The organism is Flavobacterium arsenatis, assembly GCF_031456785.1.
GTDB classification, from domain to species: Bacteria; Bacteroidota; Bacteroidia; order Flavobacteriales; family Flavobacteriaceae; genus Flavobacterium; species Flavobacterium arsenatis.
The window spans coordinates 173,014-354,860 of record NZ_JAVDVI010000002.1 but is presented as its reverse complement, the minus strand read 5'-3'; the positions used below and the strand labels follow the sequence as shown (position 1 = coordinate 354,860).

Genomic DNA, 181,847 nt, shown 5'->3' with positions numbered 1-181,847 from the left:
ACCGAAAAAGAAGTAGTGCTAAAAGAAATCAATTTCGAGTACAACAAGAGCAACATCACACAAGATGGAGCCTTCGAGCTGGACAAGCTGGTGCAAGTCTTGAAGAACAACGACAAGCTAGTAATCATGGTAAAGGCACACACGGACAACCGTGGAAGCGACCAGTACAACCTGGACCTATCGGACAGGAGAGCCAAATCTACGGTGCAGTACGTGATCTCAAAGGGCATTCCCGCAAGCAGGATATCGGGAAAAGGATATGGCGAGAGCGAACCAAAGGTGGACTGCAAGGAAGCCTGTACCGAAGAGGAGCATGCACAGAACAGGCGAAGCGAGTTCCTTATCGTGAAGTAATTCAGGAAACGAAACTCATTATATACATTAAAATCCCATTCGAAAGAGTGGGATTTTTTTTTAGGAAGGTTTGATTTCTGAAGGAATTGATTAGAGGAGTTTTTGAACCTATTGTTTTTTTATTTTCAATTTCCTAATTCCATTTTGGGAATCGATGAGATGGTATTGTTTTTTATTTATGAAATCAGTATAGCATGAGCCTTTTTAAGCTAATGAGATATAAATTAACGTCAATTTTTTCACAATTGCCGTTTTCCAAAATAATGATTTGCCACAATATCCATAGAACAGTTGCGTCATTTTTATTTCGCCATTTTTTTTGGAAATCTAATTGCCAGCCTACGGCGTATTCTATTTTGTAAGGTTTTTTATTGAATAGTATTCTTCGGGGACTTGTTCTACCAACTTATATCCTCGTCCAATTCGTGGCAAGAATATAGGCTTGAAAAAAATGTTCCCGCAATTGTATCGTTTTTTGAGGGTTGTTGTGCGAAACAAAAACTGGAAAATAAAATAGCAGATATTAGAATAAAGTACATTTTCATTTGTTTTCTATGCAAATCAATATTCTATGCGTTTTAAAAGTGCCTAACGTTTTTATTCTAGCCCCGACAGGAGGGATCTCGTCTTTTCGACGAGAGGAAGGATGGCGGGAACATGGATCAAACAAATGCCTAAAGCTTCGCTCCTAAAAAACTTCAACAACGGCTTAATAGAAAACGTGTCTTAGCTCATGATTATTGTAAGATAATGGCAGGATGTTGTGATGGAATTTATGTTTCTTGATTGGGTGTTGAATACTAATCGACATTGTCATATTGGTCGAGCTTTTTCTGGATTGTTATGGCTGAAATGCCGTGGATGAAAACAGAGAGTATGATGGTTACGGCTGTGAGTTGGATTAGTTTTTCTGACTCGGGGAAGGTTGCGGCTCCAAGGGCATACATCAGATAATAGATAGAGCCAACACCTCGGATTCCATAGAAGGAAAGGGTGAATTTTTCGAAGGTGCTGATGTCTTTTTTGCCTAAAAGGGAAACCCATCCGGCAATTGGCCGTATGAATAGGATTAAAATCAATGCCGTTAGTAGGAGTTTTGGATCGGACAGTTTTGAAAAGTTGGAGGCCATATAGATTCCGATAACTACAAAAAGAAGTGCGACAAATATGCGTTCGATTTCTTCGGTAAAGTCATGAAGATTGTCCATGTGTTTTGCGTCTTTTTCGACGTGGCTGAATGCACTGGCGGCCAAGAAAACGGCAATAAACCCATATCCTCCTAAAATTTCTGCTATAGCATAAGGAAGGAGGGTCAAGGCCAAAGAGAGGATGCCACGGCTTATTTTTGATTGCTGGTTTTTTGAGGTGAATTTGAAGACCATCTTGTACAGGAGCCATCCCAAAAGCAGCCCTACAATTATACCCATAGCAATCTTATAGACAAAATCGACCCAGAACCAATTGGCAATCCATTGGGAATAGTTGCTTCCTTTGGTGATGAAAAAGATTGCAAAATAGGTAAAGGGAAAGGCCAAGCCGTCATTGATTCCTGCTTCGGAGGTCAGGGCGAGTCGTGTTCTTGAACTGTCTTGCTGGCTGGGTTTGCTAGTTTGCAGATCGGAAGCCAAAACGGGATCTGTTGGGGCAATCAAGGCTCCAAATAGAATGGCAGCTGCCGGGGTGAAATCCAATATCCAATGGCTGACATAGGCGGAAGCTACCATCGTGATGGGCATTGCTATCAAGAGCAGCCAAAAGGAATATTTCCAGGTTTTCCAGGAAAAAGGATTCTTGATTTTGAGTCCTGCATTTGTCAGGGCTACGATAACTACAAATTCTGTGATTTCCTCGATTACTTTTACGTTGTTGAGGGCTGCAATGGAATCATAATGATCGCCAAAAAGATATATCAGGGTTCCGATTGCAATATAAATAATGGGCTCGGTGATGTGCTTGTTTTTGAGTAGGTTGGGGATGGTTGCCGCCAAGAGTATCACCAGCCCAATCAGGAGGAGGTGAATATTATAGGTGCTAAAATCAAATAGTAGTGGTATTGCCATAGGGAAAGTTTCGGGGATTAGCTTTTCCTAAATTTAAATAAAAAACCCAAGACTTTCATGGGTTTAGGGTATTTTATTATTTTTTTAGCATTAGACTTTAGGAATATTAACGCCAAAGCGAATCTGGCAGGTGTTTTTAACGAAAAAAGGTTTTATTTTTTCTTGTTCCAAAGGTTGCTAATTCTATAGCCAAAGCTTAGGCCAACTAAACCAGAATTTCCCCTTGAGGTAAATTTAAACTGCGAGTTACTGGAAGCGTCGCTTATGATTGTAGCATTGTCATTAAACCCAAAATCGTATCTTAATCTGGCTCCAACAAAAATATGGCGATTGATATTGTAGTGAACTGCGATACCGACTTCGGCCATGAGATAATCTTTTTTGAAATTAGATTGGATGGTGCCAAATTGATTTTCTGGGTCATAAATCCTTATGTTGTCTTCTTTAAAACCAATTGAATAATTGATTCCGGGCGATAGGGAAACATTGAGCTTCTCCTTTAAGAAATGTAATTTTAATTGCAGCAGAAGCGGGACTTGGATATCGTTTCTGTAATAGACAATACGAGTGTTCTCGTTTGTTTTATCCTGAAATTCAGTTTGATTATAACCATTCCTGACCCCTGTTTCAATGTAGATGTTTTTGGTAATTTCTTGAGCAATATTTACTCCTGGTACAACTAAGGTTGTGGTGGAAAAATTCAAATCGCCTGTTGGATTATGAACATGAGTGTAGTCTTTACCGCCACTGATTTCGTAACTTATAAAAGTGTTTTTCTGACCAAAGCAGAAGGAGCAAAACAGAATAAAACTAAAAGAGAATGCTGAAATTTTCATAGAAATTTGGGAATTTATCTTTTTAAGAGGTTGTAAAGTTTTGGTTAGTGGTCAAGAAATTCTATTTTCATGAAGGCATTGTTATTTATCCTTTTCAATTATCATCTTTTTAATCAACGAAATTTGTCCAAGATGGTAGTAACTGTGTTCAATAACGCCTTCGATATTCCTCAAGTAGGTTCCGTATTTTTCGTCTACAAAAGGTTCGTCGAGTTTACTGTCTTTTAGGTTTTCGACTTCCCTAATAAATAGTTCTGAATTGGCCAAAAATTCATCCTTCAGCCTTTTCCAGTCGGTTTCTGATGCTATTGGTGGAAGATCAAAACTATATTGATCTCGAATATCGAGTCCTCCGCCTTGAAACACATTTATAAGTCCGGCTAAATAATAGTTGATGTGAAAAGTCAGGGAGGCGATGGTGTTCAAGGTCCCAATTTTGTGTGTGGCTTGTTGCCAGGTTATACTTTCTATTTGTAATTTATAATTGGTGTTGGCTATCCAGAGTCCGTTGAGCAAGACTTCATTCAGCCTATTTGCTATTTGCTTATTTCTTTCCATTTCCTATTTTTAATTTTGTTGTTCAAGAAAATACTGTAGTTCCATAGATTGTTATATAAAAGTTTTCTTCTTCAAAGTAAGTTCTAAAAGCTCCGGAATAATTCATATCCTAAAAGCTCCATAACTTTTGTTGCGTCAATGATTTTCCCAACAGAAGTTTTTTTATGGTTAAAAGTTGGTGGTGCCAAACCTAATTCTATTGCTTTGAGGATATAATAGTCTTCCCGGCTAGGATGAAACGGAGCAACGGCATTAAAAGTTTCGTCCCAGGAATGGGTGGTAATAATTTTTAGGATGATGCCAATGCAATCGTCCTGATGGATCATATTTATGGGAGCTTCGGGATTTTCTACATCTTTTCTACCGGCCAGGAATTTTATAGGATGCCGGTCTTCCCCAATCAATCCGCCAAAACGCAGGATTGTGGTTTGGAAAGATTGATTGCTTTGCAGAAGTTTTTCAGTCGCCAATAATTGTATTCCAGATTCGGTTTCGGGATTTGGTGTTGTGGCTTCGGTAACAATAGGTTCATCATCGCCATAAACCGAAGTCGAACTGATGAACAGCACACTTTCAACCGAAGATTTTTCGATAAAAGGAATCAGATTTTGAATCTTGGAAACAAAGTTTTCTTTCTCCAAACCGCGAAGTTTCGGCGGAATATCGATGATCAGAACAGAGGAATTTTCTAGAAACTCAGTTGCATCGCCCTGTATTTCTTCCGCTTTAAGCGAAATTAAAAATGGACTGATCCCTACTTTTTGGAGTACGGAAATTTTTTCGGCAGAAGTGGTGGAACCTTTAACGGATGAACCGTTATTCAACAGGGCTTTCGCCAAAGGGAGTCCGAGCCAACCACATCCTAATATACTAATTTTCAACATCTGTAACTTGTAATGTATCCAAAACCGGAACGATTGTTTTTGCTTTTGGGAATGGTTTTATTTTTTGTTTCAAGATAATGGCATCGTTCAGGATAAACGGTTTTGGCATCATCGAAGCAGGACGAGGCGGAATACTGAACATCGGGTTTTCTAATAAATCAAACGAAGATTCCATCAGTTCCAAATCGAGGAGGGTGCCTTTCTTGGTGCTGAATTGCAGTTCCAGAGGTTCATTATCGGTTACATAATAACTGACGATGATTCTGCCATTTCTAGGATGAACCGAGCCTTTTTGACCAAGCAATTTCTGACCGTTGGCTGTCAGGTTGTGGATCACGGCTTTTTCATCTGCAAAAATATCATAACGGTTGACTTTTCTATTTGGTGAAATCTTGATTTTTAGATGGTGCTGGTTGCCAATTACCGTATCACGAAGGAAATTTATGGTTGGCCTTTGAAGGTCTTTTTCAGGAGCCGGAGCCGTGAACGTAAAAGTAGAATTGTATTTGCTGTGAAGGGCATTCTTGTTGAGTTCAGGTTCTGCTTTTGGATTTTCTCCCAGATAATTCTTGGTCCATTCGTCTAATGTTGTATCATAAGTAGTCCAGATGGCAGTTTCTTCATCGGCATCATAAACATAAGCCAAACTGTTCGGCTTTGCCTTTCCTTTTTCGAAATCCGAATGCAAATGGGCATCCACAAAAAAGCCAATCGAAATGATAATCATCAGCAACGACCAAGTTCCTTTCTTGTTGAACGAGCCAAAAACAGGCAAAAGCAAGCCGAATATCAAAACTAACAGAATGGCACTTCCGAAGAGGAGTCCCAATCCCAATCCAATAGGAAACATCGTAACAAACGGAACATAAATAGCGATGGCCGGAATGGCAAAGAGGAGGTTGAGAAGGCTGTTGGTTTTTTGTGTTAGGATAAAATAGCTGAACATTATCAGCGAGGCAAAAACCGGAATCACGAAAAAACCGGCACCCGGAAGTGCAAAAGCGAGGGCGAAATTGAGGATAATCCAAAGCAATAAAGGAGCAATGGAATAGTTCATCATTTGGTTTTCGGTGATGAATTTTCTGTAGAAGAAGAATGAAATGGCCAATGTCAAGAACACAAACGCACCGATATAGGCGTGACCGTTGTAGGTAAACTTTTGCAGTATTTCTTTATATTCAGGGTAAATTTCCAAAATGATTCTCCATCCTAAAAAGGTCACTATTCCCGCAACCAGCAGTGTTCCAAAAAAAAGTAAGAACCCTTTGGCAATTTCCCTTCCGGTCAAGATTCGTTTTCCAAAACCTACAAGGCACAAGCCTAAAAACAACACCAAGGCAACCACTACAAGCGGAATATTCCACGAAAACGGATAGCTCATAAAGGCAATTGGCGTGTTGAAATAGACCTTGTCTTCGGTTGAATCCAATATTTTTAAATCGGCATTCGAGAAATAATGCAGCAACGGCATCAGGTTTTCTCCCTGATGGGCAAGCGTGGTTTTGCTCAAATGTTCCATATCGTCCTGAGCCGTATGGTAGTTGAAATGTCCGTCGATAAAGGCAAAATTAAATCCTTGAATCTGGGCTTTTTCTCTAAAAACAGTAAGATCGGTATCGTTGGGAAGCATTTTGTAAATGCTGTACATCAAGGAATTCGAAACCGGAAATTTCGGATTGGCTTCAGTAAAACCCTCGACCATATTGGCATTTCCTTGGTTGACTTCCATCAGCATATAAGCAGGACCCGAACTTCCTCTGGCTTCAAAGTTGATCACGAGTCCGATTTCCTTGACCCATTTGTGTTCGGTTACAAAAAGTCCGGCACCGTTGAGACCCAGTTCTTCCGCATCCGAAAATAAAATGACAATGTCGTTCTTGTGAGGAGTCTTGTTGTGCAGAAAAGTTCGCAGACCTTCCAGAATCGTCACAATTCCCGAACCATCATCGCTCGCTCCAAGCGATTTCGAGTGTGGAGCACTGTCGTAATGCGACAAGAGCATCAAGGCTTTTGAGTTGTCCGTTCCCTTGATTCGGGCAAGGATGTTTTTAGATTTCACCAAGTTGCCCCATTCGCTAAAGCTATAACCTTCCTGAATTGTAGTTTCCAAACCCAGTTCTTGAAGTTCGTTTTGCAAATAAGTGGCAACGGTTTTATGGTTTTCAGAACCCACATAATGCGGTTCTTTCGTGATATTTTCTAATTTTTTTAAGGCTCTGATGGTAGAAAATTCAGACAGTGAACCTTCCGTTTTCTCAACCGTTTGAGGCATCAAGGTATAATAGATCAAAAAGGTAATGACAACCAGAAAGATGGCCGAGAGAAAAGTAGGATAGTATTTTTTCATTTCAAAAGAAGTTATGGGGTGAGTCTTTTGTACTTTTTTGTGTTCATCCACCAAGTATAGCCTCCTTCGAAAATAATTCCGCCAATGATAAAAATCAAAAGGGAACCAAATACTTTCGGCACTACAAACATCGCATCGTAGCTATCGTCCAGGAATGAAAAGATAAAGGTAAACAGAAATATCAGGAAACCAAAAATACTGCCGTGCAAAAGTGCATACCGCAACCTTCCGCGTTTCATGACCGTTTCCCAATAGGCTACAAATTTTGCTTCTTTCTCTGTCATATCAAAGTTTAAAATTCTTTCTTAACCAAAATATAATAATCGTTTTCCAAAGCCATATAGCCTTGATCGTACAGGAAATAATAAACATTTCCTGTTTTAGTGTTCAACACATTGGTAAAAAACTCAAAGTCGAAACCTCTGCTCAGCAATTTTGTCCGTGTGGTTTTGGTTTTTCCCTCCACGTTCAGTTCCATCAGGATGCGGTAATTCTTGCGTAACTTGTTGTTGATGTTCCGCATATAATTTGTGCTGTCCTTGTTCATCTTGTTGTTGTAGGCATTCCGGCAACCATCACTGCAGAACTTCTTGTCCTCCCGACCTACAATTTTTTCATTGCATTCTAAACACGATTTTTCCATATTTAATTATTTAGAAGCGAACCGCTTGGTTTGTGTTTTTAATCCATTTTCCTGCTGTCTTTCCAAAGCTTTTGTGGCGAACCCCGCCACAAAAGGCTTTTCCCTAACATCAGGGCTAGTGGAGAAAATGTAATTTGTATCTGAAACTTCAGTAAAATTTAAATACTCTATTTAAACTGATTGTTATCAGAAGACAGATTCCAATTATTGAAAGATTTGTTATAGCTCTTACGATCCAATTTTGATTTGATAAATTATATTTAATCTGTTTGGAGATTACAACCATTATTCCCATTAAAAGAAACCAAACAGCAAAAAAAAGCGATACTTTCACTCTTATTAGAGTTGTTACTAAATCATGAATAAGTCCACAGAAAACAAATGTTAATACGACACAAAGTGCTGCAGGAAATATTCTTTTTAAAGGACGAAATATTTTTTTCCCCAAATAATACCCGAAAATCGGATTCCAAAAACTCCAAAACACGGAAAAATTATTGGCTCCTAAAGATCTTTGTAAATTATTCCGAAGCGAGTTAGGATGTCCGAAAGGGACACCATTTCTTTTTTTAACATATTCAGATAAATTCATTTTCTTCTAACTTTTCCTTGAATACTCAATTTCACTACTTCAACTTCTTAATCTGATACAAATCCTAGATAACATTGATTTTTATTTTTTCGCTAATATATAACTTTGAGGCTTGAGCAATATTTCGTTTTTTGATAATAGTGGTTTGTCTATTCCCCACCAATTAAAAATCAATGCAAATTCCTCATAATCTGTGTCAAGCTTTAAAGTCAATTTTTTTCCATTATTTGTCCAGACGGCATTTTTAATTTCCATTATTTTTTCTTTTCCTGTTTGATTACCTTTTTTAAATTCAACAATTTGTATTTGAAAAGGATTTTTAATATTCATTTCTTCTGAAAAATCAACAGCTAAATTTGAAACATCTGTTTTCACAAATGATTCAGTATTAATGTTTAATAAAGTTGGTTGAGTTATTGTATTTTCAACTGTTTTGCACCATTCTAATAAAGGCTTATAAATATTTTTAATTTTTTTATCTCCTTTTGGATTAAAATAAAGTTCCGATACTTTTTTTGCAAATAAGTTTTGTGCAATAAACCCACGAGAAGCATTCTGGTACTGCCATTGTAAAGCTATAGAATCAGCTACTTTTGGAAAGTTTTCTTTTATAAATACATCATAAACAGCCCAAGTCATATATTCATTAAAACTATTAATTCCTGAATATCCTGACTCTTTATCCCATTTAGTATGATTATAATTTGAAGCAATCAGCTTTTTATATTCATCTGAAATTGGATTGATATAACCGTGGTTCATTTCTGTAAAAAGAGAATGATTTTCAACAATTCTGGAAGTAAAGTTGCTTTCTAAATTTCCTAAAATTAAATCTTTACTAATATTTGGAAAATCAACAGTAGTAGTGCTGTCAATGTCTCTGTGACAATTTTGCCCACCAACTAATGGAGAGATTGCAATTACATATTTTTTTAAGACTTCCATCTTTGGTTTTTCTACAACTTTTTCGAGAAACTGTTTTGATTTAGTTACAAAATAATATTCTTTGTAGTTCGAAACGATTTGATCATAAAATTCTTTATTATTTTTATAAAACTGTCTGTAATTTGACTTTACCACAAAGTCGTTAATTAAGTCAATATTTTTGTCAACTTCAATTGGTCCAAAAGAATTAAATGGATAATCTCTTTTTAATTTTCCTTTTTGGTCAAATGAAAAAGCATACATATCAGTTCTAAACCCAAGAAATTTTTCCCATTTCGGGCGTGAATAATTAACACTGTCCAACAGTGGATGGTTTTTTAGAGGTTCAAAATACTTTAAAACTTCGTCATAATAGGGTGGTACTTTTTGCACATCCCATTTGTCGGCTTTTCCATATTGAGTCAAAGCTAAAATAATGTTTGAAAGTTCATAACCCTCTGTAATTTCAATTTTAATGTTTTCTTGCGAATAACAATTAAGAGTTAAAAGTATCCATCCAATAAATAGTAATTTATTCATATACCTTGTTATTTGTAGTTTGGTTTATAAAAATCTCTCCTGCCTTTCAGAACCACATATGCTTGTAGGGTTTTTGTAATAAACTTTCAAAAGCACTTTCCTGTCAAACAAAGCTTCCCCTGAATATAATCAATCAGAGTAATTGATTGATTTAAGGTTTAATTTATTAGTTAAAATAAACACAGCGATCTACTTCAACTTCTTAATCTGATACAAATCCTTTCTTCTATCTTTCAAAATCCTCACACTTCCCATCTCGTGCAGTTTCTTCAGCATATCCAAATCAACATCGGCAATCAGTGTCATTTCGGTATTTGGAGTAGCTTCTGCTTTTATCCCATTACTCGGAAAAGCAAAATCCGAAGGCGTGAAAACGGCCGCTTGGGCATATTGAATGTCCATATTATTTACCCTCGGCAAATTACCAACACATCCTGCAATTGCTACATAGCATTCGTTTTCGATGGCCCGGGCTTGAGCACAAAGTTTCACTCGCATATAGGCATTTTGGGTATCGGTCAGAAACGGAACGAATAGGATTTCCATTCCTTCATCAGCCATGAGTCGGGACAATTCTGGGAATTCTACGTCATAGCAAATCATGATGCCAATCTTGCCACAATCCGTGTCAAAAGTTCGTATTTGGGAACCGCCTTTCATTCCCCAATATTGCACTTCGTTTGGTGTGATGTGAATTTTGGTATACATTTCTGAAGTTCCGTCACGTTTGCACAGAAAACCAACATTATAGAGATTTCCATCTTCGGTATAAGGCATACTTCCCGTAATGATGTTGATGTTATAGGCAATGGCAAATTCTTGAAATTTCTTCCGAATAGGTTCTGTAAAGTGCGAGATTTCACGGATGGCATCGGCTTCATTTAAATGATTATAATCGGCCATCAACGGAGCGATGAACAATTCGGGGAAGAGGCAAAAGTCGCTTCCATAACCCGAAACCACATCAATAAAAAACTCCGATTGTTCGAAAAGGGCTTCCAAATTGGCTAACGGTCGCATCTGCCATTGCACCAATCCCAGTCGGATAACGCTTTTTCGAGCATTAATCAGCTTCGGACTTTTTTCATAATAAATGTTGTTCCACTCCAGCAGAACGGCATATTCTTGAGACATGACATCTCCTTCAAGATAATTTTTCATAATCTTGATAACGTGAAAGTCGTTGCTCAACTGAAACGAAAGCACAGGATCGTAGATTTCTTTCAGTTTTACCTTTTCAATATAATCTTTTGGAGTGGTCGTTTCGGCATGTTCGGTATATCTCGGAATCCTTCCTGCAAAGATGATGGATTTGAGGTTCAATTGTTCGCATAATTCTTTTCGTGCATCATAAAGCCTTCTTCCCAAACGAATTCCTCGAAATTCAGGGTCGATAAAAACATCAATTCCATATAAAACTTCTCCGTTTAAATCGTGTGTTGAAAAGGTATAATTTCCTGTAATCTTTTGATACGTATGGTTGGAAACCGCTTTTTTATAATCTACAATTAATGAAAGTGCGGCACCAACTACTTTGTTGTCCACCAAAATAACCAACTGACCTTCGGGAAAAATATCCAATAAATTTTCTATTTCTTCTTCTGCCCAATAAGCACCATCAATTTCGGAATAGGCCTTTATCATCGAGTTTTTCAGCTGCTTGTAATCTTCTACTAATAAATTTCGTAGTTCTACCTTGTTTATTTCGGTCTGCATAAATCTTTGTTTTTGTGAAAGATAGAAAAAATATTTTCCATTTACAAACGGTTACAAATATTTACAATCGAAAGTAAACGGTTGTTAACCGAATAATTTTTGGAAACTGCCACAACTTTGCCTCGTTGAACAATTACAAATTCAATATCAATAAGAAAATCAAATTTCAATTTTATTAATTTTTAAATTTAAAAGCCATGAATGCATTAAGAAACAAAGTACAGTTGATTGGAAACGTAGGAAACGATCCAGAAATCAAAACCTTTGAAGGTGGAAAAAAAGTAGCCACTCTGACTATCGCTACAAATGAAAGTTACAAGAACGACAAAGGCGAAAAAGTAGAACAAACCGAATGGCACCGTGTTGTAGCTTGGGGAAAAACAGCCGAAATCATCGAGCGATTTGTAACCAAAGGAAAAGAAGTTGCCATTGAGGGAAAACTAACCCATAGGAGTTATGACGACAAAAACGGCGAGAAGCGTTACATCACAGAAGTTGTAGTAAACGATTTACTTCTTCTGGGAAATAAATAGAAATCATGAAAGTAAATGTTTTTACCATCCGACTCATTTCAGAAAAATTTGTAAGCGACCAAAAATTCTTGAATGATTTTCTGGAAACGGTTGATTTTGTAAAATCAGATGTTCATTTTGTTGAGGGAGATGTCAGTTATTGGTCGGTTTTGATTCATTTTGAAGAAAAGAAAAATGAAGTCAAATCAGAAAAAAAGAAAGACCAAATCTTGGAAGAGGATTTAGAGCCCAACCAAATTGCTCTTTACAATCAACTGAAAAATTGGCGGTTTCAAAAGTCGCAAGATTTGAATATTCCTTCGTTTATGATCAGCCATAACTCTGAATTGTTGAGTGTTGTTGTAAAGAGGCCAAAAATGCTTTCTGATTTGAGAAAAATCAAAGGCTTTGGAGAATTGAAGGTAGAAAATCACGGAGAAGAAATCCTCCGAATCGTAAACGCCAATCAAGATTAGTCGATAAAACCATTCCGTTATAAAGGCGGAATGGTTTTTATTTTTTTAAGGAAGCAATGCTTTGTTCTAAAACAGCAAGTCTGTTTTCCAGCAATACTTCTTTTGAGTGCATCGAGTAATGAAAGATATGTTCGACTTTCCAAATGGCAGTAATTTCATCAGGAGTAACCACTATATCGTCAACACCATGATGATCGGCTTTCAAGATAAAATGGTTGTCCTTGAAATAAAGTTTCCTCAAAACGAGTTCCTGGTTTACGATTGTAATGACCAATTTTTCTTCCTTGATGGAATTCTTATCTATTTCAATTCCAATGACAATATCCTTGGGAAAGAATTCAATGGAACCGCCCGTCATGGCTAAATCATCAACCGAAAAAGCAATTCTATTCTGGCTGTCAACATAAGGAAGTCGGATTACAGGAAGTTTTGAAATTTCAAATCCAGTACCATATTGTTTAGCAAAGTCATTTTTTTTATCAGATAAAACACATGGAATTGCCTTGAATTCTTCGGTCAAAAGCACATCGGATGCAGTGGTAATCTTTTCGTTGAATTTTAAAAGACGATTAACGGTTAGTTCTTTCGTTAGCAATTCTTCTATTCCGATGCTAAAATGATTAGCAATTTTTAAGACGGTTTCAAGTTTTGGATTACTTCTTTCTTCTTCGTAAGCTCCTAATGTTCCGCGTTTTAAGTCGAATATATCAGCAAATTCCTGTTGGCTTATGCCATGGACGCTTCTTATTTTTTTTAGATTTTTACCAAACATCAACAACATTTTGCTAATTTTATTTGCATTAATAAATATTTCTTGTATATTTGCCTAATATATTTAGCAAAGCTAGTAAAATTGTGCTAACGATTTGAGTTTTGAAGCAATTATTTCTGACAATTGGCATTTTGTTAAGAAGTTGTGGAAACTTAACTTGTAAGTATTTTCTAAAACAGCGATTTTTATAAATTCAATTTCTAATCGTATGAAGGATTATTTCGGAACAATTAAAAATTATCTGCAAACGTTGCAGTTGGACATCAAGCATGAAAATCAAAAAGAAGGCATCTTCATCGTGAGTAATGAACAGGATGGAATCCTGAATTTGATTATTTGTGTGGCACATCCAATTGTGATTTTCGAACAGTTTATTTTCGAAATCAAAGAAAGCGGTCACGATGTCTATAAAGCATTGTTGCAAAAAAACCGGGACATCATTCACGGGGCTTTTGTTTTGGATGATTCCGGACGAAAGGTAATTTTTAGGGATTCGTTGCAACTTGAGAATTTAGATCAAAATGAATTTGGAGCTACGCTAAATTCGCTCAGCCTTTTGCTTAGCGAATATTCAGATCAGATTATTAACTTTTCAAAAAATACGTAATTATGAAATTTCTAAGAAGATTATTCAAGATTGGTCAAGCAGAAGTGCATTCTGCAATTGATGGAATGGAAGACCCAATAAAAATGACCGAACAAGGAATTCGGGACATGAAAGAGGATTTGGATAAAGGTCTGGAAGCTTTGGCCCAAGTAAAAGCCATGAGTATTCGTGCCAAAAACGAAGTGGAAGAATATGCAAACAAAGCCGAAGATTACAACGAAAAAGCAATGCTTATTCTGAAAAAAGCACAATCTGGCGGATTGGATACTTCCGAAGCCGATCGTTTGGCAACAGAAGCACTCATCAAGAAAGAAGAAGCCACTGCTGGACAAAACCGAGCCATTTCCGACAAGGAAAAATTCGACCAAAATGTCTTGCAGATGGAAGCCAACGTCCAAACCATCAAGCAAAATATTTCCAAATGGGAAAACGAACTGAAAATTTTACGATCAAGAGTGAAAGTTGCCGATGCAACCAAGAGTTTGAATAAGCAAATGGCACAAATTGACAGTAACGGAACGGTGGCACTTTTGGAGCGTATGAAGGAAAAAGTAATCCAGGAAGAAGCGTTGGCCGAAGCCTATGGCGAAATTGCAAATTCATCCAAATCCATCGATCAGGAAATTGATAAAATTATTGATGTGCCTCGAACAAAAGCCTTCAGTGAATTGGAAAAATTGAAAGAACAACTTGGGATTAGTGGTCCAAAAGAATAAAATCAAATGAAAGAACTCATAGAAATTTCGTTTTCGCCAGTAAATGCCTTTTTTACCATCATGTCGATTATCATGTTGGTGTATTGGATACTGGTAATTGTTGCCGGACTTGACCCTGATTTGCTAAGTGTTGATTTCGATTCAGCCGACCTTGAAACAGATTTTGACAACAATTCGCCTGATTTGCCAGATCGCGGTGAGGCTTCAGATGGAAACGGTTTTATGAAAATCCTGGAGTTCTTCAATTTTGATGAATTGCCTCTTATGTTCATTCTCACGATTATCTTTTTTAGCATGTGGCTCATTGGAGTGAACGTGACCTATTATTTAGGTGTCGAAAGTACATTGTTAGGCTTTTTATTGTTGATTCCAAATTTCATCGTGAGTCTTTTTATTGTGAAAATTTTCAGCAAACCTTTGTCCTATCTCTACAAACAAGTCAACCACAAAGGCGAACCCGAAATTGATTTCCTTGGCAGAAGATGTGTTGTTTTTTCGTCTATGGATCAAAATAAAGTAGGTCAAATCCAACTTTCAGTCAATGGCGATCCAATGCGGTTGTCAGCCAAATGCAATACCGAAGAGAAATTAATCGCTGGTCAACAAGCCGTTATTGTTGGCGAAAGCGAAGATAAAAAATATTACCTCGTAGAAAAATTTGACTATTAAAACAGTAAAAGATGATTACAATAATAGTTTGTGCAGTTGCTTATTTTTTGAAAGTAGTAATTGCCATCATTGCCTCGTTCTTATAAAAAACAAAAAACAATTATAATTTAAAACAACCAAAAACATGTTAGGAAATTCTTTACTTATTACAATGATTGCCATAATCGTGGTGGTAATCGGGCTTCTTGTTTGGATCATTTCGATGTATAAAAAAATCATCCAAGGAAAGGTAATCGTGAGAACTGGAGCTGGAGGAACAAAAGTTTTCTACAATGCAGGACTTGTAGTTCCCGTTTTGCACAAGATGGAAATCATGGATATTTCGGTCAAAAAACTCGATGTCGAAAGAACCGGAACCAACGGTTTGATTTGCAAGGATAATATTCGTGCTGATATCAAGGTGACGTTTTTCATCAAAATCAATAAATCAACAACCGATATCATAAACGTTGCCCAAACCATCGGTTGTGAAAGAGCTTCGGAAGTGGAAGTTTTGAGAACTTTATTCGATGCAAAATTCTCCGAAGCTTTAAAAACGGTCGGAAAGAAATTTGATTTTATTGAACTATATGAAGCTCGAAGCGAATTCCGTGAGGAAATTATCGCCATCATCGGTACCGATTTGAATGGATATATCCTTGACGATTGTGCCATCGATGATTTGGAACAAACCTCATTGAGTCATTTAAAATCCGATAATATCTTGGATTCCGAAGGTATCAAGAAAATCACCGAATTGACAGCTGCCCAAAACATCAAGTCGAATTTGATTCGCAGAGACGAAGAAAAAACAATCCGTAAACAAGATGTTGAAGCTAGAGAAGCCATCTTGGCACTCGACCGACAATTAGCCGAAAAAGAAGAACAGCAAAAAAGGGAAATTGCCAATATCAAATCGCGCGAAGAAGCCGAAATACTGAAAGTGGCCGAAGAAGAACGATTGAAATCAGAAACGGCAAGAATCAACACTACAGAAAAAGTGGCTGTGGCCGAAGAAAACAAAGACCGTTTGGTAATTGTTGCCCTAAAAAACAAGGAAAGAACTGAAGCTGTAGAAACCGAAAGAGTCGAAAAAGACCGAGCTTTGGAACAAACCGAGCGTGAAAGAGTCGTGACTTTGGCCCAAATTGAAAAAGACAAAGCCGTTGAGGTCGAGAAGAAAAACATTCAAGATGTAATTCGCGACAGGGTGATTCTGGAAAAAGGAGTAGTGCAGGAACAGGAAAACATGAAAGACATTGAAGCTTTCAAAACCGCCGACAGACAGAAAAAAGTAGCCGTTACTTTGGCCGAAAAAGAAAGTGAAGAATTGTACATCAAACGATTAAGAGCTGCCGAAGGTGAAAAAGACGCTGCCAAACAAAGAGCCGAAGAAATCAATATCGATGCAGAAGCTCACATGATTGCGAGTGAAAAAGAAGCTCAAGCACGGAAAATTTTGGCGGAAGCAAAAGCAAAAGAAGACGCAACTGTTGGACTTTCTGAAGCTCAAGTGATGCACGCCAAAGCCGATGCAAGCGAAAGACAAGGAATTGTTGATGCAGTTATTGTGGAAAAAATGGCTCTTGCAGAAGCAGCCGGAATGAAAGCTAAAGCGGAAGCCTCCAAAGATCTTGGTTTGGCCGAAGCAGAAGTGGTTCGTGAAAAAGCATTGGCGGAAGCTACCGGAATCGAAGAAAAAGCAAATGCAATGAAGAAATTGGACGGCGTTGGAAAAGAACACGAAGAATTCAAATTGCGTTTGAACAAGGAATTGCAGGTGGATTTGGCACACATCAACATCCAAAAAGATATCGCAGATGCTCAAGCAAGTGTGATTGGCGAAGCATTAAAAGCAGCGAAAATTGATATCGTGGGTGGCGAAACCATGTTCTTTGACCAAATCGTTGGACAAATTACAAGAGCAAAAGGTTTCGACAGATTGGTAAACAGTTCTGAAAATATTACCGAAATTAAGGAAGCAATTCTAGGCGATGGAACTTTGGACCAAGGAAATCTTTTGGACAAAATCAAAGGTTTTGCTGATAAATACGGAATCTCTTCGGAAGACATTAAAAACCTGACCGTTTCAGGCTTGCTTCTTGAATTGCAAAGACGAAGCAGTGACGAAAGCGAACAAGGTTTGTTCTCGAATCTAATGTCGATGGCCAAGAATTTCGGCTTGACCGATAAAAAATTAGGCTAAAAACCAATAAATTTTCTCCTGCAAGATTTCGGTCTTGCAGGGAATTTTTCAAGCCTGACACACAAATCATGCTTTTCTATATCAACCACCAACTACATTTTATAGTATGAATGCACTAGAAGGCGGCACTTACGAAATTATACAGAATCGTTTAGAGGCTCAAAAAAAGGATTTAATCGAAAGGTTGAAACAGCTTAACGACGCTCGAAAAGAAGTTTTTGGAAGCATTGAAACCAAACTGATTGCAAACAATAGAATCATTACCGAAAACAACTGCATTTCCAACGATATTGTCAGCATTGGCGATTTGTGCATCTTTGGCTATAACGTTCATTTTGGCCTTCGAACAGAAATCAAGGTCGAAGACGTTTTTAGTATCTATAAATATGAAAACCAAGAATTCAAGCCTCAAAACTTGGATTTGATCAACGATGAAACCTTTCTTTTCGACTTTTTAAATTTATACAAATACTATCGAGATACCGAGTTCAAGAAGTTTTTCATTGCCGGAAATTACCTTCACATGGTTTTTCAATTGAGCGACAGACTTTCCGACATCAAGACCTTCAAATGGCTGATTCGTGATAATAAACTTGAATATATTGACAATCGAAGCGACCACGAATATAAGTTTCCAAAGCAGCATGATTTTCTTTGGCAGGAAACGACCCGAGAAATGCAGAAGTACGGAAAGCATCCTCACGTTTCCATTCTCGATAAGGTTTTTGTAGAAACTGTTGGTGGCACTTTGACCATCAAGATTGAAGACAACACGGCTTCTGGAAAAGGAATTCTGGAAGAAGAAGTACAGCATCCGGATCAAACGCTGGACGATGGAAACTATAAATTTGCCGATCTTGGAAACCTGATCGCCTTGCAAATAAAACCGTTTCAGGAAGACGCTCGTTTTTTTATTTACAACCATAAATTACAGCAGGTTCAAAAGATCGACAGTATCAAAAATGCTGCGATTCTGCTTCCAGATAATCACGGATTGATTTTTTCCAATGGCTACTATCTGCAAACGGGAGAATATAAAATTTTTGAAAACAGTCTCGAAAACCTACTTTTTCAAGAACGGATTGCTTCGCCAAACGGGGAAGATTTCATGTATGTTTTCTACGAAGAAAAATTCGGACAATATGTGTTGATTTCCTATAATTTGATTTCACACGAAGTCAATACTCCCATTATTTGCAACGGATTTACCATCTTGGAGAATGGCGAATTGTGTTATTTCAAATCAGAAAATGAACAGACCAAAAATCACGTAGTACAGATTTGGCAAACGCCATTTGTAAAAGGAGCGATCATTCCATCCGCACATAAAGACAGTTTTATTTATAAAATTGGCAATAAGGATATCGTGAAAGCAATGGCAGATTCCAATTCGATCATCACGCTTTTGAACAAAAATGACGATTATGACGGCTTGTATGTGGATCTGGCAAAGCTTTCGCAAAACATTTTGGACGGCTATTATTGGATTGCCGGAAAGGAAACTTTTGAGCTTCAAATTCCGCTTCTGGAAATAAAAAACACGGCAAACGCCGCCATCGATGAGTTCGAAAAAGTGGTGCAATTGCGTCATCATGCCAAGCAAATTACCGAGCAAACACAGGAAAAAGCCAACAGGCTTTTCAGCACCATAAAATCCTCTCCGTTAGATGATATTGATGTTTTTGTCAGTAATTTGGCGAATTTGAGAATGCTTCGTGGCGAGGTTATCAGCTTGAAAGAAGTTCGATATGTAGAGGTCAGTTTTATTGAAAATCTGGAGAAAGAAATCATCGAGCAAACCGAACGAATTTCGCAACATTGCGTTACATTTCTTTTGGATGAGAAAGCGTTGGAACCTTATCATATCCGTGTCAACAAAAAACAAAATGCCATTGAAAGTATTTCAAAAGTGGCAGAAGGAAAGAAACTAGAGCAGGAAGTCAATCAAATTACGACCGATTTGGAAATGCTGATTGATATTGTTTCTAATTTGAAAATTGAAGATACTTCGCACGCCACACAAATCATCAACACGATTTCGCTGATTTTTGCCACGCTAAATAAAGTCAAGGCCGAAATCAAAAATAGGATGGGTGCTCTTGGCGGAAAAGAGGCTACGGCCGATTTTGCCGCACAGATGAAATTAATCGATCAAAGTATCGTCAATGCGATTGATCGAGCTGACACACCCGATAAAATTGCCGAATCGCTCAACAAAATGTCGGTTCAGCTGGAAGATTTAGAAGCTCGTTTTGCCGATTTCGAGGAGTTTACGGGATTGATTATTGAAAAAAGGGAAGAAATCTACACGGCTTTTGAAGCCAAGAAAAATAGCCTGATCGAAGCCCGAAACAAAAAGGCAATTGCGGTTGAAAATGCTTCCAAGAGAATCTTGAAAAGTGTTGCCACAAAAGCGATGACGTTTAATTCTGCCGAAGAAATCAACGGATATTTTGCTTCTGATTTGATGATTTCTAAATTGCGTGATTTGGTAAAGCAGTTGCACGATTTGGAAGATGTTGGCAAAGCCGAAGCCATTGAAACCGAATTAAAATCGGCCCGTGAAGATGCTTTGCGAAAGTTGAAGGACAAACACGAACTCTATGAAGATGGGGAAAATATCATCCGTTTGGGGAAACATAAATTTGCCGTAAACCGTCAGGCACTTGATTTGACCATCGTTTTCAAAGATGGAAAACTCCACTATCATTTGACCGGAACCGATTTCTATCAACCGTTAACGAGTCAAGTTTTAGATTCGGGAAAAAAATATTGGAACCAGGATTTGATTTCAGAAAATGATCAAATTTACAGAGCTTCCTATTTGGCGTATAAAATTTTCAACAACCATCCGATTGAGAAATTAGAGGCAATGACAGTTGAAAGTTTGCAAAATTTGGTAGCCGATGAAACCTCAAAAAATTATACCGAAGGGTATATCAAAGGTGTTCACGATGCTGATGCTTTGTTGATTTTAAAAGTAATTTTAGAAAAACACCACGCTCTCGGAATGCTTCGATATGATTCTAAAACCAGGGCTTTCGCACAGTTTTTCTGGAATGATTTAGAAACGGAAAAACGGGATATTTTAAATCAAAAGATAAAATCGGCTGGCGAAGTTTTGTCGGTTTTTCCAAATAGTACGGCTTTTGACTACATTCTTTCAGAGATTGAAAGAGAAGTTGAGCTGTTTTTAGAAAAATATGATTTTGCCAAAAATAGTGCTGTCAATCCAGAAAAAATGGCTTTGTATATTTTCGAAGAATTGCGACAGGACGATATTTTTGTTTCGAGCTTGAAGGCGAAACAGCTTTTGGAAGATTTCAAAAAAACGCTTGAAGCAAAAGAAACACAGCTAAAATTCAGACAAGGAATTGAAAAAGTAGTTGATTTTGAAGCAAAAATCCAATTGGCAACACAATGGGTTCTGTCCTTTTTATCAGATGCAAAAACGGCAAATGATTTGGCTTATGCTTTTGAAATTGTGGCATTATTGCTGTTTCCGCACGAAAGCAACGAAAACACAATTACCATCGAAGCTGATGTTTTGATTGGAGGTTTATCTGGTTCTCATCCGACTATTTCAGAAGGCAATTTTGAGTTCAATTACCATCAATTTATGGAATTGATGGAGAACTATTTTGAAATAGATGTTCCCGGTTTTGAAAAATTTAGAAACGAAAGGCATCAGCTGACAATTCAATTGAAAGACGATTTGCGTTTGAACGAATTTGAGCCGAAAGTCCTCACTTCTTTTGTTCGAAATAAATTAATCGACCAAGTTTATTTGCCATTGTTTGGAGATAATCTTGCCAAGCAACTAGGAAGTGCTGGCGAAAACAGAAGAACCGACCGTTCGGGAATGTTGCTTTTGGTGTCGCCTCCGGGTTATGGAAAAACAACCTTGATGGAATATTTGGCGAATCGATTGGGATTGGTTTTCATGAAGATAAACGGTCCGGCAATTGGCCACGAAATCACTTCGGTTGATCCGGAATCGGCTACAAATTCGGCTGCAAGAGAAGAGTTGAAAAAGCTGAATTTGGCTTTGGAAATGGGAAATAATGTGATGCTGTATTTGGATGATATCCAGCATTGTAATCCAGAATTATTGCAAAAATTCATTTCGCTTGCCGATGGAACCCGAAAAATTGAAGGTGTTTTCAACGGAAATCCGAAAACGTATGATATGAAATCGAAGAAATTTTGTGTCGTAATGGCTGGAAATCCTTATACAGAAACTGGCGAGAAATTCCGAATTCCAGATATGTTAGCCAACAGGGCTGATATTTATAATTTGGGAGACGTTATCGGAAACACAAGTTCGCTATTTGAATTGAGCTTGATTGAAAACGCCTTGACCTCGAATCCGCTGTTGACGCAATTGGCTTCTAAATCGTATGATGATTTGTACCCGTTGATTGAAATGGCTTCGAGCGGAAAAAGAGACGGTTTTGATTTGAAAGGAAATCATTCCAAACAAGATATCGAGTCCTATTTGGCTATTTTGGACAAAGTCATCAAGGTTCGAAATGTAGTTTTGCAGGCCAATTCGGCTTATATCGCTTCGGCGGCGATGGAAGATGTCTATCGTGTGGAACCGCCATTTCGATTGCAAGGTTCCTATCGCGATATGAATAAATTGGTTTCCAAAATTGTTCCGATGATGAACGATGCCGAGATACAGACCCTTTTGCTTTCGCATTATCAAAACGAAACCCAAACGTTGACGAATGCAGCCGAAGCCAATCTTTTGAAATTTAAGGAAATGACCAAGATGCTTTCGGAAGATGAAGCTTCAAGATGGGAAGATATTAAAACCACTTTCGTGAAAAACAATAAGCTTAAAGCTTTTGGCGACAGCAATAATATGGCACAAGTGTTATCGCAAATGACTGAATTTACGAATCATATTGAAGGTATAAAAGAAATTTTGAGATTGGGTTTGGAGAAATAAACTTTTAAAATTTCGCATCACTATTAAAAGACACGAATTTCACTAATTCATTCGTGAAGATTAGTGAAATTCTTGTCTAAATCTTTTAAAAACATTTGTGTCCAGAGGTGAAACTGTTTCGAGTGGCACTATTTAACTATTCATCAATTCCTGAAAAACATCTACAAATTGGCCTAGATGGAAACCATCCATCAAGCCATGATGAACGTGGATTGACATTGCCATTGTTCGTTTTCCGTTTTCGTGAACCATCATCTTTCCGAAGGAAATTTTCGGACAACTGTCAGGAAAAGTAAAGCTTCGGGCATGTGAAAGTGAGGTGAAATTTAACCAAGGGATTGCCGAAAAATGAATCAGATTGTCATCGTTAAAAGTTCTAGTAAAAAGTCCGGTCGTGTTTCTGACTCTTTCAATTTCGGTCAAAGCAATAGTGTTAAATATTTGAAAATCTGGATTGTATTCAACCAATGAAAAGCCGAATGAACCGTCTTCTCGACTGATAGTTGCTGAAGCATTGACTTTATCATAAACAAAAATTTTATCCTTTTCAATCCTGTAACGGAAACATTCAATTGAATTTATGGCAACGAGTGTTTTATGCAAATAATAAATAAAAAAAGAAGCATTCAAACTTTTTGCAGTTTGATAGGCTTTGGTGCAATCAATCTGAACAGTTGCTCCAAAAAAAGGCTCTTCAAATTTTCTGAAAAAATCAAAATGTTCTTTTCTTGGCCAATTGGCAATGTCTAAAAGGGTTTTCATTATGCTGATAAGGGAATATTAATCTATAAAATCATCTTGGAATTTTCGAAGCACGTATTTTTTTTCCTTCGTATCATAATAACCAAGAATATAATGGTCTTTGAATTTGAAAGTAGATGCGAGTGAAATATCTTTTTTCTGGTCTAAAAATTGGGCGACATAATCGGTTGCTAAAATCTCCTGTTCTTTCTTGAAGTATTGCGATTTTGGGTCGAGATGGGTTTCAAAATAATTCACCTGAAGACTTCCTCCCTCCATAAAGTCGTCCATAAAAACGGTCGAACCTCCAGAAGCCACAGTTCCAACGCCACTTGCAATTCCTAAAAGAATGCCACCAGTTGAAGCAACATCGCGTATTCCACCAATGGTAATAAAAGAGTTGTATTGTGCCTCATACACAGAAATACCGATGTTAGATTCTTCAAGTCTTTCCAGAAATTTTTTGGTGTTTTTAAATTCTCTCTGTCTTTGTTTTCCAGTTTGGCTAAACAATGGTGAATTTTTATGAGCGATTATTTCATCTTTCGAAGTGGTAAAAGAATTTAGCAATTCGCCCGAATCATAGTTTTTTACAGCAATAAGCAATTCGTTTTTATTGACTTTCAACTGATATAATTTGCCATTACTTAAATAAGAATTTGATTTTCCGGCACCACTTTTTAGTGTTTCCTGTGCTATTTTCTTTTCCTCTAGTTTATAGTTTTCAAGATTGATTTCGAAGATTTGCGTTTCGGAAACAGTATGGTCAAAAGTGAGGATGATTTTATCGTCCAAAACATAAAACTTTGCTTTAGAAGTGGCATAAACCAAAGAATTCAACTCGTCGATTTCGATCTTTTCAAGGGGATTTTCATCAAAAACAGACCAAAGTTTCATCGGATTATTTTTGGCATTGACAATTTTGAATTCAGAGAAATCAAGGAATTTTTCTTTCATCTTGCCATCTTGAAAGACGTAGAGTTTCAGTTCGTCTTCGGTTTTGGAAACCGTCATGATATAGAACGAATTGTTCTCACTGAAACTGCTCAGAATATGCTCTTTTTCAAACGGAATTTCAAATAGATTTTCAGCAGTTTTTCGGGTTTTTAAATCAAAAGAGATGGATTTTATTTTTTTGAAATTATTTTCAATCCAATAAATTTCGGGAGTTCCTTCTTCATTAAAGCTATATCCTGCTATTTGCTCAAAATCCTTGTCAGGACGATTGATACTCAGGCTGTCCTTGAAGAAAATAAAACTGTTGTATTTGATTGCAGTGAGTTTATCCTTGTCAGAAGCAAAAACAAAAACTTCATTATTGTTGGCGTTTACCGCATGCAGAGCCCTGTGGTTGCTGGATGCTTTTTTTAAATCTAAATCAATGGAAGTCAATAAAGTTTGTCCGAAAGATAAATTTGCAAAGGAAAGTGTAAGAAACGCAAAAAGTAATTTTTTCATGGGGTCTTTATTTTTAAAGTGATGCTCAAAAACAATACCGCAAGTTTTAAAAACTGGAATTACGGACTATTTTAACTTACAGCAAGAAAGGCAGAACTTCAGTAATTTTTTCAACGGTTCTAAAGTTATTATGCTTCACTTCATGGTCGATTTTTTCGTGGGCCCAAGTTGTGTGAAACGGAATATGAACGGCGTGACCTCCAATTCCTAAAACCGGCAAAACATCTGATTTCAAGGAATTTCCAATCATAAAAAACTCGTCAGGCTGTATTTCCAGACGTTTTAATAAATCGTGGTAATCTTTTTCCTGCTTGTCTGACATCACTTCAATATGGTGGAAATAATGCCCCAAACCTGAATTGTGCAATTTTCTTCTTTGGTCCAATAAATCTCCTTTTGTAGCCACAACCAATTTGTATTTTCCGTGTAAGGCTTGCAAAGTTTCTTCCACTCCGTCTAATAATTCAATTGGTCTTTGCAATAATTCTTTTCCGTAATCCAAAATTTTATCTACAACCTGGATGCTAATTGTCTTGTTAGAGATTGTCATCGCCGCTTCAATCATCGAAAGAATATAGCCTTTGATTCCGTAACCGTACAAAGGCAAATTTTGGATTTCGGTTTTAAAAAGTTCTTGCGACAAACCTTGGTGCGACAAATAATCGGCCATCAAGCCACAGAATTTTTCTTCTGTTTCCTGAAAATAAGGCTCGTTCACGAATAGCGTGTCGTCAGCGTCGAAAGCGATTACTTTTATGTTCATACTTTATTTTTTTAAACACAAATTTCACGAATTTACACAAAATCTTTGAAAAATTAATTCGTGAAAATTCGTGAAATTCGTGTTTGTTTTTAATTTATAGTTTCCTCAAGTAGATTTAAAAACCCTTTCAGAGTTTAAAACCCTGAAAGGGTTCCCATTCCAATTCTTAATTTATTGTTTCCCCATTCCCAGCTTCAGCATCAGGATTCACAAAAACCAATTTCCCTTCCGCATTTGTAGTCATCAAAATCATCCCTTGGCTTTCCACACCACGTAAAGCTCTTGGAGCAAGATTCACTAAAACCGTAACTTTTCTTCCTACAATTTCTTCTGGAGAAAAACTTTCTGCAATTCCAGAAACAATGGTTCTGACATCAATTCCAGTATCCACTTTCAAGACTAAAAGCTTGTTTGCTTTTGGCATTTTCTCCGCTTCCAAGATGGTTCCAACACGCAAATCCATTTTTGCAAAATCATCATATTGAATCAAATCTTTCTGCGGTTCTAGTTTTTTATTCTCGGCTTTGTTGGCTGTTTTTGTAGCTTCCAATTTGTCTATCTGCTTTTGAATTTCCTCGTCTTCAATTTTTGCGAAAAGCAATTCTGCCTCTCCAATTTTGTGGCCAGCTTTTGTCAAATTCCAATCTTCAAATTCCAAATTCCAATTGTTTGGTTCGATATTTAAAATTTTAGCCAATTTTTTAGAGGTAAATGGCAAGAATGGTTCGGATAAAGTCGCTAAAGCCGATGCAATCTGCAAAGCAACAAACATCTGCGTTTTCACTCTTTCCGGATTGTCTTTTATCACTTTCCAAGGCTCTTCATCTGCCAAATATTTATTTCCTAAACGTGCCACATTCATCATTTCGCCTAAAGCTTCTCGGAATCTGTAACGTTCCACAGAACTTGCAATTACTGCTGGATACGCTTTCAATTCAGCCAAAGTAGCTTCGTCAACTTCAGAGAATTCGTTTGGTTCAGGAACAATTCCGTCATAATATTTGTTCGTCAAAACCACAACACGGTTGATGAAATTACCAAAAATAGCCACCAATTCATTATTATTTCTCGCCTGGAAATCCTTCCAAGTAAAATCATTGTCCTTCGTTTCCGGAGCATTCGACGTCAAAGCATAACGCAAAACATCCTGCTTATCCGGAAAATCTTCCAAATATTCATGCAGCCAAACTGCCCAGTTTTTTGAAGTAGAAAGTTTGTTTCCTTCTAAATTCAAGAACTCGTTTGCAGGAACGTTGTCTGGCAAAATATAACTTCCTTCCGCTTTCAACATCGCCGGAAAAATGATACAGTGAAAAACAATATTGTCTTTCCCGATAAAATGAACCAGCTTCGTATCTTGGGATTTCCAATACGGTTCCCAATCTTTTCCTTCTCTCAAAGCCCATTCTTTCGTAGAAGAAATGTAGCCAATTGGTGCGTCAAACCACACATATAATTTCTTTCCCTCGGCACCTTCAACCGGAACATCAATTCCCCAATCCAGATCTCTGGTAACGGCACGAGGCTCCAAACCACCATCAATCCATGATTTTACCTGACCATATACATTTGGTTTCCAGTCGTTTTTATGTCCAACTAAAATCCATTCTCTCAAGAAATCTTCATATCGGTCCAAAGGCAAAAACCAGTGTTTCGTAGATTTCAAAATCGGTGTTTCTCCCGTAATGGTTGATTTTGGGTTAATCAAATCAGTCGCATTCAATGTCGAACCGCATCTTTCACATTGATCGCCATAAGCTTCTTCGTTACCGCATTTTGGGCAAGTTCCAATCACAAAACGGTCGGCCAAAAACTGATCTGCTTTTGCATCATACAATTGTTCGGTTGTTTCTTCGATAAAATCGCCATTGTCATACAATTTTCTGAAAAACTCAGAAGCCGTATCGTGGTGGATTTTTGCCGAAGTACGCGAATAATTATCAAAAGAAATTCCAAAATCTTCAAACGATTTTCTAATGATTCCGTCATATTTATCAATCACTTCCTGAGGCGTGATGCCCTCTTTTTTCGCCTTCATCGAAATCGCCACACCGTGTTCATCGCTTCCGCAAATAAACGCCACATCCTTTCCCTGCAACCTCAAATAGCGTGAATAAATATCAGACGGAACATAAACTCCCGCCAAATGTCCAATGTGAATCGGACCGTTTGTATAAGGCAAAGCTGCCGTAATCGTATATCTTTTTGGATTCTGTATCATGAATTTCTTTAATAAGACTGCAAAAATAATCTATTGTGGCTGAAATACCTAAAATGCAATTTATTATTAGGAGCGAATCGTCAGTCTTTTATCAGCAATCCATTTTCCCGCTGCCTTTCCAAAGCTTTTGTCTCGTTAAAGAAACGAGACAAAAGGCTTTTCCCTAACATCGGGGCTAATTGAAAAACTAAGGGCATTTTTGTAAACTTTCCGACCATTGCGTGAAAATTGTTGCTAGAAAACCGCTGAATCAGAGATTTTCGAAATCATTTTTAATCTGTGAATCTGTGGCAAAAAAGAATCAGATCCAAAAAAAATAAAACTTATCTTTGCCTTAAAGAATTCAAGTTATGGCAAAAGGACCCGAAAAAAACACAAAAAATAAGGCTTTGCATACCAAATTACTAAACCGAAAAAAGACAAAACTCCAAGAAGAAAAAAGAGAAAAAGCATTACGAATGAAAGCTTTGGTTGCCAAGATGAATCGGCAAAAGAATAACGGAGAATCTGAAATTACATAAAAGGTATTGAATTTGGTTCCTAAATTAGAACCAATGTAAATTGAGCTTTCAGCATACAAAAAGCAGTCTAAATAAATAATTCCTTCAAATATATTTTGCAATCTTTGAACAGAAAAAAGAAGCATTATGAGTAAAACAAAATTAACCGTTACAAAAAACGGATTTATAAAAATTGACGGCGATTTCGAAATTGTAGACCAAGAAGGAAACGTATATGATTTACAAGGTAGAACTGCTCTAGGGCTTTGCCGTTGCGGATTATCGGCAAACAAACCTTTTTGCGATGGTGCACACCGAAATGGTTTTGAACATGATGCAGCTGCATTTGATTTGCCACCGATGAAAACAAAATAGGACAGTTTGCATTTTATACAGAAAGCTACATTTTAAGAATGTGGCTTTTTTTGTTTTTAGCCACAAGTTAAATCCAAAAAATATTTTGTTGCTCAACTATTTAATAGAAATTTGCATATACTTTAGAATTTGAGAAAAATGGAATTCGGAAAAATAATAGTTTCAGAAACAGCAATGAACAGCGAGAATCCGCACGATGTGATTCTTTCCAATATTTCCATCATCAATTTAATGCGGGAAGAAGGAGTCAACGACGATTTGATTCACGAAGATGCCTTGATGAGCTATTATCTGGATTATTATTGGACACAACTTTCAGATGGAAACTTTGCACAATTCGTCCACAAATCAGGTTGGGACAAAGAACTGAACGAACTCATCGAAGAAGGTTTGGCTTTAATAGGTGCCGAAAAACATTTGGAATTATTCCAACAGCAATCCAAAAAAGTAAAGCTGATGAGTAGCGTCAAACTCAATAAATTCTTGAAAGGAAAATTAGAAGGTGTGAATCCAGTTAGAGATGCTTTAAACAGCGATACTTTTTTTGAATTAGAAGAAAATCTTATCACGCTAAATGCAGATTTCCTAAAATCACATCCTGATTTTGAAGTGCTTTCTGTGGATGAAATTTTCGAAACTTTAGAAGAATTTGTGGGCCACGAAATAAAAAGAGTTTAATTTATTTGGCAGAATTTTTACAGCAAGAAGTGCTACTTTTATTAAATTTACGTTCTAACGATAATGTAATTAAACAAAAACAAATGGCTATAAAAAAGATATTCCTACTTCTTTTATTTTTGAATCTTAATAGCTTTGTATTTTCTCAAACCAAACTCACTATGCCCGAATATTTAAAAAAGGGAGACACCGTCGGCATCCTTGCCACAGCCCGAAAAATTGATTTAGTAACGCTTCAACCTGCAATCAAATTATTGGAAAGTTGGGGACTCAAAGTCGTTATCGGAAAAACCATCGGAAAGGAACAAAATCAACTCGCTGGAGCCGATTGGCAACGAGCAACTGACTTTCAGGAAATGCTCGATAATCCTAACATCAAAGCCATTTGGGCTGCGAAAGGAGGTTACGGAACGGTGAGAATTGTGGACAGGATCGATTTTACCAATTTCAAGAAAAAACCAAAATGGATCATCGGTTTCAGTGATGTTACGGTTTTGCACAGCCACATCAATAATATGAACATCGGAACGATACATGCTCTTATGGCGATTAGTGTGAAAACTGCTACTCCAGAAGCAATTGCTACTTTTAAAAAGGCTTTGTTCGGAGAAAAACTCGCATACCATATTCCGCATCATGCTTTCAACAAAGACGGAAAAGCAACTGGCGAATTGGTTGGCGGAAATCTTTCGGTTTTATACAGCATTCAAGGTTCGGAATCAGCAGTTGACATGAAAGGAAAAATTCTTTTCTTGGAAGATTTAGACGAATATCTATACCATATTGACAGAATGATGATGAACCTGAAACGTAATGGTTCGTTAAAAGACCTCAAAGGAATCATCATCGGGGGAATGACTTCTATGAATGATAATGACATTCCGTGGGGTCATGATTCGCTTGAAATCATCCAAGACATTGTAAAAGATTTGAAAATTCCGATAGTTTATAACTTTCCAGCCGGTCACATCAAAGATAATCGTGCTTTAATTTTAGGAAAAAGTGTGACATTAAATGTAAATGAAAAAGAATCTGTTTTAATTTTTGAGTAATGGCTGAACACAACGAACTCGGAAAATTGGGTGAGGAAATGGCCGTTGAATTCCTCGAAAAAGCAGGCTATGAAATCCTTGAAACCAACTGGGTTTTTCAAAAAGCAGAAGTTGATATTATTGCCAGAAAAGACCAAACCGTTGCTATTGTTGAGGTGAAGACACGTTCGAGTATCGATTTTGGATTGCCCCAGGAATTTGTTAAACCTAAAAAAATCCAATTGTTAGTTAAAGCGGTAAACGAATATATCACAATAAATGATATGGATGTTGAGGTACGTTTTGATATTATTGCCATTCACAAAACCGCTAATGAGTTTGTTATAGAACACCTTGAAAGCGCTTTTTATCACTTTTAATGTAAAAAAATGTGGTTAAATTTGTAACAAATTGTATTTAAATATATATTTGCAAAACCTAATCAAAAATTTAAAATATGAAAACTGTTTCTTCAATAGTAGAAAATTATATCAAAACAAAACCATTTTTGTTAAGTGCATTGTCTCAAGGAATCATTAATTTGACTTCTTTGGCAAGAAATATTATGACTGAATTAGATGTAGAGCTTGGAAAAGAAGTGAAACAAGGTGCTGTTGTGATGGCTCTTAAACGACTTTCTGATGATTTAGATTTTAGAGTAAATCATAAAATTTCCAAGGTTTTAAAAAATATTGGAGAAATCACAGTTCGTTCTTCGTTAGTTGATTATAACTTCGGAGTTTCTGAAACTATTTTGAATAGTCAGGCCGAATTGATTTCTGAAATCAACAAATACCCAGACATTTTTTATACGTCGTCAAGAGGTGTAAACGAAACCAATATCGTGATCAGCGAAAGTGTTGCCTACTTGGTAGACAAGCATTTTGCTGGCGAAAAATTATTGGAAAAAACCGATAATCTAGCTTCTATCACTATTAAACTTCCAAAAGAAAATGTTTCTACACCAGGAGTTTATTATTTTATTTTCCAACGTTTGGCTTGGGAAGGAATCATCATCAACGAAGTAATTTCTACTTCTTATGAATTTACGATTTTCGTGGGAGATGATAAAGTGGATGTTGCTTTCAAAGTGATTAAAGATTTGAAGAATTTGTAATTTCTATGAAACTATCTCTTTTCATAATTATTTTTGTATGTCTGGGTTGTTCTAAAAATGTTTATCAAATAGATAAAAATGCAAAATTAGAACCTCAATTTAGCTTGGATGCCACTCAATTTTCTAATGAAGATGTTATTATTAGATCCTGTATGAAATTGGAAAAAGTAGTTTTTTTGAGTGACCACAAAAGCAATGAAGAAGAAATCAAAACGAAAAAAGAGAGTATTCAAAAATAAATCAAAATTATAAGCATAAAAAAGCGTCTTGATGATTCAAGACGCTTTTTTAGTTTAAAGCATTTCCATCAATTCCAACGCTTTCCTGACCGATTTCACATTCTCAAAAGTAAGCAACAATCGCAAGCCGTTTGGTGTTTGTTTTTCCTTCATTTTTCCTAAAGTTTGGTGTTTTTGCACAAACTGCAAAACCTTATGAAAACTATTGGATTGGTAATAATCCGATTGTTGGTCCGAAACAAAATAAGCAATCATTTTGCCTTGCTTCATAATCAGTTTTTCAATACCGAATTTCGTGGCAATCCATTTAATTTTGATGCTGTTCAATAACGAAACTGCCTGTTTTGGCAATGGTCCGAAACGGTCAATCAGTTTCTTTTCATAAGCCAATAGCGTTTCTTCGTCCTTAATCAAACTCAATTCGTTATAAAGATTCAGCCTTTCCGAAATATTGTTGATGTATTCGTCTGGAAACAATAATTCGAAATCGGTATCAATCTGGATGTCTTTCACAAACTCTTTTTCTACCGTTTCATCCTCAGGATACAAATCCTTGAATTCATTTTCCTTTAATTCCTCAATGGCTTCGTTCATGATTTTCTGATAGGTTTCAAAACCAATCTCATTGATGAAACCACTTTGTTCGCCACCAAGCAAATCTCCAGCTCCACGGATTTCCAAATCCTTCATCGCGATATTGAAACCGCTTCCAAGTTCGCTAAATTGTTCCAAAGCTTGGATTCGTTTTCGAGCATCATCGGTCATGGCCGAATAAGGCGGACAAATAAAATAGCAAAACGCCTTCTTGTTGCTTCTTCCAACACGGCCTCGCATCTGATGCAAATCTGAAAGTCCGAAATTATTAGCATTGTTGATGAAAATGGTGTTCGCATTCGGAACGTCCAATCCACTTTCAATAATAGTTGTGGCAACCAAAACATCAAATTCACCGTTCATGAAAGCCAGCATCAATTCTTCTAGTTTCTTCCCGTCCATTTGTCCGTGACCTATTCCAACACGGGCTCCAGGAACCAAACGTTGAATCATTCCCGCCACTTCCTTGATGTTTTCAATTCGATTATTGATGAAGAAAACCTGTCCGTTTCGTTGAACTTCATACGAAATCGCATCACGGATCAATTCTTCATTAAATCCAACCACATTTGTTTCAATAGGATAACGATTCGGTGGAGGAGTAGTGATAACCGATAAATCCCTCGCCGCCATCAATGAAAATTGCAACGTTCTCGGAATTGGAGTTGCAGTCAACGTCAACGTATCAACATTGGCAGAAATCGTCTTTAATTTATCTTTTACGTTTACACCGAATTTCTGTTCCTCATCAATAATCAATAAACCTAAATCTTTGAAAACAACATTCTTATTGACCAATTGATGTGTTCCGATGACAATATCCAATTTTCCTTCGGCAAGTTCTTTTAAAGTTTCGGTTTTTTCTTTGGCAGTTCTAAAACGGTTCAAATAACCAATAGTCACAGGCATTTCCTTCAAACGTTCAGAAAAAGTCCTAAAATGTTGATATGCCAAAATAGTGGTCGGAACCAAAACTGCAACTTGTTTTCCGTTATCAACAGCTTTAAATGCGGCGCGAATTGCAACCTCAGTTTTTCCGAAACCAACATCTCCACAAACCAATCGGTCCATCGGTCGATCGCTTTCCATATCGGCTTTTACGTCTTGTGTAGAGGTAATTTGGTCGGGTGTATCTTCATAGATAAACGAACTTTCGAGTTCCATTTGCAGGTAACTGTCGGGTTTGTATTGAAAGCCTTTTTCGAGTCTTCGTTTTGCGTAAAGTTGTATTAAATTGAAGGCAATATGTTTTACTCGTGCCTTTGTTTTTTGTTTTAAAATCTTCCAGGCGTTCGAGCCTAGCTTGTATATTTTAGGTGGCGTTCCGTCTTTTCCGTTGAATTTAGAAATTTTGTGAAGCGAGTGAATACTCACATATACAATATCATTATCAGCATACACCAATTTAATGGCTTCCTGCGTTTTCCCTTCTACTTGAATTTTTTGCAAACCTCCAAAACGCCCGATTCCATGATCAATATGCGTCACATAATCGCCAACAGAAAGTGTGTTCAGTTCCTTTAAAGTAATGGTCTGTTTCTTCGAATAGCCGTTCTTGATGCTGAATTTATGATAACGTTCAAAAATCTGATGGTCGGTATAACAGGCAATCTGCAATTCCTCATCAATAAAACCTTCATAAAGAGGCAAAACTATTGTTTCGTAACGTTTCGCAATACTTTCAAAATTCACTTCATCCAAACTTTCAAAAATATCGTGGAAACGTTTCGCTTGTTGCTCGTTTGAACAAAACAGGAAATTTTTGATGCCGTTGGAATGGTTGTCGTTCAAGTTATTCAACAACAAATCAAACTGCTTGTTGAACGAAGGTTGAGGTTGTATATGAAATTCAAAGGATTTCTGGGTTTTGAAAATCGCTTTCGAAGCCAATTCGACTACCGTAAAATCCAATGCTTTTTTGATAAACGAAGCTTGGTTCAGAAACAATAATTCAGGTTCAGAATGTTTGATTTCTTTCGATAATTTCTCAAAAGCAACTCCAGCCTTTTCAAACAATTTGTCCAATTTACTGAACAAACCTTCGGTATTGCTGATAAAAAGAACTGTTTTCGGATTGATGTATTCCAAGAAACTTTCTCGATCTTCCTGAAAGAATTTATTTTCAACATTTGGAATGATGCTGATTTTCTTCTGCTTTTCGATGGAAAGTTGCGTTTCAACATCAAAACTTCGGATGCTATCGACTTCATTTCCAAAGAATTCAATTCGATACGGATTGTCATTCGAAAACGAAAAAACATCTATGATTCCACCACGAACCGAAAATTCTCCGGGTTCTGTAATAAAATCGACACGCTTGAATTCATATTCAAACAAAACTTCGTTGATGAAATCAATCGAAATCTGGTCGCCAACCGACACTTTCAAGGTGTTCTTGTCGAGTTCCTTTTTCGTAACCACTTTCTCAAAAATAGCTTCAGGATAAGTAACTATTATGGCAGGTTTTTTTCTAGAATTGATGCGGTTCAAAACCTCCGCTCGAAGCAAGATATTGGCATTGTCCACATCATCAATTTGATACGGATTTCGGTACGAACCCGGATAAAACAACACATCTTCATCGTTTATCAGCTGCTCCAAATCGTTCAAATAATAAGCCGCTTCTTCCTTGTCGTTCAAAATCAACAGATAAGGATTCTCCGATTTTGTAAAAAGTGACTTTACAACAAAAGACAACGACGAACCAATCAATCCTTTCAAATGGATTTTTTGTTCGCGAATTTCCAAATTTTCCGCAATCTGGTTGATTTTTGGAGATTTGTCGTAGCGGTTTTGTAAGGATGTAGATGCTTTACTCAATTTCTCGGCAATGTTTTGTTAATCGGAGACGAAGGAATCGCCCTTGTAGTGTCCAGCATTCGAATCATATCCGATTCTCCTTGTTCCATCGGGATTTTATCTTTCCTCACAATTTCCTCAAACTGTAATTGCAGTGAAGCCAGGGCCGTGTTGATTTCAGGAATCAAGACCACCACTTTTTCTGCCGGAACATTGTCCAGATTCATATATAAATCCAATGAATTGATTTGAGTGGTCAAAATAGCAATCCTGCTTTTCACCTGTGGATTCGCAAACTTAATTGGAATATTATTGTTCAAATCCCTCACTTTTTTCGACAAGGTTTTCGATTTTTTCTTGAAAGCACCAATCGAGCTTTTAGGTTTCTGCTTGATTTCTGTCAGGAAGTTTCGCCATTCGCTCCAATTGCTCAACCACGTCTGCGTTTCGCCATTCATCTGCCTCTCGCTAAAACTCCAATTTTTATTGATAGTTTCAAAAACCTTCTCCCTTTTCTCCAGATTTTTCAATCGAGCCGTTTCGCGTTTTGCATCATCATCCTGACACGAAACCCCGATAACCAACAGAAAAAGAATATAATAAACCTTAATTTTCATCCGTAAAATTTTAGATGCACAAAGTTAAAGATGAATTCCCAATTATAAGCCGTCTATTAAGAATTATTAACGAATGTTATTCTTGTTTTCAGGAGCTCAAATTTAGGCTTCTTTTAATCCATTTTCCTGCTGGATGCAAATATCTTTTGTTCCGAACCCCGGAACAAAAGGATATTTTGCAACCATCAGGGCTATGATAAAAACTTTAGGCTTCTATTAATCCTTTTGAAAAGCAGCACTTATCTAACCAAATCTGTTATATTTATAAAAATCTTTCAAAAAACAAATTCCATAAAGAGGATATTTTGCGAAAACGTTATCTTTGCCACACTAAACAACACCTCAAATGAGTACTAAAATATTAATTATCGGAGCCTGTGGCCAAATAGGAACCGAACTTACCCAAAAGCTTCGCAGTATCTACGGAATCGAAAACGTAATTGCCTCCGATATTAGAAAACTAAATACCGATGTAGTCAATTCAGGACCTTTCGAAGTCGTAAACGCTTTGGATTTCAACCAAATTGAAAACCTTGTAGAAAAGCACCACATTACAGATGTATATCTTATGGCCGCTTTACTATCGGCAACAGCCGAAAAAAATCCTGCCTTTGCTTGGGATTTGAATATGAATTCACTTTTCCATGTCTTGAATTTGGCAAAAGCCGGAAAGATTCAAAAGATATTCTGGCCTTCAAGTATTGCTGTTTTCGGACCCACAACTCCAAAAGAAGATACGCCTCAATACACCATCATGGAACCTTCAACGGTTTACGGAATCAGCAAACAATCGGGCGAAAGATGGTGTGAATACTACCATAATATCTTTGGTGTAGATGTAAGAAGCATCCGTTATCCGGGATTAATCAGCTGGTCATCGCCTCCTGGTGGTGGCACTACAGATTATGCCGTAGAAATCTACCACAAAGCATTAAGCGAAAAAAAATACGAATGTTTCCTTTCGTCTGAAACCAAAATGCCAATGATGTATATGGACGATGCCATCAATGCAACCATAAAAATCATGCAAGCTCCAAAGGAAGAAATTAAGATTCGTTCGTCTTATAATTTGGCGGCTATGAGTTTCACTCCAACTGAAATTGCCAACGAAATCCAGAAGCACATACCAGAATTTACGATTACTTACAATCCAGACTTCCGTCAGAAAATAGCCGACAGTTGGCCAGCAAGCATCGACGACAGCAGTGCCAGAAGAGATTGGGGCTGGAAACACGAATTCGATTTAGATTCAATGACAGTAGATATGCTGGAGCACTTGTCCTAAAAATATTAAAAATAAAAACGCCATTCAATTTGAATGGCGTTTTCGCTTCAACTAAACCAATTAAAAAATATTATTGCTGAACGATTGGATCTCTCAATGATTCTAAAACTTCAACTACATCGCCAATCAAAGCTGGGTCTGTAACGCCATTCAAGCCTGCCGCTGCTCCAACATATCCAATGAATTTGTCATAATTGGCATCTGTGGCTTTGGCTCCCATTCTTGGATTTTGAGCAGGATCGTGTGCCGCAACCATTCCTAAACCGGAATAGGTGTTGGTGGCTCCTCCACCTGTATTGGCAGAAAAGAAATCGGTAAGGTTTTTACTTAAAATAGCAACATTTGTAGTATTCTGGTCTGGACCAAAAACTTCTCCAGCTATTGGAGCAAAATGAGCACCTAGATTACCATTGACTCCTGCCACGATATCAGATACAATCAATACAATCGTAGAATCCACTACAGAACGATAGCTCAAACGACCTTGCTCGATCATTTGTCCGGGATTGTTGGGATCGGCTACTCTGGCTGTCCCTCCTAATTTTTGATACAGTGTTGGCTCTACTGGTGGAGCTGTAACATCGTCATCGCCACACGAAACCATAAAGGCTCCGGCTCCGATTGTCATTGCACAAAGTGCGATTCTTGAAATCTTTTTCATAATAAAGGGTTTTATAGTTAATTAAAAATCTTTTTTATTCCTCTGGAAAATTTATATTTGAAACTGCTTTCGTCCATAACCGGACAAACTTGTTTTGAGGCTATGTTCACTGGAATTACCAATCTTTCGGCCTTGTAGTTTCCTTTTCCCATCAGTTCATTGAAAACTTTTTCTGAATTGGCAATCTTGATGTCATGGTAATAAACCAAGACATTTTTTTCTGGAAAGAACTTCGGATTTTTTACTCCTGCAATGCTTTTCATGTTCCTGTGAATTTCTTTTGCCTTGATGGAATCTATGGGTTCTTTAAAATCAATACGGCTTATTTGGAGTGTTTGGTTGTCGTATTGGGCAGGTTTTGCTGTCACAATATGAACTACCAAAATCGTAAAAAGAATTAGGAAAACGACAATGATGCTTCCTGTTGCTATTTTTATACCTCTGTGAATTTTCATAGTCTTTGAGTTTTGTGGTTTTATGCATTTACGAACCAAGACGCGTTATGGTTTTTTAAAAAAAGGAAAAAATGACAAGAAGTGTTTATTTATATTTTTTCTAAATAGAAGTGATTGAGGTTTCTATGTTTTATAAAGCAAAAAACTCCAAACAAATGAATGCTTGGAGTTTTAAAATCTTGATGCAACTGTTTTTATTTTTTAGCTTTAATCTTTTCTATTAATGTATCATCGGACTTGGTTTTTAGTTGTATGACCTCGTCTGCGGTATCATTTGGAATGGTGATTGAAAGTACATAATGGGCAATTTTCCATTTGCCGTTTTCTTTTTTAAGGACACCTGAACCACGGCATATTTTCATTTGAGTGTCCAAAAGCTCATCGAACCAGGCTATTTTTTTGTCTTTCGAAAGGAAAATATTTCGTTGAATAGAAGTAAAATTCCAAGCTTTGCCTTTGTCGAAATAAGGTTTTGAATAGTTTTTGAAAGCTTCCTTGTTCCAGTTTTCGGTAGCATCGGTGCCGATGAAGATGGCATCGTCGGTCATTAATGAAAAGTAGGTGTCGAATTGAGTTTCGGCGGCAGCCTTATGCCAATCGTCTAGGGTTTTGCCAATTGCTTTCTTGTCGGCTGGAGCTGCTTGATAGGTTTTGCAGGATGCAAATGTCAAGATCAGAAATAGAAATGTGAAAACTCTTTTCATAGTGTTACTTTTCTACGAAAATAAGGAATTTTGATTGGTTTTGGACTAAGAGATTTATTTTGGAACTACTGTTTCCATTGGCGAAGCTAGCCCCGACATGAGTGGAAAGCTCTCCTTGTCCCAGGGTTTGGGACAAGGAGACTTGGAACGTTGGCGGGATTAGCTCCTTAAAAAAATGGACTAGGAAACATTTGAATCGGATACTTTTATAAGTTCGAGCATTGGGTTGTGTAGTGCTGCATCTTTATGAGGATCTAGCGTTTCGTCGTGTTGTGAAATGTCGAGACCAATGTTTTCGGATTCTTCAGAAACGCGAAGTGGAATGAAGAAGTTGGTGACTTTGAACAGCAGCAATGAACCTAAGAAAGTGAATGCCGAAACCAATACCAAGGCCATCATGTGGTGTCCGAAAACATTCCATCCGCCATTCACGAGGCTTGCGTTTTCTCCTTGAGCGAAGATAGCCGTTAGGATCATTCCCATGATTCCTCCAACGCCATGGCAGGCAAAAACGTCCAGCGTATCGTCGATTTTCTTCATCGCTTTGGAGTATAAAACCTTATTGGAAACAATGGCGGTTATGAATCCGAAAAACATACTTTGCGGAATGGTGATGAATCCTGCAGCTGGTGTGATGGCTACCAATCCGACAACGGCTCCGATGCAAGCTCCAAGTGCCGAAACTTTCCTGCCGTGCAATCGGTCAAAGAACACCCATGTGAGCATTGCTGCGGCAGATGCAGTTGTGGTGGTTGCAAAAGCCATGGCGGCGGTTCCGTTGGCGGCAAGTGCAGAACCTGCATTGAAGCCAAACCAACCGAACCAAAGCATTCCAGTTCCCAATAGAACAAATGGGATGTTGGTTGGAATATGCTTGCTGTTTTTACGTTTTCCCAGCACCAAGGCTCCGGCCAATGCGGCAAAACCGGCACTCATGTGGACAACGGTTCCTCCGGCAAAATCTTTTACGCCAAAATAGGTTCCTAAAATTCCATTCGGATGCCAAACGGCATGACAAAGTGGTGCATATATAAGCAAAGTGAAAAGGCAGATGAATAGTAAATAGGAAATAAAACGCACTCTTTCGGCAAAGGAACCTGTAATGATGGCGGGTGTGATTACGGCAAACTTCATTTGAAACAAGGCAAACAATATAAACGGAATGGTAGAAGCCATTTTGTTATGAGGCAATACATTCACGTGGTCGAAAAAAGGGAAGGAGGCTGGATTGCCAATAATGCTATAAAATCCGTCGCCAATATTAAAGCCTATTGGTTCGCCAAAAGCAAGGCTGAAACCTACGGTAACCCAAAGAAGGCAAACCACACCAAGGCATACAAAGCTTTGCAACATGGTAGAGATGACATTCTTTTTGCCGACCATCCCTCCATAAAAGAAGGAAAGTCCGGGTGTCATTAACAAGACGAGACAGGAAGCCGTTAGTAGCCAAGCCACATCAGCAGGAACAATTTGCTCCGTGGTGCCAAATTGTGATAGGATTTCAGGCGTTTCTATTGCTTCTGGCCATAAAAGACCTGTTACCGAAACAATACCAATGATGATAAAAGAAATTATCCAGCGTTTTTCGATTTTCATTTTCTTCTATTTTTATGTTATACCCTGTTTATTTTAGGGTAAAATTATAGAAAATGTATTTATGATTTTAATTAAGTATGTTTTTTGTGGGCATTGATGTTGATTTTTGTTAATTTTAGATTTATGAGCCTTAATTTTTATAGATATTATTTTTTTTATAGCAATTGATGCCAAACTCTATATGGTTTCGGTAATGAAATTCGTCACTGCTAATTTGGATAGGTCCATTTTGGTATCGAATAAAGTATTTTTAACAGCAATAAATTAAATAGCGTTTGATTAAAAATAAAAAAACCACCGTTCTTACAGTTCAAAACGATGGTGGGATGATTGAAGGATTGGTTTTACCAAATGAATGTTCCGGTAGCTCCCGAGGGCAGTGTGGCCACTACTTTTTTGCTTTTTGATTGAATATTGAAACGCTGTTCTGTTTTGGCAGTGTTCAAAACAACCAGCACTTGCTTTCCTTCGGGTGTTTTATACGCTACATTTGGAAGCTGTGTTAGCGTAGAGCTCTCAATTCTGACAGAACCGGGTCTGACAAATTTTGAGGCATGCCCCATTACATAATAGGCAATGTTTCGGGTCACTTTTGAGCCATCAATCGTGATGGCTCCCATACAGGAAGTGCAACCACCTTGGTCTGTGTGTGGGTCGTATAAAGGATCGGCTGCAAGGTTCCATTGCAGGACGTGTTTGGCCCAGTTTTGTGGAGCTCCAATGATGAGGTTCTCGGTGTTCCATTTCAGGTCTTCGGGAAAATTTCCTGGACCTCCTGTCCATTGTTCTGTAAAATAAATGTTCTTGTCGGGATGAGCATCATGAACGGTTGACATCGCTTCAATTTTTCCTCCATAAAGATGGAATGCCGAACCATCTACATATTGATTGGCATCAGCATCATTCAAAATTTCCAATGGATATTCAGGTTTGTCGCAGTTGTGGTCATAAACAATGATTTTGGTGTTGAGTTTTGCTTTTTTGAAGGCAGGACCAAGGTTGTTCTTGATGAAGAAGGCTTGATCTTTCGCCTCCATATACATACTTGGATTGTTGCCAGGATGCAACGGTTCGTTTTGAATCGTGATGCCATCTATGATGATGCTTTCCTTTTTCATTTCCTGAATATATTTCACGAAATAATCAGCATAGACTTTATAAAATTCGGGTTTCAAGCTTCCTCCCTTGGTGTTGTTGTTGGTTTTCATCCAGGTTGGAGCCGACCAAGGCGAAGCGATGATTTGTATTTTAGGATTGATGGTAAGAATTTGTTTCAAAACTGGAATCAAGCCCGTCCGGAAGTCGTTTTCAAGGCTGAATTTTTTGAGTTCCGGATCCGTCTCGCCGGAAGGCAGATCATTATACGAGAAAACACGGTCGTCCAAATCCGAAGCACCGATGCTCAACCGCAAAACGCTGATGCCGATGTTGGTTCCATCTGTTGCAAAAAGTTCTTTCAGCAAAGCATTTCTTTCCGAAGTGCCCATTTTGGAAATCAGTTGGGCACTTCCTCCATTTAGGCAATAGCCAAAGCCATCCATTTCCTGAAAGGTTTTGGAAGCATTGATGCTGATGGTGGGATTGTTGTTTTGGCTTTCGCTGATGAGAAGTGGGTTTTGTTTTTCCAGCAAGGAAGATTTATCTCCAGTTGTGAGCCAAAATTCCACTGATGAGGTGTCTTTAGTTTTAGAAATAGAAGCTTCGTTTGTTTTTTTGCTACAAGAAAACAGTGCAATAAGTGTTGCAAATGCGAGCGTTTTGAAAAGTGAATTCATTTTTTTAATTTTAGTAATAGGCTAAAATTAGAACTATAATTTTTTTCAAATCCCTGAAAACGCTGGTTGTAGTGTTTTTGTAAAGTTTTTTTAATTATCACTTTACGATTTCAAGAATATTTCAGCCAGCAATTCATAGGATTTCTTTCGGTCTTCAAAATCCTCGGCAATGGTTGCAATCATGATTTCATCGGTTTCATATTTTTCGGTAATCTTTTCTATTTCAGCCTTGAGCTTTTCAGGAGTTCCTGCAATAAATCGACCTCTGTTGTAAGTGATTCTTGCTTTTTGTTGCAGTGAATAATTAAAGCTCTTGATTTCTTCAAACGAAGGCAAATCGCCCGAAGCTCCTGATTCAATGTGCAACATCCGGTAGTCGAATTCGGTAATCCAGTCTTTTACTTTTTGTTCGTCTTCGGAACAGAAGGCAAAAATCCCGACGTTTACTTTAGGTTCTTTCAGTTCTGCTGATGGTTTGAAATTGTGACGGTAAAAATCTGCCGTTTCGGGTCCGCCTTCCGGATTGATGAATTGGGCAAAGGAAAGTCCCATTCCGAAATGTGCGGCAAATTGGGCACTTCCGCCACTTGAAGTCAAGAGCCATAAATCGGGAATTTCTTCTGGACTTGGATAGGATTTTACTTTTTCGTGAACCGTGTCGGGTGTTTCTTCATGACGAAGGAAAGCTTGAACGTCTATAAGTTGTTGAAAGAATTCTTTTTCACTAAAATTGTTGGAAGGATTCAATAAATGGGAAGAAAGCCTGTCGCCACCTGGAGCACGGCCAATTCCTAGGTCGATTCTTTTGGGAAATAAAGTTTCAAGGAGTCCGAAATTTTCGGCAACCTTCAGAGCACTATGATTCGGTAGCATGATACCGCCAGAACCTACTTTTATGGTTTTTGTTTTCGATGCTAGATAGGGAATTAGTATTTCGGGAGCGGTTCCGGCCACCATTTTAAAGTTATGATGTTCGGAAACCCAATAACGGGTATAGCCTAATTTTTCTGCCAATTTGATCAATTCTCCAGATTCTTCAAGTGCTTGTCTTGCAGTTCCGTTTCGGCGAACTTGCGATTGGTCGAGTACGCTTAATTTGATATTTTTCATACTACAAAGGTAACTATGATGCTTCTTAAAGTTAAGTCAAGAAATTTGATGTGCTGTTAAAGTTTTAGACAAAAAAAAGACCGTCGGTTAGGACGGTCTTTATTATTTTAAGTTGAATAGATTATTCAATTTCGAAATTGTCTAAGTATAAAGCATAAGCAGAGTTACTACCTACTTTTAAAGAGAACATATCAGACCCAGGAGTTGTCATGATAGACATACTAGAAATATCTAAAGTGATTTTCACCCATTCGTTATTGGTATTGATAACACCAATATATTGATTTGCTCCACTTCCTGAACTAGGATTTAGTTCTGGATTTTTATTTATAGTTACAGCTGAAGAGCCTAGATCACCTACGTTGTAAGCTTCAAATCCAGTAGTTGAACGGTTTACGTTTAGAGATAAAGATTTTGCAGAAGTACCCTTAACCCAAAATGTGATTTTTGTAGGATTAGCTGGTAGTCCAGCAGGTGCTTTAGCAGTAAACACGTAATCATTTGCTGTAGTTAATGGCGATCCATTAAAGCTTAAAGCAGTACTACCACCGATACCGTTTCCTGGGCTTTCTAAAGCATAAGCTTTAAGTCCAAATTGAGCATTGATGCCTCCAATGAAGGCAGCCCAATCTTCAAAATCTCCACCAGCAAATAATAAAGTTCCAATTGGATCTGTAGGATCAGTCGGATCTGTTGGGTCAGTCGGATCTGTAGGATCAACTGGTTCACCAATTCTAGTTTCAGTCAATTGGATATCAGAAGCATATCTAGAAACAAATTGAAAATCAGTATTAAATTTAGTAAGAATACCTCTGATTCTACCGCTATTAGGTGAAACTTGGGTTCCTGCATATTCTGCAAAAGATCCGGTTCTAAAAATTAAAGTAGGATTAGTAGTGTTGCTTGGGTCTGTGATAAGATGATTCGTTTCACTTCCAACAACATTTGCAGGATTATAGTAATTTTGTCCTAAATCATCATCTATGAATTGAATCCCTGTTGTTAATCCTTTAAGTTCAATCAGTTTCCCTATGTTGCTATCGTTAATAGCTGTAGCAAGATCCATTTCTTGAATTAATTCTGATTCATCTTTTACATCACAAGTCCTGATAATGTGTTTTTTTACATCTGTACTTGCAATTTGCCCAACGTTACCGTTGTAAAGAGCTCCAATTTGTATAGTATTATTTCTTAATTGAACATATAGGCCTTTTAAGTTAACATATACTTTTCTTCCTACATTGTATTGTTCATAGTTGCTGGTTTGATTCACTGCAACACTAAAACCAATTCTTCCATCAAGCGAAGTCATGTAGATTACCTTGTAAAAATTACCTCCTTTGTCACTCGATACTATACGTGCTGCGATAGTATGATCTTGAGTATATAATGTAGCGGTAGGTGTTACTGCGGCTTTAAGGTTTTCTACGGTAAAGTTAGAAATATCGGCAGTTTCATCACATTCAATTTGTGGAACTGAATAATCGTCGTCGTTAACACAGCCTACGAATATAGTCGATACTAGTAGTAGACTTAAGATTGTTTTTAAAAATTTATTTTTCATAATATATGCTAATTTATTTATTTTTTAGAAATTGTAATATAAATTTACGAAATAAGTACGTCCGAAGCCATAAAAATATTTAGAACCAAATGTGTTGCCATTGGCCTTGTCTTGTGCAAGTTCTGTATAGTTTGCATTTCTTGCTTGTTCGAATCCTAGAGTCTTATAGGTAACATCAAAAACGTTGTTGATAGTTGCAAAAAGACCAATTGTATTTCTGTTTTTAGTACTTACTCTCCAAGTTTTTCCGCCTGTCATGTTTACTAATCTAGCTGGATCAAATTTTTCTTGCTTTAATATCTTTTTTACATTTTCTTCTGTCGCTTCAGGTATTGGAAACCCATTGATGTCATCACTATTTCTTACGAAATTATTGGTTCTTAAGATTGCAGAAACGTCAGAATAATTATTATCTAAATAGTTTGCATTAATACCAATATGCCAAAAGTTTGGATCTCTGTATTCAATTCCAGCAGAAAAAGCTGTTTGTGGCGTGTTTGAAATCTTATAGTTTTGCAATTTGGCTTCGCCATAATCAATTACTTGACGAACATTGTCAATAGATAACTTTACATTTGGATTGTTGTCATAAATGCTCTGTCCATAAGCGGCAGCTCCATTAACTTTGATGGTAGGTGTAAGTTGATATTCTATTCCGAATTCCCCTCCCATATTCGTTCTGTTGATTCCTGTAACTATTTCTGCTACAAATGCATTACCACCAGTTGTAGCAGCTGTTTGATCAGTTGTGATTATTCCTAATCCTTCTGCAAAGAAAAAACTAACATCGGTTGCATCTGACGTTTTAGAATAGTATCCAGTTAACCTAGCTTTTAATTTTGGAGTTCTTATAATGTAACTAGCGTCTCCAGACACAATATTTTCACTTGTCAGTCCATCAGTAATTAAGTTGTTCTGACGTGCATTAAAGAATGCATTTCGCATTGTCGGAGCTTTTGTCATATACATACCATTAATGTCTAAATAATGGCGACCTGTAATTTTATAGGTTAAGCCTCCTTTGAAGCCAAAATTTTCAAAGTTTAATTTTTTGCTATAACCTTCAGAATTGTCAGCATAGTTTCCATTTCTATACAATCCTTCTCTTTGGTAGGTAGATCTTGAGAAACTTTGTGCTAAATAAAAATCAACTTTATTATAAGAAAATTTAAATTGAGTAAATGCATCTACAACATTGGCATGCATGTTATAATTATATCCATATTTATCTCCTTCAACAACATAGCGACCTGGATTGTTTAAATCAGATTCCTGAGCAGTTCCTTGAAGAAAACGATCGAAATCTCTAAAGGATGTTCCTCCAAGAAGGTCTAGTACTTTTTGATAGTTGTTAGATCTTAAGTTTCTATACGTTACACCACCATTTAAAATGATATTGTTTGATAATTGAGAACTCAAATAAGTATTGGCTGTAAACGTTTTATCATCTGTTCTGTCTTCGTATAAAATGAATTGACTGATACCCTCGTTTTGATTTACTTCGTACATATGGTTCCAGTCAATCTGACGGTTGTTTAAGAAATCGGTATTGTTTTCATTTACGAAAGTATTAAACGCTGTTTCATCTGCGAAAGTACCTCCATTGTCTAAGAAGCTGAACAATTTGAAGCTTGGTAATTTTCTGTAGTAAGTCGGATCAGGATTATTTGCATTATTGAAATCCAAACGGCTGTTACCAATGCTACCAAATTGGTAGGAAATGTTAGAGTTTAATTTGGTTTTATCGTTGATAGTCCAGTAATGGCTTAGGATAAAAATAGGCTCCTCAACATCTTTATCTCTTGAGTTTCTTTTTTCACCATCTTGCCAACCCCAGTAAGAATTGTATTGGATACCTGCCAAATCAGAAACTTCTTTTGTATTAGGGGAATTTTTTCCTCTACTGTTTTGTGCATAAATCGCATTAAAGTTTAAGCTATGGCTATCGTTGAATTTTTTCTCAACACTTGCAAAAAATGAGTTTGCACTGTAGTCGGATCCTTCAAAATATCCCTCTTGAGCCCAACGTCTTCCTGCAGAAACTACATAAGCCCAACCATTTTTATCCATACCAGAGGCATGAGTTCCCATCATTCTCCAGTTGTAATTAGTGTTAGTGCCTGCAAATGAAATTCTGGATCCAGGTCGGTAAATTGAAGCCCTAGTGTTGATTTCCTGTGTTCCTAAAGGACCACCAAAAGTATAATCTGATGGAGCAGAACCCATTGTAAACTCTTGATTTCTTGTGGCATCATTCAATCCGCCCCAGTTACCCCATTGTGGTCGTCCGTCATAGATTTTGTCCATAGGAACCCCATTAATCATGGTTTTTCCATATTCGCTGTCTAAGCCCCTGATTCTAAAACGAGCTTGTCCCCAATTAAATGCAGCAGCCTGATTAAAGACATCACGGGTGGCCTGTAATAATCCTGCAGTACTCTCGGAGCCACTATTATCATCACCCAAATCATTCTCGGTAATGGTAATCAAACTTAATTGTTGTTCAGAAGTAATGTCTTCTTCTAAAACAATAATGCCTAAATCTAAAGCAGCTCCTTCGCTAACTTCAACAGACAAAATTTGTCGAGAATAACCCGTACTGGTAATTTCTACCAACTGATTTCCTACGACTACGTTTTCAAAAACAAAAATACCTTGGGCATTTGTCATCTTGGTAGATGTTGTGTTTTGAATTGTTGCGACTACATTTTCCAGAGGTCTTTGTGTCTTAGAGTCAACAACTTTACCAGTGATACTGGATGTTTTGTCCTGTGACCATACAAAAACGACTTGCATCACAAACAGAATACTAATTACAAGTTTTTTCATAAATAAATTTAATATTAATCCGTTTTGTTAAAATAAACATTTCTTAACGGCGCCAAAGTTACATTTTAAATTAATATTATTTACTTTTGCCCCCAAGTTTATGTTAAACTTGATGATAAATTAATATAGTATATATGAGAATTAAAAATTCAATGGCCGTTTTAATTGTCTTTTTGTCAATGATTACAGCTAATGCACAGGAAAAAAAGTATAAAGTGCATACCATTGCATTTTACAATGTGGAGAATCTTTTTGACACTCTGAAAGGGCCAAATTTTGACGAAGAGTATCTTCCAAGAACAGGATGGACTTCTGCAAAATATAAAAAGAAGCTTAATAATCTTGGAAAAGTGATTCCAGGAATTGGAACAAATGAACAACAAAAGGAATCACCAACAATAATAGGTGTTTGCGAGGTTGAAAATAGAGGAGTATTGGAAGATCTTGTAAAAAATCCTCAACTGGTTAGTAAAGATTATGGAATCGTGCATTTTGATTCGCCAGATGCGAGAGGAATTGACGTTGGATTACTTTATCAGAAAAAGTTTTTTAAACCAACAAGCTATAAAAACATCCCGCTTTACATCTACAAAGATCAATTGAAAGTGGTTAAGAACGACAAATATGATGAAGCGGATGATGTGAAAAAACCAGAAGTTGATCCAACAAGTAAAAGAGTGTACACCCGTGATCAATTATTGGTGACAGGGATTCTCGAAGGCGAAGAAATTCACGTTATAGTAAACCACTGGCCATCACGTTCCGGTGGAGAAAAACGAAGCAGTCCTTATAGAGAAGCTGCTGGAAAACTTAACAGAAAGATAATGGACTCTTTATTCAAGATCAATCCAGATGCAAAAATTATCACTATGGGCGATTTGAATGATGGTGCCTATAATAAAAGTGTTAAAGAAGGAATTGGAGCAAAACTAAAAAAGTCGGAAGTTCAGAAATTCGGAATCTATAATCCTTTTGAACAAATGGCAAACGAAGGTCATGCGAGTTTGTTTTACAGGGATTCAGGCGATATTTTCGATCAGATCATGGTTTCGGAAGCGTTGATTAGAAATGATTATTCGTCACTTCGTTATTGGAAAGCAGGAATCTACAACAAGCAGTTCCTGATCCAAACTTCGGGACAATATAAAGGATACCCGTTGCGAAATTCTTCAAGCGAACCAGGATATAGCGATCACTTTCCGGTTTACATCTATCTGATAAAGGAAATGAAATAAGACATATAATTAAGGTTAGCATCACGCTAGCCTTTTTTATTGGAAAGATTTCCGATACAAATTCCGTCAATTTTCACGAATAAATTTGTGGAAATTGGCGGAATTCGTGTCTAATAATAGTTTCTACGGGTATAAAATCAATTTCAAACTTCCCTTTACTGCTGGTTTATTTTCCGTAAATTAGCTCTAAAATAATAACTATGCCACTTTCAAAACCCTTCAACCTCAATAAATGGATTGATGAAAACCGTCATCTCCTGAAACCGCCCGTTGGCAACAAAAACATCTATGTAGATTCTCAGGACTACATCGTAATGGTGGTTGCCGGACCAAATGCCCGAAAAGACTACCATTACAATGAAACCGAAGAACTGTTCTACCAGCTCGAAGGAACCATAAAAGTAATCGTTCAGGAAAACGGCGAACGAAAGGAAATGGAACTCACGGCTGGCGATATGTATCTGCATCCCGCCAAAACACCACATTCTCCCGTTCGTTCCGAAAATTCTATCGGTTTGGTGATCGAAAGGAAGCGAGCCGGAAAAGGTTTCACCGACGGTTTGCTTTGGTTTTGCGATAACTGCAACCATAAATTGCACGAAGTTTATTTTGAACTACATGATATTGAAAAAGATTTTCTTCCTCATTTTCAGCATTTTTATAATTCAGAACATTTGAGAACTTGCGATAAATGTGGAACCGTGATGGAAACCGACCCTAGATATTCCATCAAGAAATAATTTTTTTCTGGAGCTATTCCAGCTTTCCGTTGCAAGTCCTCAATAAAAAAGCCAGTGTTTTTAAGCCCCAAAAAGAGCTTCCGCTGGTCGCTTTTTTGGAGCAAAAAACACTGGCTTTTTTATTTCCGGGCTTTCCACTGTAATCTGGGCTAGAAGCGTTTCCAAAAGTTCGAATAGTTTCCATCCTAGCCCTGATGGTGCCATTGTTTGAGCTCTTGTCTCGTTCTTAAAACGAGACAAAGCGAGTGGCTCCAGCAGGAATACGGGTTTCCAAAAAGCCCTAAAGTTTCGCTCCTTATACTTACAATTAACAAAAGCTTATTGCCAAAAATGTAATTTCAATTGGCAGGATTAAATCAAAAATCATAACTTCGCAAAAAATAATACAATTTACCTTAAAATAGTTATAAATGGCAACAATAGCAGAACAGTTCGGGATGACCGAAGCCTTGAAACAATTGGGAGTTAAAGAAATAAACGAAGGGACATCAACAGGAAACAATTGGTTCTCTAACGGAGAAGTATTGGAAAGTTTTTCGCCAGTTGACGGGAAATTAATCGGAAAAGTAAAAACTTCTACTCCAGAAGATTACGAAAAAGCAATGCAAACTGCTACCGAAGCTTTCAAGACTTTTCGTGTGATGCCAGCTCCACAAAGAGGTGAAATCGTACGTCAGTTTGGAGAAAAATTACGTCAGAAGAAAGATGCTTTGGGGAAATTGGTTTCGTATGAAATGGGAAAATCGTTGCAGGAAGGTTTGGGAGAAGTTCAGGAAATGATTGATATCTGTGATTTTGCAGTTGGACTTTCGCGTCAGTTGCACGGTTTGACAATGCATTCGGAACGTCCTGGACACAGGATGTACGAACAATATCATCCGTTGGGAGTTGTGGGAATTATTTCGGCATTTAACTTTCCGGTTGCAGTTTGGGCTTGGAATACGGCTTTGGCTTGGATTGCAGGAGACGTTTGCATCTGGAAACCATCTGAAAAAACGCCACTTTGCGGAATTGCCTGTCAAAACATCATTGCCGAAGTGTTGAAGGAAAACAATCTTCCTGAAGGAATTTCTTGCTTGATCAATGGCGATTATAAAATTGGAGAATTGATGACGGCTGATAAAAGAGTGCCATTGGTTTCGGCTACAGGTTCAACCAGAATGGGTAAAATCGTTGCTCAAGCTGTTGCAGGACGTTTAGGAAAATCATTATTGGAGTTGGGAGGAAACAACGCGATCATCGTTACTCCAGATGCTGATATTAAAATGACGGTTATCGGAGCTGTTTTTGGAGCGGTTGGAACTGCTGGACAAAGATGTACTTCTACTCGAAGATTGATCATTCACGATAGTATTTATGACAAGGTAAAAGATGCGATTGTTTCGGCTTACAAGCAATTGAGAATCGGGAATCCTTTGGACCAAAACAATCACGTTGGACCATTAATTGACACTCATGCTGTTGAAATGTACAATAAAGCGTTAGAAAAAGTAGTTGCCGAAGGCGGTAAGATATTGGTTGAAGGTGGCGTTCTTTCTGGCGAAGGTTACGAAAGCGGATGCTATGTGAAACCGGCAATTGCAGAAGCTGATAATAGTTTTGAAATCGTGCAGCATGAAACATTCGCACCAGTTTTATATTTGTTGAAATATTCTGGTGGTGTAGAAAATGCTTTGGATGTTCAGAATGGAGTGGCTCAAGGACTTTCATCTGCGATTATGACCAACAATTTGCGTGAGGCCGAATATTTCCTTTCGGTTCAAGGTTCAGATTGTGGAATTGCCAACGTAAACATCGGAACTTCTGGTGCTGAAATTGGCGGTGCTTTTGGTGGAGAAAAAGAAACCGGAGGAGGAAGAGAATCAGGTTCTGATGCTTGGAAAATCTACATGAGAAGACAAACCAATACAATCAATTATACAACGAGTTTGCCATTGGCACAAGGAATCAAGTTTGATTTGTAACGGAATTAATTTGCTTGATTTTGTCATTTCGACGAAGGAGAAATCTCACTAGATTGCCAAGTATTATGAGATTTCTCCTTCGTCGAAATGACAAAAAGGGCTAAAAATAAAAAAGACAATTTGAATTAATTTTCAAATTGTCTTTTTTTGTTTTTATATACTTTATATACTCCTAGTAATGTTCCAAAAGCAAGTAATAGTAAAATACCTGAATCAATTGGAGCACAGGGACTTTCGCCAGCAGTACATGCATTTGTACAAGCATAATAGTCTGCTTCTTCACTTGGAGTAGGTCCGTCTTGTGGGTTTGCCAAAAGTTCATCACAACACGGGCAAGTATCACCAGGACCTCCAGGTTGGGCAAACCCAACATTAATCCCAAATAAAAACACAAACAGTACAATATATTTCTTCATCTCTGATTTAATAGGCGGTAAAATTAAAAAAAAAAACGCTCAGTCAAAACTTTTTTAGTATTATTATCAAAATGGTAACAAATGTAAAAACCTGTCAATCATTAATTAACAATTAGCTAATAAGTCATTAATAAATGCATATACGGTAAAAATGGGGGTACAGTTTTTCGTAATTCGGGTGTAAAATAATAGATAATTAAGCGAAAAAAAAAATATTTTCTTAAAATTCGTAAATGAAATCCTAAAAAAAGGCTCTTAGCTGAATGTTTCCGGTATGAATGGCCTTGCTCGTTTCGCTTTTTCTTCCCTGATAATTGATGTTAATGTCCAGATATTGGGTTAGGTTTTTTTGAACCAACAAACGCCAAGTGAGGTTTTCGCCAGCCTGGAGTCCTTCGAGCATCTGGAAGGCAACAGGCGACAATACATCTCCAGAAAAATCATTCTGATACAGGGAAATTTCGCCATTCATCGTAAATTGTTTTTGGCTTGCATAAGTAAACGAAGTTCCAAAGCGTTGTTGTTTGAGGGTTTCCGAATCGCCAATCGTGTTTTCCTTGTTTTGAAATTCATAAAACAAATCCCAGCTTGTGCTTTTTGAAAACAAATAGGAAATCTTCGGAGCCAATTGATAGCCTGATAGTTCAAAGTTTTTAGCACCATAATTTTCAGAGAAAAGTGCGGTTTCTATTGTTTTTCCTGCCAAACCAATCAGCCAGCTTTTTTGAAGCAAATGGGCATATTGCAACTGATGCGATTTATTCGTGTTTTCCTGTGAACCAACCGATAGCAAATTCCGAACACGATTGGTCAGATACGTATAGGTAACCGAATGTTTCTGTTTTCCGCGGTTATAGAACAAGCTGTTCCGGAAACTGGAGTTCAATCCCAAAAGGTTTTCATCGTTTGAACTAAATGGATTAAAATCAAATTCACTGCCTTTTCGTTCAATTTTTCGTTCGGTTAAATAGGAAGTCTGATTGTAGAAATAGGACAAAAATTTCCTGAAGCCTTTTTCATTTTGCCATTGGGTTGGATTCAAAGTAACGGATTGCGAAAACTTATTCTGATGCGTCTTCAAAAACACCTGATTCGGCAAATAGATTCGGATGTATTTTGCCTGATCGGGAAACGGAGCAATTTCAAACTCCTCCAATTCCTGGGTTCCGTTGTTGTTATAATCGTTCCAAGTATAAACGCCTTGTCCTGGTTCTACTTCAAGATACGAAAATTCCTGTTGGGCAATCCGTCCGGAAGTGGTTTCATAAGCCGTTGTAAGTTGAATCAATTGATTGAAAAATCGGGTGTTGTAAAGCAATCTCGAATTCAGCGAAGGTTCGTCTTCACGGGTTTTATCTTCATATTTTAATTTTCGATAATTGACAAATATGGACAAATCGGTCTTGTCATTCTGAATCAGTTTTGATTTCAGATAATAGGAATTCGAGGTGTTCACGCGTTTCAGAAAACCATTCTGCAAACTGTCGTTGGTTCGGTTCAAATAGCCCAATTCAACATATACTTTCGTAGAATCGCCCCTTCCGATGAAAGCTCCATATTCCGTAAATTTTTGGCTTAAAGCCGAAAAAGAATTCGTCGCCTTTATTTTTTCCTGATTGTCTTCGAGTCGTAATGTCGCACCAACCCAGTTTTTATCAAAATGATAACGTGCCTGTGTTTGATTGCGAAGAAATTTCGAAGTAGAAAGTGTTCCGTCGCTTTGCAGATAACTTCCGTTGTTCTGGAAGCTCCAGTTTTTCAACTTGAAATTCCCGTTGATGACGTGGCGGTTGCCCGAAAAACTATCCGAGAAATCGAGTTTTTCAAACTGATACGTCAATTGTCCTTTTTCTGGCAGGATGAAGGAAGCTCCTGAAATCAGCAAACTTTGGTCGCCCGTTGGGTTGGTCAAATTCCAATCACGGTCAAATTCTATGGTAAACAAACGTTCGATGGTCTTGAAATTTTTCTGAACAAATTGATAATTCGCGAAAGCATCAATCTGCCATTTTTTAGAAAGCAGACGTTGCTTGACGTTGATTTTTCCTGCCAAACCTTGATTGTCGTCATCATTAATTGAGGAAAATAAATTCTGGTCGTTGTTGCTCAAGCCAATTTCAAAATCAATATTCGTTTTTTCAGATGGATTGTATTTTCCTAAAACCGTAGCAATCTGGATTTTTGTTGGCGGAACCAATCGGCTTATGGGTTCATAATCGCCTCGCGGAACGCCGTTTTCGGGAGCTATATATTCATAAATTCTTCCTGTTCCCGTAACCGATTTCAGTTGATAATTTCCCATATTCCCTCCAACGAGCGAAAATCTAACATTGTATAATTCTTCGTCGGGATTGGTTGAAGCTTCAAAAATTTCTACACCATTGAAAAAAGTCTTTCTATAAAGAATTTTGTTCTCGGAATAGGAATCGATATAAGCCGATGGAGCGGTCATCAAATCCGGATTATCGCCAGCTTCTGCCAAAATCTGGGCTTGTTCTGGAGATAAATTTTGTTGCAAAGGCTGATTCTTTACATCATTTTCAGAATATAAAAATCCACCGATGCTCCAACTTTTCCTTTCATGCATCGCTCCAGCATAAGTCACAAATCGGGTATAATTTCGATCAGAATATTGGTATTCGATGTTGATTCGCATCTCGGAAGTAATCGGGAAAAGCGATGTGAAGATGATTTCTCCAGCATTATAATCGATGATATAATCGTTGTTTTCGCCACGTTTCAGCAAAATTCCGTTCACATAAACCCTTTCGGAACCTGAGATCACGAGGATAAACAATTCGCCATTCGGTCCACGAAGTTTATAAGGCCCTTGATTTCCTTCCTGACCGACAAACGTACTTTTGGCATATTGGCCCCGAACCAAAGCCGCCGAGGCGAAAACATTGGTCTTGGCTTCTTCATCTCCAAAAGTAAAATTAGCCGACAAACCCTGTACTTTTTTATTGAAATTCAAGAACTTCGATTGTCGGTTTTCTAGAAATAAATCTCCAGCTCGAATACTCCATTTGTCGCTGAAAAGCTCAATAAAAATCTGGTCGAATTCATCCAGTTTTTGAGAATATCCGCCTTCCTGCAACGGAATATTGGTGTCTTGAATGGAAGCCCTCAAACTGACCTTATCGGAAATTTTTCCTGTAATCTGTAAATCCAAAGCCGAATTCACAACCGCATTCTGATTGTTTCCAATCGTAACGCCACGGGTGATGCTTCCGGAAGTATTCAAACCATCAAAAGGAACAAATCGCTTGGATGGATCTTGCGAAACCTTATACAATCCGCCAGAAGCATTGTTGCTTACGACACGGCTTTTGTCGTAAATGCTGTATTCTTTGGTGAGATAATCGGGGAGTTTAAAAAAACGGACAATTAAAGTGTCAGAAGCTGTATAATTTTCATTGAAAACCAGAGTCCCCTTCTGAAAGTTTATTCTATAAAAGGAACTGTCAACGGCAATCCCGGCTTGGTCAATCACTTTAAAAAAACTCGGATTGATGCTAACGCTGTCCAATTTTATGGTGTCACGCGAAGGAAGAATCTTTTTTGTCTTGTAGGGCGAATTGATTTCCTGGGCATTCAAGCCCGAAAAGAAACCGATTGCAAGACAAAAAAGAAGTTTTTTAAGCATAGATAGATAACTCTAAAACCTCAAAAGTAGTATTTAAAATTCTAAAATTAACTTTGCTCTTTTTTTGCTGGTAAACCGAAAAATGGATGAGGGAATTTTGAATTATTCTAAATCCATCATTATAGAAAGGTTCTCTTTTATCTTTTCAATAAGATGGAGCGGAACGTTTCCTACTTTTTTGATTAATCTTTTATTGTCGATTGCTCGAATTTGGTCCATCATGACATCACAATCCTCGTTTAAATTTGCCATGCCTTTTTTGAGATGAACCCTCAAGATATCCGAATCACTTTGAATATTTGTGGTAATTGGGCAAACTATTGTGGATGGATGCGGAATTTTATTTAATAGATTCGTTTGAACCACTAAAACAGGTCTTGTTTTTCCAGCTTCAGTTCCAATTTGCGGATTCAAATCGGCTATCCAAATTTCATATTGATTCATCTGCATAGTCAATTTTTTCGAATTCTTTTAAGATTTGGATTGAATCGTCTTTAACCAATGCAGATTCTTCTTTTAGTTTTTGCTCTAAAAGTTGTCTTTTTTTTAATTTATTATAGCACTCAATCGCTTCGTTGATGTATCTATTTCTTGGGATGCTCATTTTGGACAAAATTTTTTCGGTTTCTCCAAATATCGAATCATCAATTTTCAGTGAGACTGTTTTCATTTGTATGAATTTATATATCACAAAGGTATATATTTTTTGTATATACAAAAACAAATAAAAGAACATTTTCCCATTTAAGAAATCACTGGGAATATATGGATAAAATAAAAAACACCTATTTTCAATTCATATTGCTATAAATTGGAATAGGTGTTTATTAATGTAAGTTGAAGTTTTTATACTTCCTTCGTCACAATTTGCATCGTCTCGCGACTCACCTGCTTCAAAAGAACCTCTTTGTTTTTTTCTACCATCTGCGAAGCTTTTTCATCAAAATGGCGGATGGTGTAGAGCGAAACATTCTCGTTATAGGAAACTTGGAATTTTTTAGAAAGTATGTTTTTTAGCTCATTGAAATTGCCAAATTTATCTTCAATACAAACCGAAAAACTGATGGCAGAATTCTGAATCAAGCTTACCTTCATTTTATATTTGTGGAACAATCCGAAGATTTCACTGATGTTTTCTTCCATAATAAAATCAAAATTGATAGACGAAAGCGAAACCAGCAATTGATTTTTCTTGATAATAAAACACGGCAAATGTGGCTCAAGATCGGCTCCCTTACTCACGCTTGTTCCAGGCAGGACAGGGTTTATGAATGATTTTACAAACAAAGGAATTTCCTTTCTTCTCAAGGGTTGTAAGGTTTTCGGGTGGATAACCGTTGCACCATAAAATGCCAACTCGATTGCTTCACGATAGGAAATTTGATTCAATAAGGTTGCATTTTCAAAAAATCTCGGATCTGCATTCATCACTCCGGGAACGTCTTTCCAGATGGTTACGCTTTCGGCATTCAAGCAATAGGCAAAAATGGCTGCAGTATAATCGGAACCTTCACGGCCTAAAGTGGTTGTAAAATTATTTTCATCTGAACCCAAAAATCCTTGCGTAACATTCAGCACTTTTCGCTTTACATTTTTGGAGATGTTTTGCTGTGTCAAATCCCAATCTACTCCTGCATCACGATAATTACTGTCGGTTTTGATGAAATCGCGAACATCAATCCAATTGGTTTTGATGTCTTTGTAATTCATATAATGACTCAAAATGGTGGTCGAAATCAATTCTCCGAAACTCACGATTTGATCGTAAACAAAGTTGTAGTTGGGCGATTTGTTATGGTTTAGGAAATATTCCAATTCGGCAAAAAGAGTTGTCACGTTTTTAAATACAACGTGCTTCTCCTCTTCAAAAAGATCCATCAGGATTTCGTTGTGGTACTTCTTGACTTCCTGAACAGAAGCCTGCAATTCCTTCGACTTGTCGAAATAATTCTTGATCACCACTTCGAGTGCATTGGTGGTTTTTCCCATTGCTGAAACCACTAGCAACACATCTTCATAACCCACTTTTTGAAGAACGTCATAAACGTTTCTTACTCCGGCTGCATCTTTTACAGAAGCGCCTCCAAATTTGAATACTCTCATTTTTAGATTTTAGATTTTAGATTTAGGATTTAGGATTTCCTGAATCTGGATTTATTTGGTATTTAGATTGTTGAATTCTTCAATTCCCTTTTCGTCCATTTGAACCACGCGCCAAGTTTCGAGCAATTTGGCTCCCGATTTTTCATAGAAATCTATTGCAGGTGTGTTCCAGTCGAGGACATTCCATTCTACTCGTTTCACATTGTCTGATTTTCCTTGCTTCAGGATTTCTGAATATAGGGCAAAGCCGATGCCTTTTCCTCGCATTTTCTCGTTTACGATCAAATCTTCGAGATGGATGGTCTTTCCCTTCCAAGTAGAATAACGGTAATAATAGAGTGCAACGCCAACAATTTCAGCCTCAACTTCGGCAACAAAAGTGTAGAATAAAGGATTTTCTGAAAAACCATCGCGTTCTAAATCATCAACCGTAACCACAACTGCATCAGGTTCTTTCTCAAAAACTGCCAGTTCTTTTATCAGATTTAAAACCGAAGACATATCTTCCTTCGTGCCTTTTCGAATGTTCATGGGAAATAATTTCGGCAAATATACAATTCTGTGAAACTATCCAATAAAAAGGCTTCCATTTTCACAAAAAAACCGATATTTGTACCTCTTTAACTACAACGATTTCGCAATGGAAGAACGCAACAAGACTTTAGGTGAATTTATCATCGAAAAACAAAAAGACCATCAGTATTCATCTGGAGAATTATCCAAAATTATCAACTCTATCCGATTGGCGGCGAAAGTGGTCAACTATAAGGTAAACAAAGCCGGATTGGTTGATATAATTGGTGCTGCAGGAGAACAGAACATCCAAGGCGAAGATCAGCAAAAACTCGATGTCTATGCTAACGAGGTTTTCATCCAGACACTCATCAATAGGGAAATTGTCTGCGGAATTGCCTCCGAAGAAAACGATGATTTTATTACTGTTGAAGGCTTGGACAGCGGTCATAATAATAAATATGTGGTCTTGATGGATCCGCTTGACGGTTCATCAAACATTGATGTAAACGTTTCTGTGGGAACTATTTTTTCGGTTTATAAAAGGATAACACCAATTGGAACTCCGGTTACGTTGGAGGATTTTCTTCAACCGGGAACGGCTCAAGTTGCGGCAGGTTATGTGATTTACGGAACATCAACAATGCTGGTTTACACAACCGGACACGGCGTGAACGGATTTACGTTGAATCCTGCAATTGGGACATTCTATCTTTCGCATCCGAATATGAAATTCAGGGAAGACGGAAATATCTACTCCATCAACGAAGGGAATTACATCCATTTTCCGCAAGGTGTTAAGGATTACATCAAATATTGCCAAACGGAAGAAGGCGACCGACCTTATACTTCAAGATACATCGGAAGCTTGGTCTCCGACATCCATAGAAATATGATTAAAGGCGGAATTTATATTTATCCAACAAGTTCAAAAGCACAAAAAGGGAAATTGCGTTTGTTGTACGAATGTAACCCGGTGGCTTTTGTGGTAGAACAGGCCGGAGGAAAAGCTTCTGACGGCTTTGGAAGAATTATGGAAATTCAACCAACGGAATTGCATCAACGCGTGCCGTTTTTCTGCGGAAGCTTGAATATGGTAGAAAAGGCTGAAGATTTTATGATGAAGGCTAAACTTAGCAAATACTAATTTTACAAAAAGAAAAACCATTAAGGTATTAAGAAAATTAAGCATGGCTTAATAAACTTAATACCTTAATGGTTTAAATCATAAAAATTAGTGTGTGAAAGTCTTTCGTCTTTCTTCTCTTTTTCTTATTTATTCATGTGTTGCATCTCAAAAAGGAACGTATCCAAATCAACATTCAAGACCAACAAAGACAAAGCCTTATCCACAATATACTGAACGTTTCCAGGTGTGAAACCCAAAGCCAATGCAAAACGTGTCAAGATTTCTTTTTGTTTTGGTCCCAAAACGTGATCTGCATAAACCATTCTCGACAAATCATACAAACGCTCCAACCTTTGAGTATGCAAGTACGGAGGATTAATTGGGTATTTCAAAGGATTTTCAAGAATCTCTTTATATTCTTCATCAGATATTTCCAATTGGTGTGCAAGTTTATCAAGAAACAATCTTTCCTCTTCGCTCAAGTGTCCGTTTTCCATTGCAACCCTCACAATAGAAGAAAAGTGACCTTTATTTCTGTTCTTAAATCCGCTATCAAATAATTCTGCAAATGACATAATTCATGTTTTAAATATCTTGCAAATATAATTCTATTTCAAAAATTTTTATCAGTAAAGTTCAAAAGTTTTAGCACTAAAAACAAATCATTGCCTTATAACAGTAAGAATTCATTATTCCCGAAATAAATTGTAAGTTTGACTTCCCCAAAAACGTTTAAAATTATTTACCATGTCAGAATTTTTGATATATCTCGAAATAGGCCTGCGACACGTTCTGGACATCAATGCCTACGACCACATCCTTTTTCTCGTAGCGTTAACCGTTCCGTATGCCTTCAAGGATTGGAAAAAAGTATTGATCCTCGTTTCCGTTTTCACCCTCGGACACACCTTGGCCTTGTTCCTTTCCGTTTTCGAAATCGTAACCATAAAAGCAAGTCTGGTCGAATTCCTCATTCCAATAACCATTTTTTGCACAGCCGTTTACAACCTTTTTACAGCAGGAAAATCTGCCAAAAAGGAAAATATCAGCGTCACAGGATTCATCACCTTATTCTTTGGAATCATCCACGGACTCGGATTTTCTAATTACTTCAAATCCATACTAGGAGGTTCAGCCGGAGATAAGATGTTACCGCTGTTGGAATTTGCACTCGGAATCGAATTGGCCCAAATTATTGTCGTGCTAATCGTCCTGATCATATCGTTTATCGTCCAGAATTTCTTCCGAAACTCAAAACGCGACTGGATTCTCATCGTTTCATCCATTATCATAGGAGTAATAATTCCGATGTTAATAGAAAGCGAAATTTGGAAATAATAGCTTTTGGAGCGAAACGTTTGCGTATTTTTGTAGGCCATTTTCCTGCTGTCCGTTACAATCTTTTTGTTCTGAACCCCAGAACAAAAAGGATTTCCACTACCATCAGGGCTAAAAGGGAAACCATTTGAATTTTTGTAAACTAAGTAATGAACGAGAACAAACGAAATAAATACGACAAGGCCTATCTCCGAATTGCAAAAGAATGGAGCCTTTTGTCCTACTGCCAACGAAAAAAAGTCGGAGCCATCATCGTAAAAGACCGAATGATAATTTCTGACGGCTATAACGGAACGCCAACGGGTTTTGACAACTGCTGTGAAGACGGAAACAATCTAACACATTGGCACGTGCTTCATGCCGAAGCAAACGCCATCTTGAAAGTAGCACGTTCTACACAATCTTGTGAAGGAGCGAGTTTATACATCACACTTTCGCCATGCAAGGAATGTAGTAAGCTTATCCACCAATCCGGAATAAAAAGAGTAGTCTATCAAAACGGCTACAAGGACGATTCTGGAATTCAATTTTTAATCAAAGCTGGGGTTGACGTGGTTCACATCCCTGATTCAGAAATTTAAATGAAAAGCAACAAAAAATATTTCCCCATACTATTTTTTGCAACCTTGGCAGTTGGTGTTGTTCTTGGAACAATGCTCAATTTTCCCGTTCCCGGAAATTTCTCAACCGCCAACAATCATAAAAACAAACTCAACAAGCTCATTGATTTTATCGATGCGGAATATGTTGACAGTGTCAATACCGATTCAATTGTCGATCTAACCGTCAACAATATTCTCGAAAAGCTCGACCCGCATTCGGTTTACATCGCTCCTGAAGAAATGGAAGGCGTTTCCCAAAGTATGAAAGGCGATTTTGTTGGCATCGGTATCAATTTCTATATGGTTGGCGATACTATTGCTGTTGTCAAACCAGTAGAAAATGGTCCTTCGGAAAAAGCAGGAATCCAAGCTGGCGACCGAATTTTATTTGCCGGAAAAGACAAACTCTTCGGCAGAAAAATACATCTGGATACCTTGTTTTCAAAACTAAAAGGAAACGTAGGTTCTGAAATTCAACTGACGATATACAGAAAAATACAGGACAAGAAATTCAACGTAACCGTAAAACGTGACATTGTTCCCATAAAAAGTGTCGATGTGGCTTTGATGCTCAACAAAACGACAGGTTATATCAAAATCAATCGTTTTGCCGAAACCACTTATGATGAATTCAAGAAAGGTTTGCTTTCGCTTAAAAAGCAAGGAGCAAAAGCATTGGTTATTGATGTTCGCGACAACGGAGGAGGGTATCTTGAAAAAGCTGTGGAAATTGCCGATGATTTCTTGAAAAAAGACCAACTGATTGTTTTTACAAAAAACAAAAAAGGCAGAACCGACAAGACTTTTGCTTCCGAAAAAGGAATTTTCGAAACAGGAAATGTTTTTGTTTTGATTAATGAAAATTCAGCTTCAGCCAGTGAAATTCTAGCAGGAGCTCTTCAAGATAATGACCGAGCTACAATTGTCGGAAGGCGTTCGTTCGGGAAAGGATTGGTGCAACGTGAGATGAATTTCGGAGACGGTTCAGCCGTTCGATTGACAGTTGCCCGGTATTTCACGCCAACAGGCCGTTCCATCCAAAAATCATACAAGGAAGGAAACGAAGATTATTTCAAGGAATTCGGACATCGTTTTGAAACAGGAGAATTGTATTCAAAAGACAGCATCAAAATCGCCGATACCCTAAAATTCAAAACACCAAAAGGTAAAATTGTGTATGGCGGCGGCGGAATCGTTCCGGATATTTTTGTGCCTCTTGAAGTAGAACACGGACAGGAAAGCATCGCCTATATTATGCAATCGCCAATGGTGGGAAATTTTGTTTTCGAACAATTGGATAAAGACAGAAAATCGTTCAAAGGACTTACATTGGAGCAGTTGCTGGCCAAAATGGAAAAGACCGATTTATACTTTAATAATTTCAAAACGTATCTCAAGAAAAATGAAATAGAGTTGAGTTTGGATAAAAACAAGGAATTGGTAAAAAGATACATTACTGCAGAATTTGCTGGACAGCTTTTCGGTGAAGAGAAATATTTTGAAATCATCCTGAACCAAGACGTAATGATAAAGGCGGTTTTGAAGAAATAAAGTTATGAGTTAGTTGATTTTAAAATCGAACGAATCATTACCCCAAAAAAGAAAATTCAGTTGAGTTACAAGATCAAGAGTAAGCCCGTAGGGCTGAAATTATTATAGAATGGTTGTTGGTAAATCATCAAAACCCCGTAGGGGTGGATTTTATAAATAATAATAATGTCATCCCTACGGGATTTTACATATTATTCGTGAAATTGCTATAATAATTTCAGCCCTACGGGCTTTCTATTGTAGAAATTGAATTAATGTGAAGGATTGTTTTTAAATTTTTATAAAAAAACAATCTTATTTCTTAGTACTATCGTGAGCTTGAGAATGAATTCCGTTATTCCACAACGTCAAAATATCGGTGGCAACCGATGCGCCACTACCTGAGGCGATAGAAAGTTGGCTTCTCCAACCGGCTAAAGTTCCTGCAACATAAATTCCGTCGGCAACTTTATGGTCGATGTTCTTTAATTGAATTCGGTTTTTCTCTGGAATAGCCTTTCTGTGAGGTTCTACATATTGCATCAAGCCTTCAATTGCAAAGGTATTCGAAGCATTGATGGCTACAACAATATTTTGTGTACGGTAGGATTTTTTATTGGTTACAACCAAAAAATCAGGATATTCACCTTCAATTTTGAGTACTTTTTCGTTAGGAATTTGATGGATATGAGGATAAGCTTCTGATAGATGTTCAAGACTTTCGGTCAATAATTCGGAACCTAATTTTCCTACCGGAATTCCGTAGGCATTATTGAATAAGGCTTCTTGAAGATTAGAACTTTTTTGATGGGTAAAGATTCCGATTTTTTTCTCACTTGCAAAAGGTTTTTTGTAGGCAGAGCCTAAAATCAAGGCACAGGAAATTCCCGAAACACCACCACCAATGATTAAAACATCAAACATTTTTAATTGCCTTTTGTTTTTTCTTCAATCATTTTCGACATTCTGAAGATAAGAAGAATAAAAACTGCACAAAATGAAGCTGCAATTCCTATCAATCCAACCAAACTATCTCCTGTGAACAAGCTGTTAAAGTCAAGTAGTGTGATGTTGAAAACAATTAGGGCAAGGGCCAAAACTATTAATATGGAAGTGAAAATTTTCATTTATAATATTTTATAGAGAGTGAAATTAGTTTTTTTTAGCCTAAATGAATAGTGCTTTAACATTAGAAGCAAATAATTTAACAGCAATCGCTAAAAGGACTACACCAAAGGTTTTTCGGATCACGCCTAAACCATTCTTACCCAGCATTTTCTCTATTTTTGAAGACGATTTCAAAACGGCATATACCAAGATGATGTTCAAAAGAATTCCGATGATGATGTTCACGGTTTGAAACTGGGCTCTCAAAGACAATAAAGTAGTCATTGTTCCTGCTCCAGCAATCAGCGGAAAAGCAATCGGGACAATAGAAGCCGAACCCGCTTCTTCATCTTTATAAATTCTGATGCCGAGAATCATTTCTAAAGCAAGAAAAAACAACACGAATGATCCTGCAACTGCAAATGAATTCACATCGATGCCAATAAGGTTAAGGATTTCTTCTCCAACAAAAAGAAAAACAATCATGATGATTCCGGCTACAAGCGAAGCTTTTTCGGACTCGATTTGACCGTGTTTTGATCTTAAATCAATGATGATGGGAATGCTTCCGATGATGTCGATTACCGCGAATAATACCATTCCAACAGTAATCATTTCTTTGAAATCAAAATTCATAAAAAGAGGGGTTTTTTCAGACCGCAAAAGTATTTTATTTTGTAGAGAAGATTGCCAACTATTAGTTAATTTTTAGTCATGTTTAAAGGTTGAAAATGAGTGCTTTAAAAGTTTAATTGCAAATCCAAAATCTTAAATCCCAAATCTCAAATCAAATCGTATCTTTGCAACATGTTTCAACTAGGAAAAACCATTGTCTCCGAAGACATTTTAGAAAAAGATTTTGTGTGCAACCTTTCGGCTTGCAAAGGTGCTTGTTGTGTTGATGGTGATGCGGGAGCTCCGTTATCCGAAGAGGAAACCAAAATTCTGGAAGGCATTTACCCAAAAGTGAAGCCATTTCTACGAAAGGAAGGTATTGCTGCAATTGAAGCTCAAGGAACTTGGGTTGTGGGAACGGACGGAACATTGGAAACGCCATTGATTGACGAGAAAGATTGTGCCTACGTTATTTTTGATGGAAAAACCGCGCTTTGTGGCATCGAGCAAGCCTATAATCAAGGTTTGGTCGATTGGAAAAAGCCTGTTTCCTGCCATTTATATCCAATTCGAGTAAAAGATTTCACGGAATTTGCAGCGGTAAACTATGACCGTTGGGATATTTGTGACGATGCCTGTTCTTTGGGTAAAGAATTAGAAGTTCCGGTTTATAAATTTGTAAAGGAAGCTTTGATCCGAAAATTTGGCGAAGATTGGTATGCTGAACTTGAAAAAGTGGCAGCCGAACTCAAGAAATAAATTAACCGAAAAATAGCATTTATTTTCGTTTTTATTTGTAATAAATTCCTATATTTTACAGCACTTCGCATTCTTTTTTTATTTTTAAAATATTGATTTTCAGTATTTTATAATTTGTATGAAAACGCCTCACAATTTTTCTCGTTGTTAAAAACTATCGGCAATTGTGGATAAGTTTGACTTTCATTTACCGCAAGAAATCGCAATCTTTGTATCACGCTTTATGGCAGAAATTAATCTTCATAATACAATAAAAGTCAGTCCGATATGTCATCAATAGAACCAATTTTACAAGAGAACAAAGACCGTTTCGTAATTTTTCCTATAAAACACCACGATATTTGGGAATGGTATAAGAAAATGGAAGCCAGTTTTTGGACTGCTGAAGAAATTGACCTTCACCAAGACTTGAACGACTGGAACAATAAATTGAATGAAGACGAAAAATATTTCATCAAGCATATCCTTGCTTTCTTTGCTGCTTCTGATGGAATTGTAAATGAAAATCTAGCAGAGAATTTTGTAAACGAAGTGCAATATGCTGAAGCTAAATTTTTCTATGGTTTCCAGATTATGATGGAAAATATCCATAGCGAAACCTATTCGCTTTTGATTGATACTTATGTTAAAGACGAAGTGGAAAAAGATCAATTGTTTCATGCCTTGGAAGTATTTCCAGCGATTCGTAAAAAAGCAGATTGGGCTTTGAAATGGATTGAATCCGATTCATTTGCTGAACGATTGATTGCTTTTGCAGCCGTAGAAGGAATTTTCTTTTCAGGTGCGTTTTGCTCTATCTATTGGTTGAAAAAACGTGGATTGATGCCAGGTTTAACCTTTTCGAACGAATTGATTTCTCGTGACGAAGGTGTTCATTGTGATTTTGCAGTGCATTTGCACAACCATCATCTGATAAATAAAGTATCTAAAGCAAGAATCAAGGAAATCATTGTTGAGGCTTTGGACATCGAAAGAGAATTTGTAACCGAGTCTTTGCCAGTTAGTTTAATTGGAATGAATGCGACTTTGATGACGCAATATCTAGAGTTTGTAACCGATAGATTATTGGTTGAGTTGCAATGCGAAAGAGTTTATAATGCTTCGAATCCTTTTGATTTCATGGATATGATTTCACTTCAAGGAAAAACCAACTTCTTTGAAAAAAGAGTTTCTGAATACCAAAAAGCAGGTGTTATGAACAGCGGAACTGGAAATGACAGTGATTCGCAAAAAATTAGTTTCGACGCTGATTTTTAAATAATTGCCACGAAGACGCTAAGACGCAAAGAAAATTAAGTTGTTTTGCTTTGTGTTTAATATTGTGGAATTAAAAATTAGAATCTAAAAAGCTTTATCGGCTTTAAAAAATATAAAGTTTAATAAAAATTTACAAAGTAGGTAGAGTAGAGAACTTTGCGACTTTGTGCCTTTGTGGCAAAAATAATTACAAATAACCCGAAACCAGGAAAGGGATTTTCTGATTTCATAAAACTAAAGAAGCTTATGTATGTAGTAAAAAGAGATGGCAAGAAAGAACCTGTAATGTTTGATAAGATTACAGAAAGGATTAAAAAACTATGTTACGGGCTGAATCATTTGGTTGACCCTGTTAAAGTTGCAATGCGTGTTATTGAAGGTTTGTATGATGGTGTTTCAACATCAGAACTGGATAACCTTGCGGCAGAAACAGCGGCGGCAATGACCATTACACATCCAGATTATGCACAGTTGGCGGCTCGAATTGCGATTTCTAACTTGCACTCCAATACCAAAAAATCATTCTCGGAAACAATGAACGATATGTATCATTATGTAAATCCGAGAACCAATAAACTTTCTCCTTTATTGTCTGATGAGGTTTATGAATCGATCATGGCAAATGCTGAATTCTTGGATTCGCATGTTATCTATACAAGAGATTTCAATTACGATTACTTCGGATTTAAAACGTTGGAGCGTTCGTACTTGCTAAAAATAAACGGAAAAATCGTTGAAAGACCACAGCACATGTTAATGCGTGTTGCTGTTGGAATTCACTTAAACGACCTTGAGTCTGTGATTGAAACCTACGACTTGATGTCGAAGAAGTTCTTTACACACGCTACTCCAACACTTTTCAATTCAGGAACACCAAAACCACAAATGTCATCTTGTTTTCTTCTAACGATGAAAGACGACAGTATTGATGGAATTTACGATACCTTAAAACAAACGGCAAAAATCTCGCAATCTGCTGGAGGAATTGGTTTAGCAATTCACAATGTTAGGGCTACAGGTTCTTACATCAGCGGAACAAACGGAACTTCTAACGGAATCGTACCAATGCTTCGTGTGTATGACATGACAGCCCGTTATGTAGATCAAGGTGGTGGAAAAAGAAAAGGAAGCTTTGCCATTTACATCGAACCTTGGCATGCCGATATATTCGATTTCCTTGATTTGAGAAAAAATCACGGTAAGGAAGAAATGAGAACCCGAGATTTATTTTTGGGAATGTGGATTCCGGATTTGTTCATGAAACGTGTTCAGGAAGATTCAACTTGGACGTTGATGTGTCCGAACGAATGTCCAGGATTGAGCGAATCACACAGTGAAGTTTTTGAAGCTTTGTATTTGAAATATGAGGCAGAAGGAAAAGGAAGAAAAACCATCAAGGCGAGAGAAATTTGGGAGAAAATCATGGAATCTCAAGTAGAAACTGGACTTCCGTATATGTTGTATAAAGATGCAGCAAACAGAAAATCAAACCAGAAAAATCTTGGGACCATCCGTTCTTCGAATTTATGTACGGAAATCATTGAATATACATCTCCTGATGAGGTTGCGGTTTGTAACCTTGCATCAATTTCACTTCCAATGTTTGTGGAAGACGGAGCATTCAACCACCAAAAATTATACGATGTAACCAAACGCGTTACGTTGAACCTGAATAAAGTAATCGACAGAAATTACTATCCTGTAATTGAAGCTGAAAATTCAAACAAACGTCACAGGCCAGTAGGTTTGGGAGTTCAAGGTTTGGCAGATGCTTTTATTATGTTGAGAATGCCTTTTACAAGTGATGAGGCTAAAAAATTAAACCAGGAAATTTTCGAGACGCTTTATTTTGCAGCAGTAACATCTTCTATGGAATCAGCTAAAGTAGAAGGACCTTATTCTTCTTACGAAGGTTCGCCAATTTCGCAAGGAGAATTCCAATACAACCTTTGGGGATTGAAAGATTCAGATTTGTCAGGACGCTGGGATTGGGAAGGTTTGAGAAAAGAAGTTTTGAAGCACGGTGTTCGAAATTCACTTTTGGTGGCTCCAATGCCAACCGCTTCAACGTCTCAAATCCTTGGAAACAACGAAGCTTTTGAACCTTACACTTCTAATATTTATACAAGAAGAACACTTTCTGGAGAGTTTATCGTGGTAAACAAACACCTTTTGGAAGACCTTGTAAAAAGAGGATTGTGGAACGAAAACTTGAAGCAGGAAATCATGCGTCATAATGGGTCGGTTCAAAATATCGATGTGATTCCACAGGATTTGAAAGAACTTTACAAAACAGTTTGGGAAATGTCAATGAAAGATATTCTTGACATGTCGCGTCAAAGAGGTTATTTCGTAGATCAATCGCAATCGTTGAACTTGTTTATGCAAGATGCGAATTATGCAAAATTAACGTCGATGCATTTCTATGCTTGGCAATCAGGATTGAAAACAGGAATGTACTATTTGAGAACAAAATCAGCTGTTGATGCGATCAAATTTACATTGAATAACGATAAAAAAGTAGAACCAATTCCAGTTCCAGAGCCTGTAGAAGTTTTAAACATGGTGCAGGAACCAGTCACTCCAATTGCTGTTGATGATTTTAAGGCGATGTTGGCAAGAGCACAAGCAGCTGAACCAGATGATTGTGAAATGTGTGGTTCATAGATAAAAATTATTTAAAAAATTATTTCAATAAATAAAAACTATTTATATATTTGCATAATAAATAAGGCTTCATAATTGAAGCCTTATTTATTGCTTATAGATTCAACGTATTGATTATAAAAAAAAGAAACGCCTCTAATGAGGCGTCAGACTAGGGATGCTATCCCTAGTGTTGTTATTGTGATGCAAATATAAGAACAAAAAGATGAGCGAAACAAGTGTTTTAACAAAAAAAGAAAGAGTAGTAGTATATATAGATGGATTTAATCTATATTTCGGAATGCTCGATGCTGGATTCGAAAACTGTAAGTGGTTAAATTTACATTTATTGATAGAGAATTTGCTACAATCGAATCAGGAATTGATAGAGATAAAGTATTTTACCAGTAGTGTTAGTAATAATCCAGAAAAGCAAAAGAGACAAATAACATATATCGAAGCATTAGAAGCAGTCGGAGTGAAAATATTTTATGGAAATTATCAATCAGATTCAATTGAATGCCGAAGATGTAAAAATATATGGGCAACATTTAACGAAAAAATGACAGATGTAAACATTGCGACCCAGATTTTAGTAGATGCTTACCAAGATAAGTATGATATGGCAATGTTAATTTCAGGGGATAGTGATTTGGTTCCGCCAATGAAAGCAGTTCATGAGATTTTTAAAAATAAAAGAGTTTTTGTAGCATTTCCACCAAAAAGGCATAATCAATCAGTAGCAATAATAGCTAAAGGATCATTAACCATTGGAAGGAAAAAATTAGTTGATAGCCAATTTGAAGAGGAAGTTATAAAAAAAGATGGTTATGTTTTGAAAAAGCCTAAAAGTTGGAAAATTTAGAAAGAATCAATTAATACAACTGTCAAATGACGGCTGTTTTCTTTAAACACTAATTTCACTCTTCGTATATTTGCATCAAAATAAAACCCCTTGAGTTTATTATATTTTAGAGATCGGGAGAATGTTGATTTGGAAAATGTTTTCTTCGAACATTCCGTTTCCGAACAAATCCAGCAATTCCTAAAGGAACATCAGTTTGCCGAAATCCTGCAGCAGTATGAGCTTCCTGTAGCCAACAAGATTTTATTGTACGGCAAAACAGGTTGTGGCAAAACCATGACGGCAAAAGCCATTGCAAAAAAACTAAATAAGAATATTTTTATTGTCAATCTGGCTTCGGTAGTTTCTTCGAAATTGGGAGAAACGGCCAAGAATGTCCAAAGTATTTTCAAGGAATCCAATTATGAAAATTCGGTTCTGTTTTTTGATGAATTCGATTCGTTGGGACAAATTCGAGACTACGATAATAAAGACAGTAGCGAGATGAAACGTGTGGTAAATGCCATTCTCCAATTGATTGATAACTTTCCTAAAAATTCTATCCTGATTGCTGCCACAAATCAAATCCAGATGATTGATGAAGCTTTGATTAGACGATTTGAATTACGACTTGAATTTGCCTTGCCTTCAAAAATTGTATTGGAAGCTTTTTACGATAAATTATTGTCTAAATTTCCTGCTAAATACCAAAATGTCGAAAAGCAATATGGAATTTCGTTTTCTGAAGCAAAAGATCTTATCTTTAGGCAAGTCAAAAACAATATCATTTCGGATGAAATGAATAAACTAAATTAAAAATACCATTTAAAATGTCAAAAGAAAAAGGAGTTTATACAGGAATTATTGAACAAGATGCAGACGGAAATTTTTTCTGTGGAGAATACTTATTGGATTATCAATATACGGTTGCGAATTTCAAACTAGGAGATGAAATCAACATCAAAACAGTTATTGTAAACCCGAGTGATAGAAGCTACAATCAATATCCAAAAAAGTCAAGGAACTTTTTTCTATCTAACGAAAAAGAATAAGGCATGGACTTTAAGAAACAATTTTCGGTAGATGAGGAAATCATAGCTACCGGTTGGCAACGATTTGGCAATTATATGGTAGATATGATTTTCATCTATATCATTATTATTCTTTTGTTCATTTTCATCGGATTAATTTCATCTTTTTTTGATTCAAATGAATTTATGGTTTGGTTAGACAATATGGGGGATTTGGAATTTTATTTAATCTTTTCATTACTAGTGCTTATATATTTTATCTTTTTTGAAACATTTACTTCACGGTCTTTAGCCAAATATATTACTGGGACAATTGTAGTTTACGAAGATGGTTCAAAGCCAAATTTAGGAACTATTACAAAAAGAACCTTGAGTAGGTTTATACCATTTGATGCTCTAACTTTTTTGGGTGGAGCAAGAGGGTGGCACGATTCAATTTCTGATACCTACGTTGTAAGCAAAAAAGGGCTGGAAACTAAAATGAAAATATTTACTGAATTGGAAGAAATTGGCAACAGTCCAGAATAATCCTAAATCCTCAATCAAAAATCCTTAATCCAAATGATGCACTGGGAACAACTTCTATCCTTAAAAAGACAAGGCGACAAAGGCAAAAGACTACGAAAAGAACAAGACGACACCCGACTTGGTTTTGAAGTAGATTATGACCGAATTATCTTTTCGTCGGCTTTCAGGAGCCTTCAGGATAAAACGCAGGTTATTCCGCTTTCAAAAACCGATTTCGTGCATACACGTTTGACGCATAGTCTGGAAGTTTCAGTTGTAGGCCGTTCCATCGGAAGATTAGTTGGAAAAAAAATCATTGAAAAATATCCACATCTGAAGGAAATCCACGGTTACCAGCCGAATGATTTTGGAGCAATTGTCGCCGCAGCTTCCTTGGCTCATGATATCGGAAATCCACCTTTTGGTCATTCGGGAGAAAAAGCAATTGGGGAATATTTCAAGATAGGAAATGGAAAACAGTTCAAAGACCAGCTTTCGCCAAAAGAATGGCAGGATTTGATTGATTTCGAAGGAAATGCAAATGGGCTTTCAGTTTTAACAGGATCTAGACCTGGAGTTTCTGGAGGTTTAAGGCTGACTTATGCCACTTTGGGAGCCTTTATGAAATACCCAAAAGAATCACTTCCAAAGAAACCAACACAAAATATATCCGACAAAAAATATGGTTTCTTCCAATCGGATAAATTATTTTTTCAGGAAGTTGCCGAAGAATTGGGGATGATCAAAAAAACAGGATATGACATCGCGTTTCAAAGGCATCCCTTGGCTTTTTTGGTCGAAGCGGCCGATGATATTTGTTATACAATTATTGATTTTGAAGACGGAATAAACCTAGGTTTGGTTTCGGAAGATTTTGCTTTGGAATATCTAATTAACTTGGTAAAAGATAGTATCGATTCCTCGAAATTTCATCAATTGACAACAAAGGAAGATAGAATCAGTTATTTGAGAGCCTTGGCAATTGGAAGTTTGATCAACGATGCCGTAAAGGTTTTTATCGAAAACGAAGAAGCTATTCTAAAAGGTGAATTCCATTCGGCTTTAACCGATAAAAGCAAATATAAAGTGCAGATGGACGACATCATTAAATTGAGTGTCAAAAATATTTACCAGAGCAGGGAAGTAGTTGAAAAAGAAGTGGTTGGCTATCAAATTATCCAAACCTTATTGGATAAATTCATCACCGCCTTCAACAATAAATTCAACGGGGAAGCTTCTAATTATGATAATTTATTGCTGAAAATGTTGCCCGAAAAATTCCACGAAGAGAAGGACGATTTATACAAAAGATTGCTTCACATTTGCCATTATGTTTCGCTTCTAACCGATGGGAATGCATTGGAGTTATTTGAAACCATCAACGGCAGAAAGAAATTATAGACTAGAAGCTATAAATCAAACCGATTCCTAACATCTGTTTCAACTGTAATTTTGGACCAACAGTGACTTGAACACCGTCAATTTCTTCTTTTGCCTTGATGTCATCGTCATAAATCACATGAGTGTTTACCGTAGCTCGAACGTGTTTGTTCACGATAAACTCCCAATTCATTTGCCAATCGATATCGATATTTCCAAAGTGGTTTAGATAATCAGTGTAAAGATTCAAACGGTTGTCGAGTTTTATATTCTTGAATATCTCTTTCTTGTAATTGCTTGTAAACAAGAAACCAAGTTCCGTTCTTGAGTTTTTTCCTTCCCGAATTATTTCTTGTGTTACAGGATCAATGATTGCTTTTTCGACACCAAAAGCTCCCTGATTGGCCAATCGTTGATCGAAAACTAAGGTATTCTTCAAGGTCAATGGCGAAATGTAGAGTTGGAAATATTTTGCCTTGTTGTTGTATTCCGCACCAACTCCCAGAAAAGTATAGGCTGGAGCGAAAAGTCGGGAAATGGCCAAATCTGTATTAGGATAGGCATATCCGTTGGTGAATTGTGTGTTGAAATTGAATTTCGCACTATGAAACCAATTGGAGGTCGTGTCTTTTCTATAACCAACTGTTGAGTTGATCTGGAAAGCGTCATCAGTTTTACGCAATTCAACTCCATCTTGCTTGCTGATTCCGTAGCGAACAATCAATTCGTTCGACCATTTTAGATTTTCATTATTATAATTTCGAGTAAAAGTTCCTTTTAATAAGCCCGAAATCGAACTGTTACCTCCGGCACTCCAATTGACAAATGCAATTTCATTAAGGTCAAAACCCACAATGTTTTCCTTTTTCCAGTGGGAAGTAATAATTTTAGTTGAATCTGGAACGTTCACTTTTATTGTATCTACAGATTGAGCAAAAGAACCCATTGCAACAAAAAGCAATAACCCAAGGGTTAAGGAAAAGAATTTCATAATGAAGAAATTAAATTTTAGGGAAGTACAAAAGTCAATAAATTTAGTAGCTTTCAAAAATTATTTGCAAACTTTTTGCATCAATTTCACTATAACGTTGTAGTTGAGCTACTGTTCCATGTTCGATGAATTCATCTGGAATACCAAGAATTTTTATTTTGGGAGAATATTGATGAAGTGCTGAAAACTCAAGTATTGCAGTTCCAAAACCGCCATTTATAACGCCATCTTCAAGGGTAATTATGTGTTCAAATTCGGTTAAAATTAAATGTAAAAGCTTTTCGTCTAATGGTTTTACGAAAGGAAAATCATAATGGGCAAATTGTTCGACATTTTCCATCTCGGCTAAAGCCAAAGTCACATTTTTGCCTATAAAACCATTTGAAAGCACTGCCACTTTTGAGCCTTTTTTTATCAAATTTGCCTTTCCAATTTCGATTTCTTCGTAGGGTTTAATCCAATCTTGATGCAACCCACGACCACGAGGATAACGAATGGCAATTGGGTGATTCAAACCTAGTTGAGCCGTGTATAAAATGTTTCGCAAGTCCATTTCATTCATTGGAGAATAAAGGATCATATTTGGAATACATCTCAAGAAAGCAATATCAAAAACACCGTGATGAGTAGCTCCATCTTCGCCAACCAAACCAGCCCTGTCCAGACAAAAAATCACAGGAAGATTTTGCAGAGCCACATCGTGAATCACTTGATCATAAGCTCTTTGCAAAAATGTAGAATAGATGTTGCAAAACACAATCATTCCTTGGGTTGCCATTCCGGCCGATAAAGTTACGGCGTGTTGTTCGGCAATTCCAACGTCAAAAGCACGTTCTGGAAAAGCATCCATCATAAATTTCAATGAACTTCCCGAAGGCATTGCAGGTGTAATTCCGATGATTTTTTCATTTTTTTTAGCCAAATCCAATACGGTCAAGCCAAAGACATCCTGAAATTTTGGAGGTAGATTTTCTTCAAATTTTGGAATGATTTCGCCTGTAAGCTTGTCGAATTTTCCCGGAGCATGATACTTTACCTGGTCTTTTTCGGCTTGCTCCAAACCTTTTCCTTTTGTTGTGATGATGTGAAGGAATTTTGGGCCTTTCGTGTTTTTTAATCGTTTCAATTCTTTGATTATGGCAAAAATATCATGACCATCAATTGGACCTGAATAATCAAAGTTCAACGATTTGATCATATTATTCTGCCTCGGATTTTTGCCTGATTTTACAGCTGTTAGATAATTTTTCAACGCACCAACGCTTGGATCGATTCCGATAGCATTGTCGTTCAAAATCACTAATAGATTGGCATCGGTAACACCAGCGTGATTCAAGCCTTCAAATGCCATTCCCGAAGCAATCGATGCATCGCCTACAACTGCAATATGGTTTTTCTCGAAATCACCTTTTAGATTGGAGGCAATTGCCATACCCAAAGTGGCGGAAATTGCAGTAGAGGAGTGGCCTACACCAAAAGTATCGTATTCACTTTCGCTTCTTTTTGGAAAACCGGAAACACCTCCAAGTTGTCTGTTGGTATGGAAAATATCTTTCCTTCCGGTTAAAATTTTATGTCCATAAGCCTGATGTCCAACATCCCAAACCAATAAATCCTCTGGCGTGTTGAAGACATAGTGCAAGGCAATTGTCAGTTCTACAACACCTAAACTTGCACCAAGATGACCTTCTTTAACCGAAACAATATCAATGATAAAATCACGTAATTCTTTGGCGAGTTGTGGCAATGCCATTTCGGGAATAAGGCGAAGATCTTTTGGGGAATTTATATGTGAAAGTAAATTGAGCTTCATAAAACAAATGTACAAATTGCAGTTAAGATATGAAGCACTCTTTGTTTTAATGTCTAAATTCGATTTTCATTAATCGCTACAACTCTACTAGTCTATTGGCAATGGTTTTGTTTTGTATATTTGTATTTTAAAAATCAATGTATTATGACAACTTTCACGATAAAGATCAACGAACGTACTAAAGCTGGAAAAGCGTTTAGAATGTTGACGGAAACCTTTTTTAAAGATGCGAAAGGAATTGAAATCACCGAGAAAACAGATGAAAAGGAGGATGAAGTTTACAATCCTGAATTTGTAAAGATGATAAAAGAGGCGGATAAAAGAGGTAATTTTACAACCGTAAATCCAGATGATATATGGGGAAGTTTAGGGTTGAAATAGAAGAGTTAGCTAAAAGTCATATTGAAAAGCACATTAAATCTGGAAATAAAGCGATTATTAAAAGCTTGAAAAAATAATAATAGAACTTACTGAAACTCCTTATTCAGGTATAGGAAATCCCGAAGCACTTAAAAATAATTTGTCGGGATATTGGTCAAGACGAATCAGCCAAAAAGATCGACTTATTTATAGAGTAGAGGAAAATACGGTTACCGTTTTTGTAATTTCCGCTTTAGGGCATTATTTCGATAAATAAAATTCAATTCATTCCTTTAATGGAGAACTTCTTTACCGACGAATATTTTATGAAAAAAGCCCTTCAAGAAGCCGAAATGGCTTTCGAGAAAGGCGAAATTCCTGTTGGAGCTTTGATTGTGATTGACAATAAAATCATAGCCCGAACCCATAACCTAACCGAAATGTTGAACGATGTTACCGCTCATGCCGAAATGCAGGCCATAACTTCTGCTGCAAATTTCCTTGGCGGAAAATATTTAAAAAATTGTACGCTTTATGTGACTTTAGAACCTTGCCAAATGTGTGCTGGAGCTTTGTATTGGAGCCAAATTTCCAAAATTGTTTTTGGAGCAAGTGACGAACAACGTGGTTTTGAAAAAATGGGCACTCAGATTCATCCCAAAACAACTATTGTTCGCGGTGTTTTGGCTGATGAAGCTGGGAAATTGATGAGGCGGTTTTTCTTGGAGAGGAGGAAGAATTAGAGTTTTATTCTCAGCTCTTTTACCTTCTGATCATCCACAACTGCAGGAAAATCTATCGAAATCTCATTTCCTTTTTTAGAAAAGTTTCCTTTCGCAACTTTATAATTCCCCGCTTTTCCTTTGCAGTAGCACCAAACACCAAAAATCATTTTTGCCTTTTGAAGTTCCTCATCCGATAGTTTCAAATCCGAAACATCCGATGCGAGTTCGAAGATGATTTCCTCTCGGTAGCCAGCATCTTGATATAGCTTGTTGGTTTTTTGGTTGTAAGTATAGTGGTAAACTGTAGTTCCGTTAAAGTCTTCGAGTTCAAAATAGGTGCCGCTTACATCGCCCGTTTTAACGTTCATGGTTTTGTTTGGAAAAACTTCCAATGTACATTCAAAATTTTCAGGACAAGAATTTAGAAGTTGTGCTTTCATGTTTTTGTTTTCTTCAGTAGCTTTTTTCTTGCAGTTGCAGGAAAATATCAAAAACGAAATTAGCGATAATACTACTATTTTTTTCATAGAGCGAATTTTTTAAATTTTAAATAGTGGTCAGTTTTCAGTTTCACTTTTCATCCCTAGGCCTCGGGAACACTTTTCAGTTTATTGCCTTTTAACCTCATAAACCAATAACCTACAACTTACTTCCCGTTAAAAGCATTCATCGTGTTTTCCAATCCAGCTGTTCCAAAAGATTTGATGATTTCTGAAGCTAATTCCAATCGTTCAGGAAGGGCCGTTTTTTCAGCTTCGTCCCATTCGCCTAGCACGTAATCAACTTGTTGTCCTTTCTTGAATTCGTCGCTGATGCCAAAACGGAATCGGGCATAATTTTGCGTATTCAAAACTAGGTTGGTGTTTTTTAGACCATTATGACCGCCGTCGCTTCCTTTTGGTTTGATTCGAATTGTTCCGAAAGAAAGATTCAAATCATCCGTAATCACCAAAATGTTTTCAAGTGGAATATTTTCCTTGTCCATCCAGAATTTTATGGCTTTTCCGGATAGGTTCATGTAGGTATTGGGTTTCAAGAGAAGGAAAGTTCTGCCTTTGAATTTATATTCTGCTAAAGTGCCCAGCTTTACGGTTTCGAAAGTAAGGCTTTCTTTCTTGGCGAAAAAATCTAGGACTTTAAAGCCTATGTTGTGACGTGTATTGACATATTCTGCTCCAATGTTGCCAAGGCCAACGATTAAGAATTTCTTCATTGGGTCTGTGTTTTCTGTAAGTTTTGTTTCTTGTTTGTGGAATAAATTGGTGAGCCATTTCATTTTTCAAAAGTAAGTATATTTTTCAATAACAATTTCAATGGCAATATCAAAAATCAATAATAACTAGATTTGCATAATTTTGAAATTGTGATTGCCATTGCAATTGATTTTGTCATTGCCATTGAAAAGTTTCCAAACACACAAATACTTTTGCTTTCTAACCCTGATTACTTCACAATACATTTATTTTTATAGGAGTTCAGTGAATTTCATTTGGAACGGCATCCTTTTTCTCGCTTCTTTAGCGAGGAAAAGATAGAGTGGAAAGCAGGAACAAGGATTTTGAAAATACGCTACCGATTCGTTCCTGAAAATTGAAACCACCCCGTCCTTCGGACACCCCTCCAAAGGAGGGGAATAAAAAAAGCACCAGTTTTGAGGCTGGTGCTTTTTGAAAATATAACGGTAAGATTATTTTTTCTTTCCTTTTGCAGGTGCTTTTGCTGCTTTTGCCGCTTCTTGAGCTGCTTTCATAGCTGCACGAGAAATTCTTACTTGAGCCACAACTGTGTTCTCTGGGTGAAGCAATTTGTAGTTGTCAGAAACAAGTTTCGTCACATACAATTTGTTACCCATTTCAAGTTCAGAAATGTTTGCTTCAACAAAATCCGGAAGGTTTTTTGGTAAAGCTTTAACTTTCAATCTACGAGTGTTCAAACGTAGAACACCACCTAAAAGTACACCTGGAGAAACACCAGTGATTTTAACTGGAACTTCCATAGTGATTTCTTTGTCATCGTGTAGTTGGAAGAAGTCAATGTGTAAAATTTTGTCTGACACCGGGTGAACCTGAATGTCTTGCAAAATTGCATTGAATTTTTTACCACCTTCAAGGTCGATCTCAACTGTGTGAGCGTTTGGAGTGTAAACCAAGTTTTTAAATGCTTTTTCATCTGCTGAAAAATGAACTGGTTGATCTCCTCCGTATAAAACGCAAGGAACCGCTCCAGCATTACGTAAGGCTTTAGTAGCTACTTTGCCCACGCTTTCTCTTTCTGATCCTTTAATTGTAATCGATTTCATTGTAAAAATATATAATTAATAAAAAATACTTCTTAAAGTGGTTGTTCTACATCAAGAATTTTCCACTGATTGAGTTGTTATGTTGCACCATTTGCATTACTTCTGCAAAAAGTGGTGCACAGCTCACGACTCTGATTTTGTTTGATTCTTTCTTTAACGGAATAGAATCGGTTACGATTAATTCCAACAATTTAGAATTTTCAATTTTTTCGTAGGCTTCTCCCGATAGGATTGGATGCGTACAAATGGCGCGAACGCTCAATGCTCCTTTTTCCATCATTAAATCGGCGGCTTTCGCCAAAGTGCCTCCGGTGTCAATCATATCATCTACAAGGATGACATTTCTTCCTTTTACTTCTCCGATCAGCTCCATTGTGTCAATCACGTTGGCTACTTTTCTTTGTTTGTAACAGATTACCACGTCTGATTCTAAGAATTTAGAATAGGCATAAGCTCTTTTTGAACCTCCCATGTCCGGTGATGCAATCGTCAGGTTTTCTAAACCAAGACTTTTTACATACGGCAGGAATATTGTTGATGCAAACAGGTGATCTACTGGTTTTTCAAAAAATCCTTGGATCTGGTCTGCATGTAAATCCATTGTCATGATACGAGTTGCTCCTGCAGCTTCTAGTAATTTTGCAACTAGTTTTGCTCCAATCGGAACCCGAGGTTTGTCTTTTCTGTCTTGTCGGGCCCATCCAAAATAAGGTATAACAGCCGTAATGTGTCGTGCTGAAGCTCTTTTGGCGGCATCAATCATCAGTAAAAGTTCCATCAAGTTGTCGCTACTTGGAAAGGTAGAACAAACAAGAAACACTCTTAATCCTCTGATTGATTCTTCGAAAGACGGTTGAAATTCACCATCGCTGTATTTTGAGAACGTAACTTTACCTAGCGGAATTCCATAGCTTTTGGCTATTTTTTCTGCCAAATATACACTTTGAGAACATGCAAATATCTTTGCTTCCGGTTCTTGGTGTGGCATTTTAATTAGTTGTTTAGTAGTTAGTTAGTGTTGTGTCGCCGAAACGAGGTGCAAATTTAGGAATAAAAACGAACTCTGAAAGGAAAATTTCGACAATTTTTTTTAGAATATGTAAAATAATTTTTTACATTTGCACCGTGTTAAAGGAATCGATGTTGCAATTGGTTCTATTGCGTCGAAGCTGTTGCTTCTTCGTCTGCTAAGCCCGGATGGCGGAATTGGTAGACGCGCTGGTCTCAAACACCTGTGGGAAACCGTGCCGGTTCGACTCCGGCTCCGGGTACAAAAGCCTCTTCGAAAGAAGAGGCTTTTCTGTTTTTAGTGTTTCTTGCGGAAAAAGGGGTAGGAGTCAAACTATTTTATAGGTTCGACTCCGGCTCCGGGTACGAAAGCCTCTTCGAAAGAAGGGGCTTTTCTGTTTTTAGTGTTTCTGACGAAAAAAGGTGGTAGGAGTCAAACTATTTTATAGATTCGACTCCTGGCTTTTTTGTTTTTTAGTGTTTCTCTAATTCCAAATCTTCGATCAAGTGTCCAAAAAGTGCAAATTTTTACGACAATACCACAACAGGAAAACTCTCCTGAAGCTGTAAATTTGTTCTATAAAATAGGAAGATTTTCTTCTCTATCTAATACATTAAAAAAGGAATATTATGTTTGGCAAAGGAACAAAGGCATACAGCATCTTTACGGGCAAATGCCCAAAATGTCATGAAGACCACATGTATGTGAACAAGAATCCATACATGTTAACGGAAACCATGAAGATGCACGAAACTTGTGATAATTGTGGTTTTCGCTACAAAGTAGAACCTAATTTCTTTTTTGGGGCTATGTTTGTGAGCTATGCGGTTTCTGTATTTACAGGGATAATGATTTTCCTGATTTGCTATTTTGGTTTTAAAATGAATCTGCTCCACATCTTCATAGCCATATTTGCGGGATTGATTGTATTGATGCCCATCATCACCCGAATATCTAGAAATATCTACATCAATATTTTTGTGAGCTATAACAAAGAGGCCGGAAAAAAGAATGTTCCGGCCTGATAGTTTTTGATATAAGTTATTAGAAAATTACTTTCTTGGTGATGATCGTATGGTCGTTTAATTCGACTTTTACAATCAGGGTTTGCTGGCCATAGACTACATTTGAAGTGCTAAATTGACTTTCATTAACATCATCTTGCTCAAAAACCTTTCTTCCCAAAATATCATAGATAGTAATCTTTCTGATGTCTGGAAATGTTGATTTCACGTTTAAATCATCTTGATTTTTCCAAATCATAATACTTGAAGGATTTTTTTCAAGTTCAGGGTTGGAGAGCGTTTCATTCGGGAGGTATCTTAAAACGAAACGATTATTGAAAGTTCCAGGAATGGTAGTAAATGTATAATCAGAATTTTTCAAGTCGTGGACCACGTTTAAAAGCAAGTCTTCCAAATAGATATCCTGTCCTTCAAACAATCCATCATAATGATCGATGCTGATTTTTAAAGACCCTGTTAAAGTGGTCTTATATCCCAATGGAACTTGATCCTGATTGTTGAATGGCAGAGCACGCCCTTGGATAACCATTTTTTCATCTGCTAAAAGGGAATATAAAGTAACCCTGTTGCCACCAAAACTTTCTCCATCATATCCCCAGTCTTTGCCGTTTGTGGCACCCTCAATATATCCAACCATTGTTTGATTGAAGGCGTTTTGACCAGTCAGATTGAGCCAAATTCTGTGTTTTCCACTTGTTTGCCAATTATTGATTGGCTGTGTTGTATTTGGTCTGAAAAATTGATCGTTATTTCCAGAAACCCGCATACTGTTATTGAAAGTGACATTGCTTGCCAACGGATTGATGCCCTTGACAAAGAAAGACTGTCCTGAAGCGAGAAATTCATCGGGTTCGACTCCACCGGTTGATGCGGCAGCGGTTGCAGTTGCACCACTAAAGTTGAATGTGGCATAATCACTAGGATTGTAGCTGAATACTCCCGGAATGCCTGTTTCCTGAATTTGAGAATTATGTGTCCATAAATAAATAGTGCCCTCTAGAGATTGATTATTCGAAAGAAGAAATTCTTCGATATTGATGGCCGATGGATAAGGATTTCCAAGCAGGTTCCATTTGTCAACAGTGTCAGATCCTGTAACGGCATGCTCTACAATTCCATTATTAGGCTTTCCTATAAAATTGGCAGTATATACTTCTGCGGTTGCACCGGATTGTCCTTGGATGTCAAAATATTGTGGTGCACGAACAATATAGCCTCTTCCTGGCACCATCACTTCGGCTCCTACAGGAATAGTTTGCCAAACAGGCGTTACCGCTGCGTGATTCCATTTAAAATATTTGTCGAATAGCGTCATTGGTGACAATTCTTTGAGGGTAAAGGCATCCTCTGTTGCATCATCAGATGGATCGTCGTTTGCAAATAGGGGCGAACTCCAATAAGTAAAATCATATCGGTAAACAGGTTGTGTATTTCTTTTTATCGTTACATTTCCTGTATTTATGGCGTTATTATTATGTTGTAACAAACTAGAACTGTCTTCAAAAATCACGATACCGTTATTTGTAAAATCACTCTGGATGTCCAGGGTATGGTTGGAAGCAATTGTTAGGGTATTTCCAGAATTTACTTCACATTCACAACCAATAAATCCTGCTCCTTCTGTACTCGAATCATAATTTCCGTCAATAATTGCTACTTGTGTAGAAGTTGGAGGGTTTCCGTCGCCACTCCAAACGGTTCCGTTCCAAGTTTTGGAGGCTTTTCTTTTTGCTTTTAGCTCAATGTTATCGACGGCCCAGATTTCGCCAACAGTATCATTTACGATGGTAATTTTCATTCTCAATGAATTTACTAACGGTAAATTCGTTATTCGCAAAGTGCTGTATCCATCAGTTGTTGCAAAACCACCAGCTTGCGGTTTATATTGGTTTTCTATAGTTCCATTGCCATCATAAACTGTAACTCCAATTCCTGTTCCGCTTGTAAAGCTCCATCTGCAATTGGAACTGAATCCTGATACGGAAAGTTCATTTGTCCAGGTTGTTCCTCCGTCTTTGCTGATGGAAACTCGAACTACATCGTTGGCTTCCATTCCATTTCCAGAAGTCACAGAAAATGCCCCAACCCTCATCGATAGATTTACATCTGATAGATGAGAGGTATCTATTGCATCAAAAACAATTTCGGTGGAGGCATTACTGACTTGTAGGCTTTTTGCTCCAATGAATTTAGCAGAGCTTCCGCCGTCTCCAGATGCTCCATAGGCGGTTCCTCCTGTTACAGTAGCTCCAGCCGGAAGTGGCGTTGTGTAGCCCCAAGTTGGAGTTGCCGGACTGTCTTCAAAATCTTGAACGGCAATTGTTTCTTCGGCTCTAAAGGCACATTCGATATAGTCAATTCCTTGTCCTTGAATATTAAAAGTATAAGGATTTTCGTCTGGGTCGTTATTTTCGATAGTTACTGTCGCCGTTCTAATTCCAGGTCCTGAAGGTGTAAATTTTATTACCAGATAGGTGGTTCCTCCAACTGCAACCAATGATGCTGGCGAAGTTGTAATGCTAAAATCAGATGCATGAATGCCGCTAATAGTTACGTTATTGATTTCCAGATTTCCTTTTGCTCCAGCAAGATTCTGAATCAAGAAAGTGCTTGATCGTGTGGCTGGGCTGTCGCCGAAATCTGTAAAATCTGCTGCATCAGGAGTAGTGTCTCCATCAACAATGTTCATATCATTTCCTACGACATTGATTTCTGGAGCTCCCAGAGGAAATCCTGCCGAAAGTTCATTAATGCTTGAGGTTGCACCACCATCTGTTACTGTAATTTCTAGCGTATTTGCGGTTGTGTCAATTGCTGTTGGACCTTCCGTCCATTGAATACCGTTCCATCTTCCAGGTTTAGAGTTGCTTTCTGTTCCTGCAACATCGTAGTTGGCTGGAGTAGAGTGGTATTTTCCTGAAAATATGTAGGTTGCAGCACCAGTAATTCCCGTTGAAGATAGCTTCCAATATCGTGTCAGGTAATCGGTAGAGGCTTCCATTTCGGGATGTTTAATGTCATTAACAGAAACCATCATGTAGGCGGTTGAAAAAGTTCCAGCTGTAAAGCTTACGGTTGCTGGAGTATATTGAGAGCCATTTGCGGAAGCGGCATTATCTCCAATTGGGAAAGTAAAAGTGTTGTTGGCTAATGTCACACGTTTTCTTAATCGTCCAGAAGTTCCTGCTTCATCTACAATTACATAGCTTGTTGGTCCTCCGGATGCTGTCGTAGAAAGATTAAGCGACATGTCAAAAGTATCCAAATCTACCAGTCCTTTGGTTAGCGTCAAAGAAGTATTGATTGTTAGAGGAGTTCCTAGCTTCATTGCAATTGCATTGTCTTGACGGTTCACTGTTAGATTTCCTAGGATTTGGCTGCCTGATGTAAAATTCATTGTTCCGATGCTCCCGTTTCCTAGAAGGGTCATGTTGGAAGTGTTGCTTCCTTTGAATGTTCCTGAACCTGAAATGATATTATTAGTACTGGCGGTTCCAAGTGTCAATGTCCTTCCGTTCAAGTCCAAGATGTCATTTGCACTACCGAAAGAAATTACGTTTCCTGTATTTGGAGCGGTAATAGACAAGTCTGTGTTTAACACAACAGTGGCATTTCCGCTTGACGGCACTTCAAAAACAACATAATGAAAAGTAGGGGGTGATCCAACTGGAGCATTAATGGTTTGTGTTCCTGAACTTGCATTTTTTATAAAGAAAACGGCTCGATTATTGGCATTGAAGGTATAACCTGTATTGAAGGTGATATCTCCACCCACTTTCAAGTCATCACCCGTATCGATTCCTAAAGCCAATTCTCCTGTGCAAACAATTGAACCCATTACCGTCAAAGCTCCATCACAATCTCCCATTTGCAGCTTGCTTCCAGAATTTAGGGTTAAATTTCCCGTCATTCCTCTAGGACCAATGGTGTCATAATCGTATTCTAAAGTTGTGTTATTGGTTAAGGTAACATGATGTGGAACGCCAAAAGTGCCTCCAATGTTTGAGGTCCATTCTATCCGCTTGCCATAAGTTCCGCCAGAATTATATATCAGTGAAGAAGCTGACCCGTATTTTGGGGCGTTTACATCTACATAAGAATTGGTGTTGAGTTGCAACGTTCCGTTAATGGTGGTAGGGTTTCCAGCTCCAAAATTAAGTCCTGTTTCTAATACTAAAGTAGTTGCAGTATCTAATTCAAGGGTTCCAGGATTTGTAATTGTTAGTTGGGAAGTGTTCACTCTAAAAACTCCTCCTGCAAGACTGCTTGTTATTTTTCGGTTACCCGAAGCCAGACTTAAATTTCCCCCTCCAGAAATGGTAAAGGTTTGTCCGTTTAAGTCTATTGTGCTTGTTGCATTCGTTGATGATAATGTTACTCCGTTACTTGTATTGACAGTTGCATTGGTTCCCGTTGCAAGTTGCAAAGTGCCGCTTCCGCTGATGACTAAATAATTAAAAGTTTCCGTTCCGCCACCGGTTACTGTTAGGACTTGTGTCGTGCTTCCGTTAAAGAAAACAGCTCTTGCGTTTGGAGTAAAAATGGCTCCGGAAGCTCTGGTCCAGTTTCCAGCAATATATAAATCGGCACTTACTGTTCCGCTCAAGGCTAATGTTCCGCTGGTAATGTTCAGATTTCCAGCTATTCCTCTGCTTGCATTTGGCATTGTTAAAGAGGTGGAGTTGTTTATGATAACATTTTGAGGCACACCACTTCCTGCCGTTGTAGCATTTCCTGTCCACTCAAAGCTCACGCCGTAAGGTCCTCCAGTGTTGTAGATTAGAGTAGAAACATTTCCATAAGTTGGAGCTGCCGTTACATTTCCACCGCTTATGGTGAAAATTCCGTTTATGGTTGGAATGGTAGCAAGTGTTACCGTTCCGTTTATGGTAATGTTGTTAAAAGCAATTGCCGAACTTCCGTTGACGGTTCCTGCACCAGCAAAATTCACCAATCCATTTCCAGCGGTAAACGTGCTGTTGTTGGTTATTGTTCCCGTAGAAGCCATGTTTAAAGTTCCTGCGGCAGTAAAGCTTAAAGTTCCGTTATTGGTGAGAGTTGTAGTGGTTAATTGTGAAGTGGCATTATCAAAAGCTAGTGAATCGCCAGTATTGATGGTTACAGAAGTAGGGGTATTTGTTGCAGCAGCAGATAATGTCACGGCATGATCAATAATCACGTTTGCACCAGCAGGAGGAATGGCATTTAGTAGCCAAGTAGAGGCTGTATTGTAATCGCCATTTTGTTTTGTAACGTAGCCCGAAACATAAGTAAAGCCTGTTCTAATTCCAGTTCCAATAGGTGAAGTAACACTGACATTTCCACTTGTTCCAGCTCCTACAATTGCAGTTATTTGAGTGTCGCTATCAACTGTAAATGAGGCTGCCGAGGTGCCACCAAAACTAACAGCAGTGGCTCCTGTAAAATTAGTTCCTGTAATAACAATTGACGTTCCTGAATAGCCCGATGTTGGAGTAAAAGAGGTTACAGTAACTGATGACGGAACTAATTCTCCTGAAGGCAAAAGTATAGGTTTGCCATCATATCCATCAAAAGAAATTTTATCAAGTTGAGCAGTACTTAATCCTCCAACGCCAAAAAACAATTTTCCTCCTGTTCCAGAAATTCCTGCAGTTCCTGTCCAACCATAAATGGTTAATGTTGTTCCTGCCCAAGTCACCCCACTGCTGTTGGCGAATACCAAGGAGTGGTTGTTGCTTCCCAACTCGATTGTGCTATTGGCATCTAAACTCAAGGTAGAGGAACAGGTTATTGTTGTCCCTGTTGCAATTCCTGAAGTCCCTAATTTTCCTCCATTTAGTTTTATTTGAGACGCAAGAGTTGCTGTTGTACTCGTTGGGTTGAGTCTCAATTCTCCTGCATTGATTGTTGTGTTTCCTGTGTAGGTATTGGAAGTATTGGCTAAAACAAGTGTTCCTGTTCCGTTTTTTTCTAAAGCATTGCTTCCCGAAACCACTCCGTTCAAGGTAATGGTTCCAGTTCCTGAAATGAGGCTGTTTGAACCAAGGCTGACATTTCCCTGCCATGCAGAAGCTGTTCCAGACGAATTGATCAAAGCACCACCATTCGATATTCCTGTTCCGTTAAGTGTCAGGTTTTCGATAGCCGATCCTGTTAATGAAAAACCATTCAAATCTAAAACTCCTCCAGAATCAACGGTTGTTCCATTTGTGGTAGTTCCTAAAGGTCCAGAGGTAGAAGCGGATGATGAAATGCCTAGCCTTAAAGTGGCATTTGAATTTACGGTTGTTGTTCCGGTATAAGTATTGGCACTGCTCAAAATAACAGACGAGCTTGCATCTCCGCCAACCAGAACAGCATTCACAGAAGAAGTACCTGTGCTATTGGCTTCCAACCCGTCAGAAATCAATCCTGGAGTATAAGTTCCGGATGCTAAAAAGTAGCCCAGTTCTACTGTTTTTGTGTTGGTAACGGTTGAGGTTTGTTTCCAAAAAACATCAAAATTGCTGCTTCCATCATTTATATCAAAACCATAGATTGAAAAAGAATCTATATTTCCTGAACCATTCATAAAAAGGTTATAACCTGAACCGTTGGCTGGATAATTTGTTCCGTCAACCGTTAGAAATACATTTGCCGTGGAACTGGAAGTTATTTTTATGGTAAATTCAAAATTTTTGGCAGTTCCAAAAGGATTATAAGACAAACTTCTGGTGGTCGTTCCGATGGCGTTCCAAGCAGTGAAATTTTCTGTCTTGAAATTTAATCTCGATCCGCTTGTTCTGTTGGCATAACTTGAACCAGAACTTCCTCCTGAATTTAATGAAAATCCAATTTCTCCACGAACGTGTCTGCTGTTGACGGTAATTTTAAACTCATCGCCAACCTGCAGCGGTCGGTTGCTTCCAGAATCATCTCCGGCTGTTTTAAAAGTCCTCCAAGCAGCAATGTGCTTGTCGCCAAAGTTGGCCCACATGCCCAATTCATCTGCTGTTGGATTATAAATTCCACCTCCAGAAGTATAAGGTGCGACTGTCGAGAAACGGCTGGTCTGCATTTGATATGTAACCGCAGTCTGTGCGACTAACCCTTCGGGAAAGAGAAAGCCACAAAAAAGAAGCAATAACAAGTTTGCCCAATTTATAGGAACATGCACTTCAAATCGTAAAAATTGTGGAAGATTTAAAACCAATTCCCTCCTCCTTTGGCAAATAAAAATAAAGTTTCTCATAGCATTATGTTTTGTTTTAAACAGTAGCTTCACGCTGACTTTGTTTAAAATAAATCAAACATTATCAGTCAAAAAGATATGAGATATCTTAATTTAAGAATTTGGGAATAGTAAATTTAACAAAATATTTACGCGGATTTAATCTGGAGTTAAAAAAACACAACTATAACGTTTTCGTGTTTATAACTTTTCGGTTTTCGTGAGCAACAACGCACAAAAGGATGAAGGTCTTAAAACTAATCCAACAAGAGGAATTTTAAGCCAATAAAAAATCCCGCTTCAGTTTTACCGAAACGGGATTTGTATTTATTCTCGAAGTCTTTAAAGATTTAAATTTTTGAATCTTCAATCCCTTTAATCTTTAAATCTTGGAATCGCATCTAATAAACAATCTTCTTGTTCACAATCTGTCCATTGGCAAGTTTCACTTTAATGATAAGTGGTTGCTCGTTCATCACCACGTTTTCAATGCTAAATTCATTTTTGCCGATTGTGGCTTTGTCGAAAATAGTTCTTCCCAACAAGTCATAAACAGTAACCTGTTCCAAGCTTTCCAATTGGGATTTGATTGTAATCTTGTTGTCTTCTTGATATACAATCAATCCGTTTGCGATATTTTCATGGCTCGGATTGCTCAATTGTTCAGATGGAAGGTAACGCAACACAAAACGCTGGTTGAATGTTCCTGTTGTTGTTGTGAAGTTATAAGCCGAAGCTTTCAAGTCGTGAACGATGTTCAATAGTTTGTCTTCAAGATAAATTCCTTGCCCTTCAAATAATCCATCAAAATGATCGATGCTGATGGTTAGCGTTCCATTCAAGGTACTCTTGTATCCTAGAGGTACTTCATCCTGATTGTTGAAAGGCAATGCACGGCCTTGGATGGTTAATTTCTTATTGTCTAGCAGAGAGTAAAAAGTAACCTGATTACCTCCGAAAGACTCTCCATCATAGCGGGTGTCCCAATCATTAGTGGCATTTTGTATATAGCCAACCAGCAATTGATTAAATCCTTTTGTTTGTCCTTTCATGTTCAGCCAAACACGGTGTTTCCCAGTGGTTTCCCAATTGTTTAGTGGTTCTGTTGTTCCAGGTCTAAAGAATTGATTGTTATCACCAGCAACACGCATTCCGTTATTGAATATTGCCTCTCCACTTGCAGTACCTTTAATGAAAAAGGACTGTCCTGCTGCAATATACCCTCTTGGCTTGTTGTCTTCAGGGTCGTCTGGAGTTGCATCGGTTTCAGCTTCTTTTGTGTCTGTACCTCCAGTTCCGTTGTAGCAAGCATAGTCGCCATTGTTATAGGTGTAGATGCCTGTGGTTCCAGTTTCGGTAATGTAGCTGTTGTGTGTCCATAGGTAAATACTACCTTCAAGAGTGTTTGTACTTCCATTAGCCGAACCAACATTGGCATCGAAAAATAAATCTGCACTAATTGCTGACGGATAAGGATTACCAAGCAGGTTCCATACTTCTGGACCTGAAACGTCGTGGCGTACAATACCGTTGTTAGGTACACCTATGAAATTAGCGGTATAGATATTAAATGAGCTTGGATTGTTAGGGTCTGTTCCATAAGTGGAAGTTTGAGGAGCCCTCACAATATAGCCTCTTCCCGGAACCATCGACTCGACACCTACTGGAATTATTTCCCAAGCAGGGGTAGTTGCGGCATGGTTCCATTTATAATACTTGTCGAACATGGTCATTGGCGACAATTTCTTCAAGTTAAACTCTGTACCAGCAAGAACAGAAGCGGCATCATCACTTGGGTCATTGTTTGCAAAAACAGGTGAACTCCAATAGGTAAAATCATAACGGTACATTGGTTTTGTAATTCGTTCCATTTGGATGTTTCCGGTGTTGTTGTTGGCGGTGGCGTTCAGAACATCGGTAACTTGCACAAGACTACCGCCGTCTTCGATCACCAAATCACTTCCCGGTTCAACGGTAAGTTCATTTATAATTTCGAAAGTTGCGTCCTTTTCAATGGTTACTGTTGCATCTTCTGCTACAACACACTCACAAACCTGTAGATCATTTCCTGGAGTTAGAGTTAAATTATCTTCAATTAGAACTGAATCGTATTTGGTTGGAGGCGAAGGCCAAGATCCGTTATAAACAATTGGAGTTGTAGAGCAATAGCCATTTCCTAAACCAAAGTCTTTTAAAGCACCCGTCATTCCTTGTCTTCTTGCTACGATATCGCCTTCAAGAGTCAAATCGTCTCCTGGAAGATGTTGTCCTGGGTTCAACCAATTGGTGGTTTCTCTTTTTAAGACCGTTTGTTTGCAAACACCAGTAGTACTTTCTTTTCTCAACGAAACTTTATAAGTACCATCCGTTAAGGTACCGCCTTGAGGTGTTAACGTCCAGAATAAGTTTTCATCCGTGTTTAGAACCGTAAAGGCAGGACAGCCTGTTACAGCTGGAACACTAGACAAACTGGTAACACCAGCATCTCCCATATCCGTTTCGGTAAAGATGGCATCTATATAACCGCCTGTTGCGGCAGCACTTGAATATTCAAGGGTTATAAAACGTTCTTGGTTCAATAAAGTACCAAGAGGGAAAAGACCCGTTGTCTCATTTCCATTTGTTCCATTAAAATAGCGGCGTAGTACTCCGTTTCCGTTTGTAGTTCCTTTAACCACACCTGCATTACGGGCTAAAGTTCCTTTTCCAGCACCTGTATTGGCCCCGATACTCAATAGATTTGAAGCGGTTGAAACAATATTTCCTTGCTCCATCGTTAGTAAACCATTTACATTTACGATTGCATTTGAGATGGTCAAGTTGTTTGTGGCTCCTTCATTGTGAACCAAAAGGTCATTGACATTTGTAGGTAATCCAGTTCCTGTTGCTTGAGTGTTTTTACCGATGTAATGGAAGTTTCCTAGGGCTGTGAATGTTCTATTAGCTGCTGTTACTTGAACATTTCCTGCAGATCCGGTTGAATTGATACCTGCATCTGAAGTTATTTTTAAAGTGCTTCCTGCTTGAGAAGTGAAAGTTCCGGTTCCTGTAATATTTAAAGCAACATTTGATGTGTTAAAATTAAAATTTAAAGTTCCTCCAGAAAGAACCGTGAAATCATTTGTAGTATTTGATAAATTTAAGTTTTGATTGATTAATTGTGCTTCTGCGTTATTGGCCACTTCAAAATCAACTTGCGTTCCAATGGTTCCTGCAACACTTATCGTTTGAGGTAAAGTGGCATCACCTGCAAATATTAATTTAGATCCAGTCTGTGTGCCGTTTAGTTGTGCTCCAGATTTAACATCCAAATTCCCTTTCAAGCTAACATGAGCTCCTCCTCCTGATGTTGGATTAAACTGTAGAACTCCAGGCGAGTTGATGGTCAAATTTCCATCAATAGTATGTTGAAGAGTTGAACCACTAACCGATGCAAATCTAAATAGACCAGTATTAACAATCACATTACCTCCAATTTCAACATTATGTGAAGTTGCAATCCCTAATTGTACCGCTGCTGAGGCTGCATTATTGGTTATTTCTAAATCATTTTGGGTTAGTTTTATAAAATTGCCAACACCAGGATCAACACTATTTCTTAGAATTCTAAAATTTTCTGAAGGAGTAGCATTAATGAAAAGTCTACCAAAATAATAGCCACCTGCATTCGGTGTTATTTGTGTCGTTGAACCAATTAAGCAATATGCCGCACTTCCACTATTATCCCAATCCCAATTTTGTAATTCTACTGTTGAACCACTCATAAAGTTTTCAGTACCGTCCCATAAACCGTCGGTATTATCTAAAGTCGCTGAATTTAATATTAATTTACCTCCATTTTCAACTGTAAGTAAACCAAGTGGAGCAGTAGATTTAATTGTTACACTAGGGCTATTAACAGAAAATGTACCTTCATTTTTTATAGTCAAATCGCTAAAAGTACAGCTATGTCCTCCATTAAACACACCATTTGCTTCAACTTTCATTTTAGTACCTACACCGCCACTGGCAGCAAATACATCTCTTGAGGTTATTGTATGTCTAATAATTAATAAATTTGTAGTATTGGCTGCCGGTGCTGTAGATGCTCCCCAAGACCCCGAAGTAAACCTTTCCCACGTTGCTGTACCTGCTGGCCAAGTACCATTAGTTAGGGTTGCATACGTCCCATTTTCTACCTCTACAATATCAAAAATGGACGAATTAACACTGTCGCTTATGCCAAAATCAGTTGTTGAGGCGTTTAACTGTCTCCCCGTTTGAGCAACAGTATGCGTCAATGTAGAAAAAGTAGCAAGACCTGAAGAGGATGAAGCACTAACAGGAGAACCTGTCAAAGTTCCAGTAGAAGTAATTTCAACACTACCCGTAAAATCCAAATCCCTGTTTCCATTAACGTCATTTGCCGAAACCGTTACTGCTGGTGACATAGCAACATTGATGGATGTATTTGAAGGTTGTTGCACAAAAGCCAAACGATCCGCCGTTACCTGAATCACGTTATCAGTAAGTCCTGCAGAAGAAGTTGAAGCGCTAATAGTTCCAAATGTAGATCCTGATGTTGCTGCCGTAGCTCCAGAAACTGTTACGATAATACGTTGGTTGTCGGTAACAACTGTTTTAAAGCTTGCTCTTATGCTGAATATTTTAGTACCACCATCAGTTGCAGTTAACGAAAGTCCTGTAAATACAGTTGAGAAAGTTGCGGGAAGTTCGGCGATTTCGGTTGTTCCGTCATAAATGGCAATACGTTCCAAATACGCAACATTTCCTACCAGTAATGATAACGTGGTAAGTGTAGTTCCTAAATTATCAGCATCTGGACTGCCACCACCATCTTGAATGATGAATTGTCCCAACTCAAAACTGTTAGCGATTGTTATATCCGAATTGATGTAGTTTAAATAATTGATGGGACTGGATGTAAAACCTGCATTTGCAATAATGTTTGATGCCGCACTTGCTGTTCCAGTTCCAGTTAAATTAATTAGGTAAGGATTTTCATTACTGTCGTCATTTGCAATAGACAATTGAGCAGTTTTGGCACCCAGACTGGTAGGAGTAAACGTAACCGTAAAGGTTTCAGAGCTATTTGCCGCAACAGTAGCAGGCAAAGAAGCCTGGTTGATTGTAAACTCAGAAGCATTTGATCCTGTAATGTCTACTCTTGGAATTCCTGAAAGATTTAGCACCTGACCTCCAGTGTTTTCAATGGTAAAAGTAATGACTGATGAAGTTGTAGTTACAACTTGGTTTCCAAAAGCATAGGTGCCGTTTGATGCAATATCCGTAGCATCCTGTTTCACGTTGATTTCTTTTGGAGCCACAACGGTTACCGTTGCATTGTCATTGTTCCACACACCATTTGTACCACCATATACATATTCCGTACTGCCCGTTTTTCTGTATCGGAAAGCCAGATAATAGGTTCCTGCAGATGGGAAATGTGCACCCATATTAGTGGTGTACTCGTCATTATTTCCTGAAGCAACATTGTTGTAAGTAGTCGGAAACCAGTTTGTCCATGTGTTTGGATTGGAGTTTGTGGCACTGTATCCAGCTTCTGCAATAATACCAGCACCTTGAGAAAGTGCGGGTTCTGTTACACCTGCTTCGTAAACCTGACCATAAATATTGTGTACATCGCCAAGGACTATGTTTCCTGTTGGCGGAAATTGATAATTACCAAAATCTACTAGGTTAGAAGTTATAGTCAGGACACCGTTGTTTGCAGTAGAACTCCAAACGCCATTAAGATCTCCATAGACATAACTTCCCGCACCAATTCTATAACGTGTGGCATAATAATAAGTTCCAGGTGTCATTCCTGTTCCGAGTGTTCCTCTATATTCATCATTATTGGCACCGTCATCCCCAAAATAAGTGGCAGCGACCCAAGTCCATCCTCCTAAGCTAGGGTCGGAGTTTGTTGTGATCCTGTATCCTATTTCTGCTGTTAATCCTGCTCCTTGACCAGGACTGTTGGTTATGCCATCGGCAAAAACGCGACCATATACATCAAAAGTGCTTCCTTCTTCCATACTGTGTGTAGGAGGCCATTGTAAATTGGCCCACGTAATCACCGGCGAAACCGTCAGCGTTCGTACAGCAGATTCTATTGCCGTACAAGGGCTTGTTCCTGTAACAATTACTTTATATTGATAACCAGTCATGCCTAAAGCGGTGGCTGGTGTAGTATAGGAAGCTGTCGTACCGCCTGTTCCCGTACTCACGTTGTTCCATCCCGAACCTGTATCGACTTGCCATTGGTAGCCTGTTGCATTTGACGCGGCAACGGTAAAAGTAGCGGTTGTTCCTGCGTCAACTGTTTGGTTGGTTGGTTGTGTTGTAATGGCGTGTGCTGCAATTACGGTAGTTACTTGAGAAACGGTTCCTGCTGACCAGCAATCTCCTGTTGTAGATTTTGCACGAACATGATAGGTTCCATCCAGAGTAGCGACGAAATCGCCTGAAGTAGGGTAGGTTGTATCTTCACCTTCGGCTGTTGTTTGCCAGTAATAGGTTACGCCTGCAACAGGCTGACCTGAACCGTGTGTATAGGCTAGTGATGTGTTGCCACAGTTTTGTGTTGCTGCAATTGATCCGTTTGGATTCGCTGGGGTTGAGCATAAAGGAGCACAGAAAAGTTGAATGTTTCTAAATGTAATTCTTTGACCTCCTAGACAAGAAATAGTTAATGTTGGATTTGAAGGTACGCTATTTAGAGTTATTTCCATCCATTCAAATGCTGTGCTAGTGTCATTATTGGCAACTGTACCTGTGACTGTACCTGTACCAGTAACCCCTCCTAAATTAACAGTAAAAGAATCACCTGATGTCCATGCTCTTACTTCAGCTCTAAATGTTACATTACCAGAAACTGCTGCTAATACTCCTGTTGAAATATTTCCAGGATTTGATCCAGAAGCTAGTCGTAAAGCAGTACTTGATACAGTTAGAGTTGTACTTCCTCCTCTCGTAAAAATAGATGTATTTACTGCCGCTCCTTCAAAACAAGGCCCTGCCAAAGTAGTAACCCCAGCACTAAAATTAGCACTAGCACTACTTCCGCCGGCATTAACTGCAACTACTTGATAGTAATACGTTGTGCTAGGACTTAAAGTACTAATGACATGGCTAGTTGTAGAAATCCCAGTAATATCGGATCCTACTTGCGACGTAAAGCCTGAATCTGAATAAATCCTAACCGTATAAGTCAAAGTTGCACTTCCCTGTCCGGTAGGAGCTGTCCATGAAGCAGTAAAGCCAGTTGCTGTTTCTGTTCCTGCAGTTGGCGAAGTAGCCGGTTTAGAAACTGTGGTAAACGTGGCGTTAGTGCCATAGCCTGTTATAGTGTTGCTATTGGTAGCATAGGCACGATAATTATAGACTGTATTTTCTGTTAATCCTGTTATGGAACTAGTATAATTTGCAGTTCCGGTGCCATCTGTGGTTGAATTCGCTGATGGAACCGTTGGATTTGCACTTGTTCCCCAAACCACTCCTTTAGCAGTTATTGTGCCACAAGTGGTGCTGACGTCTGTTCCTCCAGATGCTGCTGTTGTAGTAGTTATGGTGTTTGCGGTTACTGTAGTTACAGCTGTTGTTCCTGCTGTTCCTGTTCCCGAAACGCTGACCGTTTTAGTTGTAGCTCCAGTACTAGCGTTGGTAATGTCTAAAGTTCCAGTAGCTCCAACTGATGAAGGCGTAAACCTAACATTTATAGGGGTTGAACTTACTGTGCCTGATGTTGGAGATAGCGTTACAGAGTTCCCCCAAGCACCTACTCCTTGCTGCAACTGAAATTGTGAAGGTGCAGTAATTATAATATCATTTGTTAAATTTATTCCTGAAACATTATAGGTTTGAGAACCACTGTTCGAACCCGTACAGATAGAACCAAAATCGGTTAGTGCACTTGCACTGATGTTTACGGTTGGAGCCGATGGCGTTGCAGTAGTAAAATTATCAATATTCTCAGTGGCGGTTGCTGTCGCTAGATATTTTTCTGAGCCTGCGGCACAGTTATACTCCACGACCATTGCCCTATAAGTGGTGGTAGGCGAAAGTCCTGCTACAGAAACCGATGTTCCTGTACCATTATATACACAAAACCAACCTGATGTTCCTATTTGAGTGCCACTGCCAAAAGTAGTATTGGCTGTATAGGTTGTATTGTTTAGAGGAACTGGAGTATCTGTATTATCTGCTTTGACAAACACAGCACGGTTGGTGCCATCTCCATTATCCCAGCCAATTGTTGCAGATGTTGTTAATACAGATGAGAAACCTATGTTGGTTGCTTCTGTTGTTGGGGCGGAACAAGCAGGAGCGCCTGTTGCAGTAATTGAAAAATCATCGATTGAAATCCCATTGTCGGCCCCGCTTGCATCAGTAGTAGAAAAGGTTATCCCAAAGGATTGACCATTGGTAATATTAAGACCTGTTAAATTCAAGCTAATGGGAGTAGAGGCTCCGGCTGATCCTGTAGCAGAACCTACAAAATCGGCTGCATTTAAAGTTGTATTCGAAGCTAATTGCCCAGTTCCAGTTACATTCCAACCTGAAGCATTTGCAAAAGTCCATTGTTCATAATTCCACGCTACTGAAATTGAAGTTATTGTACTGCCGGAATTGTTTGTAAAGCTAACAGTATAAGTGTGTACGTTTGAACCTGTTCTAAAAGCACCTAGACTATAATCGGGATTAGTGCCAAATGCATAAACGCCATTATTTGTGCCAACGCTATTTGTTCTTCCTCTATATGCAGTGGCTCCAGTGAATGAATATGCCCATCCAGTAGGAAGTGTGCTTGTTACATTTGCGGCAGAGGACGGATTATAACTATTAAAATCATCTGTCTTTGTAAATGGTAAAGGACCCGTATTTACCTGCCCAAACATCCCCCCACTAATCATCAAAATAATAACCATCAAAAGTCTATTCCCAGTAGACTTTAAAGTATTCAAGGTTTCATTGCAATTGGCAACAAGACCTAAACCTAAACCTCTTTTCATATATGTGCGCTTTTTTTTTCTCGCTAAATACTTCTTTTATAGGTTATTATTTAAAAAATTTGGGACAACAAAAGTAGGATGTGTTTGTGTTAAATGGAACTTTTTTATTAAGTTTTTTTTAACGTTGGTGTAAAAAATAATCAATACGCAGCATTTCGGCAATATTGGTAATAATAATTTAATAAAAATTATTTTTTTATATCAAATGTATAACAGTAATCGGTGTGATTCCCTGATCGGATAGTGGTTTTGTGTTACATATTGTTTGTTTTTGTATGAATTTTACGAATATTAAACAAACGCAAGAACATTTGACCTTAAAATTACAATTTAATAATTTGTAAGTGTTAAGAAATGAGGAGGTTGAGTTTTTGTGGTCAGTTGTCAGTTGTCAGTTGTCAGTTGTCGGTTGTCAGTTATCGGTAAAAAATAATCCCGTGAAGCTATCTCCACGGGATCAATTATAAATTAGTTTTCAGTTATCGGTTTTCAGTTGTCAGTTTGGTTTACTTTTCGATCTTCCATCTTCCATCTCCCAACTTCCAACTTCCATCTCCCAACTTCCATCTTCCAACTTCCAACTTCCAACTTCCAACCTCCATCTCCCATCTTCCATCTTCCATCTCCCATCTTCTCCTTAATAAACAACCTTCTTGCTTACTACATTTCCATCGGCTAGTTTTACCTTTACGATGAGTGGTTGTTGGTTCATCACTATGGTTTCAATTTCCAATTCATTTCCGCCGATAGCCTTCTTTTCAAAAATGTTTCTTCCTAATAAATCATAAACGGTAACCTGCTCCAGGTCTTGAAGTTCCGATTTGATCCTGATGGCACCATTGCTTTTATAAACAAATAAACCATTGGCAACAAGCTCCTGATCTGGCGTGTCCAATGCTTCTGACGGAAGATATCTCAATACAAAACGTTCGTTAAAAGTACCCGGAATTGTAGTGAAAGTATAAGCTGCCTCTTTTAGATTGTGCACCACGTTCAAAAGCAAATCTTCCAAGTAAATGTCCTGGCCTTCGAACAAACCGTCAAAATGGTCGATGCTGATTTTCAAAGTTCCCGTCAAGGTCGTCTTATAACCAAGAGGCACTTGGTCCTGATTGTTGAAAGGCAAAGCACGGCCTTGGATGGCCATTTTTTCATTTTCGAGGATTGAATATAAAGTAACCCTGTTTCCGCCAAAACTTTCTCCATCAAAACCCCAATCCTTGCCGTTTGTGGCATTCTCGATATAGCCCACCATTGCTTGGTTGAAGGCATTTTGTCCGGTCAGGTTGAGCCATACGCGGTGCTTCCCGCTTGTCTGCCAATCATTGATGGGCTCTTGTGATCCTGGTCTGAAAAATTGATCGTTATCTCCTGCAACCCTCATGCCGTTGTTGAAAGTGACTTTTCCCGAAGTAAAATTGCTTGTGCCTTTCACGAAGAAAGCTTGTCCGGAGGCGAGGAATTCATCTGGTTCGGCTCCACCAGAATCGGCAGGAGCCGTGGCGGTTGCTCCACTAAGATTGTAAGTAGCATAATCATTACCATAGGTATATATTCCCGGCACTCCTGTTTCCTGGATTTGAGTATTATGGGTCCACAAATAAATGGTTCCTTCTAGTAAATCTTCGTTCAAGAGAAGAAAGTTATCTATATTGATGGCCGATGGATACGGGTTTCCAAGCAGGTTCCATTTATTTGTTCCTCCAGTAACAGCATGCTCAACAAACCCGTTGTTGGGTTTTCCGATAAAATTACCAGTATAAATTTCATACGAATTAGGATCAGCCGGATCGGTTCCGTAGGTTTGAGGAGCTCTAACGATATAGCCTCTTCCTGGAACCATCACTTCGGCACCTACTGGAATGATTTGCCAAGCTTGTGTTGCCGCTGCATGATTCCATTTATAGTATTTGTCAAACAAGGTAAAGGGTGATAATTCCTTCAGAGTAAAGGCGTCTTCTGTTGCATCATCTGATGGATCGTCATTTGCAAGCAGGGGCGAACTCCAGTAAGTGAAATCATAACGATACATTGGTTGTGTGTTTCTTTTTATGATTACGTTTCCGATGTTTGCCGCTTCGTCATTGTGTTGCATCAAGCTGCTGTTGTTGTTTAGGAGTATGGTACCGCTGTTTTCTACCACTCCTTGTATGTTCAATACACCAGGTACCGAGCCATCAGGATTACCAACGGTTAAGTTATTTCCAGAAAGGACTTCGCATTCGCAACCTTCTAAAGTAGTATAGGTAGTGGCACCCAAAGTATAAGGCAATGTCAGATCACCATCTATAATAGCCCTTTGTGATGAAGTTGGAGGCAAACCATCGCCCGACCAAGCGGTTCCGTTCCAGGTTTTAGTGTTGTTGCTGCCGCCATAAATAATGATATCATCTAAACTGATGGTTTTGCTACCAGAACTAGGTGGTGTTCCTGATACTGTAAACCGGATTCTTACGTTTGGATGTTCTCCTGTTGGGCTCACACTATAGGTCAGAACGGGAGGATTACTAAAGTCAGTAGGGTTGTTGGTAACATCATAAATTTGCGGATTGTTAAAGGTTGTTCCTCCATCAATAGAATAGGAAACCATAAGGTCTAATTCTGCATTTGCAGTCTTGGCTCGAAAATCAACCTTGGTGACATTGCTTAGGTCAAATTCAGTTTGAGTATAGCCTATATTACCATTATTATAAAGCCTCATCTGAATCCATTTTGAACCTGATATAGAAGGATTAGTAGTAGTTGGTGTTCCATAATACGTTTTCCATTGCTGCCCAGCTGGCCCGTCAAATACTGTTTGTTGATAATCGGTTTGGGCGGTAAAGGCACTTTCTTCAAATCCTGTCTGATATAAGATGATTTCATCTTGAGCACAAGCCACATAATTCAAAGCATTTCCTTGAACCGCAAAAGTATAAGGGTTTTCATTATCGGTAGCATCATTATTAGCGATAGAGATGACAGCATTTTTTGCACCATAGGAAGTTGGAGCAAAAACAACAGTAAAGTTTGCCGTGTTTCCTGATGCAATTGAGGCTACGGTTGGCGAAACGCTAAATTGTGAAGCATCGGCTCCAGAAAGGCTGATGCTTGAAACAGTTAACGTAACATTTCCCGTATTGCTGATCACAAAGGTTTTAGAAACTGTTGTGGCATTGGCTGCATTGGCATTGGCCGAACCAATTAAAGTATTGTCGGCGGCACTAATTGCCGTGTTGCCGTTGGGAACATCATTTCCATTTCCTGTAACGGAAATTTCTGGATTATTACCCGTTCCTCTTATATTAAAATCAAAATTAGGGCTAACGTTGTTACTGTTGTTTGCAATACGTACAATTGCATTTCGTACGCCATGCGTGGTTGGAGAAAAAGTGACTTCAAAGGTAACTGTTGCACCAGCTGCAATAGTAGTTGGCGGCGGTGTAGATACGGTAAAATCCGAAGGGTTTGTTCCTTCAATTGTTACCGATGAGATAGATAAAGTTGAACCACCTAGATTTTGAATTCTATATGATTTCACTTGCGAGTTGCCAACAGTTTGTTGCGCAAATAAGGTATTGTCTGTACCTGTTGGGTTGTTGGTGACTGGTGTAATATCTGGAAAAGCTCCTAAATTTCCTTCAACATTTATAAACGGAACAGGCCCTGTTACTTGTCCATCTAAATCGGCCGTTTTTGTTGTCGTATTGGTTGAGGTTACTTGAAAATCTGTATCGGTAGGGATTTCGTAAAATCCTTCCACCAAACCCGCTTTTAACCGAACATATATGGGTATTGAAGTAACGGCGTTTGAAGCATTTTTATTTAAAATTATTGATGATGATGTGTTTGGGCTTACTGGAGCAGTGAAAGCAGTGTTTGTTGAGATTTCCCAATTGATGCTTGGTACGGTAACCGTAATGTTCTCGGCAAGGTTTGTTCCCGAAACATTAAGGGTTTGGTAGGCAGATGGCCCTTGTCCTTCCGCATAGGTGAACAAGGTTGGTGTTCCTGTCAGTACCGTAGTGGGTTGAAAAACTTCGCCTGTCAAACTATTGGTCTGGTTGGTTGCTCCGGTAGAAGTTGCAGTAAGAGTTCCCGAATAGGTATTTACGGCCAAGCCTGCTCTTAAACGAACATAAATTCTGTTTGAACCTGCAGCAACCGTCCCTCCTGATGGAGTATAGGAAACCGAAGTTGCCCAAGTTGCATTATCGGTTGAAACTTCCCAAATTAAAGTGTCATCTGTTGTTACGGTAATATTTCCTGTTAGATTCGTGCCGCTGACCGTTGCGTTTTTTGATGCAGATGGTCCGGCTCCCAAAGGATAGGTGAGTGCTGTTGTAGTAAATGTGCCGAATGAAATGGCAGGAGCCGGTGGTGCTGTAACGTTAAAAGTATTACTATTTCCTGTAGCCGTTAACCCTCCAGAAGTTCCTGCCAAAGTCCTTGAAGTTTGAGTAACAGTATGCACGATTGAACTAAATGTAGCCAATCCTGATACAGGAGTTGCAGACAAAGGTGTTCCCGTCATTGTGCCTGTAGAGGTTAAAGAAACGCTTGAAACATACCCCAAATCTCTATTTCCGTTGGCATCATTTGCACTTATTGTTACAGAAGGACTCATTGTGGCCGATTGCACAACATTTGAAGGTTGGGTAACAAAATTCAATGCTGTTGCTACAACCGTCACGGCGTTGTTGGTGCTACCAGATTCTACGGCTGTTCCGGCACCGCTTTCAAATTGTGTTGAGGTTGCCGATGAGGCAGTTGTAAAGTTCGAACGGTCTATTTTAAAAGCAAGATTCAGTCCGTCGATTGTTATTGGTAATGTCCCGCCTAAGGTGGTATTGAGCCATATTCTTAAATAAAAGGTTTTTGTGCCTCCATCTGCAATATTTCCTAAATTGGCTGTATTGGTAGTAAAGGTAATAGAGGTGGCGGCCACGGTTCCAGTTGAGGTATTGACTCCGTCGCTCAATTGTGCTCCAGCAATGGCCTGTGTCCAGTTGCCAATGTCGTTTCCGGTTCCTTGGGCAATCACGATTTGGCTGATCAAGGTTGGCAAGGCATCATTACCACTCGAATCATCTGTAACGGTGAAATCAAAATTCACAACAGCATTTTGTTGGGGAGCTGTTGCACCTGTCAAGGCCGTGGTTAAAGAAGATATTGTTGCGGGTTCTGTTCCTGCACCTGCTGTTACATTTGAGGAAGAGGTAACCGGGTTCAAAACAATACTAAAATCGTCTATTCCCATACCAGCAGAAGAGCTTGCCGATGCATCAACCCATCTCATCGTAAAGGAGGCATTATTTGCAATGCTTAATCCTGTTATAGTATGCGTTATTGTTGTTCTGTTTGCATTTGCATTCCCGTCAATATTGGTTGCAGTACCCGTTACAGGTGTCGTAAAAGCCAACTGGCTAACCGTTGTCCATCCAGAAGCAGCATTTAAAGCTTGATTTCCGGATTGATAGGAAAAAGCCAAATTGTCTGCTGATGCACTTGTTCGCCACACTTCTCCTGTATAGGTTATGCTAATTGAAGTAACCGTGACTCCTGTAGTATTAGTGAATTTAAACCCTATGATAGAGGTAAGACTTCCAGATTGAAGCATTCCCAAGGCTCTGTCGGTATTGGAAGCGGGACCGAAACTATAGGTGTCGCCGGTGTTTCCAGAACCATTTCCTCCTGTATAAGTTGTATTGGCATTACTGCCTGCTTCCAAGAAAAACCATCCGTTTAAACTGGTATTGACATTGTTTAGTGCACCTCCCGTAACAGCTGTAGAAGTACCCGACTGTCTTAAATCATTAAAATTTTGGGTAGTTGCTGTTCCTGCGGTTCCAATATTAAGTTGTGCAAAACCGTCCCCACTCATCATCATCAAAACAATAGCCAAATAAAATCTATTCCCACTAGATTTTAAAACATTGAAGATTTCATTGCCAGTTGCAACAAAACCTAAACCTAATCCTTTTTTCATATGTGCCAGCCTTTTTTTTCCTGCTTAAATACTTTTTTTAGGTTAATATTAAGAATTTGGGACAACAAAAGTAAGCTGACTTTTGGTGTTTAAATTTTTTTATAGTGCCGATTTTGAAGTAATTAACCTAAAAATAACGAATTGGAAACATGCGAAAAGGATTGGTAACATTTGCTTAACGAAGCTGTTTCCTGAATTTAAAATATATAAGAGTTGCCCGTATTTGTTCGTTTGAATTTCTTCGGGTTGTTATAAGCTGTCAATTTCTTTTTAATCTTTTAACCTTTATGTTTAAACAAAAAAAATCCCGCAAGCCTAAGCCCACGGGATCAACTACAAAAAACTCCAACCTAAATTATTTAGTGTCCAGTGATCAGTGATCAGTGTCAGTTTTCAGTCGCAGTTTGGATTTTGGGGTTGATGGACTGTTGGTCAGTTTTCAGTCGAAGGTTAATATCTTTAAATCCTTCAATCTTTCCAACTCCCAACTTCCATCTTCCAACTTCCATCTCCCATCTTCCAACTTCCATCTCTCTTCTAATAAACAATCTTCTTGCTTACTACCGTTCCATCGACCAATTTTACCTTTACGATAAGCGGTTGTTCGTTCATCACTACATTTTCGATTGCCAATTCATTGCTTCCGACAGCCTTGTTTTCAAAAACAGCCCTCCCTAATAGATCATAAACCGTTACCTGCTCCAAGTCCTGAAGATCTGATTTGATCCTGATGGCACCCTTGGCTTTGTAAACCAACAGGCCATTGCCAAGCTCCTGATCGGGCGTGCCCAACTCTTCTGAAGGCAGAAAACGCAACACAAAACGCTCGTTGAAAGTACCAGGCACAGAGGCAAAGCTGTAGTCGGCTTGCTTCAAGTTGTGCACAATGTTGAGCAGTTTGTCTTCCAGATAAATCTCTTGTCCTTCAAAAAGGCCATCATAATGGTCAATGCTCATTTTTAAAGTTCCTGTTAGCGTAGTCTTGTAGCCCAATGGTATCTGGTCTTGGTTGTTGAATGGGAGTGCCCTTCCTTGTATGGCCAGATTGTTATTGTCTAGGATAGAGTAGAGGGTTACTTTGTTGCCTCCAAATTGCACTCCATCATAGCCCCAGTCCATTTCGTTGGTTGCATTTTGGATATAGCCCACCAATATTTGGTTGAATGCATCTGTTCCAGTAAGGTTCAGCCAAACCCGATGCTTGCCTGTCATTTCCCAATTGTCTATGGGTGTGGTTGGAGTGGGTCTAAAGAAATTATCATTGCTGCCTCCTCTGTAGAGATTGGAGAAAGTGACCGTTCCACTGCTTAGCCCTTTTACGAAAAAGGCTTGTCCGGCGGCAAGATATTGTGTTGGCAAATTGCTATTGATGTCGGTATCTTCTGCGGGATTTTCCTCACTCAAAGCACTTTGTCCTCTAGTGGCCACAGGTCCGGAAAAGTTATAGGAAGCATAATCGCTCGGATTGTAGGAATAAACATCATTATTGCCGTTTGCCGGAATAATTCGGGTATTGTGGGTCCAGAGATAGATGGTTCCGTCGAGCAAGGTCTTGTTGTCTTCCAAGAAAGCCTCTATGTCCAGGGCAGAAGGATAAGGATTGCTCAGGAGGTTCCATTTGCTTGTTTGGCTGTCGCCGATAACGTTGTGCGACACGATGCCGTTGTTGGAGCGTCCTATAAAATTGGCGGTAAAGGTTTGTGCCACAGCTCCGCTGGCACCTTCTATGGGATAATTTTGTGGAGACCTCACTATATAGCCTCTACCGGGAACCATGTTATAGTTTCCGTAGGCAAGTGTGGTCCAAGCTCCTGTGTTTGCATTCCATTGATAGTACTTGTCAAAAAGTGTCATGGTAGACAATTTCTTTAGCGTAAAATCACTGTCTTCCGTTAGGGGCGATCCCCAATAGGTGAAGTCATATCGGAACACTTTTTGGGTAAAGCGTTCCATTTTCAGAATCCATTGTGTGCCATTGGTCACTCCATCTTCCACTTGCACAAGGCTGCCACTGTCTTTGATGTCTATGGTTCCTGTTCCTGTGATGTTGCCCTGAACTTGCACAAATTGGTCTTTGTTGATGGTAATCGTTTTTCCGTTCAGGTCAATAGAACAGGCCGTTAGGTTGGCGGTTGCAGTATCATAATCCTCGTCCAGGATAACCACCGTGTCCTGATCGGGTGTGGCAGTCCATGAAATTCCATCCCATCTTGCAGTACTTGCAGTAACCGTAACTTGTACAGCTCTTGAAGAACTGTAACAGGTTTGGTTTTTATAATTGACTCTTACATAGAATTGGGTATTGTTTAAATCAACAAGAGAATTGATGATTAGTGTAGACGTCGTGGCACCATCATATACCACATTGTTGGTAATAACCGTCCAGTCGTTAGTGATGGTATGATAGGCAAACCAGGTATAGTTCAAATCGGCAGTAGTACCCAGAGCGTTCAAGGCTGTTAGGGCAATGGTGGCACTGTTGCAAGAGGTGTAGTCGATGGCAGGTTGAACGGTGATGCTAGGTATTCCTGTTATGGATAATAGGGCTGCATCCGATTCTGTCGAACAGCCATTATTGGTGGCCACCATACGGTATTGGTTTAGATGAAGTGCAGTAGTGGCATTGGTAATGTTTAGTGTAGCCAATGTAGCACCAGAGTAAGGAGCACTGTTGGTAATGTTTTCCCAAGTTGCCCCATTATCGGTAGAAACCTGCCATTGCCTTGAGGTTACGGTTCCTGAAGTTGTGGCACTAAAGGTAGTGTTGGCATTGGGTGCTATAAATCGGTTGATGGGTTGGGCAGTTATTACCGGAATAGTATATACCGTTCCGGATGCACTTTTGTTTCCCGAACTCCAACAGCCTCCGTCGGTTCGCCTTGCTCTTAGATAAGCTGTTCGGGTACCCGTTCCGTTGATGGTAAAGGTAGGATTAGAAGTTAGTGGAAATGAAGTGCTTTCACCTGTTGAGGTAGTCTGCCAATAATATACAATTCCTGCAGGAGCTCCAGCACCGGTATAGTCAAAAGAGATGGAGTTGCCGCAGAATGGAGCATTTCCTACTGTTGCTACCGTTCCAGCTGGTGCTGAAGGGAGATCGCAGTCTAGTTCTCCTGTTAATAGTATGTCATCCAATCTAAAGACCCATCCTCCAGTTCCGACTGAAGTTCTTTCAAATTTTAATGCTTTAGCATCATTAGGAACATAGCTTGCAGTGGTAGTTGAAACGATTCGCCAACTGTAGGGACCACTGATATCAATAGGTATTTCTATCCATGTTCCACCAGCTCCTGTTGTACTGTAATAGGCCTTAAAGTGCACACTTGTTGCAGCAGCAGCTCCTACCCGTAAACCAAAAGAGAGCATAATATTTTTGTATTCACTTAACTCAAAACCATCTATGATGAAGTTTTCTTCAAGACCATTGAACATTATATTATTGCTTCCCGATGAATCCGTATAGCCACTTGACGCATCTGTATTTCTCACGTCAGAATCACCACTGAATTCATAATTGGCACTGTTTTGGAAACGATTGCTGGAATCATGCTGTGCAGGTGTTGGATTAGAAGCAACGGCAGTTCCCATATTCTCTGAAAACAGTGTTATTACCTGTCCCCATGAACTATTTATTGTTCCAAAGACACAAAGGAAAAGGAATAATAATGTAAAGTTTGTATTTTTTCTTTCTGAAATATATAGCTTTTTAGTCATCGTCATTTTCTTTTATATTAGTTGCAGCCCGAAGCATCTTGGTTGATAATGGTAAAGGTTGAAGCAGCAGGACAAGAAAGTGCTGTTGAAACTTCTATGGTATTCGAAACGGCTCCATCGGGTACGACGGCCTGAATTTCGGTAAGGCTGATGATCTGTATATCGGTAGCATCGATGGTTCCAAATTTTACAGCAGATCCCGGTGTGAAGCCAGTGCCTGTAATGGTGACCAAAGTGCCGGCCGGTCCTCCAGACGCGGGCTTTATAGATACAATGGCAGGAGTGGTGTTCACGGTCATTGTAATTTCATTAGAAGTGGCGTTTGTGGCATTCATGCAAGTACCTCCTGTTATGGTAATCTCACAACTTACGATGTCGTTATCGGCCAATGTCGAGTTGGTGTAATTAGGACTATTCATACCCGTATTTTCACCGTTCAATTTCCATTGATAGGCAACGTTACCGCCACCTATATTTGCTTGAGTGGCTGTAAAAACTACCGTGCCTCCGCTGCATTCAGGATTAGTGCCGGTTGTAATGGCAATATTTACCGATGGAGTATTGTTGGCATTTCCTGTTCCGGTTACAGCAACAGAAGAAGCAACAGCAACACCGCCACCGTCAACTGGTACGGAACCATTGTAGGATTGAGCAGCGGTAGGAGTAAAACGTATGCGGATTGTTTCTGCTAGATCTCCAGCAGATGGCGATAATGTTAGACTGTTGGTGAATGTGGTTTCATCAATAGAGAAGGTGAATCCGTCTAAAGGGCCCACTGTTGCATCACTTGTCAGGTTAAAACCATATAAGTCGAATACTCCATCGGTGGCAGCCGTACTGTTTACACAAACCGATCCGAATGCAGTATTTGTGATGCTTTCAATTTCAAAATAAGGAGCAGTATTCAAGCCTGGAACAACTTCTCCAGTTGGCAGGATCATTGTTCCGTTGGTATATCCTGAAAAAGTGATTTTGGCAAGTTGGGCAGCACTCAATCCAGAAGCATCATTTCCAACAAAAATTTTTCCAGCTGTTCCAGAATTTCCTTCCGTTCCTGTCCATCCGGTAATGGTTAGTGCTGTACCATCCCAAGTGATGCCACTGCTGTTTGAAAAAACAAGACTGTGGTTTCCTGTTCCAAGCGTTATAGTGGAATTGGCTTTTAATTCTAAAGTCCCTACGGTTTCTGCATAACCAGTTGACGACCCTGTACGGAAAGTTCCTCCGTTTAAGATTAGGTTGCTGGTATTTGCAATTCTTTCGGCGGAAGCGAGTTGCAGTGTTCCTGCCGTAACATTTGTATTTCCTGTATAGGTATGTGCTCCAGAAAGGGTTACTGTTCCCGCTCCTTCTTTAATAAGGTCTCCAGTTCCACTCACCACATTGGTAAGCGTTATAGTTCTGCCTGATGATGGATTAAACTTTCCTCCACTGCTGTTAAGCCTGATGCCCCTGTTGCTAGTAAAACTGATATCGCCACTAACAGCACTGATTCCTCCTCCGTTAATTGTAATCTGGTCTGCAGTAAAAGCATCAGGATTAGCACCAAATCGGCTTTCGCCTGTTGTAGCAATATAGCCATCGTTGATAAGGACTTTTCCAGTAAAGGTATTTCCGGAGGAACTTAACGTTAATGTTCCGGCACCGTTTTTAGTAAATATCGTTGAAGAGGCTGCTCCTGTACCGCTAATGACACCACTGATGGTCAATCCAGAAGCCGCAATGGGAGAAACGGTTATGTTTCTTGTAGTAAGATTAATAGTTCCGGCCAAAGTTCTTGCACCCGAACCAGAAGTGGCAATTGTATAGCCATCTACATTAAAAGTAGAAGATGCAACGGTTTGGTTGGCAGCCAAGGTAATCGTTCCTGCAGTTCCTTGAAAGATTGTAGCGGCAGTAGATGGAGCTACAACTAAGGCAGTATTTCCTGTGGTAGAAGTAGAAAAAGTGGTCCCCCAAGTAGCCGAACCTCCAAGACCTGATGCGGTTGAGGTATCCCAGTAGTAATCGGTTATGGGATTTTCATAGACAATCGAAAAAGATGCAATATACAAACTGTTTGTAGTGGCATTTATCCTAATCACGACTTTTTCGTTGGTTTGTACCGTGTAAGCAGTAGCTAAGGTTTTCGTTAAATTTGTATAAGAGGTTGACCAAGCGCCATTCCATACGGCATTATTAAATGGAGCAGTCGCTATGGAATAAATTGTAGTGTAGCCCGTCGGATACGTGCCTGTACCAGCCCCCATATCTAAATTTCCAGCTCCAGAACTTGTATTAGATCTCATACTCAGGATGATTTGAGAAATTTTTTTGCCAGCATAACCATTCAACGTTAGAGTAGCATTGTTGCCACTAGTAAGCTGTGATGCAGTATTATAAGTTTGTGCATACGTAGCGGAACTACCACTGGGTAAAGTTCCTGATGAGGATACAGTTGTAGTATTAGAAACTGTATAAGTTGCGGTCAAGGTTTGTCCCCATATTTGAAACATCCCCAAAAAAGAAACTAATAAAAAAAAGAGCAATTTGTTTTTCATAATCAATCACGTTTAAAAAGCAGTACCCGAAGGTTATTGGGCTATTGTTTTTGCCAAACAAAATTAGCCTGCGTTTTTTCAAAAGATGATAAGCTACAATTACTCTTAGGTTACCAATTCCTTGCTACAAGGTTAGGAACGTTAAGAAATATTTATCCTTTTTTTAAATGTATCTATTACATTTTCAAGTGATTATGCTTTAAAATGAAAAATCCCACAAACCTAAGTCTGTGGGATTTCTTCCTGATTTCTTTTTCTTTTTTAGTAAACGATTTTCTTGTTCACTACTTGTCCGTTAATGAGTGTTGCTTTCACAATTAAAGGCTGCTGGTTGAGAACCACGTCTGTAATATTATAAGAGTTTGCTCCGATGTTTTTAGCATTAAAAACTTCTCTTCCTAACAAGTCATAAACCGTAATGTCTTGGATGTTTTCCAGTTGAGATTTTACCGCAATCTGATTGTTGTTCTTATAAACTAACACACCATTTGCAATGTTCTCATGATCAGGATTGCTCAGTTCTGCAGAAGGAGCATAACGCAAAACGAAACGTTCATCAAAAGTACCTGTTGTAGAAGTAAATTGATATTCAGACTCTTTCAAGTTGTGTATGATGTTCAACAGTTTGTCTTCCAGATATACATTTTGGTATTCAAAGATACCATCATAATGATCGATGCTTATCTTGAGTGTACCGGCAATTGTAGTTTTGTAACCTAAAGGAACTTCATCGGTTGTCGTAAAAGGCAATGCCTTTCCTTGAATGGTAAAGTTTTTTGAATTGATAATAGAATAGAACTTCAGCTCATTTCCTCCAAATTGTTCTCCATCATAACCCCAATCAATACCATTTGTAGCATTTTGGATATAACCAACTAATATTTGGTTGAAGGCATCTGCATTATTTCGCAAGTTAAGCCAAACCCTGTGTTTCTCTGGTGTTGTTTCAACTTGATCTGATGTAGAATTTTCAGCTGCCGGTCTAAAGAAATTGTTATTGTTAGAAACTTCTCTCATAGCGTTTGTAAACGTTACGGTTGATGCTCCGGCTGAAATTCCTTTTACATAGAAACCTTGTCCCGCTGCAAGATATTTAGTAGCTCCACCCGTGCTTCCAAGAGGATAATTGGTTGTTGGTCCAGAGAAATTATAAACAGCATAATCACTGTTGTTGTATTGATAATTGTCTAGAGCGGTGTTGTGTGTCCATAAATAAATTGTTCCTTCCAGTTTTGTGCTATTGGCCAACAAGAATTTCTCGATATCAATTGCCGAAGCATAAGGATTACCTAAAAGGTTGAATTTGTGAGGAGTTGAAGCTCCGTTTCCATGAGTAGCATAGGTAACATTTCCGTTGTTTGGAACACCAATAAAGTGACCGTCATAAGGGACTTTCGCATTTACATTAGTGGAAAAATATTGTGGAGCTCTAACGGCATATCCTTTACCAGGAACCATTGCTTCAGCACCCACAGGGATGATTACCCAAACTCCAGTATCGGCATTCCATGACATATATTTGTCAAAAAGCGTCATTGGGGAAAGATTCTTCAAAGTATGGTTTTTTACTGGAGAACCCCAGTAAGTAAAATCATATCGGTACATAGGTTGTGTGGTTCGTTGCATGTTGATTTCACCTATGTTGTTATTGGTGAGCTCATTGTCAACGGCAGTAACCTGAATTAGGCTTCCATTATTGTCGATGCTAATTCCGTCAGTAGGAGTAGTGTCAACCGTTGTAATACCATTGGTTACCGTAAGCGATTTATTGCCTTCAATTTTGAGCAAGCTCGAAGTAACCGTTAAGTTGTCTCTTATCAAAATAGGATCTGTTGCAAGTGTTTTTGTACCTGTTCCAGAAACAGCCACTTTTTTATAGGAATTATTTGTGGAAATATTATAAGGTGTTATGGTTTGATCATCTCCAGCATATTCTACAGTTGAACCTACTTCTAATATTGGGTTAACAATATTTAAGTTGCTCAATGCGGTCGAAGTACTTCCTGTAAAACCATCCGTATTTTTAAATTTAAAGGTGGCACCATTCTTCACCGTAAATACAGAAGAAGCGGCAACAAATTGTATTCCTGTGGTAGCACTGTTGTTAGAAATGTTGGTTCCATTGATGTCAATTCTTCCATAATTGATAGCTGGCGAACCTAATCGGATTTCAATTGCATTTCCAGCACCATAAAATTCAATTTTAGAAGTACTGGCTAATGTATAAAGTCCAGTCGCATCAGGTTTAACACCTGTTCCAGATATTCTATATTGAGATGTTCCAGTCATTGTCAAGGCAGTTGAAGCGCCACCAACAGTAAACGTTTGAGCGTCAAAAATAGCTGGACTTGTTATGGTAATTTTCGTGGAAACGGCTGTGTTTCCAAGAAGTGATTTTGCACCTGTTCCAGAAACGGTCAGGTTAACATAATCAGGATTTGCTTGAACCGATTGTGTTCCTGCACGAGCATATTCAACAGTGCTTATTGGTCCTAAGACCGGAACTATTGTTGGAATTGCTGTATTCGCACCCACAAATCCTTGCTCGTCACGGGTTATAAACCTACCATTAACCAAAATGGACGGGCTTCCTCCGCCATTGGTCACTTGATTTTCTCCATTATTGTCAAAAGTTCCGGTAATGGTTAAAACCGCATTGTCTAGGATCAAATTATTGGTAGCTGGAGAAGGAGCAAGTTTAAAAGTACCACTAAGGACTGTAAAGGCAGAATTTACAGTTAATGGAGAAGTCATATTTGATGTAATATTGGCGGATGTTGTTATAGTTGCCGGATTACCAAAAGCTATTCCTGCACCAACAGGGAATGGAGTAGTTGTAGCACCAGCCAAAAGATAGTGCATGTTAGCAGGCAAAGTAAGTCTTCCTGTTGCAGGAGTAGTATCTACGCTTGCAAAACCTTGGAACGAACCTAAAGCACCTACGCCTCCTATACCACCAGTATTGCTGGTAGATAATGTTGAGCCTGTTTCAAAAACCACACGGGAATGTGTAGCATTTCCTGTTATTACTCTAGCACCTAAATTAATTCTTCCGCCATTAAGTACAGTAAAAACAGATTCTGCACCTGCGGCAGATCCAAAAGTAAGATTGGACGACATAGACAATGTTGACCCCGAGTTTACAGTATAGGAAACAGAAGATGAATTTGTTCCTGAATAATTAAATGTTTGTGTTCCTGCATAAGTAAATACAAAACCAACAGCAGGAGTAACGGATGATGTTGTGAATGTTCCGTTTTCTGTTTTAGAAAAGTTTCTTCTAACATTGATGACGTTACCCGTAACATTTCCTGTTCCGAAATCAACGGCTGGAGTAGCAGTTGAGGTAGAAGTAAAACTGTTGTTTAATGTTACATTGGCAACCCCTGTTGCTGACGAAACGTTTTCTAAAAGCAGAGCTCCCGTTCCTGACAAGTTAAAGTTTCTATTGATTGCTAATGTGAAGTTTACATTGCCACTGTTTGCATCATCAATTAATATGAATTTTCCTGAACTGATATTGAAAACATTCGCTGCATTTATTGCAACAGTCCCGGAGGTTCTTGAAGCGATTAATTCTCCTCCTGCAATTGTAGTAATAGCAGTAATTGCAAGAGTATTGCTTCCTGTTCCGGATGCAACTATTAATTTCCCACCATTCAAGTTCAATGTCTTGATGGAATTTGTGTGCGTTCCAGAGTCATTAAGGCAAATGATGTTGTTTGTATTTGCAGTTGTAGTTCCTATGTTCAGAATTCCATTGACTTTAAAAAGATCATCATTAACAATTACTGGAGCAGCCTGATTGGGATTGTTCCAGTTTAATATGCCAAAGGTTTGATTCATGTTTGTTGGTACAATAGGTGTGACATTGTTTAGCCCTGTTACATTACAAACAGAAGCCGCATTCCATGCCGCATAAGGCAAAGTCAAAGTGGAAGAAGCAATATTGTGATTGTAGACCCCTGTTGCTCCAAAGCTTGCTCTTGCTCCAGGAGCTTGTGTATAAAGTCCATTGCTGTATGTGAAAGTACCATTAACAGTTAGATCGCTCGAACCATTGTTTAGTGTAAAATCGGCACCCGTGTCTATTACAAGTGATCCTCCAGCATCCACTACTATTTGATCGGCAACGATAGTAGAAGTACAAGTTATGGTATGACCCGGTAAAATCTTAATACCTCTTGATAGCTGGTTTGGAACTAAGGTAGAAACCAACCAAGTGTCTATATTGTTGTGGGAAGTCTCCCAGTTACTAGCAACATTCCAGTCTCCAGAAACTCTACTGCGGAAAAAATTACTTGCACCAGATGCTGGTCCTATATCAAATTCAGTTGAAACGGCTGGTTCCAAAGTAGTAGAAGTTGCGGTTAAAGTAAGCCCTGTTCCGGCAATGCTGTGCACTATAGCAGGAAAACTTGCAAGCCCTGATGAAGTATTGTTATTGGCATCATTCACCGGAATTCCAACAGTATTATAAGTTCCTGTAGTTGTCAAAATAACCGGAATTCCTGTATAACCTGTATCACGATTACCTAAAGCGTCAACTGCTTGAACAGTAACTGATGGAGACATTGCAACAAAAGTATCGGTATCACTAGGTTCTTGCATAAACTCTAGTTTTGTGGCCACAACATCAATCCTGTTATTCGGACTTGCGGCAGATGTCACTGCTCTTGTAGTGGTGGACGATCCTGTTCCTGCATGGGTGTATGTGAAAGTAGATCCAGATGCAAGTGCGGTAGCGGCGGTAACAGTAAATACAGGAATTGCTCCATCGGTTACAACTTCATTGTAGGTTACTCTAATGGTAAATGTTTTCGACCCGTTATCTGGAGCAATCAAAGATAAATCGTTAAAGACTATGGTTGCAGCACCATCAACATCTTCCCCAACTTCTGTAGCACCGTCATAAAGGGCAACAGATCGGATATTTGCCGAATTGGATAATGCAAAAGTCAAATTTGTTAATGTTGTTGATAGATTGTCGGTGTCGTTAGTGCCATTTCCGTCACTAATGGTAAAGCTTCCAACTTCTATAGAATTGGCTATAGTGATGTCATCTGCCTGATAATTCATATAAGGTATAAAAGTCGGATAAACATAAGAAGGCGTAGTTATGATGCTAGACGCTTTGCTTGGCAACCCCGTTCCCTTTAAATTGATAATGTAAGTAGATTCATCTGCATCATCATTTTCAATGATAAGCATTGCATCTTTTGTTCCAACTGATGTAGGAGAAAATGTAACGGTAAAAGTAGTGCTTCCAACCCCATTAATGCTGGATAATGTTGCACTTTCGTTAACTGTAAACATCGATTCGTCTAGCCCTCCAACGGCTATTTTTGGATTAGCTGTTAGGTTCAGCACAGTTGCGGCAGTAGTGTTGTGGATAGTAAAGGTCACTGCCGTGGAGTTGTTGCCCGATGGCACAGCTGTGGCAAAAGTGTATGTACTTCCGGTAAGATAATTGGTAGACCCAACCCTCACATTAATTTCTTGGGCAAAGCCAAATAAGGAAGTCAATAGCAAAACAACTGTAATTTTCCAATTCATAATTTTATAGGTTTTTAAATTAAAACCATAACAAATTAATTCCTGAAGAAATACAGAAAAGAAGGCGGTGTTTGAAAAGCAGATTTGGGGGATCTGATAACAGGCTATAAATATATAAAAAATCGATGAACGGTTAAAAATAATTGTTGAAATGTACACTTTAAAATTTTTTGTTTAAAAAACAGGTTTTTTTAGATGAAATGTCTAAAAAAACACTGTATTCCGCAAACAACACTTTGATAATCACAACATAAAATACTTAAAACAATCCACTAACGTTTATTTTGTAAAGAAACATAAATTTACGGCTTTTAGAAATACCTATTTGTAGGTATTTTTAGTCTTAAAACGAATTAATAGGAGTTCAAATTACTATTTTAACGAACATATTTAACGAAATCATTCTTGCTAACGTTACTGTTTTTATTGAAAACAATTTATTGGAAGAAATTTTGATAAAAAACCTATTGCATCAATGAGGAAATAGTACATTTGAATCATTGTCATTCTATGAAAGTTAAATGAATTCAGTAAAAACATACACTGTTGACGAAGCCAAGCAAAAACTGGAACATTATTGTTCCTATCAAGAACGCTGTCATAACGAAGTTGTCGAAAAACTTCGATTGATGAGGATGATTCCCGATGCCATAGATCTAATAATTGTTCATCTTCTGGACAATAATTTTCTCAATGAGGAACGTTTTGCCTGCAGTTTTGCACGAGGAAAGCATCGTATAAAAGGTTGGGGTAAAATCAGGATCGTAAATGAATTAAAATTCAGAAGCATCTCTAAATACAATATTGATATTGCCCTAAAGGAAATTTCACCGGAGGAATATCTTTCAAACTTTCATAAGCTGGCCGACAACCATTGGCAAAATATGAAAGAACGCGACACCTTAAAAAAAAGAAAAAAATTTTGCGATTTCCTGCTTCGTAAAGGTTTTGAAAGCAATCTCATTTATGAAAAAGTAAAGGATTTAGAGTCGGGAAAATAGTGTTGTTTTCCTAAATCCATTTCAGCAGATTTTTTGTGAATTTTTGTAAACATAATTAGGTTTTTTTGCGAATGATTCCTGTTTATTTTCTTCCCCTTTTTGATTAGAATGTTTATTTGATATTCTGTCATTTGTCTTTTCCAGAATTACTTTTAGATTTTTTTATTTTTCTAATTTACAATCAATTAGCTTTTCTAGCCACTATTTTCTTTACGGAAATAAGACACCCTTTTTTTAAAGAAATCATTAAATTTTTGCTTTTTTGATGAAGATTCAACGAAATCGTTTTCGTAAAAAGTGCATTTCACCGATTTAATGCAGCAAGTCATCGAAAACATTGAATTTACTGCAATCAAAGCTATGTTTGACTTCGTTCTCGATATTACTTTTGGCCTGTTCTAAAATAAGTACCCCTTTTTGGAACCTACTTTTCACCCCCAAAAGTAACCCTATTATGAAAAAATTATTATTATTATTAGTTATTGTGTTTTTACCTGTTTTTGGATTTGGACAGGATCCGATTGTGAAATGGCATGGAGCTATTGTAAATTGGAATCCCACAACTAATCCGACATTTTATCCAAATGCTACGGCTACTAGTTCTAAGGTCTCTGCTGAACAGATAACAGGTGTTGGAATTAATTTTCAGTATAATGCATATAATGGTTTTACAGGAACAGGATGGCCAAGTGCTACAACGCCTGATTTAGGAAAGTACTTTCTTTTAAGAGTGAGACCAAGTGCAGGATTTAAGATTGATGCCACTAGTTTGGTGATTAATTACAAGGGTAATAATAAAAGAATGGTTGTAAAGTATTCCAAGAATGATGATTTTTCTAGTGAGACAACAACAACGCCTATTACTGGTTTAAATCCAAATAATAATAATGCTGTGTTAACAATCCCTTTGTCTGGTGTTAATGCAACTGTTTTGCCGGGCCAGACTTTGTATGTAAGGATATACGGATACGAAAGTACAGGAGGAACTACTTGGCAACTAAAAGACAGTCCGGGAAATGCATATAGTGATGGTCCAGCAATATATGGGACAATTTCAGATCTACCTACCGCGCCAATAGCCAACAATGATACTGCTCCTGTTGCACATAACACCGCTACGGCAATAAGTGTTTTAGGAAACGACACGAATATTTCTCCTACACCTACAATAAACATTACACAAAATCCAGTAAATGGTACTGTAACTGTAAATGGTTCAAACCAAGTTGTTTTTACACCTACTTCAAACTTTACAGGAACAAATACCTTCAAATATACTCTTACAAATACAAACGGCACTTCAAATGAAGCAACAGTAACTGTAAACGTAGCTCCACGTGCTAATAATGATACAGCATCAGCAAATCAAAATGTTGCTACAGCAATATCGGTTTTAACAAATGATATCACTAGTGGTACTGCAACCGTTACTATTACACAAAACCCAGCAAATGGTTCGGCAACTGTAAATGGTTCTGGTCAAATAGTATATACTTCTACAGGAAATTTTACGGGTCAAAATACAGTTAAATATACAGTTACAACTGCTCACGGAATTTCTAACGAAGCAACTTTAACAGTAAATGTAGTGCCACCAGTTCCTGTTGCAGTTAATGATGCAGCAAACACATTGCAAAATCAAGCGGTAACTATTAATGTATTAAATAATGATACCATTAACGGTTTGGCTACTACAATAAATCTTACACAAGGTTCTAACGGTACTGCAGTTCTAAATTCAAATCAAGTGGTGTTTACACCTGCTAATGGTTTCTTAGGAAATGCAACTTTTACTTATACACTTACTAATGCAAATGGAACTTCATCTTCTGCTACAGTAACAGTAACAGTAACAGCTCCAATCGCTCCAACAGCAGTAGCAGATAATTACCCTGTAAACATGACAGTTTATACGGATTTGAATGTTTTATCAAATGATAATCTAGGTTCGGCAGCATCTGTAACAGCAATCAATACAACAACTCCTAGTCATGGAACAGTTAGTGTAAATGCGGGAAATACGATTCGCTACACTCCGGCTGCTGGTTATATTGGTAGCGATTCCTTTACTTACCGTATCCAAACCATCTACGGAACTTCTTCTTATGTTCAAGTGAGTTTAACTGTTCAACCACAAACCCCAACATCTGGACCTTTGTGTGGTGAATACTATGTTGGAACTGCTGGACATTTCACAACACTAACACAGGCGGTTAACTATTTAAATGCAAATGGCGTTAGCTGTGCGGTTACGTTCTTATTGACCAATACTTTATATCAAAACGTTGATGGGAATGCAAATGGAGAGGTGTTTCCACTTACCATTAATGCCATCAATACGACTTCAGTAAATACCGTTACATTTAAGCCTGCACCAAACACAAACGTTACGGTTAGGGTAAATAACGTAACCGTAAACTTCAACTTGATCAAACCACAATCTTTGTTTAAATTAAACGGTACAGATAATATTATTTTTGAAGGTCTCAATGGAAACAGCAGCCTGACCTTGATAAACAATGACTATGTAGTCGATGGAAACCATAGGACGGTTATCTGGCTTACAAACAATACAGATAACGTGGTAATCAGAAATCTTGATATTGCACAAGGGCATCATGCAGGAATTTCCTCGTTTTCAACAGGGATATATTCAGGATCAAGTACTGTTGTTGGTACCGCAGCTGATAACACCAACACCAATTTAAAGATTGAAGGAAATGGTTTTAGTGGAGAGGTAATTCAAGGAATCTACATAAACAATAGTTCTATCTCCTCTACTGGCATTGAAATATTTAATAATAAGTTTGGTAGAGTTTTCAATGAAGGTGCCGATAGTAGAACCCACAATCCTATTTACTTGAATGGAGTAACCAATTTTCAAATATATCAAAATGAAATAAAAGGGGTGAATTCAACTTTTACTGCAGATCATTACAGAGGAATCTATGTGAATGGAAACAATGGTTCAATTTACAAAAACACTATCTATGATGTTAGAAGATCATCATCAGATCAGACTATATCAGGAATTTGGATGAAGTCAAATGTTGGAAGCAATCCTGTAAACATAACAGTAAGTAATAACTTCATTACTGATGTTCAGGCTCCAGGAAGTTCTTCTTGGACACAAGGTGCTTATGGTATAGTTGCAGAGAGCGGATCTGGATTTAAAATCTATCACAATACCATTAACCTAAAGCAACAAACGCAAACGACAGGGATATCAGCAGCTTTCATGGTTAATACTGCTGTTAATTTAGATGTAAGAAACAATATCTTCAACAATAACCTTACCTATAATGGTCCAGGTAAAGCTTGTATTGCAATTGTTGATTATTCAGCCAGTACTTTTGCTCATTTGGATTACAACAATTATCACTCAACTGGTATTATGGGGATAAGAGGTAGTATAAGCTGGGTAGATGCTGCCAATCCTACTTACCTCGCAACCTTAGCTCAATGGCAAAATGCTACTACAGGAGTAGGAAGAGATGCTCATTCTACAACTGTTCAGCCTGTTTTTGTTAACGAAAATAACGACCTACATTTAGTTGCAAATGCAACTGCAAATGTTCAGAACCTAACAGGTGTTAGCGTTTCACAAACAGGAATCACACACGATATTGATGGTGATATCAGATTTGTTCTTTCGCCAACAATGGGGGCTGATGAAATTGCAGAAACATGTGTTCCAACAGGTGATCAGGCAACATTCGGTGTTGACAGCTGGATAGGATATGTATATGATAATGCTGTAGATTTCGACATCAACAACCAGTTCCAATCAAGTAAATACAAAGGATATATACTAGAGCCAAACGGACAAACATTTGTACATAATTACGGAGAAGGAGCTGTTTCTGGTGCCTATCTATGCGGAACTTACACCAATGCTTTTGCTATAAGACATAAAATGAGAAAAAATTTCTCAGCAGGATATTACACCTTTACAGTTTCTGGTGATGATGGATATAGATTGAGCATCAACGGAACAGAAGTGTTGGCAGACTGGAATTACCATGGTCCAACAACTGCAACAGCTAGCTTATATTTAGATGGCAGTACAGATTTGATTTTAGAGTACTTTGAAAATCAAGGGGGTGCCACAATATCATTCAGCTATACACTTTGTACACCAACTTCAACAGCACCAACTTCAATCAGCGGTAATCTTACGGTATGCTCGGGAAGTTCAACTACCCTAACAGCCGAAGGAGGTACAGCGGGTGCTGGTTCAACATATCAATGGGGAACAGGTTCAGTGGTAGGGACAAATCCAATAGCAAATCAAAACGGAGCTTCAATAGTAGTAAGTCCAACAGTAGCAACAACCTATTGGGTTAGAAGAATTGATGGTGTTTGTGAATACACTACCGATGGAGCAACTGCTACGGTATCAATGGGTTCAATAACAGGAAATCCGGCTTTATTTGGAGACAATGTGTGGAATGTATATGCTTACAATGAAACCAACATGACGCCATCGCTTTCAAACTATAAAGGATTTTATACGCAGAATACCCTTAGTGTAAATACAACAACAGCATGGGGAATCAATGCTTCGCCTGTTGCTGCAACAACAACTCCAACAAACTCGGCCTACCAAGGTTGTCCAGTTGGCAATGATAATTTTACATTTATCCAAAAAAGAAGAGGTTTTCCTGCAGGAAGCTACGAGCTAAGAATGATAACTTGGGATGATGCAACACAAGTTTATGTTGATGGTGTTCAAGTAGTGAATTATGGCGGATGGTACAATAATGAAGATTTGAATATTCTGGTAGGTGTTTATTGCCTTGGACCTAATTCAACAATTGAAATTCGTACAATCGAATATGGTGGAGAAGCACAGGTAAGAATGAACCTTGTTCCTTATAATGTGATTTACAACAACTCGGGATGGACTACAACGCCAAATGATCGTGCAGTCGAAATTCAAAATAGTATCAATATAGAAACAAGCATGGAAGTGTGTTCCTGCACAGTCAAAGCCGGAACTACTTTAACGATAAAAGCAAACCAGACCCTTACAGTTCTTGAAGATATAGTTGTTGAAAACGGAGCGAAAATCATCGTAGAAAACGATGGTGCATTAGTACAGGTAGACGATCTTGCTACTTATACAGGAGCAGTTACTTCTTTTGAAGCACATAGAAACACCCAACCAATGTACCGTTACGATTTTACTTATTGGTCTTCTCCAGTGGAAAACTTCAGATTAAAACAAGTATCGCCAATGACAATGTTTGACAAGTTCTACAGATGGAACAGCACAACTCAAGCTTGGGTAACACTTCCTCAGCCGGCCAATTCTACAACTCTTATGGAAACAGGAATAGGTTATATTGTGAGAGCTCCTCAGTACTTCGATCTTAATCCAACAATAAGAGCAGAATGGGAATCTGTCTTTGAAGGAAAACCTAACACTGGCGTAAAACAGGTAACGGTTGCAAATGGTGTAGATAACAAATGGAATCTAATCGGTAATCCATATCCTTCTGCGATTGATATAAACACATTTATGGATATCAATGAAGATGTAGTGGAAGGTAGTATTTATTTATGGACACATAATTCTGCTATTGTTCCAGTTGAAAACGGAAGCCAGATTTATACCTATTCTGCAAGTGATTATGTTACTGTTAACGGTGCAGGATTGGTAGTTGCAGGGCCTCAGAACAATTCATTAGGAGTGACCAATGGCGACGATTTTAAAATTGCCTCAGGACAATCGTTCTTTATAAAAGGAAAAGTACTAAATCCAACAGGAAACCAAGTTACCTTCAACAACAGTATGCGTGTTAAGCAAGGCGGACAAAACGGTAATTTCTTCAGGCCAAGTCCATCAGAACCTAACCAAAATTGGGAAACAACTGGAAAACACAGGGTTTGGTTGAATCTTACAGGAGCTAACAATGCCTTCAATCAAGCAATGGTCGGGTATATTGAAAACGCTACAAACGGTCTTGATTCTCGCTACGATGCAGATGTTTTCAGTGGTGGTGCAGTATCTTTGTATTCTCTTTTAGGAACTAAGAAATTAACCATTCAAGGACGTGCTTTGCCATTCAGCAATCAGGAAGAAGTGCCAATGGGATACAAAACAACCTTAACAGGAACACTAAAAATAGCCCTTGATCATTTCGACGGATTATTCGAAGGACAAGATGTTTATTTGGAGGATAAAGTATTCAATATTGTTCACAACCTTAAAGAATCAGATTATACGTTTACAACTGTTCCTGGAACTTTCAACGAGCGTTTTGTGTTGCGTTTTGTTCCTGCAGCAGATTTAGGAATTGACAACCCAACAGTTGATAAAAACTCAATCATAGTTTTCAGAAATGGAAGCCAAATCAACATCAAATCGTTTGACCAATCAATCGAGCATGTAACTGTGTATGATTTGCTAGGGAAAGTAATCTTTGATAAAAAAGGCATCAATTCACAAACGTTCTCAACAGCTCAATTAAGCGCTTCAAATCAAGTAGTAATCGTAAAAATTATTACAGATACACAAGCCGAAGTGGTGAAGAAAGTAATCATGAACTAAAATTCCCAAATTCTTAAATAAGAAAATCCCATTGCGAAAGTAATGGGATTTTTTATGAAATCACACATAGGCAGCTTGCCACAAAATTTATATAGCCTCCTACAAAAGGATTAAGTTTTTAAGAGAAAAAGAAAAAAATGAAGTCCTAACCACTTACCATAAACACTGAAAACTGTGACTGCGACTGAAAACTGAACACTTCCTAAGCAAGATACTCACAGCATTACCGCCAAAACCAACCGCATTAATAAGTACGGTTTTAATGGCTCTATTTGAATTTTGTTTTGGTATAAAAGGAACATCAATAAAGCGATTGTGTTCCATCATCAACAATGCCATTTCAATACTCAACATTCCCGAAGCACCAAAAGTATGGCCAATCTTCCATTTGTTGGTTGTCAGTAAAGGCAGGCTTTCGCCGAAGATATGCTGGATGGCTTTATGCTCTGAAGAGTCGCCTTTTAGAGTTCCAGGAGCATGCATCACGATAACATCAACCTCTTCGATTGAAGTGTCTTTCAACGCCATCGCCATCGATTTTTTAAAGCATTCCGCTTCCGCAGATATAGAAATGTTGTGCTCCAAGATTTCCGTTGCATATCCAATCCCGATGATATGTGCCAAAGCATTTTCGCTTTCGCCAATCTCCAAACAACACACCGAAGCACCTTCACCAAGAACCATCGAATTCTGTTTCTTCTCCAAATCAAAAGCCCTGCACGGATATTCCTGTTCTTCTTTTGCATAAATCTTCATCGCCTTCATTTGGGCAATCGTAAAAGGGGTCAGAGGAGCCTCGCTACCGCCAACTAGGAATTTATCGACCATTCCAGCACGAAGCCAAGCCACTCCATTCAACAAAGCATGCAATGCGGTCGAACAAGTAATAGAATGCGAAACTTCCGGTCCTTCACTCTGCAAATCATGTGCAATCCAAGATGAAATATTGCCCAAAGTAGTAGTAGGAGAAGCCAATGTCTGAGCTTTTCCGGTTTCAATATATTCCAGAAAATGCTTCTCAAACAATTCAGTTGCCCCACGGGAAGAACCAATGTTGATTCCAAATAAATCTTCTTTTGTCCAATTCGCTTTCCTGATTGCTTCACGAGAGGCAGTCATTGCAAACAAAACCGAATTGTCTAACGATTTATATTTAATGTCCGATTGTTTCAACAAAGCTACTTGCTCTTTGGAAGCTTCATCTAAAACAGAAGCAAAAGCAACTTGGTCGCCAAATTTTTTTTGTATAAAAAGATGCTCGTCGTTCAAGTAGTTTTCCCAGATAATTTTCGGGTCATTCCCTAAAGGCGAAACAGAAGCAATGGAGGTTATGGAGATGATTTGAGACAAGGTTTTTGGTTTAGTTTTTTTATTTTCAACTCTGACAGAGTTCAAAACTCTGTCAGAGTTTACAAGAGTTAAATAAGAAATAATAATTGCAAAATTAAACTATTTCTAAAGCTTCTTCAACGATTGCATATACTTTTTCCAATTGTACATCGGTAATAATATAAGGAGGAAGAATATAAACAATATTCCCAACCGGTCGGAGAATGACGCCTTTCTCAATAAAGAAATTATAAAGCTTCGTTCGCATCGAACCGTAATAGCTTTCCTTATTTTCAATCTTGATTTCCAAGGCGAAGATAGTTCCTAAAACCCTCGTAGTTTTCACCATCGGATGGTTTTCTATGTGCTTCTGAAAACCAAGATGCCTTTGATTTACCCTAACAATGCTCTCTTGAATTTCGGCAGATCGCAACAACTCCATACTCGCCAAAGCTGCTGCACAACCTGTTGGGTTGGCGGTAAAAGTATGTCCGTGAAACAATGCCTTGTTGATGTCGTCATCATAAAAAGCATCAAACAAATCCTGTGTAAAAGTGGTAATCGCCATCGGTATTGTTCCGCCTGTCAAGGCTTTCGAAAGGCACATCATATCGGGCTGACCTTGAATATAATCGCAGGCGAAATTTTTCCCTGTTTTTCCAAATCCCGTCATCACTTCATCGGCAATCGTCAATACCTTATTTTCCTTGCAAATTTGAATCAAAACATCCAATGCTCCAGGCTCATACATCACCATTCCGGCCGCTCCTTGAACTAAAGGCTCAAATATAAATCCAGCACAATTATGTTTTTGAATAACATCTTTCAAGGCTTGATAACTTGTTTCTTCTTCGCCTTTTACAGGAACCGGAATCCGAACCACATCAATAAACATTCCTTGAAAGGCTTGGGTATAAAACGAGATACCACTCGCAGCCATTGCGGCAAAAGTATCACCGTGAAATGCATTTTCAAACGCAATTATCGTGGTTCTTTTTTCTCCTCTGTTGAAGAAATACTGCAAGGCAACCTTAATAGCTACTTCAACCGAAGTGGAGCCATTATCCGAAAAAAATATTTTTTGCTGGTTCTTCGGAAGTATCTCCATCAATTTTTCTGCCACTTGAATCGCTGGACTGTGGGTAAATCCGCCAAATAAAACATGTTCCAGAGTTGTCAGTTGCTTGTATATTGCATCAGCAATAAATTGATTCGAATGTCCAAACGGATTCACCCACCAAGAAGCAATAGCATCAATGTATTCTTTTCCGTTTTCGTCCCAAAGCAGGGCATCTTTTCCTCTTGTAATTGCAATAGGAGGTGTAGCTGTTTTATGTTGTGTATAAGGATGCCAAAGATATTGGCTGTCTTTTTCTACTAAATTCATTTTTTTTAGATGATAGAAGAAAAAAACAAGAAGCCAGATTTTGATGTCTTCTTCTTGGTTCTTTTCTCTTGATTCTTATAATTTCAAAAGCGTTTCTCTGAACAAATCGGCATATTCACGAATGACATTCTGATCAAAATAGGGTTCATTTTCAATCCTTCCAAGAAATTTTACACCTGTTTTATTCAGAATAATTTCTTCGGAAGATTTGTTCTCATCTCCGTTAAAGATGATTCCGGCAATGTTTATTTTCCGATGTTGCAAGGCTTCAATTGTCAATAAAGTATGGTTGATGCTTCCCAGATAATGACGCGAAACCACAATCACTTTATAGTCGGGTTGGATCAAATCAACAATAGTTTCCTGATTGTTTAGCGGAACAAAAATCCCTCCGGCACCTTCAATAACCAAATGATTGGAAGTTTCAGGTTCTATAATATTTTTTAAATCGATTGTAATTCCATCAATTTCCGCTGCCAAATGTGGACTGGCAGGTGTTTGCAAAGCATAGCTGTTTTTAAAGAATTGTGATTTAGGATTTGATATTTGGGATTTGACCTTATGGCTGTCTGAGTTGTCCAAATCGCCTGCCTGGATGGGTTTCCAATAATCGGCCTCTAAAGCTTCAGTTATAATTGCCGAAGCGATTGTCTTTCCAACATCTGTAGATATTCCGGTTATAAATAGTTTCATTGTTTTTGTTTAAAACACAAAGGTCACTAAGTTTTTGCAAAGTTCACAGGGTTTTAAGTTTTCTTTATTTGTGAGAGGTTCGAGCATTGGATTTAAAATTCGAAATTACACTTTTCACATTTGTATTTATATCTATTATAAAAAGGAAGGGCTATAATTAGGAATGAAAAAAGAAAAGAGATAAACGATTTGAAATCTTTTATGGTCGTCAGTAATTGAATTTTTTCGGCACCACATTTCGGACATTTGATTAATTCTCCTTTATCATCAACCGAAAATTTACTGATTTCAGATAGAATTACCATTGCTTTTTCATAATCATATTCTCTAACAAACAGTTTTACCCCTCCAATTGCATTGCTTAAAAAGGGATCAGAATCAATAGTGTGATTGTCGCGTACAAAAACTTCGATTTCCTCAGATTCTAGTTTAGCTTTGTAAATAAAAGCTTCGCTTGAATATTGATATTCTCCTATTTTCTTGAATATGATTTCTTCCATAATTTCCTGCTTTTTTAAAAAACAAACGAACCGAGTAAGCTCAATAATTCAGATATCTCCTCTTTCGAGTTATAACTGTGCAAACAAATCCGTAGTCGTTCCTGACCTTCTGGAACCGTTGGAGAAAGAATCGCTTTTACATCAAAACCATTTTCCTGTAATTGAGATGCAATATTTTTTACTTTTTCGTTACCTGGAATGATTGCACATTGAATGGCCGATTTACTTCTTACAAAAAGCGGTCGTAGTCCCATCATCTGTTTCTCCTGATTGAAGAAATTGATGTTTTCCCTCAATTGCAAAAGTGTATTTTTTTCTTTTTCTAAATGCTGATATCCCATCAAAATCGTGGCAACCGAATGGGGAGAAAGTCCAGTCGTATAGATAAAACTTCTTGAAAAATTGACTAAATAATTCTTCAATTCATTGGAACCTAAAACAACCGCTCCGTGGCAACCAAGTCCTTTTCCAAAAGTCATGATTCTTGCAAATATTTTGTCCTGCAATCCCATCTCCTGAACGTGGCCTTCGCCTTGAGTTCCAAAAACACCGAATGCATGTGCTTCGTCAATAATCAAATAACAATTGTATTTTTCAGTCAAGCTGCTTAATTCCTCAAGATTGGGAGTATCGCCATCCATCGAAAAAACGGATTCGGTAACAATATAAACATTCGCATTGTTTTCTAAATTGACATTTTCATTGCCATTGCCCTTGAATTTCAAAATCAAACGTTCCAGATCTTCAAAATCATTGTGCTGAAACTTATAGGATTTGGCGTTTGACAATTGAATTCCATCGCGAATGGAAGCGTGAATCAATTCATCGTATAAAATAAAATCAACTTTTTGAGGAACCGAACTAAAGAAACCCACATTGGCATCATAACCAGAATTAAAAATCAAGGCACTTTCTGCTTGATGAAAATTGGCGATATGATTTTCGGTTATGGTATAAAGCGGATGATTTCCAGAAATCAGTCGGGAACCTGTGGCTCCGTTTTGGGTATAGTTGTGGTCAATTAAATACTGATGTGTTTCCTGAAAGATTTTTTCTGACTTTGAAAATCCAAGATAATCATTGGAAACAAAATCTACTTTTTCCTGTTTTTGCGAAAGTTGCCGTAGGGCATTGTTTTGCTTTCTTGCTTCTAATTTTTCGGAAAGATTTTTTGGAAACTTCATAATGCAAATTTACCGATTTGAAAATGAAAATGTCTTAGTTTGCACGTTTTTTAGCCCAGATGGGAACGGCATCCTTTTCCCTCTTTCTTTAAGAGGGAAAAGATAGAGTGGACAGCTGGATAAAGCTTCTAAAAAACAAAAAAGCGTCCCGAAATAAATCGGAACGCCTTAAACATTCTAGGTAACAAAAATAATCTATATATTTTAGTCTTCAAGAGCTACAACTTGTGCAGCAACTTTACCTTTTCTTCCTTCTTCTTCTTCGTAAGATACTCTGTCACCTTCGCGAAGTTCTTCCGCTCTGATTCCTGATGCATGAACGAAAATGTCTTTTCCTGTTTCTTCGTCTGTAATGAATCCGTAACCTTTAGACTCATTGAAAAATTTAACTGTACCTGTACGCATTGTAATAATAAAAATAATTAATAATGATACAAATGTAATCTTTAATACAATACAAAAGTCAACTTATGTTAAAAAAATGAAAAAAAAATATCATTTTTTCTTTACCATTGCTTTTTTTGACTTGAGACAAGCATTTGATTTTCAAATTTTAAAGAAAACAAAGCATTGTTTTTACAATTGTTTTCGTTGAAGTTTCTCCTACTATTTTAGCAATATATGTTTGGTTTTGATAGGAAATATTCAATTCGGATTTTAAAAGAGAAAAGCCCCAGATTTCTCCGAGGCTTGATACAATATTTTCAAATTTTTATAAGCCAAATTGCCAATTGGCAATAAGATTGAAAGAATTTGTTTTTACAGATCCATCGCCCACAACCCTCACGTCACTAATATTGGAGAGGCCATAATTATGTCTGAGCTCCAAGTTCAAGGAATTCTTTTCATTGATTTTGAAATTGGTTCCAACTCCTAAATTAGCTCCAAAATCTAAACTCTTGAATAATCCATTTGCATCTTCATTGGTTTTTTCTCCCTCCACTTTTGAAGTACTGTCTAAAAACACACCTAAAAAAGGACCACCGTTTATATAAACTTTCTTTTGAGAGTCAAAATAATATTTCAAATTTAAGGGCAATGTGATGTACTCTAATCTAACTTTTACATCGACATTGCGGGAATTCATGATAGGGTCGAAATTTTCGTCAATAAAAATCGGTGCAGTTATAGTATTTTTAAAGGTTTTTCTTTCGTAATTGACATTTCCAACAAATGAAAACCGTTCATTTAAAGGCACTTCAACCGAAATACCTACAAGAAAATTCAGGTCATATTTGTTCTTGTCTGCGGCTTCATTTCCTCGAATGTTTGCATAAGTTCCTCCGAGATTCACTCCAAATTTCGGCTTTTCTTGAGCGAAAGCTACAGAACCTACCAATAGTAATAACAGTAAATATTTTTTCATATTAAATGATTGTTTTTTTACTACAAATCAAATTGCCAATTGGCAATGAGGTTAAAAGAATTGGTTTTTAATTTTGTATCATTATAATTAAAATCCGCTATATTGACAAACCCATAATTATGGCGAAGCTCAAGATTCAAACTGTTTTTTTCGTTTATTTTAAAGTTGGTTCCAATTCCTAAATTGGCTCCAAAATCCAGCGTTTTAAAAATGCTGTCACCATTGTCGTTAACGTTTTTACCTTCTGTTTTTAGATTGCTATTGAGAAAAAAACCAATGAACGGACCCCCGTTTACATAGAACCTCTTTTGTGCATCAAGGTAATATTTCAAGTTTATGGGAATTGTAATGTATTCCAATCGTTGCTTCATGTCAACCGTTCGGTCTTGATTGAAATTGGGATCATCTGGATTGGGCAAAAACAGTTCGTCTAGGTTTTTGGTTTTCTTGAATGTCTTCCTTTCATAGTTGACATTTCCAAGCAATGAAAATTTTTCACCTAAAGGAAGTTCCATTGAAACACCTACCAAGAAATTCAAATCATATTTAGTATTTTCATAGAAAAAATCTTCCTCGCTGTTGGAGTCGCTTTCTCTTATATTTGAAAAAGTACTCCCAAGATTTATTCCGAATTTCGGCTTTTCTTGAGCGAAAGTTGCAACACCCATTAATAATAACAGAAGGTATTTTTTCATAATCATTTAAGTTTGATATGTAATTCCTCCAACTGCTTCTCATCAATAACCGATGGAGCATCAATCATCACATCGCGTCCAGAATTGTTTTTTGGGAAAGCAATAAAATCACGAATCGTTTCTTGGCCACCTAAAATCGCAACTAATCTATCCAAACCAAAGGCCAATCCTCCGTGTGGTGGTGCTCCAAACTGGAAAGCGTCCATCAAGAAACCGAATTGTGCTTTTGCTTCTTTTTCGGTGAAACCTAGATATTTGAACATCAATTGTTGTGTTGCCTTATCGTGAATCCTGATAGAACCTCCACCAATTTCGTTTCCGTTCAAGACCATATCGTAAGCGTTTGCACGAACTTTTCCTGGATCGGTTTCAAGTAAAGCCATATCCTCTGGTTTTGGAGACGTAAACGGATGGTGCATCGCGTGCCATCTTCCTGATTCTTCGTCTAATTCCAATAAAGGAAAATCCACTACCCAAAGTGGTGCGAAAACTTCTGGATTTCTCAATCCTAAACGTGTCGCCAATTCCATTCTCAAGGCACTCAATTGAGTACGTGTTTTATCGGCTGGACCGGAAAGTACAAAAATCATATCACCTGCTTTTGCTCCGGTAACTTTTGCCCATTTTGCCAAATCTTCTTGGTCGTAGAATTTATCTACAGATGATTTGTAAGTTCCGTCTTCGTTGCATTTTACATAAACCATTCCGCTTGCTCCAACCTGAGGGCGTTTTACCCATTCGATCAAAGCATCGATTTCTTTACGGGTGTATTCTCCACATTTTGGAGCTGCAATTCCAACTACCAATTCAGCCGAATTAAAAACCGAAAATTCTTTGTGTTGAGCTACTTCGTTCAACTCGCCAAATTCCATTCCGAAACGGATGTCTGGTTTGTCGTTTCCGTAGGTTTTCATGGCATAATCGTAGGTAATTCTTGGAAATTTTTCTACTTCGATGCCTTTTATTTCTTTCAATAAATGACGTGTCAAGCCTTCAAAAACATTCAAGATGTCTTCTTGTTCCACGAAAGCCATTTCGCAATCGATTTGTGTAAATTCTGGTTGTCTGTCGGCTCTCAAATCCTCGTCGCGGAAACATTTCACGATCTGGAAATATTTGTCCATTCCACCCACCATCAACAATTGCTTGAACGTTTGTGGCGATTGAGGCAAGGCATAAAACTGACCTTCGTTCATTCTCGATGGAACTACGAAATCCCTTGCACCTTCTGGAGTTGACTTGATTAAATAGGGTGTTTCCACTTCACAGAAATCCAAATCAGATAAATATTTACGAACTTCCATTGCCACTTTATGACGGAAAAGCAAGCTGTTCTTTACCGGATTTCTTCGGATATCCAAGTAACGGTATTTCATTCTGATGTCTTCGCCACCGTCGGTTTCGTCTTCGATTGTAAATGGAGGCGTTAATGCGGCATTTAAGATATTCAATTCAGAAACTAAAATTTCAATCTCTCCTGTCGGTATGTTTTTGTTTTTGGCTTCACGCTCAATAACGGTTCCTTTTACCTGGATTACAAATTCGCGTCCAAGAGTTTTTGCCAATTCAAAAACGGTTTTATCGGTGCGACTTTCGTCGAAAATCAACTGCGTGATGCCATAACGGTCACGCAAATCAATCCAATTCATGAATCCTTTGTCGCGCGATTTCTGAACCCAACCCGCAAGAGTAACTTCGGTATTTATATGTGAAGCGTTCAATTCTCCACAATTATGACTTCTATACATGATCAAAATTTTAGACTGCAAAAGTAAAAAACTAAAATTAGAATTCTACGCCATTCCTATAAACTTAACTAGATTTATTTAGGGCAAATTAAATAATTAGGTATATTTGGATTATCAAAAATTAAAACATCCTTTTTATGAAAAAAATAGTTGTCGTTTTATGTGCATTAGCATTGTCAAACGTTGGTTTTGCACAAAAGAAATATGCCACTTTCGAGGCCAAAATCGAAAATCGAAATAGTGATAAGATTTCAATCATCGGACCAAAAAAATACAAAAAGGAAATTTCACTGAACAAGCAAGGTTTTTTCAAAGATACCTTGAAGGTTGCCGACGGAATGTATCAGTTTTATGATGGAGCCGAATCGACCATGCTGTATTTGAAAAACGGCTTTGATTTGAAGATGAAACTCAATGCAAAGGAATTTGATGAAACGATTGTTTATGAAGGAAAAGGGGCAAAGGAGAATAACTTCTTGGCTCAAAACGCCCTATATGAGGAACAATTTGACTTTGATTCAGCTTTGGCCTCTGATGAGTTGACATTTGAAAAACTTTTGGTTGCTAAAAAGAAGACTGATATGGAAAGACTTCGTAAAGCAGATTTAGAACCGGCTTTTGTTGCTCTACACCAAAAGTCAATCGAACAAAATGCAACAGGTTTGCAAGAATACTACAAAGAAAATTTAGCACTAAAAAGCCTAAACGACAAACCAGCTCCGACTTTTGATTATGAAAATCACAAGGGAGGCAAAACCAAATTGGAAGATTTGAGGGGAAAATTCGTTTATATTGATGTTTGGGCTACATGGTGTGGGCCTTGCCGTGCAGAAATTCCTTACCTAAAGCAGGTTGAAAAGAATTTCCATAATAAAAACATTGAATTTGTAAGTATTTCTATCGACACCAGAAAGGATTATGAGAAATGGAAAAACTTTGTAAGTGAAAAAGAATTAGGTGGTGTGCAACTTTTTGCCGATAACGACTGGAGTTCTTCTTTTGTAAAGGATCTAGGTATAACAGGAATTCCTAGATTTATACTTATTGACCCTAAAGGAAATATTGTAAACGCTAATGCTGATAGGCCTTCGTCTCCAAAATTAGTGGAAGTTTTAGAAGGATTATTGAAATAATTACCCTGTTTTTACACTATCAAAAACCAATGCGAAAGCGTTGGTTTTTTTATGTCCGGCATATTTCCAATGTTAAGTTTTTATTCAATGTTACTAAATTGTTAAGTTAAAGTTTTTTTAATGTAAATTAATTTTTTATATTTGTTAGACAATCAGGGAAAATGATTGTTACCCAAATCTAAAAACGATTATTTAATAATAAAAAAACTAGCATTATGAAAAAGTATATGATCATAGGAGCAATGTTAATCACAGGAATAACTTTTGCTCAAGGCGAACCAAAACACGAAGTTGTTGGAGATATTGTGAAATCTACGTATTATCACGAGAACGGACAAATCAGTCAGGAAGGTTTTTATAAAAACGGAAAAGTACACGGACAATGGACTTCTTTTGACAAAAACGGAAAAAAGACTGCCATCGCCAACTATAGCGAAGGCATCAAAACCGGAAAATGGATTTTCTGGACCGATAAAAACCTAAGCGAAGTAGATTATTCTGATAGCAGAGTTGCTTCGGTAAAGAACTGGAAAGAAGACGCTGTTGTAAACAGAAACTAAATTTAAATTGCATTAAACCAAAGCTTTCGGAAACGGAAGCTTTTTTTATTTTGACCTGTTTTTGCTTTCTATTTCTTTGAAAGAAGCAATAATCTTATCCATATCCAAAGAAAACTTGTCTTTCCTGTTTTCTAGTGTCCAGGTCATGATTTGATAGAAATGGCTATTGCTTTCAATATAGGCAAATTGATAGTAGATTTCAATATTTTCGGTATTATCTGATACGGAAAACAATTTTGCTTTCAAGCCATTTATTATAGTATCTTCAACTGGAGAAATGGTTGGTTCAGAAAGATTCATCTTCAAGTTTTCCAAAACAATGTTCTTGTATTCCTCCAAATTGATCGCTTCCTGATTAGGGAATTCTGTTTTTGGTTCATCTAAAACAATGACATAAAATTCCCGTAACACATTTTGATACTGCAATGAAGCTTCTGTATTAAGATTTTTAGCTTCCGACATAAAATCAGGAATTTCCAACGAATATTTGTTGTCAACCGTTATAGTCTGGTATTCTGTTTTTGAATTGCAGGAAACAAATAAGATGGATAGAAATCCTAGAAGAAATACTTTTTTCATAGCGGTAAAATTTACTGCAATATACTAATCTATCGGGAAATGACTTTAGTCTTCGGTTTCTTTTTGTTTCGTCTTCCCCAAAAAATAATAAATCCTGTAACAGGCAAGGCTGCCGCCAAAAGACTTGCTATAAATGCAATTATTTTTCCGGTCAAGCCGAAGAATTGTCCCGTGTGCAAACCATAATTCATTTCTTGGAGCTGCATTCCGGTGCTTTTTTCTTCGTAGAAATTTTTGCTTAAAAGTGTTCCCGTTTTAGGATGAAAAAGCAAATTAGATTGATGGTGAAAACCCAAAGCTTCAGGATAAGAACCGGTTATGATGGCTTCCTTTTCTCCCAGATACCAAACAAAAAACATTTTGTCCTGCGGTTTTGCTTTAAAGGCTTCAGCTAATGCAATGTCAACCGGATTGGCATTGGAATTTGCGACAAGAGCAGTATCAATAGCAGGTTTAAAATGATCTTCAGGATAGTCTTTTCCTAGATTGCCAACGACATACATGGTCTTGTGCATCCATTCATAGGAAAAAGTCAATCCTGTGATGGCAATGATTATGGCAATGGTTGAAATATAAAAACCCGTAACATTGTGCCAATCATAATTAACGCGGCGCCATTTGGCATTCCATTTTATCTTAATTCGGTTTTTGATGTCTTTCTTCTTTTTGGGCCACCACAAAACAATACCCGAAATGACCATCAAAACAAAAATAATGGTAGCAATTCCAACTACTTGCTTTCCTATTTTTGGCGGAAGCCATAAGTGCATGTGCAAATCTTCGACAATGATAAAGAAATCTTCCTCAAGGTTTTCAGTATGCAAAAAAGCTCCAGAATAGGGGTTGAAGAAAATATTATGCGGCACTTCTTTTATGGTTGAATAGACAATGGCTGGTCTGTCTTTACCAAAAAAGATAACCATATCGGTTGTGGCTTCTGGATATAATTCTTTGGCTTTTTTTTGTAAAGTTGACGCAAGAATATAAGGCTTTTGTTGCACTTCAACTTTTCTGTAATCTCTTGTCAGGTCCTTGATTTCATCGTGAAAACAAAAAACACAACCGGTAATGCTGACTATAAACACAATAAGCCCGGAGATGAGTCCGAGCCATTTGTGTAGAAATCGTATAGTCTTTTTAAAACCCATTTAGAATTTATATGCAACGCTTCCCATGATGGTTCTTGGCGATTGCACATTTACGGTTGTATAACCCCCGATGAAATACAACTCATCTGTCAAGTTGTTCACTTTTAATGAAAGTCTGTATTTTGGTTGATCATAATATAAAGCGGCATTCACCACAGAATAGGAAGGCAATGCAAAAGTTTGAACTCCAGTTAGATTTCCGTCCACCACCACATTTTTGTTGAAGATGTAATTTTCGCTTCCATAATTTCCTCCAAAGCCAAAACCTAATCCCTTTAGGCTTGTATTTTGCAAGCTGTAGCTGATCCAATAATTGATCATTGTTTCTGGTCCAGCAGTTTCTGGCCGTAAGCCAATCAATTGAGCATCTGAAACTTTATTCAATTTGCTGTTGTTGAAAGCATATCCGATGATGAAATTCAATCCCGGAATTGGGTTTGAAGTAATTTCTGCTTCAAAACCTTTGCTGGTTTGGTTGCCGTCCTGAACGCTGATTCCCGGTGTGCTTGTTGCTCGAACGATGTCTTTCACTTCAATATTGTAGTAACTCAAACTGGCACTCAATTTATCTTGGAAAACATTGAATTTCAAACCGGCTTCAAATTGATTGGCTTGTTCTGGGTTAAAAGATTCCGTAGCACCAACATTGGTGTTCATGACATTCTTGAAGCTGTTTTGGTAGTTTCCAAACACCGAAATCTGATCTTGAAGGATTTGATAGACCAAACCAAATTTTGGAGAAAACGCATTTTGAGAAAAAGCTCCAGTGGTTGTATTGGTTGCAGGATCAAAAATTCCGTTGTTGTCAAAATGATCAAAACGAACTGCTGCAGAAAGGATTAATGCATCTGTAACATTGATTACGTCTGCTACATAAGCACTGTAAGTTGTAACGGCACTGTGCGTTTTTGCAAGAGTTCCTTCGGCCAATAATGATTCAATTTTTCCTGGATTAAAGTCGTAATAAGTTGGAGTTGCACCACTATAGTTCACTGTATCAAAGTACCAAAAAGAAGGAAGATAACCCAGTCCGCTTTTAGTTTCTATCCTGAAAATATCACCTCCAACCAAGAATCTGTTTTTCATACCTAGAACATCAAATTCTCCGTTGAAATTTTGTTGAAATTCCAAGATATTGTCTCTTCCGTCGATGTTCCATGCATTTCGTTCCATTTCGTTGTTAGGCAACAAATAGAACCAAATTTGAGGTCCAAAAGATTGGTTCGAACTCGTACTGAAAAGTGTTTGCGATTTCCATTTTTCAGACATTTGATAATTAGCTTGGGCGAAAATATTTGCCGTTTTTGTATTCATCATAAATTCGCCACCAGTAAATGATCTTTTCCAGTTCATGTCAATGTCATTCGCATTGTTGATGCCAAGGCTGTTCGGAGTTTGTCCCCAATGCAAATACATCAAAGGCATAGACGATGCATCAACGTTTGAAAGTTCTGCATCAATAGAAATGTTTAATTTTTCGTTTACTTGGTAGGAAAACGAAGGAGCAATGAAATAGCTTCTCGTGTGTCCATAATCCTGAAAAGTGTTGGTGTTGTTATAAGCGCCATTTACACGTAAAAGTGCTGTGTTGTCGGCATTTAGAGAAGTATTCACATCGGCCGTAATCCTGTTCAATCCATAACTTCCTGATTGATAAGAGATTTCTCCGCCAAAATTTTCATAAGGTTTTTTTGTCACACGGTTGATCAAACCACCATAAGAAGTTAATTGACTTCCAAATAAAGTGGCCGATGGTCCTTTGATGCTTTCCAATCGTTCCAAGTTAGAAGCATCAACATTGTTGGTGATTTTTCCCGCAATTCCATTTCGCAATAAACTTTGAGTCACGAATCCGCGAGAAGCAAATAATGAACCACCATCACCTGTACGACCGGTTGCAGCCCAAATTTGGTATAGACCAGGAACGTTTTTCAATGCTTCGTCCTGACTTGTAATTAATTGATCTTTCATCAATTCTTTCGTTACCACGCTGTAAACTTGAGAATTTTCGATGTTTTTAATTGGCATTCTCGAAACATATTCGCTTTCAGATTTGGTATATCGGTTTACGTTTCCAGTAATCACTACCTCTTCTAGGGTTTCATTTTTGCTATTTAAAGTAATGCTTGGCAATGTTGTAGGTTGGTTTTCTGAAACGAAAAAACTTGTTTCTTTTGTGGTAAACCCAACAGAAGAAGTCTTCAAGATATAGCTTCCCGCTTTTAGGTTTTTGATTTCGAATTCTCCATTAGCATCGGTTTGGGTGCCAAATCGTGTTCCATTTACGGTAACGGTTGCATTTTCGATTGGACTATTATCCGAAGCAACAATGTTTCCTCTCAAAGTTCCTTTTTCCTGAGCAATTGCAAACAAACTAAAGCAAATACTTAGTAAAAAAGCAAATATATTTTTGTTCATCTTGAATGTGATTTTATAATTCGGATGCAAAAGTACATTGCAAAATAATCCCACGCAAGTTATTTTGAATTATTCTAAATAAAAAAAAGCCTTTTTATTTGAGTAAATATTCTATAGCTTTTTAACTTTAAAAAAATAGATGTTGCGGTTTTATATAAACTTACATGCTCTAAACTAGAATCAATCTATTTGTTGCTAAAAGCAAAAAACCCTGCTCATTTACTAGCAGGGTTAAAATCATTTCTGACAAAGATGTGGTTTAATAAAAAGCTTCTTCAATTCTGAAAGCTGATATTTGAAATATTGCTTGTGAAAAATCTTAACATTATACCGACTTCTATAGTAGAGTATCGTTTGATAAATGTGCTTTGTATCTTGCTTATAATATTTGGCATATATTTTTTCAATTTGATGCATTATAGGTGTTTCTTCGGTCAGTTTCGATAAATTTTTCATTCTATCAAAAAAAGACAATGGACTATTATGAAACTTCATCCTGTTTAAATCTACAAGATAAAATTTATAGATTCCATTAGACATTTTTTCTAATAGAATATTACCTGGTGTGCTGTCTATAAATTCAATTCCCTTTTGATGTAACTCGAACATAAAGGCGGTGTATTGTTGCAGCACTTCTTCTTTGTTAGGACATTCCGAACTTGCAAGTACCTCTCGTAGTGTTACTGTTGTAGTTAAATGTTCGCATGCATAATAACTACGTTTGATTCCAAATAGGTTTGAGAATTCTTTATACCCTATGGGTTTAGGGGTGTTGATGCCTAATGATAAAAGTTTTTCTGCATTTTCAAAAGAGCGTCTGGCTTTAGATTTACGAATGTATTTATAAGCAAAGGAATTGATTAGATGGGGTTTTTTAAATGATTTTACAGAAATGGATTTCCCGTCAATATCAAATTTTTTTATACTATTTCGTCCTGCTTGTATAAGTGTACCTTCGTAAGGGAACATCTCGATCAGATGTTGGATTCCTACTTCAGTTTGCATAATGTTTTGTTTTTGGATTTAAAACCCATCGGATGTAGTTTGAAGTTACACCCAATGGATTTTTTTTGTTTAGATATGTTTAGTTGAAAAACCGTCATCAGCTACTTCAGTATGCACATAATCTTCTACCATCAAATCGGCATAATCGGTTTGTTCTTTTCCTTTGCGTAATCTGTTCTTGATGCTGTCAAATATCGAATACACCACAGGAACGATAACCAAAGTTAGGAACAAGGACGAAATCAATCCTCCAATGATAACCCAGGCAAGACCGTTGTTCATTTCGGCAGCGGCACCAGAAGCCATTGCAATTGGTAGCATACCGAAAACCATCGCAATCGTTGTCATCAAGATTGGACGAAGACGAGCGTGATTGGCCTGAATCAAGGCAGTTCGAGTGGTTTCACCCGCTTCTTTTCTGTGGTTGGCAAAATCGACCAAAAGGATGGCATTCTTACAAACCAGACCAATAAGCATGATGATACCTAAGATGGTAAATACGTTCAGCGAGTTGTTGGTCAAGGCTAATGCCAATAACGCTCCGATAAACGAAAGAGGAATGGAGAACAATACCACGAATGGTGTTGCGAAACTGTTGTATAAAGCTACCATTACCAAGTAAACCAAGATAATTGCCGCCAATAATGCAACTCCCAATGTTCCGAAACCTTCCGATTGGTTTTCCATATCACCACCCCAGATGTAGCTTACACCTGCAGGACGTTCCATTTTAGAGAAAACAGCTTCCCATTCTCCAGCAACAGTTCCTGACGGACGACCAACGGTTTGTGCCTCGACACTTACAGAAGGTGATTTGTCACGTCTTTCCAACAAACTCGGACCAGAACTTTGCGTGATTTTTGCAAATTGAGACAACTTTACTTGTTGTCCGGCATTGTTGATGAAGATCAATTCGCTCACATCATTATAGTTAGAACGGTTGAATTCGTCGTAACGGATGTTGATGTCGTATTCATATTCTCCTGCACGGAATTTACCATCGGTGTTTCCGTTGAAGGCTGTTTGCATGGTCATACCAACCGTACTCAAATCAAGGCCAAGTGCCGACATCTTATCACGATCTACCTGAACATTTATCTCAGGATTTCCGTCTTCTGATGTTAATTTTACCTCGGTTGCACCTGGAATCTTGCGAAGTTCGGCAGCCGCCTTTTCGGCGAAAGCCATAGCATCTTTTTGAGAAGAACCTGTAACAGTCAACATCAACGGAGCCTGATCTGCACCAAATAATCCAACAGGAACGGTTTTGATTTTGGCACCAACCAATTCTCTTTCTAGTTCACGCTTGATTTTTGCGGCATAAACAAAGGTATTGTCTTCACGCTCTGATTTGTCGTTCAGTGTTACCTTGATTTCCGATTTGTAAAGTGTGGTTTGAGAACCTCCAAAACCATCACTAGTTTGTCCAACGGTTGTGATAAGTCCGACAACTTCTTTCTTGCTGCTTAAAAATTTCTCGGCTTTTTGACTGGCAAAATTTGATTTTTCGATAGAAGCATCTTTTGGCAATTCAATTTGAACCATAAATTCACCTTTGTCGATTTTGGCAAAGAATTCTCCACCGATGAAACCAGCAACAGCCAATCCGATAGAAGAGAAAAATAAAATCAATACGATAACCAATGTTGCTATTTTATGTTTAAGCGACCATTCTAGAATTCCAGTTACCCAGTGTGTAAATTTATCCAAACCACGCTCAAAAGAAAGGATTATTCTGCCGAACAATGATTTGTTGGTAACGTGTTCCAGTTTTCCATAACGAGAAAACAACCAAGGAACAATCGTAAATGACGCAAGCAATGAAAGTAAAGTTGCAATAACAACTGTCATACAGAATTGCGTGATGATGTTGGATACCAATCCGGTACTCATTGCAATAGGTAAGAACACTACCACAATTACCAAGGTAATGGCCGTTACAGTAAACCCAATTTCTGAAGCTCCATCATAAGCGGCTCTGGCTTTGTTTTTACCCATCTCCATGTGGCGGTGGATGTTTTCTAAAACCACAATCGCATCATCCACAAGGATACCAACCACGAGGGACAGACCTAGCAAACTCATCAAGTTCAAGGTATAACCTAATAAGCTGATTCCAATGAAAGTTGCAATCAACGAGGCAGGAATAGACACCATTACGATCAAGGCATTTCTAAAACTGTGCAGGAAGAACAACATTACAAAGGCAACCAAGAAAATCGCAATGAACAAATCTTTCATTACAGAGTTGGCGGCAACTAATGTAAAATCGGTTGTATCATCAGCAAGTGTAAGTTTTACGTTACTTCCTTTATAATCAGCTTCAATTTGAGCAACCGCTTTTTTAACTGCCTCACTTACTGCAACCGCGTTTGCATCTGATTGTTTGATGACTTGCAAAAGAATCGCACTTTTCTGGTTTACACGGGCAATCTTTTCTACTTCTTTTTGTGAATCCTGAACATCGGCAACATCTCCCAAACGAACTTGAACGCCATTTTTGGTTGAGATTACAAGATTACGTAGTTCTTCAACATTCTTGAATTTTCCAGCCAAACGAATCAAGGTGCTGTTTTCTCTTGTTTTTACTTTTCCTGTTGGAAAATCAAGGTTAGAGGCCAAGATGATTTGTTGTACTTGGGGAACTGAAATTCCGTACCCCTGCAATTTTGTAGCATCAAGGCTGATTTGGATTTCTCTTTCTTCACCGCCAACAAGATTTACTTGGGCCACTCCGTTTACACGAGATAAAACGGGTTGTATTTTTTTATCCAATAAATCATAGAACTCCACTTGGTCCATTCCAGCTGTTGCTCCAATGGTAATAATTGGCAAATCACTGATGGAGAATTTGCTCAAAGAAGGTGGGTCAACATCGTCTGGTAAATCTTTAAGGACTGCATTGATTTTTCGCTGTGCATCATTCAAGGAATAATTGGCATCGGCATTTGCAGTTAGCGTAACCATTACTAGCGACAAGCTTTCGTAGGATTTCGATTCTACTTTCTTTACGTTTTCCAGAGATGCAATCGCATCTTCAATTTTCTTGGTCACCGTGTTCTCTACCTCCGAAGGAGAAGCTCCAGGATAGATGGTGGAAATGGTCACCACATTCATTTCGAATTTTGGAATCAATTCGTAACCCAATTGTGAATAACTGAATATTCCCCCCAAGGTTAGTATGATAAACAAGACCGCGATGATGGTGGGTCTTTTTATGGATATTTCTGCTATTTTCATATATTAATTTGTTTAGATGTAGAAGGTTGAAGTATGAATATTATAGTTCGCTTCTTTTCTCTTAATTTATTTTACGATTCCAACTTTCGCACCATCAGTCAAGTTGATTTGACCGCTTGTTACCACTACATCTCCTTCATTCAATCCTTCTAAAACTTCCACTTTTTCTCCGAAAATTCTTCCCGAAACAATTTTGGTCAGTTTAGCGATACTATCTTTCACCACAAATACTTGGTTGTTGCTAACGCTTCCTACGAATGCAGTCCTTGGAACAATCTTGATAGGTGTTTTTTGAGTCGCATTGGTTTCAAAATGAGCCGTTCCATACATACCCGCTTTCAAATCATTGTTGGCGTTGTTTGCAATTTCTATCTCCAAAGGAAAGTTCAACGATTCATCTGCCATTGGAGCAATGAATGTGATTTTTCCAGAAAACTCCTTGTCAGGATAAACACTCGCTTTTACTTTTATTGTAGAACCAACTTTTAAAGAAGCCACTTGGTTTTCATTAACCGTAACTTTTAATTTCAATTTAGAAACATTCACCAAGTCAAACAATTGTGTTCCTGGAGCAACAACCGAACCCGGCTCGATGTATTTCTTGTTTACAATTCCGTTGATGGTAGCCCTGATGGTAGCATCTCCAAAACTGATATTTGCTTGATCCAATTGTGCTTTTGCATTCGATAAAGCCAATTTTGCCTGATCCACTTGTTGTTTGGTAACACCACCTGTTTTAAAAGCATTTTCAAAACGTTGATTGTCGGCCAATGCATTTTGGTAGGTTGCCTTTGCACTTTGCACATCAACCGAAAGTTTATCGCCTTTAATAATTGCCAAAGTCTGACCGATTCTTACAACGCTTCCTTCCTTAACCAAGACTTTTGTAACCCTTCCAGCATTTTCGGCAGAAAAGCTAAGTTCTTGAAGTGGTGCGAAACTTCCGTTGGCGATGAAATCCGTAGTTACTGATTCGCTTTTTATGGTATCTGCCTTTACAGAAATAGAAGTGTTTTTCTGAGCTACAATTGCAGTTTCAGCTTCGTTTTTCTTTTTGTTTCCCGTCAGGATAAAACCTATTAGACCTAAAACTGCCAGTCCGATTCCTATATATAATACTTTTTTCATTTTTATTGATTGATTAGTTTGTAAGTGTTCTTAATTCTCCTTTTGATTTGATTAATTGAATTTCGGCCAGTTTGTATTCCAATAAGGCAGAAGTATAATTGTTTTGAGCTTCAACCAAAGCATTTTCGGCATCCAATAAATCCGTCAACGGAGCCAAACCTTGGTAGTAGTTGTTTCTAGTGTTGTCTAAAACTTCTTGAGCCAACTGTGCATTTTCTTTTTGATTTTTGATAGTAATCAAGCTGTTTTCAATTTGAGTTCGTGCGTTTTCAAAGGCCAAATCCAATGAAAGCTTGGTGTCTTCTTTATCTGCTTGAATTTTTCTCAAATCAACATCCGCTTGACGAACTCTTGCTCTTGTGCCAAATCCTGTAAAGATTGGAATCTTCAAATTCAAACCAATAGTTGAATAATCCGACCAATAAACCCCGTCTGCAGGTTTTGCAAAAAGCGGCATTTCCGGACCTTGACCAAGATAATTGTATCCTGCCGAAAGTGAAAGAGTTGGATAATATTCAGCAATTATCGATTTTTTCTGAAAGTCTAAAAGTTGCTCTTGTTTTTCAATCAACAAATATTCAGTTCTTGTGGCTGTATTTGGGGCTTCCGCCAAGGCTTGAGGTGTTACTTCAAATTCAGTTTTAGGAAGTGTGATTGGCGTTTCAATCGGCATTCCCATATAAAACTTCAAGGCATTTTCCTGCAATTGAACCGCGTTGATCAACTGTTGGCGTTGTGTATTGATGTTGTATAATTTCACCGTAATCCTATCCAAATCGATTTTCTTTGCCAATCCATTATCAAATTGTCCTTGAATGATGCTTTTTGCTTTTGTCGTATTGACATAATTGCTATCGATTACGGCAAGCTTTTCTCTTTGAACAAAAACTTCATAATAATTGTTGGCTACTCTTTCAATAACTTGTTCCTCGGTCAATTGAGCATTTATTTGATAAAATTCTCTAGTTGATCTGGCTGCTTTCAATCCTGTAAACACAGCTTGGTCAAAAATATTCTGTGTTAGCGAAACACCACCTCCAGCAGTCCATTTTTGTCCCAAAGGTGCAAGAATGGTTGTTCCGGGTGCTCCAAAGAAATCACCAGGCAAGGCGTTCAATTGCAAGATTGGATTGTAGGTTATGTTTCCGTTTGCAGAAATCTGAGGCAATGCCCTTGAGCGAACTTCTTGGATTTGGTATTCGCTGTTTTCTACTTCTAGTTTTGCTTTTTTTGCATCAGCTTTGTTTTCTAATGCATATTTGATGGCATCTTTCAAGGTAAGTGTTTGGCTTTGGGCCGAAACGCTTCCCGAGAAAAGTGACGCTCCAATAATAAAAGCGATTGCTTTAAGCTTTATAAAGCTACTTCTGGTTTTCATTGTTTTAAATTTATGATTGATGATTGTTTACTTGCAAAATAAGGTGTCCATTATGATTTGTTTTCTATCGGTAAGGATCCTTTCATATTCTTTGTCGTCCAGATGCATTGTCTTTTGAAAAAGCGGTCGCATTGCCACTGGAAATGAAATAAGGGATATCATATTGATAATAAATTGGATAGGTTCCATCTTCAGGATGAGGCCTTCTTCCATGGCTACTTCAAATTCCTCGTAGAATTTTTTCAGCATTCGATCCATTCCTTCTTCATCTTTGAAATAACAGCCTTGGTTGAATTGAGTAACCATATACAATTCCATATAAGGATATTCTTTCGCCATTAAAAAAGATTCGTCTATAAATTCTTCAATCTTGGCTTTAAAAGGAAGTTCCGAGAACATAATCGACTCGGTCCTTTTTTGTTCATATTCTTGGGCGTCTTTAAAAACCAAATCGAACAATTTATCTCTCGAACGGAAATAATAATTAATTAGGGTTCGGTTTACTCCAGCTGCATCGGCAATTTCTTGTGTAGTTGCATTAAATTTTCCTTCTCCAAAGAATAACCTTTTGGCGGTATTTTTAATTTGTACTTCCGTTGCTTCGTCTTTTCTTTCTGTTGACATTTTTATTTAACTAAAATATTTAACAAAATTGTTAGTGCAAAACTACATAACATTTTTGTTTAACAAATTTGTCAAATATGATTTTAACGGTTTTTTAACAGAAAACGGTTTCGTGATTTTGTGAATTGATAAAAAAATTAAAATTTCATCAATCAATCAGCATTTAAAAAAAATAAACAAAAAGTAACATAATTCTTTCATTTTGTAATTTCTTTATTGCTACTTTTACCTGCATTATTATCATATAATTTCTATACCCTTGCCCCTTGCGTTATAATTCGATAATGAAAAAATATTACATTCTTTTCCTACTACTGTTTCGGAGTGGCATATTTGAGATTTATGCCCAAGAAACTTTTTTGAAACATAAGGTTGTAGCAGAAGAAACGATAGAATTTATTGCAAAAAAGTATCAAGTTAGCACTACAGAATTATACCAACTCAATCCCAGTTTATCCAATGGGTTTAAAGAAAATGATGTGATCCTAATTCCAAAAACTAAAATTTGGAATATTAAGGACAATGATTCGGATACTATCAGTCATCTAGTGCAACCTCGTGAAACCAAGTTTGGCCTTTCAAAAAAATATAATATTTCTATTGAAGAATTAGAACGCCAGAATCCACATATAATTGATATGTTGAGGGCTGGTGCTGAATTGAAAATTCAGGTCAAAGCAGTTAAGAATAATAATGATTCAAGAAGCACTTCTGAAAAGAGCAATCAAAATGGAGATTATACGGCTTATTTGGTACAGCCCGGTGAAACATTGTGGGGCATCGCCAGAAGATACAAAACAACTGTTTCAGAATTGATTGAAATCAACAGATCTGTTCTCGGAGCGGTTTTGCAGAGCGGTCAAACCATCAGTGTTCCTGCAAAAAAATCCGATCATATTCCAGTTTCAGATTCAAATTATGAGCAGTACATCGTGGAAGCTGGCGAAACAAAATACGGACTTTCTAAACGATTTGGAGTTAGCATAAACGAACTTGAAAATCTGAATCCACACATCATTAAAATGCTTAGAACCGGACATCAAATCAATATTCCCGGAAGAATGGTTGACAAGCCAATTGCTAAACAGCAAGTTGACAAGCCAAAATCAATAGCGGTTGAAAAAGAAGTCCTTGCTGAAAAACCTGCAGAGCGAAAAGAAACAATTGCAAAATCTGAAACGGTTTCAACAAAAGCAGATGCTGAAAAATCAGTAGAAAAAAAGGAAATTATTACACAAGCTGAAGTAAAAATTCCAATTGAAAATCTGGTTTCTTATGAGGTTCAACCTAAAGAAACTTTATACGGATTGTCTAAAATGTCGGGCTTGAGCGAAGAAAAATTAATTGATCTTAATCCAGAGTTAAGCAATGGTTTAAAAGCAGGAATGATAATAAAAGTTCCAACAGAAAATGCCTCGGCCCTTACAAATGCGAAAGCAACCCTTTTCGACAATTCGCAAGCAGGATTGCTAAAATCCATTAAAAAAGGAGAGCAAAAAGAAATCGCTTTTTTGATGCCTTTCACCGAAGAGAAGTACTTGGATTTTATAAAATCTTCACCCAAAACGGATGAAACTACGGCTCAATTAGAGTTTTATGCAGGAGCTTCAATGGCGATGGATTCTCTTCGAAAGAATAATGTTTTGATAAGTTCGAAAGTATTTGAAATTCAATATTCTGGAACTGCTGAAGAAGGTTTTTCTAATCTAATATCTAATAATATTCAAAACTATAAAGCCGTATTTTGTCCTATGGAGGCTTCTGGTTCAGAAAAATTAGGTGATTATTTGTCGAAAAACAACATCCCGATGATTTTTTCAGATACAAAAAAAACAGCAGCAACTTTTGCGACAACCTATAACGCTTTGATTTCCGATGTGCAACTAAAAAAACTAGTCCTTGATTATGTTGTTTCAAAAAAACAAAATACAATCATCGTTAGTGATCCAACAAGAAAAGAAAGCAGAGATTTTATTGCCCAAAATTATCCTGAAGCAAGATTTGTGAAAATTGATGAAAATGGCGTTTTTGATTCGGAATCTCTAAAAAGTTTGTTAAGCTCGTCAAATAAAAGTTATGTTGTTTTGGACACCGATAAAGCAGGGCTTATTTTAACTGCAACTACCTCATTGTTAAAGTATTCCAAAGAGTTTGATGTAGAGATTGCATTGGTTGAGCTTAAAGAAAAAATCAAAGGGGAAGGACTTTCAGAAATGCGATTCAAGGCCTTAAAAATGATTTATCCATCGCTTTATAAACCTACCAATACTAAAGAATTAGAAAAGTTTAAGAAAGATTTCTTGGTGAAATACGGCTTTGAACCCACCAACGAAGCTGTAAAAGGTTTCGATGTAACTTTTGATGCTTTATTAAGATTGTTTCAGGACAGAAGTTTCGAAGTTTTAGCCCAAGAAAGTAGAACAGAGCAACTAAAGTTAAGTTTTAGATATAGTAAAGATCCAGATGGGGGTTATATTAATTCAGGAGCTTACATACTCCAATATACGGAAGATACAGATGCAAAAATTGTTAAGTAATGGTTTTTTAAAAAGGCAAACCATTTTATGAATTTACAAACCATATTTCTAGGTGTTTCCAAAAACAACCTTTCCTCAAAGAATAGCTTTTTCCTATTTTTCCTATTTTTTTATGGAACATTTTTTTCTGTGGCACAATGTCCAACCGCAATTAATGTAAATCAGTCGTTTTGCGATATTCAAGCTCCGACAGTAGCTGATTTGCAGGCCACTGATAATGGAGGCGGAATTGCGTGGTATGCTACCGCGACTTCTACTACACCTTTATCTCCTGGTCAAGGGTTGATAAATGGCGAAGATTATTTTTTGGATAATGGTGCAGGGAATTGCGGAAATAGGATTGCCGTAATAGTTAGCCTCTATACGGCTCCAACGGGACAAAATTTTCAAGGTATATGTGTCTCTTCCCCAAGCCAGGCAACAATTGCTTCATTAAATGCAACAGGTAACAATATACAATGGTATAATAATCCTTTTGGCGGAACACCTTTGGCAATGAATACTGTGATAAATTCAGGTAGTATTTATTATGCCGGACAAACAAATCCAATTACAGGATGTTTAACTTCTAGATTACCCGTTTTTGTAGTGGTTAATGTTGTAAATGTCCCTCAAGGTGAAGCTCTTCAGATATTTTGTAATGATCCAGAAAATCCTCCAACGGTAAGTAACTTGATTGCAACCGGAAATAATAATTGGTACCTCACCAACACTTCTGCTTTAGTATTGGATCCTTCGACCCCATTGATTGATGGACATGTTTATTACGGGACCACCATTGTTCCGCCTTGTGAAAGTACACAACGATTAGAGGTTTTGGTAAATATCTTACCCGAAAATGAAGCAGGAGAAAACGGAAGCCTTACCCTATGCGAGATTGATGTTGCCACAGCTCCAGATGTAAATTTATTCGAAAGCCTGTTGGGAACTCCATCAGATTTAGGAGTTTGGACAGGGCCAATGGCAACAACAAATGGCAATCTTGGAACCCTTGATGTTTCAAGCTTGACAGAACCTGAAAGCCCTTATGTTTTTACCTATACCGTGACGACATCGCCAAATTGTCCTCCTGATATTGCAACTGTAACGATTATCATTGAACCGCTTGTGGATGCTGGAGAGGATGGAACCGCTTTTTTCTGTGGAGATGCCGCACCTGCCGATCTGTTTTCTTTCCTTGGAGGAACTCCGGATCAAGGTGGAGCCTGGTCTCCAGCCTTGGCAAGCGGTACTGGAATTTTTGATCCATTGGTTGATTTGTCGGGTGATTATGTCTATACTGTTCCGGGAACAACCTTTTGTCCACCGGCTTCGGCAACAATAACGGTAACGGTTAGCGAAATCCCGGAAGCAGGAGAGGATGGCAGTTTCACATTATGCGAAACCGACCTTGCTACAGCCCCAGACCTAAATCTATTCGAAAGCCTGTTGGGAACTCCATCAGATCTAGGAATTTGGACAGGGCCAATTGCAACAACAAATGGAAATCTGGGAACACTTGATGTTTCAAGCTTGTCACAGTCGGGAAGCCCTTATGTTTTCACATATACCGTAACCACATCACCAAATTGTCCTCCTGATATTGCAACTGTAACGATTATTATTGAACCGCTTGTGGATGCTGGAGAGGATGGAACCGCTTTTTTCTGTGGAGAAGATGCTCCTGCGGATCTGTTTTCTTTCCTTGGAGGAACTCCGGATCAAGGCGGAACCTGGTCTCCAGCCTTGGCAAGCGGTACTGGAATTTTTGATCCATTGGTTGATTTGTCGGGTGATTATGTCTATACCGTTCAGGGAACATCATTCTGTCCACCGGCTTCGGCAACAATAACGGTAACGGTTAGCGAAATCCCGGAAGCAGGAGAGGATGGAAGTTTTACACTTTGCGAAACTGATTTGGCTACCGCCACAGATTTAAATTTGTTCGAAAGCCTTTTGGGAACGCCTTCAAACCTTGGAATCTGGACAGGGCCAATTGCAACAACAAATGGAAATCTGGGAACACTTGATGTTTCAAGCTTGTCACAGTTGGGAAGCCCTTATGTTTTCACATATACCGTAACCACATCACCAAATTGTCCTCCAGATATTGCCACAGTTACAATAATTATAGAACCAAAAGGTGATGCAGGAATTGATGGTACAGCTTTTTTCTGTGGAGAAGATGCTCCTGCAGATCTGTTTTCTTTCCTTGGAGGAACTCCGGATCAAGGCGGAACTTGGTCTCCAGCCTTGGCGAGCGGTACTGGCGTTTTTGATCCATTAATAGATTCATCGGGTGATTATGTCTATACCGTTCCGGGAACATCATTCTGTCCACCGGCTTCGGCAACAATAACAGTAACGGTTAGCGAAATCCCAGAAGCAGGAGAGGATGGAAGTTTTACACTTTGCGAAACTGATTTGGCTACCGCCCCAGATTTAAATTTGTTCGAAATCCTGTTGGGAACTCCATCAGATCTAGGAATTTGGACAGGGCCAATTGCAACAACAAATGGAAATCTGGGAACACTTGATGTTTCAAGCTTGTCTCAGTTGGGAAGCCCTTATGTTTTCACTTATACCGTAACCACATCACCATCTTGTCCTCCAGATATTTCCACAGTTACAATAATTATAGAGCCAAAAGTTGATGCAGGAATTGACGGCTTTGCATTTTTCTGTGGAGATGACAACCCTGCGGATTTGATTGCTTTCTTGGGAAGTATTCCGGATTTTGGAGGTACGTGGTCCCCAACCATGGCGAGTGGAAATGGTACTTTTGACCCATTAATCGACTTGCCTGGCGTGTATGTCTATACTTTACCCGGAACATCATTTTGTCCATCCGATTCATCAACGGTTATTGTAACTGTAGGTGAAATCCCTGAAGCAGGAGAGGATGGCAGTTTCACATTATGCGAAACCGACCTGGCCACAGCCCCAGATGTAAATTTATTCGAAAGCTTGTCAGGAACGCCTTCAAACCTTGGAATCTGGACAGGATCTGTTGCAACAACAAATGGAAATCTTGGAACAATCGATATTTCAAACCTGACAGCATCAGGAAGTCCTTATATTTTCACTTATACCGTATCTACATCACCATCTTGTCCTCAAGATATTTCAACAGTCACAATAATTATAGAGCCATTAATTAATGCAGGAATTGACGGAACTGCAGTTTTCTGTACAAATAATGCACCTGCAGATCTGTTTTCTTTCCTTGGAGGTACTCCCAATCTTGGCGGAACTTGGTCTCCACCCTTGGCGAGCGGTACTGGTGTTTTTGATCCATCGATAGATTCATCGGGTGTTTATGTTTATTCATTGTCCGGAACATCCTTTTGCCCGGCGGCTTCGGCGACGGTAAACGTTACAGTAAACCAAGCTCCCGATGCAGGAGAGAATGGCATTGCAACTTTCTGTGAAGACGATGCTCCAACAGATTTATTCTCTTTTCTAGGAGGTGTTCCCGATATTGGAGGTACTTGGTCTCCAGTTTTGGCAAGTGGCACTGGTGTTTTTGATCCATCAGTAGATTTGTCTGGGTCTTATGTTTATACAGTAGCTGGAGCGACTGGTTGTTTGCCAGCTACTGCTACAGTTGTGGTTACAGTTGATGAGCTTCCAACAAACACTCCCGCAAGCGTTGCAACTGATGCTGTTTGTTTAAATTCAGATGCAAACATTTTTATACAAAATGCATCAAACTTATCAAGCGGAAACTATCAATTGAGTTATCAGATTTCGGGTGCTATAGTTTTTAATGCAACAATTCCAGTTGTTTTTGAAAACGGAAATACGAGTTTTGTAATTCCTTCATCGGTGTTGAACGCTATTGGAAATTATACCCTAACCCTAACCCCAATTCTATCTAATACTGGAAATGCTTGCGGTATATCTGGACATACATTCGAAGCAGTATCGTTTACCATTGAAGAAGTAGCTTCACCAACCTTTAATGGAACGAATGAGTTTTGTGAAACCGATAATGCAACTATAGCAAGTTTGTCGGCAGGAATTATTGAGCCTAATGGCGTAGTCTGGTATGACGCTCCCGAAAACGGAAACGCCTATGCCGCTGATGCCTTATTAATTGATGGATATACCTATTATGCCGTAATAGTTTCTGATTCAGGATGCGAAAGCACTACCCGTCTTGAAGTTAGGGTTGCAATCAAGGATTGTGAGGATGAAGAACCAAAACTTATCATTCCCGATGGTTTTTCGCCTAACGATGACGGAACTAACGATGCTTTTGTCATAAAAAACATCCGTACACTCTATCCTAATTTTTCAATAACGATATACAACCGCTGGGGTAATGTCCTATTTGAAGGGAATGCCTCAAAACCCGATTGGGATGGAAATAGCGAAAAGGGAATGCAAGTTGGCGGAAGCAAACTGCCAATTGGAGTATATTTCTATATTTTAAACTTTAATGATGGAGCAAGAAAAGCCGTTCAAGGAAGACTTTACTTGAGCAGGTAATTTGATAGTAATATGATAAAAAAAACAGTAAAATATTATACCCTAATTGCGTTATTGTTGCTTTCTTTTCAAGGAATTGCACAACAGGACCCTCAATATACGCAGTATATGTATAATATGAGCATCATCAACCCAGGGTATGCAACAGATTCTGGTGATATGAATTTCGGAGCACTTTACAGAGCACAATGGGTGGGTTCGGAAGGAGGACCTTCAACAGGAACATTTTTCGCACATTCTCCTTTGGCAAAGAAAGTTGAAGCTGGTTTGTCGATAGTTCACGATCAAATTGGAGATGTTGTAAAAGAAACAAGCGTATATGCAGATTTTGCTTATGTTCTAAAAGTTAATGAAACAAGTAAAATTTCCTTCGGTCTCAAAGCTGGAGCCACTTTTTTTAGTACAAATTTTGATGGTTTCATTTATTCTGATGAATTACCCGATGCCGCATTTGCTAACAATATCAGCAAGGTATTTCCTAATATCGGAGTTGGAACTTTTTATTTTGGAGAAAACTATTATTTTGGGTTGTCTAGTCCTAATTTATTGACCACAAAACATTTAGAACGTGATCAGGGTGTTGTTAGGACTGGTGTCGAAGCCATCCATTATTTTATTACAGGAGGATATGTGTTTAATTTGAATGAAAATTTAAAATACAAACCTGCTTTTATGGCCAGAGCCGTTTCGGGAGGAGTTCCTATGGCGTTTGATATTACTTCCAATTTCTTGATCAACAACAAGGTCGAATTAGGAGTTGGATACCGTGTGGATGATGCCGTCAGCGGATTGGTCAATTTCAGGATTTCACCCGTAGTTAGAGTTGGTTATGCTTATGATTATACCCTATCCAACTTGGGTCGATTCAGTTCGGGATCACATGAAATCATGGTGCTGTTTGATATAAGCAAAAACAAAGACAAAAAAGACGACAATAAAGGATACGACAAATCACCTCGATTCTTCTAAAACATTGATAATGAAAAGAAATACCTATCTATTATTGCTTATTCTTATCAGTCAAATCGTTTTGGCTCAGAAAAATAACATCAAAAAGGCAGATAAGCTTTTTGCCGACAAGGCCTATGTTGAAGCGGCCAAATTATACGAAAAAGCAGGTCTTGGCCAACATGTATTGGAGAATTTAGGCGATTGCTACTACTTTAACAACGAAATGAACTTTGCCGAAAAGCCTTATGCAAATTTAATTTCGACCTACAAGGACAGCGTTAAACCTGTGCATTATTTCAGATATGCCAACGTTCTAAATGGTATCGGGAACAGCGAAAGAGCCGATGCGATGATGTCTAAATATCGTGGTTTTGTAGTGGATACAAAGAAGTTCAAGCAGCATCTAAACAGCATAGTGCCTTATAATTACACCATAAAAAAACTATCTAAAAATTCTGACGGCGATTTTGGTATTGGAATTTATGGAGATAAAATAATCTTTGCTTCCTTGCGAAGCACTTCAAGCCCAAAGTATCATTGGAACGGAAAACCCTATCTGGATCTTTTTGAGGCCACAATTTCCAAAGATGGAATGCTCGAAAACATCAAACCCTTTTCAAAAGAAATCAATACCAAAACCCACGAAAGTTCTGCCGTTTTTACAAAAGATAAAAAAACGATGTATTTCAACAGAACCAGCGACAAACGAGTGGAAGTAGGAGAAGAGGTTTTTGCTTCTGTGAAAATTTTTCGGGCTGAGCTAGTAAACGAAGTTTGGACAAACGTAACGGAAATGCCTTTTTCGAGCGACCAATTTTCGACCCAGCATCCGGCATTGAGTCCAGACGAGAAAAAAATCTACTTTTCAAGCGACAGACCCGATTCCCTGGGTTCTTTCGATATTTATTATGCCGATATTTATGAAGATGGAACCTATGGAGAACCAGTGAATCTAGGCAACAACGTCAATACGCAACACAGGGAACAATTTCCGTTCATGGCAGAAGACAATACGTTATATTTCGCTTCCGATGGACATCAGGGAATGGGTGGTTTGGACCTGTTTATGGCAAGATCGTATGATGAGGTCTATGCAAAACCTATAAATTTAGGCGAAACAATAAACACAGGACGGGATGATTTTTCTTTTGTTTTAAAAGAAGCAGACAGTCTGGGTTATTTTTCATCCAACCGAGATGGTGGCGACGACTTGTTTGCTTTTGAACGAAGCATAAATCCAAGACGTTTCACTGTTGAAGGAGATGTTAGGGACAAGAACACCAAAGAATTGCTTCCTGGAACTGTTGTGAAACTATACGACGATCAAGACAAGCTGATTGTGCAAATTGTGGTAGGGAAAGATGCGGATTATGTGTTCAATTCCGAGCCCAACAAGAAATATAAAATTGTGGCCGAAAGAGATTTCTATGCTTCTAAGGTAATAGATTTCGAAACAAAAGACGATGGACAGATCCGTTTTAATATCGAATTGGAAATTGAATCCTATGAAGATGCCGAAGAAATCATTGTCAAAAAAGACGATGGACTGGTTTATATAGAACTGGAAAACATCTATTTTGATTTCAATAAATGGGAAATAAAACCAGAAGCGGCAAATACTTTAAATGTTTTGGTAGATATCATGAAAAAATATCCCCGAATGGAAATTGAGCTTGGAGCCCATACCGATTCCAGGGCTTCGGATGTATATAATTTGAGACTCTCCCACAACAGAGCCAATGCAGCATTGGAATTTTTAGTGAAAAATGGAATAAATAAAACTAGGATAAAATCTAAAGGCTATGGGAAAAGAGTGCAGCTTATCAAGTGTGGTGACGACTGTACCGAGACGGAACATTCCATCAACCGCAGATGTGAATTTATAATCCTGAAATAGAAGAAAGCTAACTTCAATTTAAAATTTCCCCTGAAAAAGCAATTGGCAAACCGATGGAAATACCTTATTTTAGCAAAAAATTACCTTTATGCATTCCATTTATCAGTACCAAGAATTTATTTCGACCTATTTAGAAGAGCAAACAATTATTAAAGAGCCTAAAAATTTATACGAGCCAATTGATTATATTTTGGCCTTGGGCGGCAAAAGAATTCGTCCGATTTTGACTTTGATGACGGCTGAAATTTTTGGAACCGATTATAAAAAAGCACTTCCTGCAGCCTTGGCGGTTGAGGTTTTTCATAATTTTTCATTGGTTCATGATGATATTATGGATGACGCTCCTTTGAGAAGAGGAAAGGAAACCGTTCATGAAAAATGGAATCTCAATACAGGAATTCTTTCAGGAGATGCAATGCTGATCCTAGCCTATCAATATTTTGAAAAATACGAACCGAAAGTTTTCCGTGACCTTGCAAAATTGTTCAGCAAAACTGCAATCGAAGTTTGTGAAGGACAACAATGGGATGTTGATTTTGAGAACCGTGAAGATGTTACCATTCCAGAATACCTGAAAATGATTCAATATAAAACTGCAGTTTTGGTTGCCGCAGCCATGAAAATGGGAGCCATAATAGCCGAAACTTCAGAGGAGAATTGCAATCTGATTTACGATTTCGGACTCAATCTAGGTTTGGCGTTCCAGTTGCAGGATGACTATTTGGATGCTTTTGGCGACCCTGAAACCTTCGGGAAACAAGTGGGTGGCGACATCATCGAAAACAAAAAAACCTATTTATATCTAAAAGCACAAGAATTTGCAAATGCAGACCAGGCTGAAGAATTGAAGCATTTGTTTTCGATCCATCCCGAAGATAATACCGAAAAAATCAATTCGGTAAAGGAGATTTTCAATGCAACCGGAGCTTCGGAAGTCACCAAGCAAGCTATTCAAGAATTTACTTTAAAAGCTTTTGAAACACTTCAAAAAATAAACATCGACAACGAGAAAAAGGATATCCTGAAATCGTTTGGCGAAAATTTAATGGGAAGAAAAGTCTAATAATGACAACCGTTAACGCTATCTTCAACAATGAAAAAGCAAATCAAAATGGCCAATTGTTTATGGCTTTTGGCTTTTTGTTGTTTACGATTTTAGCATTGGGAATTGATTCGGTTGTCTTTCTCGAAAATTATTTTGACGGAAGGACACTTACCAACTTTCTTGCGATTTCCTATTTTGCATTGTTCTTTTATTTTGCCGATTTACATTTAAGGAAATTGATGTTCGCGATGGTTTTCCTGTCGTATATTGGCGAATTGATTTTCTGTACCCTTCTGGAAATGTATCAGTATCGAACCGACGTCATTCCGCTTTATGTTCCTTTTGGTCACGCAATTGTGTATGCTTCGGGTTATGTTTTTGCACATACACGTTGGGCTATTCGAAATGAAAAGATACTCAGGAAATTTTTTGTAATAGCATTTACAGTATTGTTTCTATCAGTAGGGTTTTTCCTGAACGACTGGTTTTCATTAATATTTGGTGTGTTTTTCTTTTTACTTTTAAAGAGGAAAAAATGGCAGAACCTCTATTATTTCATTGCACTTTGTGTGATTTATATCGAGCTTTTAGGCACCTATTTTCAATGCTGGACTTGGGTTCCGAAAACGTTCAATACCATTCCAACAGCCAATCCGCCAATGGGAGCCGTGTTTTTTTATGCCGGTGGCGATGTGCTTCTGGCAAAGATTGTCGAGTTTTGGGAAAGAAACAAAGTAAAACCTATACCTTCGTAAGATGACATTCATTGCACCAAAAACTACCGATTTATTACTTTCCGAAGCCGAAAGTGAAAGCTTGTACCCAAAATTAATCGAACAAATCAACAAGGATTTCAATCTAGCTAATGAAGCTATCGATTTTCCAGCAAGCACATCTCCAAATGAGTTGAAAGTGCAATTACACGAAAAAATCTATCGATTGATTCAATATAAATTTGCAGAATACCTTAATCTTCTTTACATAATTGATGTAGCCGAAGACCAAATTAAAAAGCTCGATGGTTCGGATCTGGTAGAATTATCAGAACAGGTTTCTTTTTTGATTTTGAAAAGGGAATGGCAGAAGGTTTGGTTTAGGAATAGGTTTTAATCTAAAACCATTTTGCATCTTCTGAATGATTGTTAGTGATAAAAGTTATTAGATATTTATTGTTTCGGCTTTCAAAAAAAACGTACCAAGTAGTTCTTTGATTGCTTTTGTAAAAAATGTATTGGCCGCCAAAATGGATCAGTGCCTTGGGAGATTTTTGAGGAGGGAAAGTCGAAATACTAGATTCAATAAAATTAATTAACTGATCTTTGTAAGCTATTGCGTTTTCAATATAATTGAAATAATTTTCATTAAATAAATTCAATACTAGGTCATTTATATAATCTTCAACTTCTGGCAGATAAACAATTATGCTTTTTTCCAAGGGAGTGATTTGATAAATTGAGTGGTTTTCTCTTTAAGCTCATTTGCACTAATTCCTCTTTCGAATTCTTTATCGAAATTAAATGTTTCTTGCTTTTTAATCTTTTCAATTTCCTGCAAAATAGAAACATCTTCAATCGAAGAAATCCAATTTATAAGCTCTTTTTTTCGGGTTAAAACATTCATAGAGATTGATTTATGGTACAAAGATATTGATTTTATCGTTGAATAAATGTTAAAAATAAATTCTAACAAACGGCATAAAAGCATCATTATAAACATTCCTATCATCATCGTGCAAAACATTATACCGAACGCCAATCGTCACGTTTTGAGTTCTATAACCCGCTCCTAAAAATAAAGCCGTATTCCAAAAATTTTCCTTGAAATCATCCTCATAGGTGAGATTGACGCGAACCTGCTCCAACTCTGCAGAAAGCTGAATTTCGTTTATTGGATTGAATAAAGTTACCAAGCTAGCTCCATAAATATAAGATTCGAAGTTATTTCTTACCTTCACGTAACTTCCTTGCAAACCCAATCCAGCCGAGAAATATTCGTTGAAATCATAGATGGCACTTGGTGCAACCATGATGTCGGTGTATCCAGTTCCAATACCTAAACCCAATCCGCCACCATATCGAACCCTGCTCCAAAAATCGCCTTGATTCACGGGTTGATTTTGAGCGTAGGAGGAAGTAAAAAATAAGGTAAAAATAACAATAGATGCATTTTTTGTCAATTTGTTGAAACTGAATGATTGCATAGCCTAATTTTATGATAAGTTTAAGTCATAAAAGTATAAAATAATTACTAGATTGTTCCAATTATCGTACTTTTGCAAAAATATTTTTAACAAATTAGGACATTCAACAAATATTATGGATAGGTTTTCCTTTTTAAACGCAGCTCACACCGAGTTTTTCGCCGAATTATACGACCAATATCTAGAAAATCCTGACAGCATTGAGCCAAGCTGGAGAAGTTTCTTCCAAGGATTCGATTTTGGTACAGCCACCTACAACGATGAAAGTCCCGCAGTGCAAATGGCGACGGCTGTCGCTGAAGGTCAAGATTGTTCTGTGGTTTCGGATAAACTTCAAAAAGAGTTTAATGTTTTAAAATTGATTGATGCTTACAGAACGCGTGGACATTTGTTTACCCGAACGAATCCTGTTCGTGACAGAAGAACCTACACTCCAACTTTAGATATTGAAAACTACGGTTTGTCAAAAGCAGACCTAACAACTATTTTTGATGCCGCAAAAGCTATAAAAATTGTACCTTGTACGTTGCAGGAAATTTTAGGCCATTTGGATAAAATCTACTGTCAATCTATTGGTGTTGAATATATGTACATCCGTAAACCTGAAGTAATCCAATGGATTCAGGACAAAATCGGGTACAACGATAACATTCCGAAATTTTCTGCCGACGAAAAAAAGAACATCCTTGGGAAACTAAACGAAGCCGTTTCTTTTGAGAACTTCTTGCATACCAAATACGTAGGTCAGAAACGTTTCTCGCTTGAAGGTGGAGAATCATTGATTCCAGGTCTTGATGCCCTGATTGATGCCGCTGCCGAAAAAGGAGTGGAGCAATTCGTGATGGGAATGGCACACCGTGGTCGTTTGAATGTTTTGGCCAATATCTTTGGTAAAAACACCCAAGACATCTTCTCGGAATTTGACGGAAAAGATTACGACGACGATGCTCTTTTTGATGGTGACGTAAAATACCACTTGGGATTAACATCGGATAGAAAAACAAAAACAGGAAAAAGCATCAACATCAATTTAGCACCAAACCCTTCTCACCTAGAGACGGTTGGAGCTGTAATTGAAGGAATCACGCGTGCAAAACAAGACCGTTATTTCCCGGATGATTTTTCAAAAGTATTGCCAATTGCACTTCACGGAGATGCAGCCGTTGCCGGACAAGGTATCGTTTACGAGATTGTTCAAATGGCACAATTGGACGGTTACAAAACTGGAGGAACAATTCATATCGTAATCAACAACCAAGTTGGATTTACAACGAACTATCTTGATGCTCGTTCTTCTACCTATTGTACAGATGTTGCTAAAGTAACGTTATCACCTGTTTTACACGTAAATGCAGATGATACTGAAGCGGTTGTTCACGCAATGCTTTTTGCTTTGGATTACAGAATGCAATTCGGAAGCGACGTTTTCATCGATTTATTAGGATATAGAAAATACGGTCACAACGAAGGTGATGAGCCTCGTTTTACCCAGCCAAAATTATACAAGCTTCTAGCAAAACATAAAAATCCAAGAGATATTTATGCCGAGAAATTATTGGCAGATGGTATCATCGATGCAACTTATGTAAAGGGATTAGAAGAAAAATATAAAGCAGTTCTGGAAGAAAATCTTGAAGCTTCCCGTAAGAAAGACTTGACGATCATCACTCCTTTTATGCAAAATGAATGGGAAGGTTTCTATCAAGCAGATGCCGCGGAAATGTTGCGAAAAGTAGATACAACGTTCCCAAAAGAAGGTTTGACGGAAATTGCAAAAGTGATTACCGAATTGCCATCAGATAAAAAATTCATCAGCAAGATCCAGAAATTAATCAACGACAGAAAGACCATGTTTTTCGAAAGCGATAAATTGGATTGGGCTATGGCTGAATTATTGGCTTACGGAAGTTTATTGACTGAAGGATATGACGTTCGTATTTCAGGTCAGGACGTAGAAAGAGGAACATTCTCTCACCGTCACGCTGTTGTAAAAGTAGAAGATTCTGAAGAAGAAGTAATCCTATTGCAACAATTGAAAGACCAGAAAGGTAAATTCAATATTTTCAATTCCTTGCTTTCTGAGTATGGGGTTGTAGGTTTTGATTACGGTTATGCTTTGGCTAGTCCAAAAACATTAACCATCTGGGAAGCACAATTTGGAGATTTCTCTAACGGAGCTCAAATCATGTTGGACCAATACATTTCTGCAGCAGAAGACAAATGGAACAACCAGAACGGTTTGGTAATGTTATTGCCACACGGTTATGAAGGGCAAGGAGCAGAACACTCTTCAGCAAGAATGGAGCGTTACCTGCAAATGTGTGCGAACGAAAATATGTATATTGCCGATTGTACGACACCAGCCAACTTCTACCATTTGTTGAGAAGACAGATGAAAACAACGTTCAGAAAACCTTTGATTGTATTTACACCGAAGAGTTTATTGCGTCATCCGTTGGTGGTTTCTTCTGTTGATGAATTTGCAACAGGAACATTCCAAGAAACGATTGACGATACTACAGTTGATAAAAAAGCAGTGAAAACATTGGTTTTCTGTACCGGTAAATTCTATTATGATTTATTGGCAGAAAGAGAAACCAACGGTAGAACGGATGTTGCCTTGGTGAGAATCGAACAATTGTTTCCATTGCCAATCGAGCAATTGAAAGCAATCATTGCTTCTTATCCGAATGCAGACGATTATGTTTGGGCTCAGGAAGAACCAAGAAACATGGGAGCTTATAGCTTTATGTTGATGAATTTCGACTTGGTCAAGTTGAGAGTCGCTTCATTAAAAGCATATAGTGCACCAGCTGCAGGAAGTTATGCACGTTCTAAAAAACGTCACGCGGCTGCAATCGCAATGGTTTTTGATAAGGATCTTTTTAATTAAAGATTTAAAACTAAAAACCGTAATTTTGAACAGATAAACAAATACAATAAAAACACCATAAAATTATATACAGATGATTTTAGAAATGAAAGTTCCTTCACCAGGAGAATCCATCACAGAAGTTGAAATCGCAACTTGGTTAGTAAAAGACGGCGATTATGTAGAAAAAGACCAAGCCATTGCAGAAGTAGATTCTGACAAAGCAACTTTGGAATTGCCAGCTGAAGCAAGCGGAATTATTACGCTAAAAGCGGAAGAAGGTGATGCTGTAAAAGTAGGTCAAGTGGTTTGTCATATTGATACTGATGGTGCTAAACCAGCAGGTGATGCTCCAGCAAAAGAAGAGAAAAAAGAAGAAGCTCCTAAAGCTGAGGCTAAAGTAGAAGAGAAAAAGGAAGAAGCACCAAAAGCGGCTCCAGCACCAACTTCATATGCTTCTGGAACTCCATCTCCGGCAGCTAGAAAAATATTGGATGAAAAAAACATTCCTGCTTCTGAAGTGAAAGGAACTGGAAAAGACGGTAGAGTAACTAAGGACGATGCTGTAAACGCAGTGCCTTCTATGGGAACGCCAACAGGTGGAAACCGTGGTTCAAGCCGTACAAAATTATCAATGTTGCGTAGAAAAGTAGCAGAACGTTTGGTTGCTGCTAAAAACGAAACTGCAATGTTGACTACTTTCAATGAAGTAAACATGACGCCAATTAACTTGGTTCGTAATGAATATAAAGATGCTTTCAAGGCGAAACACGCTGGTGTTGGTTTAGGTTATATGTCTTTCTTTACGAAAGCAGTAACAAGAGCATTGGAATTGTTTCCAGACGTGAACTCAATGATTGATGGTAACGAAAAAATCACTTATGATTTTGCTGATATTTCTATCGCGGTTTCTGGTCCAAAAGGATTAATGGTTCCTGTGGTAAGAAACGCTGAAAACCTTACGTTCCGTGGAATTGAAGCTGAAATCAAAAGATTGGCTATCAAAGCTCGTGACGGGCAAATAACGGTTGATGATATGACTGGTGGAACATTTACCATTACAAACGGTGGTGTTTTCGGAAGCATGCTTTCTACGCCAATCATCAATCCTCCTCAGTCTGGAATTTTAGGAATGCACAACATCATCGAGCGTCCGATTGCCGTTAACGGTAAAGTGGAAATCCACCCAATGATGTATGTTGCTTTATCTTATGACCATAGAATTATTGATGGTCGTGAGTCTGTTGGTTTCCTAGTAGCAGTAAAAGAAGGATTGGAAAATCCAGTTGAATTGCTGATGAATGGAGATGCTAAAAAAGCATTGGAACTGTAAATAAAATGTAAAGTTTTTGCAATATAAAAAAATCCCAAATTCTAAAGAGTTTGGGATTTTTTTCGTTAAAAGTATTTCATTTTATTTCCTATTTTTACAGCATCTATATTAAAAAGAAATGTATCAAAACATCAAAAAAGTAACTCTACTAGTATTTTTTCTTATTGCCTTTAATGCCAGCTCTCAAGACAAGAAATTGGATTCCTTAAAGAATATACTCAACACAAAAGTACCTGATACAACCAAGCTACAAGTCCTGGCAAATATTGTAAACAGTGTTGAAAGTACCTCAAAAGAATATACGCTTTATAATGATAAATTTAAGGAAATAGCTGAAAAACTGCTGAAGCAAAAGAATCTTGATGAAGCGTCCAGGCTCAATGCTGTTTCCGCCATCGGACAGCACTATGTTCAGAAAGGGTTTCAAGTACAATACAACGATTATATTTCGGCTATAAAATATCTCAACATGAGCTTGCCTTATTTTGAAGCAAAAAAACACCGAATCTATAAAGCTTCTGTTCTTATTAGTTTGGGTGTTTTGTATAATAAAATAGGTAGTGCAGAAATAGCGACTGCCAATAACTTCAAAGCTTTGCGAATTTTTGAGGAAGAGAAGCATCCATCGGGAATTTCGTATGCTACTCAAACCATCGCTAATTTGTATAACGAACAAAAGAAATACAAAGAAGCTTTGCAATACTATCTTAAAACCTACGACATTTATTTCAAGAAAGACGATTTACTGCTTCAAGATAACATTCAAAAAGTATTGCTTTTTAAAAACATAAGCAAATGCTATCAAGAACTTAAAGACTGTAAATTATCAGAATCGTATCTGTTGAAAGCTTTAGCATTGGCCAAAGAAATCAATGATTTTGACTCCATTTCTGAAGTCTATTATGAGATGGGACAGTTTGAGATTGTGTGTAATGCAAACTACAACCAAGCATTAGAATATCTTCAAAACTCCTATTCAGCATCTGAAAAGCTAGAGAAACAAGCCAAAAGTCAAATATCCATAGGAAAAGTTTATATCAAGTTGAAGGCTTTTGACAAAGCCGAATCGTATTTGCAGAAAGGTTTAGAGAACGGAAAAAAAATCAAGAACTTAAAGTTTCAAAAGGAAGCAACAGATTATCTTGTTGAATTGTATAAAGTCAATAAACAGTATGATAAAGCTTTTGAAATGAAGGAGTTGAACACGGCAATCAAGGACAGCATCAAAGCCGATTTGAACAAGGAAATACTCCTAAAAAAACAGCTCCAATATGATTATGAAAACAAAGAAAAACTCAATAAATTACTTCAAGAGAAGAAAATAGATGCATTAAAATTGAAGGCTCAACAGAAAGAAGCAACTCAAAATAATTGGCTCATTGCTCTTTCCGGTGTATTGATGATGGTGTTGCTTGGTGGCTATTTTTATTACCGAAACAGCAAACAAAAACAAGCCATTAGTACTTTAGAGAAAAACCAAATCAAACAAAAACTGCTCATCAGCCAGATGAATCCTCATTTTATATTCAACTCGGTACAAAACATCAGGACTTTGATTAAGGACCACCAAAACAATGAAGCCGTTGATTATTTGGACCGATTTTCTAGGCTAACACGTCAAATTTTAGAAAACTCAAATGAAAATTATATTTCCCTAGAAGAAGAGGTTGAAATGCTGGAAAATTATCTTTCCATTCAACAGCTTTTGTATGACAATAAATTCAGCTACACCATTGATGTGCAGGAAGGAATTGATAAAGAATCGGTATTCTTACCGCCGATGCTTGCCCAGCCTTTTATAGAAAACGGCATTAAGCACGGCTTGAGCAACACGTCGGAAAACGGAAAAATAAGCGTTCATTTTTACTTAAAGAATGACAAGCTGTTTTTTGAAGTGACCGATAACGGAAAAGGATTTGACACCGATAAAAAAGTATCTCAACACAAATCTTTAGCAATGAACATCACTAAGGAACGCTTGGTTACTTATACGAAAAACAAAGATTTTGAGGTGCAAACCGAAAATTTAATCAATACGGATGGTGCTATTGCAGGAGCAAAAGTTGTTTTTGAAATTCCCTACATTTACGAAAACTAAACCAACATGCTAAGAGCCATCGTTATTGACGACATCGAAAAAATAAGAAAAGAGAACATAGCCCTTATCAAATCTTCTTGTCGTACGATTTCAATCATCGGTCAAGCCGATTCTGTTGATTCGGGGATAAAATTAATCAAACAACTTGACCCTGATTTGGTTTTTCTTGATGTTGAAATGCCTGATGGAACGGGTTTTGATTTGTTGCAAAAGCTCAGCCCTATTTCTTTTAAAGTGATTTTTATTACCGGTTATGAAGACTTTGCCATCAGGGCTTTCCGATTTTCGGCGATTGATTATTTGTTGAAACCTTTAGATAGAAAAGAATTGACCGAAGCAGTAAAAAAAGCCGAAGACGCTTTGAGCAAGGAAGTTTTTGATATGAAACTCCACAATTTATTTGCAAATTTGGAACGTCCTAAAAACCTCCAAAAACTGATTCTCAAAACAGCTGATAAAATTTATTCCATCAACATACAGGACATTGTAAACTGTGAATCGGACAAAAACTATACTACTTTTCATTTTATAAACGCTCCTTCTCTTGTAGTTTCCACTAATTTGAAGGAATATGAAACCCTGTTGACTCCGTATAACTTTTTCAGGACCCATAAATCACACTTGATTAATATGGCTTTTTTTGACCATTTCATAAAATCAGAAGGAGGCAACACCATTGTGATGAAGAACAAAACTGCTATTCCGCTATCGGTTCGAAAAAAGGAAGAATTCTTGGTGTTGCTTGATCGTCTTTAAACTATTAAAAAAAAAAAACGGTTCTACAGGAATTTGCCACGTTAGTAGTTCATTTATCTACGTTAGTTCATTGCTTAAAATTATCTTTTGGATTTGTATTAGTATTGTATTGTGATTACAGTATAATAAAACATTAACATTTACATTACCTATTTGCTGTTTGTAATACCTAAAGATTAATTATGTTTGTCTGCTTTTTCAAAAACAATCAATCATTAAACAAAAACCCTATTAACAACTTATGAAAAAATTTTACTTTTTAGTACTGATACTGCTAACGTTTTCTGCTTTTGCACAAAACTACGGGTACACAGTTTACAACACTTCCAATTCTGGTATCGCAAGCAATTATGTAGGCGATATTAAAATTGATGCCAATGGATTGCTATGGATTTCATCCTACAGTGGTGTTTCTACTTTTAACGGAACTACTTTTACCAAATACAACACCAGTAATTCAGCAATTGCTTCCAACGCTATCTTGAAAATTGAAATAGATGGATTGGGAAGAAAATGGATGGCTTCTCAAAACAACGGAATTATTCGGTATAGCGGCACAACTTGGACCAACTATACAACCTCCAATTCTGGACTCCCTAATAATGCCATCAAGGATATCGCAGTTGATGGCTTGAATAATCTTTGGGTAGCATCTCCTTCGGGACTTACAAAGTTTAACGGGACTACCTGGACGACTTATCCTGCTCTTACTGATATTAATTCTATTGCAACGGACAGCAATAATGGGGTATGGGTATCGGCAGGAAACGTATTATATAAATTCAATGGAACCGATTTCAACATCATTACCGATGGAGTACAAAAAATACTAAGAATAGCAAACAATACGATTTATATTGACGCTTTTGATGCTTTGATGACCTATACAACGGCCGGAACATTCCTTAATATTTATTTCCAAAACACTTCTTGTCTAGCAGGATATCAGCTTAACGCTTTGGATCTAGATAGTAACAACAAAGCATGGATTGCATTTCAAGGCGATGGCTTGCAAAATTTCACCGACTGTATTTCTTATACTTCCAACTCAGGTTTACCGGATAACTATATAAGTACAGTTAGAACTCAAGCGAACGGAACAATATGGTCGGGAACATTGCAGTTGGGTTTGGTAAAAATGACACCTAGCGCTTCAACTTGTAGTGCTCCAACACAAACATGGGCTGAAAATATTACACCAACTACTGCAACACTTAACTGGATTCCGGCTGTTCCGTCTCCGGATAGTTATGTGATTCGTTATAATACTACAAATGTAATTGGAGGAATTCAAACCGCTACATTTTCTTCACCTTTGACCTTAGAAAATTTAACCCCAAACACCGATTATCATTGGTGGGTTGCTTCTGTTTGTGGCGAACAGCAATCCAATTGGGTATATGGAGGGTTCTTTTATACACTACAAGCGGCACCTACTTGCAACACTCCAACAAATTTGGGAATATCTAGCATGACGTCTAATTCCTGCCAGATGAGTTGGACAACACCATCGCCAATACCTAGTTCTGGATTTGAAATTTATTTGGCAACAAATAATATTGCTCCAGTTGCAACTACAACACCAACATTAACAAGCACTTCATTAGGTGTACAAGCAATAAACGGATTAACAGCTGGTGCTACCTATTATTATTGGATTCGGTCAAATTGTGGCTCTGGAAAGAGTAGCTGGGCATCTGGCGGAAGCTTTACAACACATTCATCATTTGGCTGTAATGAAGCGGTTTATGGACTCTATCCAACTACTAATTATTTGCCTACTTGTAATGGAGGTAGTGACCAAATTGTTCCAGATGCTTGGGCAGGTGAATATTCTAACGTTAGTGTTGCTACTAACCGCCAATATACATTTACAAGTTCTGTTCCAACCGATTTTATTACCCTAACAAATACTTCTGGAACTGTAGTTTTAGCAAGTGGATCAACACCTTTAATTTGGTTATCTGAATCAACTTCGGGAGTGATACGCTATTATTTGCATACCAATCAAGACTGTGGTATCCAAAACACTAACAGAGCAAAATATATACAATGTGTTCCTATAATAAACTGTGGTTTACCAACTGCTTTATCGGTTTCAAACATTACCTCTAATTCTTGCCGATTAACTTGGAATGCACCAACGCCAGCTGCCAGTTCCTATGATCTCTACGTTAGTACAAGTAATACAGCTCCAATAGCTGGAACTACTGCTACTCAAACCAGCAATGGCAATATTGTTGGGTCATTAAACGGATTAGCGTCATCAACTACTTATTATTATTGGGTACGTTCAAATTGTAACGGAACCAAAAGTGCTTGGGTATCAGGAGGAAGTTTCACTACTATTATAGCGTTAAATTGCAATGGTGCCATTTATGGATTATATCCAGAGGCAACTTTTACACCAACGTGTTCGCCAAGCAGTGAACAAATTGCTACAGATGCTTGGGCTGGTGAATATACGAATGTTAATGTAACGTCAAATCATCAATATACGTTTTCAAGTTCTATTGCTACAGATTTTATAACGATAACAAATGCATCTGGAACAGCAGTTCTAGCTAGTGGGACTTCGCCTTTAGTTTGGAATTCTAATACAACTTCTGGAATTATAAGATACCACCTCAATACCAATACAAATTGTGGTGTTCAAAACAGTGGCAGAATTAAATATATTCAATGCACGGTTTCACAAAGTTGTGGATTGCCAACTAATTTATCAGTTTCAAATATTACATCTAATTCTTGCCGATTGTTTTGGAATGCACCAACACCTGTTGCGAATTCTTATGATATTTATTTAAGCACTAACAATTCTACTCCTCAAGCCACAACGAATGCTACTCAAACTAGCGTTCCCAATCTTGTACAATATTTAAACGGCTTAACTGCTTCAACTACTTATTACTATTGGGTACGTTCAAATTGTAATGGTACTAAAAGTGCTTGGGTTTCAGGGGGAAGCTTTACAACTATTTCTTACTTAAATTGTAATGGTGCAACTTATGGCTTGTATCCAAATTCAACTTTTATACCAACATGTACTGGAAGTGTTGAACAAATTACTACAGCTGCTTATGCGGGAGAATATTCTAATGTAAGTATATTGGCAAATAAGCAATATACCTTTAGTAGTTCAATCGCGACAGATTATATTACCATTACTAATGCAACTGGAACAACGCTCTTAGCAAGTGGAGTAACACCATTGGTTTGGAATTCTGCTACATCGGGAATAATACGATATCACATCAATACGAATGCTAATTGTGGTGTACAAAATGCAAACAGAATTCGTTCTATAAAGTGCGAGGACGCTTCAGGTTGTAATGTTCCAACACAACTATATTACGATGGTTTGAGTTCGACATCTAATAACATTGGCTGGGTCGCTTCAACGCCTGCACCAAGCAATGGCTATGTGTATTGTTACAGTACCGTTAACGACCCATTTTCAGCTGGAGCTATCACAGGGACTACTACGGAAACATTTGCCGTTTTAAATAATTTATCGCCAAACACTACGTATTATTTTTGGGTAAAATCTAATTGTGGTAACACACAAACCAATTGGGTTTCGGGAGGTTCGTTTACCACATATCCTGCTTCAGGTTGTAATGCTCCAACACAACTGTATTACGATGGTTTAAGTTCAACATCTAATAATATTGGCTGGGCAACACCAACACCTGCACCAAGCAATGGCTATGTGTATTGTTACAGCACCGTTAATGATCCATTTTCAGTTGGAGCTATTACAGGCACTACAACGGAAACATTTGCCGTTTTAAGTAATTTATCGTCAAACACTACCTATTATTTTTGGGTAAAATCCAATTGTGGTAACACACAAAGCAATTGGGTTTCGGGAGGTTCGTTTACCACATATCCTGCTTCAGGTTGTAATGTTCCAACACAACTGTATTACGATGGTTTAAGTGCAACCTCTAATAATATTGGCTGGGCAGCTCCAACGCCTGCACCAAGCAATGGCTATGTATATTGTTACAGCACCGTTAATGATCCATTTTCTGAAGTAGCTATCACAGGGACTACTACGGAAACATTTGCCGTTTTAAATAATTTATCGCCAAACACTACCTATTATTTTTGGGTAAAATCCAATTGTGGTAACACACAAACTAATTGGGTTTCGGGAGGTTCGTTTACCACGTATCCTGCTTCAGGTTGTAATCCTCCAACACAGTTTTGGGCAGATGAAATCAATGCAACAACAGCAACAATTGGCTGGGTGCCTCCAACCAACACCCCAGATAGCTACATCTATACCTATAATACAACAAACGAGATTATCGATATCCAAGATAGTACGGCGTTCACTTTCGCAAATCTAGAAAATTTAACACCAAACACGGATTATCATTGGTGGGTAGCTTCCGTTTGTGGAGAAACACAAACCGCATGGACCTATGGAGGCGTGTTTACTACGCTTCAAGGAGCAACTCCAACATATTGTTTTGAGAAAATAGCGGGTGGTCGCAACTTTACATTAGCAATAAAATCAGACGGTACACTTTGGGCATGGGGAAATAATTCTTACGGACAATTAGGCGATGGTACAACCGTAAACAAATTAGTTCCAACTCAAATTAGTACCAGTACAGATTGGGAAAGTGTATCGGCTGGTTTTGGTCATTCGGTAGCGATAAAAAATAATGGTACTTTATGGACTTGGGGTTTTAATTTACAAGGGCAATTAGGTGATGGTACCAATACAAATAAAACAGTTCCAACACAAATTGGCACCGCAACCAATTGGGAAATAGTAGAAGCAAGAGGGCAGCATAACATTGCAAAAAAATCAAATGGAACACTTTGGGCTTGGGGAAGTAATTCGTTTAGTCAGCTTGGTGATGGAACCGCAATCAACAGATACTCGCCAATACAAATCGGAACAGCCACTAATTGGCAAAGTATTGGAACAGGTGGAGCTCATTCTATGGCAATAAAAACAGACGGAACTCTTTGGTGTTGGGGATTTAATTCTAATGGACAAGTGGGAGATGGAACTGCAACGAATAGATATGTACCTACGCAAATTGGTACAGCAACCAACTGGAAAAGTGTAACAGGTGGTTCATATTTTACCATTGCTACTAAAACAAATAACTCGCTTTGGACATGGGGTAGAAATTATAATGGTGAATTAGGACTTAATGATACAACAGATAGAAGCGTGCCTACACAAGTAGGAACAGCAACGAATTGGGATAAAATAGCTGCCGGTGAAGATCATGCTCTTGCTTCCAGAACTTATGGAGCTTTATTTGCTTGGGGATATGACTCGGTTGGTCAAGTAGGAAACGGTTCATCAACGGAGAATGTACTTGCTCCAACATTACTTTTGAATGTTCAAAGTTGGATCAGTCTAAAAGCAGGTGGAACACATTCATTAGCCATTGATAATGAAGGTAAATTATATACTTGGGGTAATAATTCTGAAGGACAATTAGGTAACGGTTCAACAGTTATTGATTATGAGGTGTATGGTTTCCTTCCTTGTCCTAACAATAATTTGTCTGTAGAGGATCTTAGCCAAATGAACAGCTTAAAAATATATCCAAATCCCGTAACAGATGCTTTGAATATTGTTGCCATGCAAGATATCGCATCAGTATCGGTTTATAACATGTTGGGTCAAGAAGTCATTGTTAAAGCTATTCATGCAAATGAAGTTTCAATTAACATGTCCAACTTAGCATCCGGAACCTACTTGGTAAAAGTTAACACTGAGAATAGTACGAAAACCGTAAAAATCGTCAAACTATAGAAATGCAGTGCCGAATTCTTTTTTGAATTAGACGTATTATCTAAAAATCAATCCCGTTTAGCAATAAGCGGGATTTTTTTATGGAAATATTGTATTTTAGTTTACGAAGAAATGAAAATAATATGATCCGATTGTATATAATGCTATTTTTTGTTTGCCTTTCGGCGAATGCACAACAGTTGGAATTAAGAATTGAAACCACGACATGGAACATTATCTGGAAGAAAACGCACAACATTTTCTAGAAATTACGATAGTAATCCAAAAAGCCATATATAAAAAGGAAATGCCTGAAGAGCTCTTCAAGGAAATAATCACCGATCCGTATTTTCTGGAAGGTGTTTTTACAAGTAATAAGACCCGAATTGATTTTGGTAAGTTATAAATCCTATGCATAATGAAAAAAGTATCTGAAAAAATGGGTATCAAAACCGGCATGCGAAGCCTTCTTATCAAAGCAGAAGCTGATGTTGTGGCCACAATCGATTATCCAGAATTAGATCTAAAAACCAAACTGGTTGGCGATTTCGATTATATTCATTTCTTTGTAACCAAGTCGGTCGATTTTCATAAGCAGTTTCCAAAGCTGGCAAAACATTTGCGGGAAACGGGAATGCTTTGGGTTTCATGGCCAAAAGCAGGACAAAATAATACTGAGCTGCATCTCGCTACCGTCATAAAACTTGGTTATGATTATGGTTTGGTGGAAAGTAAATCGATAAGTGTGGATGCTACATGGTCGGCTTTGAAGTTTACACATCCTAAAAAAGGGAAAGTTTATAATAATAGTTATGGGAAACTTAGGGAGGATTCTTAAAGCAAAAACCCCCGAAAGAAAACTTCCGAGGGCTTTTCAGTCAATATAAAAACCTAATTATTGCTTTATTACCTTAATTGTTTTTTCAGCGTTATCGGCTGTTACTTTTACAAGATACGTCTCACTTGCAAGTGATGACATATCAATTTGAGACTGATTGGAAGCAGTATTCCTAACCATTATTTCCTGACCCAAAACGTTATAGACCGCCACTTTCGTGATGTTTTTATCATACGATAAATTCAAGATGTCCTTAACAGGGTTTGGGTAATAGGCAAAGGTGTTACTGTTGAATGTTCCCGTATCCAATTGGTTTGCCCAAATGATATTGTCTATATACATAGAAACGAATGCCGCTTCTCCAGGAACCAAACGCAAAGCGATGTAGGTGTCGGTTCCCGTATAGTTGGTGAAATCTACCTCGAAAGTAGAGAATTCAACCGGAACGGCAAGTGTTTCCTTTGGTGTAAACACACCATCTGCCGTATTGCTGTTCATAGTTCCAACTTCTATTTCAACCGGAGGGCCAGCCATATCCAAACTTAATTTGTGGGTTCCAGCATTTAGGTTGGTTACCTGTGGCAAAACCAATATTTGCTCATCTTCGGTGGTAGAAAATCCTTTAAAGATGTTAACGGCATTTGGAACCGAACCTGCCTCGAATGCTTTTACCATGATGCCATCGAGAGAAATTTCTGTCGAAGGTCCCCTGATGATTTCTGTCCAGCAATTTGGAAGCGTATCAAGATCAGTGGCATCAAAATTTTCGTCAATATCAGCTACGGCAGCACATTCCGGGGCTGGAACATCCCAAGTGATATTGTCTAATAGTATTGCCAAATATTGGGCATTTCCAGCATTCATACGGAAACCAATGTAAGTGTCTGTTCCTTCATAGTTGCTAAAATCAACCGTATACAATTGGGTGGTTGACGTTAGATCTATGGTTTGGAATGTAGTGAATACTGCAGTTCCTGGATTGTTGCCGTCTAATGTGCCAATTTGCAATTGTGTTTGGGATGCATTGGTTACCAGTGAATAGAATTTCAAAAGATGTGTTCCAGCGTTTATATTTGAAAGTTTTGGAGTAATCAAGATATGATCAGCATTGGCTCCAGAATTTGCCTTGAATATCCATGTTACATTTGGACCCGATTGGATGGTGCTTTCCATGGTTCCAACGGTTGCACTAGGAGCCAGTGTTTCTCCCCTAAGGATTCTAGACCAACAATCAGGCAGGGCTGGTGTGGTAACACTGTCGAAATTTTCGTTCAAGGTGGTGGTTGCCAAACATTCGGTTGTGAATGTAACAGGTCCAATCCACAGGCCATTTCCGGCTTCGCAAACAGAACGCACCCATAGATTGTATTTGGTAGCGGTTGAAAGCCCTGTTATTGGTGTTGTCGGATTTTGTGTTGCCGTAACAGGAGTCAATGTTTCAGGATCTGTGATGGATACTGCTCCATAGGCTACCTGCCATTCTGTTTCACCCTCGCCTGAATTCCAATTGATAGTGGCTCCATTGGCGGTAATGTCTGTAACTTCAATTCCGGAAACATCAGCACAGGCAGGAATGGCTTCCCAAATGATGTTGTCAAGGAAAGCATAATTGGTTCCCACGCCATCAATCCTGATTCCGATATGGGTATCCGTCATTCCGCTGTTGCTTGAAAAAGTCACGATATATTCGGCCATTGTTAGGTTGGGAACCACGGTTTCATATACGGTAAAATCTGAAACTTGTGCAGTTCCACTCATTGTGCCAATTTCAATCGGAACATTAAAACCACTTTGTGCTTGAAATCTCAAACGGTGTGTTCCGTTGCCCAAATTATTCAAGGTAGGGGAAACAAGTATCACATCATCCGTAGCCGTATTTGTTGAGCCTGTACCAAACTGAACGGAATTAGGTGCTGAAAATACCTGATTGGTACTGGTTTGAATGGTTGCACTCGGATTTAATGTTTCGCCTCTAAGTATTTTAGTCCAGCATCCAGGTAGAACAGGAGCGGTTACGGCATCAAAATTTTCGTTAAAAGAAGCCACTGCTTCGCAATTGGTTGTAAATGTAACAGGCCCTATCCATCCGCCAAAGCTTGATTCGCAAGAAGAACGTACCCAAACAGTATAGTTAGTTGCAGGATCCAATTCATTGATCAGTATTGTAGTGTTATCGGTATCTAGCGGTGTCAAGGCTTCAGGATCAGTAGCATTTTCGCCAAAAGCAATCTGCCAGTTGTTTTCGCCTCCATTGGCAATCCAAGTCACGGTAGCCTCATTTGTGGAAATCACAGGAATATGAAGTTCTGTTACATCTGCACAAGCAGGGTTCGCTTCCCAAACAATATTGTCAACATAGATGGAAGAACCTATTCCTGGCGAAGTCATCTTGATGCCAATATAATTGTTTTCTTGGTCGTAGTTTGAGAAATCAATAATATATTCCTCTGCTTCAGTTGAAACCTGAATCTCTTCAACAAGATCATAACTTGAATCAAGTGTGTTGGTGTCCAGTGTTACGACCTGCAAGAAACCGTTAACTCCCACGTCTTTAGCTGTAAATTTAAGCCTGTGTGTGCCACTACCAATATTAGAAAGTATAGGTGAAACCAAAATAATATCGTCGCCTGAATCCGTATTGGAAACAGAGTTGTAGAAAAGCACACTATTCGGTTCAGAATCAATAACCATCCATGGAGTGGTTTGTATAGTAGATCCCGAAGATATCGTTGGGCCTCTAAAAATGGTAGTCCAGCAATTAGGTAGTTCAGGAACGGTAACTTCATCAAAATTTTCATTGAAGGACGTTGCCGGTTCACATTCGGTCTTGAAAAAATCCTGGCTCGTCCAAGCACTAAACCCATCCGAATCACAATTGCTTCTTATCCAAAAATAATGAACTGATCCTGAAGCCAGAGAAGTTAAATCGGCAGTAGTTCCCGAAGTCACACTTCCTGTAGGTTGAGTTGATGCGGAAGGTTGTGTAGCATTTTCTGATATAAAATATTGAATTCCTGCAGAGGCATCCAGCGGTTCATCCCATGAAAGCACTGCTGTATCAAATGTAATTTCAGAGATACTAGCATTGGTTGGGACTTGGCACGAAGCTGTAATTCCGTTGAAAATAATGTTGGGAACAAAAGCCATCAGCCGGCTTCCTTCTGGTAGATTGTCGACATCAACGATATTGCTGTCAGAATAATAGGCAAGCGATCGGTTATTGAAAACAGCAGTGTTATAGAAATTATCGTTATGGCTGTCGGCTCCATCAACGTCTTCCTTAACAGCAATTACAAGATTGTCTGTTCCATTGTAAGCAAAAGGAGTGTTAAAATCAATAGTGAACCATCCCTCTCCAATATTCAAGGATCCTGTGTGAACTTCTGTCAGATTAGTCGGCAACACCCAGTCAGAAATAGTTGCAAAGCTTGATTTTGGTGTATGTCCGATATATACCGTAATGTTTTGATTTGCCAGATTGGTTTCCCCAGAAAAATACCATTCCAACGAAGTGATACTTCCTTGAGCATTAATCTCTTCAGCAAGATAAATAGTCTGGGCATAGCCATAGTTGTAATTCGGTTCAAAGGGAACTGCCTGATTTTGATCGGTTCCAGTGCCAATGGGTACTTGTGCATGCAATCCGAACGACATTAAGAAGTGGACGACAGCGATTAGGAAAATACTTTTTTTAATTTTCATATTATTTGGTAATGGTTTGTATAGTATAACAGCCGAGTTAAAAAAAACCCCCGAAAGAAAACTTTCGGGGGTTCATTAGTCAATCTAAAAACCTAATTACTTCTTGATGACCTTAATTGTTTTTTCTACATTGTCTGCAGTTACTCTAACCATATATGTTCCACTTGCAAGTGATGACATATCAATTTGAGATTGGTTAGAAGTATTATTCCTGATCATTATTTCCTGACCCAAAACGTTATAAACGGCCACTTTCGTGATGTTTTTATCATACGATAAATTCAAGACGTCATTAACCGGGTTTGGATAATAGGTAAAGGCGTTGCTGTTGAACGTTCCCGTACCCAATGGGTTTGCCCAAATGATATTGTCTATATACATTGACACGAATGCCGCCTCTCCAGGAGCCAAACGCAAAGCGATGTAGGTGTCTGTTCCTGTATAGTTGGTGAAATCAACTTCGAAAGTAGTAAATTCTCCTGGAACTGCTAGTGTTTGTTTTAATGTAAACACGCCATCTGCAGTGTTGCTGTTCATTGTTCCAACTTCAATTCCTGAAGGAGGCCCAGCCATATCAAAGCTCAATTTGTGGGTTCCGGCACTTAGGTTGGTTACTTGTGGCAACACCAATATTTGCTCATCTGCTGTGGTAGAAAGTCCTTTAAAGATGTTAACGGCATTTGGAACCGAACCTGCCTCGAATGCTTTTACCATGATGCCATCAAGAGAAGTTTCTGACGAAGGTCCTCTGATGATTTCTGTCCAGCAATTCGGAAGTGTGTTAACAGCCGTAGTATCAAAGTTTTCGTTGATGTTGGCTACTGCAGGACAAATTTCCTCCAAAACAGGTGCCCAAACAATATTATCTAAATAGGCAACAGTATGGAAAGCCGATGAATTTAAGCGAATACCGATGTATTGGTCGCTTCCAGAGTATTGGTCGAAATCAATAGAAAATTCCTGGTATGCAGCTGTTGGAGCCACGCTTTGATAAGGTGTGAAAACAGCATCAGCCGTATATCCGTCCAAAGTTCCAATTTGTAATTCGGCACCAGCTCCGTTTTGCATCATTGAGTTAAACGTTAGTTTATGAGTTCCTGCACCAGCATTGGAAATTTTCGGAGATACAATGATAAGATCGTCGTTCACATTAGAAGTAGCTTTATAGATCACGATTACGTTTGGAGCAGATGATGCACCAGTACCACTTGTTTCGATAACCGCCATAGATGATAAATTAGCACCTCTCTTGATTGCTTTCCAACATTCTGGAATCGCAGGAGTGGTTGTGGTATCAAAATTCTGGCTGAAAGCCGTTACTGCAGTACAATCTGTTGTGAAAGTTATCGGTCCAAACCAAGCACCTAAATTTTCCCCACAAACCGAACGAACCCAAACGTTGTATTGAGTTGATGCTGCTAGATTGCTCAATGAAGCCATTGGGTCTTGGATTGCTGTAATAGGGGCTAATCCGTCAGGGCTTGTCACGTCTGAAGTGGCGTGAACTATCTGCCAATTGGATTCGTCTCCCGGAGTTTCCCAGATTACTTCTGCACCAATATCACTAATGTCAACCACATCTACGCTTAAAAGTGTAGCACAAGCTGGAATTGGTTCCCAATGTAAATTATCAATAAGGGCCACTGTATTGGCACCTGAACTGTTCAAACGAATACCGAAGAAAGTGTCCGTCCCTTGATAATTGGCAAAATCAACAGCATAGTATTGAGAAGTTGTAGTTAAGGAAACTTCATCAATTGGTGTGAACACTGCATCAGAATTGTTGCTGTTTAAAGTTCCTATTTCTAAAGAACCTTGAGCATATAAATAAGTTGCAAAAAAAGTAAGGCGATGTGTTCCTGCACCAACATTGGTTAATTCTGGAGATACAATAATCATGTCGTCATCTACACCAGAGGTGCTCTTGAAGATGTTGATTGTGTTTGGTGCGGTTTGCAGTAAATTTGCAGGAACAGGAGCCACCTCTATTACTGCATCATTCGCCAAAGTTTCGCCTCTTAATATTTTAGACCAACAATCAGGCATCATCGTATTGGCAGTAGTGTCAAAGTTTTCACTTATGGCATCAATCGCATTACAATCTGTTTTGAAGGTTACAGGAAGAGACCATTGTCCGTTTCCAGCCTCACCACACATCGAGCGAACCCAAACCTTATAGGTTGTTGCGGCTGAAAGTCCAGAAATATTGGCAGATGCTGTGGTATTCTCTTCATCAAAAGTAGTAGTGGTAGACAAGTTTTGTGTTTCAGGATCGGTTGCTGTCACTGGGCCGTAGGCAACTTGCCACATAGTTTCATCACCACCAGGCGTCCAGCTCAATTTAGCACTGTCGATTTCAATGTCAGAAACGCTAACAAGTCCCGTATCCGAACATGGAGGCATTGGCTCCCAAACTACATCATCAATATAAAGAGTGAATGAAGAAGTGTTTGGTCCATTAAGTCGGATTCCGATATAGCTTTCTTCAAATCCTTCAAATTGATCAAAGTTGACTATATATTCTACCATTTCTCCAGATATATTAGGAGATGAATTAAATGCAGCAGCAACGCTCATTCCAGATGTGCTTTTGTTGCTGTTTAATAATACAACTTGAATATTATTTGCAGATGAATTCCCTGATGATGCTCGAAATTTAAATCGATGTGTTCCTGCACCAAGGTTAGAAAGTTTTGGGCTTACCAATATCGTATGATCCGGACCGTATGGAGCACCATTCGTTCCAACGGCATTAGCATACCAATAGTAAAGGCTTGCTGAGTTTGTTCCTGAAAAGGCTAACCATTCAATAGAGGCGATGTAAAAGCTTGGACTATCTAATGAAGGACCTTCCATAATTGTAGTCCAACAAGCAGGAGCATCTGTAGAAGCATCAAAATTTTCATTTAGACTATCAACGCCAATACATTCACTTTTGAAAGTTCTTGGCCCTATCCAAACACCATTACCTTCGGTACAGATGGAGCGAACCCAAACTTTATATTCGGTGTCAGGTGTTAACCCAGTCAATTCTTTTGTTGATTCCTCACTCGAAACAATTGTTCCTAAATTCGGATCGGTCACTGTTGATTCTCCATAAGAAACTTCAAAACTTTCAGCACCATCATTGTTCCATAAAACAGTAGCGGTGGTTTCAGCAATGGAGAGCGGTTCTATTTCTATTGATGTAAAGTCAACATCAGGACAAGGAGGAATTGGTTCCCAGATAACGTCATCTATAACCATTCGGATTCCCCATGAATTAGTAACCAATTTAAAACCAATATATTTGTCTGTACCTTCATAGTTACTAAAATCAACAACATAAGTAGCAATACCATCTTCAAGAGAGCTAGTATTTTCAGTATTGATTTCTGTAAATACAGTGTAAGCCGCATCTGGGCCATTCTCCTCGAGAGTTACGATCTGGATAGAACTATTCTGTTCCAGAGGTCCATATTCATAAGCTGAAAATTTCAAACGATGTGTTCCTGATGCAAGATTTGATACTTCTGGAGCAATAAGAACAACTTCATCAGTAGGCAGCGTAGCGTTACCACTCCAAAGATATGCCCAAATATAAGATATCTCTACATTTGCAAATTCATTGATTCCAGGACCTCTCACAATTTTTGACCAACAGATAGGAAGTTCAGATGTGAGCATTCCCACATTGAAATCTTCAAATATCTCCGTAGCAGGAGAACAAGTTGTAATGAAACTAAAGGTGGCTGACCAAGGACTGAAAACACCTTCTTGACAAAGGCTTCGTACCCATAAATAATGTGTAGTTCCTGGTTCAAGGTTGTTCAATTCAATAGTGTTTCCGCTAGCTATACTTCCCGAAGGAGCTGTGTCGCTAGAAGGTTGCACTGAACTAGTGGAAATATAATATTGACTTCCGCCAGTTGGTTCATTTACAGGTGCATTCCAATCGATCGTTGCAGTGGTAGTGCCAATGTTTTCCGTATGTGCATGAACATTAAATGGTGTAGGACAAGCCTGGGTAATTCCTTCAAAAATAATGTTAGGATAATGAGGCGTTGCGTAACCTGATGGCGGATTGGCCGGATTAGGATTCATGTCTTCAGAATGAGAAGTTGTTAGCAACGAAGTGCCGGGTAGGCCAACACTATTGTAAAACTCATCATAGTTACTGTCGCTGCCCGGATGATTTTCCTTTACAGCAACCACCAAGTTATCGGTTCCATTATACACAAAACCTTCATTGAATGGAATTTCAATCCATCCCGATTCAGGAATTTCAAGACCGCCGGTGTACACCAAGGTCAGATCATTCAGCGACACCCAGTCGCCACCATTAAAAGCATTTTTTGTAGTATGAGCCAAGTAAACCGTCACATCCTGACTGTTTTCTAAATTGTCAACACCCGTAAAATGCCATTTCAAGGAAGTAATCGTCCCCGAAGCATTGATCTCCGAAGCTCGATAAATCGTCTGAGAATAGGAATACAGGGTTACAGGCTCAAAAGGCAAACCTGCATAAATGGTAGTACCATTACCAATACTTACCTGTGAAAATCCTAAGAACACTGATGAAAGCATCATCAGCACACAAAAAGTAATTTTTTTCATTAATATTAATTTTTTGGTTAATAAGGTTGGAATAGAAACTTTTGTGAAATAAAATATAATTTCCGCAAAAATTCTTTTCCAAAGTTGCATTTAAATTAATAGTAATGGTAAAACCTATACCCTAAATTTTGTGACATTTTTAGAGAAATATAGTGACAAATATTGATTTTAAAGGGTTTGTTGAGGTTCTGAGAGGCTCGAAATCGTAATAGAACTGATGTTGTTCAGAAATAAAAAAAGCAACTGTTTTTTTCTGTTTTTATAGTTGAGTTGTGCTCATTTTTTGCAGATTTAAACTCTTCTCTTGAAAAATTAGATATAAGTTGAATAAAATAGAAGAATCAGTTTCAATAATTATTTCCAAAAAACAAAAGGATTTCTGCTCAAGTAAGCATTATAAAAACGTTCATCATTAGTAACTTCCTCACCAAGCCATTCTGGTTTTTCAAAAGTTTCAGTTTCTGAGGAAAGTTCTATTTCGGCAATGATCAGGCCTTGGTTTTCACCAAAAAATTCATCCACTTCATAAATATGATGGCCTGCTTTTACTTCAAAACGGGTTTTGTCAATTGCTCCTTTTTCGCTTAAAGCTAATAAAGCTCTTGCTTCTTCAATCGGAATTTCCTTTTCCCATTCAAAACGCGATAGGCCAGTTTCGTTCCCTTTTCCTTTTATGGTTAAAAAGCCCTTGTCGTCTGAAATTCTAATTCTAACCGTTCTTTCGGGATTAGAATTTAGATAGCCTTGAGAGATTTGTTTTTTGTTGAAGGATTGACTTTTGAAAGCATCCGAGGTGACCAAAAATTTACGTTCGATTTCAATCATTTTTATTCAAATAAATTTATGAGCAAGTTAATACATTTATTAGCTCGTATTTGTATTTTTACACAAATAGCTGTTCGAATGAAATTGTTTAAACCAAAATTAAAGCCAACCGTCAAGGATTTTATCGCCAAATATTTTGATGAAAGAGAGGAGTGGCGGGAAAAAGAGGACGATTTGGAAGTATTGGTCCTGCTGATTCGTTTTTTAAGGCCACTGAAACCCAAAAGAGTAACCTCGGTTGATTTGTCTGATCTGATTGACTTTCTAAAGCAAAATAAAACCTACCGTTACAATCTTTCTGTCTATATAAAAGAAATCCTTGAAGGAAAAAAGTTCAATAAAATCCTTTCCGACGCAGCAATCCTTCAGGATGTCGACTTTATTTTTGAGGTTAAAAAGCGAATTTTCGCAAAGTTTTTGCCTAATCAGCCACAAAAGGATACACTTGAATATGTGTTGAATCAGGTTTTTTATTTGGATACCGATATCATCTGGGTAAAGAAAATACCTTTTGATCAGTTAGAAAAGATATACGAAGTTTTAGGCTTCAAATCATTATATATAACTGCCGAATCGATTTCTCCGCTTTCGGAATTGATGATTTCGATGACCTTGATTACGCAAAGAATCAGCGGTCGTGCCATGGAAACCGATGTCATCAAGATGGTGCCCGAATTCGATGGATATGAAAGTCCGTTTACAGCCTTTGAAAAAGAACTGTTAGAAATCGAAGAGCGAATCAAAATAGGTCCGATATATTCCATCTCGCCCGATGATTTGTCCTATAAACAGTTGCAGGTTTTGCACAAGCAATGTGAAGATTTTGTAGAAAAAGCCTTCAGCAATACTTCCAAATACGGTATTTCGCTTCGCGTAAATCAAAATCTGTTAAGAATTCGTCAGCAATTGGAAAGACTCAAAGTCCTGCTTCCACTCTTGATTACAAAAGATAAAAATGACGAAAGGCAAAATAGTATCTTGTTGGCAATCGAGCTCATCAAATACAATTGCTACAAGAATAACGTAAGGAAATTTATTGCCGAAAGTACCCAATTGATTTCCTATGAAGTTACACAGCATACTGCCAAAACAGGCGAACATTACATCACCGAAGGCCGGAAGGAATATTTCAGGATGTTTACAACAGCTCTTGGAGGCGGATTCATTGTAGGAATACTTTGTATCATAAAATTATTCCTTGCCAAAGCAGATACAAGCTATTTTGGCCACGCTTTCCTTTACAGCATG

125 protein-coding genes and 1 tRNA gene (1 of these 126 running past the window's edge) are annotated in these 181,847 nt (G+C 38.0%); 55 read left to right on the top strand and 71 right to left on the bottom strand.

Features of this window, described 5'->3' with window-relative positions:
• A partial coding sequence (locus tag J2X31_RS04115) for an OmpA family protein (protein ID WP_310024676.1) occupies positions 1–354 on the top strand: 354 nt, incomplete at its 5' end.
• An 800-nt stretch (positions 355–1,154) separates the two neighbouring features.
• On the opposite strand, the gene J2X31_RS04110 is transcribed toward J2X31_RS04115, so the two are convergent.
• The 9 genes from J2X31_RS04110 to J2X31_RS04070 all read right to left on the bottom strand — a co-directional run bounded on the left by J2X31_RS04110 (position 1,155) and on the right by J2X31_RS04070 (position 11,454).
• Positions 1,155–2,414: a cation:proton antiporter gene (locus tag J2X31_RS04110; protein ID WP_310024675.1), complete on the bottom strand. Its 1,260-nt coding sequence runs from the start codon at positions 2,412–2,414 to the stop codon at positions 1,155–1,157.
• A gap of 152 nt (positions 2,415–2,566) precedes the next feature.
• Positions 2,567–3,250: a hypothetical protein gene (locus J2X31_RS04105; RefSeq protein ID WP_310024673.1), complete on the bottom strand. Its 684-nt coding sequence runs from the start codon at positions 3,248–3,250 to the stop codon at positions 2,567–2,569.
• 81 nt (positions 3,251–3,331) lie between these two features.
• Positions 3,332–3,808 carry a DinB family protein gene (locus tag J2X31_RS04100; protein ID WP_310024670.1) on the bottom strand — a complete coding sequence of 159 codons (477 nt, stop codon included), beginning with the start codon at positions 3,806–3,808 and terminating at the stop codon, positions 3,332–3,334.
• An 83-nt stretch (positions 3,809–3,891) separates the two neighbouring features.
• Entirely contained in the window at positions 3,892–4,692 is an 801-nt protein-coding gene (locus J2X31_RS04095) for an SDR family oxidoreductase (protein ID WP_310024668.1), read from the bottom strand.
• The gene (locus J2X31_RS04090; RefSeq protein WP_310024666.1) at positions 4,679–7,039 is read right to left on the bottom strand and encodes a M28 family peptidase; all 2,361 of its coding nucleotides are present in this window, start codon (positions 7,037–7,039) and stop codon (positions 4,679–4,681) included. The genes J2X31_RS04095 and J2X31_RS04090 overlap by 14 nt, the downstream gene beginning before the upstream one ends.
• A gap of 11 nt (positions 7,040–7,050) precedes the next feature.
• Complete coding sequence (locus J2X31_RS04085; RefSeq protein ID WP_310024663.1) at positions 7,051–7,323, bottom strand: hypothetical protein; 273 nt, start codon at positions 7,321–7,323, stop codon at positions 7,051–7,053.
• 8 nt (positions 7,324–7,331) lie between these two features.
• Positions 7,332–7,682: a hypothetical protein gene (locus J2X31_RS04080; RefSeq protein WP_310024661.1), complete on the bottom strand. Its 351-nt coding sequence runs from the start codon at positions 7,680–7,682 to the stop codon at positions 7,332–7,334.
• 673 nt (positions 7,683–8,355) lie between these two features.
• A complete protein-coding gene (locus J2X31_RS04075) occupies positions 8,356–9,738 on the bottom strand; it encodes a DUF4932 domain-containing protein (protein ID WP_310024659.1) in 1,383 nt (460 codons plus the stop codon).
• A gap of 189 nt (positions 9,739–9,927) precedes the next feature.
• A complete protein-coding gene (locus tag J2X31_RS04070) occupies positions 9,928–11,454 on the bottom strand; it encodes a carbon-nitrogen hydrolase family protein (protein WP_310024657.1) in 1,527 nt (508 codons plus the stop codon).
• 197 nt (positions 11,455–11,651) lie between these two features.
• On the opposite strand from J2X31_RS04070, the gene J2X31_RS04065 reads away from it, so the two are divergent.
• Together J2X31_RS04065 and J2X31_RS04060 are read left to right on the top strand one after the other, a co-directional pair.
• Positions 11,652–11,987, top strand: a complete 336-nt coding sequence (locus J2X31_RS04065; protein WP_310024656.1) for a single-stranded DNA-binding protein — start codon at positions 11,652–11,654, stop codon at positions 11,985–11,987.
• 5 nt (positions 11,988–11,992) lie between these two features.
• Entirely contained in the window at positions 11,993–12,442 is a 450-nt protein-coding gene (locus J2X31_RS04060) for an HRDC domain-containing protein (protein WP_310024655.1), read from the top strand.
• A 37-nt stretch (positions 12,443–12,479) separates the two neighbouring features.
• Here J2X31_RS04060 and J2X31_RS04055 read toward each other — a convergent pair whose 3' ends face one another.
• Positions 12,480–13,214, bottom strand: coding sequence for a helix-turn-helix transcriptional regulator (locus tag J2X31_RS04055; protein ID WP_310024653.1), 735 nt, complete (start codon positions 13,212–13,214; stop codon positions 12,480–12,482).
• A gap of 208 nt (positions 13,215–13,422) precedes the next feature.
• On the opposite strand from J2X31_RS04055, the gene J2X31_RS04050 reads away from it, so the two are divergent.
• The 5 genes from J2X31_RS04050 (at position 13,423) to J2X31_RS04030 (ending at position 22,348) form a co-directional block, all read left to right on the top strand.
• Positions 13,423–13,821: a YbjN domain-containing protein gene (locus J2X31_RS04050; RefSeq protein ID WP_310024651.1), complete on the top strand. Its 399-nt coding sequence runs from the start codon at positions 13,423–13,425 to the stop codon at positions 13,819–13,821.
• 2 nt (positions 13,822–13,823) lie between these two features.
• Positions 13,824–14,537, top strand: a complete 714-nt coding sequence (locus tag J2X31_RS04045) for a PspA/IM30 family protein (RefSeq protein WP_310024649.1) — start codon at positions 13,824–13,826, stop codon at positions 14,535–14,537.
• A gap of 6 nt (positions 14,538–14,543) precedes the next feature.
• Positions 14,544–15,206: an OB-fold-containig protein gene (locus tag J2X31_RS04040; RefSeq protein ID WP_310024647.1), complete on the top strand. Its 663-nt coding sequence runs from the start codon at positions 14,544–14,546 to the stop codon at positions 15,204–15,206.
• Between the two features lie 124 nt (positions 15,207–15,330).
• Positions 15,331–17,391, top strand: a complete 2,061-nt coding sequence (locus tag J2X31_RS04035; RefSeq protein ID WP_310024644.1) for a flotillin family protein — start codon at positions 15,331–15,333, stop codon at positions 17,389–17,391.
• 106 nt (positions 17,392–17,497) lie between these two features.
• On the top strand, positions 17,498–22,348 hold the full coding sequence (locus J2X31_RS04030; RefSeq protein ID WP_310024642.1) for a DNA repair ATPase: 4,851 nt from the start codon (positions 17,498–17,500) through the stop codon (positions 22,346–22,348).
• A gap of 132 nt (positions 22,349–22,480) precedes the next feature.
• Here the strand turns inward: J2X31_RS04030 and J2X31_RS04025 are convergent, their stop codons facing one another.
• The 4 genes from J2X31_RS04025 to metG all read right to left on the bottom strand — a co-directional run bounded on the left by J2X31_RS04025 (position 22,481) and on the right by metG (position 27,531).
• Positions 22,481–23,110: a CatA-like O-acetyltransferase gene (locus tag J2X31_RS04025; RefSeq protein WP_310024640.1), complete on the bottom strand. Its 630-nt coding sequence runs from the start codon at positions 23,108–23,110 to the stop codon at positions 22,481–22,483.
• A gap of 18 nt (positions 23,111–23,128) precedes the next feature.
• On the bottom strand, positions 23,129–24,547 hold the full coding sequence (locus tag J2X31_RS04020) for a hypothetical protein (RefSeq protein WP_310024637.1): 1,419 nt from the start codon (positions 24,545–24,547) through the stop codon (positions 23,129–23,131).
• Positions 24,548–24,623: 76 nt separating this feature from the next.
• A complete protein-coding gene (locus tag J2X31_RS04015; RefSeq protein ID WP_310024635.1) occupies positions 24,624–25,310 on the bottom strand; it encodes an HAD family hydrolase in 687 nt (228 codons plus the stop codon).
• A 166-nt stretch (positions 25,311–25,476) separates the two neighbouring features.
• On the bottom strand, positions 25,477–27,531 hold the full coding sequence (metG, locus tag J2X31_RS04010) for a methionine--tRNA ligase (protein ID WP_310024634.1): 2,055 nt from the start codon (positions 27,529–27,531) through the stop codon (positions 25,477–25,479).
• 350 nt (positions 27,532–27,881) lie between these two features.
• On the opposite strand from metG, the gene J2X31_RS04005 reads away from it, so the two are divergent.
• From J2X31_RS04005 to J2X31_RS03975, 7 genes are all read left to right on the top strand, one after another.
• Complete coding sequence (locus J2X31_RS04005) at positions 27,882–28,052, top strand: hypothetical protein (protein WP_310024632.1); 171 nt, start codon at positions 27,882–27,884, stop codon at positions 28,050–28,052.
• Between the two features lie 126 nt (positions 28,053–28,178).
• A complete protein-coding gene (locus tag J2X31_RS04000) occupies positions 28,179–28,406 on the top strand; it encodes a CDGSH iron-sulfur domain-containing protein (RefSeq protein WP_310024630.1) in 228 nt (75 codons plus the stop codon).
• Between the two features lie 138 nt (positions 28,407–28,544).
• Positions 28,545–29,084, top strand: a complete 540-nt coding sequence (locus tag J2X31_RS03995; protein WP_310024628.1) for a DMP19 family protein — start codon at positions 28,545–28,547, stop codon at positions 29,082–29,084.
• A gap of 161 nt (positions 29,085–29,245) precedes the next feature.
• Entirely contained in the window at positions 29,246–30,136 is an 891-nt protein-coding gene (locus J2X31_RS03990) for a S66 peptidase family protein (protein WP_310024625.1), read from the top strand.
• Complete coding sequence (locus tag J2X31_RS03985) at positions 30,136–30,495, top strand: YraN family protein (RefSeq protein ID WP_310024623.1); 360 nt, start codon at positions 30,136–30,138, stop codon at positions 30,493–30,495. Before J2X31_RS03990 ends, J2X31_RS03985 begins: the two co-directional genes overlap by 1 nt.
• Positions 30,496–30,572: 77 nt before the next feature.
• The gene (locus J2X31_RS03980; protein ID WP_310024620.1) at positions 30,573–31,232 is read left to right on the top strand and encodes an aspartate kinase; all 660 of its coding nucleotides are present in this window, start codon (positions 30,573–30,575) and stop codon (positions 31,230–31,232) included.
• A 5-nt stretch (positions 31,233–31,237) separates the two neighbouring features.
• On the top strand, positions 31,238–31,471 hold the full coding sequence (locus tag J2X31_RS03975) for a hypothetical protein (protein ID WP_310024618.1): 234 nt from the start codon (positions 31,238–31,240) through the stop codon (positions 31,469–31,471).
• Between the two features lie 54 nt (positions 31,472–31,525).
• Here the strand turns inward: J2X31_RS03975 and mfd are convergent, their stop codons facing one another.
• Together mfd and J2X31_RS03965 are read right to left on the bottom strand one after the other, a co-directional pair.
• Entirely contained in the window at positions 31,526–34,885 is a 3,360-nt protein-coding gene (gene mfd, locus J2X31_RS03970; RefSeq protein ID WP_310024616.1) for a transcription-repair coupling factor, read from the bottom strand.
• Complete coding sequence (locus J2X31_RS03965) at positions 34,882–35,481, bottom strand: hypothetical protein (RefSeq protein WP_310024615.1); 600 nt, start codon at positions 35,479–35,481, stop codon at positions 34,882–34,884. Before J2X31_RS03965 ends, mfd begins: the two co-directional genes overlap by 4 nt.
• Before the next feature lie 346 nt (positions 35,482–35,827).
• Here J2X31_RS03965 and J2X31_RS03960 point away from each other — a divergent pair, with 346 nt between their 5' ends.
• Positions 35,828–36,766, top strand: a complete 939-nt coding sequence (locus J2X31_RS03960) for an L-threonine 3-dehydrogenase (protein ID WP_310024613.1) — start codon at positions 35,828–35,830, stop codon at positions 36,764–36,766.
• Between the two features lie 70 nt (positions 36,767–36,836).
• Here J2X31_RS03960 and J2X31_RS03955 read toward each other — a convergent pair whose 3' ends face one another.
• The 8 genes from J2X31_RS03955 to J2X31_RS03920 all read right to left on the bottom strand — a co-directional run bounded on the left by J2X31_RS03955 (position 36,837) and on the right by J2X31_RS03920 (position 47,460).
• Positions 36,837–37,427, bottom strand: a complete 591-nt coding sequence (locus tag J2X31_RS03955) for a globin family protein (protein ID WP_310024611.1) — start codon at positions 37,425–37,427, stop codon at positions 36,837–36,839.
• Positions 37,428–37,444: 17 nt separating this feature from the next.
• Complete coding sequence (locus J2X31_RS03950) at positions 37,445–37,882, bottom strand: hypothetical protein (protein WP_310024608.1); 438 nt, start codon at positions 37,880–37,882, stop codon at positions 37,445–37,447.
• A 194-nt stretch (positions 37,883–38,076) separates the two neighbouring features.
• A complete protein-coding gene (locus tag J2X31_RS03945; protein WP_310024605.1) occupies positions 38,077–38,586 on the bottom strand; it encodes a nuclear transport factor 2 family protein in 510 nt (169 codons plus the stop codon).
• Between the two features lie 180 nt (positions 38,587–38,766).
• Positions 38,767–40,182, bottom strand: coding sequence for an ammonium transporter (locus J2X31_RS03940; RefSeq protein ID WP_310024602.1), 1,416 nt, complete (start codon positions 40,180–40,182; stop codon positions 38,767–38,769).
• Positions 40,183–40,526: 344 nt separating this feature from the next.
• Positions 40,527–41,957, bottom strand: a complete 1,431-nt coding sequence (locus tag J2X31_RS03935) for a glycoside hydrolase family 30 protein (RefSeq protein WP_310024601.1) — start codon at positions 41,955–41,957, stop codon at positions 40,527–40,529.
• 102 nt (positions 41,958–42,059) lie between these two features.
• Positions 42,060–43,067, bottom strand: a complete 1,008-nt coding sequence (locus tag J2X31_RS03930) for an LLM class flavin-dependent oxidoreductase (protein WP_310024598.1) — start codon at positions 43,065–43,067, stop codon at positions 42,060–42,062.
• Positions 43,068–43,188: 121 nt separating this feature from the next.
• Positions 43,189–44,631: a DUF5689 domain-containing protein gene (locus J2X31_RS03925; RefSeq protein ID WP_310024596.1), complete on the bottom strand. Its 1,443-nt coding sequence runs from the start codon at positions 44,629–44,631 to the stop codon at positions 43,189–43,191.
• A gap of 24 nt (positions 44,632–44,655) precedes the next feature.
• Positions 44,656–47,460 (bottom strand): carboxypeptidase regulatory-like domain-containing protein, encoded by a 2,805-nt coding sequence (locus J2X31_RS03920; protein WP_310024594.1) that lies wholly within the window; start codon positions 47,458–47,460, stop codon positions 44,656–44,658.
• Positions 47,461–47,594: 134 nt separating this feature from the next.
• Here J2X31_RS03920 and J2X31_RS03915 point away from each other — a divergent pair, with 134 nt between their 5' ends.
• Both J2X31_RS03915 and J2X31_RS03910 read left to right on the top strand, forming a co-directional pair.
• Positions 47,595–48,695 carry an endonuclease/exonuclease/phosphatase family protein gene (locus J2X31_RS03915; protein WP_310024592.1) on the top strand — a complete coding sequence of 367 codons (1,101 nt, stop codon included), beginning with the start codon at positions 47,595–47,597 and terminating at the stop codon, positions 48,693–48,695.
• A gap of 200 nt (positions 48,696–48,895) precedes the next feature.
• A complete protein-coding gene (locus J2X31_RS03910) occupies positions 48,896–49,435 on the top strand; it encodes a 3-hydroxyanthranilate 3,4-dioxygenase (RefSeq protein ID WP_310024590.1) in 540 nt (179 codons plus the stop codon).
• 60 nt (positions 49,436–49,495) lie between these two features.
• Here J2X31_RS03910 and J2X31_RS03905 read toward each other — a convergent pair whose 3' ends face one another.
• Entirely contained in the window at positions 49,496–49,639 is a 144-nt protein-coding gene (locus J2X31_RS03905) for a hypothetical protein (RefSeq protein WP_310024588.1), read from the bottom strand.
• 206 nt (positions 49,640–49,845) lie between these two features.
• Here J2X31_RS03905 and amaB point away from each other — a divergent pair, with 206 nt between their 5' ends.
• Positions 49,846–51,399 carry an L-piperidine-6-carboxylate dehydrogenase gene (amaB, locus tag J2X31_RS03900; protein ID WP_310024585.1) on the top strand — a complete coding sequence of 518 codons (1,554 nt, stop codon included), beginning with the start codon at positions 49,846–49,848 and terminating at the stop codon, positions 51,397–51,399.
• A gap of 125 nt (positions 51,400–51,524) precedes the next feature.
• On the opposite strand, the gene J2X31_RS03895 is transcribed toward amaB, so the two are convergent.
• The 6 genes from J2X31_RS03895 to J2X31_RS03870 form a co-directional block, all read right to left on the bottom strand.
• The gene (locus J2X31_RS03895) at positions 51,525–51,815 is read right to left on the bottom strand and encodes an Fjoh_0651 family PID-CTERM protein (protein ID WP_310024582.1); all 291 of its coding nucleotides are present in this window, start codon (positions 51,813–51,815) and stop codon (positions 51,525–51,527) included.
• 241 nt (positions 51,816–52,056) lie between these two features.
• Entirely contained in the window at positions 52,057–55,461 is a 3,405-nt protein-coding gene (locus J2X31_RS03890; RefSeq protein ID WP_310024580.1) for a DUF8818 domain-containing protein, read from the bottom strand.
• A 102-nt stretch (positions 55,462–55,563) separates the two neighbouring features.
• Positions 55,564–55,905, bottom strand: a complete 342-nt coding sequence (locus tag J2X31_RS03885; RefSeq protein WP_310024578.1) for a type II toxin-antitoxin system PemK/MazF family toxin — start codon at positions 55,903–55,905, stop codon at positions 55,564–55,566.
• Positions 55,892–56,131 (bottom strand): hypothetical protein, encoded by a 240-nt coding sequence (locus J2X31_RS03880; protein WP_310024575.1) that lies wholly within the window; start codon positions 56,129–56,131, stop codon positions 55,892–55,894. The genes J2X31_RS03885 and J2X31_RS03880 overlap by 14 nt, the downstream gene beginning before the upstream one ends.
• Positions 56,132–56,307: 176 nt before the next feature.
• On the bottom strand, positions 56,308–57,564 hold the full coding sequence (locus J2X31_RS03875) for an aspartate kinase (protein ID WP_310024573.1): 1,257 nt from the start codon (positions 57,562–57,564) through the stop codon (positions 56,308–56,310).
• A gap of 51 nt (positions 57,565–57,615) precedes the next feature.
• Entirely contained in the window at positions 57,616–58,095 is a 480-nt protein-coding gene (locus J2X31_RS03870; protein WP_310024572.1) for a GNAT family N-acetyltransferase, read from the bottom strand.
• Between the two features lie 109 nt (positions 58,096–58,204).
• Here J2X31_RS03870 and fbp point away from each other — a divergent pair, with 109 nt between their 5' ends.
• Complete coding sequence (fbp, locus tag J2X31_RS03865) at positions 58,205–59,224, top strand: class 1 fructose-bisphosphatase (protein WP_310024692.1); 1,020 nt, start codon at positions 58,205–58,207, stop codon at positions 59,222–59,224.
• 125 nt (positions 59,225–59,349) lie between these two features.
• Here fbp and J2X31_RS03860 read toward each other — a convergent pair whose 3' ends face one another.
• Complete coding sequence (locus J2X31_RS03860; RefSeq protein WP_310024570.1) at positions 59,350–59,781, bottom strand: tellurite resistance TerB family protein; 432 nt, start codon at positions 59,779–59,781, stop codon at positions 59,350–59,352.
• Between the two features lie 172 nt (positions 59,782–59,953).
• Between J2X31_RS03860 and J2X31_RS03855 the strand changes: the two genes are divergently transcribed.
• The 3 genes from J2X31_RS03855 (at position 59,954) to J2X31_RS03845 (ending at position 62,697) form a co-directional block, all read left to right on the top strand.
• The gene (locus tag J2X31_RS03855) at positions 59,954–60,544 is read left to right on the top strand and encodes a HupE/UreJ family protein (protein WP_310024568.1); all 591 of its coding nucleotides are present in this window, start codon (positions 59,954–59,956) and stop codon (positions 60,542–60,544) included.
• A gap of 149 nt (positions 60,545–60,693) precedes the next feature.
• The gene (locus J2X31_RS03850; protein WP_310024567.1) at positions 60,694–61,125 is read left to right on the top strand and encodes a deoxycytidylate deaminase; all 432 of its coding nucleotides are present in this window, start codon (positions 60,694–60,696) and stop codon (positions 61,123–61,125) included.
• Complete coding sequence (locus J2X31_RS03845; RefSeq protein WP_310024565.1) at positions 61,126–62,697, top strand: S41 family peptidase; 1,572 nt, start codon at positions 61,126–61,128, stop codon at positions 62,695–62,697.
• A gap of 294 nt (positions 62,698–62,991) precedes the next feature.
• Here J2X31_RS03845 and J2X31_RS03840 read toward each other — a convergent pair whose 3' ends face one another.
• From J2X31_RS03840 to J2X31_RS03830, 3 genes are read right to left on the bottom strand one after another with little or no spacing between them, the layout of a single operon-like run.
• Positions 62,992–63,600 carry an FAD-dependent oxidoreductase gene (locus J2X31_RS03840; RefSeq protein ID WP_310024564.1) on the bottom strand — a complete coding sequence of 203 codons (609 nt, stop codon included), beginning with the start codon at positions 63,598–63,600 and terminating at the stop codon, positions 62,992–62,994.
• 2 nt (positions 63,601–63,602) lie between these two features.
• Positions 63,603–63,803, bottom strand: coding sequence for a hypothetical protein (locus J2X31_RS03835; protein WP_310024562.1), 201 nt, complete (start codon positions 63,801–63,803; stop codon positions 63,603–63,605).
• A gap of 40 nt (positions 63,804–63,843) precedes the next feature.
• Positions 63,844–64,419, bottom strand: coding sequence for a MarC family protein (locus J2X31_RS03830; protein WP_310024560.1), 576 nt, complete (start codon positions 64,417–64,419; stop codon positions 63,844–63,846).
• A gap of 171 nt (positions 64,420–64,590) precedes the next feature.
• Here J2X31_RS03830 and J2X31_RS03825 point away from each other — a divergent pair, with 171 nt between their 5' ends.
• From J2X31_RS03825 to J2X31_RS03790, 8 genes are all read left to right on the top strand, one after another.
• Positions 64,591–65,157 (top strand): DUF3109 family protein, encoded by a 567-nt coding sequence (locus tag J2X31_RS03825; RefSeq protein ID WP_310024559.1) that lies wholly within the window; start codon positions 64,591–64,593, stop codon positions 65,155–65,157.
• Positions 65,158–65,424: 267 nt separating this feature from the next.
• Positions 65,425–66,414, top strand: a complete 990-nt coding sequence (locus tag J2X31_RS03820) for a ribonucleotide-diphosphate reductase subunit beta (RefSeq protein WP_310024556.1) — start codon at positions 65,425–65,427, stop codon at positions 66,412–66,414.
• Positions 66,415–66,660: 246 nt separating this feature from the next.
• Positions 66,661–69,081 (top strand): ribonucleoside-diphosphate reductase subunit alpha, encoded by a 2,421-nt coding sequence (locus tag J2X31_RS03815; RefSeq protein WP_310024553.1) that lies wholly within the window; start codon positions 66,661–66,663, stop codon positions 69,079–69,081.
• A gap of 205 nt (positions 69,082–69,286) precedes the next feature.
• On the top strand, positions 69,287–69,925 hold the full coding sequence (locus J2X31_RS03810; protein ID WP_310024550.1) for an NYN domain-containing protein: 639 nt from the start codon (positions 69,287–69,289) through the stop codon (positions 69,923–69,925).
• A 90-nt stretch (positions 69,926–70,015) separates the two neighbouring features.
• Positions 70,016–70,720, top strand: a complete 705-nt coding sequence (locus tag J2X31_RS03805) for an AAA family ATPase (RefSeq protein ID WP_310024549.1) — start codon at positions 70,016–70,018, stop codon at positions 70,718–70,720.
• A gap of 14 nt (positions 70,721–70,734) precedes the next feature.
• Positions 70,735–70,956 carry a hypothetical protein gene (locus J2X31_RS03800; RefSeq protein WP_310024547.1) on the top strand — a complete coding sequence of 74 codons (222 nt, stop codon included), beginning with the start codon at positions 70,735–70,737 and terminating at the stop codon, positions 70,954–70,956.
• Between the two features lie 3 nt (positions 70,957–70,959).
• Positions 70,960–71,463 (top strand): RDD family protein, encoded by a 504-nt coding sequence (locus J2X31_RS03795; protein ID WP_310024545.1) that lies wholly within the window; start codon positions 70,960–70,962, stop codon positions 71,461–71,463.
• A 36-nt stretch (positions 71,464–71,499) separates the two neighbouring features.
• The gene (locus tag J2X31_RS03790; protein ID WP_310024691.1) at positions 71,500–72,843 is read left to right on the top strand and encodes a deoxyguanosinetriphosphate triphosphohydrolase; all 1,344 of its coding nucleotides are present in this window, start codon (positions 71,500–71,502) and stop codon (positions 72,841–72,843) included.
• A gap of 1 nt (position 72,844) precedes the next feature.
• Here the strand turns inward: J2X31_RS03790 and J2X31_RS03785 are convergent, their stop codons facing one another.
• Positions 72,845–73,813 carry a DUF3078 domain-containing protein gene (locus J2X31_RS03785; protein WP_310024544.1) on the bottom strand — a complete coding sequence of 323 codons (969 nt, stop codon included), beginning with the start codon at positions 73,811–73,813 and terminating at the stop codon, positions 72,845–72,847.
• A gap of 43 nt (positions 73,814–73,856) precedes the next feature.
• Positions 73,857–75,626, bottom strand: coding sequence for a 1-deoxy-D-xylulose-5-phosphate synthase (locus J2X31_RS03780; protein ID WP_310024542.1), 1,770 nt, complete (start codon positions 75,624–75,626; stop codon positions 73,857–73,859).
• A gap of 144 nt (positions 75,627–75,770) precedes the next feature.
• Between J2X31_RS03780 and J2X31_RS03775 the strand changes: the two genes are divergently transcribed.
• The 3 genes from J2X31_RS03775 (at position 75,771) to J2X31_RS03765 (ending at position 76,729) form a co-directional block, all read left to right on the top strand.
• Complete coding sequence (locus tag J2X31_RS03775) at positions 75,771–76,007, top strand: DUF2683 family protein (protein ID WP_310024541.1); 237 nt, start codon at positions 75,771–75,773, stop codon at positions 76,005–76,007.
• A 73-nt stretch (positions 76,008–76,080) separates the two neighbouring features.
• A complete protein-coding gene (locus tag J2X31_RS03770; protein WP_310024689.1) occupies positions 76,081–76,263 on the top strand; it encodes a Txe/YoeB family addiction module toxin in 183 nt (60 codons plus the stop codon).
• Between the two features lie 19 nt (positions 76,264–76,282).
• On the top strand, positions 76,283–76,729 hold the full coding sequence (locus J2X31_RS03765; RefSeq protein ID WP_310024540.1) for a nucleoside deaminase: 447 nt from the start codon (positions 76,283–76,285) through the stop codon (positions 76,727–76,729).
• Here J2X31_RS03765 and J2X31_RS03760 read toward each other — a convergent pair.
• The 4 genes from J2X31_RS03760 to J2X31_RS03745 all read right to left on the bottom strand — a co-directional run bounded on the left by J2X31_RS03760 (position 76,726) and on the right by J2X31_RS03745 (position 79,998).
• The gene (locus J2X31_RS03760; protein WP_310024539.1) at positions 76,726–77,238 is read right to left on the bottom strand and encodes a hypothetical protein; all 513 of its coding nucleotides are present in this window, start codon (positions 77,236–77,238) and stop codon (positions 76,726–76,728) included. The genes J2X31_RS03765 and J2X31_RS03760 overlap by 4 nt on opposite strands.
• 119 nt (positions 77,239–77,357) lie before the next feature.
• Positions 77,358–77,987, bottom strand: a complete 630-nt coding sequence (gene pth, locus J2X31_RS03755) for an aminoacyl-tRNA hydrolase (RefSeq protein WP_374725208.1) — start codon at positions 77,985–77,987, stop codon at positions 77,358–77,360.
• Between the two features lie 411 nt (positions 77,988–78,398).
• Positions 78,399–79,010 (bottom strand): 50S ribosomal protein L25/general stress protein Ctc, encoded by a 612-nt coding sequence (locus J2X31_RS03750; RefSeq protein WP_310024537.1) that lies wholly within the window; start codon positions 79,008–79,010, stop codon positions 78,399–78,401.
• Positions 79,011–79,056: 46 nt separating this feature from the next.
• Entirely contained in the window at positions 79,057–79,998 is a 942-nt protein-coding gene (locus tag J2X31_RS03745; protein WP_310024536.1) for a ribose-phosphate pyrophosphokinase, read from the bottom strand.
• A gap of 203 nt (positions 79,999–80,201) precedes the next feature.
• Here J2X31_RS03745 and J2X31_RS03740 point away from each other — a divergent pair.
• Positions 80,202–80,281: transfer RNA gene (locus tag J2X31_RS03740), tRNA-Leu, on the top strand.
• Positions 80,282–80,648: 367 nt separating this feature from the next.
• On the top strand, positions 80,649–81,044 hold the full coding sequence (locus J2X31_RS03735) for a DUF983 domain-containing protein (RefSeq protein ID WP_310024534.1): 396 nt from the start codon (positions 80,649–80,651) through the stop codon (positions 81,042–81,044).
• Positions 81,045–81,063: 19 nt separating this feature from the next.
• Here the strand turns inward: J2X31_RS03735 and J2X31_RS03730 are convergent, their stop codons facing one another.
• From J2X31_RS03730 to J2X31_RS03695, 8 genes are all read right to left on the bottom strand, one after another.
• On the bottom strand, positions 81,064–88,257 hold the full coding sequence (locus J2X31_RS03730) for a RemA C-terminal-like gliding motility protein (RefSeq protein ID WP_310024531.1): 7,194 nt from the start codon (positions 88,255–88,257) through the stop codon (positions 81,064–81,066).
• Positions 88,258–88,637: 380 nt separating this feature from the next.
• The gene (locus tag J2X31_RS03725) at positions 88,638–97,253 is read right to left on the bottom strand and encodes a RemA C-terminal-like gliding motility protein (RefSeq protein WP_310024530.1); all 8,616 of its coding nucleotides are present in this window, start codon (positions 97,251–97,253) and stop codon (positions 88,638–88,640) included.
• A 489-nt stretch (positions 97,254–97,742) separates the two neighbouring features.
• Positions 97,743–97,883 carry a hypothetical protein gene (locus J2X31_RS03720; protein ID WP_310024528.1) on the bottom strand — a complete coding sequence of 47 codons (141 nt, stop codon included), beginning with the start codon at positions 97,881–97,883 and terminating at the stop codon, positions 97,743–97,745.
• A 7-nt stretch (positions 97,884–97,890) separates the two neighbouring features.
• Positions 97,891–103,221 carry a RemA C-terminal-like gliding motility protein gene (locus tag J2X31_RS03715; protein WP_310024525.1) on the bottom strand — a complete coding sequence of 1,777 codons (5,331 nt, stop codon included), beginning with the start codon at positions 103,219–103,221 and terminating at the stop codon, positions 97,891–97,893.
• Positions 103,222–103,607: 386 nt separating this feature from the next.
• Positions 103,608–103,769, bottom strand: coding sequence for a hypothetical protein (locus J2X31_RS03710; protein WP_310024522.1), 162 nt, complete (start codon positions 103,767–103,769; stop codon positions 103,608–103,610).
• On the bottom strand, positions 103,759–106,935 hold the full coding sequence (locus J2X31_RS03705; RefSeq protein WP_310024520.1) for a RemA C-terminal-like gliding motility protein: 3,177 nt from the start codon (positions 106,933–106,935) through the stop codon (positions 103,759–103,761). The genes J2X31_RS03710 and J2X31_RS03705 overlap by 11 nt, the downstream gene beginning before the upstream one ends.
• 17 nt (positions 106,936–106,952) lie before the next feature.
• Positions 106,953–109,475 (bottom strand): beta strand repeat-containing protein, encoded by a 2,523-nt coding sequence (locus tag J2X31_RS03700; RefSeq protein WP_310024519.1) that lies wholly within the window; start codon positions 109,473–109,475, stop codon positions 106,953–106,955.
• Between the two features lie 261 nt (positions 109,476–109,736).
• A complete protein-coding gene (locus J2X31_RS03695) occupies positions 109,737–115,031 on the bottom strand; it encodes a RemA C-terminal-like gliding motility protein (RefSeq protein ID WP_310024516.1) in 5,295 nt (1,764 codons plus the stop codon).
• Between the two features lie 521 nt (positions 115,032–115,552).
• On the opposite strand from J2X31_RS03695, the gene J2X31_RS03690 reads away from it, so the two are divergent.
• Positions 115,553–116,032 carry a regulatory protein RecX gene (locus J2X31_RS03690; protein ID WP_310024514.1) on the top strand — a complete coding sequence of 160 codons (480 nt, stop codon included), beginning with the start codon at positions 115,553–115,555 and terminating at the stop codon, positions 116,030–116,032.
• A 454-nt stretch (positions 116,033–116,486) separates the two neighbouring features.
• On the top strand, positions 116,487–122,588 hold the full coding sequence (locus J2X31_RS03685; RefSeq protein WP_310024513.1) for a RemA C-terminal-like gliding motility protein: 6,102 nt from the start codon (positions 116,487–116,489) through the stop codon (positions 122,586–122,588).
• 153 nt (positions 122,589–122,741) lie between these two features.
• On the opposite strand, the gene J2X31_RS03680 is transcribed toward J2X31_RS03685, so the two are convergent.
• From J2X31_RS03680 to aspS, 9 genes are all read right to left on the bottom strand, one after another.
• Positions 122,742–123,938, bottom strand: coding sequence for a beta-ketoacyl synthase N-terminal-like domain-containing protein (locus J2X31_RS03680; protein ID WP_310024510.1), 1,197 nt, complete (start codon positions 123,936–123,938; stop codon positions 122,742–122,744).
• Positions 123,939–124,032: 94 nt separating this feature from the next.
• The gene (gene bioA, locus J2X31_RS03675) at positions 124,033–125,304 is read right to left on the bottom strand and encodes an adenosylmethionine--8-amino-7-oxononanoate transaminase (RefSeq protein WP_310024508.1); all 1,272 of its coding nucleotides are present in this window, start codon (positions 125,302–125,304) and stop codon (positions 124,033–124,035) included.
• Between the two features lie 75 nt (positions 125,305–125,379).
• Positions 125,380–125,997 (bottom strand): dethiobiotin synthase, encoded by a 618-nt coding sequence (bioD, locus tag J2X31_RS03670; RefSeq protein ID WP_310024506.1) that lies wholly within the window; start codon positions 125,995–125,997, stop codon positions 125,380–125,382.
• A gap of 92 nt (positions 125,998–126,089) precedes the next feature.
• Positions 126,090–126,497, bottom strand: a complete 408-nt coding sequence (locus J2X31_RS03665; RefSeq protein ID WP_310024504.1) for a putative signal transducing protein — start codon at positions 126,495–126,497, stop codon at positions 126,090–126,092.
• A gap of 14 nt (positions 126,498–126,511) precedes the next feature.
• Positions 126,512–127,681: an aminotransferase class I/II-fold pyridoxal phosphate-dependent enzyme gene (locus J2X31_RS03660; RefSeq protein ID WP_310024502.1), complete on the bottom strand. Its 1,170-nt coding sequence runs from the start codon at positions 127,679–127,681 to the stop codon at positions 126,512–126,514.
• Between the two features lie 204 nt (positions 127,682–127,885).
• On the bottom strand, positions 127,886–128,086 hold the full coding sequence (locus tag J2X31_RS03655) for a cold-shock protein (RefSeq protein WP_026704702.1): 201 nt from the start codon (positions 128,084–128,086) through the stop codon (positions 127,886–127,888).
• A gap of 307 nt (positions 128,087–128,393) precedes the next feature.
• Positions 128,394–129,047 carry a porin family protein gene (locus J2X31_RS03650; protein WP_310024498.1) on the bottom strand — a complete coding sequence of 218 codons (654 nt, stop codon included), beginning with the start codon at positions 129,045–129,047 and terminating at the stop codon, positions 128,394–128,396.
• 20 nt (positions 129,048–129,067) lie between these two features.
• Positions 129,068–129,742, bottom strand: a complete 675-nt coding sequence (locus J2X31_RS03645; RefSeq protein ID WP_310024496.1) for a porin family protein — start codon at positions 129,740–129,742, stop codon at positions 129,068–129,070.
• Positions 129,743–129,744: 2 nt separating this feature from the next.
• Entirely contained in the window at positions 129,745–131,490 is a 1,746-nt protein-coding gene (gene aspS, locus J2X31_RS03640; RefSeq protein WP_310024495.1) for an aspartate--tRNA ligase, read from the bottom strand.
• Positions 131,491–131,627: 137 nt separating this feature from the next.
• Here aspS and J2X31_RS03635 point away from each other — a divergent pair, with 137 nt between their 5' ends.
• Both J2X31_RS03635 and J2X31_RS03630 read left to right on the top strand, forming a co-directional pair.
• Positions 131,628–132,623 (top strand): TlpA family protein disulfide reductase, encoded by a 996-nt coding sequence (locus J2X31_RS03635; RefSeq protein WP_310024493.1) that lies wholly within the window; start codon positions 131,628–131,630, stop codon positions 132,621–132,623.
• A gap of 215 nt (positions 132,624–132,838) precedes the next feature.
• On the top strand, positions 132,839–133,183 hold the full coding sequence (locus J2X31_RS03630; RefSeq protein ID WP_310024492.1) for a toxin-antitoxin system YwqK family antitoxin: 345 nt from the start codon (positions 132,839–132,841) through the stop codon (positions 133,181–133,183).
• A gap of 45 nt (positions 133,184–133,228) precedes the next feature.
• Here J2X31_RS03630 and J2X31_RS03625 read toward each other — a convergent pair whose 3' ends face one another.
• From J2X31_RS03625 to J2X31_RS03590, 8 genes are all read right to left on the bottom strand, one after another.
• The gene (locus J2X31_RS03625; RefSeq protein WP_310024490.1) at positions 133,229–133,762 is read right to left on the bottom strand and encodes a hypothetical protein; all 534 of its coding nucleotides are present in this window, start codon (positions 133,760–133,762) and stop codon (positions 133,229–133,231) included.
• 29 nt (positions 133,763–133,791) lie between these two features.
• On the bottom strand, positions 133,792–134,910 hold the full coding sequence (locus J2X31_RS03620) for a PepSY-associated TM helix domain-containing protein (protein WP_310024487.1): 1,119 nt from the start codon (positions 134,908–134,910) through the stop codon (positions 133,792–133,794).
• Positions 134,911–137,328 carry a TonB-dependent siderophore receptor gene (locus tag J2X31_RS03615; RefSeq protein ID WP_310024486.1) on the bottom strand — a complete coding sequence of 806 codons (2,418 nt, stop codon included), beginning with the start codon at positions 137,326–137,328 and terminating at the stop codon, positions 134,911–134,913.
• Positions 137,329–137,565: 237 nt separating this feature from the next.
• Complete coding sequence (locus J2X31_RS03610; protein ID WP_310024485.1) at positions 137,566–138,333, bottom strand: lipopolysaccharide kinase InaA family protein; 768 nt, start codon at positions 138,331–138,333, stop codon at positions 137,566–137,568.
• 69 nt (positions 138,334–138,402) lie between these two features.
• A complete protein-coding gene (locus J2X31_RS03605) occupies positions 138,403–141,573 on the bottom strand; it encodes an efflux RND transporter permease subunit (protein WP_310024484.1) in 3,171 nt (1,056 codons plus the stop codon).
• A 66-nt stretch (positions 141,574–141,639) separates the two neighbouring features.
• Entirely contained in the window at positions 141,640–142,701 is a 1,062-nt protein-coding gene (locus J2X31_RS03600; protein ID WP_310024482.1) for an efflux RND transporter periplasmic adaptor subunit, read from the bottom strand.
• A gap of 13 nt (positions 142,702–142,714) precedes the next feature.
• The gene (locus tag J2X31_RS03595; RefSeq protein WP_310024480.1) at positions 142,715–144,079 is read right to left on the bottom strand and encodes a TolC family protein; all 1,365 of its coding nucleotides are present in this window, start codon (positions 144,077–144,079) and stop codon (positions 142,715–142,717) included.
• Positions 144,080–144,106: 27 nt separating this feature from the next.
• On the bottom strand, positions 144,107–144,703 hold the full coding sequence (locus tag J2X31_RS03590; protein ID WP_310024478.1) for a TetR/AcrR family transcriptional regulator: 597 nt from the start codon (positions 144,701–144,703) through the stop codon (positions 144,107–144,109).
• Positions 144,704–144,987: 284 nt separating this feature from the next.
• Between J2X31_RS03590 and J2X31_RS03585 the strand changes: the two genes are divergently transcribed.
• From J2X31_RS03585 to J2X31_RS03555, 7 genes are all read left to right on the top strand, one after another.
• Complete coding sequence (locus J2X31_RS03585) at positions 144,988–147,240, top strand: LysM peptidoglycan-binding domain-containing protein (RefSeq protein WP_310024475.1); 2,253 nt, start codon at positions 144,988–144,990, stop codon at positions 147,238–147,240.
• Positions 147,241–147,267: 27 nt separating this feature from the next.
• The gene (locus J2X31_RS03580) at positions 147,268–151,713 is read left to right on the top strand and encodes a gliding motility-associated C-terminal domain-containing protein (protein WP_310024474.1); all 4,446 of its coding nucleotides are present in this window, start codon (positions 147,268–147,270) and stop codon (positions 151,711–151,713) included.
• 12 nt (positions 151,714–151,725) lie between these two features.
• A complete protein-coding gene (locus tag J2X31_RS03575) occupies positions 151,726–152,682 on the top strand; it encodes a PorP/SprF family type IX secretion system membrane protein (RefSeq protein WP_310024473.1) in 957 nt (318 codons plus the stop codon).
• Between the two features lie 10 nt (positions 152,683–152,692).
• Positions 152,693–154,561 (top strand): OmpA family protein, encoded by a 1,869-nt coding sequence (locus tag J2X31_RS03570; RefSeq protein ID WP_310024470.1) that lies wholly within the window; start codon positions 152,693–152,695, stop codon positions 154,559–154,561.
• A gap of 88 nt (positions 154,562–154,649) precedes the next feature.
• Positions 154,650–155,624, top strand: a complete 975-nt coding sequence (locus J2X31_RS03565; RefSeq protein WP_310024469.1) for a polyprenyl synthetase family protein — start codon at positions 154,650–154,652, stop codon at positions 155,622–155,624.
• A gap of 2 nt (positions 155,625–155,626) precedes the next feature.
• Positions 155,627–156,361 carry a hypothetical protein gene (locus J2X31_RS03560; protein ID WP_310024467.1) on the top strand — a complete coding sequence of 245 codons (735 nt, stop codon included), beginning with the start codon at positions 155,627–155,629 and terminating at the stop codon, positions 156,359–156,361.
• Between the two features lies 1 nt (position 156,362).
• Positions 156,363–156,716: a hypothetical protein gene (locus tag J2X31_RS03555; protein WP_310024466.1), complete on the top strand. Its 354-nt coding sequence runs from the start codon at positions 156,363–156,365 to the stop codon at positions 156,714–156,716.
• A 309-nt stretch (positions 156,717–157,025) separates the two neighbouring features.
• Here J2X31_RS03555 and J2X31_RS03550 read toward each other — a convergent pair whose 3' ends face one another.
• A complete protein-coding gene (locus J2X31_RS03550) occupies positions 157,026–157,226 on the bottom strand; it encodes a hypothetical protein (RefSeq protein ID WP_310024463.1) in 201 nt (66 codons plus the stop codon).
• 49 nt (positions 157,227–157,275) lie between these two features.
• Positions 157,276–157,806: a hypothetical protein gene (locus J2X31_RS03545; RefSeq protein WP_310024462.1), complete on the bottom strand. Its 531-nt coding sequence runs from the start codon at positions 157,804–157,806 to the stop codon at positions 157,276–157,278.
• Positions 157,807–157,921: 115 nt separating this feature from the next.
• On the opposite strand from J2X31_RS03545, the gene J2X31_RS03540 reads away from it, so the two are divergent.
• The 7 genes from J2X31_RS03540 (at position 157,922) to J2X31_RS03510 (ending at position 171,476) form a co-directional block, all read left to right on the top strand.
• On the top strand, positions 157,922–160,699 hold the full coding sequence (locus tag J2X31_RS03540; protein WP_310024461.1) for a 2-oxoglutarate dehydrogenase E1 component: 2,778 nt from the start codon (positions 157,922–157,924) through the stop codon (positions 160,697–160,699).
• A gap of 73 nt (positions 160,700–160,772) precedes the next feature.
• Positions 160,773–162,011, top strand: a complete 1,239-nt coding sequence (odhB, locus tag J2X31_RS03535; RefSeq protein ID WP_310024460.1) for a 2-oxoglutarate dehydrogenase complex dihydrolipoyllysine-residue succinyltransferase — start codon at positions 160,773–160,775, stop codon at positions 162,009–162,011.
• 118 nt (positions 162,012–162,129) lie between these two features.
• The gene (locus J2X31_RS03530) at positions 162,130–164,109 is read left to right on the top strand and encodes a tetratricopeptide repeat-containing sensor histidine kinase (protein ID WP_310024457.1); all 1,980 of its coding nucleotides are present in this window, start codon (positions 162,130–162,132) and stop codon (positions 164,107–164,109) included.
• A gap of 6 nt (positions 164,110–164,115) precedes the next feature.
• Positions 164,116–164,865, top strand: a complete 750-nt coding sequence (locus J2X31_RS03525; protein ID WP_310024456.1) for a LytR/AlgR family response regulator transcription factor — start codon at positions 164,116–164,118, stop codon at positions 164,863–164,865.
• A 241-nt stretch (positions 164,866–165,106) separates the two neighbouring features.
• Positions 165,107–170,659, top strand: coding sequence for a fibronectin type III domain-containing protein (locus J2X31_RS03520; protein WP_310024455.1), 5,553 nt, complete (start codon positions 165,107–165,109; stop codon positions 170,657–170,659).
• A gap of 205 nt (positions 170,660–170,864) precedes the next feature.
• Complete coding sequence (locus J2X31_RS03515) at positions 170,865–171,044, top strand: hypothetical protein (RefSeq protein WP_310024454.1); 180 nt, start codon at positions 170,865–170,867, stop codon at positions 171,042–171,044.
• Positions 171,045–171,056: 12 nt separating this feature from the next.
• Positions 171,057–171,476 (top strand): hypothetical protein, encoded by a 420-nt coding sequence (locus tag J2X31_RS03510; protein WP_310024452.1) that lies wholly within the window; start codon positions 171,057–171,059, stop codon positions 171,474–171,476.
• Between the two features lie 57 nt (positions 171,477–171,533).
• On the opposite strand, the gene J2X31_RS03505 is transcribed toward J2X31_RS03510, so the two are convergent.
• The 3 genes from J2X31_RS03505 to J2X31_RS03495 form a co-directional block, all read right to left on the bottom strand.
• A complete protein-coding gene (locus tag J2X31_RS03505) occupies positions 171,534–175,178 on the bottom strand; it encodes a T9SS-dependent choice-of-anchor J family protein (RefSeq protein ID WP_310024450.1) in 3,645 nt (1,214 codons plus the stop codon).
• A gap of 96 nt (positions 175,179–175,274) precedes the next feature.
• The gene (locus J2X31_RS03500; RefSeq protein ID WP_310024448.1) at positions 175,275–179,774 is read right to left on the bottom strand and encodes a T9SS-dependent choice-of-anchor J family protein; all 4,500 of its coding nucleotides are present in this window, start codon (positions 179,772–179,774) and stop codon (positions 175,275–175,277) included.
• A gap of 354 nt (positions 179,775–180,128) precedes the next feature.
• Entirely contained in the window at positions 180,129–180,599 is a 471-nt protein-coding gene (locus tag J2X31_RS03495; protein WP_310024445.1) for a CYTH domain-containing protein, read from the bottom strand.
• A gap of 78 nt (positions 180,600–180,677) precedes the next feature.
• On the opposite strand from J2X31_RS03495, the gene J2X31_RS03490 reads away from it, so the two are divergent.
• Positions 180,678–181,847, top strand: the 5' portion of a protein-coding gene (locus J2X31_RS03490) for a transporter-like protein (RefSeq protein ID WP_310024443.1). The gene runs 900 nt beyond the window's last position; only the first 1,170 of its 2,070 coding nucleotides appear in the window; the start codon lies at positions 180,678–180,680; its stop codon lies beyond the right edge, outside the window.

Excerpts from the sequence above, each read along its gene's own strand:
- J2X31_RS04110 (WP_310024675.1), bottom strand. The coding sequence starts at position 2,414 with ATGGCAATACCACTACTATTTGATTTTAGCACCTATAATATTCACCTC.
- J2X31_RS04105 (WP_310024673.1), bottom strand. The coding sequence starts at position 3,250 with ATGAAAATTTCAGCATTCTCTTTTAGTTTTATTCTGTTTTGCTCCTTC.
- J2X31_RS04100 (WP_310024670.1), bottom strand. The coding sequence starts at position 3,808 with ATGGAAAGAAATAAGCAAATAGCAAATAGGCTGAATGAAGTCTTGCTC.
- J2X31_RS04095 (WP_310024668.1), bottom strand. The coding sequence starts at position 4,692 with ATGTTGAAAATTAGTATATTAGGATGTGGTTGGCTCGGACTCCCTTTG.
- J2X31_RS04090 (WP_310024666.1), bottom strand. The coding sequence starts at position 7,039 with ATGAAAAAATACTATCCTACTTTTCTCTCGGCCATCTTTCTGGTTGTC.
- J2X31_RS04085 (WP_310024663.1), bottom strand. The coding sequence starts at position 7,323 with ATGACAGAGAAAGAAGCAAAATTTGTAGCCTATTGGGAAACGGTCATG.
- J2X31_RS04080 (WP_310024661.1), bottom strand. The coding sequence starts at position 7,682 with ATGGAAAAATCGTGTTTAGAATGCAATGAAAAAATTGTAGGTCGGGAG.
- J2X31_RS04075 (WP_310024659.1), bottom strand. The coding sequence starts at position 9,738 with ATGAATAAATTACTATTTATTGGATGGATACTTTTAACTCTTAATTGT.
- J2X31_RS04070 (WP_310024657.1), bottom strand. The coding sequence starts at position 11,454 with ATGCAGACCGAAATAAACAAGGTAGAACTACGAAATTTATTAGTAGAA.
- J2X31_RS04065 (WP_310024656.1), top strand. The coding sequence starts at position 11,652 with ATGAATGCATTAAGAAACAAAGTACAGTTGATTGGAAACGTAGGAAAC.
- J2X31_RS04060 (WP_310024655.1), top strand. The coding sequence starts at position 11,993 with ATGAAAGTAAATGTTTTTACCATCCGACTCATTTCAGAAAAATTTGTA.
- J2X31_RS04055 (WP_310024653.1), bottom strand. The coding sequence starts at position 13,214 with ATGTTTGGTAAAAATCTAAAAAAAATAAGAAGCGTCCATGGCATAAGC.
- J2X31_RS04050 (WP_310024651.1), top strand. The coding sequence starts at position 13,423 with ATGAAGGATTATTTCGGAACAATTAAAAATTATCTGCAAACGTTGCAG.
- J2X31_RS04045 (WP_310024649.1), top strand. The coding sequence starts at position 13,824 with ATGAAATTTCTAAGAAGATTATTCAAGATTGGTCAAGCAGAAGTGCAT.
- J2X31_RS04040 (WP_310024647.1), top strand. The coding sequence starts at position 14,544 with ATGAAAGAACTCATAGAAATTTCGTTTTCGCCAGTAAATGCCTTTTTT.
- J2X31_RS04035 (WP_310024644.1), top strand. The coding sequence starts at position 15,331 with ATGTTAGGAAATTCTTTACTTATTACAATGATTGCCATAATCGTGGTG.
- J2X31_RS04030 (WP_310024642.1), top strand. The coding sequence starts at position 17,498 with ATGAATGCACTAGAAGGCGGCACTTACGAAATTATACAGAATCGTTTA.
- J2X31_RS04025 (WP_310024640.1), bottom strand. The coding sequence starts at position 23,110 with ATGAAAACCCTTTTAGACATTGCCAATTGGCCAAGAAAAGAACATTTT.
- J2X31_RS04020 (WP_310024637.1), bottom strand. The coding sequence starts at position 24,547 with ATGAAAAAATTACTTTTTGCGTTTCTTACACTTTCCTTTGCAAATTTA.
- J2X31_RS04015 (WP_310024635.1), bottom strand. The coding sequence starts at position 25,310 with ATGAACATAAAAGTAATCGCTTTCGACGCTGACGACACGCTATTCGTG.
- metG (WP_310024634.1), bottom strand. The coding sequence starts at position 27,531 with ATGATACAGAATCCAAAAAGATATACGATTACGGCAGCTTTGCCTTAT.
- J2X31_RS04005 (WP_310024632.1), top strand. The coding sequence starts at position 27,882 with ATGGCAAAAGGACCCGAAAAAAACACAAAAAATAAGGCTTTGCATACC.
- J2X31_RS04000 (WP_310024630.1), top strand. The coding sequence starts at position 28,179 with ATGAGTAAAACAAAATTAACCGTTACAAAAAACGGATTTATAAAAATT.
- J2X31_RS03995 (WP_310024628.1), top strand. The coding sequence starts at position 28,545 with ATGGAATTCGGAAAAATAATAGTTTCAGAAACAGCAATGAACAGCGAG.
- J2X31_RS03990 (WP_310024625.1), top strand. The coding sequence starts at position 29,246 with ATGCCCGAATATTTAAAAAAGGGAGACACCGTCGGCATCCTTGCCACA.
- J2X31_RS03985 (WP_310024623.1), top strand. The coding sequence starts at position 30,136 with ATGGCTGAACACAACGAACTCGGAAAATTGGGTGAGGAAATGGCCGTT.
- J2X31_RS03980 (WP_310024620.1), top strand. The coding sequence starts at position 30,573 with ATGAAAACTGTTTCTTCAATAGTAGAAAATTATATCAAAACAAAACCA.
- J2X31_RS03975 (WP_310024618.1), top strand. The coding sequence starts at position 31,238 with ATGAAACTATCTCTTTTCATAATTATTTTTGTATGTCTGGGTTGTTCT.
- J2X31_RS03965 (WP_310024615.1), bottom strand. The coding sequence starts at position 35,481 with ATGAAAATTAAGGTTTATTATATTCTTTTTCTGTTGGTTATCGGGGTT.
- J2X31_RS03960 (WP_310024613.1), top strand. The coding sequence starts at position 35,828 with ATGAGTACTAAAATATTAATTATCGGAGCCTGTGGCCAAATAGGAACC.
- J2X31_RS03955 (WP_310024611.1), bottom strand. The coding sequence starts at position 37,427 with ATGAAAAAGATTTCAAGAATCGCACTTTGTGCAATGACAATCGGAGCC.
- J2X31_RS03950 (WP_310024608.1), bottom strand. The coding sequence starts at position 37,882 with ATGAAAATTCACAGAGGTATAAAAATAGCAACAGGAAGCATCATTGTC.
- J2X31_RS03945 (WP_310024605.1), bottom strand. The coding sequence starts at position 38,586 with ATGAAAAGAGTTTTCACATTTCTATTTCTGATCTTGACATTTGCATCC.
- J2X31_RS03940 (WP_310024602.1), bottom strand. The coding sequence starts at position 40,182 with ATGAAAATCGAAAAACGCTGGATAATTTCTTTTATCATCATTGGTATT.
- J2X31_RS03935 (WP_310024601.1), bottom strand. The coding sequence starts at position 41,957 with ATGAATTCACTTTTCAAAACGCTCGCATTTGCAACACTTATTGCACTG.
- J2X31_RS03930 (WP_310024598.1), bottom strand. The coding sequence starts at position 43,067 with ATGAAAAATATCAAATTAAGCGTACTCGACCAATCGCAAGTTCGCCGA.
- J2X31_RS03925 (WP_310024596.1), bottom strand. The coding sequence starts at position 44,631 with ATGAAAAATAAATTTTTAAAAACAATCTTAAGTCTACTACTAGTATCG.
- J2X31_RS03920 (WP_310024594.1), bottom strand. The coding sequence starts at position 47,460 with ATGAAAAAACTTGTAATTAGTATTCTGTTTGTGATGCAAGTCGTTTTT.
- J2X31_RS03915 (WP_310024592.1), top strand. The coding sequence starts at position 47,595 with ATGAGAATTAAAAATTCAATGGCCGTTTTAATTGTCTTTTTGTCAATG.
- J2X31_RS03910 (WP_310024590.1), top strand. The coding sequence starts at position 48,896 with ATGCCACTTTCAAAACCCTTCAACCTCAATAAATGGATTGATGAAAAC.
- J2X31_RS03905 (WP_310024588.1), bottom strand. The coding sequence starts at position 49,639 with ATGGCACCATCAGGGCTAGGATGGAAACTATTCGAACTTTTGGAAACG.
- amaB (WP_310024585.1), top strand. The coding sequence starts at position 49,846 with ATGGCAACAATAGCAGAACAGTTCGGGATGACCGAAGCCTTGAAACAA.
- J2X31_RS03895 (WP_310024582.1), bottom strand. The coding sequence starts at position 51,815 with ATGAAGAAATATATTGTACTGTTTGTGTTTTTATTTGGGATTAATGTT.
- J2X31_RS03890 (WP_310024580.1), bottom strand. The coding sequence starts at position 55,461 with ATGCTTAAAAAACTTCTTTTTTGTCTTGCAATCGGTTTCTTTTCGGGC.
- J2X31_RS03885 (WP_310024578.1), bottom strand. The coding sequence starts at position 55,905 with ATGAATCAATATGAAATTTGGATAGCCGATTTGAATCCGCAAATTGGA.
- J2X31_RS03880 (WP_310024575.1), bottom strand. The coding sequence starts at position 56,131 with ATGAAAACAGTCTCACTGAAAATTGATGATTCGATATTTGGAGAAACC.
- J2X31_RS03875 (WP_310024573.1), bottom strand. The coding sequence starts at position 57,564 with ATGAGAGTATTCAAATTTGGAGGCGCTTCTGTAAAAGATGCAGCCGGA.
- J2X31_RS03870 (WP_310024572.1), bottom strand. The coding sequence starts at position 58,095 with ATGAACATTCGAAAAGGCACGAAGGAAGATATGTCTTCGGTTTTAAAT.
- fbp (WP_310024692.1), top strand. The coding sequence starts at position 58,205 with ATGGAAGAACGCAACAAGACTTTAGGTGAATTTATCATCGAAAAACAA.
- J2X31_RS03860 (WP_310024570.1), bottom strand. The coding sequence starts at position 59,781 with ATGTCATTTGCAGAATTATTTGATAGCGGATTTAAGAACAGAAATAAA.
- J2X31_RS03855 (WP_310024568.1), top strand. The coding sequence starts at position 59,954 with ATGTCAGAATTTTTGATATATCTCGAAATAGGCCTGCGACACGTTCTG.
- J2X31_RS03850 (WP_310024567.1), top strand. The coding sequence starts at position 60,694 with ATGAACGAGAACAAACGAAATAAATACGACAAGGCCTATCTCCGAATT.
- J2X31_RS03845 (WP_310024565.1), top strand. The coding sequence starts at position 61,126 with ATGAAAAGCAACAAAAAATATTTCCCCATACTATTTTTTGCAACCTTG.
- J2X31_RS03840 (WP_310024564.1), bottom strand. The coding sequence starts at position 63,600 with ATGTTTGATGTTTTAATCATTGGTGGTGGTGTTTCGGGAATTTCCTGT.
- J2X31_RS03835 (WP_310024562.1), bottom strand. The coding sequence starts at position 63,803 with ATGAAAATTTTCACTTCCATATTAATAGTTTTGGCCCTTGCCCTAATT.
- J2X31_RS03830 (WP_310024560.1), bottom strand. The coding sequence starts at position 64,419 with ATGAATTTTGATTTCAAAGAAATGATTACTGTTGGAATGGTATTATTC.
- J2X31_RS03825 (WP_310024559.1), top strand. The coding sequence starts at position 64,591 with ATGTTTCAACTAGGAAAAACCATTGTCTCCGAAGACATTTTAGAAAAA.
- J2X31_RS03820 (WP_310024556.1), top strand. The coding sequence starts at position 65,425 with ATGTCATCAATAGAACCAATTTTACAAGAGAACAAAGACCGTTTCGTA.
- J2X31_RS03815 (WP_310024553.1), top strand. The coding sequence starts at position 66,661 with ATGTATGTAGTAAAAAGAGATGGCAAGAAAGAACCTGTAATGTTTGAT.
- J2X31_RS03810 (WP_310024550.1), top strand. The coding sequence starts at position 69,287 with ATGAGCGAAACAAGTGTTTTAACAAAAAAAGAAAGAGTAGTAGTATAT.
- J2X31_RS03800 (WP_310024547.1), top strand. The coding sequence starts at position 70,735 with ATGTCAAAAGAAAAAGGAGTTTATACAGGAATTATTGAACAAGATGCA.
- J2X31_RS03795 (WP_310024545.1), top strand. The coding sequence starts at position 70,960 with ATGGACTTTAAGAAACAATTTTCGGTAGATGAGGAAATCATAGCTACC.
- J2X31_RS03790 (WP_310024691.1), top strand. The coding sequence starts at position 71,500 with ATGCACTGGGAACAACTTCTATCCTTAAAAAGACAAGGCGACAAAGGC.
- J2X31_RS03785 (WP_310024544.1), bottom strand. The coding sequence starts at position 73,813 with ATGAAATTCTTTTCCTTAACCCTTGGGTTATTGCTTTTTGTTGCAATG.
- J2X31_RS03780 (WP_310024542.1), bottom strand. The coding sequence starts at position 75,626 with ATGAAGCTCAATTTACTTTCACATATAAATTCCCCAAAAGATCTTCGC.
- J2X31_RS03775 (WP_310024541.1), top strand. The coding sequence starts at position 75,771 with ATGACAACTTTCACGATAAAGATCAACGAACGTACTAAAGCTGGAAAA.
- J2X31_RS03765 (WP_310024540.1), top strand. The coding sequence starts at position 76,283 with ATGGAGAACTTCTTTACCGACGAATATTTTATGAAAAAAGCCCTTCAA.
- J2X31_RS03760 (WP_310024539.1), bottom strand. The coding sequence starts at position 77,238 with ATGAAAAAAATAGTAGTATTATCGCTAATTTCGTTTTTGATATTTTCC.
- pth (WP_374725208.1), bottom strand. The coding sequence starts at position 77,987 with ATGAAATGGCTCACCAATTTATTCCACAAACAAGAAACAAAACTTACA.
- J2X31_RS03750 (WP_310024537.1), bottom strand. The coding sequence starts at position 79,010 with ATGAAATCGATTACAATTAAAGGATCAGAAAGAGAAAGCGTGGGCAAA.
- J2X31_RS03745 (WP_310024536.1), bottom strand. The coding sequence starts at position 79,998 with ATGCCACACCAAGAACCGGAAGCAAAGATATTTGCATGTTCTCAAAGT.
- J2X31_RS03735 (WP_310024534.1), top strand. The coding sequence starts at position 80,649 with ATGTTTGGCAAAGGAACAAAGGCATACAGCATCTTTACGGGCAAATGC.
- J2X31_RS03730 (WP_310024531.1), bottom strand. The coding sequence starts at position 88,257 with ATGAGAAACTTTATTTTTATTTGCCAAAGGAGGAGGGAATTGGTTTTA.
- J2X31_RS03725 (WP_310024530.1), bottom strand. The coding sequence starts at position 97,253 with ATGAAAAGAGGTTTAGGTTTAGGTCTTGTTGCCAATTGCAATGAAACC.
- J2X31_RS03720 (WP_310024528.1), bottom strand. The coding sequence starts at position 97,883 with ATGGGAGATGGAAGATGGAAGATGGGAGATGGAGGTTGGAAGTTGGAA.
- J2X31_RS03715 (WP_310024525.1), bottom strand. The coding sequence starts at position 103,221 with ATGAAAAAAGGATTAGGTTTAGGTTTTGTTGCAACTGGCAATGAAATC.
- J2X31_RS03705 (WP_310024520.1), bottom strand. The coding sequence starts at position 106,935 with ATGACTAAAAAGCTATATATTTCAGAAAGAAAAAATACAAACTTTACA.
- J2X31_RS03700 (WP_310024519.1), bottom strand. The coding sequence starts at position 109,475 with ATGAAAAACAAATTGCTCTTTTTTTTATTAGTTTCTTTTTTGGGGATG.
- J2X31_RS03695 (WP_310024516.1), bottom strand. The coding sequence starts at position 115,031 with ATGAATTGGAAAATTACAGTTGTTTTGCTATTGACTTCCTTATTTGGC.
- J2X31_RS03690 (WP_310024514.1), top strand. The coding sequence starts at position 115,553 with ATGAATTCAGTAAAAACATACACTGTTGACGAAGCCAAGCAAAAACTG.
- J2X31_RS03685 (WP_310024513.1), top strand. The coding sequence starts at position 116,487 with ATGAAAAAATTATTATTATTATTAGTTATTGTGTTTTTACCTGTTTTT.
- bioA (WP_310024508.1), bottom strand. The coding sequence starts at position 125,304 with ATGAATTTAGTAGAAAAAGACAGCCAATATCTTTGGCATCCTTATACA.
- bioD (WP_310024506.1), bottom strand. The coding sequence starts at position 125,997 with ATGAAACTATTTATAACCGGAATATCTACAGATGTTGGAAAGACAATC.
- J2X31_RS03665 (WP_310024504.1), bottom strand. The coding sequence starts at position 126,497 with ATGGAAGAAATCATATTCAAGAAAATAGGAGAATATCAATATTCAAGC.
- J2X31_RS03660 (WP_310024502.1), bottom strand. The coding sequence starts at position 127,681 with ATGAAGTTTCCAAAAAATCTTTCCGAAAAATTAGAAGCAAGAAAGCAA.
- J2X31_RS03655 (WP_026704702.1), bottom strand. The coding sequence starts at position 128,086 with ATGCGTACAGGTACAGTTAAATTTTTCAATGAGTCTAAAGGTTACGGA.
- J2X31_RS03650 (WP_310024498.1), bottom strand. The coding sequence starts at position 129,047 with ATGAAAAAATATTTACTGTTATTACTATTGGTAGGTTCTGTAGCTTTC.
- J2X31_RS03645 (WP_310024496.1), bottom strand. The coding sequence starts at position 129,742 with ATGAAAAAATACCTTCTGTTATTATTAATGGGTGTTGCAACTTTCGCT.
- aspS (WP_310024495.1), bottom strand. The coding sequence starts at position 131,490 with ATGTATAGAAGTCATAATTGTGGAGAATTGAACGCTTCACATATAAAT.
- J2X31_RS03635 (WP_310024493.1), top strand. The coding sequence starts at position 131,628 with ATGAAAAAAATAGTTGTCGTTTTATGTGCATTAGCATTGTCAAACGTT.
- J2X31_RS03630 (WP_310024492.1), top strand. The coding sequence starts at position 132,839 with ATGAAAAAGTATATGATCATAGGAGCAATGTTAATCACAGGAATAACT.
- J2X31_RS03625 (WP_310024490.1), bottom strand. The coding sequence starts at position 133,762 with ATGAAAAAAGTATTTCTTCTAGGATTTCTATCCATCTTATTTGTTTCC.
- J2X31_RS03620 (WP_310024487.1), bottom strand. The coding sequence starts at position 134,910 with ATGGGTTTTAAAAAGACTATACGATTTCTACACAAATGGCTCGGACTC.
- J2X31_RS03615 (WP_310024486.1), bottom strand. The coding sequence starts at position 137,328 with ATGAACAAAAATATATTTGCTTTTTTACTAAGTATTTGCTTTAGTTTG.
- J2X31_RS03610 (WP_310024485.1), bottom strand. The coding sequence starts at position 138,333 with ATGCAAACTGAAGTAGGAATCCAACATCTGATCGAGATGTTCCCTTAC.
- J2X31_RS03605 (WP_310024484.1), bottom strand. The coding sequence starts at position 141,573 with ATGAAAATAGCAGAAATATCCATAAAAAGACCCACCATCATCGCGGTC.
- J2X31_RS03600 (WP_310024482.1), bottom strand. The coding sequence starts at position 142,701 with ATGAAAAAAGTATTATATATAGGAATCGGACTGGCAGTTTTAGGTCTA.
- J2X31_RS03595 (WP_310024480.1), bottom strand. The coding sequence starts at position 144,079 with ATGAAAACCAGAAGTAGCTTTATAAAGCTTAAAGCAATCGCTTTTATT.
- J2X31_RS03590 (WP_310024478.1), bottom strand. The coding sequence starts at position 144,703 with ATGTCAACAGAAAGAAAAGACGAAGCAACGGAAGTACAAATTAAAAAT.
- J2X31_RS03585 (WP_310024475.1), top strand. The coding sequence starts at position 144,988 with ATGAAAAAATATTACATTCTTTTCCTACTACTGTTTCGGAGTGGCATA.
- J2X31_RS03580 (WP_310024474.1), top strand. The coding sequence starts at position 147,268 with ATGAATTTACAAACCATATTTCTAGGTGTTTCCAAAAACAACCTTTCC.
- J2X31_RS03575 (WP_310024473.1), top strand. The coding sequence starts at position 151,726 with ATGATAAAAAAAACAGTAAAATATTATACCCTAATTGCGTTATTGTTG.
- J2X31_RS03570 (WP_310024470.1), top strand. The coding sequence starts at position 152,693 with ATGAAAAGAAATACCTATCTATTATTGCTTATTCTTATCAGTCAAATC.
- J2X31_RS03565 (WP_310024469.1), top strand. The coding sequence starts at position 154,650 with ATGCATTCCATTTATCAGTACCAAGAATTTATTTCGACCTATTTAGAA.
- J2X31_RS03560 (WP_310024467.1), top strand. The coding sequence starts at position 155,627 with ATGACAACCGTTAACGCTATCTTCAACAATGAAAAAGCAAATCAAAAT.
- J2X31_RS03555 (WP_310024466.1), top strand. The coding sequence starts at position 156,363 with ATGACATTCATTGCACCAAAAACTACCGATTTATTACTTTCCGAAGCC.
- J2X31_RS03550 (WP_310024463.1), bottom strand. The coding sequence starts at position 157,226 with ATGAATGTTTTAACCCGAAAAAAAGAGCTTATAAATTGGATTTCTTCG.
- J2X31_RS03545 (WP_310024462.1), bottom strand. The coding sequence starts at position 157,806 with ATGCAATCATTCAGTTTCAACAAATTGACAAAAAATGCATCTATTGTT.
- J2X31_RS03540 (WP_310024461.1), top strand. The coding sequence starts at position 157,922 with ATGGATAGGTTTTCCTTTTTAAACGCAGCTCACACCGAGTTTTTCGCC.
- odhB (WP_310024460.1), top strand. The coding sequence starts at position 160,773 with ATGATTTTAGAAATGAAAGTTCCTTCACCAGGAGAATCCATCACAGAA.
- J2X31_RS03530 (WP_310024457.1), top strand. The coding sequence starts at position 162,130 with ATGTATCAAAACATCAAAAAAGTAACTCTACTAGTATTTTTTCTTATT.
- J2X31_RS03525 (WP_310024456.1), top strand. The coding sequence starts at position 164,116 with ATGCTAAGAGCCATCGTTATTGACGACATCGAAAAAATAAGAAAAGAG.
- J2X31_RS03520 (WP_310024455.1), top strand. The coding sequence starts at position 165,107 with ATGAAAAAATTTTACTTTTTAGTACTGATACTGCTAACGTTTTCTGCT.
- J2X31_RS03515 (WP_310024454.1), top strand. The coding sequence starts at position 170,865 with ATGGAACATTATCTGGAAGAAAACGCACAACATTTTCTAGAAATTACG.
- J2X31_RS03510 (WP_310024452.1), top strand. The coding sequence starts at position 171,057 with ATGAAAAAAGTATCTGAAAAAATGGGTATCAAAACCGGCATGCGAAGC.
- J2X31_RS03505 (WP_310024450.1), bottom strand. The coding sequence starts at position 175,178 with ATGAAAATTAAAAAAAGTATTTTCCTAATCGCTGTCGTCCACTTCTTA.
- J2X31_RS03500 (WP_310024448.1), bottom strand. The coding sequence starts at position 179,774 with ATGAAAAAAATTACTTTTTGTGTGCTGATGATGCTTTCATCAGTGTTC.
- J2X31_RS03495 (WP_310024445.1), bottom strand. The coding sequence starts at position 180,599 with ATGATTGAAATCGAACGTAAATTTTTGGTCACCTCGGATGCTTTCAAA.